Here is a 226,599-nt window from a genome sequence, read left to right as displayed (position 1 = left end):
CGACTCCGACGTGCTCAAGATTCTGCGGCGCCGGTCGCTCGCGGCGCTGCGCGCGCAGATCGAGCCGGTCAGCACCGCAGCGTACGGACGCTTCCTGCCCGCGTGGCAGTCGGTCGGCTCGGCGCACAACAGCGGCGTCGACGGGCTGGCCGCCGTGATCGACCAGCTTTCGGGCGTGCCGGTTCCGGCTTCGGCCGTCGAGCCCCTGGTGTTCGGTCAACGCGTGCGCGACTACCAGCCGGCGATGCTCGACGAACTACTGGCCTCCGGTGAGGTCACGTGGTCGGGGGCCGGCCAGATCGGCGGTGGCGACGGGTGGATCGCTTTCCACTCCGCCGAGTCGGCGCCGTTGACGTTGAGCGCGCCCACCGAGATCGAGTTCACCGACACCCACCGGGCGATCCTCGAAACGCTCGATCGCGGCGGCGCTTTCTTTTTTCGTCAGCTCGCGGACAATCCGAGCGAAGACCACAAGAACGCGCTGTGGGATCTGATCTGGGCGGGCTGGATCACCGGCGACACGTTCGCGCCGGTGCGCGCCAAGTTGATGGGTACTCGCGGGACGTCCGGGCGACGCAGCACACCGGCGCATCGGCAGCGGCGACGGGCGCCGAGGTTGAGCAGCTACAGCGTCGCGCACGCCCAGACCCGCAACGCGGACCCCACCGTGGCCGGCCGGTGGTCGGCGCTGCCGGTCGCCGAGCCGGAATCGACTGTGCGCGCGCACTTTCAGGCCGAACTGCTGCTGGGCCGCCACGGGGTGCTGACCAAGGGCGCGGTCGGCACGGAAGGCGTGCCCGGCGGGTTCGCCATGCTCTACAAGGTGCTGACGGCGTTCGAAGACGCCGGCCGGTGCCAGCGGGGCTATTTCGTCGAGTCACTCGGCGGTGCACAGTTCGCCGTCGCATCCACGGTGGACCGCTTGCGCACCTATCTGGACAGCGTCGACCAGGACCACCGCGACTACCACGCGGTCGTCCTGGCGGCCGCCGATCCGGCCAACCCCTACGGCGCCGCGCTCCCGTGGCCGACAAAACGATCCGACGACGACGTCACGCACCGCCCGGGCCGCAAGGCCGGTGCACTGGTCGCGATGGTCGACGGCGAACTGGTGTGGTTCCTCGAACGCGGCGGGCGCTCACTGCTGAGCTTCACCGGCGACACCGATGCGCACATCGCCGCCGCCGCGGCCCTGGCCGATCTGGTCAGCAGCGGTCGCGTCGGATCATTCCTCGTCGAGAAAGTCAACGGTGTTCCCGTGCTCGAGCCGGGTGCCGCGGGCGAGCGCGCGGCGGTGCACGACGCCCTGCTGGGCGCCGGGTTCGCCCGCACACCGCGGGGGCTGCGGCTACGGTGATGAGGGCCCTGCCCGAAGCACAGAAGGCGCTGACGCATGCCCGAGGGTGACACGGTCTACCGCGCCGCCACGAAACTGCGCGAGGCGTTGGCCGGCAAGCAGCTCACGCGCTGCGACGTGCGGGTGCCCAAGTTCGCCACGGTGGACCTGACCGGCTGCGTTGTCGACGAGGTGATCAGCCGCGGCAAGCACCTGTTCATCCGCGTCGGCGACGCCAGCATCCACTCGCATCTGAAAATGGAGGGCGCCTGGCTGATCGGCGGCCAGATAAGACGGGTACCCGAGTACAAGATCCGGATTCTGTTGCACACCAGCGACTCCCGCGCCGCGGGTGTCGACCTCGGCGTGCTGGAGATCCTGCAACGTGACCACGATATGGAAGCCGTCGCCCACCTCGGCCCGGATCTGCTCGGCGACGACTGGGAACCGCGCGTCGCCAGGGCCAATCTCGTCGAGGATCCGCAGCGGCCGCTGGCCGAGGCGCTACTGGACCAGCGGGTGATGGCGGGCGTCGGCAACGTCTACGCCAACGAGCTCTGCTTCGTCACCGGCTACCTGCCCACCACCCCGGTCGGCAGCGTCAAGGACCCGCTGCGGATGGTGCAGCGGGCCCGAGACATGCTGTGGCTGAACAGGTCCCGCGTCAACCGCACCACGACCGGTGACACCCGCAGCGGTCGCGACTTGTGGGTCTATGGCCGGCGTGGCCGACCGTGCCGCCGGTGCGGCACGCCGATCGAGTCGGACTCGTCCCGCCCCGGCAACCCGGGTGATCGCGTGTCCTACTGGTGTCCGGTCTGCCAGACCTGACCCGCGCCCGAAGCGCGCCGAGACTGCGGTTTGTGACGGATTTCGGCCGATTCCCATCAAATACCGCAGTCTCGCCGCGCCCGGGGTCGCTACGGCAGCGCCAGTCGGACGATCTTGCGCACCACGGTCGCGAACTGCCGCGGCAGCGACCCCGCGTTGTACGGAATTCCGTAGCGGGTGCAGATGTCCTTGACCTCGTCGGAGATCTCGGCCAGGCGGTGCGCCGGAATGTCGGGGAACAGATGGTGCTCGATCTGGAACGACAGATTTCCGCTCAGGATGTGGAACAGCCTTCCACCGGTCAGGTTCGCCGAGCCCAGCACCTGCCGGAAGTACCACTGGCCCCGCGTCTCGGCCTTGGTCTCCTCGACGGAGAACTCCTGGACGTCGTCGGGGAAGTGACCGCAGAAGATGATCATGTACGCCCACACGTTGCGCATCAGGTTCGCGGTCAGGTTCCCCGCGACCACCCACGGTGCGAACGGCCCGGCCAACAGCGGGAATGCGACGTAATCCTTGAGTGTCTGGCGTTTGGTCTTGCGCCAGATGCCCTCGAGGATTTCGCGCTTGTCCGCGATCGTGATCTCGCCGGCGCGGATACGCTCGGTCTCGAGTTCGTGTAGCGCGACGCCGTACTGGAACAGCACCATGAGAAGGAAGGCGTACACGGGATTGCCCAGAAAGTACGGGGTCCACTTCTGGTCCTTGCTCATTCGCAGGATGCCGTAACCGACGTCGCGGTCCATGCCGACGATGTTGGTATAGGTGTGGTGCATGTAGTTGTGCGAGTGGCGCCACTGCTCGCCCGGGCACGCGGTGTCCCATTCGAAGCCGCGGCTGGAGATGTTCGGATCCCCCATCCAGTCGTATTGACCGTGCATGACGTTGTGGCCGATCTCCATGTTGTCGAGGATCTTCGACAGTCCGAGCAGCGCGGTGCCCGCGAGCCAGAGCGGCGGGAAGACTCCACCGAACAGCAGGGCACGGCCGCCGATCTCGAAAGCGCGCTGCGTCTTGATGACCCGTCGGATGTAGGTGGCGTCACGCTCGCCCAGGTCAGCGATCACACGCTCCTTGAGCGCGTCGAGTTCGCGGCCGAATGCCTCGGCCTGCTCGGCGGTCAGACTGATCTTCTTGCCCGCCACTGTCTTTTCGAGGGTGTGCGGTTTGGACGTGATGTCGGTGATGACGGTCATGTCGAACTCCTTTCGGTTCAAAGCGCGAGGTCGACGTCGCCGACGGGGGCCGAGACGCAGATCTGCACGTCCTCGTCCTCCGCGGCGGACACCGCGCCGGTGACCAGGTTCTTCACCACGCCGCGAGTCTTGCGGCGGGTGCAGCTGTGGCAGATGCCCATTCGGCATCCGCTTTCGGGGGTCAGGCCAGCGCGTTCGGCCTGCTCGAGCAGCGGGCGTCCGTCGTCGGTCACCGCCACCCCGCTGTCGGCGAACGTGACCGTGCCGCCGGAGGGTTCGGCGGGCACCGTGTACGTCGGCGGGACAAAGCTTTCCGAACGCACGTTCGTGCAGTGCTCACGTACGGCGGAGGCGAGCTCGGGCGGGCCGCAGACGAACACCGCGTCCGGGTCGGGCATCGCCGCGGCCAGGTGCGCGGGGCCGAACCGGCCGGTCAGGTCGGATCCGGCCGCCGCTCGCGTGTAGCCGTGTAGCACCCGCACGCCGGTCATCGCGTCGAGCTCGGCGCGGTAGCACGCATCCTCCGCCGAGCGGGCGTAGTGGATGAACGTGGCCTCGCCGCGGTATCCGCGGGCCCGCAGCGTCCTGACCATCGACATCACCGGGGTGATGCCGCTACCGCCGGACACAAACAGGATGCGCCGGGGCGGGTCATCGGGAAGTACGAAGTCACCGCCGACCGAATCCAGACCCACCACCATGCCGGGGCGGGCGTGGTCGCACAGGTAGGCGGAGACCAGGCCGCCGTCGTGGCGTCCCACCGTCAGCTCGAGGTAGGAGTCCCCCTCGGCGTTGGCCGGCGAGTACGGCCGGGTGCGACGGCGACCGTCGATCTCGACCGTCAGGTTGATGTGCTGCCCGGCGCGGAAACCAGTGAACGCCTGATTCGGCTCCAGGGTGAGAGTGACGCTGCGCGGGGTCTGGCGCCGCACCGCGACGACTTCGGCACGAGCGTCGCCCCGCGTCCAGGTGGGCGCGACGAGCTCGGTGTATCGGTCCACGCCATGCGGGCCGGTCAGCAGGTCGACCAGCGGTGACCCGAGCACCCGGTCCCTCAGGCCGCGCGTCAAAGTTTGAGTGAACATATGTACACTGTTCACGGGCCTGCAGCACCTCGTCAACCCATTCACCCAGGTTGTGGTAGGTTTCACACAGTGAACAGTCGTACGCCTGGCTCACGGTCGAGCCGGTCGGGACGGTCACGTTCGCGCGATCACCCGCGGGCGACCATGTCCCGCGAGGAGCGCAAGGAGGCCACCCGGCAGGCGATCGTCGCGGCCGCACTCAAGCTGCTCGAGGAGCGCAGCTTCTCGGCGCTGAGCCTGCGGGAGGTCACGCGCGAAGCCGGCATCGTGCCCGCGGCGTTCTACCGGCATTTCGAGTCGATGGAAGCCCTCGGGCTCGTCCTCATCGACGAGTCGTTCCGCAGTCTGCGCGACATGCTGCGCGGCGCCCGCGCGGGCAGGCTCGACCCCAAGAGGGTCATCGAGTCCAGCGTCGACATCCTCATCGACGGCGTGAACGAACGCCGCGAGCACTGGCGCTTCATCGGCCGAGAGCGCAACAGCGGGGTCACCGTGCTGCGGTACGCCATCCGCACCGAGATTCGACTGATCACCTCGGAGCTGGCGATCGACCTGGCCCGCTTCCCGGGCTTGAACACCTGGAGCAGCGAAGACCTCAACATCTTGGCGAGCCTGTTCGTCAACGCGATGATCGTGATCGCCGAGGCCATCGAGGACGCCCACGATCAGGCCGCGCTCAACGAGATCAAACGAGTGGCGGTCAAACAGCTGCGGATGATCGTGGTCGGCGTCACGGGATGGCGCAGCAGCGTGTGAATCGGGCGGGTTAGCGTGTGCGCATGCCGCACCTCGAACTGGCCCACCCGCGTCCCGACATCGCCGTGCTCACACTGAACCGCCCCGACAAGCTCAACGCGCTGTCCTACGAACTGGTCGAGGACCTCCACTCCACGCTGGCCCAGATCGATGCCGACAACGCGTGCCGCGTCGTCGTGCTCACCGGCGCCGGACGGGGCTTCTGCTCGGGGCTGGACCTCACCGATCCCAATCCCAACAAGGCCGGCGAGGGAACCGAATTTCCGCGCTCGGGGATGCGCTGGCAGGAACGCATCGCCGACCTGACCGCCCGCATCCACCGGTTGCGGCAACCCGTGATCGCCGCGGTCAACGGTGTCGCGTACGGCGGCGGGATGGGCATCGCGCTGGCCTGCGACATCCGTATAGCCTCGGAATCGGCGCGGTTCTGCACCCAGTTCATCAAGCTGGGCCTCGGCGGCTGCGACATCGGTGTCAGCTACACGCTGCCGCGGATCATCGGCGCCGGACCCGCATTCGACCTCATCCTCACCGCGCGGGCCGTCGACGCCCCAGAAGCGCTGCGACTCGGGCTGGTGTCGCGGGTGTCAACCGATGAGGCGCTGGTCTTCGATGCCATGGCGATCGCCGAGACACTCTGCGGCTACGGCAAGTTCGGCCTCGAGTCGACCAAGCAGGTGCTGTGGGCGAACCTCGAGGCGTCGAGCCTGGAAGCGGCGCTGCACCTGGAGAACCGCAGCCAGATCCTGGCCTCGACCAGCGGTGAGATGCGCGAGGCTAGCGAGGCGTTCCGCCGCCGTCCACGATCATGACCGTGCCGGTGATGTAGCTGCCGGCATCCGATGCCAGCAGCAGGGCGGTGCCGACCAATTCGTCGGGTGATGCGAGCCGTTTGAGAAACGTGCTGCGCGCCATCCCGTCGACGACCTCCTGCGGGTTGTTGCGCATCATGTCGGTGTCCACCGGCCCGGGCGCGATCGCATTGACCCGGATGCCCGACGACGCGAACTCGGCGGCCATCGAGCGGGTGAACGACATCAGCGCGGCCTTGTTGGCCGAGTAGATCGAGGTCAGCGCCGAGAAATTGAACGCCCCGACCGAAACCAGGTTGATCACACTGGCTTTCGCACTGGCCTTGAGATAGGGCAGCGCCGCCTGGACGAGAAACACCGGCCCGCGCAGATTCACCTCGAAGGACTTCGTCAACGCCTCGGGCGTCATCTCACCCAGCGGTTGGGCCAGGGCATTGGCGGCGTTGTTGACCACCACATCGATGCCGCCGAACTCATCGACGGTCCGCTGCACCAGCGCCTCGAGGGCGTCGACCTCACCCAGGTGGGTGGGCACGCCGACGGCCTGTCCCCCGAGGCCGCGCAGATGCTCGGCGGTCCGCTCGCAGGCCTCGGGTTTGCGGCTGGCCACCACGACGCGGGCGCCCGCGAGGACGAAACCCTCGGCCAGCGCGAGGCCGATGCCCCTGGTGCCGCCCGTGACGATCACGGTGCGGTCGGTCATATCGAAGAGACGGTCGAATGCAGCGCGGTCCACGGCCGTCAGTCAAGCAGACCGGTGCGCGGTCAGATGCAGCCGCTCACACTGACCCGACGCCCGACGTTGACGCACGCGCTGACGTTCGGCGCCGGCGGCGGCGGAACGTACACCGGCGGGGGTGGCGGTGGCGGCAACTCGTTGAGATACGAGAGCGGGTCGGCACACCCGGTCACGTCGACGAACCTGCCGCCGACCGAACCACAGAGCGTCGCCTCGGCACTCGGCGGGTTCGCGGTCACCAATCCCCCGGCGAACAAGGCCGCAGCGGCGCACAGCAATACCTTGCGCACATCTTCTCCCTCCGGCGACGTGCCAAGCGCCGTCGCCCGACCCGATTGTGGCAGCCACGCGCGGGACTCGGGGCAGAACACCGGATCGGCGAGTCGCCGTAACGAACCCCTCAGCCGCGTCGATGTCTCCTGCGATGCCCGAACCATTCCTTCCTGTATGGTGGCCGCATCCGGCGACAACAGGATCATCAGCCGTATATCTAGTTCCTCTACTCACCGTTTGCTCAAACTCGGCATTTCGCAGGGGTGCAGCGCGGTGACGGCGGCGCCCGAGAACGCCGCTGAATGGGGCGCACAGCCGCGTCGACCGTGGCGATGCCGACGGAGTGATGCTAGGCTGAGTGTGCATCCTGACTTTGCATTTATGGTGTGGCACACCAGCTCTCACGCATCCACACGCCCTTGAATCGACGTCGTGAATCATTGCGCTGATGCCTGCACGAACGCGTTCGTTCAGCATGCCGGTGCAAAGCATAGGGAAACACCTGATTCCTCGCGACCGGCTCCTGGCTAGGTTTGCCATGGCATCCGGTGCGCAGCACCCGTACCAATTTCCGTCGATGGTTTCCAGCAGGGGGGACTCGTAGTCGTGGCCGTGAACACCGAGTTGTCGAACAACCGGCACCGTGTGCGCAAGATAGTCAGCCGGATGACGGCCATACCCCTGGCCTTGGCGGCGGGTTTCGCGATCTGCGCGGCCCCGGCGAACGCGGCCGAGGCGTGGCAACGGAAGAGTCCACCGCTGTCGACGCCATGGACGCATCTCGTCGGACCCAACAACGCTCTACCGGAATACCCCCGTCCGCAGATGGCGCGGGCGCGCTGGCTGAATCTGAACGGCGTGTGGGCCTACACCGGTCGGACCCAGGACACCGCGGTGACGACACCCCCGTCCGCCAGGGAGTTCGACGAGAAGATCCTGGTGCCCTATCCCACGGAGTCCGCGCTGTCAGGGGTCAAGCGTCACGACGACCAGATGTGGTACCGCAAGAACTTCGAGGTGCCCGGCACCTGGCGTGGACAGCGGGTGCTGCTGCACTTCGGCGCGGTCGACCAGACCGCCACGGTATGGGTCAACAACAAGCGCGTCGCCCACCACGAGGGCGGTTTCACCGCGTTCAGCGCCGACATCACCGACGCGCTGCGCTGGACGGGCACCCAGGAGATCGTCGTGCGCGCCGAGGATCGCAATGAAGCCGCTCCGTTTGCCGTCGGCAAGCAGCGCAACGACCCCGAGGGGCTCTTCTACACCGGCGCGTCCGGCATCTGGCAGACCGTGTGGATGGAGCCCGTACGCGCCGCGCACGTCGAGAAGCTCGACCTCACAGCGGATTTGAAGGGGTTCACTGTCACGACGCGCTCCACCGGGACAACCGACGAACGCGCCGAGGTGATCGTGTCGGCTCCTGATGGTCCGACGCTGGCCCGCAACTACGGGGAACCCGGCAAGCCGGTGCGTGTGCAGGTTCCCGACCCGCGCCTGTGGACACCTGAGGACCCGTACCTCTACGACCTGAAAGTGCGGCTGGTGACACCCGAAGGCAAGGTTGTCGACGAGGTCGCCAGCTACGGCGGTCTTCGCACCATCAGCACGGTCAGGGACCCAAAGGGCCGTCCACGAATCGCGTTGAACGACAAGATCACGTTCCTGCACGGCCCGCTCGACCAGGGCTACTGGCCCGACGGCATCTTCACCGCTCCCACCGACGACGCACTGCGCTTCGACCTCGAACGAACCAAGGCGCTCGGCATGAACTTCGTCCGCAAGCACGCGAAGGTGGAACCGGCGCGCTGGTACTACTGGGCGGACAAGCTCGGGTTGCTGGTGTGGCAGGACATGCCGTCGCTGGACGTCTCGCTCGACGTTCCGGTCGGCCCCGCACCGGAACCGTCGGCACAGGCGAAAGTCAACTTCGAGCGCGAACTGGTCGAGATGATCGACCAGTTGCGAAGCGTCACTTCGATCGTCGGCTGGGTTCCGTTCAACGAGGGGTGGGGCGAGTTCGACACCGCACGGATCGCAGGGGTGGCCAAGGCCGCCGACCCGACCCGGATGGTGAACGCCAACAGCGGGGTGAACTGCTGCAAGTCCAGGCCCGACAGCAGGGCCGGCGACGTCTACGACGACCACACCTACGTCGGTCCGGGCCGCCCGGTTCTGCACGACAATCCGGCGACCCCGCGCGACGAGCGCACGATGCTCGGCGATCGCCCGATCCCGCTGGAGCACCGGGTGGTGGTGAACGGCGAGTACGGCGGGCTCGGGTTGGTCCCCCACGGCAACCGCTGGCCGGGCCGACCGCAGGCCTACGAAATGACCGACAGTCGAGCACGATTGACCGAGCGCTACGTGCAGGTGAGTCGTCATCTCGAGGATGAGGTCCGCAAGGGCGGGCTGTCCGGCGCCATCTACACCCAGACCACCGACGTCGAGAACGAGGTCAACGGGTACATGACTTACGACCGTTGGCTGGTCAAGATGTCGCTGCGGACGGTCGCCGAACGCAACCGTGCGGTGATCGCCGCGGGGGCCCAGGTGAACGAGCCGGTCGAGCAGCGTCGCTGAGTCACATGCTCCGGGTGCTGACGAAGTCGCGTTGACGTCCGCTGAGCGGGTCGGTGAACTCGAGGCGTTGCGCCAGAAGGTGTAGCGGGCGCGTGAAATCGTCCGGCGCGACGTCGGTCACCACCGGGTATAACGGGTCGTTGACGATCGGCAGGCCCAACGAAGCCATGTGCACCCGCAGCTGATGCGTCCGACCGGTCCGCGGCGTCAACCGGTACAGCCCATCGCCAAGATGGTCGATGACGGTTTCGGCGTTCGGCTCGCCGGGCTCCTCGACCGCCTGCAGTTGCCCGCGCCGCTTGACGATTCGGCTGCGCACCGTGATCGGGAACTCAAGCGCCGGATCGACGCCGGCCCTCGCGAGATACGTCTTGCGCACCTCGCCGCGCGCGAACATGGTCTGGTAGGCCCCACGCAACTCGCGACGGGTGGTGAACAGCAGCACGCCGGCGGTCAGCCGGTCGAGCCGATGCGCCGGCGACAGTTCGGGTAACTCCAATTCACGCCGAAGCTTCACCGTCGCCGTCTGCGCGACATGGCGCCCGCGCGGCATCGTCGCCAGGAAGTGCGGTTTGTCGACCACCACGATGTCGTCGTCGCGGTAGAGCACAGGAACAGCGAAGGGAACCGGAACCTCTTCGCGCAGTTCGCGGTACAGGTACACGAACGCACCGGGCGGCAGCACGGTCCCCGCGGTCACGACGTCGCCGTCGGCCGTCACCACCTCGCCCGCAAGCACTTTGGCTGCGGCCGCCTCGCCGAACCGGTCCGCCAGCTCGACCAGCACCGCACCGCCGCGAAGCCGCACGCGCGCCGGCCCCAGCCCGTCCTGCACGGGTAACGGCGCCGGGCGCCTCACCGCCCGCACCTCAATTGAGCGGCACCGGTTCGAGGATCTCCGCGCGCGCTTCCGGGGCCGCCGCACGCAACGCGTCGGCCGACTCGTCGTCGGGTTCCTGCTGCGAGCGGATCTCCGCATCCACCCGCGCCAGATACGTGTTGACTTCGCGGTCGATGTCCTCGTTGCTCCAACCCAGCACCGGCGCAACCACTTCGGCGACCTCGCGCGCGCAGTCCACGCCGCGGTGCGGGTACTCGATCGAGATCCTCATCCGCCGCGCCAGGATGTCCTCGAGGTGCAGCGCGCCCTCGGCGGCGGCGGCGTACCATGCTTCGACCTTCAGGTAGACCGGCGCCTCGGTGATCGGGGTCAGCAGTTCGGGGTTACCCTCGGCCATCTGCAGCACCTCACCGATCAGGGATCCGTACCGGTCGAGCAGGTGCCGCACCCGGTACGGGTGCAGGTCGTAATGCTTTCCGACGCTTTGGGTCTGGTTGATCAGTGCGAAATAACCGTCGGCGCCCATCAGGGGGACCTTCTCGGTGATCGACAGCGCCACCCGCGCCGGGATGTATTCGGCCGCCACGTCGATGGCGTCCTCGGCCATCACCCGGTATGTCGTGTACTTGCCGCCCGCGATCGCGACCAGTCCGGGAGCGGGGACCGCGACGGCATGCTCACGCGACAGCTTCGAGGTCTCCTCGCTTTCCCCGGCCAGCAGCGGCCGCAGCCCGGCGTACACGCCGTCGATGTCGTCGTGGGTCAGCGGCGTCGCCAACACCGTGTTGACGGTTTCGAGGAGGTAGTCGATGTCGGCCTTGGTGGCCGCCGGGTGCGCGAGGTCCAGATTCCAGTCGGTGTCGGTGGTCCCGATGATCCAGTGCGTGCCCCACGGGATCACGAACAGCACCGACTTTTCGGTGCGCAGGATGATCGCGACCTCGCTGACGATCCGGTCGCGGGGGACCACGATGTGCACGCCCTTGGAGGCGCGTACCCGAAATCGCCCGCGCTGCTTGGACAATGCCTGGATTTCGTCGGTCCAGACGCCGGTGGCGTTCACGACGACGTGCCCGTGCACCTCGGTGACCGCGCCGTTCTCGGAGTCGCGGACCTCCACGCCGGTGACGCGGTCACCTTCCCGCAGCAGCGCGACGACCTGTGTCGAGGTCCGCACCACCGCGCCGTAGTGCGCGGCCGTGCGGGCCACGGTCATCGTGTGTCGCGCGTCGTCGACCACCGTGTCGTAGTACCGGATGCCGCCGATCAACGACGACCGCTTGAGGCCGGGCGCCAGCCGCAATGCTCCGGACTTCGTCAGATGCTTCTGCGCCGGAACTGATTTCGCGCCGCCCAGCTGGTCGTAGAGGAAGATGCCCGCCGCCACGTACGGACGTTCCCACCACCGATTGGTCAACGGGAACAGGAACGGCAGCGGTTTGACCAGATGCGGCGCCAACGTCGTCAGCGACAGCTCGCGCTCATGCAACGCCTCGCGCACCAACCCGAACTCCAGTTGCTCGAGATAGCGCAACCCGCCGTGAAACATCTTCGACGACCGGCTGGACGTGCCCGATGCGAAGTCGCGGGCCTCGACGAGCGCGACTTTCAATCCCCGTGTCGCCGCGTCCAGCGCGGCGCCGGCGCCGACGACTCCCCCGCCGATCACGACGACGTCGACCTGCTCGCTGCCGAGCCGCTCCCAGGCCTCGGCCCGCTGCTGGGGACCCAGAAGCGTCTGCCCGTTCGCTGGGATCGGGTCACTCACGGGAATGGCTCCTAGTTACTCGTCGGTACGCTCGCCCACCCCAGGCTACGTGGACTCAGTCCAGATCGTCGTGTGCCATCAGGCGCCGGCCCGCTTCGGTGATCGAACCCGACAGCGACGGATACACCGAGAACGTCTGCGCCAGATCCTCGACGTCGTTGCCGTTCTGCACCGCCAGGGCGATCGGCATGATCAGCTCCGAGGCGATCGGCGCCACCACCACGCCGCCGATCACCACGCCCGTCGCCGGGCGGCAGAAGATCTTGACGAAACCGCGCCGCAGGCTCGACATCTTGGCGCGGGCGTTGGTGTTGAGCGGCAGCGTGATCGTTCGCGCGGCCACCGACCCGTCATCGATCTTGGACTGCGGCACCCCGACGGCGGCGATCTCGGGCCGGGTGAACACCGCCGCGGCGACCGTCCGCAACCGGATGGGTTCGAGCCCCTCACCCAGCACGTGGTACATCGCGATGCGACCCTGCATGGCGGCCACCGAGGCCAGCAGCATCAGACCGGTGCAGTCGCCGGCGGCGTAGATGCCGGGCACTCCGGTGCGCGAGACCCGGTCGACCTTCAGGTAGTCGCCCTCGCCGAGTTCGATGCCGACCCGTTCCAGGCCCAGGCCGCCGGTGTTGGGCACCGAACCGACCGTCATCAATGCGTGGCTGCCCTCGACGGTGCGTCCGTCGGTCATCGTCACCAGCACGCCGGACCCATTGCGCGTGACCGACTGGGCGCGCGCGTTCTTGACCAACGTGACACCGCGGGAGATCAGCGCGTCCTCGAGCACCGCGGCGGCGTCGGAGTCCTCGTGCGGCAGGATCTGGTCACGGCTGGCCACCACCGTCACCTTCACCCCGAGTTCGGTGTAGGCGTTGACGAACTCCGCGCCGGTGACGCCGGAACCCACGACGATCAGATGCTCGGGCAACTCCTCGAGGTCGTAGAGCTGGCGCCAGTTCAGGATGCGTTCGCCGTCGGGTTCGGCGCCGGGCAACACGCGCGGGCTGGCCCCGGTGGCGATCAGCACGACGTCGGCCTTGATCGTGCTGACGGTGCCGTCGTGTGCGGTCACCTTGACCGTGTGCGTGGCCATCCCCGGCATGTCGTCGACCAGTTCGCCGCGGCCCGCGATCAGCGTGACGCCGTCGTTGCGCAGCCGTTCGGCGATGTCGACCGACTGCGCGGCCGCCAACGTCTTGACGCGCTCGTTGATCTTGGACAGCGAGATCTCGGCGTCGGAGAACTCCAGTGCGTACCCCAGGTCGGGGGCGCGCCGCAGTTCGGTGCGCACACCGGTGGAGGCGATGAACGTCTTGGACGGGACGCAGTCCCACAACACGCAGGCGCCGCCGATGCCGTCGGAGTCGACGACGGTGACCTCGGCAACTTCGGGTCCACGGGCCGCGGCCACCAGTGCCGCCTCATAGCCGGCGGGCCCGCCGCCGATGATCACGATGCGGGTTGCCACGCCCCCAACCTAACGAAGCGGGAGGTCGATCGCCCACGCGGCGCGCGAACGCTTAGTCTTTCCTGGTGCCGCTCTACGCCGCCTACGGATCGAACATGCATCCGGAGCAGATGTTGCAGCGCGCCCCTCATTCACCGATGGCGGGAACGGGCTGGCTGTACGGCTGGCGCCTGACGTTCGGCGGGGCGGACATCGGCTGGGAGGGCGCGCTTGCCACCGTCGTCGAGGATCCGACGTCGAAGGTCTTCGTCGTGCTCTACGACATGACCAAGGACGACGAGGCCAACCTGGACCGCTGGGAAGGCTCGGAACTCGGTTTCCACAAGAAGATCCGCTGCCGGGTGCACCGCATCTCGTCGGACACCGACTTCGAGCCCGTGCTCGCCTGGCTCTACGTGGTCGACGCGTGGGAGGGCGGCCTACCGTCGGCGCGTTATCTCGGCGTGATGGCCGACGCCGCCGAAATCGCCGGCGCGCCAGCGGAGTACGTGCACGACCTGCGGACCCGCCCCGCGCTCAACATCGGCCCGGGCTCCTAACCCCTCAGTGCCGCGAGCGTCACCCCTCAGTGCCGCGAGCGACCGTGTTTGCGCGCAGACACACCGTATCCAGCACACATTTTGCGGTCGCTCACGCCGCGCGAGCGCGACGAAGCTGCTTGTCGATCCGGTCGACGAACTGCCACGGCCGCTGACGGACGTCGTCGGCGACGATCGCGACGACCACCCAGTCGATGTCGGACAGCGCGGCGCTGCGCCTACGGTCGCGCAGCATCGCGTCGGGGTCGCTGTGCCAGGCAAGCCCGTCGTACTCGGCGGCCACGCACCGGTCGGGCCAGGCGAAGTCGAGGCGACGCAGTTCGCCGTTTCCGTCGATCACCTCGTACTGCAACTCCGGTGACGGCAGGCCGCCGTCGATCATCGCCAGCCTCGCTTCGCTCTCCATCGGCGACTCGGCGCGGGCGTCGGCCAGCGCGATCAGCCCGCGAACCGCGACGATGCCGCGCCGACCGGCCTGCGCGACGGCGGCGCGCCACAACTCGGTCCGATCGCAGGAACCGCTGCGCAGCGCGGCATCAAGGGTGGCCAGCGCTCGCGGGCGGCGTTGCGAGCGGGCCACCTCCACCGCTGTCCAAGCCGGTGTGGTGGCCGGCCGCCCGTCGACGACGGTCAGTGGCGCGCCCTCGCGACGGTGAACCACCAGCCCGTCGGTGGAGCGCAACCGCGACCCCGGCGGGCTGAGCACATGAAGGTCGGCCGGCTCCGCCGTATCGAAGCCGTACATCGCGGCCGCGGTGTGAAGACACGCGGCGACCGGCTTTCCGCAGCGGAAGTCCAGTCCCCGCAACCGCAAGAGGTCGTCGGGTTCCTCCAAGCAGTAGACGCCCGGCCAGAGTCGTTGCAGTGGGCCGGTTGCGAGCGCCGCCTCGAAGTCGCGCCTCGTCATGTGTTGCAGAATCTGGCCGCTGCTGGCCAGGCCTGCCTGTGTATCGAACAGTCGCAACAGTTCTGGGTTCACCCGCCGAGCGTCTGCGACCGCTCACCGCGCCGGAAGGGCACGCCACGAGAATGTGGACGGAGCACCGCTTGGGGACAATCACCGCGCGCGAGTGACCGCGAACTGCCCGATCGCAGCGGCGTGTCGCGGGGCAAACACGGCCGGTCGCGGCAATTAGAAGGCGGCGGCCTGGTCGATGATGTTGACCAGGACCCGCACGCCGACCGCCAGTGCCCGCTCGTCGAGGTCGAACGTCGGCTGATGCAAATCCAATTGGGGTCCTCGACCCGTCCACACGCCCAACCGGGCCATCGCGCCGGGTACCTCCTCCAGGTACCACGAGAAGTCCTCGCCGCCGCCGGACTGCCGGGTGTCGGCCAACACGTCGGGGCCGATCGCCTCGATCGCGTGGGTGAGGATGCGGGTGGAGATCTCCTCGTTGACCACCGGCGGCACCCCGCGGCGGTACTGCACCGTGTGCTCGATGTGCAGCGGCGCCAACAGCGACGAAATGATCTCCCGCACAATCGTTTCGAGTGTTTCCCAGGTGTCGCGGCTCGCGGTGCGGATGGTGCCTGCCAACGTCCCGGTTTGCGGGATCGCGTTCGCGGCGACGCCCGCGTTCACCGCACCCCACACCATCACGGTGCTGTTGCGCGGATCGATGCGGCGCGACAGCACGCCGGGCACCCCCGTGATCAACGTGCCGAGCCCGTAGACGAGGTCCCCGGTCAGATGCGGTCGCGAGGTGTGGCCGCCGGGCGAATGCAACGTCACCTCGAGTTGATCGGCGGCCGACGTGATGGGCCCGGGCCGCATCGCCACCTTTCCCACCGCCAGCCGCGGGTCGCAGTGCAACGCGAAGATCCTCGACACGCCCGACAGCGCGCCCGCGGCGATCGCGTCGATCGCCCCGCCCGGCATCAGCTCCTCGGCGGCCTGGAAGATCAGCCGCACCCCGACCGGAAGTTCCGGCACCGACGCCAGCGCCAGCGCGGCGCCCAACAGGATCGCGGTGTGCGCGTCGTGCCCGCAGGCGTGCGAGACACCCGGCACCAACGACGCGTAGGGCGCGCCGGTGCGGTCGGTCATCGGCAAGGCGTCCATGTCGGCACGCAGCGCGATCCGCGAGCCGTGGTCGGGCCCGAAGTCGCACGTCAAGCCGGTGCCACCGGGCAGCACCTTCGGGTTCAAGCCCGCGTCGGCCAACCGCGACGCCACGAACTGTGTGGTGGCGAACTCCTGGCGACCCAGCTCCGGATGCATGTGGATGTGACGGCGCCACTCGACGAGGTCGTCGAAGTGGGCCGAGAGCCACCGGGCGGCGGCGTGGGGCAGCACGCTCATGACGGCCGCCTCGCCTGCAGTTCCAGGATCCGGTCGCGTTCACCGGGCGTCTCCGCCAACCGCACCACCGTGCGAGCCAGCATGACCGCCCCCTCGATGACGGCCTTGTCGGCGCTGGGGCCGGCCGCGGCCTCGGCGAACGGGGGCTGGTGGATCGACGCACCCCCGGCGTCGATGCCGACGATCGGATGAATTCCGGGCATCACCTGCGTGACGTTGCCCATGTCGGTGCTGCCCAGCGGCAGCGCCGCCTCCAGTTCCGGGGCAACCGGCTCGCGGCCCATCCGTTGCATCTCCGCGCGGAACGTCTCGGCCAGCCAGGTGTCCGGGGTCAGTTCGTGGTAGCTGGGCTCGGTCTCGGTGACGTCGTGGCCGCAGCCGGTGGCCACCGCGCCGGCCAGGAAGCAGTCCGCCATCCGCTGTTCGAGTTCGTGCAGCGAGGCGGCGTCGTTGGCGCGCATCGTGTACTGCATCTCGGCGCGTGCCGGGATGACGTTGGTGGCCTGACCGCCGTCGGTGACGATGCCGTGCGCCATCTGGCCCGGCGCCATCTGCTGGCGCAGCAGCCCGATCGCCACCTGCGCGACGGTTATCGCGTCGACGGCGTTGATGCCGAGGTACGGCGCCACGGCGGCGTGGGCCTCCCTGCCCTCGTACCGTACGGCGACCTGCGACAGTGCCAGCGACCGCGCGGCGGCGATGTCGAGCGGACCGGGATGCAGCATCACCGAGGCGGCGATGTCGTCGAACGTGCCCGCGTTGAGCAGCAGCACCTTCCCCCCGCCCGCCTCCTCGGCAGGCGTGCCGAGCAGCACCACCGTCAATCCCAGTCGGTCGGCCACGTCTGCCAGGGCCAACGCGGTGCCGACGGCAGAGGCCGCGATGATGTTGTGGCCACAGGCGTGCCCGATACCGGGCAGTGCGTCGTATTCCGCACAGACACCGACGACGAGCGGGCCGCTGCCGTATTCCGCCCGAAACGCCGTCTCGAGCCCCGCGGGCGCCGGCGTGATCTCGAATCCGTACTCGGCGACCAGCGCCTGCGTCTTGGCGCAGCTGCGGTGTTCGGCGAACGCCAGTTCGGGCTCCGCGTGGATGGAATGCGAAAGTTCGACCAGGTCGTCACTGCGTCGCCGGACGGCGTCCTCAACGGCGTCCGACGCGGTGAGTGCTGGCATCTTGGCAGTATCTCACTGCGCCATCTCATCGGGGCCGGGCGTCGGGTCCGACCGATAAGCTCGCCCACTGTGACCGATGCCCAGGCAGTGGCCGCCGAATCGGCCGCAGCGCTCGCCGAGCGCACCGGCGTCGACCGCCACGACGTCGCCGTCGTGCTCGGTTCGGGCTGGGCGCCGGCGGTGCAACGGCTGGGGGATCCGGTCACCGTGGTGCCGGTCGCGGAGCTGCCGGGGTTCGCGCCACCGACCGCCGAGGGCCATGGCGGCCAGGTGTTGTCGATGCGCGTCGCCGATCACCGTGTTCTGGTCTTCGTAGGTCGCATCCACCCCTACGAGGGGCACGAGCTGCGCCACGTCGTGCACCCGGTCCGCGCCGCCTGCGCCGGCGGTGTCCACACCGTGGTGCTCACCAACGCCGCCGGTGGGCTGCGCGACGACTTCACGGTCGGTCAGCCGGTGCTGATCAGCGACCACCTCAATTTGACCGGCCGCTCGCCGCTGGTGGGTGCGCGGTTCGTCAACATGGTCGACGCGTACGCGGCGCGCCTGCGTGACCTTGCCCGCGAGATCGACCCGACGCTGGTCGACGGCGTCTATGCCGGTCTGCCGGGGCCGCAGTACGAGACGCCCGCCGAGATCCGGATGCTGCGCACGATGGGGGCCGACCTCGTCGGCATGTCGACGGTGCACGAGACCATTGCCGCCCGCGAAGCCGGAGCCCAGGTGCTGGGCGTCTCGCTGGTGACCAACCTCGCGGCGGGTATGACCGGAGAGCCGCTGAACCACGAGGAGGTGCTGGAGGCGGGGCGGCAGTCCGCGACTCGGATGGGCACCCTGCTCGCGGCGGTCATCGCCCGGCTCTGAGGTCGAAGTGGCCGGAATACGCGGCTCAGAAATTGGGCACACTACCCGCATGTCTGTGTCGCCGGCCACAAACACCGCGCAGGAGTGGATCTCGCACGACCCGGATCCCAAGACCGCCGCCGAGCTCTCGCAGTGTTCCGGAGAAGAGCTCGAGCAGCTGTTCGCACATCCCCTGACATTCGGCACCGCCGGTCTGCGCGGGCCGTTACGCGCAGGCCCCGGCGGGATGAACCTCGCCGTCGTGCTGCGGGCCAGCTGGGCGGTGGCCAAGGTGCTCAAAGACCGCGGCCTGGCCGGCCAGGACGTGATCGTCGGGCGCGACGCCCGGCACGGGTCCGACGACTTCGCGCTGGCCGCCGCTGAAGTGCTTGCCGCACAGGGCTTTCCCGTCACCTTGTTCTTCGCCGCCGTGCCGACCCCGACCCTCGCGTTCGCCGTGCGCCATCGCCCCGCGGCCGCGGGCATCCAGATCACCGCTTCGCACAACCCGCCGTCCGACAACGGCTTCAAGGTGTACTTCGGCGGCGGCTTCCCGATCAACTCACCCACCGATCGCGAGATCGAGGCGGCCATGGCCGAGGCGCCGCACGCCGATGAGATCCCCCGTCAGCAGGTCACCCCCGGCGGCGTCGACGAAGTGCAGCGTTATGTCGAACGCGCCGCGACTGTCCGGCACACCCACGGCCAGGTCCGTATTGCGTTCACTCCTCTGCACGGTGTGGGCGGGGAGTTCGCACTCGACGCGTTCGTGCGCGCCGGCCTGCCCGACGTGCACGTCGTCGACGAGCAGTTCGCACCCGATCCCGACTTCCCCACCATCTCCACGGCCAATCCCGAGGAACCCGAGGCGGTCGAAGCCGTCCTGAGGTTGGCGGGCGACGTCGACGCCGACGTCGCAATAGCATTGGATCCCGACGCCGACCGATGTGCGGTCGGCGTTCCCACGCCCGACGGGTGGCGCATGCTCTCCGGGGACGAAATGGGTTGGCTGCTGGGAGATTACATCCTCTCGCAGATCGAGCCGGGGCCGGTGATGGAGACGACGGTGGTGGCCAGCACCCTGGTGTCGTCGCGCATGCTCTCGTCGATCGCGCGTGAGCACGGCGCGCGGCACGTCGAGACACCCACCGGCTTCAAGTGGCTCTCACGAGCCGACGTCGACCTGCCCGGCTGCACGTTGGTGTACGCCTATGAGGAGGCGATCGGGCACTGCGTCGATCCGTCGGCCGTCCGGGACAAGGACGGCATCAGCGCGGCGGTGTTGATCTGCGATCTCATCGTCGCGCTGCGCGACCGCGGGCACACACTGCTCGACGCGCTCGACGACCTGGCACGTCGCCATGGTGTGCACGCCACGACCGCGGTGTCGCGACTCGTCGAGGACGGCCACGAGGCCGCCGCGGTGATGAAACGCCTGCGGGAGACACCACCGGAGAGCCTCGCCGGATACGAGGCGGCCGTCACCGACCTGCTGCCCGACGAGGGCACCGACGCCGTGGTCATGACCGGAGGCGACGACGACGTCTCGGTGCGCATCGTCGTGCGTCCCTCCGGCACCGAACCGAAGGTCAAGTCCTACATCGAGGTTCGCTGCAGCGAGGTCGGCGATCTGGCGGCCGCCCGGGAGCGCGCACGGCGCCTGCAGGACGAGCTGCGCGAGGTCGCCGGGCGCTTTTAACGCGGCCCGAACTGGCGGTCCCCCGCGTCGCCGAGGCCCGGCACGATGTAGGCGATGTCGTTGAGGCATTCGTCGATGGTCGCGGTGACCAACCGGATATCCGGAGCCGCCTTCTCCAGTGCGGCAAGGCCTTCGGGGGCCACGACGACGCAGATCGCCGTGATGTCAACGGCACCCCGGGAATACAGCAGTTCGACGGTGTGCACCATCGAGCCACCCGTCGCCAGCATCGGGTCGAGCACGATCACCGGCTGTGTGCTCAAGTCGGCGGGCAGCGACTCCAGATACGGCGTCGGCTGATGCGTTTGTTCGTCGCGCGCGACGCCGACAAAGCCGACGCGCGCCTCCGGTATCAGCGCGTGCGCCTGGTCCACCATCCCGAGGCCGGCGCGTAAGACCGGTACGAGCAACGGCGGATTGGCCAACCGGGCGCCGGTCGTCTCGGTGAGCGGGGTGCGCACCGGCACGGTTTCGACCGCGGCGTCGCGCGTGGCCTCGTACACCAGCATCAGCGTCAGATCGCGCAGTGCCGAGCGGAAGGCGGCGTTGTTGGTGTTCTCGTCGCGCAGTGTGGTCAGTCGTGCGGCCGCCAGCGGGTGATCGACCACGCGAACATCCATGGGGCGACCATAGTCGGAACCGAGGGTCGCCGCGCCGCGTCCTACTTCATATGCACGCTGATACCGACGCGGTGCGAGCATTGGCCGCGACCACCGCCGCGCATGCCGACGAACTGGCCACCATCGCTTCGAAGCTGGCCGCGGTCAGCACATCCGTCGCCGCGTTCGGTCCGGTCGGCCGGCCGTTCCTCGCGGCGCTGGCCGACGCCATCGAGGGCGAGCGCCGCATGGTGGCCGCGCTGGGCGATCATGCCTCGGCGAGCGGTGACGCCGCTTACCGCACGGCGCTCGCCTACGACGACGCCGACGAACGCGCGGGCGCACGGGTGTTCGGCCTGTAGACGATGCCGAGTGCGTTGATCACCGGGCTGACGGCGCCGCTGCGAAACGTCCAGTCACTGGTCGGCTCAGGTTCGGTGACGGAGCTCGCGACCGCGCTGCGCGATGTGGACACCGCCCTGCGCGAGGTGTCGGCGTCGGTCGCCCAGGGGTGGGGCCGCGCGGCGCAGCACTGGGCGGGCGCGGGTGCCGACGCGGCCGCGGGCGTGTTCACCGCGACCGTCGCACGCACCGATGAGCTCGCGGAACGGGTGCGACGCCTCGGCGCGGCGGCCGAGGAGGCCGGGGCCGCGGTGTCGCGCGCCCGCGAGCGCCTGAGCGACATCGTCGAGACCTTCGAGGCGCGCGCGGCGGCGCTCGAGCCGTTCCTCGACTCGCCGGGCGTGATGGAGGAGTTGGTCGCCGAGGCGCGGCGATCACTCGCGGAGGCCCTCGCGGTGGTCGACCAATTGCGCGCCGAACTGGACGGGCACGCCGCCGGGTTGCCCACCGCACCGGCTGCGCCGATGACCGGGCCGGCACCGACCGCGCCCGCCGGGTTCACCGCCCCGACCGCGCCGTCATCGGGGTTCGGTGGTGGTGGCATGCCGTCAGCCGGTGGGCTCGGTTCCGGTGCGAGTGGGCTCGGCGCGAACGCGGGCGGGCTCGGCTCGCTGGTGCGCGACATCGCCGAGTGGTCCCGCCCCGAGCCGCCCGATGCCGCGAGGTTCGGCGACGGCGTCGCGGTGCGCCTGCCGGACGGCAGCACGGCAACCGCACCGAACGCGGTGGCGGCGAGCGCGGTCCGGTATGCCCTGACTCAACTGGGGGTGCCGTACGACTGGGGCGGCACCACGCCGGGCGTCGGCCTCGACTGCAGTGGCCTGACCCAATGGGCCTATTCGGAAGCCGGATTGACGCTTCCGCGGCTGGCCCAGGAACAGGACGTGGGTGCCCCCGTCGGGGCCGGCGACCTGCGGCCGGGCGACCTCGCGATATGGGACGGTCACGTGGCGATGGTGGTCGGGAACGGCCAGATGATCGAAGCCGGCGACCCGGTGCAACTCTCGCCGATCCGGACCACCAACGCCGGGCAGGGCTTCCAGGGTTTCTGGCGGCCGACGGCGTGAGGGCACTGGGTCGGCAGGTTGGGGCACTGTGCCAGCTTCGCCGGGAGTTCCGATCGTTAGGCTGTCCGCCATGGCTGCTGACATCGTGCCGATCCGGCTCGGCTTGACCAAGGGCGACCTGTACACGTTATGGGCTCCACGCTGGCGTGATGGCGGCGACGAGTGGGAGGCCTTCCTCGGCAAGGACGAAGATCTGTACGGGTTCGAGTCGGTCGCAGAACTCGTCGCGTTCGTCAGGACCGACAAGGACAACGACCTGGTCGATCACCCCGCCTGGACCAAGGTCACCGAGGCCAATGCACACCGCCTGGACCCGGCCGAGGAGCACCAGTACGACGTCATCGGCGTGCCGGAGCTCGTCGCGGAGAAGGTCAGCGAGGACGCGGTTCGGCAGTTGCACCGCACCCTGGTGATCGTCTCGTCGCTCGGCTCGGTGTGCGAACTCCCGGTCGTCACAAGGTTTTTCAACGGCAATCCGGTGCTGGGCACACTCGGCGGCGGTATCGAGGCGTTCTCCGGCCGCAGCGGCCGTAAACGATGGGGCGAGATCGAGGCGGTCATCGCGCGGGCCTGGGACAACGTCGTCGATGCGCTCGACGAGGTCATCACGACACCCGACGTCGACTCCGCCGCCTCGCGCAAGGCGGAAGCCGAGCTGGCCGAGCCTGCACCCGAACCCGAACCCGATGAGCTGATCGACGAGCCCTCCGGGGTCGACGCCACCGAAGAGGACGAGGACGAGTCCGACGCCCTGACCACCCAGGCGCAGAGTCAGGTGCTGGGCAGCGACGAGGACTTCTGGCTCAAGGTCGGCATCGATCCGGTGCGGTTGATGACGAGCGCGGGCACCTACTACACGCTGCGCTGCTACCTCGACGACCAGCCGGTCTTCCTCGGCCGCAACGGGCGCATCAGCGTCTTCGGCTCCGAGCGGGCGCTGGCGCGGTATCTGGCCGACGAACACGACCACGACCTTTCGGGGCTTGCCACCTACGACGACATCCGCACGGCCGCCACCGACGGCTCGCTGCAGATCGAGATCACCGACGACAACGTCTATGTGTTGACGGGCATCGTCGACGACCTCGCCGACGGACCCGATGCGTTGGACCGCGACCAACTGGAACTCGCCGTCGAACTGCTCCGCGATGTCGGCGACTACTCGGAGGACACCACCGTCGACCAGACCCTCGATCCGGACCAGCCGCTCGGCAGGCTGATCGCGCACGTCCTGGAGCCCGACACCGTCCGCGCCCCGAGCCCGCCGTACGCCAAGGCCGTCGAACAGTGGGAGGCGCTGGAGGCGTTCATCGAGTCCCGGCTCCGCCCCGAATAGGGCACGCCTTCGCCGCGAGCGACCGCAAACTGTCACGCGCACGCGGCGTGTCGGGGGACGGACGCGGTCGCTCGCGCGGAAAAAGACGGGCAGTCAGCCGATCAGGACGGCGTAGCGCGGCTTGATGACGTCGTCGATGATCGACAGGCGCTCGTCGAACGAGACGAAGGCCGACTTCATCGCATTGATTGTGAACCGCTGCAGATCGCTCCAGCCGTAACCGAAGGTCTCGACCAGGCGCAGCATCTCCTGGCTCATCGTCGTGTCGCTCATCAGCCGGTTGTCGGTGTTGACGGTGACGCGGAAGCGCAGCCGGGCCAGCAGGTCGAACGGATGCTCGGCGATGCTGGCGACCGCGCCGGTCTGCACGTTGGACGAGGGACACATCTCGAACGGAACCCGCTTGTCGCGCAGCAGTGCGGCGAGCCGGCCCAGTTGCGCGGTGCCGTCGGGTGCGACGGTGATGTCGTCGACGATGCGCACACCGTGGCCGAGACGGTCGGCACCACAGTAGGCGATCGCCTCGTGGATCGACGGCAGGCCGAAGGCCTCCCCCGCGTGAATCGTGAAGCGCGCGTTGTTGCCTCGCATGTACTCGAACGCGTCGAGGTGCCGTGTCGGCGGGTGGCCGGCTTCCGCCCCGGCGATGTCGAAACCGACCACGCCCTTGTCGCGGAACCGGACCGCCAGTTCGGCGATCTCGAGCGAGCGCGCCGCGTGCCGCATCGCCGTCACCAGGCAGCGCACGGTGATGGTCCGCCCGTCGGCGCTGGCGGCCTTCTCGCCGTCGGCGAACCCGGCCATGACCGCATCGACGACGGCGTCCAGCGACAGCCCGCTGTCGATGTGCAGTTCCGGCGCGAACCGGATCTCGGCGTAGACCACGTTGTCGGCGGCGAGGTCCTCGACGCACTCGTAGGCCACCCGGTGCAGGGCCTCGGGTGTCTGCATGACGCCGACGGTGTGGGCGAACGGCTCGAGATAGCGCACCAGCGACCCGCTGTGCGCGGCGGTGCGGAAGAACGTCGCCAGCTCGTCGACATCGGTGGCCGGAAGGTCGTCGTAACCCGTGGCCTCGGCCAGTTCGAGGACGGTCGCCGGGCGCAGCCCGCCGTCCAGGTGGTCGTGCAGCAGCGCCTTGGGCGCTTGTCTGATCGAGTCCAGCGTCAGCGTCGTCATGTCGGTCTCCGGTTCAGTCTCCGCTCGTGATTCGGTCGATGATCAGCGGACGCGGCGGCGGTGCGGCGTCGCCGACGGCCCAGTTGCCGTCCAGTTCGGCGATCGCCCCCTCGAACCGGTCGGGGGTCTCGGTGTACAGCGTGAACAGCGGCTCTCCGGCGCTCACCGGTTCGCCCACCCGCCGGTGGATGTACATCCCGGCACCGGGCTGGACCCGCTCACCAGGAGCGGAGCGTCCCGCTCCGAGCCGCCACACCGCCAAACCCACCGCCATCGCGTCGATGTTCTCCATCCTGCCACCGCGCGGCGCCGTGACGGTCTCGGTGTGGGGGCCGACGGGCAGACCCCCGGTGGTCAATGCGGCCAGATCACCACCCTGCGCGGCGACCAGATCGCGGAACCGATCCATCGCCGAGCCGTCCTGGAGGGTCTGGGCCGGGTCCACACCGTCGATGCCTGCGGCGTCCAGCATCTCGGCGGCCAGGGTCAGCGTGAGCTCCACCACGTCGGGCGGGCCGCCGCCGGCGAGCACCTCCAGCGATTCGGCCACCTCAACGGCATTGCCGACGGCGCGGCCCAACGGCGCGGACATGTCGGTCAGCACCGCCCGGGTGGCCAGGCCGTGCGCGGTGCCCAGGTCGACCATGGTGCGGGCCAGTTCCCGCGATTCCTCTTCGGTCTTGAGGAACGCGCCCGAACCGACCTTGGTGTCGAGCACCAGCGCGCCCGCGCCCTCGGCGATCTTCTTGCTCATCACCGAACTCGCGATCAGCGGCAGTGACTCCGTGGTCGCCGTGATGTCGCGCAGGGCGTAGATCTTCCGGTCGGCGGGGGCCAGCTCGCCCGCGGCGAAGATCGCGGCGCCGGGTTCGCAAAGCTGTTGGCGGATCTGGTCTTTCGAGATCTCGGCGGTGAATCCCGCAATGGATTCGAGCTTGTCGAGCGTGCCGCCGGTGTGGCCGAGTCCGCGTCCGGCGGCCTGCGGCACCGCACCACCGCAGGCCATCACCACGGGCACCAGCGGAATGGTGATCTTGTCCCCCACCCCACCGGTGGAGTGCTTGTCCACCAACGCCAGAGGCTTTCCGCCCCGCCGTAGGTCGCTGAAGTCCATCCGCTCGCCGGAGTCGACCATCGCCGCGGTCCAACGGGCGATCTCGGCCGGTGTCATACCGCGCAAGAAGATCGCCATCAGCAACGCCGCCATCTGCTCGTCGGCCACCCGACCGCGGGTGTAGGCGTCGATCACCCAGTCGATGGCCGCGTCCGAGAGCACCCCGCCGTCGCGCTTGGTCCGGATGACCGTCGGCGCATCAAATGTGAACTGCGTCACGGAGTTTCCCCACCCCCCAACCGATCCCGGCGGGCCAGGTCATGCGGTCCGAACGCGTCGGGCAGCAGATCGGCCAGCGGACGCGGTCCGCTCGGATGGTCGATCAGCATCTCCGGCCCGCCGTGCTCGAGCAGCACCTGACGGCACCGGCCGCACGGCATGAGCAGCTCCCCCGCCGCGTCGACGCACGACAGCGCGATCAGCCGTCCACCACCGCTCGAACGCAGGTTGCAGACCACCGCGCACTCCGCGCAGAGACCAAGACCATATGAGACATTTTCCACATTGCAGCCGGTCACCACGCGTCCGTCATCGACCAGGGCGGCCGCGCCGACCGGGAAGCCCGAATAGGGCGCGTATGCGTTCTCAGATGTTTCTGTTGCCTTGTGGCGCAACGTATTCCAGTTGATCTCCGACATCGTCCCACCCTCGCCAGGCCGGTTCTGAATGCATTCCGATGCCCCCTCCGCGAAGCCCGGGACCGGAATAGGTGACCCTAACTTCGGCGTTTTTCAAGACATCGACGGCTAAACCGTAGTTCGTTTAGCAGTACAACTGGGTTTAGAGTCGCCCCGAGGTTTGGGTGAAGTGCGCGAACCAGGAAGGAACCTGCCGCCCGGTGCAGCTCCGAAGCCCAATCGTCCACCGAAGGCGTTGGAGGCCAGATGAGTACTGCGACACCCGAGAGCCCCGCGGCTCCACGATCGCGACCGTCGCGCAGACGGACCCTCTACCGCGGCGATCCCGGGATGTGGTCGTGGGTCCTGCACCGCATCACCGGTGCGACGATCTTCTTCTTCTTGTTCGTCCACGTGCTCGACACGGCGCTGGTGCGCGTCAGCCCGCAGGCCTATAACGAGGTCATCGAGACCTACAAGACCCCCCTGATCGGACTGATGGAGATCGGGCTGGTCGTCGCGGTGCTCTACCACGCCCTCAACGGCGTCCGGGTGATCCTCATCGACTTCTGGCAGCACGGAGCGCGCTATCAGCGGGTGATGCTGTGGGTCGTCGTCGGCGTCTTCCTGGCGATCTTCATCCCGTCTCTCGGCATCATCGGCATGCACATGGCGGAGCGGTTCCTGTGAGCGCGCCAGCCGGCGGGCCTTCGGGAGCCTGGACGCCGCACCACCGCGAGGGTCGCATCGCCCCGGTGATGCAGAAAGAGCACGACCGGCCGGCCGGCCTGGACCACCCGCGGGCGCCACGTCGTCCGCGCGGCATCCCCTACTTCGAGAAGTACGCGTGGCTGTTCATGCGGTTCTCGGGCGTCGCGCTGGTCTTTCTGGCGCTCGGCCACCTGTTCGTGATGCTGATGTGGGAGGACGGGGTCTACCGCATCGACTTCAACTACGTCGCCGAGCGCTGGGCGTCGCCGTTCTGGCAGATCTGGGACATGGCGCTGCTGTGGCTGGCCCAGCTGCACGGAGCCAACGGCCTGCGGACCATCATCGGCGACTACGCGCGCAAGAACACCACGAAATTCTGGCTGAATTCGCTGCTGCTGCTGGCGACGGGATTCACGCTGGTGCTGGGCAGCTACGTGCTGGTGACCTTCGACGCGAACATCTCATGAGGGTGAGCTTCACATGATTGTTGAACATCGCTACGACGTCGTCATCGTCGGTGCGGGCGGCGCCGGTATGCGCGCGGCGGTGGAGGCGGGACCGAGGGCCCGCACCGCGGTGCTGACCAAGCTGTACCCGACGCGCAGCCACACCGGCGCGGCCCAGGGCGGCATGTGCGCCGCGCTGGCCAACGTCGAAGAGGACAACTGGGAGTGGCACACCTTCGACACGGTCAAGGGCGGCGACTACCTCGCCGACCAGGACGCGGTCGAGATCATGTGCAAGGAGGCCATCGACGCGGTCCTGGACCTCGAGAAGATGGGGATGCCGTTCAACCGCACCCCCGAGGGCCGCATCGACCAGCGCCGCTTCGGGGGGCACACCCGCGATCACGGCAAGGCTCCGGTGCGCCGGGCCTGTTACGCGGCCGACCGCACCGGCCACATGATCCTGCAGACGCTGTACCAGAACTGCGTCAAGCACGACGTCGAATTCTTCAACGAGTTCTACGCGCTGGACATCTCGATCACCGAGACGCAGTCCGGGCCCGTGGCCACCGGCGTCATCGCCTATGAGCTCGCGACCGGAGACATCCACGTCTTCCACGCCAAGGCCATCGTGTTCGCCACCGGCGGGTCGGGGCGGATGTACAAGACGACCTCCAACGCGCACACCTTGACCGGCGACGGCCTCGGCATCGTTTTCCGTAAGGGACTTCCCCTGGAGGACATGGAGTTTCACCAGTTCCATCCGACCGGTTTGGCCGGCCTCGGCATCCTGATCTCCGAGGCGGTGCGCGGCGAGGGCGGCCGGTTGTTGAACGGGGATGGCGAGCGCTTCATGGAGCGCTACGCGCCGACGATCGTCGACCTGGCCCCGCGCGACATCGTCGCCAGGTCGATGGTGCTCGAGGTGCTCGAGGGTCGCGGTGCGGGTCCGAACAAGGACTACGTCTACATCGACGTGCGCCACCTCGGCGAGGACGTGCTCGAGGCCAAGCTGCCCGACATCACCGAATTCGCCCGTACCTACTTGGGTGTCGACCCGGTCAAGGAGCTGGTGCCGGTCTACCCGACGTGTCACTACGTGATGGGTGGCATCCCGACCAACGTCAACGGCCAAGTGCTGCGCGACAACACGACGATCATTCCCGGCCTGTACGCCGCGGGCGAATGCGCGTGCGTGTCGGTGCACGGCGCCAACCGCCTGGGCACCAACTCGCTGCTGGACATCAACGTGTTCGGCCGTCGCGCGGGCATCGCCGCCGCCAACTACGCACTGGGACACGACCATGTGCCCCTGCCGCAGAATCCGGCGGGCATGGTGGTCGACTGGGTCGGCGACATCCTCTCCGAACACGGCAACGAGCGCGTCGCCGACATCCGCGGCGCCCTGCAGCAGTCGATGGACAACAACGCCGCGGTGTTCCGCACCGAGGAGACACTCAAGCAGGCGCTCACCGACATCCACGCACTCAAGGAGCGGTACTCGCGAATTACGGTGCACGACAAGGGCAAGCGCTACAACAGCGATCTGCTCGAGGCGATCGAGCTCGGCTTCCTGCTCGAGCTCGCCGAGGTCACCGTGGTGGGGGCGCTGAACCGCAAGGAGTCTCGCGGCGGGCATGCCCGCGAGGACTATCCGAACCGCGACGACACCAATTACATGCGCCACACCATGGCCTACAAGGAGGGCGGCGACCTTCTGTCCGACATCCGGCTGGACTACAAGCCCGTGGTTCAGACCCGCTATGAGCCGATGGAACGGAAGTACTGATCAATGACCCTAGCGCCAGAGGTCGAGACCAAGGATCCCGAGCTGCCGCCCGTGCCCGAGGGCGCGGTGATGGTGACGCTGAAGATCGCCCGGTTCAATCCGGAGAATCCCGATGCCTACGCGGATTCGGGTGGCTGGCAGAGCTTTCGCGTTCCATGCCTGCCCACCGACCGGCTGCTCAACCTGCTGCACTACGTGAAGTGGTACCTGGACGGCACTCTCACGTTCCGGCGGTCCTGCGCGCACGGTGTGTGCGGCTCGGACGCGATGCGCATCAACGGCGTCAACCGGCTTGCGTGCAAGGTGCTGATGCGCGACATGCTGCCGAAGAACCCGAAAAAGCAGCTCACCATCACCATCGAGCCGATCCGCGGGCTGCCCGTGGAAAAGGACCTCGTCGTGGACATGGAACCGTTCTTCGACGCCTACCGCGCCATCAAGCCGTACCTGGTCACCAGCGGCAATCCCCCTACGCGCGAACGTATTCAGAGCCAGACCGACCGGGCCCGCTATGACGACACCACCAAGTGCATCCTGTGCGCCTGCTGCACCACGAGCTGCCCGATCTACTGGAGCGAGGGGTCGTACTTCGGTCCCGCCGCGATCGTCAACGCGCATCGCTTCATCTTCGACAGCCGCGACGAGGCCGCCGCCGAACGGCTCGACATCCTCAACGAGGTCGACGGGGTGTGGCGCTGCCGTACGACGTTCAACTGCACCGAGTCCTGCCCGCGCGGCATCCAGGTCACGCAAGCCATCCAGGAGGTCAAGCGCGCGTTGATGTTCGCGCGCTGATAGCGAACCGAGGAGCTCCTTTCGCCGTTGTAGTCACTACAACCGCTGAGAGGAGCGCAGTGTCGATACTGTCCTGGCAGCCCGTCGCCGACGGCGTGGCGCGCCTGTTCGCCCGAACCTTCAACACCGAACCGAAGCCGGGCGTGCGATTCCGAGACATCGGCGGCGATACCAGTGACGACGTCGTCGCCACCCGGCACGGCCCCACCGCGGTGACGATCTACCGGCCACCGCCCTCGGCGACCGGCCGCCCCGGCGTCTACGTCAACATCCACGGCGGTGGTTTCGTCGTCGGCCACCCGGAGCAGGACGACCCGTGGTGTCGCTACCTGGCCGCGCACGCCGGGGTGGTCGTCGTCAACACCGACTACGTGCTCGCGCCCGGCCACCGGTTTCCCACCGCGGCCGAACAGGTGCTCGATGTGACGCGGTGGGCCGCCGCCCAGGACCGGGACTGGGATGGCAGCCGGTTGTGCGTCGGCGGACAGAGCGCCGGCGGCAACCTGTCGGCCGCCGTCGCCCGGATGGCCCTCGAAGAAGGCGGCCCGGCGATTGCGCTGCAGGTGCTGCACTACGCGCCGCTGGACCTGGTGACACCGGCGGCGAAGAAGCGCTCCCCGCTGGGCCGCGACGCCGTACTCAGACCGTGGATGGCCGAAGTGTTCGACACGGCCTACATTCCGCGGAGCGAGGACCGCACTCACCGGTTCGCCTCGCCGGCGTGGGGGTCCAACGCCGACGACCTCGCCGGGATCGCCCCCGCGGTCGTCGTCACCACCGAATTCGACATGCTCCGCGACGAAGGCGTCCGGTACGCCGCCAAGCTGGACGCCGCCGGTTCGCTGGTGCGCCATCACGATGTCATCGGCGTCGACCATGGCTACAACGTCCTGAGCGACAACACCGAGGTGACGCGGCGAATGTACGACGTGCTCGTGGCCCACGTGCGCGACGCGACCGCTCCTCGGCGCTGACCGCGAAACAGAACGCACAGAAAACCCCGTCTCGAACCCCCGCCATCCAGGAGATCAAGCGCGCTGATGTTCGCGGGCTAGGAACGACGCATTGCGTCGGCGAGCTGGAGGTGTCCCCGGAAACCGAGCGATACGGCGCGGGCGCGATAGCGCTCGACCAGGTCGAGGAAGCCGGTGTCGTCGCCGTGCGCGCGGGCCAACCGAGCACGCATGCGCAGCAGCTGGATCTCGTTGATCACGACGCCAGGTTCGGTGGGCATGTCTGCTAGTCGGTCGACTCGCTCGGCCGCCTCCCGGAGGTCGTCCGGACCGTCTCGAAGAAGCAACGACTCCACCAGAACAGCGGTGGCCTCTACGGAGAAGAGCTTCTCTTCGCCTCGGACAAGCGTGTCGATGATCGACCTCAGGTTTTCGATGGCGCCGTCGAGATCCCCCGAGGCAGCGGTGATCTCGGCGAGGCGAATTCTCGGTATCACCGCGGGCGCGAAAATCGAGTTGCGTTCGTACAAGTCGCGCGCCTCCTGGAGCGCCTCGACACCACGACGTCGCGAGGCTTCCGTATCCTGCTCAGCGAGAACCAGTCCCAGCGCGGAACAAGCGGTGGCGAACGCGAGGTCATCGCCGATCTCCCGTCCCTTCCGGACCGCTTCCTCGGTATCCGCGACGGCGCGGTCGTCCGGAACGATGGCTTTCGCGTGCATCCCGAACGAGTATCCGATACCGATGATGAACACCAGAGTCGCCCCGAGCGGGTGGTGCTCGCGTTCCAGAGTCACGCTCCGGCGCGCGTCTTGCAGCCAACTGGGTTCACCTAGAACGCATTTGGCTACCGACCCCCAGGTCAATGCCGTGGCCAGCGCCGTGCTGATCTGTTGTACGCTCATGTCCGTGCCCGTGTAGCCCTCCAGCAGCCCGGCGGCCCACTCCGCGATGCGACTCGCCTCCGGCGCCTCCCCGGCGAGCACCTTGGCCATCACGCCCGCGTGGATGTACGTGAGCGCCCGCACCGCACCGTCACATCGCCGGAGCAGTTCGAACTGCTCGGACGCCAGCGCGGACGCTTCCCGGTGACGATGCTGGAAACTCAGCAGGGCGATCTGGCCGTACATGCCGATCGCCAGCGAGAGGCGGTCACCAGAACTCTCGCACAGCTCCCTGAGTTGTTCGAAGCCGGTGTCGGCCAGGCCACCACCGACCCGCCACGTCGACATGCACAGCATGGTCTTCGGCACAATTCGCAGGGCCGTGCGGTCCGTGTCGCCGTCGGGCAGCGCATCGGCGACTTTTGCGGCGCGCTCCCAACCAGCCCGCGCGCCGCGGACGTCGCGTTGCACAGCCCAGGTCGCCGCTCGCAGGTGCCAGTTGTACGCCGCCGCCAGATCCCCGGCCGCTTCCAGGTGTTCGGCGATCAACGCCGCGTTCTCCTCCGCCGGGCCCCGCTCTTCGATGGCGGCGGCAAGCCGCCGATGCAGTTCGGCGCGTTCCGATTTCAGCTGTGACTCGAGCGCCACCGTACGGATCAGCGGATTACGGAAGACGAATTCGGGCCGACGGCCGAACCTGGTCTGCTCGATGAGCTGCGCCTCGAGCAGATCCTCCACCGCGGGTTCGACCCCCAGCACACTCACGAGATCCAAACCGAATTCCGCGCCGACGACCGCCCCCGCGCTGAGCGTGCGCTTGGCTTTCGCATCCAGACGGTCGATGCGCGCCGCGATCGTCGTCTGTAGGGTCGCGGGCACGCTCACGTCGGCGTCGTCGGCCGCGTTGCGATACTTTCCGGGCTCGCCGTCGAGCACGCCGCGCTCGGCGAGTTCGCGCACCATCTCCTCGGCGAACAGCGGATTGCCCGCTGCCCGTTCGCAAATGGTCTCCCGCAGCTCCCCGACCGAATCGGCGGCTCCGAGCAGACCGTCGACGATCGCGCGCACATCCGCGTCGCGAAGCGGCGCCAGCGCGATGGTGTGACCGCCTCGCACCCGGGTCAAAATCCCCTGGTACTCAGGACGATACGTGATCACCGTCAGGATATGCGTCTGAGGGACCACCGTCAGGAAGTCCGCCAGCATCGACTCGCTGACCTCGTCCATCCAATGCACATCCTCGATGACGTACACCGCAGGTGTCTTGCGAGCCAGGCAGTAGGTGTTGACCATCGCGGTCAACCGCCGCCGCCTGGCCTCCGGGGTGATGGTCGCCGACGCGGCATGCGGCTCGCCGATGCCCAACAGATCCTCGAACATCAGCACGTCCTCGGTATCGAGATCGAGGAGCGCCGCGCGGAGCCGGGCGCGCGCCGAGGCGGCGTCGAGACACTCCACGCCGGTACCCGCCCGGAGGAACGCGGCCAGCGCATGGAACGGAACCTGTTTGGTGTGCGACTCGCAGAAGGAATGCGCCACCTCTATGCCTCGCCGATCGGCCAGCGCCGCGACCTCGCGCGCGAGCCGGCTCTTGCCGATACCCGGCGGACCGACCAATCCGACCACGGCGCCGTGGCCGTCGATCGCGCCCTCCAGCAGCCCCTCGGCGGCCGCCAGCTCCCACCGTCGCCCGACCAACGGCGATTCGTCGCGCCGATCGGGCCGGTGGACCCTGCTGATGTTGATCAGGCGACGCGCCGCCACCGGTTCGTCGACGCCCTTGATCCGTACCCGCTCGGGCTCACCGAGGACGGCCACGGCGTCCACCAGCCGCGCCGTCGACTCGCTGAGCATCACCGCACCGGGCGCGGCGACCGCCTCCATGCGCTGCGCGATGCCGACCTGCTCGCCGATCGCGGTGTAACCGAATGCACCGGAACCCATGTCGCCGGTGATGACCCGGCCGGAGTTCAGCCCGATGCGCAAACGGAGGTCGACACCGTCGCGTCGTGCGACGTCGGTCGCGAGGCGTTCGGCCTCCGCCTGCAACCCCAGGGCCGCCAGGCAGGCGCTCGCGGCGTGGTCCTCCAACGCCACGGGCGCGCCGAACACCGCCATAAGCCCATCGCCGGTGAACTTGTCCACGGTGCCGTCGTAACGCCGGATGACCGCGGCGCAGCGCTCGACGAGGTCGGTGATGATCTCGCGCAACCGTTCGGCGCCGAGCGCCGCCGCGATGTCCATGGACCGCACCACGTCGGCGAACAACACGGTCACGTGCTTGTACTCGGCGGATCGGGCGGATTGCACGACCGCGGCGCCGCACTCACTGCAGAACTTTGCGGTCGCCACCAGCGGCGCCTCGCAGCCGGCGCAACGAAGGTCCGCGGCGGTCGCTGTTCCGCCCGGGCTCCGCCCTGCGTCCACTTGAACATCGTGTCACCAGCGCGGACGCCATGTCACACATTCGGCTGTCACACACCGGCGGGCTGTCTCGTCTCATATGTATGACCGAGAACGCACAGAAAACCCGTATCGAACCCCTGCCCCCGCAGCGCGCCACGCTGCTGACCAAGTTCCTGTACCGGGTGGCCAAGCGCCGCTTCGGCGAGGTGCCCGAACCCTTCGCCGTGGCCGCGCACCATCCGCGGCTGATGCTCGCCAACGTCGTGCACGAAGGCATGCTGCAGTCGGGATCGAAGAAGCTGCCCAAGAGCGTTCGCGAGCTGGCGGTGTTCTGGGCCGCCCGCACGGTCGGATGCTCGTGGTGTGTCGACTTCGGCGCGATGCTGCAACGCCTCGACGGCCTCGACGTCGACCGCCTCAAGCACATCGACGACTACGCGACATCGCCGCTGTTCTCCGACGACGAGCGCGCGGCGATCGCCTACGCCGACGCCATGACCGGGGATCCGCACACCATCACCGACGAACAGGTCGACGACCTTCGCCAACGGTTCGGTGACGACGGTGTCATCGAGCTGACGTATCAGATCGGCGTGGAAAACATGCGGGCACGGATGTACTCGGCGCTGGGCATCACCGAACAGGGCTTCGGCTCGGGCGACGCGTGCCGGGTCCCGTGGGCTTCCGACGAGCGCTTGCGCGAGGAGACGATCGCTACCGACGAGCGCTTGCGCGAGGAGACGACGGCTACCGACGAGCGCTTGCGCGAGGAGACGACGGCTACCGACGAGCCCTCAGCGGCGAACCGGTGAACTTGTCCGGGTTGGCGATATCCCATATCGCGCAGACCTTGCCGTCGCGCACCGTCATCGCGGTGACCCGCGGCATCATCTCCGGATAGCCGTCACGCGCCGGGGACCCCGGCGTCCAGCTGCCGAACTGACCGTTGACCAGCGCGGGCACACCGGTTTCGAGCCAGCCCGGTCCGTAGCGGCGGGCCAGCCCGAACAGGAATCGAGCCACCTTCTCCGGTCCGTGGATGACGCGCGGCGCGGTCGGTGCCCTGCGGTTCGAGTCCCCGGTGAAGGTGACATCGGGATGCAGCAGTGCCACAACGGCTTCCATGTCACCATCGGCGAGCGCCGACATCAGCGCACCCGCGACCTCGGTGTGGGCGTCATCGGGCACCGGCGGTGGCGCGTCCGCGACGGCACGGCGTGCCCGGGAGGCCAGTTGCCGCGCCGCGGCCTCACTGACACCGAGCACGCCGGCAACTTCGCCGAACGGCACCGAGAAGCCGTCGTGCAGCACGAACGCCACTCGCTGATCCGGGTTGAGCCTTTCGAGCACCACCATCGCGGCGAACCGGGCGTCCTCGCCGGCGACCACCGCCGCCAATGGGTCGTCGCCGTCCAAGCCGACGACCACCGGCTCCGGAAGCCATTCGCCGACATAGGTTTCGCGCCGATGCGCCGCCGAACGAAGCCGGTCCAGGCCCAACCGGCTGACCACCGTCGTCAGCCACGCCCGCAGGTCCTTGACCGACTCGTGCTGGGCTGTGCTCCAGCGCAACCACGCATCCTGCACGATGTCCTCGGCGTCGACCATCGTGCCCGTGAGCCGGTAGGCGACGGACAGCAGATGCGGCCGCAGCTTCTCGAACTCGTCAACCCGCGCGCCGGCGGTCATTCGACCAGCCTAGTGCGCGCCAATACTTCCAGCGTGGCGTGTCCGCCCCCGCGCACGTCACTTGCTAGGTTCGACCTCGTCATAGCCGGAGTTATGGAGGGAACGCGGTTGATCGAGATTCGGGCGGCGCTGCTGCTGGCGACGGGACTGATTGCGGTACCGGGGATCCCGATGGCCGCCGCGGCAATGGTCGAAGACGACGCCTGGCAGCCGAGTTCCGAGACGACGGTGCTGGCCAGCGAGGACGGCAACGAGATCTCCGTCGCCGGCCCTGCGGGCTGGGATGCCCGCGAATTCGGCAACGGGGTCGGCTACCGCTCCGGTGACGAGCTGGTCATCGTGCAGGTCTTCGACCGGGGAGGCCGAGATGTCGACGCGGTCGCGCGGCGGCTCATGCGAGCGGACCGTGTCACCGGTTCCAGCGCCGCGATGACAGGCGAAATCGTCACGACCGCCGACGGCACCCTCACCGGTGTGGGGTGTGAGCTCGTCGCCGGCGACCGTCTGGGCGAATGCGCATTTCTTGCCGACGACGACGTCATCGTGTGGGTTCAGACCCTGGGGACCGCCGATCAGCCCGCACCGCCGCTGGACCTCGTGGTGGCACCGATCGGAAGGGAACAGCCGTGAGCGATACGACGGTGCCGCAACGGCGTCCTGTGGTGTACCGCCCTGAGTCCGCGGTGTTCTGGGTTTTCGTGGTGGCGTTGATCATCGGTACGTTCGCGCTGCTCGACGACTCCGGCCCGGTCATCCGCGCGACGCTCGACGCCACCATCGACCTGTCGTGGCTATGGGTGCTGTTCATCGTGTTCATGGTGTGGTTGATCTTCCGGTTCGACCCGTTCCGTAGTGGGCGGCGTTATCCGCAGGCCCTCGTGGCGGGCTTCGCACTGGGCGGCACCACGGCCGTGGCGATGGCGATGAACGGCAACGGTGGGCTCGGCCAGTTGTGGAGCATGGTGCTGCCACCGGAGACGTTCACCGATTGGGAGGCCTCGCTCACCGCCCCCATCATCGAGGAAGCGTCCAAGGCGTTGTGCGCGGCGGTGATATTGGTGCTTTGTGCCCATGTGTTGAACCGAATTTCGCATGCGCTGATGGTCGGGATGTTCGTCGGTTTCGGTTTCGACCTGATGGAAGACCTGTCCTACGCCGCCAACAGCGCGCTGCAGGACCTCGACTCGGATTTGGCAGGCGCGGGTGGAAACCTGATTGTGCGGTTCTTCACCGCCGTGCCCGCGCACTGGACCTATACGGCGCTGACATCGGTGGGCGTGCTGCTGTTGCTGCCGTCGTTCCGCGACCGCGCGCGATGGTCGACGGGGCGGCGGCTGGCCACCGCATGCGGACTGCTTCTCAGCGGCCCGCTGCTGCACTTCACGTGGAACGCACCGGGCCCGGTGGCGGCGATGCCGCTGAAGATGCTCGGCAGCCTGGCGTTCTTTCTCGTCATCGCGGCCTTGTTGTTGCGTGACGAGCGGCGCTGGGTGATCGCCCGCATCGAGGCCGGCCGCGCCAACGGCGAACTCTCCACCGTCGGTGAAGACGTTCTGGAATCGCTGCCGACCCGTCGCCGGCGTCGTGCCCTGCGCAAGTCGGCCAAACGGTCCGGAGGCCGCGCCGCCGCGAAAGCGGTCAAGGCCCAGCAGCGTGCCGCCCTCGACCGTATCCAGCGCTGCGGCAAGACGACGGTTTCTGACGAATTCGGCTCGGATTCCGTCAGAAACAGCACTCTCGGCGCAGCGCGAAGCGGCTAGCGCTTGGCGAACACCGTGCGGTGCCAATCCTTTTCGGCCACCCCGGTGATGTCGCTCATCACGTGCTTGACGGTGAGGTACTCCTCGAGGGAGTAGTCGCTCATGTCCTTGCCGAAACCGGAGGCGCCGACGCCGCCGTGCGGCATCTCGCTGATGATCGGGATGTGGTCGTTGATCCACACGCAGCCGGCCTTGATCTCCCGCGACGCCCGCTGCGCCCGGTAGACATCGCGGGTCCACGCCGAAGCCGCCAAGCCATATGTCGTGTCGTTGGCCTGCCGCAGCGCATCATCGTCGTCGGTGAACGAGCGCACCGTCAGGACCGGTCCGAAGATCTCGTCGCGGTACACCTCCGACTGCTCGTCGACGTCTGCGATCACGGTCGGCAGGTAGAACGAACCCGGCCGGTCCGGGGCGGACCCGCCACAGACGATTCGCCCGCCCTGACCCGGCGCCCGCTCGACCATGCCGGCCACCTTCGCTCGGTGCGCCGCCGAGATCAGTGGTCCGAGATCGGTTTCGGAATCCTGCGGGTCGCCGACGACAACCTTGGAGAACACCTCGCCGACGCCCGCGACGAAATCGTCGTAGAGCTCACGCGCGACGATCGCCCGCGCGGCGGCCGTGCAGTCCTGACCGGTGTTGATCAGCGCGGCGGCCGCGGCGCCCTGGATGGCGGCGTCGAGATCGGCGTCGTCGAACACGACGAACGGCGCCTTGCCGCCGAGCTCGAGCTGCACGCGGTGGCCGTGCACCGCCGCGGCGGCCATCACCTTGCGCCCCACGGGTGTCGAGCCGGTGAACGTCACGACGTCGACATCGCGGTGACCGGCCAGCGCGGTGCCGACGTCGCCACCGGTTCCCGTGACCACGTTGAAGACGCCGTCGGGCAGGCCCGCCTCCTTGGCCAGGCGCGCGAGTGTCAACGTGGTCAACGGCGTCAACTCGCAGGGTTTGATCACCACCGAACAGCCGGCGGCCAACGCGGGCAACACTTTCCACACCGCCATCTGCAGCGGGTAATTCCACGGCGTGATCGTCGCGACCACGCCGACGGCCTCGCGCCGGATGCTCGACGTGTGGTCGCCGGAGTACTCGGCGCTGGCCTTGCCCTCCAGGTGACGCGCCGCGCCGGCGAAGAAATCGATGTTGTCGACGCTGCCGGGCACGTCGAACTCGGCGGCCAGCCGCACCGGCTTACCGGTCTGGCTGACCTCCTCGGCGACCAATGCGTCCGAGCTCTCGCCCGCCAGGTGCGCCAGCTTGAACAGGACAGCCGAGCGCTCCGCGGGCGTCGCGCCCGACCACTCAGCCAGCGCGCCCCTGGCCGAGGCCACCGCGGTGTCCACGTCGGCGGTGGTGGCCAACGCGTACTCGGTGACGACCTCCCCGGTGGCGGGGTCGGTGACCCGGTGGGCGGGTCCGCCGGTCGCCACCGCGGCGCCGTCGATCCAGCTGCCCGCCACAGTGGTGGAAACGGATGTCGCAGTCATGGCCACACGCTAACGGACCTGACGTCGACGGGCCACGCAATCGCCTACGCTTTCCCATAGCCGGACGCCGCCCAAACGAGTGATTTCATGGCTGTGGTTGCCCATGACGACGGATTCCGTGCACAATCACTGACATGCCTACCCCGGGTGCGACGCACGGCCTCGGCCCCGTTTCGTTTCGACTCAACCAGTCCCGTCCCGGTGCCGCGTTCCAGCTCGACGATCTGAGCAAGCAGATCATCGAGAAGCTGCAGCAGGACGGCCGCCGCTCGTACGCGGGCATCGGCAAGTCGGTGGGGTTGTCGGAGGCCGCCGTCCGCCAGCGGGTGCAACGCATGGTCGACGCCGGCGTCATGCAGATCGTCGCCGTCACCGATCCCATGCAGCTGGGCTTCGCCCGCCAGGCGATGATCGGGATCCGCTGCACCGGTGACACCACCAAGGTGGCCGAGAAGCTGGCCGCCATCCCGTCCGTCGACTACGTGGTGCTCACCGCCGGATCGTTCGACGCCATCGTCGAGGTGGTCTGCGAGGACGACGACGACCTGCTCGACCTGCTCAACACCCAGATCCGCGCCCTGCCGGGAGTGATATCCACCGAGACACTGGTTTACCTGAAACTTGTCAAGCAGCAATACAATTGGGGCACTAGATGACTACAAGCCTTTCGGCCGACCTCGGCGCGAAAGCCAATCGCCACCTGTGGGGGCACTTCGCCCGCCACGGCGCCGCGATCACCCCGCCGATCATCACCCGCGGTGAGGGCGTCACGATCTGGGACAGCAACGGCAAGAGCTACATCGACGGGCTGTCAGGGCTTTTCGTGGTCCAGGTCGGCCACGGCCGTCAGGAGTTGGCCGAGGCCGCTGCCAAACAGGCCGAGCAGCTGGCGTTCTTCCCGCTGTGGTCGTACGCCACGCCCACCGCGATCGAACTCGCCGAACGGGTCGCCGGCTATGCACCCGGCGACCTGAACAGGGTGTTTTTCACCACCGGTGGCGGCGAAGCCGTCGAGTCGGCGTGGAAACTGACCAAGAACTACTTCAAGCTGACCGGCAAACCCGGTAAGCACAAGGTGGTTTCGCGGTCCATCGCCTACCACGGCACCCCGCAGGGGGCGTTGGCGATCACCGGGTTGCCGGTGTTCAAGGCGCCGTTCGAGCCGCTGACACCCGGCGGCTTCCGAGTGCCCAACACGAACTTCTACCGCGCGCCCGCTCCGTACCAGGACGACGAGAAGGCGTTCGGGCAGTACTGCGCCGACCGCATCGCCGAAGCCATCGAGTTCGAGGGACCCGACACCGTCGCGGCCGTCTTCCTGGAGCCGGTGCAGAACGCGGGCGGCTGTTTCCCGCCTCCGCCAGGCTATTTCGAGCGGGTCCGGGAGATCTGCGACGAGTACGACGTGCTGCTGGTGTCCGACGAGGTCATCTGCGCCTACGGCCGGATCGGGTCGATGTTCGCCTGTGACGATTTCGGCTACGTCCCCGACATCATCACCTGCGCAAAGGGTTTGACGTCCGGCTACTCGCCGATCGGTGCGATGATCGCAAGTGACCGGCTGTTCGAGCCGTTCAACGACGGCAAGACCACGTTCGCGCACGGTTACACGTTCGGCGGGCATCCGGTGTCCTCGGCGGTGGCGCTGGCCAATCTCGACATCTTCGAACGCGAGGGCCTCAACGACCACGTCAAGGAGAACGCGCCGAGGTTCCGGGCCGTCCTCGAGCAGCTCTACGACCTGCCGATCGTCGGTGACGTTCGCGGCGAGGGCTACTTCTACGGCATCGAACTGGTCAAGGACAAGGCCACCAAGGAGACCTTCAACGACGAAGAGTCCGAGCGGCTGTTGCGCGGCTTCTTGACCCCCGCGCTGTTCGAGGCGGGCCTGTACTGCCGCGCCGACGACCGTGGCGATCCGGTCGTACAGCTGGCCCCGCCACTGATCAGCGGCCAGAAGGAATTCGACGAGATCTACCAGATCATGCGCGGCGTGCTCGCCGAGGCCGGCCGACTGCTCTGAGCGCGGCGCTGCCGAAGCGTAGCGTCGGCGCTGTGAGCGCGCCCGGATCCCACAAGCCGCCGATCGATCCCGTCCGCTGGCGGCCTCCGCCCGTCGACCCGCTTCCGGATCTGCCGTCGGCCGACCTGACCGTCGTCGGACTGCCCGGCAACGCGCCCGAGGATGTCGTCGTCGACGGCGACGGCGCCCTCTGGACGGGTGTCGACGACGGCCGCATCGTGCGCATCCCACCCGGCGGTGGCGAACCGGTCGCCGTCGTCACCACCGAGGGTCGCCCGCTGGGCCTGCACGTCGCACACGACGGCCGGATCCTGGTCTGCACCAGCCCCGGCGGCCTGCTGGCGCTCGATCCGGCAAGCGCGACGGTGCAGACGCTGGTGGCCGAGGTCGACGACCGGCGGTTGATGTTCTGCTCGAACGTCACCCAATCGCCGGACGGCACAATCTATTTCACCGAGTCGACCTCCGCGTTCGACTACGCCCACTTCAAGGGCGCGGTGATGGAGGCGCGTCCGCGCGGCAGCCTGTTCCGCCGCGACGCGGACGGCACCGTGCTCACCGCGGTGGCCGGACTGTACTTCGCCAACGGCGTGACCCCCACCGCCGACGGATCGGCGTTGGTGTTCGCCGAGACGATGGGGCGCCGGCTGTCGAAGTTCTGGCTCACCGGCGAGCGTGCCGGGACGGTGACCCCGCTGCGAGAGAATCTGCCCGGCCATCCCGACAACCTGTCCACCGGCGCCGACGGCCGCATCTGGTGCGCGATGGTCTCCCCGCTGAACGCGGCCGCCGAATGGCTCGCGCCGCGCTGGCCCGCGCTGCGCAAGCTGTTGTGGAAGCTGCCCGACAAACTGCAGCCTCAGATCAAGCCCGAGGTGTGGGCGGTGGCGTTCGATCCCGACACCGGTGACGTGGTCGCAGGCATCCGCCGTGAGCATCCGCGGTTCGGGATGGTGACCGGGCTGGTCGAAGTCGACGGCCGGTTGTGGATGGGCAGCATCGGGTTCCCCGCCGTCGCGCACGCCGACGTCGCGTCGCTGTCGCTGCGCTAAGTCACAAATGAAACTCAAGTAACACCAGTCACAGCGCGCCTACGCGCGATCGGCCCTTTCGCGGCTTAGTGTGCGGTCACGATGGCGAAGTTTCGAAACCCGCTGCAACGCGCCGCCGTACTGGCCACGGCCTTGTTCGTGGCCGCGGGTCCGGCCGTGGCAAGCGCGCAGCCGCCGGCGGCCCCCGAGGCCAGTGCGTGCCCGTACCGCGAGGTGACGCCACCCGCGGTCGACGCGTCCGAGGTGCCCAAACCCGGGCAGGCGCCACCCGCGCCGCTGCCGGTGCCTGCCACCCCGATGGGCGGGGAGAAGCTCTCCGGCTGCGGCGTCATCACCGCGCCGGGCACTCCGCCGCTGCCGAACGACATCTCGGCCGAGGCGTGGCTGGTGGCCGACCTCGACTCCGGCGACGTCATCGCCGCCAAGGACCCGCACGGCAGGCACCGGCCCGCCAGCATCGTCAAAGTGCTGACCGCCATGCAGGCGATCAGGGAACTGCCGCTGCACAAGGTCATCCCAGGCACCGCCGAGGACGCCGCCCAGGAAGGCACCAAGGTCGGGGTCGGCGAGGGCGGCCACTACTCGATCAACGACCTGCTGCACGGGCTGCTGATGTACTCGGGCAACGACGCCGCGTTCGCACTGGCCCGGCAGCTGGGCGGCTGGGACGCCGCGCTGCACAAGCTCAACGACCTGGCGCGCAAGCTGGGAGGCCTCGACACCCGGGTCGCGACGCCGTCCGGGCTCGACGGTCCCGGCATGAGCACCTCGGCCTACGACATGGCGCTGTTCTACCGGTACGCCTGGCGCAACCCGGTTTTCAGCGACATCGTTTCGACCCGCGCATTCGACTTCCCCGGTCGCGGCGATGTCGGTTACCCCATCGAGAACGACAACAAGCTTCTGCTCAACTACCCCGGCGCGTTGGGCGGCAAGACCGGCTACACCGACGACGCCGGGCAGACGTTCGTCGGCGCCGCTGAGCGCGACGGCCGGCGACTCGTCGCCGTGCTCCTCAAGGGCACCCGTCAACCGATCGCACCCTGGGAGCAGGCCGCGCATCTGCTCGACTACGGCTTCGCCACGGCACCCGGCACCGGCGTCGGCACGCTGATCGAGCCCGACCCGTCGTTGCTGGGAAACAAGACCGACGCCGATGGCGCCAATCCCGCCGTCAACGCGGCCCCGATGATGTCGGACATCGACGCGATGCCCGTGCGGGTCGGCGTCGCGGTGGTCGGCAGCGTGATCGTGTTCTCGTTGATCATGGGCGCACGATCGCTGAACCGGCGCCCGCAGCACTAGCCCCAGCGGCGCAACAGCGACTCGGCCTCGGCGCAGAGCCGTTCGACCACCTCGGCCGCCGAGCACGATTCGCGGACCATGCCGACGCCCTGTCCGGCGTTGACGGGCGCCACCCGGTAGTCCTCGGCTGCGGTGGCAGCGGCCAGTGCGGCGCGCGCATCGGCATCGACGAGAGCCTCGCGGCCGTCGAAGCGCTCGACGAACTCGTTGCGGAGCACCCGCTCGGGAAGCGTTGCCGGCCAGGGGTATTCGAGAGCAATGTCGAAGATTCGCGTCGTCACCGTCTCGTCGCCGGATGCGCGTATTAGCTGCTCGCGCGCCGCGTCGGACGTCGTCGCCTCGGTGCAGGCCGTGAACGCCGTACCCACCCAGGCGCCCGAGGCCCCAGCGGCCAGCACCGCGGCCAGGCCGCGGCCCGAGCCGATACCCCCGGCGGCGAGCACGGGCACCGTCACCGCGTCGAGCACCTCCGCGAGCAACGGCAGGGTGCCGACGCGCACCTCGCCGTGTCCGCCGCCCTCCGCGCCGCGCGCGACGATCACGTCCACGCCCGCGTCGGCCGCCAGCAGCGCACCGCTCACATCGGCCACTTGCGCGGCGACCGGTACGCCGGCGTCATGGGCCCGCCGGACCCACGACCACTCGTCGCCGAAGCTGACGGCCAGCAGCGCGGGTTTCACGGCGAGCGCCACCTCCAGCAGTTCGGGCTCGGCCGCCGCCACCCAGTGCACGAGCCCGATACCGAAAGGACGCTCGAGCCCCGCCACATGCGGAAGCTCGGCCGCCAACTTCGCTGCGGTGGCCGAACTTCCCATCCCAATCATGCCGAGGCCGCCCGCCCGGGACACCGCAGCGGCCAGGACGCCGCCGGCGGTGCCACCCATCGGCGCGTTGACGATCGGCGCATCGAGGCCGATGCGGCGGGACCAGGGCGTCGCAAGGGGCACGGTGCGACGTTACCGCTTTGTTACGGTGGGTCGGTCAGCACATGACACCGGACGAGCGGCGCCGTACCCGGTCAGCGACAAGACGGCGTTTCGGAGGTGTTGTTCCATGCCCTGGGTCATCCTCATGGTTTCGGGTGCTTTCGAAGCTGTGTGGGCAGTCGCCCTGAGCAAGTCGGAAGGCTTCACCCGCCCAGTGCCCATAGCGGTTTTCGTTGTGGCACTGATCATCTCGATGGCCGGTTTGGGTGTCGCACTGCGCGATATACCCGTAGGCACCGGTTACGCGGTGTGGGTGGGGGTCGGTGCGGCGCTCACCGTGGTCTACTCGCTGGCGACCGGCCAGGAGAGCGCCTCCCCGATCAAAGTGGCGCTCCTACTGGGGATCGTCGGCTGCGTGGTCGGCCTGCAGATGGTCAGCCAGAGTCAATGACGCCGTCGAAGCTTCGAAATCCCTAGCGCACCAACCGCTCCCGCTGCCGCAGCGGTCAGAACGCCGCCGACCCCGACGCCCTCGTGCACCTGCACCCGCGGAGTGATCTGCGCGCCCCCGGGCGGCGGGAGCGGTGCGGCCTCCATGTTCTCGATCGAGGTGGCCGCCCACGCCGTGGCGAAGAGGATGAGCCGGGCGGTGATGTAGGCGAACACCATCAGGCCCAGAACCGGGCCGAATGTCGCCCCGGCCGGGCCTGTCACCACCGAGCGCAGGTAGATCGACGCCACCTGCTTGAAGACCTCGAACGCCACCGCCGCGAGCAATCCGGCCCGCATCGCCGAGCGAAAGCTGATCGACTCGCGGGGCAGGCGCGCGATGATCCAGGTGAACAGCAGCCAACTGATCAACACCGAGAACACCAGCGAGATCACCCGCAGCAGGATGCTCATGCCCGGAACATCGCCCAGCCCAACCCATTCGACGGCCTTGCGGGCCAATCCGGAGCTGCTCACCACGGTGAGCGCGACGGTGGCCGCAATCGCCAGGAACAGACCGGCGATGGCCGTCAGATCCGACAACTTCGTGCGCACGAACCCGGGGGTGTCACGCCGCATCAGGCCCCACATCTGGCTCAGCGCCTCGCGAAGGTTCGCCATCCAGCCCAGCCCGGCCCATGCCGCGGTGGCCAGCCCGATGATCCCGACCGAGGTGCGCGACTCGATCGCGGAGTCCATCAGCTCGACGAGCTGCGTGGCGACGTCGCCGGACACCGACGCCCTGATCCGGTCCTGGATGTCGGCGAGCAGTTCGGGCTGACTGACCAGGATGAAACCGCCGATGGCGAAGCCGACCATCAACAGCGGGAACATCGCGAAGACCGTGAAGTACGTGATGCCTGCCGCGTAGAAGTCGCCCTTGCTGTCGTTGTAACGCTCCTGCGCCCGCATGACGTGGTCGAACCATTCGTGCCGGGCGCGCAACCGGTCGACGAACCCCTTCTTCTCGTCGCGCTCTTCCGGCTCGCCCGGAGTTCTCACGCCACACTCCCCACGTCAGCCCCCCGGCCGCAGAAACCCCAACCGGTCATATACCCGCCGCAGTGTCGTCGCAGACACGTCGCGGGCCCGTGCGGCGCCCACCGCCAGGATCGACTCCAACTCGGCGGGGTCGGCGAGCAGTTCGTCGACCCGGGCCTTGATGGGAGTCACGAACTCGACGACGGCCTCGGCGGTGTCGGACTTGAGGTCGCCGTATCCGCGTCCCGCGTAACCGTCGACGAGCTTGCCGATGTCGGCCCCGGTGACCGCCGACTGGATGGTCAGCAGATTCGAGACGCCGGGTTTGGCGTCGGGGTCGAAACGCACCTCGCGTTCGCTGTCGGTGACGGCCGAGCGGATCTTCTTGGCCGACGCCTTCGGATCGTCGAGCAGGCCGATCAGGCCGGCCTCGGTCCCCGCCGATTTACTCATCTTCGACGTCGGGTCCTGCAGGTCGTAGATCTTGGCCGTCGCCTTGGGGATCATCGGCTCGGGGATGACGAAGGTGTCCGGGAAGCGGGAGTTGACCCGTTGCGCCACATCGCGTGCCAACTCCAGGTGTTGGCGTTGGTCCTCGCCCACCGGAACGAGCTCGGTGTCGTACAGAAGCACGTCGGCCGCCATCAGCACCGGATAGGTGAACAGCCCGACGGTGGTGGCCTCGCTGCCTTCCTTCTGCGACTTGTCCTTGAACTGCGTCATCCGCGATGCCTGTCCGAAACCGGTGAAACAGCCCAGCACCCAAGCCAATTCGGTGTGCGCCGGAACGTGGCTCTGCACGAAGATCGTGCTGCGGTCCGGGTCGATGCCCAACGCGATGTACTGCGCGGCGGTGACCAGGGTGCGCCGCCTCAGCCGTTCGGGGTCCTGCGGGATCGTGATCGCGTGCAGGTCGACCACGCAGAAAAACGAGTCGTGGTCGTCCTGAAGGCCCACCCACTGCTGGATCGCGCCTAGCGCGTTGCCCAGGTGTAGCGAGTCGGAGGTGGGTTGGACACCGGAGAAGACGACGGGCTTCGGCGAACTGCTCATGATCGTCCGATCATTCCACGCGACCGGTACTCCACCGTCACCGGCGCGTGGTCCGACCAGCGCAGCGCATACGCCTCGGCGCGCTCGACCCGGGCGGCGACGGCCCGCTTCGCCAGGGCGTATGTGGCCAGCTGGTAGTCGATGCGCCAGCCGGCGTCGTTGTCGAAGGCACGGCCCCGCCACGACCACCACGCGTACGGGCCCGGCCGGTCGGGGTGCAACTCGCGGACCACGTCGGTCCACCCCGAGGCGAGCAGATCGGTGAGCCACTGCCGCTCGCTCGGCAGGAACCCGGACTTCTTGACGTTGCCCTTCCAGTTCTTGATGTCGTTCTCGGTGTGGGCGATGTTCCAGTCGCCGCACACGACGGCCTCGCGGTCTGTCATCGTCGCCATTCGCGCGGCGAGCTCGGCCATGAACCGTTCCTTTTCGAGCTGGCGGTCCGTCTCCGCCTCACCGGTCTGGACGTAGACGCTCGCGACCGTCACCCCGGCGGTGTCGACCTCCAGATAGCGGCCGTGCGCCCCGAACTCGTCGGACTCGAGCAACCGGGATGCCGTGATCGGGTGACGCGACAGCACGGCGACGCCGCTGCGGCCCTTGATGTGCGGTTCGGCCGACGCCAGACGCCAACCGTCGGCCAGGGCGGGCGCCAAGGCCGCGGCCAGCTGGTCATCGTCGGCGCGGGTTTCCTGCAGGCAGACCACGTCGGCGGTGGTCGACGCCAGCCACGGCAGCAGGCCCCGGTTCTGCGGCGACCTCTCCTTGACCGCGGCGCGGATGCCGTTGACGTTGATGGTGCTGATGATCAGCGTTGTCACAGCGGCAGACCATACCGACGTACTTGCGGTACCGGCGGTATCACCTTACTGTCGGGCTGATGACTGAGCGCGCACCGATCCACGTCGGCTCCGGCGAGCCAATCCTGTTGCTACACCCGTTCATGATGTCGCAGAACGTGTGGAAGAAGGTCGGCCCGCTGATTGCCGAAACCGGCCGCTACGAGGTTCTCGCCCCCACCATGCCCGGCCACAACGGCGGGGTGAAGGGCCACCGCTTCCTGGATACGGCCGAACTGGCCGACGACGCGGAACGCAGGATGGATGCACTGGGCTGGGACACCGCGCACATCGTCGGCAACTCGCTCGGCGGCTGGGTGGCCTTCGAGTTGGAGCGCCGCGGCCGGGCCCGCACGCTGACCGGTATCGCACCGGCGGGCGGGTGGAGCAAGTTCACGCCCGCCAAGTTCGAGATCGTCGGCAAGTTCCTGGCCGGCTTCCCGGTGTGGGCGTTCACCCTCGTGTTCCGCGAGCGTGTCCTGAAGCTGCCATTCACCCGCTGGCTGGCCCACTTTCCGATCAGTGCCACGCCGGACCGATTGTCCGATGACGACCTCATCGACATCATCGACGACGTCACCCACTGCCCGGCCTACTACCAGCTTCTGGTGAAGTCGCTGCTGACCCCGGGCCTGATGGAACTGGCCGAGGGCGCGTGCCCCACCCACCTGGTGATCTGCGAAAAGGACCGCGTCCTGCCGCATCCGCGGTTCACCCGCCACTTCACCGCGCACCTGCCGTCGACCACGCAGATCACGCATCTCGACGACGTCGGCCACATCCCGATGTTCGAGGCGCCGCAGCGCGTGGCCGACCTGATCGTCGAGTTCGTCGACCGCCACGCCGCGCCACCGTCACGAGAGGCGCTCGGCGGTTAGAGCTTCGTCACCGGCTCGCTCGTCGCACCCTCCAGCACCGAGTTCAACGTCTTGCTGGGCCGCATCACCGCGGTGGTCTTCTCCGGGTCCGGGTAGTAGTACCCGCCGATGTCGACCGAGTCGCCCTGCACCTCGACGAGTTCGTTGACGATCGCGTCCTCGTTGTCGGCCAACGACTTTGCGAGGTCGGCGAAGTGGTCGGCGAGTTCCTTGTCGTCGGTCTGCTCGGCGAGCTCCTGCGCCCAGTACATCGCGAGATAGAACTGGCTGCCCCTGTTGTCGAGCTCACCGGTCTTGCGCGACGGGCTCTTGTTGTTGTCCAACAGTTTTCCGATGGCCGAGTCCAGCGTCTTACCCAACAGAACGGCCCGCTTGTTCTCGGTCTTGCGCCCGATGTCCTCGAAACACGCTCCCAGGGCGAGGAACTCGCCGAGCGAGTCCCAGCGCAGGTGGTTCTCCTCGACCAGCTGGTGGACGTGCTTGGGCGCGGAGCCACCCGCACCGGTCTCGTACATACCGCCTCCGGCCATCAGCGGCACGATCGATAGCATCTTCGCGCTGGTGCCCAGCTCCAGAATCGGGAAGAGGTCAGTCAGGTAGTCGCGCAGGATGTTTCCGGTCACCGCGATGGTGTCCTGGCCGCGGATCAACCGCTCCAGCGTGTACCGCATGGCCCACACCTGCGGCATGATCTGGATGTGTAGGCCCTCGGTGTCGTGCTCCTTGAGGTACTCCTTGACCTTCTTGCGCAGCTCCACCTCGTGCGGACGCTCGGTGTCCAGCCAGAACAGCGCGGTCATGTCCGAGGCCCGCGCCCTCGTCACGGCCAGCTTCACCCAGTCGCGGATCGCGGCGTCCTTGACCACCGGCATGCGCCAGATGTCGCCGGTTTCGACGTTCTGGGTCATCAGCACCTCGCCGGTGTCGACGTCGACGATGTTCGCGACGCCGTCCTCGGGGATCTCGAACGTCTTGTCGTGGCTGCCGTACTCCTCGGCCTTCTGCGCCATCAACCCGACGTTGGGCACGGTCCCGATGGTCGTCGGATCGAACTGCCCGTGGGTCTTACAGAAGTTGACCATCTCCTGATAGATCCGGCTGAACGTGGACTCGGGATTGACCGCCTTGGTGTCCTTGGTCCGCCCGTCGGCGCCGTACATCTTGCCGCCGAGCCGGATCATCGCCGGCATCGACGCGTCGACGATCACGTCGCTCGGCGAGTGGAAGTTCGTGATGCCGCGGGCCGAATCCACCATCGCCAGTTCCGGCCGGTGCTCATGCACGGCGTGGATGTCCTGGACGATCTCCTCGCGCTGCGAAGCGGGCAGCGCCTGGATCTTGTCGTACAGATCGGACATGCCGTTGTTGACGTTCACACCGAGTTCGTCGAGCACCTTCTGATGCTTGGCGAACGCGTCCTTGTAGAAGACCTTCACCGCGTGGCCGAACACGATGGGGTGCGAGACCTTCATCATCGTGGCCTTGACGTGCAGCGAGAACATCACGCCGGTCTTGTAGGCGTCCTCGATCTGTTCTTCGAAGAATTCACAGAGCGCCTTTTTGCTCATGAACATGCTGTCGATGATGTCGCCGTCGTCGAGCGCCACCTCCGGCTTGAGCACCACCGTCTCGCCGCTCTTGGTCTCGAGCACCATCTTGACCTTGCGGTCCTTGTCCAGGGTCATCGACTTCTCGCCGTGATAGAAGTCGCCGGTCTTCATGGTCGCCACGTGGGTGCGCGACGCCATCGACCACTCACCCATGCTGTGCGGGTGTTTGCGCGCGTACTCCTTGACCGCCTTGGGGGCGCGTCGATCCGAGTTACCTTGTCGCAGAACCGGGTTGACCGCGCTGCCGAGGACCTTGGCGTAACGGTCCTTGATTGCTTTTTCGTCGTCGTTCTTCGGGTCACCGGGGTACTCGGGCAGGTCGTAGCCCTTGGCCTTGAGCTCCTTGATCGCGGCCAGCAGCTGCGGCACCGAGGCGCTGATGTTGGGCAGCTTGATGATGTTGGTGTCGGGCTTCTCGGTGAGCTCGCCCAGCCGGGCCAGGTTGTCCGGCACGCGCTGCTCGTCGGTGAGCCGGTCGGAGAACTCGGCGAGAATGCGTGCGGCCACCGAGATGTCGCTGGTCTCGACGTTGATGCCCGCCGGTTCGGTGAAGGTGCGAATGATCGGCAGGAACGCGTAGGTCGCTAGCAGCGGCGCCTCGTCGGTCAGCGTGTAGATGATGGTCGGCTGCTCGGCAGTCATGTGGGGTTCTCCGGCTCGCTAATCGGTCAGGCCTCGGTCAGTCGACTACCAGTATTGCGCCGTACCCGACCCTCTGTGTGAGCCAGGGGGTCTGCCGCAGGGAGTGTGATCCGCTACTGACCGGTAGCTTTGGCCGCGCCTCGCCGAGATCCCTCGCTGGCACGCCCCGAGCACTATGCGATAGGCTTCTCATCGGTCATGAGTGCCAGCAACAAGCCCCGGCTAGCTGGCCGGCAACCCTCCAACCGCGGTGGGGTGCCCCGGGTGATGACCAGGTTGAGTACCCGCTGAGAAGCGGCTACCGGCAAGCGCGGGTCCGTTGTGACGGGCCCCCAGACACAGATGGAGGTCCGTTCTCGCATGAGCGCGTCAGAAGATCCGACAGCAAGCTGGGCGTTCGAAACCAAACAGGTCCACGCCGGACAGGCCCCCGACAGCGCGACCAACGCCCGGGCGCTCCCGATCTACCAGACCACGTCGTACACCTTCAACAGCACCGATCACGCCGCCGCGCTGTTCGGCCTCGCCGAGCCCGGCAACATCTACACGCGGATCATGAACCCCACCCAGGACACCGTCGAGCAGCGCATCGCGGCTCTCGAGGGTGGGGTGGCGGCGCTGTTCCTGGCGTCCGGTCAGGCCGCCGAACATTTCGCGATCCTCAACATCGCCAACACCGGCGACCACATCGTGTCCAGCCCGCGGCTCTACGGCGGCACCTACAACCTGTTCCACTACACGTTCCCCAAGATCGGCATCGAGGTCAGCTTCGTGGAGGACCCCGATGACCTCGACTCGTGGCGGTCCGCGGTGCGGCCGAACACGAAAGCGTTCTTCGCCGAGTCGATCTCCAACCCCAAGATCGACATCCTCGACATCCCCAATGTCTCGGCGGTCGCCCACGACGCCGGCGTGCCGCTGATCGTCGACAACACCATCGCCACCCCGTACCTGATCCAGCCGCTGGCCCACGGCGCCGACATCGTCGTGCACTCGGCCACCAAGTACCTCGGTGGGCACGGCACCGCCATCGCCGGCGTCGTCGTCGACGGCGGCACCTTCGACTGGACCAACGGAAAATTCCCGGGCTTCACCGAGCCCGATCCGAGCTACCACGGTGTGGTGTTCGCCGAACTCGGTCCGCCCGCATACGCGCTCAAGGCGCGGGTGCAGCTGCTGCGTGATCTGGGTTCGGCGGCGTCACCGTTCAACGCGTTCCTGGTCGCCCAGGGCATCGAGACGCTGAGCCTGCGCGTCGAACGGCACGTCGCCAACGCGCAGAAGGTCGCCGAGTACCTCGATGGACACGACGACGTGCTCTCGGTCAACTACGCCGGATTGCCCTCTTCTCCGTGGTACGAGCTCGGAAAGAAGCTGGCGCCCAAGGGGACCGGTGCCGTGCTCGCATTCGAACTGGCGGGCGGGGTCGACGCCGGAAAGGCCTTCGTCAACGCACTGACCCTGCACAGCCATGTCGCCAACATCGGCGACGTGCGGTCGCTGGTGATCCACCCCGCGTCCACCACACACGCGCAGTTGTCGCCGGAGGAGCAGTTGGCCTCCGGCGTCACGCCCGGGCTGGTGCGCCTGGCGGTCGGCATCGAGGGCATCGACGACATCCTGGCCGACCTGGAACAGGGCTTCGCCGCCGCCAAGCCGCTGCGCTCCGCAGGCAAGGCCGACCCGAACGCCACGGCGGCGTTCTGATGACCCTCTCCGATGTGGAAGTCGAGGTGCCACTCCTGAATCTGCCCGCGGAAGGCGAGATCGGCGTGGTCGACATCGGCTCGCTGACGCTGGAGAACGGCGCGGTCATCGAGGACGTGTCGATCGCCGTGCAGCGCTGGGGTGAGCTGTCGCCCGAGCGCGACAACGTCGTCGTGGTGCTGCACGCGCTGACCGGTGACTCCCACATCACCGGCCCGGCAGGACCCGACCACCCGACCCCCGGCTGGTGGGACGGGGTCGCCGGTCCCGGCGGACCCATCGACACCGACCGCTGGTGCGCGGTGGCGACCAACGTGCTGGGCGGGTGCCGCGGCTCCACCGGCCCGAGTTCGCTGCATTCCGACGGCAAGGCCTGGGGGTCGCGTTTCCCGGTCGTCTCCGTCCGCGACCAGGTGCGCGCCGACATCGCCGCGCTGGAGGCGTTCGGGATCACCGAGGTCGCCGCGGTCATGGGCGGCTCGTTGGGCGGCGCCCGCGCGCTGGAGTGGATGGTCGGTCATCCGGACAGGGTGCGCTCGGGGTTGGTGCTGGCCGTCGGCGCGCGTGCCACCGCGGACCAGATCGGCACCCAGAGCTCGCAGGTCGCCGCGATCAAGGCCGATCCGAACTGGCAGAACGGCGACTACTACGGGACGGGCCTGTCCCCCGACCTCGGTATGGAGATCGCCCGCCGGTTCGCCCATCTGACCTACCGCGGTGAGCTCGAGCTCGACACCCGGTTCGCCAATGATCCGCAGGACGGTGAGGACCCCGGTGTCGGCGGCCGCTACGCGGTGCAGAGCTATCTGGAGCATCAGGGCCGAAAGCTGGTGTCGCGGTTCGACGCCGGCACGTATGTGGCGCTCACCGAGGCGCTGTCCGGCCACGACGTCGGACGCGCCCGCGGGGGTGTCGAGGCCGCGCTGCGCGGCTGTCCGGTGCCTGCGGTGGTCGGCGGCATCACCTCCGACCGGCTCTATCCCCTTCGGCTGCAGGAGGAGCTGGCCGAACTGCTGCCCGCCTGCGCCGGCCTCGATGTCGTCGAGTCGATCTACGGGCATGACGGCTTTCTGGTGGAGACCGAGGCCGTCTACAAGCTCATCCGCCGGACGTTGGAGCTGGCTGCACAATGACGGCGGGCCGGCCGGAACAGGATCGCTCGCTGTCGTTCGGCGCGGAGGCCGCCGCCTACGAACGCGGTAGGCCGTCGTATCCGCCCGAGGCGATCGACTGGCTGCTGCCGTCGGCCGCCGCCAGGGTGCTCGACCTCGGGGCGGGCACGGGCAAGCTGACCACGCGCCTGGTCGAGCGCGGCCTCGACGTCGTCGCGGTCGATCCGATTCCCGAAATGCTTGAGCTGCTGAGTCGTTCGCTTCCCGAGACCCCGGCCCTGCTCGGCACGGCAGAGGAGATCCCGCTGCCCGACGACAGCGTCGACGCCGTGCTGGTGGCCCAGGCCTGGCACTGGTTCGATCCCGAGATCGCGGTCAAGGAGGTGGCCCGGGTGCTGCGCCCCGGCGGCCGGCTGGGCCTGGTGTGGAACACCCGCGACGAGCGGCTGGGCTGGGTGAAAGACCTCGGCCGCATCATCGGCCATGAGCACGACCCGTTCAGCAACACGGTCTCGCTGCCCGACCCCTTCACCGGCGTCGAACGTCATCAGGTCGAGTGGACGAGTTACCTGACCCCGCAAGCACTTATCGACCTGGTCGCGTCCCGCAGCTACTGCATCACCTCGCCGGAGAAGGTACGCACCAGGACGCTGGACCGCGTGCGCGAGCTGCTGGCGACCCATCCGGCGCTGGCCAACTCCACCGGGCTGGCGCTGCCGTACGTCACCGTGTGCATCCGGGCCACGCTGGCCTGACCGCCGCGCCGACGTGGGCGACTGAAGTGCTAGCTGGTGCCCAGCGGGTCGATGGTCCACGCGATATAGAGCATCGTCGCGCTGACGGTCGCGGTGGTGACGAAATCGACGCCCCGGCTGCGCACCGCCAGCAGACCCGCGCGGTCATCGCTCAACACCAGCCGCAACGCGGCCGCCACGCCCACCCCGATCGCGATCACCAGCGCGCCGCGTCGCCAGTAGCCCGCGACCACCAGGACGAACGCGGCGGCGAAGATCAGCCCGACCGACCAGAACGGCCATTGACCGGTGAAGACCTTGCGCGCGAACTCCTTTGGCGTCACGTCGCGGCCAGTACCTCCGCGCGCTCGACCACGTTCGTCAGCAGGAACGCGCGCGTCAGCGGTCCCACGCCACCCGGATTGGGCGAAACGTGCCCGGCGACGTCCCAGACGTCGGGGTGGACATCACCGACGAGCTTGCCGTTCTCGTCGCGGCTGACCCCGACGTCGACGACCGCCGCGCCGGGACGCACCATCTCGGCGGTCACCATGTGCGGCATGCCCGCCGCGGCGATGACGATGTCGGCCTCGCGGGCCAACTCCGGTAGATGACGAGTCGCGGTGTGGCACAACGTCACCGTCGCGTTCTCCGAACGCCGGGTCAGCAGCAGCCCGAGCGGACGGCCGACCGTCACGCCGCGGCCGATGACGACCACGTGCGCGCCGGCGATCTCCACCTCGTAGCGGCGCAGCAGGTGCACGATCCCGCGCGGGGTGCACGGCAGCGGAGCTGGTTCGTTGAGAACCAGCCGGCCGAGGTTGGTCGGATGCAGACCGTCGGCGTCCTTGCCCGGATCGACGCGCTCCAGCGCGGCGTTCTCGTTGAGGTGCTTGGGCAGCGGCAACTGAACGATGTACCCGGTGCACTCGGGGTTGGCGTTGAGTTCGTCGATCGTCTCGTCGAGCGTGGCCTGGCTGATGTCGGCGGGCAGGTCGCGGCGGATCGAGTTGATGCCGACCTTCGCGCAGTCGGAGTGCTTGCCGCGCACGTAGGCGTGGGAACCGGGATCGTCGCCGACGAGCACCGTGCCCAGCCCCGGCGTGCGCCCCGCCGCCGTCAGCGCCGCAACCCGTTCGGAGAGGTCGACGAAGATCTCGTCGCGCGTGGCCTTGCCGTCCAGTGTCATCGCACCCACGGGTCACAGTCTGGCATGCTCCATGACTATGAACACTCAGCCCAATGTGTTCACCCCGGCCAAGCTCGGCCCGGTGACGCTGCGCAACCGGATCATCAAGGCGGCGACGTTCGAGGCGTCGACGCCGAACGCGCTCGTCACCGACGATCTGATCAACTACCACCGGCTGCCCGCCGCCGGCGGGGTCGGCATGACGACCGTCGCCTATTGCGCGGTCGCCCCCGGTGGGCGCACCGACGGCTGGCAGATCTGGATGCGCCCGGAGGCCGTGCCGGGCCTCAAGCGGCTGACGGAGGCGGTCCACGCCGAGGGCGCTGCGATCAGCGCGCAGATCGGCCACGCCGGACCCGTCGCGAATGCGCGGACCAACAAAGCCAAGGCGCTGGCGCCCATCCGCTTCTTCAACCCGCTGTCGATGCGGTTCGCCAAGAAGGCCACGCGTGAGGACATCCGCGAGGTCACCGAGGCCCACGCCAATGCCGCGCGGCTGGCCATCGAATCCGGTTTCGATGCCGTCGAGATCCACCTCGGCCACAACTACCTCGCCAGCTCGTTCCTGTCCCCGCTGCTCAACCGCCGCACCGACGAGTTCGGTGGCTCGCTGGAGAACCGGGCCAAGGTGGCCCGCGGCGTCGTCATGGCGGTGCGGCGCGCAGTGGAGAAGGAAGGCACCCCGATCGCGGTGACCGCGAAGCTGACCATGACCGACGGTGTGCGCGGCGGCATTCCGATCGAGGAGTCGTTGCAGACCGCGAAATGGCTCGAGGAGGACGGCGGCCTGGACGCCATCGAGTTGACCGCGGGCAGTTCGCTGGTCAACCCGATGTACCTGTTCCACGGCGACGCGCCGATCAAGGAGTTCGCGGGAGCGTTCAAACCCCCGATCCGGTGGGGCATCCGGATGACCGGAAAGAAGTTCCTGCGCGAGTACCCCTACCGGGAGGCGTTTCTGCTGCGCCACGCCCTGAAGTTCCGCGCCGAGCTCAAGATGCCGCTGATCCTGTTGGGCGGCATCACCAACCGCGAGTCGATGGACCTCGCGATGGCTGAGGGTTTCGAGTTCGTGGCGATGGGACGCGCGCTGCTGGCCGAACCGGACCTGATCAACCGCATCCAGGCCGACAGTTCGGTGCAGTCGATCTGCGATCACTGCAACAAGTGCATGCCGACGATCTACAGCCACACCCACTGCGTGCTGACCGGGGCGCCGGACAACTATCAGCCCTCGACGGCGGGCCGCGGTTCGACGTAGGCCACCATCGGTTCGGTCACCAACACGCGGTCTCCGGCGGTCACGACGAGCTCCTTCGCCGAGAACGAGTACGTGGCGCCCTCGTTCTCGACGGTGAAGACGCCGTCACTGTTCTCGGCCGCAGGTGCTTTCAGCACCAGACCGTCGCTCATTCGCACCCCGCGGTACTCGTAGTTGCCGCCCCGTTCGCAGATCGCGACGAGCGCGAATTGGGTGCGGCCCAAAGCCGCTGGCTGCCATGGCGCCTCGCAACGGGCTTCGGAGTCGACGAATCCACGGGCGTCGATCGCGATGGCGTTTTGCGCATCGACCGTGGGCGCCAGGAACGCCGCTGCGACACAGAGCCCGCCGATGCCGACGATCATGAAAGGCGCCCGAGACACCATGACCTATGGTGACCACGTTTCGTCGTCATCCGCGCGCGACTCGCCGGGCGATCGGCAAACTTTCGTCAACGGCACCGCGACACCCCGCCCCGGCGGGCCTACCGTTAGAGTTGGCGTCGATGAGCCGACCCGCCCCACCCGCGCTGACCGTTCGGTACGACGGATCGACCCGGACCTTCGCGGCGGGAAATGACGTCGTCATCGGCCGTGATCTGCGCGCCGACGTCCGCATTGCCCACCCCCTGATCTCCCGTGCGCATCTGGTGTTGCGCTTCGATCAAGGCCGCTGGGTCGCGATCGACAACGGCAGCCTCAACGGGATGTTCGTCAACAACCGCAGGGTTCCCGCGGTCGACATCCACGACGGTCAGACCGTCAACATCGGCAATCCCGACGGTCCGCGGCTGACGTTCGAGATCGGTCGCCATCAGGGCGCGGTGGGCCGGACACCGACCGTGGCGGTGCCGATCGCCAACCAGCGACCGGCAGGCAGCTACCCCACCGCTCCGCCGGTCTCGGGTCCGCACACCGCGCGGCCATACGGGCCGCCGCCAGCACAGTCGCGTCCGCAACCGACCTACCCGAGTGCGCCTCCCCCGCCCCGGTATCCCAGCACGTCGCAGCCCGCGGCCTATACGAGTCCTCAGCAGCCGGTGCGCCAGCCGATCTCCTCACCAGCGCTCGAATCGGCGACGATGATGGGACCGACGGCGGCTCCGCGCTCCAGCGACGGCAACCTCGCCACGAGCATGCTCAAGATCCTGCGGCCCGGGAGCAAGCCCGCGGACAATGTTCCCGGCGCAGTCAAGATCGGTCGAGCCACCGACAACGACATCGTCGTACCCGACGTGCTGGCGTCGCGCCACCACGCCACGCTGGTGCCGACGGCGGCCGGCACCGAGATCGTCGACAACCGCAGCATCAACGGCACGTTCGTCAACGGTGCGCGGGTGGAGTCCGCACTGCTTCGCGACGGTGACACGGTCACCATCGGCAACATCGACCTCGTCTTCTCCGGCGGCACGCTGGTCCGCCGCACCGAGAGCGAGGCCGCGACCCGCACCGGCGGGCTGGAAGTGCACGGCGTCACGTGGACCATCGAGAACAACAAGACGCTGCTGGACAACATCTCGATCGCGGCGCGGCCGGGGACGCTGACCGCCGTCATCGGCCCTTCGGGCGCCGGCAAGTCGACATTCGCGCGGTTGGTCGCCGGCTACACCCATCCGACGACGGGCACGGTGACCTTCGAGGGTCACAACGTGCACGCCGAATACGCGTCGCTGCGCTCCCGGATCGGGATGGTGCCGCAGGACGACGTCGTCCACGGTCAGCTGACCGTGCGCCAGGCGCTGATGTACGCCGCCGAACTGCGGCTGCCGCCCGACACCACGAAGGCCGACCGCGAACAGGTCGTCATGCAGGTGCTCGAGGAACTCGAGATGACCAAGCATCTGGAGACCCGTGTCGACAAGCTCTCCGGCGGCCAGCGCAAGCGCGCCTCGGTGGCGCTCGAACTGTTGACCGGCCCGTCGCTGCTGATCCTCGACGAGCCGACCTCGGGTCTGGATCCGGCACTGGACCGCCAGGTCATGACGATGCTGCGGCAGCTGGCCGACGCCGGGCGCGTCGTGCTGGTCGTCACGCACTCGCTGACCTATCTCGACGTGTGCGATCAGGTGCTGCTGCTGGCTCCCGGCGGAAAGACCGCGTTCTACGGCCCGCCCGGCCAGATCGGCCCGTCGATGGGCACGACCAACTGGGCCGACATCTTCAGCTCGGTGGCCAGCGATCCCGAGGCGGCCAACTCGCGCTTCCTTTCCCAGCACGGGCCGCCACCGCCGGCACCGCCGACCGAAGAGCCCTCCGATCTGGGCAGCCCGACGAGTACCAGCGTGCGGCGACAGTTCTCGACGATCGCGCGCCGTCAGGTGCGACTGGTGGTGTCCGACCGCGGTTACTTCGCGTTCCTGATGCTGCTGCCGTTCATCATGGGCGTGCTGTCGCTCTCGGTGCCCGGTGACGTCGGTTTCGGTGTGCCGGTGCCGGCGATCCAGGGCGGTCCGGCGCCCAACGAACCGGGCCAGATCCTGGTCATGCTCAACGTCGGCGCCATCTTCATGGGCACCGCTCTGACCATCCGGGCACTGATCGGTGAGCGCGCGATCTTCCGCCGCGAGCAGGCCGTCGGATTGTCCACCACCGCATACCTTTTGGCGAAGGTGTTCGTGTTCACGCTGTTCGCGATCGTCCAGTCGGCGATCGTGACGGCGATCGCGATCATCGGTAAGGGCTGGGGTCCGGGCGCCGTGGACAGCGGTGCGCTGATCGGTAACCGCAGCATCGAGTTGTTCGTCGACATCGCGGTGACGACGGTGGCCGCGGCGATGGTGGGCCTGGCGCTGTCGGCGTTGGCCAGGTCAAACGAACAGATCATGCCGCTGCTGGTGGTGGCGATCATGTCGCAGCTGGTGTTCTCCGGCGGCATGATCCCGGTGACGGACCGGATCGTGCTCGATCAGATGTCGTGGTTCACCCCGGCCCGTTGGGGTTTCGCGGCTTCGGCCTCGACGATCGACCTGATCCGGTTGGTGCCCGGCCCGTTGACACCCAACGACCGGCATTGGGAACACAGCGCAGGAACATGGCTGTTCGACATGGCCATGCTCGGGCTGATCTGCATCGGCTACACGGCGTTCGTGCGCTGGCGGATTCGGCTTGCCAGCACCTAGCGTCGAGCCGGGGCGAGCCGCTTGAGGGCGAGGCCGCCCTCGAACGGGCGGTAACCGAACGCGGGCGGCGAGACGTAACCCGTATCGCCCAGCGGGGTATGCACTTCGGCGACCGTCGGACCGATCTCCGCGGCAATCGGGGCGAGGGCCTCCAGGTCGAACCGGTACAGCCGGGCCGCGTTTCCGGCGAGGATCTTGCGGCACACGTCCTCGGGCTGGTCGTGCAGTGCCCAGCGGATCGCCAGCTTCGAGTGCGGCGCGAAGCCTTCCTCGTGCGGGTAGTCGCTGCCCCACATGACGTGGTCGGCACCGAGGTAGTCGATGGTCGACGATTCGTACGGCGTCAGCTCCGAGGCCAGGTAGCAGTTCCGCTTGGCGTAATCGCTGGGCGCCATGGTCAGTTCGTCGATCGACGAGCCGCCGAACATTCCGTACGTGCGGTTGCCCGCCTCGGATTTCATGGAGGGCACCATGACGTCGAGCATCATCATCTGGTCCTGTAGCCACAGCGTGCCCTGCTCGGTCGGCACGAACCGCAGTGTCGGATGACGCTCGAACACCCCGGCGAGGATGAGGTGTGAAACGGTGCGCTGCGCCCACATCGCCATCTCGGTGACCAGCACGGCATTGGAGGCCGGCTGATCCATCGGCATCACCGGGCTGCCCGCTCCGGCGTGCTGGACCACGGTCAGGTCCAGTTCCGTGCACAGCGCCCAGATCGGTTCGTAGCGGGTGTGGAACAGCGGTGCGACGTTGGGGTCGCCGGGCGAGACGGCGGGCAGCAGCACGCCGCCAAAGCAGGCCTGCTCGGCGCCCCAGCGGATCTCCTCGAGTGCCAGCTCGACGTCGTTGGGGAACACCTGGATCAGCCCGCGGCGCCGCGCCGGGGCCAATGAACAGAAGTCGATCTGCCATCGGTTGTGGGCCTGCACACCGGCCCATCGCTTCTCGAACTCGTCGCGGGTGCGCGGCAGCGTGATGGTGATGTTCGGGGTGGTCGGAAAGAACGGCGGCACGGTGTTGGGAAGCAGCACTTCGGCCGCCACCCCGTCGGCGTCCATCTCCGACGTCCGAAGCTCATGGCTCCAGTTGCGCTGCGCGGTGGCGATGATCAGGTCGTCGAACGGGCTGACGTAGGCGGCCGCCCACGCGTCGAAGTCGTCGTGCAGCCGGGCAGGCAGGTAGGGCTTGTAGTCGCGAAGGTCGGCCCCGGCGTGGGTGTCGGTGGAGATGACGACGTAGCGGTCGAGGGTGTCCCAGGTGGCGGCCATCCGCCCATTGTTTCTCCGGCCGGCGGGCCGCCACCCCGGTTTGGCGTGATTGACGCCTCCCTGCGGCGTCCTCACTGCCCGTGGATGTTCAGGCCGTGAGCCGCAGCGTAGGCCAGTGCCTGGTCGACGTCGATCTTCGCGCCGGTGAGGCTGGCGGTGGTCCACAGCGACGCATCGGTCCTGGCGCCGCGCAGGTCGGCCTCGTCGAGCCGCAGGTTCTGCACTCGGGCGCCGCCCAGGTCCGCACCGCGCAAGACGGCCTTGCGCAGATCTGCGTCGACCAGGCTCGCCTCGCGCATCCGGCACCCCGTGAGATCCACACCGCGCAGATCACACCCGCCGAGTACGGCCAGTGTCAGGTCGACGTCGACCACAGTCAGCGGTCGCAAGCGGCTTTCGGTGAACACCGATCCCAACATGCTGCACTGCCGAAAAGTGCTGTGGTGCAGCGTCGCCCGCTCGAATCGGCAGTTGCGAAAGGCCGAACCGGAGTGCTCCGACTCGGTGAGGTCGACGCCCCGGAAATCGCATCCGTCGAACACCACGCGTTCGGTGCGCAGCCTGCTCAGATCGTCGTCGCGGAAATCGCGGCCGGTGAACTCCCCGTCGCTCCAGAGTGTTACGTGCGGTGACACAGGATCAGCCGGGCAGCGTTGTGAGGCTGGCCAGCGCGTACTCGGTGATCGCGATCAACGCCGCCTTGGCCGACTGCCGGTCACGCGCGTCGACGGTGATCACCGGAACGTGCTCGCCCAGCGTCAGCGCTTTACGGACCGCGACGATGGGATGCCTTGGCGCACCGTCGAATTGATTGACAGCAACGAGGAACGGGAGTTTTCGCGCCTCGAAGAAGTCCACCGCGGCGAAGCTGTCCTGCAGCCGGCGCACGTCGACGAGGATGATGGCTCCGATCGCGCCGCGCACGAGGTCGTCCCACATGAACCAGAACCGGCGCTGCCCGGGGGTGCCGAACAGGTACAGCACCAGGTCGTCGGCCAGGGTGATGCGACCGAAGTCCATCGCCACCGTCGTCGTGTTCTTCTCAGGTGTGGCTTCCAAACCATCGACGCCCGCCGAGGCGGTGGTCACCAGGGCCTCGGTCCGCAGCGGCATGATCTCGGAGACCGCGCCAACGAATGTCGTCTTCCCGGCGCCGAAGCCACCGGAGATGACGATCTTCGTGGAGGCCGCCTCCTCAAAGTGCCTTGAGGCCACGCAGTGTCCTTCCTATCAACTCACGTCTTTCGTCGATGTCGGTCGACTCGCCCAGGGTGCTGCCGACCGCCACATAACCCTGCGTCACCAGATCCCCGATGAGTACCCGCGCCACGCCGAGCGGCAACGATAACTTCACCGCGATCTCGGCGACCGACGGGTGGTCGACACACATCGCCACGATCTGCCCGCGCACGTCGTTGCCCGGCCAGCGCGGCGGCTTGGCCGAGTCGACCGTCTCGACCGGCGCCTCCAGCGGCAGCGAGATGCGGGCGTCGGTGCGGCCCGCGGTCAGGATGTACGGCCGGACCAGGCTCGGCTCGGCCGCGACGTCGCCCTCCCACCGGTCCATCGGCGGCTCACGAATGCTGGGGTGCGCGCCGTCGCGCCGACTGGACGACGGTGCCCACCCGCTCGACCAATACCGCCATTTCGTAACCGATTTGGCCGATGTCGCAGTTTCGTGCCGCCAGGGTGGCCAGGTTCGAGCCGTCGCCGACCCGCATCAACAGCAGATACCCGTTCTCCATCTCGACCACCGACTGCAGCACGTGGCCGCCGTCGAAGAGTTGCGCCGCACCCGTGGACAGGCTCGCCAGCCCGGAGGCCACGGCCGCCAATTGGTCGGCCCGCTCGGTCGGGATGTGCTCGCTGGCCGCCATCAGCAGCCCGTCGGCGGATACCAGCACGGCGTGGGTCACCCCCGACACGTCAGCCGCGAACTTGGAGACCAGCCAGTCGAGCGAGTCGCGCTGCGTCGAATGAGCCGGATAAGTCATTCGGTATCGGTTCCTCTGGTCTCTCGTGCGTGCGATCGCCCGGCGTGCACCCCGCCGAAGTGGCTGCTGATGCTGGCGCGAACGGCTTCCGGGTCGCGTTGCGAGGCTCCCGGTTCCGCGCCGAACTCAGCCGCCGATGCTACCTCGCCGGTCTGCGCGGCGCCCGGCACGAGGCGGGCACCCGGAGTGCGCAGCGGAAGCCCGTCGTCGGTGACCTCGGTGACCGGGGCCTCGTCGGCGGCGGCCGCGGCCGACCAGCCGTGGTCCCACACCGATTCCCAGTTCAGGTCCTCGCTGTTGGCGAGTTCCGTCGGGTCGACAAGCCACTCCGAGAGCATGCTCTGGTAGATCGAGTCGTCGGCATCGGCCACCTCGGCCGTTTGCGTCCGCGCCGCAAAGAAACTCGAGGTGTCCGTCGGCCGGCCGGCCGGTTCCGGCCCCTTCTCTTCCTCTTCCTCTTGTTCTTCGGTGACGGCCGAGATACCGCTGGCACCGGGATCGCGCTGCGGCAGCAGGCCTTCGCCGTGCGGCAGCAGGCCTTCGTCGTGCGGCAGCACATCTTCGTCGAGTGCCAGCGCCGTCGCGATCCCTGCGTGGGCGTCGGCGGGCGTGGCGTACTCGGGCGCGCTGAACTGGTGCGGCTCGCCCGGTCGCCTGAGCAGTTCCGCCGGGACGTACACACCCGCGGTGGTGCCCGAATCGGGCTCGCCGCCGATGGTCGAGCGCAGCCGGACCACCAGCCCGTGCTGCGCGGCGAGGCGCCCGACCACGAACAACCCCATGTGTCGCGCGGTGTACGGATCTACCTGGCCACCGGACTGCAGGCGGGTGTTGGCCACCCGCAGATCCGACTCCGTCATCCCGAGTCCGATGTCGCTCACCTCGATGACCAGTCCGCCGTTGGCGGTGTGCACGGCCGACACCCGAACCTGCGAGATCGGCGGCGAGTAGCGCAGCGCGTTGTCGAGCAGTTCGGCGAGCAGGTGGACCAGGTCGCCGGCGACCGCGCCGACCACCTCACTGTCGGGGACCGTGGCGGTGACGACCCGGGTGTAGTCCTCGACCTCGGAGGCCGCCGCGTTGATCACCGCGGAGACCGGGACCGGCTCGGCCTGCTCGCGAGGCACTCTCGCGCCCGACAGCACCAACAGGTTCGCGCCGTTGCGGCGCATCCGAGCGGCCAGGTGATCCAGCCGAAACAGGCTCTCCAGCCGTTCGGGGTCCTCCTCGTTGCGCTCCAGCCGGTCGATCAACGCCAACTGCTGGTCGACCAGCGACCGGCTACGCCGCGAGAGCGTCTCGAACATGTCGGAGATCTGCAACTGCAACCGCGACTGTTCGGCAGCGCGGAAGACGGCCTGCTCGTGCAGTTCGTCGACGGCATGCGCGACCTGGCCGACCTCCTCGGTGGTGTACACCGGGATCGGGGTGATCGGCAGCGCGTCACCACCGGCACGCACCCGCTCGATCTCCGCGCCGAGGTCTTCGTGGGCGACCTTGAGCGCACTGTCGCGCAGCCGACGCAGCGGTCGAACCAGGGTGCGCGCCACCAGGATCACGATGATCAGCGCGAGCAGCATCGACACTCCGACGACGACCGCGTCGCGGATCAGGGTGCTGCGCTGGGCAGCGGCTCGATCCCGCACGGCCGAGGTGACCGCCTCGGTGGTCCGGTCGATGATCTGGCGGGCGATCCGGTCGGTCGCGGCCACCGACGCGAGCAGTTCGGGATTGTTGACCAGCGGCACCGCCGGATCGGTCATCAGCGCCATCCGCTTGACGAACTCGGCCTGCAGCGTCTTGGCGTCGGGCGATCCGACCCCGAGCACCTGGTTCATGCCGAACAGGGTCGACGGCTCGGTGCCGGCAAGCGCGATCACCGCGGTCCGCAACTCCGGCTCGGGCAGCTCGGCGCCGCGGGTGAGCGCGAGCGTCTGCATCGTCATCTGGCCACGGGCCCCGATCGCGCGGGCCAGACCAACCGTCTCGGCGCGGATGCGTTCGTCGTCGACCCGGACGGAACCGGTCACCGCATCCTCGGCGGGCAACAGCAGCAGCGCGTACGCCTGGATGCTGTCGCGCAACCCGATGCTGTTCGAGGTGACCTTGTCCATCAACGCCTGACCGTCGTTGATCATCGTGGTGATGCCCTGACGGACATCCGGCGCGACGTCGGTGGCCTCCATCCTGAGCTGGAGCTCGCGACGGTTGGTGTCGAAGCGCGTCAGTGCGGCCGGCATGTCGCCGTTGGCCTCACCATTGGCAGAGGTGGCCAGCATCGCCGCTTCCAACGCCTCCATGTAGCCCTCGATCGCAGGCACCATTTCGGCGCGATCGGCGGCGCGACGCAGATCGGCTTCACCGGTCACGTCGCCGTAGATCCTCAGGCCGCCGAACGTGGCGGCCACGATCAACGGCACCAGGACGATCGCGAGCACTTTCCACCGGACAGGCCAGTTCGACAAGGCCCACCGCGAGGGCCGTTTGACCGGTCGCTGCGGCTCGCGTTCGAGGTCGATCAGCGTGCCGTCGGACCGCTTGAGTTCGGAGAACACGCTCGTCGGCGATGGCACGTCATTCATGAGACTTCCCACTGATTTCCACTGATATGCCCACCCCGGCGGGCCCGTTCCGGCCCTGGCAATTGGACGAGTATGCCAGCGATGTGCGGGCGAATCCACCATTCTTACTGAACAGACAGAGTTCAAAATCGCAGGTCGAAGGCGGTGTGAGGATACCGAGCAAATACCGGGACCCGATCGTGACACGGCCCGGCAGCAGCCACCGTCTAGGCCGGGCGCAGAATCGCGACGAGGAAGTCGGAGTGGTCGGTGAACGGCCGCAGGTCCCATGTGGACAACAGCAGATCCGGCGCCAGACCGGCGTTCGAGGCATCGTCGAAGAAGTCGGCGAATGCGTAGTCGCGGCCGGCGCCGAAGCCGATCACCGCCCGCCCGTCGTCCTTCAGGTGGATGCGCAGCCGGGCGAGCACCTCGCCCCTGGTGCTCGGCGCCAGGAAGGTCATGACGTTGCCCGCCGACAGGATGACGTCGAACTTCTCGGTGATGCCGCGGGCGGGCAGGTCGAGTTCGGCGAGGTCGCCGACGAGCCAGTGCGGGCCGGGATGATCCTGTTTGGCCGCCTCGATCAAGGCGGGGTCGACGTCGACGCCGACGACGCGGTGGCCGGCCGCGGCGAGATAGCCGCCCAGCCTCCCGGGCCCGCAACCGGCGTCGAGGATGTGCGCGCCGCGGGGGACCATCGCGTCGACGAGACGGGCCTCCCCCGTCAGGTCGTCGCCCGCGCGCGCCATCGCGCGGAACCGCTCGATATACCAGTGGGAATGGCCGGGGTCGGCCGCCACCTTCTGCATCCAGAGGCTTTGCGCGACCATGCGAGCATTATCCCTTCGCCCCGAAGCGCTCCTCCGAGAGGTCGTCGTTGTTCAAGCTGTTGTTCTACTCGCCGCGCATCGCACCCAACACGGGCAACGCGATCCGGATGGTGGCGGGCACCGGCTGCGAACTGCACCTGGTGGAACCGTTGGGCTTCGACCTGTCCGAGCCGAAGTTGCGGCGGGCCGGCCTGGACTACCACGATCTGGCGTCGGTCACCGTCCACCGCGATCTGGTCACGGCGTGGGCCGCGATGAGACCGGAGCGGGTCTACGCGTTCACCGCGCACGCGTCGACGTCGTTCACCGATATCGAGTACCGGCCGGGTGACGTGCTGATGTTCGGACCGGAACCGACCGGCCTGGACGAGGCGACGCTGGCCGACCCGCACATCACCGCCCAGGTGCGGATCCCGATGCTGGCCGGGAGGCGCTCACTGAACCTCTCGAATGCGGCCGCCGTCGCGGTGTACGAGGCGTGGCGGCAGCACGGGTTCGGCGGCGCGACCTGATCACCAGGAGTTGAAGTGCGCGACCTGCTCGACGGGTAGCCGCTTGGCCGGGCGGAAGTCGGTGCCCTTGGTGTAGGCAACCGGGAACAACCCGCCCTGGCTGTACTGGTCGTACGGGATACCGAGGAGGTCGGCGGCCTGCTTCTCGCCCTCACCCAGCAGGTGCAGCGTGGTCCATGCCGAGCCGAGACCGCGCGAGCGCAACGCCAGCATGTAGCTCCACGCCGCGGGCAGCAACGATCCCCAGAAGCTGGCGCTGACGGCGCCGGGCACGCCGTCGACCCGCCCCTCGAGGCACGGAATCAAAAGCCACGGCGATTTCTCCATGTTCTCGGCGAGGTACTCGGCCGACGACACCACCGCCTGGCGCCGCTCACCTCGACTGTCTCCCTCGGCGTACTCGGGCTCGGGCATCGTGCGGTACAGCTTCCAACTGGTGCGATAGATGTCGGCGAGCGCCTTCTTCTTCTCGGGATCGTCGACGAACATCCACTGCCAGGCCTGCGAGTTCGATCCCGTCGGCGCCTGGATGGCGATCTCGAGACACTCCAGCAGCACCTCACGCGGCACCGGCTTGTCGAAATCGAGCCGCTTGCGCACCGAACGGGTGGTGGTCAGGACTTCATCGACGGACAGGTTCAAAGTCATTTGTTGAGACTACATTCGCGTCATGGCAGTCAATTTCACCCAGGAGGTCGTCGACAGGCTCTCCTCCGACAAGTACGGCTGGTTGACCACGGTGGCCAAGTCGGGACAACCCGTGCCGCGCTTGGTGTGGTTCTACTTCGACGGCACAGACGTGCTTGTCTACACCGAACCGGGCGCCGCCAAGGTCAGGCATATCCGCGCGCATCCGCGGGTCAGCCTGAACTTGGACTCCGATGGAAACGGCAGCGGGATCATCGCCGTCGGCGGGCCCGCCACCATCGACGCCGAGGACGCGAATCCGCTGCAGGACGAACGGTATCGGGCGAAATACGGCGAGTACGCGGCCGGCCTCGGTTTCAGCGACGAGTTCCTCGCCGCCTACAACATGCGGCTGAAGATCGGCATCGACAAGGTCTGGACCACACCGACCGGGGGTTAGCGCACCGCTGACGGCGTCGCTGTCCGAATCGGCCGCACCGCAAGCGCGCACAGGCCGACGGCGGCGATCGCCAGGAAGGCGGTCTGTCCACCGGCCAGGTCGATGAGCGCCCCGACCACCGGCGCGCCCAGGGCTTGACCGGTCGCGAGCGTGAAGAACGACAAGCCGACTCCGGATGAGGTGCTGTCGGGATACAGCCGTGCACTCCACAGCAACGCCAGACCCGTCAACGCGATGTAGGACCCGCCGAACAGCGTCGCGGCCACGACCATGACGCCGAGATTCCACGGGACGGCCGCCAACAGCGCCGTCGCCGAGGCCATCGTGACGGTCGCGGCCACCCACGCCCACTGCAATCCGATCCGCTGCACCGCATCACCCGCGAGCGCCCCGGCGATACCCGCTGCGCCGATGACGATCCACAGCAGCGACGAGCGGGTGGCGTCCGCCCCGCCGACCGTGACGATCAGGTCGCGGCCGAAAGTCCACACCGCGACGCTACCGACGCCGGTCAGCAAGGACGCCAGCAGCAAGCCGAAAGTGCCTGGGCGCCATAGTGGGTCGATCCGTTTCGCGGCCCTGTGGGAGGAGGCGGGCACGGCGTAGAACACCCATATCGTCACCGCCGCCGACACCAGGGCGTACACCACCCACGCGGCGCGCCAGTGGCTCAGCAGTAACAGCGCGATCGGCGCCGACAGCACCACGCCGATCCCGGTGCCCCCGTTGACGACGGTCTGGGCACGATCCGCTGTGTTCGCAGGCACGTGCTCGGCGACCGCTGCGGCCAGCGGCGGCGAGACGATGCCGGTGCTACAGCCCGCCACCAGCACACCAACCGCGAGCACCCACGCCGAGGGTGCCAGCGCGATGATCGAGATCCCGAGTGTGGCAACGATTCCGGCGGCTACCGCGACCCGCCGGGGGCCGATGCGGTCGGTCAGCAGAAGGCTGGCGGTGATCGCCGCGCAGTAGCCGATGTAACTTCCCGCGCCGATCACGCCGGCGATGGTCGAGCTCAGTCCGAAGGTCTCGCCGAACACCGGCCCGAACAGTCCGTAGGAGAACCGCCCGAAGCCGTAACAGCAGGCGATCAGTGCGGTACCCGCACCGACGAGGAGGTAGACGGGTCGCCGCACCGCTCAACGGTAACGGGCTAGCGGAAGTCGCGAGATTTTGAGCCGACCGCCAAGGTCAGCTTGCCCATCCGCTCGGCGACGACGGTGACGGCGCCGGTGGCGTTCTGCACCTGACCGCGGATCAGCAGCGCCGGAGCCGTCTGCGCCAGCTTGCGGTGCCGCGCCCACACCCCGCGCGAGCAGATGACGTTGACCATCCCGGTCTCGTCCTCCAGGTTGAGAAAGGTCGCCCCTTGCGCGGTCGCCGGCCGCTGCCGGTGCGTCACCGCCCCGGCCACCAACACCCTCGAGCCGTCGGGCACGTCCAGTAGCTTGCCCGCCGGGATGACACCGAGCCTTTCGAGATCCTCCCTGAGGAACTGCGTCGGATAACTGTCGGGGGAAACGCCGGTCGCCCACACATCGGAGGCGGCCAGCTCGAGTTCGGTCATACCCGGCAGTGCGGGAATGTGTGACGAGGCGCCCACGCCCGGCAGCCGGTCGGGTCGTTGGCCGGCGGCCGCGCCTGCCGCCCACAACCCTTCGCGTCGGGTGATGTCGAAGCAGCCCAGGGCTCCGGCGGTGGCCAGTGCCTCGGTCTGGGGTACAGACAGTTGCACTCGCTGAGTCAGATCCAGCAGGGAAGTGAACGCGCCGTTGGCTTTTCGTTCCTCGACAAGCTGCTCTGCCAGTTCGTCGCCGATGTGCCGGACCGCCCCCAGACCCAATCTGACCGCGTTCCCGGTGTCTTCCAAAGTCGCGTGCGCCAAGCTGGCGTTGACATCCGGGCCGTGCACGGTGACACCGTGTCGGCGGGCATCGGCCACCAGGGTCTGCGGCGAGTAGAAGCCCATCGGTTGGGCCCGCAGCAGCGCGGCGCAGAACGCGGCGGGGTGATGCAGCTTGAACCACGACGAGTAGAACACCAGCGACGCGAAGCTCAACGAATGGCTCTCGGGGAAGCCGAAATTGGCAAAGGCCTCCAGCTTCTCGTAGATGCGGTCGGCGATCTCGCCTGTGATGCCGTGACGTTGACGCATACCGTCGTAGAACCTGCTCCGCAGCCGGCGCATCCGTTCGGTCGACCGCTTGGATCCCATCGCGCGGCGCAGCTGATCGGCCTCGGCGGCGGAGAAACCCGCGCAGTCCACCGCGAGCTGCATGAGCTGTTCCTGGAACAGTGGCACCCCCAGCGTCTTGTGTAACGCGGGCTCCATCGACGGATGGTCATAGGTGACGGGCTCTTCCCCGTTGCGTCGCTTGATGTAGGGATGCACCGACCCGCCCTGGATGGGGCCGGGCCGGATCAGCGCCACCTCGACGACAAGGTCGTAGAACACGCGGGGCTTGAGCCGTGGCAGGGTGGCCATCTGGGCGCGCGACTCCACCTGGAACACCCCGACGGAGTCCGCTTTCTGCAGCATCTCGTACACGGCGGGCTCGGACAGGTCCAGCTTCGCCAGGTCGACGTCGATGCCCTTGTGCTCGCGCACCAGGTCGATGCAGTAGTGCAGCGCCGAGAGCATGCCGAGGCCGAGCATGTCGAACTTCACCAAACCGATTGCCGCGCAATCGTCTTTGTCCCACTGCAGCACGCTCCGGTTCGCCATCCGGGCCCATTCGACCGGGCACACGTCGGCGATGGGACGATCACAGATGACCATGCCGCCGGAGTGGATGCCCATGTGTCGGGGCAGGTTGGAGATCTGCCTGGCCAGGTCGATGACCTGCTCGGGGACATCCTCGACGTGAGTCTCCTCGCCCAGGTTGCCCCACTGGCCCAGTTGTTTGCTCCAGGCGTCTTGCTGTCCTTGCGAGAAGCCCAGCGCACGGGCCATATCGCGCACCGCGCTGCGGCCGCGGTAGGTGATGACGTTGGCGACCTGCGCGGCGTAGTCGCGGCCGTAGCGGTCGTAGACGTACTGAATGGCCTTCTCCCGCAGGTCCGATTCGATGTCGATGTCGATGTCGGGTGGGCCGTCGCGCGCCGGGGACAGGAACCGTTCGAACAGCAACTCGTTGGCGACCGGATCCACGTTGGTGACACCGAGTGCGTAGCAGACCGCCGAATTGGCCGCCGATCCCCTGCCCTGGGCCAGGATGCCGTTCTCCCTGCAGAACCGGGTGATGTCGTGGACCACCAGGAAGTAGCCGGGAAACGTCAGCTGTTCAATGACTTTCAGCTCGTGTTCGATCTGTGCGTACGCCCGCGGCGCACGCTGCGGTGGGCCGTACCTTCGGCGCGCGCCCTCCATCACCAGATGACGCAGCCAGCTGTCCTCGGTGTGGCCGTCCGGCACATCGAACGGCGGCAACTGGGGTGCGATCAGGGCGAGCCCGAACGCGCACTGCTCACCGAGCTCTGCAGCGGCAGTGACGACCTCCGGCCGGTCGGCGAACAGTCGCGCCATCTCGGCACCCGACCGCAGATGCGAACCACCCAGCGGGGCAAGGTAGCCGGCGGCCTCGTCCATCGAGTGGCGGGCGCGGATCGCCCCCATCGCCATGGCCAGCCGGCCGCGTGACGGTTCGGCGAAATGGGCGGCGGTGGTCGCGACCACGCTCAGCCCGAACCGCGGTGCCAGTTCGGCCAGGATGGCGTTGCGTTCGTCGTCACAGGGATGTCCGTGATGGGTGAGCTCGACGCTGACCCGGTCGCGGCCGAAGCGGTCGACCAGGTCGGCGATCGCACGACCCGCCGCCTCGGGACCGCCCTGGGAAAGCGCCCGCCGGACATGGCCTTTACGGCAACCGGTGAGGATGTGCCAGTGCCCGCCCGCAGCTTCGGTCAACGCGTCGTAGTCGTAGTGCAGCTTGCCTTTCTCACCGCCGGCAAGGTGCGCCTTGGCGAGTTGGCGTGACAACCGCCGGTAGCCCTCGGGACCGCGTGCCAGCACCAACAGGTGCGGGCCGGGCGGGTCGGGGTCTTCGGTCCGATCACCCCCGCCCAGCGACAGTTCGGCGCCGAACACCGTCGACATCTCCAGTTCCTTGGCGGCCTCGGCGAAGCGCACCACCCCGTAGAGGCCGTCGTGGTCGGTCAGCGCGATCGCCCGCAGGTCCAGCCGGGCCGCCTCCTCGACCAGTTCCTCCGGTGTGCTGGCGCCGTCGAGGAAGCTGTACGCCGAGTGGGCGTGCAGTTCGGCGTATGGGACCGAGGACCTGGGCCGCTGGAGGTCGAGCGGTTGGTACTCCCCCCGCTTGCTGGACCAGGCCGGGCTGTCGCCGCCGTCGCCGATCTGCTCGTCGATGGGCCAAGCGCCGGCACGGCGCGGTTTGCCGTTGAGTACGCGCTCCATTTCCACCCAGCTCGGTGGCCCGGTATGCCAGCCCATGGTTGCAGTGTATCGAACTTGTGTTCGAATAATCCGGGTACTCGTTCTACTCCGGCCCGAATGCCCCCGTTATCCCCAAGGCCAGGTTCATCCACAGGGTGGACGCCGGAGTGCGCCGGGCGGCCGCTCCGCGTCTGCTCCCGCGGCTAAATTCGCTTGTATGTTCGAACAGCTGCTCGAGACGGCCGACGGCGCCAACGGTGCCGGAGCGGCCGGGGCGTGGGCGCGCATCGAGAACGCCGCCTGCGCGCGCCGGCTTTCGGCGGCGGCCGATGTCTTGGATCGGATGTACGCCGCCGACGGCTCGGCCGAGCGCGACCAATGGATCCTCGACAACTACGCCGCGGTCGCCGCCGAGATCGCACCCGCCCAGCAGGTGTCGCTGGGAATCGCGGCGGCCCAGTTGGAGATCGCGATCGCCCTGCGCGACCGGTTACCTCGAACGAACGCGGTGTTCCTGACCGGTGCAATCACTTACCGCACAGTCGCTGCCATCGTGTTCCGCACCTACCTGATCCAGGATGGCGACGCGTTGGCCAAAGCCGATTCCGCTATCGCCGCGCACGTCGAGGGATGGACGGCGCTGTCATTGAACAAGTTGCACAGTGCGATCGACTACTGGGTCGACCGCTACGACCCCGCTGCTGTGCGCCGCGCCGAGAACAGTTCGCGCAGCCGCTATGTCGAGGTCAAGGACAGCCGAGACGGCTCCGGTGTCGCCCATATCGAAGCCACGGTGTTCGCCCACCACGGCGAGTTCATCGACCAAAGACTCGACGCGTTGGCCGCCACGGTGTGCGAGAACGACCCCCGAAACCAGGAGCAGCGCCGGGCCGACGCTGTCGCTGCGGCCATGAGCGGGGCCCAATCACTCACGTGCGAATGCGGGTCTGGCGAATGCCCGTCCGCGGGTGTCACCGCGAGCGATGTCATGGTGCACGTAGTGGCCGGCGAAGACTCGCTGAATGATGCGACCCCGGCGGAATTGGACGGCGACAAGCCCGTTGAGCCGATCGAGGCCAACGATTCCACGCTCGGCGGCCCGGCCGCGACGGGGCCGGGCTATGTGATCGGTCGCGGAGTGGTGCCGGCACCGATCGTTGCCGCCAAGCTCGCCGTCGCCAAGCGTCGACCCGTCAAGCATCCCGGGGATGCGCCGCCGGAGAAGAGTCGGGTTCCCTCGGCGGCGCTGGCGTGGTTCATCCGCTGCCGCGATCTGTCGTGCCGCTTCCCGAATTGCGACAAGCCGGCCACTCAGTGCGACCTCGACCACACGGTCCCCTACCCACGAGGCGCCACGCAGGCATCAAACCTCAAGTGCCTGTGCCGAACCCACCATCTCTACAAGACGTTTCTGGGCTGGCGTGATCGACAACATCCCGACGGCACCGTGGAGTGGCTCTCACCGGCTGGGCAGAAGTACACGACCCATCCGGGTAGCAAGCTGCTGTTCCCGTCGCTGTGCCGACCGACGGCGCCCGCGGTCATCGACACCGACGTCGACCTCCTCGATGACGCGGTGCGATGCTTGAAGATGCCGCGGCGCAAGCGAACCCGCGAACAGAACCGCGCGGAGGCCATCGACGCGGAGCGTCAGCGCAATCAGCCCTACGTCGACGAACGCAATAAGCCACCGCCGTTCTAATCGGCGACGGCGAGCAGTCGCCATTCGCCGGGCACACCTTTCAATTCGTGTGTCCCACGATCTACGAACTCGAGCCCCGAGCCAATCACCAGGTCGCGCAGAGTGCTTGACACCAGCACGTCGTTGGGCCTTGCCAGCGCGGCGACGCGTGCACCGATATGCACGGCGATACCTCCGATGTCATCATCACGCACCTCGCACTCGCCGGTGTGCAAGCCCGCGCGCACTTCGACACCGAGCGCCCGCACCGCATCACGGATCGCCATGGCGCAGCGGATCGCTCGCTGAGGACCGTCGAACATCGCCACGAAGCCGTCACCCGTGGTGTTCACCTCGCGGCCCCGGAAACGGGCGAGTTGTGCCCGCACAACGGCGTCGTGCGCATCCAGCAAGGCGCGCCAGTCGCGATCACCCATTTCCGACGCGCGGCGCGTCGAGTCCACGATGTCGGTGAACAGCACCGTCGCCAGCACGCGGTCATCGACCATCTCGGGCTGGTGTCCGGTGAGGAACTGCGCAACCTCCTCGAAAGCGTCTCGCCACGGCTCGACGATGTGCAGCAGATTGCGCCCGGGTAGCTCGGCATACTTGGCACCTGGAATGCAATCCGCGATGTACCTACCCCAATCCCGGGGGATCACAGCGTCATCCGTGTGGTGGATGACGAGTGTGGGCACCCGTATGGCCGGTAGCAGTGCACGCACGTCCATCTCGGACATGAAGCGCATCATCGAGGCGGCGGTGCTCGGGCTGGCCGACAGGCGTTCCAAGCGACCCCAGCTTGCCCGAATCTCCTCGTTCCACGGCATGTCCGGGTTCAAGAAATGGTGCGACTCTCCTGTACCCCACATCCCCACCATTGCGGCGAGGACCTCCTCAGGGGTGGGACCGTTGACGCGCGCAGCGTTCGGATCCGCGTAGCCCTCCAACACCACCAACCCGGTTGTGCGAGAAGGATGCGTTGCCGCGAAGACGGTTGCCGCCGCCAATGCGCCGACACCTGCGATCAGGACGGCTTCGCTACTGCCCAGTTCGTCGAGCACCGCGGTGATGCTGTCGACCCATAGCTCCAAGGTCGCCAATGCGCCGCCCGGGACGGGATCGGAGGCTCCCATGCCCGGCTGGTCGAAGAAGATCAGCCGACCCAGCGATGTCATCGCCTCCACCCATCCGCGCGTGACCGGGACCTCTGGAGCGAGTTCGCAGTTTGAGAACCAGTTCGGGACGACGACGATGTCGCGCTCACCCTCGCTCGACGCGCGATAGGCGACACGCAAATCCCCATTCAGCGCGTAACGCGTCTCGGAGAACATGGTCCGGACGGCTACGGGAGGTCTTCGGGCCCGAACTGCTCGCGCGGCACCACCACCATCGGCACGTCGAGCACCCGCAGCATCTTGGCTGCCTTCGATCCGAGGAACAGCCGCCGGGGCGCGCTGAGCCGGCTCGACCCGACCATGATCAGGTCCCCGTCGCGCCAGTCCAGCTTGCCCACCGCCTCCTCGATGGTCCGGCCTTCCACGATCATCGAGGTCACCGGGAAATCTTCTGGCAGCTCGGATTTCGCGACCTCGTGGACGTGGCGCGCATGGGCGAGAGCTCGCTCCCGCACCGCATCGCCGTCGCCGCGGAGCGCACCGAAAGTCGGGTCCAGCGCCACCAACGACACCAGCCGTAACGGCGTTCCCGCCGCCCGGCTGTAACGAACCGCCATGTCCAGCAACACATCCGCGCCTTCACGCTCACCGATCGCGCACGTCGCTTCGCGTGCGCGGTCCACGGGTGAGTGCCGCGTCCCCCTGGGCGCCACGGCCACCGGTAACGGAGCCGAGTGCAACAGGCCGTTGACCGTCGACCCCAATGTGTAACTGCCGACCAGGCCACCCGATCCGCCGACGACGATCATGTCGGCCTCGACGCGCGCCGCTTCCTGGATCAGCCCGTCGGCGGGCGAGTCGTCGACGCGGACGTGGCTACGCACGACGATGTCGTCGGGTACCGACGCGCGAGCCTCCTCCAGCCATTGTTCGGCCTGCCCGACGAGATGCTTCTCGAAATCACCGACCGGCTTGATCGACGGCGCCACCCTGTCCGGCGGCAGCACCATGCACAGGTCGAGGTCGGCGCCGAGCGTCCGGGCGAACCGCACACCGAGGGCCAGCGCATCCGCGCCGCCGGGCGTGGCCAGATATCCAACGACGAGCCTCATGGTCGATCATCCTTTCAATCTGAAGCGGCGAACGCCCGCGGATCGACCAAATGCGCGTCAGTCGCGGTACTCGGCGGCACCGTCCTCGAGAACCAACCGCGAGTTCGAACCGTCGGGTTCGGCCGCCTCCGTGCGGAACACCGCCCGGCCCGCGTCGGTCCGCCAGATCGAGGTGGTCAGCGTCTCCCCCGGAAACACCGGCGAGGTGAACCTGGCGTCGATCGCATTCACCTTCGTCGCGTCACCGCCACCGAGCTCGGCCACCAGCGCCCGACCCGCCACGCCGTAGCTGCACAGGCCGTGCAGGATCGGCTTCGGGAAGCCGGCGAGCTCCCGCGCGAACCAGGGATCGCTGTGCAACGGGTTGCGATCACCCGACAGCCGGTAGATCAACGCTTGATCATCGCGGGTGGGCAGGGCAATTCGCGCGTCGGGCTCGCGGTCGGGTATCTCCGGAGCGGCGGGCCGCTGCCCCGGTTGCCCGCCGAAGCCGCCCTCACCGCGAATGACCGCCGTGGTGAAGGTCTCGGCGACGACCTTCGACGTGTCGGGATCCGTGCCCGTCGCCTTGAGCATGACGATCGCGTTCTTGCCCTCACCCTTGTCCTGGATGTCGGCGACCTCGGCCACCACGCTGAGCTTGCCGGCCGGTTTCAGCGGTTCGTGAAGCCGGATCCCCTGCGAACCGTGCAACAGCATCGCGAAGTTGAACGAGCCGATCAGGCCCGCCGCCGCGAACGGCAGGCAGGCGATCACCGCGTACGTCGGCAGCACCTGTTGCTCGATGCCGTGGCTGTTCTCGGTGGTGAACGCCAGATCAGCGGTGCCCGCGCCGACACCGAGTGCGTACAGCAGCGTGTCGCGGTCGGTCCATTCGAACAGTTGCGGGTCGGTCTTGGCGCCGATGGCGTTGGGGTCGAGAGGCATACCTCGAACGATATCCCGCATTGACGTCTCGGCCGTGGGGGTCCACGATGGCTCGCATGCGCTATGTCGTTACCGGCGGTACCGGGTTCATCGGCCGGCGGGTGGTGACGCGGTTGTTGGCCCGCAGCAGCGACGCCGAGGTGCTGGTGCTCGTCAGGCGCCCCTCGCTGTCGCGGTTCGAGCGATTGGCAACGACCTGGGGCGACCGAGTGAGACCCCTGGTCGGCGACCTCTGCGAACCGGATTTCGGGCTCACGACCGACGACCTCACCGTCATCGGCGCCGTCGACCATGTCGTGCACTGCGGCGCGGTCTACGACATCACCGCCTCCGACGCCGATCAGCGCGCAACCAACGTCGACGGCACCCGCGCGGTGGTCGACCTGACGTTGCGGCTCGACGCGACGCTGCACCATGTGTCGTCGATCGCGGTCGCAGGCACCTTCCGCGGCGAGTTCACCGAGGACGACTTCGACGTCGGCCAGGACCTGCCCACCCCGTATCACCGCACCAAGTTCGAGGCCGAGCAGATCGTCCGGAACACCGCTGGGCTGCGGTACCGGGTCTACCGCCCCGGCGTCGTCGTGGGCGATTCGCGCACCGGCGAGATGGACAAGATCGACGGGCCGTACTACTTCTTCCCCACCCTGGCGAGGCTGGCCAAGCTGCCGTCGATCACGCCGATCGCCCTGCCCGACGCCGGCCGCACCAACCTCGTCCCCGTCGACTACGTCGTCGACGCGCTCGTCGCGCTGATGCACCTGCCCGACCGAGACCAGGAGACGTTCCACCTGACCGCACCGAAAGCCGTTGGGCTGCACGCTATCTACCGTGGCGTGTCGAAGACGGCCGGGCTTCCGCCGCTGCGGGCGTCCCTGCCCCGTTCCACCGCGACGCCGTTCCTGAGGGCCACCGGCCGCGCCAAGGTGATCCGCAACATGGCGCTCACCCAGATCGGACTGCCCACCGAAATCCTCGACGTAATCGGCCTGATGCCGACGTTCACCAGCGAGCGCACCACAGAAGCGTTACGCGGGACGGGGATCACGGTCCCCGACTTCGCCGGCTACGCGCCCGCGCTCTGGCGCTACTGGGCCGAACACCTCGACCCCGAGCGCGCGCGCCGCGACGACCCCAGAGGTCCGCTGGTCGGCAGGCACGTGATCGTCACCGGCGCATCGAGCGGGATCGGACGCGCTTCGGCCATCGCGATCGCCGAACGCGGCGCGACCGTATTCGCGTTGGCGCGCAACGCCGATGCGCTCGATGAGCTGGTGGCCGAGATCCGGGCCGACGGCGGTCAGGCGTATGCGTTCACATGTGACGTCACCGACTCGGCATCGGTGGAGAGCACCGTCAAGGACATCCTCGGCCGGTTCGACCACGTCGACTACCTGGTGAACAACGCGGGCCGATCGATCCGCCGCTCGGTGATCGCCTCGACCGACCGCCTGCACGACTACGAGCGGGTGATGGCGGTCAACTACTTCGGCGCGGTGCGGATGGTTCTTGCGCTGCTCCCGCATTGGCGCGAGCGGCGATTCGGCCACGTCGTCAACGTGTCCAGCGCCGGCGTGCAGGCACGCAACCCCAAATACAGCTCCTACCTCCCGACGAAGGCCGCGCTCGACGCGTTCGCCGATGTGGTCGCGACCGAGACGCTGTCCGACCACATCACGTTCACCACCATCCACATGCCCTTGGTACGCACGCCGATGATCGTGCCGTCGCGTCGTCTCAATCCTGTTCCGGCGATCAGCGCCGAGCACGCCGCGGCGATGGTGGTGCGTGCCCTGATCGACAAGCCGGCCCGGATCGACACCCCGCTGGGCACGCTCGCCGACTTCGGCAACTACCTCACGCCGAAGCTCTCCCGGCGGATCCTTCACCAGCTCTACCTCGGATATCCGGATTCGGCTGCGGCCCGCGGCGTGCCGACACCCCCATCGACCGCGCGGACACCGCGTCGCCCGAAGAAGCCCACGCGGCCCCTACGCGTCCCGCGGCCGGTGAAGTCCGCGGCGCGCCTCGTCCCGGGTGTGCACTGGTAGCTATCGTTGGCGAGGTGACCCAGCCTGTCTTCGTCGACGTCGACACCGGCGTCGACGACGCGATGGCGCTGACGTACTTGTTCGCCAGCGACGACGCCGAGGTGGTCGGCATCGCTTCGACGGCGGGAAACGTTCCGGCGCAACAGGTTTGTCGCAACAACCTCGGCCTGCTGGACCTGTGCAGAATGCCGGACATTCCCGTTTCCAAAGGAGCCGAGCAGCCGGTCAGCTCACCGCTGCGCACCGCAGAGGACACCCACGGGCCCGAGGGGATGGGGTATGCGCAGGTGCCCGCCACCGAGCGCCGGCTCACCGAGTACGACGCCGCCGAGGCGTGGGTGCGCGCCGCTCACACACATCCGGGTGAGCTGCTCGCGATCGCGGTCGGCCCGCTGACCAATCTCGCGCTTGCGCTTCGCGCCGAACCCGCCCTGCCCACGCTGCTCCGCCGCCTGGTCATCATGGGCGGCGCGTTCGACTATCGCGGTAACACGACCCCGGTCGCCGAATGGAACATCAGCGTGGACCCGGAAGCCGCCGCCGAGGTGTTCACCGGCTGGACGGCGGCGTGGGGAGCGGAGAAACCCACGCACCTCCCAATCATGTTGGGGCTGAACCTGACCGAACACATCGCGATGACGCCGGCCTTGTTGAACCGGCTGGCGGAGGAGGCCGGTGCGGAGTCGGTGGCGATGAGCGTGTCCGACGACCGCGGCACCCGGTCAGCGTCGGGCAACCCGCTGATCGCGACGCTGGAGGACGCGATGCGGTTCTATTTCGAGTTCCACTTCGACCAGGGCGAGGGCTATCTGGCGCATCTGCACGACCCGCTGGCCGCTGCGGTGGCGCTGGACCCCGACCTCGTCACCTACCGCCCGACCACCGTCGACGTCGAGTTGACGGGCACACTGACCCGCGGCATGACCATCGCCGACTGGAGCAACCGGTGGAACCGGGAACCCAACGCGCTCATCGGTGTTGACGTCGACCCGGGAACATTCTTCGACCGGTTCATCGCGCGCGTCGGCGCGTTCGCACGACGCCTGAACGGTTAGAGGACCACCGACACCACGACGGCCAGAAACAACAGCAAAAAGATCCCGAGCGCGATGACGCTGACGACGGCGGTCGGTGTCCACCGGTGGCGCGGCCGCGACTCGACGGCGCCCACACCGGAGACCTGGTCGGAATCGGGCGGCGTCGACCCCGGCGGCACCCCACCACCGGGTTCGAGGTCCGGCGTGTTGGATGGTTCTGGATCGGGCGGTATAGCAGTCATCGACGAACGGGTACCCCCTCATGCGGTCGTCATTCATAAATCCCTTCGACGTACCACCGCCGCTGCCGATAACACAGCAGCAAGGCCTGCCCCGGCCGAGGGTCGCGTGAGGACCCCTCGTCGAGCAACACCTGCGCGCGGGCGGTGCGGCCGGCTTTGCGACCTTCCGGATCCCACCACCGTTCGTCAACCGGCCACGGCCCCGCCCACCAGGCCAATCTGCCCGCCTTGACGGCCTTGCCCGGCGTGTCCAACCGCGCGGGGTCGGTGGAGAACAGGCCACGGGCGGTCACCCGCACCGGACGGCCGTCGGCGTCGAACAACTCGACCGGATCGTCGAGCAACACGGTCGGCGACGGTTCGGGCAGCTGGCCGGGCCACGGCTGACGCGGATCGGCCAGCGGCACCTGCTCATCCCCCAGCGGTGTGAACGTGATGCGCTCGGCCGGGCCCCGACCACCGCTGAGCATCGGAACCTGCACCGCCTCCGGTCCGAGCAGACCCTGCACGCGCACCAGCGCGCGGCGGGCACGCAGGCGATCCTCTTCGCCGACCCCGCCCCACAGCGGCAGCTGCAGCGCTTCGGCCGAGACCACCTCCACCGGGCGCAACCGGATCACCGTGATGGGCGCGGTGGGCCGGTCGTTGGGGTTGCGTCTGTTCAGCCAGCCGTCGAGCTGCCAACGCACCCGGTCGGCGGTGGCATCCTCGGTCAGCGGTTCGGCGCAACGCCAAACACGTTCCAGCTCTTCACCATTGGCGGTGCGGGCGTGGATGGCCAGCCGGGTGCATCCCACACCGGACGCGGCCAGGGTGCGGTGCAGGTCGGCGGCCAGCGACCGTCCGGCGAAAGCGGCGGCGTCCACCCGGTCGATCGGCGGATCACAGTCCATGACGGCGTCGAGGTCGGGGTCGGGGTCCCGGCCGGACGGGCCCCGGGTGGGCTCGCCGCGGGCGAACCGGTGCGCGGCCACCGCGTCGGCCCCGAACCGCGAGGCCACATCGCTGCGGGACAGTGCGGCGAATTGCCCGATGTTGCGAATCCCCATGCGCCACAGCAGATCCGCCAGGTCTTCCCGGCCGGGGGCGGCCAGGCTGGGCTCGGTGGCCAACTGGCGGATCGACAGCGTCGACAGGAACGGCGCATCCTGTCCGGGCTCGACGATCCGCCCCGCCCGCGCGGCGAAGACGGCGGTGGGCAACTGGTCGGCGATCCCCACCTGACATTCGGCGCCGGCGGCGGCCACCGCGTCGACCAACCGCTCAGCGGCGGTTTGTTCGGATCCGAAGTAGCGGGCCGCGCCCCGGACCGGCAGCACCAGCAGGCCCGGCCGCAACACCTCGGCGCGCGGCACCAAGTCGTCCACCGCGATCGTGACGTTTTCGAAGTGGCGGGCATCACGCGCCGGATCGGCGGTGACCACATGCAGTTCCGGACACCGCGCCTGGGCTTCCCGACGGCGCAATCCGCGTCGCACTCCCGCCGATCGCGCCGAGGCCGAACAGGCGATGACCCGGTTGGCCAGCGTCACCGCGATCGGGGTGGTCGGCGGCAGGTCGGCCGCGGCCGCAGCGGCGACGGCCGGCCAGTCCATGCACCAGATGGCCAGGACGCGCGACTGCGACGACCCGCGGGACGCGCGTGGACCACTCATCCGCCTACCGCACGGACGGAACCGAACGACCGCCCCCAGGCCCGGGTGGCCAGCCGGACCCGGCTGATGCGACCGAATCCCGGTCGCCCCCGCCCCGCGATCTCGTAGCCGCACACCGAGGCCTCCAACCGGGCCGACGCCCCCTGCCAGTCACCACCGGCGACCAGCAGCGTGCAGCCCTTCTGGCGGGCCCGGGCCACCACCGCCCGCGCACGGGTGGCCGGCACCGACCGCCCGCCCAGGCCGAGCACCACAAGATCCATACCGTCCATCAGCACGGCGGCGACCTCGACCGGGTCGGCACCCGGTTCGGGGATGACCGCGATCCGACTCAAGTCGGCGCCCATCTCCACGGCCGCCAGCAGACCGACGTCGGGTTGGCCGACGATGGCGGCGTGCCCGCCCTCCGCCGTCACCGCCGCGACCATGCTCAGTGGCAGCGACCGGGCTCCCGAGACCACCGCCACCGTCCCGCGCGGCAACGGCGCCGGAAGGAGCCCATCCAGCGATTCGGGCATTGGCAGCAAAGTTTCCGAGTCCGGAAGCGGCTCGGCGTTCGAAGCGGCCCCACGCCGGTTACCGCCCACCTTGCTGGATACCGCCGCAATCTTGCGACGCAGGTGTTCTACCTGTTCAGCGCGGGTAAGCTGACGCTGATCCAGGCTCACGGCGGCTGTCACAACAGCACCTCCCGCATCGTCTGCCCCACTGGTTTTTCGAACGTGTGTTCGATATGCCGAGTAAACACCCACCCACCGACAGCGTCAAGCGGGTTCAGCCGGTCACAGGGGAAAACGGAGGGGAGAAACTACTCCCACTCGATGGTGCCGGGCGGCTTACTCGTCACGTCCAGCACCACCCGGTTGACCTCCGCCACCTCGTTGGTGATGCGGGTCGAGATGCGTTCGAGGACTTCGTAGGGCACGCGCGTCCAGTCCGCGGTCATCGCGTCCTCACTGGAAACCGGGCGCAGCACGATCGGGTGACCGTAGGTCCGGCCGTCACCCTGCACACCCACCGAACGGATGTCGGCGAGAAGGACCACCGGGCACTGCCAGATCTGGTTGTCGAGCCCAGCAGAGGTCAGTTCCTCACGAGCGATCGCGTCGGCGCGACGCAGCGTCTCCAGTCGTGCGGCGGTGACCTCTCCGATGATCCGGATAGCCAGACCCGGTCCCGGAAACGGTTGCCGCGCAACGATTTCCTCAGGAAGCCCGAGCTCACGGCCCACCGCCCGGACCTCGTCTTTGAACAGCAGCCTCAGCGGTTCGACCAGCGTGAACTTCAGGTCGGCGGGCAGGCCTCCGACATTGTGGTGGCTCTTGATGTTCGCGGTGCCCGACCCTCCGCCCGACTCGACGACGTCGGGGTACAGCGTGCCCTGCACCAGGAATTCGACATCAGGCCCACCCCCCTCGACGAGGCCCCGCACCGCGCCTTCGAACGCCCGGATGAACTCCCGTCCGATGATCTTGCGCTTGCCCTCGGGGTTGGTCACCCCGGTCAGCGCTTCGAGGAATCGGTCGGCGACGTCGACGGTGACCAGATTGGCGTGCGTGGCGGCGACGAAGTCGCGCTGCACCTGGGCCCGCTCCCCCGCCCGCAACAGGCCGTGGTCGACGAACACGCACGTCAACCGGTCGCCGATGGCGCGCTGCACGAGTGCGGCCGCGACCGCGGAGTCCACCCCACCGGACAGCCCGCAGATGGCCCGCCCGTCGCCGATCTGCTCGCGCACCTGCTCGACGAGCGCGTCGGCGATGTTGGCCGGCGTCCAGGTCGAGTCGATCCCCGCGAACTCGTGCAGAAAGCGGCTCAGCACCTGCTGGCCGTGCGGGGTGTGCATCACCTCCGGGTGATACTGCACACCTGCCAGCCGACGGCCACGATGCTCGAACGCCGCGACCGGCGCACCGCCGCTGGCGGCCACCACCTCGAAGCCGTCGGGCGCCTCGGTCACCGCGTCACCGTGGCTCATCCACACCGGCTGGGTCGACGGCAGGTCCGAATGCAGCTCTCCGCCAGTGACTTTCAGCTCCGTACGACCGTACTCACGGGTTCCCGTCCGCGCGACGGTACCGCCGAGCACCTGCGCCATCGCCTGAAAGCCGTAGCAGATGCCGAACACCGGAACATCGAGGTCGAACAGCTCCGGGTTCAGCTGCGGGGCACCGTCCTCGTAGACACTGGCCGGACCGCCGGAGAGCACGATGGCCTGTGGGTCGCGGGCCTTGATCTCCTCGACACTGGCGGTGTGCGGGATCACCTCGGAATACACCCGAGCCTCGCGGACCCGCCGGGCGATCAACTGCGCATACTGCGCTCCGAAATCGACAACCAGTACGGGCCGGGGAGATCCTGATGTCACTCGCCCAGTCTAGTTGGCTGCGACGACGTCACACGTGCAGCGCGGTGAACGGCTCAAACGGCAAGTTGCGCACAACGAACCACGCCAGGGTCAGCACCACCGCCAGCGGCGCCGACCACCGCAGGTGCTGCCAACTGCGCACCCGCCTGCCTGCCATGGACCCGTAGATCCAGGCCCCGTACGCCCACAGCAGGACGACCAACGCGAGCACCCCCAGCGCGTTGAACCGGACCGCCGCGGCGACGTCGAGATGCAGCAGCGAGTAGATCATCCGCAGGCTCCCGCACCCGGGGCAGTCGATGCCGAGCAGCGCCTTGGTCGGGCAGACGGGCAGGATCCCGCCGGGAACGGTCGGATCCGCCAACCAGATCGCCGCGCACCCGCCCACCGCGGCGGTGGCGACCGCCAACGGCGCGGCGAGCGAGCGCACGGAAGTCACATGCGACGTCACATGTCGGCCAGGCCGCCGCCCGCGAGCCCGACGATGAGGTAGATGACGATCACGACCGCGCCGGCGATCGCACCCCAGACCGCCCACTTCTTCGCGTCGTCGGACGCCTTCTGCGCCTGGGCGTACTGGCCCGACTGCCACAGGCCGGACACCTTGCTGGCGTTGACGATCGACACGATGCCAAACGGCAAGCAGCACAACACCGTAACGAGGATGCCCCACACGAGGTTGCTGTCGGGCTGTTGCGCCGGATAGCCGGCGGGCGGTGGCCCATAACCCTGCGGCGGTGGCGGCGGAGGCTGGGGCGGATAGGTCATGGGGTCCCTTTTCTCGAGTAGCACCCTGTCGGAGCGACAAAGCCCGCTCAATATAAGGCAATTGTTTGCTGGGCGCGTCAATTTCACATCGCTGCAGTAGGTTCATCGGCACGCAGGTATGTCTGCGCGCGATAACGGGAATGGGTGATTCGTGCCTGAAAGCGAAAGACGAACCGAAAAATTAGGGCTACCCGCCGGGATCCGCGCCGCGTTGTTCGACCTCGACGGCGTGTTGACAGACACCGCGAGCGTGCACAAGAAAGCATGGAAGGCGATGTTCGACGACTTCCTTCGGCGACGAGCCGAGCAGACCGGCGAGGTGTTCACACCGTTCGACGTGCAAAGCGACTACCTGAATTACGTAGACGGCAAGAAGCGCGAGGACGGGGTGCGGTCGTTTCTGTCGAGTCGGCACATCGAGTTGCCCGAGGGCGATCCCGACGACCCTGAGACGACCGAGACCGTCCACGGTCTCGGCACCGCGAAGAACGAGATGTTCCAAGAGATCCTGCGGACCGACGGCGTGGAGGTGTTCGAGGACTCGCGCCGCTATCTCGAAGCGACGGCCGCCGCGCAGTTGGGCATCGCGGTCGTGTCGTCGAGCGCCAACACCCGCGAGGTGCTCGAGCTGACCGGGCTTGCCCAGTTCGTCCAATATCGCGTGGACGGTGTCGTGTTACGCGAGGAGAACATCGCGGGTAAGCCCGCGCCCGATTCGTTCCTGCGCGCGGCGGAACTTCTCGGCGTCGAACCCGAGCACGGGGCCGTGTTCGAAGACGCACTCTCCGGGGTGGCCGCGGGACGGGCCGGACGCTTCGGCGTGGTGGTCGGTGTCGACCGGGTCGGCCAGGCGGAAGCGTTGCGGCGCAACGGGGCTGACATCGTGGTGTCCGATCTCGCGGAGCTGCTCTCATGAGCCTGCACGACGACATCTACCCCGTGGAGCCGTGGCAGGTCCGCGAGAGATCGCTCGACCTCAGCGTCCTGGCCCAGTCGGAGTCGGTGTTCGCGTTGTCCAACGGCCACATCGGCATGCGCGGAAATCTCGACGAAGGCGAACCGCACGCATTGCCCGGCACCTACCTCAATTCGTTCTACGAGGTTCGTCCCCTTCCGTACGCCGAGGCGGGATACGGCTGGCCCGAGGACGGACAGACGGTCGTCAACGTCACCAACGGCAAATTGATGCGCCTGCTGGTCGACGACGAACCATTCGACGTGCGTTACGGGGAGCTGCTCGATCACGAACGCATTCTGGATTTTCGGGCCGGCACGCTCACTCGCACCGCGTGCTGGCGTTCTCCGGCGGGCAAGAAGATCAAAGTCGCTTCCACGCGGATCGTTTCGCTTACCCAGCGCAGTGTCGCGGCCATCGAGTACATCGTCGAGGCACAGGACGAATTCGCCCGCGTCACGGTGCAATCGGAACTTGTGGCCAACGAGGAGTTGCCGCCGTCGACCAATGATCCGCGGGTATCGGCCGTCCTGGAACGACCGCTGGAGCCGGTGCAGCACGAACACTCCGAACACGGCGCGATCCTGCTGCACCGCACCCGTGCGAGCAACCTGATGATGGCCGCGGCCATGGACCACGACATCGAGGTTCCCGGTCGGGTCGAGGTGGACACCGGCGCGGGCCAGGATTGGGCCAACACGACGGTCATCTGCGGCCTGCGTCCCGGACAACGCCTGCGCATCGTCAAGTACCTCGCCTACGGGTGGTCCAGTCTGCGGTCGCGCCCGGCGTTGCGCGACCAGGCGGCGGCCGCGCTCAGCAGTGCCCGCTACACCGGCTGGCAGGGGCTGCTCGACGCCCAGCGGGACTACCTCGACGACTTCTGGGACGGTGCGGACGTCGAGGTCGAGGGGGACCCCGACTGTCAGCAGGCGGTACGGTTCGCCCTCTTCCACGTCCTGCAGGCCAGCGCGCGCGCCGAGCGTCGCGCGATTCCCGGCAAGGGCCTGACCGGGACGGGCTATGACGGCCACGCCTTCTGGGACACCGAGGGTTTCGTCCTGCCGGTGCTGACTTACACCCACCCGTCGGCTGCGGCCGACGCATTGCGTTGGCGCGCTTCGATTCTCCCGCAGGCCAAGGAGCGGGCGACGCTGTTGGACCTCGACGGTGCCGCCTACCCATGGCGCACCATCCGCGGTGAGGAGTGCTCGGCTTACTGGCCGGCTGGCACCGCGGCCTTCCACGTCAGTGCCACCATCGCGATGGCGTTCGAGCGCTACCGCATTGTCACGGGCGACCATTCCTTGGAAGAGGAGTGCGGGCTGCGGGTGCTCATCGAGACCGCGCGGCTGTGGGCATCGCTCGGTCACCACGATCGTCACGGGGTGTGGCACGTCGACGGCGTGACGGGTCCCGACGAGTACACCGCCATCGTGCGGGACAACGTGTTCACGAACCTGATGGCGGCCGCCAACCTCCGGGCAGCCGCCGACGCATGCGGCCGCAATGTCGACGCCGCCCAGGCGGCCGGCGTCTCCACCGAGGAGATGGCCGCGTGGCGTCACGCCGCCGACGCCGCCCACATCCCGTTCGACGAGGAGCTGGGTGTGCACCCGCAATGTGACGGTTTCACGACGCTGCGCGAGTGGGATTTCAACGCCAACACGGTTTACCCACTGCTGATGCACGAACCGTATGTTCGGCTCTATCCGGCGCAGGTGATCAAACAGGCGGACCTGGTGTTGGCGATGCACTGGCAGGGCCACGCGTTCACCGCCGAACAGAAGGCCCGCAACGTCGACTACTACGAACGACGCACCACCCGCGATTCGTCTCTTTCGGCGTGTACACAGGCGGTGATGTGTGCCGACGTCGGTCATCTCGAACTCGCCCACGACTACGCCTACGAGGCGGCGATGATCGACCTGCGCGATCTCCACCACAACACCCGCGACGGCCTACACATGGCATCGCTCGGCGGGGCGTGGGCGGCGATGGTGGCGGGATTCGGCGGGCTACGAGACGACGAAGGGGTACTCGAGCTCAACCCCCGGCTTCCCGACGGGATCTCTCGACTGCGATTCCGGTTGCGGTGGAGGAACTTCCGCCTCACCGTCGATGCCGATCACGACGACGTCACCTACACGCTGCGCGACGGCCCGGAAGGTGAGCTGCTGATCCGCCATGGTGGAGAGGATCTTCAGCTCACGGCGCGGGAGCCGACCACCGTGCCGGTTCGCTGGTGCAAGCCGCTGCTGCCGACTCCTGCCCAACCGCCGGGCCGGGAGCCGGTGCGCCGACGCCCGACCTAGCCGGAGACGTCAGGCCATCTGCTTGTGGCCGGGCAGACCGCCGGTCGCCTCGAAGACCACGCGCTTGCCGATCTCGACGGCGTGGTCGGCGAACCGTTCGTAGTAGCGCCCGAGCAGCGCGACGTCGACGGCCGAACACACCCCGTCCTGCCACTTGTGGTCGATCAGCAGGGTGAACAGGTGCCGGTGCTCGGCGTCGACGGCATCATCCTCGTCGCGCAGCCGCGCCGCCTTGTCGGGATCACGCGACAGCAGCACCTCCTGTGCGGTCTTCGCCAGCTGGACCGCGCGCGCACCCATCTCGGCGAAGCTCGCGCGGACGTCGGACGGTAACGCGCAATCGGGGTGGCGCAACCGGGAGATGCCTGCCACGTGCGCCGCCAAAGCGCCCATCCTGTCGATGTCCGCGGCGATGTGGATGGAGCCGACGACCGTGCGCAGGTCACTTGCCACGGGCTGTTGCAGCGCGAGGATCCGCAGCGCCGCCTCCTCGGCCCGCCGGTTGAGCGCGATGATGTGTTCGTGGTCGGCGATGACCTGCTCGGCGAGCGAGAGGTCAGCCTCGAGCAGGGCCTGCGTGGCGCGCTCAAGCGCGCTGACCGCCAGCCCGCACATCTCGCCGAGCTGGGCACTCAGTGCGGCCAGCTGCTCTTGATAAGCGGTCCGCATCTGCGTCAGTTACCCGAATCGCCGAAACCTCAACCGGCCGAGGTGACCGGTTGGATCGGCAACCAGCGCAGCGCCGCCGGTGCGTGGTCCGGAACGACCGGGTTCTGCGGCGCGACGGGCGCCAGCCGCCGATACGGCTGCCCCTGCTCCGGCCGCAGGTCCTGCTCACCCTTGTTCGGCCACAGCGACGCCGCGCGCTCGGCCTGAGCGGTGATCGAAAGTGATGGATTGACACCGAGATTCGCCGAGATCGACGCACCGTCGTGCACCGAGAGCGTCGGATAGCCGTACACCCGGTGATACGGGTCGATGACGCCGTGCTGCGGGTCGTCGCCGATGGCGGCGCCGCCGAGGAAGTGCGCGGTGAGGGGGATGTTGAACAACTCACCCCAGGTGCCGCCCGCGACGCCGTCGATCTTCTCGGCGATTCGGCGGGTGACCTGATTGCCGACCGGGATCCACGTGGGGTTGGGCGCCCCGTGCCCTTGTTTGCTCAAATAGCGCCTGATCCCGAACTTGTTCCTCTTGGTGAACGTGGTGATCGAATTGTCCAAGTGCTGCATGACCAACGCGATCAACGTGCGTTCACTCCAACGGCGGACGTTGAGCAGCCGCAGCGTGCCGCGGGGATCCTTGCGGCCGTTGATGAACAGCTGTTTCCACCGCGGCGTGTCGGTGCCTTCCGGCCCGTGGCCGTCGGTCATCAACGTCTGCAACAGGCCCATGGCGTTGGAGCCCTTGCCGTAGCGCACGGGCTCGATGTGAGTGTCCGGGGTGGGGTGGATCGACGATGTGATCGCCACACCGTGCGTCAGGTTCAGGTCGTCGGAGACCTCGAAACGTCCTGCGCCGACGATGGATTCGGAGTTGGTGCGGGTCAGCACACCGAGCTTGTCGGACAGGTTGGGCAGCTTGCCCTTGTCGCGCATCTTGAACAGCAACCGCTGGGTGCCCCACGTGCCGGCCGCCAGCACCACGTGCGATGCGGTGAAGGTGCGCTTCTGCTTGCGGACCCAGCGACCGGTCCGGACGGTGTGCACATTCCACAGCCCGTCGGGGCGCTGCTCGAACCCGGTGACCGTGGTCATCGGGTGGATCGTCGTCCCGAACTTCTCGGCCAGGTAGAGGTAGTTCTTGACCAGTGTGTTCTTGGCGTTGTGACGGCAGCCGGTCATGCATTCGCCGACCTCGATGCATCCCTTGCGTGCCGGTCCGGCACCGCCGAAGTACGGGTCGGGCACGGTTTCGCCGGGTGCCTTCGTGCCGTCCGGGCCGAAGAAGACACCCACGGGTGTCGGCACGAACGTGTCACCCACGCCCATTTCCTCGGCGACCTCCTTGACGACGCGGTCGGCGTCGGTGAACGTCGGGTTGGTGACGACGCCGAGCATGCGCTGCGCCTGGTCGTAGTGCGGCATCAACTCCGCGCGCCAGTCGGTGATGTCCTTCCACTGCGGGTCGTTGAAGAACGGATCCGGCGGGACATACAGCGTGTTGGCGTAGTTCAGCGAGCCGCCTCCGACACCCGCTCCGGCCAGGATCATCACGTTGCGCAGCAGGTGGATCCGCTGGATGCCGTACATCCCGAGTTGTGGCGCCCACAGGAACTTGCGCAGATTCCACGAGGTCTTGGCGAAGTCCTCGTCGGCGAAGCGCCTACCGGCTTCGAGCACCCCGACCCGGTAGCCCTTCTCGGTGAGCCGCAGCGCAGTGACGCTGCCGCCGAACCCCGAACCGATCACCAAGACGTCGTAGTCAGGTTCCATGCGTCCAGTATGGCGTTACCGAGGGGTAACTTTCCACGACGGTCAGATCGCGACCGCGGTGCCGCAGATGCCGCACACCTCGAACTGACGACGGTTCCAGCGCGCCACCGGAACGAAGAACAGCGAGAACTGCTTGAACTCGCGGACCCGCGACCACTGCGTGGTGTTGTGGCAGCGTGGGCAGGCCCGAACCTCTCCCGCACCGAGATGCTTCTGTTTGGTGCCATAGCTGAAGAGGAAGAAGAACACCTCGTCCAGCGTAGGCGCTGAGAACTCAGCTTCCGACGGTCAGACCGACCTTCTGGAATTCCTTGAGGTCGCAGTAACCGGCCTTGGCCATCGAGCGTCGCAGCCCGCCAACCAGGTTCAGCGAGCCGAACGGATCATCGGACGGCCCGGTCAGCACCTGTTCCAGCGATGGGCGCTCGCCCATCGCGACCTGCAGGAACGCACCGCGGGGCAGCGACGGATGCGCGGCGGCGGCCGGCCAGTACCAGCCCTGGCCCAACGCCTCGGCCGACGTGGCCAGCGGCGTTCCGAGCACCACCGCATCGGCGCCGCACGCGATGGCCTTCGCCAGATCACCGGAGGTGTGCATATCGCCGTCGGCCAGGACATGGACGTAGCGTCCGCCGGTCTCATCGAGGTATTCGCGGCGCGCGGCGGCGGCGTCGGCGATGGCGGTGGCCATCGGGACGCTGATCCCGAGCACCTCGTCGCTGGTGGTCACACCGCTGGTCGAGCCGTAGCCGACGATGACGCCGGCCGCGCCCGTCCGCATCAGGTGCAGCGCGGTGCGGTGGTCGAGGACCCCGCCCGCGACGACGGGCACGTCGAGCTCGGAGATGAAGGTCTTGAGGTTCAGCGGTTCCCCGTTGGACGCCACCCGCTCGGCGGAGATGATCGTGCCCTGGATGACCAACAGGTCGATGCCCGCGGCGAGCAGTGTCGGTGTCAGCGCGCGGGCGTTCTGCGGGCTGACCCGCACCGCCGTCGTCACACCGGCCTCGCGGATGCGCGCCACGGAGGCGCCCAGCAGATCCGGGTCCAGCGGGGCGGCGTGGAACTGCTGCAGCAGCCGGATCGCGGCGGAGGGTTCGGGCTCCTTCTCGGCCGCCTCGATCACCTGCGCGATCTTGGCTTCGACGTCCGCGTGCCGACCGATCAGCCCCTCGCCGTTGAGCACACCGAGCCCGCCGAGCCGACCGATCTCGATGGCGAACTCCGGGGACACCAACGCGTCGGTGGGATGGGCCACCACCGGGATCTCGAACCGGTAGGCGTCCAGTTGCCAGGCCGTCGACACATCCTGGGACGACCGGGTGCGCCGCGACGGCACGATGTTGACGTCGTCGAGTTCGTAGGTGCGGCGGGCGGTTCTGCCCATGCCGAGCTCAACCATGTCTCGCATGGCCAGTTTCTCCTCTAGCGGGTGTAGTAGTTCGGCGCCTCGACCGTCATCGTGATGTCGTGCGGGTGGCTCTCCTTGAGCCCCGCCGCGGTGATCTGCACGAACTGGGCCTGCTGCAACTGCTCGATCGTCGCCGACCCGGTGTAGCCCATCGCCGCGCGCAGCCCGCCGGTGAGTTGGTGGATCACCGTCCCCAGCGGACCGCGGAACGGTACCCGGCCCTCGATTCCCTCCGGGACGAGCTTGTCCTCGCTGAGCACGTCGTCCTGGAAGTAGCGGTCCTTGGAGTAGGACCCGCGCAACGCCCCGGCAGCGCCGCGGCCCTGCATGGCGCCGAGCGACCCCATCCCGCGATAGCTCTTGAACTGCTTGCCGTTGACGAAGATCAGCTCGCCGGGCGACTCTGCGGTGCCCGCGAGCAACGAGCCCAGCATCGCGGTCGACGCGCCCGCCGCCAGGGCCTTGGCGATGTCACCCGAGTACTGCAGCCCGCCGTCGGCGATGACCGGCACACCATACGGACGACAGGCCGCCACCGCTTCCAAGATCGCGGTGATCTGCGGTGCTCCCACGCCGGCGACCACGCGGGTGGTGCAGATCGAGCCGGGCCCGACCCCGACCTTGACGGCGTCGGCACCGGCCTGCGCCAGTGCGGATGCGGCCGCACGCGTCGCGACGTTGCCGCCGATCACCTCGACCCGGTCGCCGACGGCGGCCTTGACCCGACTCACCATGTCCAGCACGCCGCGGTTGTGCGCGTGCGCGGTGTCCACCACCAGCACGTCGACGCCCGCGTCCACCAGCGTCATCGCCCGCGTCCAGGCGTCGTCACCGACGCCGACGGCCGCCCCGACGAGCAGCCTGCCGTCCTTGTCCTTGGTCGACAGCGGGAACTGTTCGGTCTTGACGAAGTCCTTGACGGTGATCAGCCCGGTCAGCTTGCCGTGCCCGTCGACGATGGGAAGCTTCTCGATCTTGTTGCGGCGCAACAGTCCTAGCGCAGCCTCGGCGGACACGCCCTCGCGTGCGGTGATCAGCGGGGCCTTGGTCATGACCTCGGAGACGGGCTTGGACTGATCCACCTCGAAGCGCATGTCGCGGTTGGTGATGATTCCGACCAGCTCGCCGGTGTCATCGACGACGGGCAACCCCGAGATCCGGAACCGCGCGCACATCGCGTCGACCTCGGCCAGCGTGTTGTCCGGCGAGCAGGTGACCGGATCGGTGACCATCCCGGCCTCGGAACGTTTGACCGTCTCGACCTGGCCGGCCTGCTCGGCCACCGGCAGGTTGCGGTGCAGCACGCCCATCCCGCCGGCGCGGGCCATCGCGATCGCCATGCGCGATTCGGTGACGGTGTCCATCGCCGAACTCACCAGCGGCACCTTGAGCCGGATTTTTCTCGTCAGCTGGCTCGAGGTGTCGGCCGTCGCGGGCACCACGTCAGAGGCGGCGGGCAGCAGCAGCACGTCGTCGAAGGTCAGGCCGAGCATGGCGACCTTCGTCGGGTCATCCCCGCCGGTGGGCACCGGCACCGCGATGGGGATGCTGCTTTCGGCGATCGACATGGTGGGGGCCTCCAGAGACAAACGCAGCCGAACACTGTCGTCGAGCTAAGAAACCATCCTATCGGCTGGGGACCGTCATCCCCGTCTCACGTGCCATGACGCACATAACTATTGATACGACGACGACGTGGGCGTGACGGCTAGCGTTATCCCCGCCCCGCTGCGTAGTGTGGACTCGTGCGTGACCACCTGCCTCCGGGTTTGCCACCGGACCCGTTCGCCGATGACCCGTGCGACCCTTCGGCTGCCCTCGACGCGCTCGAGCCGGGCCAGCCCCTGGACCCGCAGGAGCGGACGGCGGTCGAGGCCGATCTCGCCGATCTGGCGGTGTACGAGGCACTTCTGGCGCACCGGGGCATCCGCGGACTGGTCGTGTGCTGCGACGAATGCCAGCAGGACCACTACCACGACTGGGACATGCTGCGCGCCAACCTGCTGCAACTGCTGGTCGACGGCACGGTGCGGCCGCACGAGCCCGCCTACGATCCCGAACCCGATGCCTACGTGACGTGGGACTACTGCCGCGGCTACGCCGATGCCTCGCTCAACGAAGCGACGTCGGAGTCCGACGGCTATCGCTGACTAGCTCGGCTCCTCGACCGCGTCCGGGACGGTCACCGTGGTGACCGCAGTTTTCGGCGTGGGTGCCTGCACGGTCGGTTGCTGCGAGGTCGGCGCGGCCGACGGCAATTCCTCTTCCTGCTGCTCGACCACCGCCGGCGGAGACGACGGCGTCGGAACCTGAACCCGAGTGCTCGGAGTCGGTAGCGGCGCATCCGCCGTCGCGGTCGGCTGTGCGGTCGGCTGCGCTGTCGGCGTCGGCTGCGCCGTCGGTGTCGGTAGCGCCGTCGGCGAGTCCGGAACCGACGTCGGCTGCGGGGTGGCGCTCACCGGGGGTGGCGGCGCGCTCACCGTCGGCGACGTGGGTGACGGAGCGCCCGGCGCAGCCGTCGTCGAAGGCGACGGCGTGGTCGTCTCCGGCGAGGTCGACGGGGTGGTCGGCGGTGACGTCGTGGGAGTGGTCGGCGGTGCAGTGGTCTCCGACGAGGTCACGCCGTCGCTGGGAAGCACGACGACCTCGGGGAAGGTCGGTGGCGGCGCATTGGGCGGCAGGGTGGCCGCCGGGTCCTGGGACTCGACCTTGACCGTCAGTTCCTGCCACTGCGTGACCAATTCTTCTTTGCGCACAGTGTCGTTCACCGTCGCCACGGTGGTCGTCAAGGTCTCGAGCTTGTCCTGGGCGGCTTGCCACTGACCCTGCTCGATCAGTTGCTGCACCTCGGCCATCTGAGTCTGTGCGGCCAGCACGACCGCGTCGTCGCGGGTGTCGTGTTGCTCGCCGAAGAGCATGGTCCGCAGACCGTAGAGTGAGTCGCCCGGCCCGGAGCCGGCGACCACCGCACCGAACCCGCCGATACACAACACCGCGGCCGCGGCCGATCCGACGACCGCCAAGGATGTCCGCGTACGCCGCCGCGACGCCGCGGCGCGGTCAAGCGCCAGCACCGCATCGCGCGGAGTCACCGTCGCGGTCAGGGGCGCGCTGCGGATCTCGTCGCGCCAACCCGACAGCAGCTGAGCCAGTTCCGCCTCACTGGGATCGGTCGAGTACACCGGCTGCTGTGTGGCCAGCGAATCGAGGAACCGATCGGTGCGGTTGATCTCGTTGAGCGAGGGATCTCCCCCGTTGGAGGTCCAGCGTCCGAAGTCAGGCATAGTCACGCCCCGTCGCGACGATCTCGGACTTCAGTCGCGCCAGCGCACGGTGCTGGGCGACGCGGACGGCGCCCGCCGTGCTGCCGACCGCCTCAGCGGTCTCCTCGGCGCTCATTCCGACGACGATGCGCAGGATCAGGATCTCGCGCTGCTTCTCGGGAAGCACCGCCAGAAGCTTCTTCATCCGTGCCGACGCTTCGGCATCGAGCGCCATCTGCTCGGGTCCGGCGTCCAGCGAGAATCGCTCCGGCACGACGTCGGTCGGGTCGGATCGATTCCTGGCTGCGGCGCGATGCGCGTCAGCAACCTTGTGGGCGGCAATGCCGTACACGAAGGCCAGGAACGGTCGTCCCTGATCCTTGTAGCGCGGCAGCGCCGTGATGGCGGCCAAGCAAACCTCCTGCGCAACGTCGTCGGCTGAGAGGCCACTGCGCTCTGTCGCCCCTACCCTTGCCCGGCAGTACCGAACAACGATCGGGCGAATGGTCTCCAGCACCTCCCGGAGCGCGTCTCGGTTCCCTGCCACAGCCTCAGCAACGACAGCATCGAGACGTTCTCCCGAAAATGTCATCGTGGGCGATCTCTCCAACGTTACGAACGGGACCGGATCCGGTAGACCGGTCAGCTAAACAATAACTTTCACTTCCGTGTGGACCCGGTTACCGCACCGCCCACACGCCGCCCCGCCGACGCACTGTATCGGCACAACGGTCGCGGATCGCCACCATGTCGAGTGTCGGATGCGCGCCGCTGCCGATGTCGGCCAGCAAGCAGGCCAACGCCCACTGCAGCGGAACCATTCCGAAACGCCGCGTTTCGTCGAACGCCGCGTCGGCCAACGATCGTGCGACGGTCATGTCACCCGCGCTGCACCGGGCGGCGGCGTGCACGACCGACGACTTCACCTGGTGGCGTACCGAGCCGAGGGCCGCGGCGTCGGCGGCGGCGCGTTCGGCGTGACCCACTGCGGCCGCGCCGCGGCCACGCGCCATCGCCAGCTCGGCCGACACCCAACCCAGCCGCACCCTCAGCCTCGGCGGCGCCGGATCCGACATCAGCTCGGCCGCGCGGTCCAACGCCCGCGCCGACGCCTCGAACCGGCCCACTCCCAGCGCGTCGGCCGCCAGACCGATCAGGGCATCTGCGGCCGCCTCGGTATCGGATCCGGCGAGCGTCAACGCCCGCCCGTCCCATCGCCGCGCTCGGGTGTGCCAGCCGAGTTGACGGAGGAACGACGCCTCGGTGCTGTGCGCCAACGCTCGTTCGGGTCCCGCGCTGCGGAACAGCGCGGCCAGATCGACGCGCGCGCTGGCATAACGGCCCTGTCCGCCCGCCGCGACGGCGCGCAGCCACAACTCGCGGGCGGTGGCGCCGGCAGGCAACGGCCAACGGCCGGGATCGTCACCGAATGCGGCTGCGGCCAGAACGGTCTCTGACATCGAGTGGCGACCGTATCAATTGCGGCGCGGCATTGGTTAACAATTGGTGGTCGCAATGTTACTTGCATGTAAGCGGGCGGAGTTTGCCCGCGAACCGGAAATTGACGCGAACTGGAAAAATGGTTTCCGCGGTCCACCGCGTTCGGTTCGTTTAGCACCGTTCTCGTTGCCTGTGCGTCGCAATGATGAACGTGAGGTAAATTCTTGGCCTGCGGTTATGTCAATAAGCACATAGGCAGGCTATTGACGAGATTTCGTGAGCGCCCATACTTTGTCTCCACGAGTGGTCATCGGCGACTTGAGCTCGAATCGGTTTTGAACTCACTCATCCGTTCGTTTCCGAAATGGATGTGCAGAGAGGGGTTTCCAATGCCACAACCGCAGCAACTGCCCGGACCCAACGCCGACATTTGGGATTGGCAGATGGCCGGACTCTGTCGGGGCGTCGATTCCTCCATGTTCTTTCATCCCGACGGGGAGCGCGGCCGCGCCCGCGCGCAACGGGAGATGCGCGCCAAGGAGATGTGCCGTAAGTGCCCGGTGATCGCCCAGTGCCGCGCGCACGCCCTCGCCGTCGGCGAGCCCTACGGCATCTGGGGCGGGCTGTCGGAGTCCGAGCGCGAACTTTTGCTGAAACGCGGCATCCGGCGCGCCTCCTGATCGCCCGTGGGCAGCTACCCGCGGTCGGCAAGCGTGTGCAGCACCGAATCGGTTGTCGCCCAGTCCATGCACTTGTCGGTGACCGACTGCCCGTAGGTCAGGGGACGGGATTCGGGGGCCTGCGCACCGGCGACAAGGAAGCTCTCGAGCATCACCCCGCTGACCGGTAGACCGTCGCGCACCAGCTGCGCAACCTCTGCGGCGACCAGCGCCTGGCGGACGTGATCCTTTCCGGAATTCGCGTGGCTGCAATCGATTACGACGCGCCCCGGCAATCCGGCCGCGGTCAGCTTGGCTGCCGTCGTCTGGACGGCTTCGGCGTCGCAGTTCGGCCCGTTGGTACCGCCGCGCAGGATGACGTGACAGTCCTCGTTGCCCGCGGTGTTGACCAAGGCACCGCGCCCGAGATCGTCCATGCCGAAGAAGACGTGCGGCGCGGCGGCGGCCTTGACCCCGTCCACGGCCACCTGAATGTTGCCGTCGGTGCCGTTCTTGAAGCCGACGGGCATCGACAACCCGGATGCCAATTGGCGGTGCACCTGGGATTCGGTGGTCCTGGCGCCGATGGCACCCCACGCGACGGCATCGGCGATGTACTGCGGGCTGGTCGGCTCGAGGAACTCACATCCGACCGGCAAGCCGATGTCGACGATGTCGAGCAGCAGGTGACGGGCGATACGCAGGCCGCGCGCCACGTCGAAGGTGCCGTCCATGTCCGGATCGTTGATCAGGCCCTTCCACCCGATCGTGGTGCGCGGCTTCTCGAAGTAGACCCGCATCACGATCTTGAGGCGGTCGCTGAGCTCGTCGGCCACCTTGACCAGACGGCTGGCGTAGTCGAGCGCCGCCGACGGGTCGTGCACCGAGCACGGTCCCACGACCACCAGCAGCCGGTCGTCGCGGCCCGCGAGGATGTCGGCGATCTCCTCCCGGTCGCGCACCACTCGCTCCGCACGCCGGGCTCCCAGCGGGAACTCGGTGAGCACCTCGTGCGGGCTGGGGATCTCGCTGAAACCGCGGACCCGCCGGTCCGAGGTGGCGGGCGGGGTGGCGGTCTGCGCCAGGTTCATCTTCGGGTGCCTTTCTCAGATGTTGTGGGCGCCCGGTGAAAGCCCCGGGCCCTTGAATGACAGAAGGCAGCGACCTGGTGGTCACTGCCTGGGCTCCGGGTGGATGCGTCGCTTAGCGCTGCGCTTTATCGGCTCCGCCCGGAGCCTCGATAAAGCGCCAATAGCCGGCGCGCGTCGCGATGTTCACGCCGACCAGGTTATACCGGGCCCGGATCTTTGCCAAAACGGTCAACGGTTGAGGGCGGCGATCTGGTCGAGGAACGCCCGTGCGGCCCGCGATGCGCTCGCGGAGACGGCGATGCCGAGGCGGCGGACCGTCTGCGGGACCAACGGTCGGCTCACGACTCCGGGCACCTCGGGCAGGCCGGCGACCGGCAGGATGCTCACACCCAGTCCGCCCCGCACGATCTCGAGGGCCGCTGAAATCTCACGCGCGTCGAAGGCCAGGTCGAGCTCCACACCCGCCTGTCGAGCAATCGGCATGAACACGTCGGCGCAGCCACCTTTGCCCCGCACGAAAGGCACGCTCGCCAGGTCGGCATAGGTGACGACCTCTTTCGACGCCAGATCGGAGTCGGCCGGCACCACCGCGGCCAGCACCTGGTCCCCGAGCGTCGCGGCTTCCAACCCTTTGACGGGAAGGCTGACGACGCCCGCCTCGGCCACGCCCTGATCGAGCCAGTCCAGGACTTCTTCCTCGCTCCCCTCGAGCAATCGAATGGCGACAGCCGGGTGACGGCGTGCGTAGGCGCGAAGTTGTGGGGCGACGAACGGCCCCGTTGCGGTCGGCAGGCTGGCCATCCTCAGCGTGCCGGTGACCCCGCCGGATAGTCCGGCCACCTCGGTACGCAGCAACGTCAAGTGCCGCAACGCTTCCCGGGCGTGCGTGAGCGCAACCGCACCGGCCTCGGTGAGCGCGAGAGCGTCGCGGCGCCGGATGAACAGCTTCGAGCCGAGCTCTTTTTCGAGGGTGGCGACAGTGCGACTGACGGCCGGCTGGGACAACCCGAGGCGCCGGCTCGCGGCTGTGAAGCCGCCCTGCTCGGCCACGGCCACGAAGGTGGTCAGTTGCACCAGCGTCGGCATCGGCTCTCCATATCAGGGGCGCAATCGCCCCATAACAGGTTAGTTATCAACATTTCCACTTGCACAATGTTTCAGTAATGGTAAGCCGCGTGTAAAGGAGAACCACAATGACAGAGTCGACATCGCCGATGGTGTACGCGCCGGATGACATCGTCTGGCACCAGACCGATCTCGGTCGGGCCTTCTGGGTCAGCGACGACTTGGTCGGCACCCAGTACTCGACACTGTTCAGTGCCCAACTGACCAAGTTCGGCCCCGGTGGCGGGTCAACGCCGCACCACCACGACTACAACCACACCTTCTTCTTTCTGACCGGCACCGCTTGCCTGCGCATCGGCGGTCGCAGTTGGGACGTCACGCCCGGCACGTTCGTCAAGGTACCGGCCAACGCGCAGCACAGCTTGACCAATACGGGCACCGAAGACCTTGTGTTCCTGGTGATTTACGACCCGCCACACGTCGCGACCGATTAGATCATCGCGTCACGGGATGCGGGTCCAGGGTTGGCAGTTCCGCGACTCGAAGGCCTTCACCGACGAGTTGATGTTCGCGTTCATCGGACCGACGGACATGTTGGTGGCGACGACGTTGTCCTTGTTCGTATCCGGCGTGCTGTAGGTGAACCACACGCACATCGAATCCTCGGTCGGCACATCGTTGATGTAGACCGCCCAGGTCGACGCCGAACCGCCCGTGTTGTAGACCCCCGGCGCGATGTCGGGGCCGACGAGAAAGAATCCGTTGCCGGGTATCGGGTTCATCGGGTCAGCGGCGACCGGTGGTGCAGTCGCGATCGCGGTCATACCGACGATCACCGCCGCCGCTCGGAACAGACGTGTCAGTGGCATACGTCCTCACCACCTCGTTGTCAGGTTCTCGCAGCGTAAACCCCAGTATCGCGATGCATGCGGGATTCTGACGACCGAGCACTCACCCTTGTACGAAAAGTTGACCGTTGGAGGTTCGCCCCAAACGAGAACACCCCCGGCCACCAGACCGGGGGTGCTTCGTATTGCTACTCAGTGATGATGGTGATGGCCGTGCCCGTGGCCGTGGCCGTCGTCCTCCGGCTCCTCGGGCTTGTCCACGACAGCCGTCTCGGTGGTCAGCACCATGCGGGCCACCGACGCCGCGTTCAGCACCGCCAAACGCGTGACCTTGACCGGGTCGACGACACCGTCGGCCGTCAGATCACCGTAGGAGAGCGTCGCCGCGTTGAAGCCTTGTCCGGCAGGCAACTCGGCGACCTTGTTCACCACGACCGCGCCGTCGAGCCCGGCGTTGGTGGCGATCCAGTACAGCGGGGAACTGATCGCGGCGGCGAACAACTCGACACCGAGACGCTCGTCGCCGGAAAGGCTGTCGCGCAGCTTATCCAGTGCGCCGCGGGTCTGGATCAGGGCCGCACCGCCACCGGCGATGACACCCTCTTCGACAGCGGCCTTGGCCGCCGCGACGGCGTCCTCGACTGCTTCCTTGCGCTTCTTCAGATCGGTCTCGGTCGCGGCGCCCACCTGAATGACGGCAACGCCGCCGGCCAGCTTGGCCAACCGCTCCTCGAGCTTCTCGCGATCCCATTCCGAATCGGAGACCTCGATCTCGGACCGAAGCTGCGCCTTTCGCGCCTCGATGGCCTCCTTGGTGCCGCCACCTTCGACGATCGTGGTGCTGTCCTTGTCCACCACGACGCGTCGAGCGGTGCCCAGCACCTCCAGACCCACCTCGCGCAGCATCAGGCCGACATCCGGATTGACGACCTGGCCGCCGGTGACGACGGCGAGGTCGTCGAGGAACGCCTTGCGGCGGTCGCCGAAGAACGGAGCCTTGACCGCCACGGCCTTCAGCGTCTTACGGATGGCGTTGACCACCAGTGTCGAAAGCGCCTCGCCCTCAACATCTTCGGCGACGATCAGCAGCGGTTTACCCGCCTCGGCGACCTTCTCCAACAGCGGAAGCAGGTCGGGCAGCGAGCTGATCTTCTCCCGGTGCAGCAGCACCAGCGCGTCCTCGAGCACCGCCTCCTGGGCGTCGAAGTCGGTGACGAAATACGCCGAGAGGTACCCCTTGTCGAAGCCGACGCCGTCGGTCATCTCCAGGTGGGTCTCCAGCGTCGAGGACTCTTCGACGGAGACGACGCCGTCGGCGCCGACCTTCGTCATCGCCTCACCGACCAGCTCGCCGACCTTCTCGTCGCGAGACGAGACAGTGGCGACCTGGGCGATGGCGTTCTTCTCCGACACCGGCGTGGCCGCGGCCAGCAAGGCATCCGACACCGCGTCGGCGGCCTTGGCGATGCCCGCGCCGAGCGCGATCGGGTTGGCGCCGGCGGCGACGTTGCGCAGCCCGCCCTTGACCAATGCCTGAGCCAGCACGGTCGCGGTGGTGGTGCCGTCGCCTGTGACGTCGTTGGTCTTGGTGGCCACCGACTTGAGCAACTGCGCCCCGAGGTTCTCGAACGGATCCTCCAGGTCGATCTCACGGGCGATCGTCACACCGTCGTTGGTGATGGTCGGCCCGCCCCACGACTTGGCCAGCACCACGTTCTTGCCGCGCGGCCCCAGGGTCACCCGCACCGCGTCGGCCAGCTTGTCCACGCCGGCTTCCATTGCGCGGCGCGCGGTTTCGTTGAACTCAATCTGCTTACTCATAGGTGTCTTTCTTTGAGTCGCAATTCGCTATAGACGCATGCCGCCCCGGAAATCACCCGTGTGGACGGGGATTCCCGGGGCGGAACACGGGTGCTTACTTGTTGACGACGGCCAGCACGTCGCGTGCCGAGAGGATCAGGTACTCCTCGCCGTTGTACTTGATCTCGGTGCCGCCGTACTTGCTGTAGATGACGGTGTCGCCCTCGGAGACGTCCAGCGGGATGCGCTTCTCGCCGTCCTCGTCCCAGCGGCCGGGGCCAACTGCGACGACGGTGCCTTCCTGCGGCTTTTCCTTGGCGGTGTCGGGGATGACCAGACCGGATGCGGTCGTGGTCTCGGCCTCGTTGGCCTGAACGAGGATCTTGTCCTCGAGTGGCTTGATGTTCACGCTCGCCACGATGGAGCCCTCCACTAGTTCGGGTGTCGATCCGGGTACCCGGATCTCTCAATTACCAGGTGTTCGGCATGCATCCGTGCCCACGCACCGTCGTCGCGGGTGCCGGCGCAGGGGTTGGCCGCGTGCCACCTAGCACTCTATACACGAGAGTGCTAGCACTCAAGGCCGGGTATCGACAAGATCAGGCCACTTGTGCCTGCACGACGGGCAGGCCCGGATCGCTGACGGCATCCAGCCGCGACGGTGCCGCCCCGGCCGCGATCAGATGCGCTGCGAACGACGCGATCATCGCGCCGTTGTCGGTGCACAGGCGTGGTCGCGGAACCCGCAGCGTCAGCCCGTTGGCGGCGCACCGCTCCTCGGCCAGCTCACGCAACCGCGAGTTCGCCGCCACGCCGCCGGCGATCAGCAGCGTCGAGACGTCGAGCGCCTTGGCCGCCCGCACCGCCTTGAGGGTCAGCACGTCGGCGACGGCTTCCTGGAATCCGGCCGCCACATCGGCCGTCGCCGCCTCCGGGTGGCTTTCGACGTACCGGGCGACCGCGGTTTTGAGTCCGGAGAAGCTGAACGCGTACGGATCGTCGCGTGGGCCGGTCATGCCCCTCGGGAAAACGATCGCGTCCCGGTCGCCCTCGCGGGCCAGCTCGTCGAGCACCCTGCCGCCGGGATAGCCCAGGCCCAGCAGGCGCGCCACCTTGTCGTAGGCCTCTCCCGCGGCGTCGTCGACGGTGCTGCCGAGTTCGACGATCGGCTCGCCGAGCGATCGCACGTGCAGCAGGTTGGTGTGCCCACCCGAGACCAGCAGGCCGATGCTCTCCGGCAGCGGACCGTGGTCGTAGACGTCGGCGGCCAGGTGCCCACCCAGGTGGTTGACGGCGTAGAACGGCACCTGCCACGCCGCCGAATAAGCCTTGGCCGCAGCCACTCCCACCAGCAGCGCACCTGCCAGCCCCGGCCCGATCGTCGCGGCGACGACGTCGGGTCTGGCCACCCCGGCGGCCTGCAGCGCGCGGCGCATCGTCGGGCCCAACGCCTCCAGGTGCGCCCGGGAGGCGATCTCTGGGACCACCCCGCCAAAACGGGCGTGTTCGTCGACGCTGGAAGCCACCTCGTCGGCGAGGAGGCGCACCGATCCGTCGGCACCCAATTCGGCGATGCCGACGCCGGTTTCGTCGCAGGAGCTCTCGATGGCCAGGATGATCGTCATGTCGGATCTCGCCGCATCGTATAGGCATCGGCGCCGCTGGCCCGGTAATACCGTTTGCGCAGCCCCACATTGGTGAAGCCGAAGCTTTCGTACATCTTGATCGCCGCTTCGTTGTCGGTGCGAACCTCGAGGAAGACACAACCGCCCGCGGCGTGGCCCAGCAGCTCGGCCAGCATGCGCTTGCCGATCCCCTTGCCCTGATAGGCGGGGTCGACGCCGATGGTGTGAATCTCGTACTCGTACGGCTTCTTTCGGCCCAGGCGAGCGATGCCGGCGTAGCCGACGAGCTTGTCCTGATCGCGTGCGGCGACATAGCGGATGTGCTTGGCGGCGAGTTCGGCGAGGAAGGCCCGCTCGGGCCACGGATCGTCGCCGTCGAACAGTTGGGCCTCCAATTCGGCGCATCGGGCCGCGTCGGACGGCTTCAGCGGCCCGTACTGGATGCTCATCGCCTGGGCACCGAGGGTTTGGCGTCGGGCCGGCGCAGGTACAGCGGGACGAGCGGGGCCGGCTCGGCGTCCCAATCGGCCACGGCACGCACCAGCCCCGAGACGGTCGGATAGACGGGCTCCTGGCGGGGCAGATCGAACAGCGCCGCGTGTTCGGGCGAGCCGGCGACCGCGGTGGCGCCTGCGGGCACGTCCGCGGCTGTGCAGACGCCGGGTCCGTCGGTGCGCACCCCGTCGCGGTAGCGCGCCCAGTAGACCTCGCGACGGCGCGCATCGGTCACCACGAGCACGTCGCCGACGGTGTCCACCCCGATGGCGTCGAGGCTGCAGACGCCGTGGACCGGAATGTTCAGCGCGTGCCCGTAGGCCGCGGCGGTGGCCATCCCGACGCGCAGGCCGGTGAACGGTCCCGGGCCGCACCCGACGACCACCGCGGCCAGTTCATCGACACGGAGCCCCGCGTCGGCCAGCGCCTGCACCGCGTTCGGGGTGAGCTGCTCGGCGTGTGCGCGTGCGTCGACCGTCACCCGCTCGGCGAGCACCTCCATTTCGTGGAGGCGAACCACGCCCGCCGTCACCGCCGGGGTCGCGGTGTCGATGGCCAGTATGTTCACGCCTTGCTCCACTCCCACACCGCGTTGCGGACCTCCGTGTCGCGGGCACGCTCGAGCCGCACGTCGAGGTGGCTGTCGGAGAGCCGTTCGGCCAGCCCCTCACCCCATTCGACGACCACGACGGCGTCGTCGAGATCGGTGTCCAGATCCAGCGAGTCGAGTTCGGCCAGCAGGTCGACCGACGGGTGGTCGAGTAGGCGATACATGTCGACGTGGATCATCGCGGGCGCACCCGTTCGGCGGGCCCGGTGGACGCGCGCCAGCACGAAGGTCGGCGAGATCACCGGGCCCTCGACGTCCATCGCTTGCGCAATGCCCTTGGCGAGCACGGTCTTTCCCGCGCCAAGCGGGCCGGACAGGACGACGACGTCGCCCGCGTGCAGTTGCCTACCGAGTTCGGCGCCGAGCGCGACGGTGTCGTCTGCGGTCGGCAGTTCGGCCGTGCCCGAGCTGCGGTCACCCATTGTTGCGGACCTTCTCGCGCACCCGCCTCGTCAGCGCGACGAGCTTGGACGGTGTCGCGCGTTCGACGAGCCGCACCAGCGCCTCGTTGATCGCCTCGGGTTGTTCGAGCTGGACGAGATGTCCTGCGCCGCCGACGATCACCAGTTGCGCCTTCGGCAGCACCGCCGCCATGGCTTGCGAATACTCCATCGGGGTCAGCAGATCGCGATCGCCGCACGCGATCAGGGTCGGCACCTTGGCCAGCGTGGTCAGGCCGTCGATCTCGTTGTGCACCTCGAGCGCGTGCAGGAACTCGACGAGTGTCGCGATCGGTGTGCCGTGCATCATCCGCTCCGAGAACGCCACGACGCTCGGGCTGATCTTCTCGTCGCCGTAGGATCCCGCCCGCAGGATCGGCGCGATCACCGACTTCGCCGCCCCGCGGGTGCGGTGCACCATCTTGGGTGCGTACCGCACCGCGAACCGGACTGCCTCCAGTGCGGGGTTCTTCAAGATCTCGCCCAGCGGCGATCGCGAAACCCCTTCGGCCGCAGAGGAGATGATCGCCGCACCGACGATCCGCTTCGGATAGTGCTGCGGGAACTGTCGCGCGTGCGACAGCACGGTCATTCCGCCCATCGAGTGCCCGACCAGCACCACGGGGCCGCGCGGGGCCACCACCGCCAGCACCGCCTCCAGATCCTGTCCGAGTTGGGTGACCGAATAGGTCTCCGGCGGCGCCTCGTCTGACTGCCCGTGTCCGCGCTGGTCGTAGAACACCATGCGGACCTGTGGTCCCCACTGCTCGGTCAGCCTGACACGCTGAAAGTAGAAGGCGCCCATGCGCAGACAGAATCCGTGCGCGAACACCACGGTCAGCGGCGCGTCCTGCGGGCCGACCTCGCGGACCGCCAGCGACACACCGTCGGGCGTGGTGACGACCGAACTGCGGTCGGCGTCGAGGAGTTCGAAGTCCTCGTCCTTGTAGTGGTCCACGGTGTCGAGCCGACGCCGCAGCGAGCGCGCGGCCGACATTCCGGCCGCGCTGCCGACCGCGGTCAGACCCGCAGCGCCCGCGAGCCAGCGTCCGTTCGCGTTGCGGCGGCGTGGGGCAGGAATTTTGTCGTCCATCAATGTGTCTTGTCCATCGATCCGGTATAGGTCCGTACGAAGCGGCCACGCGGACTGGTCACGACCTCGTAGTTGATGGTGCCGAGCAGGTCGGCCCACTCCTGGGCCGTCGGCTCACCGTGGGTGCCCGGCCCGAACAGGATCGCATCGTCCCCTTCTACCGCCCCGCCCCCCGGCCCGAGGTCCACGACGAACTGGTCCATGCAGATCCGGCCGACATTGCGGCACCGCCGGCCGTTGATCATGACGTCGATGCGGTTGCTCAGCGGGCGGAACACCCCGTCGGCGTAACCGACCGGCAACAACGCCACCGTGGTGTCACGCTCGGCGACCCAGGTGTGCCCGTACGACACGCCGTCGCCCGCCCGTATCGACCGAACCAGCGCCACAGGGCATTTCAGTGTCATCGCCGGACGCAGTCCCATGTTCCCGCGTTCGGGTATCGGGGTCTGGCCGTACACCGCGATACCGGCGCGCACCAGGTCGAAGGCCAGATCGGGCCGGGTCATGGCGGCGGGGCTGTTGCAAAGGTGCATGATCTCGAACCGCACGCCCTGATCGGCGGCGTAGCTCCGCATCTCGGTGAGCCGCTGCGCCTGTACGTCGTTGAGCGGATCGTCGGGTTGGTCGCCGTGCACCAGATGCGACATCAGCCCCCGCAAGCTGACCGCTTCGTCGGCATGCGCCCGCTTGAGCGCGGCGATCATGGCCGGGAACTCCGCCGCGCCGACGCCGTTGCGGCTGAGCCCGGTGTCGGCCTTGATTGTGACCGAAGCGCTGCGCCCGGTGCGCGCGACGGCGTCGAGCAGGTCATCGAGTTGGCGCACCGACGACACCGCGATCTGTACGTCGGCGGCCACGGCGGGGGCGAAATCGGTACCGGGCGGATGCAGCCACGCCAGCACCGGAGCGGTGATGCCGTCGTGGCGCAGCGCCAACGCCTCGCCGACGGTCGCAACGCCGAGTTCGGTGGCGCCCGCGGCCAGCGCGACGCGGCTGACCTGCGCGGCGCCGTGCCCGTAGCCGTCGGCCTTGACGACGACCATCACCTGCGCGGTGCCCGCGAGGTCGCGCAGCAGCCGCACGTTGTGGGCGATCGCGTCGAGGTCGACCACGGTTTGGGGGGCCGCGATCGCGGTCGGCGTCGTCAGCTCGGTCGTGTGCATCGTCGTTTCACCACGGCCGATTGTCCCAGACGGGCGGCCAGGGGCCCGACGCGCTACGCCTGCGCCAGGCGGGTGCCGTCGAGGACCGTGAAGGCCATCAGGTCGCTGGGCTCGTCCAGCTCGATGCGGTGCCAATGGCCTCGGGGCACAATCACCGCCGAACCCGCGCGAACCGCGACCTCGTCCTCGGCCTCGCGGTCCCGCGCACGGATGATGATGCGGAAGGCGCCGCGAAGGCAGAAGACGAGCTCCTCAGCCTCGGGGTGCACCTCCCAGTGATCGGCGTGCACGTCGGCGTCGGTTGCGGCGTGCTCGGCCATCACAAACCATCCGGGTCGATCCGCTTCGAACGTGCGCGGCGTGTCGTGTACCTGCCCGTCGGGCAGCAGGCGGACCGCTGAGGTGTACATGTCGATCGGGTGCGTTCTCACGCGGGCACCTCCCGGTAGGCCGACACGGCGCGGCGCAACACGTCGGCGAGCTCGGTGAGCTGCCGCTGGGACACCTCGGCGGACAGGATGGCCTGCGAACCGTGGAAGGTGCCCGCCCATTGATGAAGTTCCACGGGCACCCCGGCCGCCAGCAGCCGCATCGCGTAGGCGAGCCCTTCGTCACGGTTCGGGCAGAACTCCGCGGTGGCCACGTACGCCGGCGGCAGGCCGGACAGGTCACTCGCGCGGGCCGGCGCCGCGTAGGGGGTGGCGGGGGCGCCGCCGAGGTAGTGCCGCCAGGACGCCGTCACCTTGGCGCGGTTCATCCAGGGGGTGTCGGTGAACGCACGCGCCGACGGAGTGTCCTGGCGATCGTCGAGCTCGGGTTGGTTGAGCAACTGGAAGCACGGGGCGGGCCCGCCTTCGTCGCGGACGCGCAGCGCGAGCGCCGCCGAGATACCGGCACCGGCACTGTGACCACCGATCGCGATCCGGTCAGGGTCGACGCCCAGTTCGTCGGCGTGTGCGGCAGTCCACTTCAGCACCGCGTACGCGTCGTCGAGCGCGGCAGGGAACGGGTTCTCGGGGGCCAGCCGGTATCCGACGGACACGACGGTGACGCCGGCACCCTCGGCGATGCGCATCGCCCAGGGATGCTCGGTGTCCCGATCCCCCATCACGAAGCCGCCGCCGTGCAGCCATACGATCGCGGCGCGGGCGCCCTGAGGACGGTAGACGCGAACCGGTACGTCGGGTGTGGCGGGCACCGTCATGTCCTCGACGTGCAAGCCGTCGACATTAGGTACCGGTATCGCCGCGGCCAGCGCGGCGAAGTTCTTCCGCTCTTCGGCCGGATTGGCGAAGTCAGCCTTCGGGAACAGCGCGAGGAACGCTTCGAGTTCGGGATCCATGTCCACAATGCTGGCGGTCACCCCCGTGCCAGTCATCCGACATTCGTCGGGCAAAACCACGAAACCCGCCGACGATCGGCTCCTATCCTGCGACACATGGAGGCGTTGGTTGCGCGGCTGTCGCGGCTGGATTCGGACGCCGAGGGCGCGCTGCGTGTGGTCCAGTTCTTCGACACGCTGATGCGCAGACGAGTGGATCTGCCCGCGCTGGGACGCGCCGCGGCGGGTCTGGCCGAGTGCACGACCGCAATCCGGTTACACGCCACCGGGCAGGCGATCCGGATGTCACCGGACGGCCGGGCAGCCCCCGAACCGTCGGGGGCTGCCTCGTCGGCCGCCGCCGTCGTCCTCGACGACGAGGAGATCGGCACGGTATGGCTGGAACGCGGTGGACCGATCGGGCCGCTCGACGAGATGGTGTTGGACCGGCTGGCGATCGCGGTGGCCGCGGTGGTCGAACGCTATGGGCCCGCCCAGACAACGATGGCCGATCCGGCGCTCGTCGAACTCGTGATCGGTTGTGACTCCGACGACGCTGCCCGAAGCCGTGCCCTGCGCCTGCTCGGCTTCCCAGCGGGCGATCCGGTGTGTGTCGTAGCGGTGCGTTCATCGCTCGCGCTGGACCGGATCGGCCGGGCCGTCTGCCCGGGCCGTCCAGTCAGGGCGGCGCGCCTGGCCGATGTCGGAGTCCTCCTGGCGGGCACGGTGAACGACTCGGCTTTCCCGCCCGAGGTCCGCGCCGGCATCGGCGCGGCACAAGCGCCCGACCGATGCTGGTACCAGGCGCGCACGGCCCTGCGCTTCACGACCACCAGACGGCCGATCGTGCGCTACGACGAGCTGGGCGCACTGTCGCTGCTCGCGGAGGTGTCCGGCGAAGCGGTTGCCGTGAACCCGGATGTCGCCGCGGTGAGCCGGTTGGCAGGCAGTGCCGACGATCTCGAAACTTTGGAGGCCTACTGCGCCACGGCGTCCCTGCGTCGGGCCGCCGACCTCTTGCACCTGCACCACAGCAGCGTGGCCCGTCGCCTCGAGAACCTCAGCAAGGCAATGGGATTCAACCTCACCGAACCCGGCGGGCTGCTGCGGGCCAGCGTCGCGGTGACCGCGTGGCGGTTGTCGGGGACCTGAGCGCTCAGTGCGCGAACGGCTGCAACTGGTTGAAGTGGCCGCGCGGCTTGAGCTCGTCGAGGTGGGAGAGCACGGTGACCATGTCGTCGTGCAGCGCTCGGGCCAGGTCCGCGGAGAACCCCTCCCGCACCACGATGCGCAACATCGTGACGTCGGTGGCGCCCTCGGGCATCGTGTAGGCGGGCACCTGCCAGCCGAACGCGCGCAGACCCTGCGAAATGTCGAACTCCGTGTAACCGAAGTCGCCGGTGAGCTTGAAACTCACCACGGGGATCGCCGACCCGTCGGCGACGACCTCGAAGTGCTCACTTTCGCGCAGTTGATCGCCCAGCCACCGCGCGGTCTGCGAAAGAGAATGCATCACTTGCGAATAGCCTTCACGTCCAAGCCTCAGGAAGTTGTAGTACTGGCCCACCACCTGATTGCCGGGTCGGGAGAAGTTCAAGGTGAACGTCGGCATGTCGCCGCCGAGATAGTTCACGTGAAAGACCAGGCCCTCGGGCAGGTACTCGGCGCTGCGCCACACCACGAAGCCGATTCCGGGATAGGTCAGGCCGTACTTGTGGCCGCTGACGTTGATGGACACCACGCGCGGGAGCCGGAAGTCCCATTCCAGGTCCGGGTGCAGGAACGGCACCACGAAGCCCCCGCTGGCGGCATCGACATGGACCGGGACGTCCAGGCCACCGTCGGCCGCGAGTTGGTCGAGCGCAGCGCAGATCTCACCGATGGGTTCCAGTTCCCCGGTGTAGGTGGTGCCCAGGATCGCCACCACACCGATCGTGTCCTCGTCGATGTGCTCGAGCACCTGCTCGGCTGTGATGACGTAGCGGTCCTCGGCCATCGGCAGGTATCGCGCCTCGACGTCGAAGTAGCGGCAGAACTTCTCCCAGACCACCTGAACATTGGCCCCCATCACCAGGTTCGGTGTCCGGCCTTTCCACTTGTCACCGACGCGTTCGCGCCACCGCCACTTCATCGCGAGCCCGGCCAGCATCACCGCCTCGCTGGAACCGATGGTCGAGACACCGATCGCGCTCGACGGGTCGTCGTCGCGCAGCCCTTCGGCGTGGAACAGATCGGCCACCATGCACACGCACCGCTGCTCGATCGCGGCGGTCGCCGGGTACTCGTCCTTGTCGATCATGTTCTTGTCGAACGTCTCGGCCATCAGCCGTTCGGCCTGCGGATCCATCCAGGTCGTGACGAACGTGGCCAGGTTCAGTCGCGAACTGCCGTCGAGCATCAGCTCGTCGTGGATGAACCGGTACGCGGCGTCGGGATCCATCGCGTCGTCGGGCAGCCGCAGCGACGGCACCGGCGCCATCGCCAGTCGTCCGGTGTAGGCGGGGGCGATCTGCGGTGCGTGACTGCGCGTGGGGGGCATGAGATTTCCTCTCGTTACAGGCTGGCTAGGGCGGTTCGAATGTGGGCGAGGATGTGCGACGCCGAAGTCGGGGCGGGATAGGGCCCCGGATCGGAGGCGGCCAGGTTCGCGGCGCGGGCGTGGACGAACGCGGCCGCGGCGGCCGCCTCGCCGGCGGGCAGGCCCGCGGCAAGCAGCGCGCCGATGACGCCGGTCAACACATCGCCGGAACCCGCTGTGGCGGCCCAGGATTGGCCGGCGGGGCTGAGGTAGACCCGGCCGCCCGGTTCGGCGATGACCGTGACGTTGCCCTTCAGCAGCACGGTGACGCCCAGCCGGTCGGCGAGCCTGCGGGTGGCGCCGACGCGATCGTCGCCGGGCGGCGAACCGGCCAGGCGAGCGAACTCGCCCGCGTGCGGAGTCAACACCGTCGGCGCCTGGCGACCGTCGACGAGATCGGGGTGGGCGGCCAGGATCGTCAACCCGTCGGCGTCGACCACCACCGGCAGGCCGCTGTCCAATGCGAACCACAGGGCGGCCGCGCCAGTGTCGTCGGTACCGAGGCCGGGTCCCACGGCCCAGGTCTGCACCCGACCCGATGCGCTGGCACTCGGCGCGGCGATCACCTCCGGCCACTGCGTGAGGACCTGCTGCCCGGCGGTTCCGGCGTAGCGGACCATGCCCGACGTCGCGGCGACCGCCGCACCGGTGCACAGCACCGCGGCGCCGGGGTAGGTGGCGGAACCGGCGAGGATCCCGGTGACCCCCTGGGTGTACTTGTCGTCGGTCGGTCCTGGTATCGGCCAGCGGGCGGCCACATCGGCGGCATCGAACGAAACCATCTCCGAGGGCGACAACTGCAGACCGATGTCGATCAGGTCGACACGACCACATTCACCCAGTGCGTGAACGGGTTTGAAGCCGCCGAACGTCACGGTCACGGCTGCGCGCACATGGGGTCCGTCGGCGACCCCGGTCTGCACATCGATGCCGCTCGGGATGTCGACGGCCACCACCGGAACACCTGCTTCGTCGACCGCGGCGAACACCTCGGCGGCGTTGGGCCGCAGCGGCCCGGACCCGGAGATCCCCACCACGCCGTCGATCACGAGGTCGGTGCCCGCCGGAACCGATCCGACGATGCGCCCACCGGCAGCGGTGAACGCGGCGAGCGCCTTGGGGTGGGTGCGGTCCGGGTTCAGCAATATGGCGGCGGCCCCGGCGCCACGCCGGCGCAGGAACGTCGCGGCCCACAACGCATCGCCGCCGTTGTCACCGGAACCGACCACGGCGCAGATGTGTCGCCCGGAGATTCCGCCGGTGCGCAGCACCAGTTCCCGCGCGATCGCGACGGCAAGGCCGTTGGCGGCGCGGCGCATCAGGACACCGTCGGGCAGGGACGCCAATAGCGGCGCTTCAGCTTCGCGAATCTTCTCCGCGGTGTAGTAGTGCCGCATCGCTGACCACGTTAGTGGGCGCGGCGGCGCTCAGGACGCCGAAACTGAACTTATCGCCGAGATTCTCGCCGATCAGCCACCACAAGTTCAGTCTCGCGCGGTCGAGGTCCCCGACCCGGCCCGGCACTACTCGACGGTGACGGACTTGGCCAGGTTGCGGGGCTTGTCGACGTCATAGCCACGAGCCTGTGCGACGCCCGCGGCGAACACCTGCAGCGGGATGGTCGACAGCAGCGGCTGGAAAAGCGTTGACACCGCGGGGATCTCGATCAGGTGGTCGGCGTACGGGCGGACGGTGTCGTCGCCCTCCTCGGCGATCACGATGGTGACCGCGCCACGCGCCTGGATCTCGCGGATGTTCGACAGCAGCTTGGCGTGCAGCATCGGGGAGTTCTTCGGTGAGGGCATCACGACGATGACCGGGAGGTCGTCCTCGATCAGCGCGATCGGACCGTGTTTGAGCTCACCCGCCGCGAAGCCCTCGGCGTGCATGTAGGCCAGTTCCTTGAGCTTGAGCGCACCTTCGAGCGCGACCGGATAACCGACGTGCCTGCCGAGGAACAGCACGGTCGGCGACTGGGCGAAGCGGTGCGCCAACGCGCTGACCGGTTCGACGGTCTCCAGTACGCGGGCGACGAGCTCGGGCATGGCCTCCAGCTCGCGGTATTCACGCTCGACCTCGTCGGGGTACTTCGTGCCGCGCGCCTGTGCGAGTGCAAGCCCGACAAGGTAATTGGCCGCGATCTGGGCGAGAAAGGTCTTGGTCGACGCCACCCCGATCTCGGGTCCGGCGCGCGTGTAGAGCACGGCGTCGCATTCGCGCGGAATCTGGCTGCCGTTGGTGTTGCAGATCGCCAGCACCTTGGCCTTCTGCTCCTTGGCGTGGCGCACCGCCTCGAGGGTGTCGGCGGTCTCGCCGGACTGCGAGATCGCCACCACCAGGGTGTGACTGTCCAGAACCGGGTCGCGATAACGGAATTCGCTGGCGAGCTCGGCCTCGACGGGCAACCGGGTCCAGTGCTCGATCGCGTACTTGGCCAGCAGCCCGGAGTGGTAGGCGGTGCCGCACGCCACCACGAAGACCTTGTCGACCTCACGCAGTTCCTGATCGGACAACCGCTGTTCGTCGAGCACGATGCGGTTGTCGACGAAGTGGCCCAGCAGCGTGTCGGAGACCGCGGCGGGCTGCTCGGCGATCTCTTTGAGCATGAAGTACTCGTAGCCGCCCTTTTCGGCAGCCGACATGTCCCAGTCGATATGGAACGACCGGGCGCTCGCGCCGTCGTCCACGCCGTCGAAGTCGGTGATGCGATACCCGTCGGCGGTCACGACCACCGCCTGATCCTGGCCGAGCTCCACCGCGTCGCGGGTGTGCTCGATGAAGGCGGCCACATCCGAGCCGACGAACATCTCGCCGTCACCGACGCCGACCACCAGGGGCGTGGAGCGGCGCGCCGCAACGATCGTGCCGGGGTCGTCGGCGTTGGCGAACACCAACGTGAAGTGCCCTTCGAGGCGCCGCAGCACCGCGAGCACGGACGCGGCGAAATCTCCCGCGGTGGGGCCGTGGTGGAACTGCCAGGAGACCAGGTGCACCGCGACCTCGGTGTCGGTGTCGCTGGCGAACTCCACCCCCGTCTTCTCGAGTTCGGCGCGCAGCGCGGCGTAGTTCTCGATGATCCCGTTGTGGACGACGGCGATCTTGCCCGCGGCGTCGCGGTGCGGGTGGGCGTTGCGGTCGGTGGGCCTGCCGTGGGTGGCCCACCGGGTGTGCCCCAGGCCGGTGCTGCCCGCGAGGCTGGACGCGTCGGTGTCGGCCAGCGCTGATTCCAGGTTGGCGAGCCGACCGGCCCGGCGGCGGACCGTGAGCCCGCCGTGTCCGTCGAGCAGAGCAACCCCCGAGGAGTCGTAGCCTCGGTACTCCATCCGGCGCAGCGCATCGACGACGATGTCGCAGGCAGGACGCTGCCCGACGTACCCGACGATTCCGCACATAGGCATTCAGGGTAGTGCAAGAGCGGCCTGCAACCCCGTCGGCTACGGTCGTCTGGTGGCCAGCACGAAGAAGCTCTTCAAGGCCTTGACCCGACGCGGCCCGCACCGCGTTTTGCGAGGTGACCTGGCCTTTGCCGGGCTTCCCGGTGTCGTGTTCACCCCCGAGTCCGGCTTCAGCCTGCCCGGGGTGGCCTTCGGCCACGATTGGCTTGCCGCAGCCGACCGCTATTCGGGCACGTTGGAACATCTGGCGTCCTGGGGCATCGTCGCGGCGGCTCCGGCGACCGAGACGGGGTTGGCCCCCTCGGCGCTCAACTTCGCCTATGACCTGGGCACGACGCTCGACATCATCACCGGTGTCCGGCTGGGACCGGGTGAAATCAGCGTGCACCCCCACAAGCTCGGTGTGGTCGGCCACGGGTTCGGCGGGTCCGCGGCGGTGTTCGCCGCGGCGGGCCTGCCGGTCAAACCGAAATCCGTCGTTGCGATGTTCCCCACAGTGACCGCGCCACCGGCCGAAGAGCCTGCGGCGACGCTGCAGGTGCCCGGCCTGATTCTGGCCGACCCCGGGGATCCGATGTCGCTGCGGTCGAACGCTGTGGAGTTGGCCCGGGTGTGGCGGGGTGCGACCCTGCGCAACCTGCGCAAGCTCAAAGGCGGCGGGCTGATCGAAGGTCGCCGCCTGTCCCGCGTCGTCGGCCTGCCGGGCGCCGACCGTGGCACCCAGAAGGTGGTCCGCGCTCTGCTCACCGGATTCCTCCTGCACACGCTGACCGGCGACAAGACGTACCGGGATTTCGCCGACCCCGAGGTCGATCTGCCGAAGGCCTCGGTCATGGATCCGTTCGCCGACGACCCGGTGGACCTGGAGAACAAGGTCGTCGCGCTGTTGAAGCCCTGACCGAGACCAACCAACCGGTTGGGTGTATAACTCGATGATGCGCACCGGGATCTTCCTCAACTACACCGACGGCTTCCTGCAGGCCGTCGACCAGGTCGTCGAGCTCGAGAAGGTCGGCGTCGATCTCGCCCTGGTCGCCGAGGCGTACTCCTACGACGCGATCAGTCAGCTCGGCTTCCTGGCGGCCAGGACGACGCGCATGGAACTCGGGACCGGCGTCGTGCCGATCTACATCCGCACGCCGACGTTGTTGGGGATGACGGCCGCGGGCCTGGACTACGTCTCGGGAGGCCGATTCCGGCTCGGCATCGGCACGTCCGGCCCTCAGGTGATGGAGGGCTTCCATGGGGTGCCGTTCGACGCGCCGTTGGGACGCACCCGGGAAGTGGTCGAGATCTGCAGGCAGGTGTGGCGCCGCGAGCGTGTGCAGTTCGACGGAAAGCACTACCAGATCCCACTGCCCAGCGATCAGGGCACGGGCCTGGGCAAGCCGTTGCAACTGATCAATCATCCTGTGCGCGAACGTATTCCGATCACGATCGCCGCTCTGGGGCCAAAGAACGTCGAACTCACCGCGGAGATCGCCGAGGGGTGGCAGCCGGTGTTCTTCCACCCCGAGCAGGCCGATGCGGTGTGGGGTGAGGCGCTGCGCGCCGGCTTCGCCAAACGCGAACCCTCGTTGGGTCCGCTCGATGTCATGGTCAGCGCTCCCCTGGCCATCGGCGAGGACGTCGACGATCGGTTGTCCTGGGTGAAACCGCAGTTGGCGTTGTACATCGGCGGTATGGGTGCGCGCGGTCGTAACTTCTACCACAACCTGGCCACCCGCTACGGGTACGGCGAGGTCGCCAACACCATCCAGGACCTCTACCTCGCGGGCAAGAAAACCGAGGCGATCGCGGCGGTGCCCGACGAACTCGTGCGCAGCGTGTCGCTGGTCGGGCCGCGCGGCTTCGTCAAGGAGCGACTGGCCGCGTTCGCCGAGGCCGGTGCGACGACGCTTCTGCTGCAGCCACTTTCCGTCGACCGGCGTGAAATCGTGGGATTCGTCGAAGAACTGCACGGGTTGCTGCCCTAGCCGATTACGCCGAACGCCGATGCGCGTGTACTGTGGGCACAGCGGCATCTTCTGTTCTGCCTTTTGCCGCATCGCCGAAGGCGATAATCGACCTAGTTCGATCGTCACACCGAGCGCCGCGGATCATCCGCGCCGGGCAGGACGACCACACTGAACTTTCGGAGCTTTTACTTGTCTGTGCAAAACCCCTGTGGCACAACCGTGCCCACTTTCGCCGACCTCGGCCTGCCGAAGGCCGTAGTGGCCACTCTGGCCGCCGCCGGCGTCGAGTCACCGTTCCCGATCCAGGCAGCGACGCTGCCCGACTCGCTGGCCGGCCGCGATGTCCTCGGTCGCGGTCGCACCGGATCCGGGAAGACATACGCCTTCCTGCTGCCCGTGGTGACGAGACTCACTGCGAGCCCGGCCAAACGCGTTCCCGGCCGTCCCCGTGCGCTCATCCTCGCGCCGACGCGCGAACTGGCCGCCCAGATCAGCGCGTCACTCGCACCGCTGGCGGCGGCCACCGATCTGCGCACCGTGACGATCATCGGCGGCGTCGGGCCCAATCCCCAGATCCAGGCGCTGCGTCAAGGCGTCGACATTGTCATCGCCTGCCCGGGCAGGCTCGAAGACCACGTGAAATCGCGCCATGCCGACCTGTCGGGCGTCGAGATCACCGTGCTCGATGAAGCCGACCACATGGCCGACCTCGGCTTCCTTCCTCCGGTGAAACGCCTGCTGGACAAGACCCCTCGCACGGGGCAGCGGATGCTGTTCTCCGCCACACTCGACGGCGGCGTCGACGTGCTCGTCAAGCGGTACCTGACCGATCCCGTTGTGCACAGCGTCGATTCCGAACAGTCGCCGGTGACGGCGATGGAGCACCACGTACTGCACGTCGACAAGGCGGCCCGCCTCGGCGTGCTGGCCGACCTGGCCGCGTCTCCCGGCCGGACCATCGTGTTCGCGCGCACCAAGCACGGCGCCAAGAACCTTGCCCGACAGCTGAACTCACGCGGCGTATCGGCAGTGGAACTGCACGGCAACCTGTCGCAGAACGCTCGCACCCGCAACCTCGCGGCGTTCTCCGACGGCTCGGCGACCGTGCTGGTCGCTACCGACATCGCCGCGCGGGGCATCCACGTCAACGACGTGAGCCTCGTCGTGCACGCCGACCCACCCGTCGAACACAAGGCGTACCTGCACCGGTCGGGACGCACGGCGCGTGCGGGGGCCGACGGCACGGTGGTGACGCTGATGCTCGACGAACAGGTGTCCGACGTGCGACAGCTGACCCGCAAGGCCGGGGTCAAGCCGACGATCACCCGCTTCAGCGGCTCCTCGCATCCGGTTCTGAGTGAGATCGCCCCTGGCGAGCGGACGTTCGGTGACCCGATCGTCGCCAGCAGACCCGAACCCACGCGGCCACACCAGACGTCGACGGCCAGGGACCATCAGCAGCGGCGTCGGCGCCCGACGCGGTCGCGGCGTCCCGCGAGGGCCTAGCGCAGACGATCGCCGGACACCGGCGAGGCCCTGATGCGTTCGGCCAGTGACACCGTTGCCAAGGCGACGGAGACCGGAAGCCAGATGGGACTGCTCCACGCGAACGGCACCGCATCGGTGAAGTACTCGGTGGTCCCGCTGACGATAGGGCTGTGGTCGCCGACGAGCGAGCCCCCCGCACCGATGATGACGAAGAACAGAAGCTCTCGCAGCCGCAACTTCGTCGGAGCGACGCTACCTCATGGGCGCCGGAAGATGCTCCGCGCAGCAAACTTTGGGCAGTAGCTGGCCCGTCTTTCCGTTGCGGCAACGCCGGATTGTCATCAATTTGGTTACCCAAACGTGACCACAGATGTGGTGATCATCGTGCAGCCTTGGGTATCCGGGTTTCACTCCTGAAGGGGGTGCGGCAATGGGAACGATCACCTACCCACCGCGCATCACGTCCGAGCGCGGTGCGCGAATCTCGACGACGCCCAGGGGCCACGTACGTCACGAGATCGACAGCGGGGCCGTCCATTTCTGGTGTGACCACTGCGGTACCAACCACCGGAGTCGGTTGATCGCCGCCGAGTGTGTCCGACTGCTGGTCAACGGCCCCGACCGGGACTTCCGTTCGTAACTGTCGATCATTCGCCGACCTGCGGTAGCTCATCGGCGGCGATCTCGCACGGCGTACCGGCCTCTGATGGCTGCGGCGGCACCGCGAGCGGCTCGGGCGGCACCGCAGATGCTCCCGGAGGCACGGTCGGCGGTTCTGGAGGCACCGTTGCGGGCGGCTCCTCGGGCGGTGCGGGCTCGGAATCCGGTGGCGGTTCGGGTTGACACATCGTCTCGGCGACCGCGGGATCGGTGGCGTCGTCGGGTTCTGCCGCCTCATCCTCGCCCTCCTCGCCAGCCCCAGTCGCCCCTGAAGTCTCCTGCGTCTCTGTCGTTTCACCGTCATCGAGCTCGTCGGGATCGGGTGTGGGCAGGCCGTTGCGCTCGTCATCGTCGACGGCGGCGTCGAGCGCACCGTCGCCCAGCAATCCGCCGAGCATGTCACCCAATTGCTGGCCGAAACTCGTTAGACCGCCTCCGAAGTCGGGCAATCCTCCGCCGAGCGAGGGCAACGACGGAGCGGCCGCCGACTGCGGGACCGGAGCTTCGGTCGGCAGCGGCGTCACCGCCGGCGGTGCGAACGGCGGCGGTGCGACGGGTAGGGCAGCGGATGCGCCCCATCCGGCCGGTGGGACGGGAGACGGCGCAACCGGGTTTGCCGCGGCGCCCGCTGCGGAGGTCGCGGGTACACCCGCCACCGGCGTTTCGGCGACACCCGCCGCCGACGATGGCGGCCACGCCGGTCCGAGATCGCCGGGGATGTCGAACGTCGCTGCCGCCTCGGATGCCAGCTGCGCCGTCGCCGCCTCGTAGGCCGCGTTGATCGAATCGGTGGCCTCCCGCATCGCGGCAACCCACTCGCCGCCGATCACGGTGTCCACGAACGGCTTAACCTCGTGGTCGACCAGCTCACTGGCGACCGCCCGGTCGCCGGCACCCGTGGTGACGGTGTGCGCCGCCGCCAACCAGTCCTCGCGTCTGGCTTGTACACCGTCGGCGATGCCCACCACCGTCGCCACTTTGTCGTCCACCGCCCGCCACAACCGCTCACGCAGCTCGGTCAGCGCGGATGCGGCGCTGCGAGCGGCCGTCGCAGCGACGGTGGCCGCTTCGTCGTGGCGGCGCAGAAACTCCCGAGATGCGTTCGCGCCGATGCCCTGCCATGAGCTCGTCAGCGCGGCCAGCTGAGCTTCCTGGCGCACCAGCGCATCCTCGACCGCCGTCGCGGCCACCTGCAGTGCAGCACAGTCAGACTCGAGAGCGCCGAGGTCCAAACCGGCCTCGGCGGCGTACCAGTCGTGCACCTGTCCGGGGTGTGCCGTCAGGTCAGGATGTCGATAGCCCAGGCTCTGACACGCCAGGACATACTGCGCGACATCATCGACACCCGGCCCACCGTCCGCTAATCGTGCGCTGGCATCGAAGGTCTCGCCCATGTCAACCCAATCGTTCGGCGGCGCGTGCGTCGGCTTCGGCGTATCGGTCGGCGGCTGCCCGGAGCGCGACGGCGATCTCGGCCGACGCGCGGGACCACAGCCGCAACTGGCGCACCACGTCGTCGACCGCTGACCGCACCGCGTCACCACCGGCGACATAGGATCGTCCCGCACCCGACCCGTCAAACACCAAGCCGCCCAGATGCGTCCGCACGGTGGCGTCGACGGTGTCGGCCACACCCTGGTAGTGCCGCGCGACGCTCAACAAGGTGGCGGCGTCGACACGAGTTGTGTCCATATAGGGGTTGGACGCGCGCCGACGGCGGGCGGTTCCACGCTCAGCGTTGCGCGCTGACCTGCTCGGCCACCCGCACGGCCAACTGCCGTGCGGTGTCTTCGTCGGCAGCTTCCACCATCACCCGCACGACTTGCTCGGTTCCCGACGGGCGCAGCAGGATTCGACCGGTATCGCCGAGTTCGGCTTCCACCTCGGCGACCGCGGTGCGTACCGACGGCGCGTCGGCGACGGTCGCCTTGTCCGCGACTTCGACGTTGATCAGAACTTGAGGCAGCGTCCGCATCGGCTCGGCCAGCACGGCGAGTGGGCTGCGGGTCTGCGCCATGCGCGACATCAACCGCAACCCGGTGACGATGCCGTCGCCCGTCGTACCGAACGTCGGCATCACGATGTGGCCGGACTGCTCACCGCCGAGCGAATATCCGCCGGCGCGCAGTTCCTCGAGCACGTAGCGATCCCCCACACTCGTCGTGCACACCTCGATCCCGGCCGCCCGCATGGCCAGGTGCAGGCCGAGATTGCTCATCACGGTCGTCACCAAGGTGTTCGACGCCAGCTCGCCACTCTGCTGCATGGCGAGGGCGAGAATGACCATGATCGCGTCACCGTCGATGACGCGCCCGTGGGCGTCGACCGCGAGGCACCGGTCGGCGTCGCCGTCGTGTGCGAGGCCCAGGTCGGCTCCGTAGGACACCACCGCGGACCGCAGAGTCTCCATATGCGTCGAGCCACAGCGCTCGTTGATGTTCAACCCGTCAGGCTGGGCATTGATCGTGATGACGTTGGCTCCCGCGGCGCGGTAGGCCTGCGGGGCGGCGGCCCAGGCGGCGCCGTGGGCGCAGTCGACGACGACGGTGAGATGGTCCAGCCTGGTCGTGACGGCCTTGCCGACATGCCGCAGATAGCGGTCAAGGGCGTCCCCGGCGTCCACCACTCGGCCGATACGGGCGCCGGTGGGCCGGTTACCCGGACCCTGGTGGACCAGTTCCTCGATCCGGTCCTCGGTGGCGTCGTCGAGTTTGTGGCCGCCGGGGCCGAAGATCTTGATGCCGTTGTCGGGCATCGGATTGTGCGAGGCGCTGATCATGACGCCGAAGTCGGCGTCGTACGCGCTGGTCAGGTAGGCGACGGCCGGGGTCGGCAGTATCCCCACCCGCAGCGCATCGACGCCCTCGCTGGTCAGCCCGGCGATGACCGCCGCCTCGAGCATCTCTCCGCTGGCCCGGGGGTCGCGGCCGACGACGGCCACCCGCCTGGCGTGCCCACCGGCGGTGGCCAACCGGCGTGCCGCCGCCGAACCGAGGGCCAAGGCCAGTTCGGCGGTCAGATCCTGGTTGGCGACGCCGCGCACGCCGTCGGTGCCGAACAGTCGAGCCATGCCGACAAACTTCTCATAAATGGCCGCTGCAGAGCCAACCGCGTGGGTCGTGGGTCGTGCCGTCGCCGAATCGGTACCCAGACGCGACTCACCGCCCGTATCCGGTCGGATGCGGGCGGTGAGGTCGAAGGGGTTATTCACGGTTCGGCAGGTCAGCCTCCGAGGATGCCGAGAATCTGGTTCAGCAGATCGATGATCGGCTGCAGCGGGTTGGGCGGCACGGGCAGTCCACCCGCGAGCGAACACAGCAGCGAGCCGAGCAAGCCGCCACCCGGATCCGCGGTGATGTTGAGCACCACCTGATTCAGGTCCACGATCAGGCCGAGCAGCTCCAGATGCAGAGGCCCCAACACCAGGTTGAGGACATCGCAAACGGCCTGCTGGCTCGCGAAACGGACCTGGTCGTCCTGGCCGGTCGTCGCCGATGACGGCTGCGCTTCTGAGCCCGGTGCCGAGATCTCGTTGACGGGCATCGAGAAATTCGAAATGTTGACATCCTGGGCCGCGCCCCGATCACCCGGTGCGTTCCCCGGTTGCGGCTGCCCCGGCGAGACCAGCTTGCCGATCAGCTGACCGGTCAACGCGATGCCGGTGTTCGACGAGGTCGCCCCGTTGCCGTCGGCGGTCGCCGGTCCCTCTTGTTGGGTCACTTCCTTGGCGCCGGTCGCCACGAACTGCCCGTTGAACTTGACCCCATCCGGGCCGGTCCCCTGCACCTGGACGACGTTCTTCTTTCCCACGCCCGGTGGCTGCGCTGCAGCAGTTCCGCTGCCGGTCAGCCCCCCCACCAGCACCAACATTGCGGCGCTCACCAATACGGTGAGCAATCGCGTGAGGTGAGTTTTCATGATCACTCCATTCATCATTCAAAGAAGCAGCGGCCCGGCCCCCCGACTGCTCCTGACGTCACGCCGGTGGCGGTATTGGACCGCCCTGCGCAGCATCCGTGCTTCCACGGCGGTGGTTCCTCGTGAAATGGAGAGATAAACAGCAAATACCGAATTAATTTTCGGCCCCGTAAGTATGTCGAACCGACCTAATTAGCTACGAGGTCAACAAGGTCTTCATCGCCGCATGAACGGGCGCGATAGCCGATCACACAATTGTTCACCGACGCGGCAAACTTTTTTCGGTACCCAGACGGTGCCGAGGTGGTGTGAGATACACCGCAGCGGGCTGAATGCAAAAACCGCCGGTGTGCGATGCACATCCGGCGGTTTTCGCGGAGCGATCAGCGCTTGCTGTACTGAGGCGCCTTGCGGGCCTTCTTCAGGCCGTACTTCTTGCGCTCGATGGCCCGCGGGTCGCGGGTCAGGAAGCCGGCCTTCTTCAGTGCCGGCCGGTCCTCGGGCTGCACCAGGATCAGGGCCCTGGCGATGGCAAGACGCAGCGCGCCCGCCTGACCGGAGGGGCCGCCACCGTCGAGATGGGCGTAGATGTCGAAGCTCTCCAGCCGATCGACGGTGACCAGCGGAGCCTTGATCAGCTGCTGGTGGACCTTGTTCGGGAAATAGGCCTCGAGGCTACGGCCGTCGAGGTTGAACTGGCCCGTTCCCGGAACCAGGCGAACCCGGACCACGGCTTCCTTGCGGCGGCCGACGGTCTGGATGGGGCGGTCGATGAAGACCGGCTCACGGGGCGTCGCCTCGGTGGCTGCCTCGGTCACGGCTTCGGTGTTGTCGACGGTCTCGGTGCCAGTCGCCTCTGTCATTGCGCCACCTGCTTGATCTCGTACGGAATCGGCTGCTGGGCGGTGTGCGGATGATCCGGCCCGACATAGACCCGCAGCTTCTTCTTCACCTGACGGCCCAGTTTGGTGTGGGGAATCATGCCGAGGATCGCCCTCTCGACGACCCGGTCGGCGTGCTTCTCCATCTCCTCGCCGAGGGAGCGCTTGCGCAGACCACCGGGGTAACCCGAGTGGCGGTAGAAAAACGTGCGGTCCGCCTTGTTTCCGGCGATCGCGATCTTCTCGGCGTTGACGATGATGACGAAATCGCCACCGTCGACGTTCGGCGTGTATGTCGGCTTGTGCTTGCCGCGCAGCAGATTGGCTGCTGCCACGGCGAGCCGGCCGAGCACCACGTCGGTGGCGTCGATGACGTACCACGAACGTGTGGTGTCACCCGCCTTCGGCGTGTACGTAGGCACAGCGCTACCTCTCCTCTATCGGGTTTCCTGTCCCGGTGGCCCGGGTGCCGGTCAGGCGCATCCGGTGGGGTTGATCTCGGCGACCGACGTTGACCCGAGGACCCGTGCTTACCGCACGCCAACGAGGCAGCTTACCTGGGCGCGTCACCGCAGGTCAAAACGGTGCAGGGCCCGCGGTCCCGAGGATGAAGCCAAAGCATAGGGAAATCCCTGATTCGTTTTCGTTTCCACGCACTTAGCGTCGTCGCGGGGGTGGCAGCAAACCGGCCGTCTCGCATCCGAAAGTTCAAGAAGTCAATGGAGTGAAAATGATTCGTGGCTTGATCGTTGCCGCATTCGTCGTCGCGGCAACCGCCGCCGGGGCCGCCACCGCATCTGCGGACACGTACTACAAGAACTGCTCCGCCGCGCGTGAGGCCGGCGTGACACCGATCATGCAGGGCGAGGACGGCTACGCGCCGCACCTGGACCGCGACAACGACGGTATCGCCTGCGAGTAGTCGACGGTGTGCGCCACCGTGGCCGCTCTCCTCGACCACGGTGGCGCTTGCCGTGCGGCTTCTGGCTCCCCTCCAGTCGGCACCGCACAGATCTGTTGCCGTCAGGCGCCCCAAGCGCCTGCGGCGCTGCGGTCGGTGGCGGCCACGTCGTCGGCGCCGTCGCGAACCGCGTTGCCGAGGCTGTACAGGATCTCGTTGAGCGCGCCGGCCGCCTGTTCCCACCGGGCCTGCTCGAGCCGGTACGCCTCGGCCGCCTGGCGGGTCCATACCTCCTGAAGCGGCGCGATCTGCGCACGCAGCTCTTGGAGAGCCCCGTTCAGCCGGCTCGAGGTGGCATGGATCTCCTGCCGGACCGTGTACTCGATCTCGTCGAAGTTGTACGACAACACGTGGTCCATCACGGCTCCTCTACAGGTTGTTGGCCACCGCGTCGATGCGGTGCGAATGGCTCTCGTTGGCTTCCCGCAGGGTCTGCTGGTTGAGCCGGATGGTTTCGGCGATGCGCTGCAGCGAGGCATGCAGTTTCAGCGATTCGGCATTCCATCGGTCGACGACGTCGCGGAAGCGCGTCGCCGCGACACCGCCCCATACCGACGGCGGCACGGCCGTCATGCGCCCGATGAACGACTGCAGCATCGCGCGAATCTCCTCGTTACGCGCGTCGGTCTGGCCGGCGACCGCGGCCATCAGGTCGAAATCGGTGTTGAGCGAACCGCCTTGCGGTGTCGTCATGGGCATCCTCTCCTCTTGGTTCTGACTGATACGACGCACCGGGTCTCGGTCCGGTTCCACTGAATTCACGAAATCGTGCGCGCGGATCGGATCGCCTGATCGCAGACCTCGCGGACCGTCGATTCGCGACCCGGTGCGCTCTGGCAGCCGATGACGATGCGGACACCGTGATCGACGAGAACGGTCCATGCGACGTGACGGTCGGGGCGAAGTTCCCGGTAGGTGACGCCGGTCCTGCCCGCCGGCGTGTCGGCCGCATTGAAGTCGACGAAGACGTCATCGGGCTCGCCGGCCATGGCGCTTCGCAAGGCGGCCGCAGCCTGTGCGAGGTCGCCTTGCGGCGGGCCCACCGACTGAGTCAGGTGCAGCGCCACGCGGGCGTCCGAGGGCGAGGTGATCTGCGCCCGGGCCGAGCCCGGGCCGGAGGTGATGTGTTCCACCGGCCATGCCGCAGGCACCGTCACCTGAACACGCCCTTCCATCAACAAGGTTGACGCGCCGGGGGCCTGCTCGCCACCATCCTCGCGCAGGACGAACCCGCCGCACACCACCACCATGGTCGCGACGACCGCCGTCAGCGCCGCCGTACGTCGCGGCTGATTCCAATCCGGGGTGACGGCGACGGCATCGGGCGCAGAGGGTTCGGCTTCCGGCCGACGAACGGCGTCTTCGCCGGCCAGGTGGACCTCAACACCGTTGCCGCGCAATCGGTCAGCGATCAATTCACCCTGCGACCCGAGGAAGCCCGGCGCATCGATCAGCACCGGCCCCGCCAACCCGACCGCTGCGACCACTCTCTCGGCCACGTGGTCGTCGACGTTGGCGATGACGACGGCGCGAGCGCCGACACGACTGACAACGACCAACTCCGCGGCGATTTCGACGACGGTTGCCCGTGTGCGCCGTCGGAGCGCCGCGGTACGCCCGATCACCTCGACGGTCGTCGCCGTCATCGCTTCGCGTACGCGATCGATCCGCGCGCCCGGCCACCACGTCGGGCAGACGAGGACGACGGCCTCGGCACCCCCCACCGCGGCCGCCATCAGCCGCGACCACAGGTCGGACACGGACACCGCGTCTTCGCCCACCAACACGAGATCGTCGTCGATGGCTCCCAGCGCCGACGAGACCAGTTCGGGATCAAGGGGATTCGCTCCGTACACCGCAACCGGGCCTACCTCGACGACAACGTGGCTCACGGCGGATCCACCCAACCGACCTGGATGAGCCGCTCGCCCTCGCCGCGGGTGACCAGCGTGGCGCGTCCCGGCGGCAACGACGAGGGCCGTACCGAGCCCATCAGCACGCCGTCGTCCGCACTGGCGCTCATCATCACGCCGAGGCACCCCATCTCTCGCATCCTGGCGAGAAGTGGGTCGAACATCGCCCGCGCGGCGCCTCCCGATCGTCGAGCGACGATGACATGCAGGCCCAGGTCGGCGGCGTGGGGCAGAAAGTCGGCAAGCGGGGTCAACGGATTGCCGGTCGATCCGGCCACCAGGTCGTAATCGTCGACCACGAGGAAGATCTCAGGCCCGGACCACCACGATCGGTCACGCAACTGCTGTTGGGTCACGTCCTCGCCGGGCATGCGCGCCTCGAGCATCGCGAGGAGTTTGGGAATCCTCCCCGCCACAGCCACCGGGGATGCGGCGTAGCCGGCGAGGTGCTCGGATTCCACGACGCCCAGCAGTGAGCGCCGGAAATCCACGATCTCCAGACGCACCTGCTCGACGCGGTGGGTCCGGACGATCTCGCGACACAGCACGCGCAGCAGAGACGTCTTGCCGCAGCCCCCCTCCCCGAGGACCAGCATGTGCATCTGCTCGGCGAAATTTACGGTCACGGAGGTCAACTCGTGGTCGTCGAGGCCCAGGACCATCGTCTCGACCGACTCCACGCCGCGCTCGACAAGCTCGGAGTGTCGCACGAGCGTCGGAAGCAGTTCGATGCGTGGGGCGCGGCGGCCGCGCCACAGCTGACGATGCCGCTCGACGGTCGACGCCAACGCCTCGCCGAGTCCCTCTGTGCTGGGCACACCGTCAAAGCGCGGCAGCGCGATCACCATTTCGCGCCCGTCGGCGGTGATGCCCCGTCCCGGCGGACAGTTGGACAACGTCCGGGCGCGGCGGCGGTCCATCTCCGACTCGGCCGGGTCGCCGAGCCGCAGCTCTATCCGCGTCGCGATCGGGTCCTTCACCGCAGGCCGCAGTTCGGCCCACCGCGCGGCGGTGATCACCACGTGCACACCGAACGCGAGTCCCTGCGCCGCTATGGCGGTGATCGGCGCCTCCAACTGCTCGAGCTCACGGCGCAGGTGAGCCCACCCGTCGACGACGAGGAACACATCACCGTGAGGGTCTCCGGCGGTGCCGGGGTCAGCCGCGGCGCGGCGCGCACGGTACTCGGCCATCGACGCGACTCCCATTGTGCGGAAGAGCTTCTCCCGCGACCGGATCAGCGACTCGATGACAGCGACCGTGCGACGGCACAGGTCCGCATCGGCCCGGCCGCACACCGCACCGACGTGCGGGAGATCCGCGATGCGCGTGAGCGCCCCACCGCCGAAGTCCAGGATGTACACCGAGATCTCGGCGGGGCCGTGTGTCTCCGCGAGGGCCAGCAGGAGCGTTTGCAGCGCCGTCGACTTGCCGCTCTGCGGCGCCCCGACGATGGCGACATTCCCCGCGGCCATCGGAGCGACGAGTAGGTCGCGGCGTTGTTCGAACGGATTGTCCACCAGACCGATCGGGACACTGAGCGGCTCTCGGGTCCCGGTCGACATGATCAGGTCGAGCGTCGGAGGCGCGGCGAGGGGCGGCAGCCACACGGGGTGTGCGGCGGTCCCTCGTCCCCCGACGCGGTCCAACACCGCGTCGATGACCGCAGTCGCAGCGTCTATGTCTTCGTCGTCGCCAGCAGGTGGGGGTGAGGCGGTGAAGATCATCGGCGCCGGAAGTTCGCTCTCCTCTTCGATGTTCGGTCGAGGACAGGGCCCGGAGACGAACGCGGTGTGGAACCGGATGAGGTCTCCGGCGGCCGTCTTCAGCAAGGCCGCACCCGGGGTGCCGGGCAGAGTGTGGGCGTCGGGCACACCCAGTACGGCCCGGGACTCACTGGCGGAGAACGTCTTGAGGCAGATCCGGTACGACAGGTGGGTCTCCAGTCCGCGCAGCCTGCCCTCGTCGAGGCGTTGACTGGCCAACAGCAGGTGGATGCCCAGCGAGCGGCCCAGCCTACCGATCGCGGCGAACAGCTCGACGAAGTCGGGGTGCTGGGCGAGCAGCTCGGAGAACTCGTCGACGACGACGAACAACGCGGGCAGCGGTGACAGCCGGGGATCGTGTGACCGCGCCCTGGCGTAGTCCGCGACGTTGACGAAATTGCCTGCCGACCGCAGTAGTTCCTGTCTGCGGTGGACCTCTCCGGCCAGCGCGTCGCTCATCCTGGCGACGAGGTGGGCTTCGCCTGCCAGGTTGGTGATCACGGCCGCGACGTGTCGCGACCGCTCGAGGCCGAGAAAGGTCGCTCCGCCTTTGAAATCGACGAGGACGAAGTTGAGGACATCCGGTGGATGGATCGTGATCATGCCCAGCACCAGGGTGCGCAGCAGTTCGGACTTACCGGATCCGGTGGCTCCGACACACAGCCCGTGCGGGCCGATGCCGTTGCGGGCGGCCTCGTTGATGTCGATCCAGACCGGCGTCCCGTCGTCCGCTACTCCGAGCGGTACCGGCCGCACCTGTCGGCTTTGCGTCCAGTACTTTTCGGGCGTCACGCGGCTCGGATGGTCGATGCCCATCAGGTCGAGCCAGCCGCGCGCCGTCGAGGCACGGTACGTGCCACCGGCGGGCGCGGATTCGACCCCGTGGACGGCCAACTGCCGCGCACACATCGTCGCCTGCATCAGGGTCAGCGAGTCCGGCTCGCAATCCACCTCGTGGCCGTCACCGATCCGCACGGTGAGGTGTCGGCCGTCGATGCGCAGACACACCGCGGGCTCAGCCGGCTCGGACCCGACCGTGATGACCGTGACACCGCCGGCTTCCGCGAAAGTCGCAGCACCGGAGGGGGTCCCATCGGCGACCACCACGACATGGCGGCCGGTGACGGTGTGCGGTGAATGTTCGTGGTGAGGCAACCATTTCAGCCACTCCCACGCGTGGCGCGTCTCGCGATCGGTGACCGCCGCGATCGCCATCTGCAGGGGGTCGTGATGTGCCGCCAGCTGGCACACCATCGCACGCACCAGCCCGCGCGCACACTCACCGTCGCCGCACACCGCGATGACCCCGGCCTGCGTGACCGGGACCGCGACCGGCGATCGCGGCACGACCGACCGCTGCCGGATCAGCGCGCGCACCGCGGAAACCGTCACCGGATCGCGATCGTCTGAGGCGCCGAGGTCGGGCTCCAGCAACGGCGTGAACAGCGTCTGCTCACCGACACCCACCCGGACGCAGCAGAATTCGTCCCCGTCGGCACCCGGTCGCGTCAATTGCCGGCCGCCCGCCAGCGCCCACAACGACTCGGGTGCGGGATGGCGCGAGTACTGTCGTCGGCGCTGCTCGACGGCTCTCGTGACGACATCGTCGTCGAGATCATCCAGGTAGCGCAGGTAACTGCGCCGGTTGCGGTCGATCTCGGCGGATCGGTCCGCCCCACCGCGAACTCCGTAGAGCATCGTGCCCAGCGCCGACATGACCACCATCACCGGGAAGAACGCGAACATGGGTGTGCGGTTCGCGCCGACGCCCGAGCGGAAGTACACGGCCATCATGCCGATCGCCGCGACGAGCATGGCCAGCGGTAGCAGGCGCGCGACCGGATTGGCCGACGTTGCCGTCGGCAGTGCCGGTGGCGATTTCACCACGACACCACTGGCTTTCCGGGACGACTCCATCGAGAGATGGGACGCGGCGGGGATCGATTCGGTTCCATCCACAGTCCGCAGAACAAGTGTCGATGCCGCCTCGTCGGCGGGGTTACGGTGACCACACGGCGTCATAGGGGGGATGCGATGTCTGCTGCAGGCTGCCGAGTCAGCATTCACGTCGACGCGGCGCATGCGGCCCAGACCGTGGATCTGGCGCTCCCGCGCCGGGCCTGCCTGGGCGACATGCTCCCGGCGATCGTCGGGCTGGTCCGTCCCGATCACCGTGAGGTCCAAACGGGTGCGCGGTGGCGGCTTCGCCGAATCGACGGTTCCGCGCTGGATGAGTCACTCACGTTGTCGGACAATGAGGTTCACGACGGCCAGGTGCTGTGGCTCAGTGCCGACGAGGTTCCCGAGCCGGTTTTCGCCGACCGCGATGCCTCCCGCACGGTGGTCAGGCGCCAACCCGCGCCCGGCGGCATTCCGCGCATGCTGTGCGTCGCCGGAAGCGTGGTCACGGCCGCAATCGGCGGTGGGGCGCTCTGGTGGTCGGCCGATTCTGTCGGCCGGACGGTTCCGGTTCTCGTCGGCGCCGCCCTGACGTGCGTCGCGGCCACGGCCGCCGTCGTCGCCCGCCGGGCACACTCGGAACCGTTGCTGTGCCTTCCCTTCAGCGTGATGTCGGTGGTGATGGCGGCGGTGTCGGGTGCTGTCGCGGTACCCGGCGGTCCGCTGCCCACGCATCTGCTGCTTGCCTCGTCGGCGGGGTTGGCCGCCGCGGTGGTGTGCTTGCGACTCACCGGTTGCGGTCTGGTGCCGCTGGCCGCGATCGCCACCACATCACTGTTGTGCACCGCGGCCTCCGCGGCATCGCTCGCATGGCACCTCGGTGGGCTGGCTGCGGGATCTTTGCTCGCGGCGATGGCGCTGGCGACGCTGAGTTCGGCTCCGCGCCTGGCCATTGCGCTCACCCGCATCGGCCCGCTACCACCCGACGACGATACGAGCCGTGCGCCCGACTCCGTCGGGGAAGGCGAGGCGACGCGCTCCCACGACCTGCTGACAGCGATGATCGTCGGCGCAACGATCGCCGCGGCCATCGCGGTCATGTCGGTTGGTTGCGGTTCCCAGGGTGCGCGCGAATTCTTCGCGCCGGCTGCGGCGTTCGACGGGGTCGTCGGCCTCGCACTGTTACTACGCACCCGCACCCATATCGGCACTGTCCGCCGCTGCGCGTTGGCGGTGAGCGGCTTCGTCGCGCTCACAACGGCGTTCGCGATCCTGGCCGTGGCACTTCAACAGCACGCCCACTGGTTCGGGGCTCTGGCCGCCGCCGCCGGAGCCGGACTCCTGACCCCGCTGCTGCGCCTCACACCCGGGCCCGCCGCCCACCGCGCCGCCGAACTGGCCGAGTACGCGGCACTGGCGGCGGTCATACCGCTGGGCTGCTGGATCGCCGGGCTGTTCGGCGTCGTCCGCAACCTGGCGCTGACGTGAGGCGCCTGGTTCGCGTCGCTCTCGTCGCCGCGTTCGTCTCGGCTCCACTGAGCGGTACTGCCGAAGTCGCCGCGATCACGCCGCCGGGGGTCGACGACTCGCTGCTCCCTCACCCTCAGTCACCGGCGCCACCGCAACCGACCGAGCAGACAGGGCCGTGCACGACCGCCCGGGAGGTCGCGCTCGGCCGCGATGTCGGAGGCCAACTGCGCGACCTGGACCTGCGATCGGTATGGCCCCTCACCCGCGGAGCCGGGCAGACCGTCGCGGTGATCGACACCGGTGTGTCTCGGCATCGCCTGCTGCCGCGCCTAGTTCCGGGCGGCGACTACGTGTCCAGCGGTGACGGCACCGACGATTGCGACGGCCACGGCACCATCGTCGCGGGCATCATCGGCGCCACGCCGGGTTCGGACGCTCCCGATGTGTTCAGCGGTATCGCACCCGAGGCCACGATCATCGGCATCCGGCAGTCGAGCACGAAGTTCAGCGCCGAAGACGGCCGGGCCGGATCCGGTTTCGGAGACGTCGACACCCTCGCCCGCGCAGTACGCACCGCGGCGGACATGGGTGCAACCGTGATCAACATCTCCACCGTCGCCTGCGTCGCCGCGGACACCGAACTCGACGACGGACCTTTGGGCGCCGCATTGGCGTATGCGGTCGACACGAAGAACGTCGTCGTGGTGGCCGCCGCGGGCAACACCGGTGCACCGGGACAGTGTGAGCACCAGAATCCCGCTCGGTCGGGACCACCGGACTGGGACACCCTCGCCGCGGTCGTGAGCCCGGCCTGGTACGACGACTATGTCTTGACGGTCGGATCGACCGGCCCGAGTGGTGCGGCCTCGGAGTTCACGTTGGCGGGGCCCTGGGTCGACGTGGCCGCACCCGGCGAGCAGGTCGTGTCGTTAATTCGCGACGGCGACGGCTTCGTCGCCACGGTCCCCACACCGAGCGGTGAGAAGCCACTCGCGGGAACCAGTTACGCCGCACCCGTCGTCACCGGCATCGTCGCGCTGCTGCGGTCCCGCTCACCGCAGCTGACCGCCAGGGAGGTCATGCGCCGCATCGAGGACACCGCGCGCCACCCGGCCGGTGGCTGGAATCCGCTTGTCGGTCACGGCGTTGTCGATGTCGCGGCCGCGGTCACCGGCGGCGCCAGATCTCCTGCAGATCCCGACCGTCCGACGATGGTGTCGTCGTCGCGGCGGCAACCACCCGACAGGCGCGCAACGCGAACCGCTATACGCGGGACAGCCATCTGTTTTGCGGTAGTCGGGATCGTGATCGCAATGACGTTGTGGTCGAGGCGGTTACGTCGTTCCCATTCCGTCACGCGCGGCTGACGCGGCCTCGACGCTCAGTTCCGGCCCGCGCGGCAGTCGCGCCAACAGGGGCCACGGCGCGGGCAGCGGGTCACCGGTCAGCCCGAGCCGCTCGGCCGTCTGTCGATCCCGGATGCCGAATACCACTCCGGCGTCGTTCACCAGGAAGAGCGTTCCGGTTCGTGCACCGTCACCACTCACACCTGCCGCTCGCACGTACACGCCGCGGCCCCTGCGCATTGCGAAGGCGTCGATTCCGGCGCCCGCGGCGTCGGCCTGCGCCAGGCGCACCGATGACAGCTCGACATCGCCGGTAACCGTGTCGCCGGTGACGGTTTCGGTGACGACGGACTCGGAGCTCGGTGACCATCGCCACCGCGCGCACACGACCGGATCGGTTGCCGCACCGCCATGTTCGGGGAAATCCCCGACGGGCAGCTCGTCAACCACCGGGACGGGGCCGATCACACCGGGTTCGACGGTGACGATTTCGTGTGAGTCCTGCGGCTGGGTGAACCGGATAAGGTCGGCCGCCACCACGCCGATCCGCTGCACTCCCGTCCTGAGCACCACGTAGTGTTGCGGCGACTCAGCGTGCGGTACGCGGATCACGGTGCCAATCCGCAACCCGTGCAGCGGCATCGGTGCGGGCGCTCCGGCGTCGGGGATGGCGGGCGAGATGAGCTCGGGCACCTCTGGCACGGTGTCGAGCAAGGTGCGGCTGACCGGCCGCGGCGCAACGCCGTCGAGCGCGAGCGCACGCACCACCGCCGGATTGCGCAGATCCACCTTCGCGCGGCGCCCGTCGAAGAGCAGATACGTTGTCGCCGCACCCTCGCCCGCCGCGCTCACCAGGACGCTGCCCGCCGCGGCACGCTTCTCCCCGGCCGACCCGACCAGAACCGTCGACAGAGACGAATCATCCTCACACACATGCCAATCCGATTCGCCGTCGGTCAGCGGCTCGCCGATCGTGTCGGGTGCGCCCGGGATTCCGAGTGCCGCGCCGCGCGGGGCCCGGTCGACGGCCGACGCGCTGACGAGCCGGGGGTTGGCCGCCGAAGCGGTGATCAGACGGGCCGATGCGAGGTTCGGGACTGGGTGCAGGTTCTGGTCGATGCGCACATAGAGGGCGCCGGTGTCGCGCACCATCACGATCGGGGAATCGCCGAGCGCGCCGCGCGGCTGCAAAAACGCCAGGATCGCAGCCACTCCCAGGCCGATGACCGCCAGAACCGAGCCGACCGACAACCACAATGCCTGCGCGCGCATCGGATCGTCGAGCATCCGCACGTCGCCGCGCACGAGGGCATGCTGCATGCGCCTCAACAAGAAGCGGTGTCCGTTGATCTGAAGTTTGGTGGTCGATCGCCCCGTCATCACTCCCCCGCCGAAAGCCTAAGGCCTGCGGGGAGCTTCGAAAGTCACCGCTTTTCCATGGCTCGACGTTCCCGGTAGGCCGCCACGTGCTGGCGGTTGGCGCAGTTGCCGGTGTCGCAGAACTTTCCCGACCGGTTGCGCGACAGGTCGACCAACACCGCATCGCAGTCCGACGCCGCGCATGTCTTGAGGCGGCGCAGCTCGCCGATGCGGATCAGGTCGGCCAGCGCCATCGCCATCTCCGCGCCCATCCGCTGCCACAGCGGGTCATCCACCGACGCCAGGTGCAGATGCCATTCGGGCATCTCCGGATGCCGGGTCAGCCACGGCGAGGCGTTGGTGTCGCGCAGCAACGCGTTGACCTGATCGACCGTGCGTTGCTCGTCGTCGGCGACGGCCCAGATCCGGCCCAGCCGGTCGCGGAGCCGGTGCACCGATGCGAGTTCGTCGGCGTCGCGGTCACGGCGGCCCGTCCAGCCGAAGCTGTCGAGGTAGGTGTCCAACGCCGCCATGTCGCCCAGCCGCTCACCGTCGACGCGGTCGCTGTTGATGAGTTCACACGCGGCCCGCAAGGTGAGTTCGGTGTCATGACTGAAAAGCATTTGACCCATGACGCCTCTCGTCGCTACCGTCAGGAGCGTAGTTCATTTTACTCATTACACTTCTCCGGAGGTCGACCATGGCCGTGACGGCATCTGGCACGCGGCCCGCCACCGACCACTTCCGGCTCGGGCTGATGCTGGCGGTCGGTTCGGCGGTCGCGTTCGGCTCCTCGGGTCCGTTCGCGAAAGCGCTGATGGCCGCGGGGTGGAGCCCGACCGCCGCAGTTGTCGCCCGGCTGGCGGGTGGCGCGCTGGTGATGGCGATCTTCGCCACCATCGTCAGGCGCGGGTGGATTCGCGAGGCGTTGCGCCGTCCCACGACGGTGCTCGCCTACGGGGTGGTCCCGATCGCGGGCGCGCAGCTGTTCTACTACAACGCAGTCGCGCACCTCTCGGTCGGCGTCGCGCTGCTGCTGGAGTACACCGCGCCGATCATCGTCGTCGCCTGGGTCTGGGCCACCACCCGGCGACGCCCGACCACCCTGACCCTGGCCGGTGTCGGGTTGGCGATCGCCGGGATCATGCTGGTGCTCGACGTCTTCTCGGGTGCGCACATCAACCTCGTCGGCGTGGGTTGGGGGCTGGCCGCCGCCCTCTGCGCCGCCGGGTACTTCGTGATGTCGGCCAACGCCGGCTACACGTCCGGCGGTGACGGGATCAGCCCGGTCACGCTGGCCGCGGCGGGTCTGATCGTCGGATCGATCGCGGTCACGCTCCTGGGCCTGAGAGGAATCATGCCGTTGACCTTCACCGCCGCCGATACCGTCGTCGCCGGGCACACCACCTCGTGGATCGTGCCGGTCATCGCCCTGGGCGTCGTCGCCACCGCGGCGGCCTACACGCTGGGCATCATGGGCATCGCCCGGCTGCGGCCACGCTTCGCGTCGCTGGTCGGCCTGTCCGAGGTGATGTTCGCGGTAGTGGCGGCCTGGATCCTGCTGGGCGAAGCGATCACCGCCACACAGGCGGTCGGGGGCGCCATCGTCCTGGCCGGCCTGGCGCTGGCGCGCGCGGGCGACCGTTCCGAGGCGATCGCCGAGGCGACGTGGCCGGACGGCCCGCTCGAGGATTCGTCCGTGCGAGCCAACCGTTAGCCCGCGGACCCCTTGGTATGTGAGTATGTCCGCGTGACTTTGCTGCGCGAGACGGCCCGACTGGCGGCCGCGGTTGCCGCAGTCGCCGCACTGGTTGGCGGCGCGGCCCCGCTTGCCGCCGCCCAGCCCGGCCCGCCACCCGGCCCCGTCAGCCCCGGATACGGTTCCGGCACCACACCCGGATACGGTTCCGCCACCACCCCCGGTTACGGGTCGCCGGCGTCCACCTGTAGCGATATCGAGGTCATTTTCGCTCGCGGCACCGACGACACGCCGGGCCTCGGCACCCCGGGCACCGCTTTCGTCAACGCGCTGCGGGGCCTGAAGAGCGGAAGCACCATCAGTACGTACGCCGTCGACTACCCCGCCTCCTACGACTTCCTGGCCGCCGCCGACGGCGCGACCGACGCCACCAACCGCGTCGCGATGCTCGCGCAGCAGTGCCCGAGCACCCGCATCGTGCTCGGCGGCTACTCGCAGGGCGCCGCGGTCGTCGACATGCTGGCCGGCGTGCCGCCGCTGGGCAACAAGATCGGCTCGATCGGGTCGGCCCCGCCGTTGCCCGGCAGCCTGGTACCCAACGTCGCCGCGGTCGCGGTGTTCGGCAACCCGGCAACCAAGTTCAGCAACCCGATCACCAAATCGGTGTTCGCCGGGCGCGCGATCGACCTGTGCAAGGACGGCGATCCGATCTGCTCGGGCGGGCGTAACCCGTTCGCCCACAACGACTACGTGAGCGCCGGCCTGGTTCAACAGGCCGCGAACTTCGTCGCCGGCCTGGTCTGATTCCGCGCGGCGATATCATCTCGTCCCGTGCATTCCGCTCGCCTTCGTCGTCGCCTCCGCACCGCCGCCGTCATCGCCGCAATCGGTTCGACCGCCTCGCTCCTGGCGCCAACGGCCGCGTCGGCACAGGGCTGCTCCGACGTGACGGTGGTGTTCGCCCGCGGCACCGGTGAACCTCCGGGCATCGGCCGCGTCGGTCAGGCGTTCGTCGACGCCCTGCGCCCCCAACTCGGAAACCGCAGCCTGACGGCCTACGGGGTGGCCTACCCGGCCACCTACGACTTCGTGATGGCGGCCGACGGTGCCGCCGACGCGGCGGCGTTCGTCACCAACACCGCACAGTCGTGTCCGAACTCTCGCATCGTGCTGGGCGGGTTCTCTCAGGGCGCGGCGGTCGTCGACATGCTCGCCGGCATCCCGCCGCTGGGCAACCGGATCGGCGCGCTCGGCCCGGTGCTGCCGCCGAACGTCGCGCCCAACGTCGCCGCCGTGGCCGTCTTCGGCAACCCGGCGACCAAATTCGGCAACCCGATCACCTCGGCGCCGATCTTCGGCGGGCGGGCGATCGACCTGTGCACCGACGGCGACCCGATCTGCTCCCGCGGCCGCAACCCGTTCGCCCACAGCGATTACGTCGGTGCTGGAATGGCGGACCAGGCTGCGGATTTCGTGGCGCGCCTGGTCTGAGGTAGCGGCATCAGCTGAGGATTACCTTCGTCGGCGTTGATTAATTCCTATAGGATCGGCGGAGTGCAAAACGATCTTGTTCGCTGGTTGGGGCGCCGGGGGATGCTGCTCGTCGGGGCCGTCGTACTCGCGGTGGCGGGGCTGATCGCACCCGTTCCGCACGGCACCCCGGGCCTGCTGTCCGTCGCCGCCGCGCAGTCGTGCCCGCAAGCAGAGCTCATCTTCGCTCGCGGTCGCACCGAGGCGGCCGGGGCCGGCGTCATCGGAAACGCGCTCATCAGCGCGCTGCGCAGCAAGACCGGAAAGAACATCAACCTCTACTCCGTGAACTATCCGGCCGATTACGAGATCGACATCGGCGCCAACGACATGAGTTCGCGGATTCAGGACATGGCCGCACGCTGCCCCGACACCCGACTGGTGCTGGGCGGCTACTCGCTGGGCGCCGCGGTGACCGACGTCGTACTCGCCGCCCCCATCGCCGCGTTCGGGTTCGACAAGCCGCTGCCTCCGGGCATGGACCGCCACATCGCCGCGGTCGCGCTGTTCGGCAACGGCATCGCATGGGCCGGACCGATCACGAACTTCAGCCCGCTGTACGGCGAACGCACCATCGAGTTGTGCCACGGGGCCGATCCGATCTGCAACCCCGCGGAGCCGAAGACCTGGGAGGGGAACTGGCCCGACCATGCGGCGCGCGCATATGTGAACGCGGGCATGGTCAATCAGGCGGCCGACTTCGTTGCGCCGCGGATCTAGTCGCGATCTAGTCGACCACTCGTAGGTCCCGGGTGACCTTGGTTCGTGCTTCGAGCTGATCGTCGGGTGGATAGTCGACGCCGACGAGTGTCAACCCCTGCGGGGGCGCCGCCGCGAACTCACTGGACCTTCGATCGGCCGCCAACAGACCTGCGCACCAATCGGGTTCACGACGGTGTTCGCCGACCGCCAGCAGCGCGCCGACCAGTGACCGGACCATCGACCAGCAGAAGGCGTCGGCGCTGACATGCGCGGTCACCCGCGTCCCCTGGCTCGACCAGTCCAGGCGCTGCAGGTCGCGGATGGTGGTGGCACCCTCGCGGTGCCGGCAGAAGGCGGCGAAGTCGTGCAGCCCCAGCAGCTTCCGTGACGCCTGGGCCATCGCGTCCACGTCGAGCGTCCGAGGCCAGACCGTCACATAACGCGCGTCGTGCGGTTCGACACCGTAGGGCGCCGTCGACAGCCGATAGACGTAGTGGCGGCGCAGTGCGGAGAAGCGGGCGTCGAATCCCGGGGCGGCACGTTCGATGTCGAGCACGCGGACATCCGGGGGCAGGAACCGGCCGAGTCGACGCACCAGCGGCAGGAACTCGCGCTCTCCCGGGCGCGTCGTGCGCGGATAGGCCTGTGGCAGCGCCCGTTCGGGGACGTCGACATGGGCCACCTGTCCGGTGGCGTGGACACCGGAATCGGTGCGGCCCGCGCCGCGCACCTGCACCGGTGTGCGGAACACCGTCGCCAGCGCCTCGTCGAGCACCCCGGCCACGGTGCGCTGTCCGGTCTGGACCGCCCAGCCCGCGAAATCGGTTCCGTCGTAGGCGATGTCGAGCCGGAGACGAACATGCCCGCCACCGGATCCGATGGCGGGCATGTTCATCGACGTGTCAGGACTTGTCGGCATCCTTGTCGGCCTCGTCAGCCGGAGCCTCGTCAGCCGGAGCCTCGTCGGCCGGGGCCTCGACCTCGCTGGACTCTGCCTTGGCCTCTTCGACCGACTCCTCCTCGGTGGGTCCCTCGGCCGCCTCGGGCTCGACCGCGGCCTGCGGGGCGGAGGCCGCCGCCACCGGCTGCTCGGTCTCCTGCGCACCGGCCCTGCGAGCACGGTTGGCCTCCGAGGTCACCGTCTTCTCCCGCACCAGCTCGATGACCGCCATCGGGGCGTTGTCGCCCTTGCGGTTCTCGACCTTGATGATGCGGGTGTAGCCACCCTCGCGGTCAGCGTAGAAGGGGCCGATCTCGGCGAACAGCGTGTGCACGATGTCCTTGTCGCGGATCTTCTTCATCACCTCACGCCGGTTGTGCAGCGTGCCCTTCTTGGCGTGTGTGATGAGCTTTTCCGCGTACGGACGCAACGCCCGCGCCTTCGGCTCGGTGGTCTTGATGCGGCCGTGCTCGAAGAGCGAGGTGGCCAGGTTGGCCAGCAGCGCCTTCTGGTGCGAGGACGACCCGCCGAGGCGAGGGCCCTTGGTGGGCTTGGGCATTGCGACTATCTCCTATGTGGGGCCGACCCCCGTATCAGGTAGGGCCGGGACGGACTCTCTTAGAGCTGTTCGGTTTCGGCGTAGTCCTGGTTGTCGTCCAGGTCGTAGCCGGCATCGCTGTTCCAGGTGCCGGTGGCGACGTCGTAGCCGGCGACCTCGGACGGATCGAAACTGGCCGGGCTGTCCTTGAGCGACAGGCCCAGCTGATGCAGTTTGATCTTCACCTCGTCGATGGACTTCTGGCCGAAGTTGCGGATGTCCAGCAGGTCGGACTCCGTGCGGGCGACCAGTTCGCCCACCGTGTGCACACCCTCGCGCTTGAGACAGTTGTACGACCGCACGGTGAGGTCCAGATCGTCGATCGGCAGCGCGAAGCTGGCGATGTGATCGGCCTCGGCCGGGGACGGCCCGATCTCGATGCCTTCGGCCTCGACATTGAGTTCCCGTGCCAGACCGAACAATTCGACCAGCGTCTTGCCCGCTGATGCCAGCGCGTCACGCGGCGTGATCGAATTCTTGGTCTCGACGTCGAGGATCAGCTTGTCGAAGTCGGTGCGCTGCTCGACGCGGGTGGCCTCCACCTTGTAGGTGACCTTGAGCACCGGCGAGTAGATCGAATCGACCGGGATGCGACCGATTTCGGCGCCCGAGGCCTTGTTCTGCACGGCCGGGACGTAACCGCGACCACGCTCGACGACGAGCTCGACCTCGAGCTTGCCCTTGTCATTGAGGGTCGCGATGTGCATCTCGGGGTTGTGCACCGTCACGCCTGCGGGCGGAACGATGTCGCCCGCGGTGACCTCACCCGGCCCCTGCTTGCGCAGGTACATGGTGACCGGCTCGTCCTCTTCCGACGAGACGACCAGGCCCTTGAGGTTCAGGATGATGTCGGTGACGTCTTCCTTGACTCCGGGCACCGTGGTGAACTCGTGCAGCACTCCGTCGATGCGGATGCTGGTGACCGCCGCGCCCGGAATGGACGACAGCAGCGTGCGCCGAAGCGAATTGCCAAGGGTGTAACCGAAACCGGGCTCCAGCGGTTCGATGACGAACTGGGAGCGGTTCCCGGCCTTGACGTCTTCGGACAGTGTGGGGCGCTGAGAGATCAGCATGTTTTTCTTTCCTCCTCTACGGCACCCGCTATTTGATGCCGCAAATCCCTACCGCCATCCAAGCGGCGGGAAGACTACTTCGAGTACAGCTCGACGATCAGCTGCTCGGTGAGCGGGACGTCGATCTGCGCACGCTCCGGCAGCTGATGGACCAGGATGCGTTGGCGCTCACCGACGACCTGAAGCCACGACGGGATCGGCCGCTCGCCCGCGGTCTCCCGGGCGATCACGAACGGATCGGTGTTCAGCGACTTTTCCTTCACGTCGATGATGTCGTACTGCGACACCCGGTAGCTCGGGATATCGACCTTGACACCGTTGACCAGGAAATGGCCGTGGCTGACCAGCTGCCGCGCCATCCGGCGGGTGCGGGCCAGGCCTGCGCGGTAGACGACGTTGTCCAGCCGGCTCTCCAGGATGCGCAGCAGGTTGTCACCGGTCTTGCCGGGAAGCCGGTTGGCCTCCTCGTAGTAACGACGGAACTGCTTTTCCATCACGCCGTAGGAGAAGCGCGCCTTCTGCTTCTCCTGCAGCTGCAGGCGGTATTCGCTCTCCTTGATCCGCGCGCGGCCGTGCTGGCCGGGCGGGTAGGGGCGCTTCTCGAACGACTGATCACCGCCGACCAGGTCGACGCCGAGGCGGCGCGACTTGCGGGTGGCGGGTCCGGTGTAACGAGCCATGTCTGTTTCTCCCTCGTCCTACTAGACCCGGCGCCGCTTCGGCGGACGGCATCCGTTGTGCGGCTGCGGCGTGACATCGGCGATCGCGCCGACCTCCAGGCCGGCGGCCTGCAACGACCGGATCGCGGTCTCGCGGCCCGAACCCGGGCCCTTGACGAACACATCGACCTTCTTCACGCCGTGTTCCTGCGCCTTGCGGGCGGCGTTCTCGGCGGCCAGCTGCGCGGCGAACGGCGTGGACTTACGCGAGCCCTTGAAGCCCACGTGCCCCGACGACGCCCAGGCGATGACGTTGCCCTGCGGGTCGGTGATCGTCACGATCGTGTTGTTGAACGTGCTCTTGATGTGCGCGGCGCCGTGCGGGACGTTCTTCTTTTCCCGGCGACGGGTCTTCTGCCCCTTCTTGGGGCCGGCCGCGGTCTTTTTTGCGGGTGGCATCGTCGATTACCTGGCCTTCTTCTTGCCGGCGATGGTGCGCTTGGGACCCTTGCGGGTGCGCGCGTTGGTCTTGGTCCGCTGGCCGCGCACCGGAAGCCCACGGCGGTGCCGCAACCCCTGGTAGCAGCCGATCTCGATCTTGCGGCGGATGTCGGCCTGCACCTCGCGGCGCAGGTCGCCCTCCACCTTGAGGTTGGCTTCGATGTAGTCGCGCAGCTGGGTCACCTGATCATCGGTCAGGTCCTTGGTGCGCAGATCCCGGCTGATGCCGGTGGCGTCCAGGATCTCCTGGGAGCGGGTACGGCCGACGCCGTAGATATAGGTCAGGGCGATCTCCATGCGCTTATCGCGCGGGAGGTCGACGCCCACGAGACGTGCCATCAGGCGGTGTTCCTTCTTCTATGCGGAGGTCTTGTCCCAGTCCGTTCCCCTGTGTGGGGTCCAGCCTCCGTGCCGGACGTTGATGAGCGGCGCATCCGCTCAGTGGTACTGGGATTTCGTCATTCAGTTGTGTTCGCAGAGGGCTGGAGGAAACCCTGACTCAGCCTTGTCTCTGCTTGTGGCGTGGATCAGAGCAGATCACCATGACCCGCCCATGCCGGCGGATCACCCTGCACTTATCGCAAATGGGCTTGACGCTCGGGTTCACCTTCACGGCTCGTTCGATCCTGTTCTTCTGAAGTGTCAGTTGTTGCTTACTTGTACCGGTAAACGATGCGGCCCCGGGACAGGTCGTAGGGAGACAGCTCCACCACGACGCGGTCCTCGGGCAGGATGCGGATGTAGTGCTGCCGCATCTTGCCGCTGATGTGGGCAAGGACCTTGTGTCCGTTCTCCAGCTCAATGCGGAACATCGCATTGGGCAGGGGTTCGACCACGCGACCCTCGACCTCTATGGCACCGTCTTTCTTGGCCATTGTTTTTCGGAGATCCTCCGTGTCCTGATCGTTGGCGCCTTCCCGCCGCGAGCGGCGGATACTGCTTGCGGCGCAGCAAACGCTTCCGACCACAGAACGTGAGCCAGTAGCCAGAAATTCCTGAGCAGGGCACGCAAAGAGTCGGCGCGATCACCGCACCGTTGATCTATGGTACTCGTCCACCGGCCGGGCCCAAAATCGCGACGGAACGGGCTCGGTCAACCCGTCGCCGTCTGGTCGGATTCTGCGTCGATCCCGCGAACGAGGCCCGACTGCACCAGCGCGGCCGTGACGAACCGGTGCACCGGCCGGGACTGGAAGAAGCCGGTGTGGCCGCCGCGGTACCACTGGATATCGGGGCGCCCCCAGTGCTCCCACAACCGGTCGATCTGCTCGCGAGGGTGGACCACCTGGTCGGCGATGCCCGCGTAGATGAAGCGGCCGGTCATCGGCAGCTGCGGTTGCAGTGACAACGGCGAGATCATCCGGCCGAGCGGGGCCGCCAGCCTGATCGTGTCCATCCGCGGATCGTCGTCGCCCAAGCCGGAATGCCGCGCCAACAGCCCGACCAGGTCTGCGACCGGCACGCCCAGCACCGCGCATTCCAGGGCGTCGTCGAGGCTGGCCACCAACGCCGCGATGAAGCCGCCCAACGACAGGCCGTACACGCCGATCGGCGCTCCGGGCTGCTGCCAACGGATCCACGACAGCAGGCTGCGGACATCCCACACCGCCTGCGCGGTGGCGTGGATGTCATCGAGGACGTCCTCACCGGGGAACACCGCACCCTTCGGCAGGCCCTTGGCCCGCGGACCGTGCATCGGCAGCACCGGCATCACGACGTTGAGACCCAGCTCGTCATGCAGGTACCAGGCCCGAAAGATCGCCAGGTCGATCGCCGCGCGCCCCATCTCGGTGCCGTGGACACACACCAGCCACGGCCGCGGTTCGGGGTGGCGCAGCAGCAGCCCGTAGCCGCGGGAGACGGCGTCATAGCCCAGCCAGCGGTCGGCACCCGGCTCGGCGGCATCCGGGCGGTACCCGCTGGTCCAGCGCAACCGGTAATAGGAGCGGTTGCGGCGACGCACCGGTGCGACGTCCAGATCGCTCGGCGACCCCGGCGCGGCGAAGAACGCCGCCGGATCGTCGAGGCTGCCACGCTGTCCGTAGAAGTCCAGCGCCGCCACCACTTCACCGTGGATCCGGTCGAACGCCCGCGGATCGCTGAGCGGACGCCGTGCACGCAACCCGAGCAGCACCACCTCGTCGCGGAACGCCTCGGCCGCCAACGCGACGGTCGGCCGCACGGTGGGCGTCTGGTCACGGCCGTCGTGGAGGTAGTCGCGCCACGATCGCGCGTAGTAGCCGCCGGTTCGCGTCAGGGGTTGCACCACATTGCGCAGCGGCGCCTGTATCCGCGGCACTGTGGAGCGGTACGCCGACCGTGCACCGTCGCCAGTGCCGGTACCGATGTCGTCTGTTCCCACACCTTCGACAGTAGCCACGCAGCTGTTGGCCAGTAGAGCCATTGGTCACCTGGTGGACGTGCAATCGTGCTGGTGCTCAGCCGGATTCGGCGGACGCCGCCCCGGCGCAGAGTGGCGTCCACCACCGTGCACCGCCGAAGGTGACAGCCCCGACACCGACCCACGTCGTGGTGCTGCTTCGTTCGCCCCGATATCGGCTGGACGATGGGCGCATACTTGTACGCGATGACCGGCCCCTCGCCCCAGCCCCGTAAACCAGTCATTTTGAGCGTCGATGACGATCCGGCGGTGTCGCGCGCCGTCGCCCGCGATCTGCGCCGCCACTACGGCGAGGGTTTCCGCATCGTGCGCGCCGAGAGCGGCCCCGATGCGCTCGAGACGCTCAACGAACTCAAGCTGCGCGGTGAGACCGTCGCGGTGTTCGTCGCCGACTACCGGATGCCGCAGATGAGCGGGATCGAATTCCTCGAAGAGGCGATGGACATCTTCCCGATGGCGCGCCGCGTGCTGCTGACCGCGTATGCCGACACGCACGCCGCGATCGACGCCATCAACGTCGTCGACCTCGACCACTACCTGCTCAAACCGTGGGACCCGCCGCAGGAGAAGCTCTATCCGGTGATCGACGCGCTGATCGAGGCCTGGCGCGAGACCGGCGACCGGGCGATCCCGCACACCAAGATCATCGGACACCCGTGGAACGCGCGCTCGTCGGAGGTTCGCGAGTTCCTGGCCCGCAACCGGCTCTACTACACGTGGTTCCGCGCCGACGAACCCAAGGGCAGGCAGTTGCTCGACGCCGCGGGCCTCGACGGGTTGACGCTGCCGGTGGTGGTCACCGAACAGGGTGAGACGCTCGTCGCGCCCGACGACGCCGAACTCGGCGCCACGCTCGGCTTGTCGATCACTCCCTCGGACGACTTCTACGATCTGGTCGTCATCGGCGGCGGCCCCGCGGGGCTGGCCGCGGCGGTCTACGGCGCCTCCGAGGGCCTCAAGACGGTGCTCATCGAGCGCACGGCCACCGGTGGGCAGGCCGGTCAGAGCTCGCGGATCGAGAACTACCTGGGCTTTCCCGACGGCGTGTCCGGGTCTCAGCTCGCCGAGCGGGCCCGCAGACAAGCCGAGAAGTTCGAGGCCGAACTCATCACGGCGGCCGAGGTCACCGCGCTCGAGATCGACGGCAACGCCCGCACGGTCCACCTGTCCGACGGCCGGTCGATCGGGACCCGAGCCGTGATCCTGGCGATGGGTGTGGAGTACCGCCAGCTGCCCGCCGAGGGCTGCGCCGATCTCACCGGCGCGGGCGTCTATTACGGAGCCACCTCCTCGGTGGCCGCCGAATGCGAGGACGAGGAGGTCTTCGTCATCGGCGGCGCCAACTCCGCGGGACAGGCCGCGATGTTCCTGTCGCGAACCGCGAAGAAGGTGAGCATCGTCTGTCGCCGCACGCTGGAGGACTCGATGTCCTACTACCTGATCCAGCAGATCAGGGCGACCGACAACATCCGCGAACTGCCGCACACCGCCGTGCACAAGGTCGAAGGCGACGGCCACCTCGAACGCATCTGCCTGGAGAACCTGCGCACCGGTGAGCGCGAGGAGCACACCTGCGCTCGGATGTTCATCTTCATCGGGGCCGAACCGCGTACGGACTGGGTGGAACAGGCCGGTATCGCCCGCGACGACCACGGGTTCATCCTCGCCGGGCCCGATCTCCGCGACGTCGCGGGCTGGACGCTGGACCGTCCGCCGCACCACCTGGAAACAAGTGTGCCCGGCGTGTTTGTTGCAGGAGATGTGCGTTCCGAATCCGCCAAGAGGGTGGCGGCCGCCGTCGGCGAAGGGTCGATGGCGGTGATGTTGGTGCACCGATACCTGGCGGAGGCGTGATGGACGACAACGAACCCCGGTGCCTACCCGACGAACTGCGATCGCTGTTTCTGTTCGAGGCACTCGACGACCGGCAACTACAGGTTCTGTGCGACAACGGCCACATCACCACGTTCGAACCCGGTCCGGTCTGCACCGAAGGCGACCCGGCGACCTGTTTCTACGTGCTGCTCGACGGTGAACTGGTGATGTCCAAGCGCTCGGGCGGTGTGGACATCGAGACGGGCCGTACCTCACAGCGCGGGGTGTACTGCGGCGCGTGGTCGGCCTACGTCCCCGGCGAGGAGCACGTCTACGAGGCCTCGGTCCGCGTCACGAGGCCGTCGCGGTTTTTCGTGCTCGACGCCGACGCGTTCGCGAGGTTCATGCAGTCGGAGTTCCCGATGGCCGTGCACCTGCTCGAGGGGCACCGTGTCGGCGGCCGTCGGCAGAGACAGATCCTCGGCCAGCGCGAGAAGCTGCTGGCGCTGGGCACCATCACCGCGGGCCTGACCCATCAGCTCAACAACCCGGCGGCCGCCGCCGCCCGCGCGGTGGCCGATCTGCGCGAGGGCGTCGGCAAGATGCGCTACAAGCTGGCGATGCTGGCCGACGGCAAGTTCACCCCGGAAGCGCTGCGGGTGTTGGTGCGGATTCAGGACGAGGTCGCCGAGCAGGTCGCCAAGTCCAAGGCGCAGGAGCTCACGGCGCTGGAGCTCTCCGACCGCGAGGAGCAGATCGGCGACTGGCTCGAAAACCGCGGCATCGCCAGCGCCTGGGATTACGCGCCGACGTTCGTGGAGGCCGGGCTCGACCTCGACTGGCTCGAACGGGTTCAGGCCTCGATCGACGACGTCGACTGCTCGGCCACGCTGCAGAGCGCGCTGGGCTGGCTCAAGTACACGATCGACGCCGAACTGCGGATGAACGAGATCGCCGATGCCAGCAAGCGGATCTCGGCGCTGCTGGCCGGCGCCAAGCAGTACTCCCAGATGGACCGCAGCGAGTACCAGGCCGCCAACATCCACGAGCTGATCCACAGCACGGTCAAGACCATCTTCGGCGACAAGGTGGGCAAGGACAAACCGGTTGCGCTGGTGTGGGAGAAGGACACCACGCTGCCTCAATTGATGTGCTACCCAGGCGATCTCAACGAGGTTTGGACGAACATCATCGACAACGCGATCCAGGCGATGAACTATGAGGGCACGTTGACGATCCGCACGTCACGCAAGAACGACGACATGGTGCGCGTCGAGATCTGCGACGACGGCCACGGCATCGGCGAGCAGAACATCGACCGCATCTTCACCCCGTTTTTCACCACCAAGCCGTTCGGTCAGGGCACCGGCCTGGGCCTGGATCTCGCCCGGCGCATCATCGTCGAGAAGCACCACGGCGACATCCAGGTCCAGTCGGCGCCCGGTGACACGCGGTTCATCATCGATCTGCCCTTGGTCGCGCCGGCTCCCGAGGCGCCGACCCCGACCGAATTTCCCGTCACAGCGGGATAACCGGAATATCCCTTGAGCGCCGGGAAGTTGGAGCGATCATGACGAAACCCGATCTCGGTTCCTACGGCGCGTTCGGCCATTACTCCATGTGGCAGCAGCTGAGCCCGGAACAACTGCGCGCCATCGAAGACCTCGGCTACGGCGCAATCTGGGCGGGCGGTTCGCCGGCGGCCGAATTGTCCTGGGTGGAACCGATTCTCGACGCGACCAACACACTCAAATTGGCGACCGGCATCGTCAACATCTGGACCGCCGACGCCGGGCCGGTCAGCGAGTCCTTCCACCGGATCGACAAAGCCCATCCCGGGCGCTTTCTGCTGGGCATCGGCGTCGGCCACCCGGAGGCGCACACCGAGTACCAGAAGCCCTATGACGCGCTGGTTGCCTATCTCGACAAGCTCGACGAGCACGGAGTTCCCAAGGACCGGCGGGTGGTCGCCGCACTGGGCCCACGGGTGCTCAAACTGTCCGCGGACCGCGCCGCCGGGCCGCATCCGTACCTGACGACGCCGGAACACACCGCCGAGGCACGCACGCTGATCGGACCGGACGCGTTCATCGCTCCCGAACACAAGGTGGTGCCGACCACCGATATCGAGAAGGCCCGGGCGGTCGGCCGCAAGGCGTTAGACATCTACCTCAATCTCACGAACTATCTCAACAACTGGAAGCGTCTCGGTTTCACCGACGACGAGGTCGCCAAGCCGGGCAGCGACCGGCTTGTCGACGCCGTGGTGGCGTATGGCACCGTCGACGCCATAGCCGCACGGCTCAACGAGCATTTGGAAGCGGGCGCCGACCACGTGCCCGTGCAGGTGCTCACCGGACCGGACAAGCTGGTGGATGCGTTGGCTCAATTGGCGGGTCCGCTCGGCCTGAAGTGACGTACCACCGAAGGGATCCGCATGACTGAGCTCAAGCCCAATCTCGGCCGCTACGGCGTATGGACGTTCGGCGTTCCGAAGCCCGAACAGGCCGTGGAGATCGAGAAGCTCGGCTACGGCGCGGTGTGGATCGGCGGATCGCCCGCGGGCAACCTCGAGTACGTCGAACCCATTCTCGAACGCACCGAGAACCTTGCGGTCGCCACCGGAATTCTCAACGTGTGGACGGCGCCGGCCGACGAGGTCGCCGACGCGTACCACCGCGTCGAGGACGCGTATCCGGGCCGGTTCCTGCTGGGCATCGGTATCGGCCATCCCGAGCACACCGAGGAGTACCGCAAACCGTACGACGTGCTCGTCGAGTATCTCGACGCGCTGGACGCGAAGAAGGTCCCGACGAGTCGGCGGGTGATCGCGGCGCTAGGCCCCAGGGTGCTCAAGCTTTCGGCGCAGCGCAGCGCCGGGGCACACCCCTACCTGACCACGCCGCAGCACACCGGGGAGGCGCGAAACCTGCTCGGGCCCACGGTGTTCATCGCGCCCGAACACAAGGTCGTGTTGGCCAGGGACGCCGAGGCGTCGCGCGAGATCGGCAGGCAGACAGTCGATTTCTACCTGAACCTGTCGAACTACCTGAACAACTGGAAGCGACTGGGCTTCACCGAGGACGACGTCGCCAAGCCCGGCAGCGACCGGCTGATCGACGCACTCGTCGCCCACGGCACGCCCGACGCGATCGCCGCCCGGCTCAACGAGCACCTGGAGGCCGGCGCGGATCACGTCGCGATCCAGGTGCTCGGCGGATGGGACGTCTTGATCCCGACGCTGACCGAGTTGGCGGGTCCGCTCGGGTTGAAGGGCTGACAAGACCTCCTCGGGGACCCTTGCGTCACGCGCCCCCGAATTACTAGGATATCCAACTATCTAGTAGTGAGGGGCACGCTCATGACCACCCAGGTTCCGCATTTCATCGACGGCAAGCGCACGAACGGACAGTCCAACCGCACCGCCGACATCTTCAACCCGAGCACCGGCGAGGTGCAGGCGCAGGTCGCGATGGCTTCGGCCGCCGACGTCGACGCGGCGGTCGCGGGTGCGGCCGAGTCGCAGCAGGCGTGGGCGGCATGGAACCCCCAACGTCGTGCCCGCGTGCTGATGAAGTTCATCGATCTGGTCAACCAGAACGCCGACGAGCTCGCCGAAATGCTGTCCCTCGAGCACGGCAAGACCCACGCCGACTCCCTGGGCGACATCCAGCGCGGCCTCGAGGTCATCGAGTTCTCGGTCGGCATCCCGCACCTGCTCAAGGGCGAGTACACCGAGGGTGCGGGCCCCGGCATCGACGTCTACTCACTGCGCCAGCCGCTCGGCGTGGTCGCGGGCATCACGCCATTCAACTTCCCGGCGATGATCCCGCTGTGGAAGGCCGGCCCAGCGCTGGCGTGCGGCAACGCGTTCATCCTCAAGCCCTCCGAACGTGATCCGTCGGTACCGGTGCGGCTGGCGGAATTGTTCCTCGAGGCGGGTCTGCCGCCAGGGGTCTTCCAGGTCGTGCAGGGCGACAAGGAGGCCGTCGACGCCATCCTCGAGCACCCCGTGATCCAGGCGGTGGGCTTCGTCGGCAGCTCCGACATCGCCCAGTACATCTATTCGACGGCGACGGCCAACGGCAAGCGGGCCCAATGCTTCGGCGGCGCGAAGAACCACATGATCGTGATGCCCGACGCCGACCTGGACCAGGCCGTCGACGCGTTGATCGGCGCCGGCTACGGCAGCGCGGGCGAGCGATGCATGGCGATCAGCGTCGCCGTGCCCGTCGGCGAGGAGACCGCGAACCGGCTGCGCAACAGGCTCGCCGAGCGGGTGGCCGAACTGCGTGTCGGCCACAGCCTCGATCCCAAGGCCACCTACGGCCCGCTGGTCACCGAGGCGGCGCTGCAGCGGGTGCGCAGCTATATCGACGCAGGTGTCGAGGCGGGTGCCGAGATCGTGGTCGACGGCCGCGAACGCCGCAGCGACGACATGCAATTCGGCGATGCCAGCCTGGAGAACGGCTACTTCATCGGGCCCACCCTGTTCGACCACGTCACCACCGACATGTCGATCTACACCGACGAGATCTTCGGGCCGGTGCTGTGCATCGTGCGAGCCTCGGACTACGAAGAGGCGTTGAGGCTACCCTCCGAGCACGAGTACGGCAACGGTGTGGCGATCTTCACCCGCGACGGTGACGCCGCCCGCGACTTCGTCTCACGCGTGCAGGTCGGCATGGTGGGCGTCAACGTTCCGATCCCGGTTCCGGTGGCCTACCACACCTTTGGCGGCTGGAAGCGGTCCGGTTTCGGCGATCTCAACCAGCACGGGCCGCATTCGATCCTGTTCTACACCAAGACCAAGACCGTCACGCAGCGGTGGCCGTCGGGCATCAAGGATGGCGCCGAGTTCGTCATCCCCACCATGAAGTAGCCGGCGAGAATTCCGACACCATGCACTATTTCGGGCTCGACGACGACGAGCGGGTGATCGCCGAGACGGCGGCCGCATTCGCCGACAAGCGGCTCGCGCCGTTCGCGTTGGAATGGGACAAGACCCACCACTTCCCCACCGACGTGCTGCGCGAGGCCGCCGAGCTCGGGATGGCGGCGGTGTGCTGCAAGGAGGACGTCGGCGGCAGCGGGTTGCGCAGGCTCGACGGTGTGCGGATCTTCGAACAACTCGCGACGGCGGATCCGACGGTGGCGGCGTTCCTGTCGATCCACAACATGTGCACGTGGATGGTCGACACCTACGGCACCCCCGAGCAGCGCAAGAGCTGGGTGCCGCGGCTGGCGTCGATGGATTCGATCGCCAGCTACTGCCTGACCGAACCCGGCGCAGGGTCCGATGCGAGCGCGTTGCGCACCAGGGCCGTTCGGGAAGGCGACCACTACGTCCTCGACGGGGTCAAGCAGTTCATCTCCGGTGCCGGATCCTCGGACGTCTACGTGGTGATGGCGCGCACCGGCGGTGAGGGGCCGCGGGGCATTTCGACGTTCCTCGTCGAAAAGGACACCCCCGGGCTGACTTTCGGGGCCGACGAGGAGAAGATGGGCTGGCACGCACAGCCGACGGCTCAGGTGATCTTCGAAGGCGTCCGCGTACCCGCCGATGCGATGTTGGGCGGTGCCGACGGCGAGGGCACCGGCTTCGGGATCGCGATGAACGGTCTCAACGGCGGGCGGATCAACATCGCGGCGTGCTCGCTCGGCGGTGCGCAGGCCGCCTACGACAAGGCCGCCGCCTATGTGCGCGACCGCGAAGCGTTCGGCGGCCCTCTTCTCGACGAGCCCACCATCCGGTTCACCCTGGCCGAGATGGCCACCGCACTGGAGACGTCGCGAAACCTGTTGTGGCGAGCGGCGAGTGCCCTGGACGAGAACCACCCGGACAAGGTCGAGCTGTGCGCAATGGCCAAGCTCTACGTCACCGATGCCTGCTATACCGTCGCCGATCAGGCACTGCAATTGCACGGGGGCTACGGCTACCTCGACGAGTACGGGTTGGAGAAGATCGTGCGGGACCTGCGGGTGCACCGGATCCTCGAGGGAACCAACGAAATCATGCGCGTGGTCATCGGGCGGTCGCAGGCCGCCAAGGTGCGGGCGTCCGCTTAGGAGAGGTCATCAATGACGACGATCGCGTTCTTGGGCCTGGGAAACATGGGCGGGCCGATGGCGGCGAACCTGGTTGCCGCCGGCCAGACGGTTCACGGGTTCGACCCCCAGTCCGCGTTGAAATCGGCTGCGGCGGAGAAGGGTGTGTCGGTATTCGACAGCGGCGCTGAGGCCGTCGGCGGTGCCGAGGTGGTGATCACCTCGCTGCCCAACGGTGACATCGTGAAAGCGTGCTACGCCGAGGTGCTTCCCGCGGCCAAGGACGACACGTTGTTCATCGATACCTCCACCATCTCCGTCGACGACGCGCGCACCATTCACCAGCAGGCCCTCGAGCGCGGCTTCGCGCAACTCGACGCCCCGGTATCGGGCGGGGTGAAGGGCGCCACCGCGGGCACGCTGGCGTTCATGGTCGGCGGTGAGGACACCGCGGTGGAACGCGCCCGGCCCGTGCTCGAGCCGTTGGCGGGCAAGATCATTCACTGCGGCGCCTCGGGTACCGGCCAGGCCGCCAAATTGTGCAACAACATGGTGCTCGCGGTGCAGCAGATCGCGATCGGCGAGGCATTCGTCCTCGCCGAGAAGCTGGGCCTGTCGGCGCAGTCGCTGTTCGACGTCATCACCGGAGCCACCGGCAACTGCTGGTCGGTGCACACCAATTGCCCTGTCCCGGGCCCGGTTCCGACGTCGCCGGCCAACAACGACTTCAAACCCGGGTTCGCGACCGCGCTGATGAACAAGGACCTCGGACTGGCCATGACCGCGGTCGAGTCGACAGGGTCGAACGCGCCGCTGGGCAGCCACGCCGCGCAGATCTACAAGAAGTTCGCCGCCGACCACGCCGACAAGGACTTCAGCGCGGTGATCGAGATGCTGCGGGGCAACTGACTCGACGTCACCGCGGCTCGCCGTCGACCCAGGCGCGCGCACCGTACTTGTCGAGGTGGGCGACCTGTCCGACCGGCTTGCGGGTCGTCGGCCCGTACCGCCCACGCGGCCAGCCCAGGGGCACGACGCAGATGGGTGTCACGGTCAGCGGCAGGCCCAGGGTCCTGCGCGCCGATGTCACGCTCCACAGCGGCAACGTGATCAGCGACGCGCCGAGCCCCATCGCCCGCGCGGCGAGCAGCAGGTTCTGCACGCTGGGGTAGATCGACCCGAAGAACGACGACTCGCCGACGAACGGCGAGGGCATGTACGGCAGCCGCGAACCCCCACGCAGGCACGGCACGACGAGCACCGGGATCTCGCTGAAGTGCTCGACCTGCCACTGCACGGCCCGCAGGATCTTCTGCATCGATTCGTCACCGGCGGCCAGACGCCTGCCTATCCCGCCGTACAACGACCAGGCTTGGCGATAACGCTTGCCGAGCTGATCCTTGACGGCCTGGTCCTTCACCACGATGAACTCCCAGTTCTGCCCGTTCGATCCGGTGGGAGCCCGCAGCGCCAGCTCGATGCATTTCAGGACGACGGCGTCGTCGACGGGGTCGGGAAGGACGCGGCGCACGGCACGCTGGGTCATCATGGCCTCGACCAGCGGCATGTCGAGGCGGGCGAGCGCTTCTTCGGTGGTGGGGATGTCGGTCATGGGTCGACGCTACCGCCGGCCGGCGCGCTGACCGACTCAGCCGCTACGCCGCCGTCGGCTTACGGCCGCGCGACCAGCCGGCGTGCAGGCGTTGGCAATCGGCGAGGCGCAACGGGCTGGGGCCCGCGTAGTCGGGGCGCACCGCCACCGCGGCCGGGATGTCGGGCGTGCCCTCCCCCGTGATCACCAGCGTCGGCATTCCAGCGGCGTTGGCCGCCCGCAGCCCGGAGGCCGAACCGGTGACGGCGAACGCGTCTTCGGCGGACACGCCGAGCTCCCACAGCGCGTGCCGGTGTGCCTCCGGATCGGGCATCGGCTTGACGACGTCCTCCGCGGAGACCACCACCTCGACGAGGCCCTCGCCGACGAGTTGACGCACCAACGGCTCGGCCCAGCCGCGTTGACCGTTCACCACGACGGCCACCTGCACACCGGCACCGACGGCATCCATCACGAAATCGACCAGCCCGGCGCGCGGAGACAGGTCGCGCTCGAGGATCAACTCGTCGAACAGCATGGTCTTGGTGTTGTAGATCTCGTCTGCCAGCAGCTTGGTGAGCACATCGGCCTCGGTGGCCACGCAGCGCTTGCGAAGCTCGGCGGCGACCCGCTGGCGCTCGTCGGTGAGCGCGAGCAACTGTCGGTAGCGCGGTACCGACCACTGGAAATCCAGGCCGTGCGTGGTGAAGGCCGCGTTGTAGGCGACCCGATGACCGTCACATTCGATGTCGGTCAGCGCGTCGAGGTCGAACACCAGACCGCGTACCGCACAGCCGGCACCCCGCCCGGCACCGGGCGGGGCACAGTCCCACCAGAACCGGCCCGCGCGCCATGTCGTCTCCTGCGTTGTCGGCATAAGTAAAGGGTGGTGCCCATCACAGGCGAAGTCCTCCCCCAATCGGGGGATCGTCGGTGCCGATTCGGCCCGCCGCGCCCCGCCGACACGCCTTGACGGGGAAATGTCGCCTCTAAGGTGGGTGCATGCCGAGCAGCCCACCGGTGCGTCTTGTGCTGGTCGACGACCACGAGATGGTCATCGAGGGCCTCAAGGCCATGCTGGCCGCGTTCGCCGACCGGGTGCAGGTCGTCGGGCAAGCCGTCGGCGCCGAGCGCGCGGTCGCCGTCATCGACGATCTCGATCCCGACATCGTGCTGTGCGACGTGCGAATGCAGGGTGCGAGCGGCCTGGACCTGTGCGCCGAACTACGCGAACGCAATGCCGCCCGCAAAATCGTCATGCTGTCGGTCTACGACGACGAGCAGTACCTGTTCCAGGCGCTTCGCGTCGGGGCGTCCGGATATCTGCTCAAGAGCATCAGCAGCGACGAACTGGTGCGGCAGCTGGAGTTCGTGCATCGCGGCGAGACCGCGATCGACCCCGGCATGGCGGCCAGGGCCGTCGACACCGCCGCGCGGTTGCAACGCGACGAGTTCTGGCCGGGTGCGCGCCAGGGCTTGACCCAGCGCGAGAGCGAGATCCTCTCGCTCGTCGTCAACGGGCTGTCGAACCGGGCGATCGCGGCCAAGCTGGTGATCGGCGACGAGACGGTCAAAACCCATCTCAGCTCGATCTACCGCAAGCTCGGTGTCAGCGATCGCACCGGCGCCGTGGCGACCGCCCTGCGCGAGGGAATCTTCAAGTGACCACGCAATCGGGCCCGTCGGATGCGGTGCGGGAGCTGAGCCAGTACGCGCTGGCCGCCGACCGCGAGCTCGCTCTGCTGCGCGAATTGATCCAGGCCGCGTCCAAGGGTCCGGGTGTCGAACCGCTGGCCGCCGCGGCCGCACGGATGATCACCGCGGCCACCGCCAGCGATGTGTGCTTCGTCCACGTTCTCGACGACAGCGACCGGTCGCTCACGCTGGCGGGCGCCACACCCCCGTTCGACGCCGCGATCGGCAAGATCAGACTTCCCCTGGGACAAGGCATCTCGGGTTGGGTGGCCAGCCACCGTGAGCCGGTCGTGATCACCCAGGACAAGGAGTCCGACCCGCGCTACATGCCGTTCCAGTCGCTGCGCGGCAGCGACTTCACGTCGATGGTGTCGGTGCCGATGGAGACCGACCCCGGCGGCCTGGTCGGCGTGCTCAATGTCCACACCGTCGAGCGCCGCGAATTCACCGAACGCGACGTCGAGTTGCTCGTGGTGATCGGCAGGCTCATCGCAGGGGCCATGCACCAGGCCCGGCTGCACCGGCAGCTGGTGGCCCGCGAACGAGCCCACGAGAACTTCGTCGAGCAGGTGATCGAGGCTCAAGAGCTCGAACGGCGAAGGCTCGCAGGCGATATTCACGACGGTATCTCGCAGCGGCTGGTGACGTTGTCCTACCGGCTGGACGCCGCGACCCGATCCGACGATCCCGCGATCGTCGCCGAGCAGCTCGGCAAGGCACGCGAGTTGGTCGACCTGACACTGCAGGAGGCCCGCGCGGCGATCAGCGGACTGCGCCCGCCGGTTCTCGACGACCTCGGGCTGGCCGGCGGACTGGCCAGCCTCGCCCGGTCGATACCGCAGATCGGGATCGAGGTGGACCTGGCCGAGCGCCGCCTGCCCGACCACGTCGAGCTCGCGCTGTACCGCATCGCGCAGGAGTGCCTGCAGAACGTCGTCAAACACGCCAAGGCCACATCGGCCCGGCTGACGTTCGCCGTCGACCCCGGCGACAGCGGCGACGTCGCGCGTCTCGAAATCGTCGACGACGGAGTGGGTTTCGACACCTTCGAACATCCATTGGGAGGCGACGAGATGGGCGGCTACGGCCTGCTGTCGATGGCTGAGCGCGCCGAGATCGTCGGCGGGCGCCTCAACATTCGCTCGCGCCCCGGAGCGGGGACCGCCGTGACGGCGACCATCCCGCTACCGACCGTACTGGGGTGACGCGGACATCACTCGAGGGTGCAGTCCTGCGCCAGATGATCCTCGATCGCGGCGATCACGTCTTCCGACGCTTCACGCAATGCCGTGAGGCGCTTCGGGCCGAGCACGTCGATGAACAGTTCCCGCACCCGTGCCGCGTTCGCGGGTGCGGAGGCCTTGATCGCCGCACGTCCGGCGTCGGTCAGCACGATGTCTGGATAGCGGCCCGTCGACCCCTCCCTGCGGATCAGCCCGCGCTTCTCCATGCGGCTCAGGTGGTGTGACATCCGGGTCTTCTCCCAGTGGGTGGCCCTGCCGAGCTCGTAGGCGCGCATCCGTCCCTTGGGTGCCTGCGACAGGTTGACCAAGATCTCGAAATCGGAGTCCGAGAGCCCGAACTCGCGCTGCAGGTGCATGACCAGGTGGCGCTCGAGCAGGTGCCGCATCGTCACGAATGCACGCCAGGCACCTAATTCTTCCTCGGTGAGACGTCCTCTACCAGCCATGTCGAACATCCTACCGATCTGGGTTGACATATCAACTCAAACCATTACTCTCGGTTGAGTTGACATATCAACCTGAAAGGAGATGGCCATGGCACACCAGGTGATCGCCGTCGTGGGAGCGACCGGCAAACAGGGCGGCGGACTCGCCCGGGCGATCCTCGCCGATCCCGGCGGAAGATTCCGGGTTCGCGCGGTGACACGCAACCGGCAGTCGGCGCCGGCACAGCGGTTGGCCGCGGCCGGCGCGGAGATCGTCGAGGCCGACCTCTACGACGCCGCCAGCATGGAGCGCGCATTCGACGGGGCCGAGGCGGCGTTCGTCGTCACCAATTACTGGGCGGACCGGACCGCAGAAGAACAAGCCCGACGCACCCGCGCGGAATCCGAGTTGTACCAAGCCGAAACGGCCGCGCGCGCGGCCAAGTCGGCGGGCCTCGCGCACGTCATCTGGTCGACGTTGGAGGACACCAGGGACCACTTCGGCGACGACGCCCGGGTGCCGACGGTCGAGGGACGTTACAAGGTGCCGCACTTCGACGCGAAGGCCGAGGCGGACAGGTTCTTCGCCGAACACGGTGTGCCGACGACATTTCTCCGGACGGCGGGGTTCTACGAGGGGTTTCTCGCGGACCTGCAACCGGTCCGGGATCCGAACGGACACCTGGTGCTGACGCTGCCAATGGCCGACCGGCCGATGGCAGCGATCGCCGTCGGCGACATCGGCTCAACGGCGCTCGGCATCTTCAAGCGCGGCGCGGAGTTCATCGGCCGGACCGTGAGCATCGCAGGCGACCACTTGACCGGCGACGAGTTCGCGGCCGAACTCTCCAGACTGCACGGCGAAGCGGTGACCTATCGACCACAGTCCTGGGACGAACTGCGCGCGATGAACTTCCCCGGCGCCGTCGAGATGGGCAACATGTTCCAGTACTACGCCGAGGACTCCGACCGATTCACCGCGGTGCGCGATCTGGCATTCGTGCGGACGTTGAATCCCGATCTGCAGTCCTTCGGTGACTGGGTCGCGCGGCAGAAAGCGGCGTGATCCACGCACCGACCGGGCTCAGAAGTCCCCGGAGTTACGGCGCAAAGTCTGGATCGAATCCGCCAGGGCCCGCGACTCGGTACTCGACATTCCGATGTCGGCGAAAACCTCGTGGTTCAACGTCACGGTGGCGTCCTCGACCGTCGAGCGGCCGAGGTCGGTGATCCGCACCAGCGTGGTGCGCCCGTCGGTGGGATGCGGAATCCGCTCGACGAGACCGTCGGCCTCCAGGCGCCGGATCGCGTGCGTGACGCTGGTGACATGCACCTGCAGCCGATCAGAGGCCTTGGTGATCGGTAGCGCGCCGTTACGGCTGAACGCCAGCAACCGCAGCAACTCGAACCGCGAAAAGCTCAGATCGTAGGGCCGAAGTGCGCTCTCGACGCGGGCCAGCAGGATCTGGTGGGCCCGCATCACCGACGTCACGGCAACCATGCCGTCGGCCACATCGCCCCATCCGCAGCGCTCCCAGTTGGCCCGCGCGAGCGCGATCGGGTCATGGTCGTCCTGCCGCGACGGTTGGGGGGCCACGCCTCTTCATACCGCATCGGTCGGCACGGTCAGCAGATTTCAGCGCATGGCCCCGGCCACCGCGTCCACCACGGCGCGGGTGGATCTGCGGTCTCCCACGGTGATGCGCACGCCGCCGTCGGCGTACTGGCGGACCCGCACTCCGCTCTCCTCGAAGACCTGCCCCCAACCCCGTCCACATTCGGGCACGTAGATGAAGTTGGCGTTGCTCTCGGTGCTGTACACCCCCATCGACCGCAGTCGCATGCGCAGGTATCGACGCTCACTGGTGATCATCCGGATGCGTTGAGACAGCTCGGCTTCCGCGTCGAATGATGCCGCCACCGCGACGAGCGCGGTGATCGCGACGCCGAACGGCAGTTGCATACTCCACAGTCGCCGGGCCAGTCCGGGGGCGCAGAAGCCGTACCCGATGCGCAGGCCTGCCAGCCCGTAGGCCTTCGAAAACGTCCGCAGCACCACCACATTGGGGTACCGCGAGACCAATCCGACGGCGTCGATCCGGCACTCCGGCGCCAGAAACTCCGCATAAGCCTCGTCGATGAGGACCACGGTCTCCGGCAACAGGCGCCGGATGAACGCCTCCAGTTCAGCGGCCTGCTCGATGGTGCCGGTCGGGTTGTGCGGGCGGCACACCACCACGACCCTGGCATCCGCGGCGGCCGACGCCATCGCGTCGAGATCGTGGTGTCCGTGTGCGTCCAGCGCGACGGTGACCGATTCCAGCCGCGCCATCTGCGCGAAGATCGGATATCCGTCGAACGTCGGCGAGGCCATCACGATCCTGTCGCCGGGGTCCGTCACCGCATGCAGCACCTGCATGATCACACCGGTCGCGCCCGCCCCCACCACGACCTGCTCACCGCGCAGACCCGTGTGTGCGGCGATCAGCGAACGCAGGCGCTCGGGTAGGTATTCCGGGTACCGGTTGGCGGCTTCGATGGAGGCGCTCAGCGCCGAACGCACGGACGGCAGTGGCGGGAAGGGATTCTCGTTGAGTGACAACGCCATCGGGTTCGAGGCGGTGGGTAGTGCGCCGACGGCGTCGACTCCGCTGCGCCTCGGTTCGGTCATCAGCCGCGGCCGCCCCACCGCACCGCGGCCGCCCCGGCGAAATCACCGGCATGGGCGAACGCCGCCATCAACACCACCTCACCTTCGCCGAGCCGTCCGCTGTCGATCGCACGATCGAGGTTCACCGGAATGCCCGCGGCGAACAGGTTGCCGCATTCGTCGAAGGTGTCGACGTGACGCTCGGGGGGCAGTTCGAGCGCTTCGCGCCAATTGCGCAAGAACACCCGGTTCGGCTGGTTGGTCACGAGCAGGTTCAGCTCGGGGGGCTTGATTCCGATGCGGTCGCACACCGCGTACGACACCTCGGGTACCTGCCGGTTACCCCGCGCCAGCACCTTGGCGATCTTGCTCTCGGTGAAGCCGATGTAGCCCTCCCCCGGACCCGGCTGCCACCACTTGCGCGGCGGGTCGGAGGCGATCGTCATATCGCCGGCGAACTCGCCGTAGGTACGGCACTCCACGTCGAGGATCGGCGACTGCTCGGACACCGCCACCAGGCCGACGGCCGCACCGTCGCCCGGCACCGACGCCTGCGCCTTGCGCCGCACCCCGGGTTGGTCGAAGACCTGCCCGGCGGCGTTCTGCGCCACGGCGACCAACGCCGTGCGGCCCGCGCCGGTGGCCAGCAGTTGGCGCGCCACCTGCAGACCGAACACGAACGCCGCACAGCCGCCGTTGTGCAGATCGAGCACCCATGTCGGCTTCATACCGAGCCGGTGCGCCATGGCACCGCCGCCACCGTAGAACGGCACGTCGGGCATCTGGGTGTGGGTGATCAGTACGTCGGCGCCGGCGACGGCGTCCTGGCCGTGGCGCTCGATCAGGCCGGCAGCCGCGCGCTCGACCATGTCGACGGCCGTCTCGTCGGGCGCGACGTGGTGACGGAACCTGGGGGCGCGAAACATCATGTTGTCCCGCAGATCGTCGGATTCGGCGAACTGGGCATAGTATTCGGCGCCGATCGGCTCACCCGGCAGGTACGTCGAGACGTCCAGAAGGCTCACGGTCATGCCGAACTCACCTCATCCAATCGGGCGTCACGGGAAGGCCGTTGCGGTGTCGGTACTCGGCGATCGCCTTGAGATTGCGCAACTCGAGCAGATGGCCGGGACCGAACATGTCCCAGAAGTCACCCACCCATACCGGCCGCTCGGGCGGGGCCGACTCCGGATACGGGTTGCGGTCGTAGAACGGGTGATGACAGTTGGTCCACAGCACCACCGAGCCGGGCTTGTCGAACACGACCTGCGCATCGACGACGCGCATCAGATAGATCATCCACAGGTGCCTGCCCTGATCCCACGCGCAGTGGTAATCGACCGTCATGGCGGCCTCGTTGGCGACGGTGCGGGTGAAGATCTGCGTCTGCGAACCCAGCCGGTCGTAGGCCACCCACAATCCCTGTTCCTCGGTGGGGGTGAAACCGCGCAAACTGTAGGTCCATTCCTCCAGACACCGTGTGTCGGAGAGGTATTCGAACAACTCGTCGGGAGGGCAGTCGATGTACTCGTTGACGGTGCAGTACTGGCCGTACACGTGGTCGTGGGGATAGACCGACCGCATCATTTCCATGATGACCGGTGTGGCCTTCTCACGCGGTGACGTCTCGACGCGAATGAGGCCGTCCAGCGGCTCGACCGTGCCGCGATGGGCCGTGATGTCGTCAAGGGCGGGCAGTGACATGGGTTTGGATCTCCTCTGCGGCAGCCGGTTTGAGTATGGGTGTGTCGAGAAACGCCGCGAACGGCGGTATCTCGTCGGCAGAACATTCGACGCACAGCACGGCGGGGCCGTCGGTCTCGAGCGCGGCGATGAGCGCGGCCGGAAGCGCCGCGACGTCCTCGATGTCGGCCGACCGGAGTCCGGGGAACATCGCGCCCAGCCCGGCCCCCAACCGGCTCGGCCCGAACCGGTTGTAGCTGTAGTGATCGCCGTAGAACGCCTGCTCGCGGGTCAGGCACATCGCATGCGCGTGGTTGTCGAACAGGACGAACGTCACCGGCAGCCCGTACTCCCGCGCGGTGTGAATCTCCATGCCGTGCATGAGGAAACTGCCGTCGCCCGCGATCACCAGCGTCCGCCTGCCCCGGCCGAAGGCCATGCCGATTCCCGCACCGAAGCTGTATCCCATCCCCCCCATGCCGAGCGCGACGACGAACCGGCCGTCGCGCCGCACCGGCAAGTAGTGAATCGCCGCGGCACCGATGTTGCCCGCGTCGACCACGATGTCCACACCGTCGGGCACCGTCGCGTCGAGCACGGCCATCGCGTCGCGATACCGGATGCCGGGTCCGTGATGGGGTGGCGGCTGCAACTCGTCACGCCGCACCGCGTCGGGAACCCGCACGTGTGCGGGCCGGCCCGCCCCCGACAGCGCGTCGGTGAGCGCCCGCAGCGAAATCCGGAGATCGTCGGTGTGTGCGTGTGTGCACGCGAGATACGGTGGGGCGCAGCCGATCGAGAACACAGGAACCGAAGCCAGGGCGTCCTCGAGGCCGGCCCGCGCCGTGACCGTCATCCTGGTGCCCACCAAGAGACACAACGCACTGTCGGCGAGGGTCGAGGCGATGGTCGGATGACCCATGACTCCGGTCACCCCCAGCGCCGACGAGGATCCCATCCCCGGTGTGCCCGCGACGTCTTTGGCGTCGGGCACGGTGGCCACTCGGGCGCGCAGCAGCGCCCGTAGCGCCTCGAGCTCGACCCGCGCATCGTCGCGGGCGACCTGTTCCCCCGCGATGATCGTGACCGGCCCCCCGACCCGGCGCAGCGCCCGCGCGATCGCATGCGGGACCGCCGGATGCACGCCGGCGCGCCCGCCGACCACCACGCCGCCGTTGACCGGCACCTCGGCCTGCTGAATGTTTTTGGGCAGCAACAGCACCGACGGTCCTCGGCGGGTCCGCGCCGCCTCTATCGCGGTGGGAAGTGCGGTCACGATGTCGGCGGGCGTGAGTACCCGCCGGCAATGCACCGACACCGCCGAGAACAGCGCGTGCGCATCGAGCGACCCGTTGCGGCCACTGGTGTCTTGGAATGCGCCTCGCCCGTCGAGCGTGCTCGGCGGCTGGCCGATCAACGCCAGCACCGGCACCCGGCTGGCGAGGGCCTCCCCCAGTGCGGGGACGGTGTTCAAGCACCCACCACCCGAGGTCGCGGCCACCACGCCGACTCCGCAACCGCTGCGGCTGTAGCCGTCGGCCATGGCGGCCGCGCCGAACTCGTGTTTGGCCAGTACCGCGTCGACGTCGGAACGGAAATAGGCTGCGTCGTAGAGGTCTTCGATGTTGGCACCGTCGACACCGAAGATGAACCGCACGCCGATCGCCGCAAGGTACTCGACGATGTGGTCGACGACTCGATGGCCCATCTCTCACCTGCCTTAGGACTTCAACGAGTTACACGGTGCGCACGTATGTGGAGTTCATCGACTCAGCACATTCACAGAGAACGCTCGAGAAGCACTTCACCGGAGTCGGGTGAAACCAGTTGCACGGCGGCGATTTCGTCCATCTGCATCGGCGTGGTGGCGCTCGGCAGAGCGGTGGCGCCCGACAACCCCAGCCACGTCGCCACCTGGTTGCGGCTGCCGTCGTGTCCCACAACGACCATTCCCAGGTTCTGCGGCGGCGCATCACGTCGGCCCCAGTCGCCGTAGGTGCACGCCATGTCGATCCGGGTGCCCCAGCCGTACCCCGTGATCGAGATGGTCGCGTTGATCGGCGTCTCGGCAACCTTGGTCATCTCCAGTTGCTGGCCCGTCGCCTGTGGCGGTGTGCCGGTCTGCAGGCCGAACGTCTCCGGGCGCACCGTCAACAGGATGCCGAGCGCCAGCACCGCGGCGGCCAGACCGATCGCGGCCGAGGCCATCCACCGCGACCGCCTGCGACGCGCACGCACCGTGTCCAACAGACCGCCCAGCAGTTCCGGCGGGGGTTCTGCTTGCTGCGGGGCCAGCCCGTCGAACTCGGTGGCTTCCACCTTGCTCAGCAGGGTGGGGATGTCGCACAGTTCGGCGACGGCGGCGCTGCAGCGTTCACATTCGCCGAGATGTGCCTCGTACTCGCCGCGCTCGTGTTCCGATAGCGAACCCAGGACGTAGGCGGCGTCCCACGTCGCGTACCGGTCGTCGTCCGCTCGGCCGATGACTGGTTCGAATGCCGTCACCGTGTCACCCCCATCTCCTCCAACCTGAGCTTGAGCGCACGTACCCCGTAGTGCAGCCGTGACTTCACGGTGCCTTCCGCGATGTGCAGATCGGCTGCGATCTGCGCAGTAGTCCAGCCCTGGTAATACGCGCGACTGATGACCGCGCGGTGCTCTTCGGACAGCTCACCGATGGCTTCGCCGAGCATCATTCGGTTCAACGCAGCCTCCACCTCGTCGGGGCCGGCCCGATCCGCGGTCGCCTCCATGTCGGCAGTGCCCGATTCGCTCCGGAAGCGGGCACTGCGCGTTTCGTCGATGATGAGGTTGCGGGCCACGGTGAACAGCCAGGCCCGCGCCGACCTCGAGGAGTCGGCCGTCACCTCGGGGTGTCGCCACGCCCGCAGTAGCGTCTCTTGCACCACATCCTCCGCCCGGGCCATATCGCCGGTCAGCCGGACCGCATAGCGCCAGATTGCCGCGGCGTGCTCCGCATAGAGCACCCGCATGACGGTCGCTTCCGGATCGTCCAATATCAACCTCCGCTTTAGACACGAGGTTGGCGGTCATCCGGTTCAGTATCGGCGCTGCGCCCTCACAGCGGGACGGAGTTGCGCCGGGCGCCGGCCTGACTGTCGGCGAACCGCTCATGGAGGGTGCGCAGCACCGCTGCGCATGCCGCACGCTCGGCCGGGTCGATGTGGTCCAGCACCCGGGCGAGTTCGCGGCGACGACGAGCGGTGACCTGCCGGACCAGTTTGCGGCCCTGGGCGGTCAGTTCCAGGGTGACGACGCTGCGGTTCGACGGATCCGAACCGCGCACCAGGTGACCCGACGCATGCAGCCGGTCGGCCAGCCGCGTCACCGTGGATCCGACCACGCCGAGCGCCCTGGCGCATTCCGTCGACGTCGACCGGCCATGCTGCTGCAGCACCGCCAGCAACCGGAACTGCGGCAGCGAGACGTCGACCTCGTCCACACTGCGCAGTGCAAGGCCCACGAGGTCCCTGGCCGCCACCTCGAACGCCGTCAGCTCTTCCTTCGGCGTCTTGGTCACATCGGTATTCCGCGCGGATGCATGGCGAAAGTATCGCACGCAGCCGCGGCCACTCAGCACCGCCGACGTCGAAGTATTGCGTTTTGCAAGCCTTGCATAATGCAAGAGATTGGGGCACACTGGATTCTTGACTGGTTCAAGTATCCGGAGGGCCGCATGTCCGTGACTCGTTGGCACGACGACCTGCGCGCCGCGGGGTTGCGTATCACCAAGCCCCGACTCGCGGTGCTCGCCGAGGTGCAGAAGCATCCGCACGCCGACGTGGAAGAGATCGCCGCCGGAGCGCGCCGGCGCATCGGATCGCTTTCGACACAAGCGGTTTACGACGTGCTCTACGCCCTCACCGGCGCGGGCCTGTTACGCCGGGTCGAGCCTGCCGGCTCACGCGCCCGCTTCGAACTGCAAACCGGCGACAACCATCACCACGTGGTGTGTCGATCGTGCGGAGCCATCGACGACGTCGACTGCGCCACCGGGCGAGCCCCGTGCCTACAGGTCGACGGCGCGACCGGCTACGCGATCGACGAGGCCGAGGTGACTTTCTGGGGCCTGTGCCCCGACTGCAAAGGCAGCACACAACCCACCTGAATGGAGATTCCCATGACCGCTTCACAATTCGGTTCCACGACCGGCACCGGCGCACCGGCGTTCAGCGACCGCAACACCCTCAGCGTCGGCCCCAACGGGCCACTCGTCCTGCACGACGTGCATTTCCTGGAGCAGATGGCGCACTTCAACCGTGAACGGGTACCCGAACGCAGCCCGCACGCAAAGGGATCGGGCGCCTTCGGCGTTTTCACGGCGACCGAGGACGTCTCGCAGTTCACCAAGGCCGCACTGTTTCAGAAGAACACCACAACCGATATGTTGATCCGGTTCTCGACCGTGGCCGGTGAGCAGGGCAGCCCGGACACGTGGCGCGACGTGCGCGGCTACTCGATGAAGTTCTACACCTCCGAAGGCAACTACGACCTCGTCGGCAACAACACGCCGATCTTCTTCGTGCGCGACCCGATGAAGTTCCCCCACTTCATCCGCAGCCAGAAGCGGCTGCCCGACTCCGGCCTGCGGTCCTCGCAGATGCAGTGGGATTTCTGGAGCCTGAACCCCGAGTCGGCCCACCAGGTGACCTACCTGATGGGTGAGCGCGGCCTGCCGCGGACCTGGCGCCACATGAACGGCTACGGCTCGCACACCTACATGTGGGTCAACGCCGCCGGCGAGAAGTTCTGGGTGAAGTACCACTTCCACACCGACCAGGGTCTGGAGTTCCTCACCAACGCCGAGGCCGCCGCCCTGGCCGGTGAGGACAGCGACTTTCACCGCCGGGACCTCTTCGATGCGATCAACCGCGGCGAACACCCGAGCTGGCGGCTTTCGGTGCAGGTGATGCCCTACGCCGAGGCGGCCGACTACCGGTTCAACCCGTTCGACCTGACCAAGGTGTGGCCGCACGCGGACTACCCGCTGATCCCGGTCGGCACGTTCACGCTCAACCGCAACCCGGAGAACTTCTTCGCACAGATCGAACAGGCGGCGTTCTCCCCGGGCAACACGGTGCCCGGTGTCGGGCTGTCGCCGGACAAGATGCTGCTCGGTCGCGCGTTCGCCTACAGCGACGCGCAGCGCAACCGCATCGGCACCAACTTCCACCAGCTGCCGGTCAACCAGCCGCGCGACGGTGTTGCGATGAACTCCTACATGTTCGACGGCCAGATGGCCTACCACCACTCGGGCGCCGCACCGGTGTACGCGCCCAACAGCGGCGGCCGGCCGTGGTCGGACACCACCGGGCCGGCCGAGGACGGCTGGGAGGCAGACGCCGAACTGGTGCGCTCGGCGTACTCGCTGCACGCCGAGGACGACGACTTCGGCCAGGCCGGCACGCTGGTGCGCAAAGTGTGGAACGACGCGCAACGCACCGCGGCGGTCGAAACCATCGCGGGCAGCCTCGAGGGGGTCACCGGCGAGGTGCTCGACCGGTCGCTGGACTACTGGCGCAGGGTCGACGACGACCTCGGGGCCGGCATCGAGAAGGTCGTGCGCGGTGACGCCGCGAGCCGGCCGGTCCAAGGCATGGGCGAGGGCTGAGACTCGGCGGGCGGCTTACTGCGTGAGGATGCGTGGTCCGTCTTCGGTGACGGCCACGGTGTGCTCCCAGTGGGCCGCCCGTGAGCCGTCGGCGGTGACGACTGTCCACTCGTCTTCGAGGACCACCGTCTTGGTGGTGCCCAACGTCAGCATCGGCTCGATGGCCAACACCGAGCCGACGGCCAGATGGGGTCCGCGGCCGGGAGCGCCCTCGTTGGGCAGGAACGGGTCCATGTGCATCTGCCGTCCGATGCCGTGGCCGCCGTAGCCGTCGACGATGCCGAACGTGCGGCCGTACCGCTTCTCGGCCGCGCGCGCCGCGGTCTCGATGGCGTGTGAGACATCGGTGAGCCGATTGCCGGGCACCATCGCCGCAGCGCCTGCCTCCATGGCCTCCTTGGTGGCCTGCGACAACGCCTCGTCGACGGGGATCAACGCCCCGACACCGAACGTGATCGCCGAGTCGCCGTGCCAGCCGTCGACGATCGCCCCGCAGTCGATGGACACCAGGTCCCCGGGCGCCAGGATTTCTTCTGCAGACGGAATGCCGTGCACCACACGGTCATTGACCGAGGCGCAGATGCTCGCGGGGTACCCGTGGTAGCCGAGGAAGGACGGCACACCTCCGCCGTCGCGAATCACCGATTCGGCGACCTCGTCGAGCGTCGATGTGGACACTCCGGGGGCGGCGGCCGAACGGACCGCGGCAAGCGCCGAGGCCACCAGGGCTCCGGCGACGGCCATCGCGTCGAGTTCAGCGGGGGTGCGCTGCGGTACGACCTTGCGTCCGCGCAGGCCCATCAGGCCCATATCCGCTACTTACCGAGGGCCTGCAGCGCGCGCGCGAAGACCTCGTCGAGAGCGCCGACCGCGTCGACCTGCTGCAGGTTGTTGCTGCTGTAGTACTCGAGCAGCGGGTAGGTCTCGTCCCGGTAGACCTGCATGCGGTTGCGGATCACGTCTTCGGTGTCGTCGTCGCGGCCGCGCGCCTTGAGACGCTTGAACAGCTCGTCCTCGGAAACCTTGAACTCCAGCACCGCGTCGAGCTTGGTGTCGTGGCGCTTGAGCATGTCGTCCAGCGCCTTGGCCTGCTCCACGGAGCGGGGGTAGCCGTCGAGGATGAACCCGTCGGCCGCGTCCGGCTGTTCGATGCGGTCCTCGACCAGCTTGTTGGTCAGCTCCGAGGGCACCAGATCGCCCGCGTCCAGATAGCTCTTGGCTTCCAGCCCCAACGGCGTGCCGTCGCCGATGTTCTTGCGGAAGAGGTCGCCGGTCGAGATCTGCGGAATGCCGAGCTTCTCGGAGAGCTTCTGGGCCTGTGTGCCCTTGCCGGCGCCGGGCGGTCCGAGCAGAACGACTCTCACTTCAGGAACCCTTCGTAATTGCGCTGCATCAGCTGGCTCTCGATCTGTTTGACGGTATCCAAGCCGACCCCGACGAGGATCAGTACGCCCACACCGCCGAACGGCAGGTTCTGCACGGGCCCGCTGCTTCCTACGGACAGGAACAGGTTCGGCAGCACGGCGATCAGACCCAGGTAGATAGAACCTGGCAGGGTGATCCGGCTCAGCACGTAACGCAGGTAGTCCGCGGTCGGCTTACCTGGCCGGATGCCGGGGATGAAGCCGCCGAACTTCTTCATCTCGTCGGCCCGCTCATCCGGGTTGAACGTGATGGAGACGTAGAAGTAGGTGAAGAACACGATCAACGCGAAGTAGACCCCGATGTAGGCCGGGCTGCTGGGATCTGTGAGGTAGTTCGCGACGAACGTGTTCCACCAGTTGGTGCTGTTCGGGTTGGAACTCCCGCTCTGGATGAGCTGCGTGATGAGCTGCGGGATGTAGATCAGCGAGGAGGCGAAGATCACCGGGATGACGCCTGCCTGGTTGACCTTCAACGGCAGGTACGTCGACGTGCCGCCGTACATCTTGCGTCCGACCATCCGCTTGGCGTACTGGACCGGGATTCGGCGCTGACCCTGCTCGACGAACACCACGCCGATGATGATCGCCAGCGCGCCCGCGCAGACCAGCGCGAACACCAGGCCGCCGCGGCTCTCGAGGATGGTCTGGCCCTCGCCCGGAATCGCCGAGGCGATGCTCGCGAAGATGATCAGCGACATGCCGTTGCCGATGCCGCGCTCGGTGACCAGCTCGCCCATCCACATCACCAGCGCCGCGCCGGCGGTCATGACGAGCACCATCACGACGAGGGTGAAGATGTTGAGCCCCTCGCTCTGGCCCTGGATGATGTCCAGCGAGCAGCCCTGGAGCAGGCCGCCGTTGGCCGCCAGCGCCACGATGCTGGTGCTCTGCAGGATGGCCAGCGCAATGGCCAGATAGCGCGTGTACTGCGTCATCTTGGCCTGGCCGGCCTGGCCTTCCTTACGCAGCTGCTCGAACCGCGGGATCACCACCGTGAGCAGCTGCACGATGATGCTCGCGGTGATGTAGGGCATCACACCGACGGCGAACACCGACAACTGCAGCAGGGCGCCACCGGAGAACAGGTTGATCAGCGAGTAGATCTGACCGGACTCACCGCCGGTGACCTCTGCGATGCACTCCTGCACGTTCGGGTAGTTCACCCCCGGGGACGGGATCGAGGCGCCGACCCGGTAAAGGATCACGATGCCCAGGGTGAACAGGATCTTTCGCCTCAGGTCGACCGTCCTGAGTGAAGAGATGAAAGCCGAGAGCACTCTTCCTCCTGCGCAGCCGGCCTGTTGATCGCGGCGTGCGGATGGGGCTGGATTCGACCAGCGTCTTGGTTAAGTCGTGTGCGGACCCCCGTCAAGCGCGCAGCCTGCAGAGTTACCCGTCAAACAGTCTACGAGAGTAACAGTTGGCCCCCCGTTGCCCCGCATCCCGCTGATCGTCCCGCCTCACAGCGACCTCTCAGCCGGGGAACATACCGTGGAACCGATCTCGTTATATCCACTAATCAATAGGGTCAGGAGTTTGCGATGGCACATGCGGGTCCACGCTATGAGGGAGACACTTGGGACCTCGCTTCCAGCGTCGGCGCGACCGCGACGATGGTGGCCGCCGCGCGGGCGATCGCCAGCACGCGCGACGACGCCCTGATCAATGACCCGTACGCCGAACCCCTGGTGCGCGCCGTGGGCGTGGACTTCTTCACACGCCTGGCCAGCGGCGAACTCAAGCTCGAGGACCTCGACGGCGACACCTCGGATGGCGCCACGGTCGGAATGGCCCGGATGACCGACAACATGGCGGTGCGGACGAGGTTCTTCGACGAGTTCTTCCAAGCCGCCGCCGAAAGCGGTGTGCGGCAGGCGGTGATCCTGGCATCAGGGCTGGACGCGCGTGCGTACCGGTTGGTCTGGCCGGCGGGGACGACGGTCTTCGAAATCGACCAGCCCGACGTCATCGCCTTCAAGAGCCAGGCGATGGCCGATCTCGGCGCCGAGCCGACCGCCGACCGCAAGGCGGTGGCGATCGACCTGCGCTTCGACTGGCCCGCGGCGTTGACGGCCGCGGGCTTCGACCCTGCCCTGCCGACCGCATGGAGCGCCGAGGGGCTGCTCGGCTATCTGCCGCCGGAGGCACAGGACAAACTGCTCGACACCATCACCGAGTTGAGCGCTCCCGGTAGCCGGGTCGCGGTCGAAAGCGGCCCCGCAAGCAGCGACCCGGCCGACCGCGAGGCGGTGCTGGCCCGTATGCAGGAATCGGCGCAGCGGTGGCGCGAACACGGCTTCGAGCTCGACTTCTCCGAACTCGTCTACATCGGTGACCGCAACGAGGCCGGGGCCTATCTCGAGGAGCGGGGATGGCGCCTGACCCGCCGCACGGTGGGCGATCTGCTGGCCGAGAACGGTCTGCCGCTGCCCGAGGACGGCGAGGTCGGCAGGTTCAGTGAGATGCAGTACATCACCGGGATACTCGAGCAATGAGCCGAACGGATGCCGACAGCTGGGACCCGGCGACGAGCGTGGGCACCACGGCCACGATGGTCGCGGCCGCCCGCGCGATCGCGACCCGCGAGGATGACCCGCTCTTCGACGATCCGTTCGCCGCGCCGTTGGTGCGCGCGGTCGGCATCGACTTCTTCACCAGCCTGGTCGACGGTGGCATCGAAGGCCGCGACATCGACGGCGCCGGTGCCGACTTCATGGCGAGGATGATCGCGGTGCGCACGCGGTTCTTCGACGACTTCTTCCTCACCGCCACCGAAAGTGGCATCCGGCAGGCGGTGATTCTGGCGTCGGGGTTGGACTCGCGGTCCTACCGGCTGCGGTGGCCCGGCGGCTCCGTGGTCTACGAGATCGACCAGCCGCAGGTGATCGAGTTCAAGACCGCGACGATGTCCTCGCTGGGGGCCGCGCCGTCGGCCCGCCTGCGCACTGTCGGTATCGACCTGCGTGAAGACTGGCCGAAAGCGCTGCGCGACAACGGTTTCGATCCAACACAACCGACAGCGTGGAGCGCGGAGGGACTGCTCGTCTACCTGCCGCCCCACGCGCAGGACAAGCTGTTCGACGATATCGGCACGCTGAGTGCGCCGGGCAGCAGGCTGGCCACCGAATACCATCCCGACGCCGCAGCGACAATCGGCGAACGCAGTAAAGCGATCAGCAAGCAGTGGGGTGAGAACGGCGCCCACCTCGACATCTCGCACCTGTTCTACGAAGGCGAGCGTCGCCACGTCGTCGAATACCTGACCGAGCACGGGTGGCAGGTGTCGGCGAAAAGCCGACCCGAGGTGTTCGCCGAGTACGGCCGAGAGTTTCCCGACATCGAATTGCTTGCCCCGATGCGTGATTCGCTCGCGATCGTCGCCACCCGCAACTGAGGAGCACATGAATGGCCCGCACCGACAACGACACCTGGGATCTGGCATCGAGCGTCGGCTCGACCGCGACGATGGTCGCCGCGCAGCGCGTGCTGAGCCACCGCGAGGGCCTGATCGAGGACCCGTACGCCGAACCCTTGGTGCGCGCGGTCGGCCTCGACTTCTTCATCCGCGCGCTCGACGGCGAGATATCACTGAACGCCATCGACGCTCGTTTCAACACCCGTCGCGCCGCCGAGGGAATGGCCGTGCGCACCCGTCATTTCGACCGGCTGTTCGCCGACGCCGCGACGGCGGGTGTGCGCCAGGCGGTGATCTTGGCCGCCGGGCTCGACGCCCGCGCCTACCGCCTGCCGTGGCCGACGGGCACCACCGTCTTCGAACTCGACCAGCCGGAGGTGATCGCCTTCAAGAGCGACACGTTGGCGGCTCTGGCGGCCGAACCGGCCGCGGATCGGCATGTGGTGGCCGTCGACCTGCGCGACGACTGGCCGAAAGCACTGCTGGACAACGGCTTCGATCCGACACAGCCGACCGCCTGGATCGCCGAGGGTCTGCTGATCTACCTGCCGCCCGGGGCGCAGGACCTGTTGTTCGACCGGATCGATGATCTGAGCGCGCCGGGTAGCCGGGTGGCCACCGAGCACATCCCCGACGTCAGCATGTTCTCCGACGAGCGGTCCCGGGAGATCGCCGAGAGGATACGGGCGTACGGACAGAACATCGAGATGGGTGAACTCATCTACCACGGTGAGCGCAACGACGTCGTCGACTACCTGACCGCCCGCGGCTGGGACGTGACGACGCAGAAGATGCCGGACGCGTACGCCGCCAACGGTTTCACGTTCGACGAGGACAGCACAATCGGCTTGTTCAGCGATATGAGCTACCTGTCGGCGATCAAGCGCTGACCCCAAGCTGCGCGAGCGTGCGTGTCTGCACACGACGCGCCGCGAAAATCCCTACAAATGCGCACGTTCGCTCAGAACCGGTGCTCACCGAACCACAACGCACCCAGCCCACTGAGCGACCGCTCCGTCTGTTCGGCCAACTGCACCACCGAGCGCCCGAGCAACCCGACGACGGCGTCCGGTAGCGAGGCCGCCGGCTGCGAGGACGCCTTGGGCCGCAGCCGGTCCAGCAGCGACGAACCGGGATACGAGACGATGCGCACCTCGGCGTCGGCGTCCATCCCCGCCAGCACCTTGGCCCTCGTGATCGCGGCGCGTAGGCCGCCGAGGTGATCGACCAACCCGCGTTCGTGCGCGTCCGCGCCGGTCCACACCCGGCCGCGCGCAACGGCGTCGACGGCCTCGACGCTCATCCTGCGGCCCACGGCGACCCGCTCGATGAAATCGGTGTAGAGCAGGTCTGCCTCGGCCTCCACCTGTGCGCGCTGCTCGTCGGTGAACGGCTCGTTGAGCGACCACGCGTCGGCGTTGCGGTTGGTACGTACCGTCCCGGAACCGACACCGAGTCGGTCTTTGAGTTGGCGGGCCACCATCTTTCCCGCCATCACACCAATCGATCCGGTGATGGTGCCGGGATTGGCGACGATCTCGTCGGCGGCCATCGCGACGTAGTAACCGCCCGATGCCGCGACCGCACCCATCGATGCGACAACCGGCTTGCCCTTGTCGCGGGCCCGATTGACCTCTCGCCAAACGGTTTCCGAGCCGGTGACCGTACCACCCGGGCTGTCGACCCGCAGCACGATCGCCGAAACGCGGTCGTCGGCGGCGGCTTCGCGAAGCGCCGCGGCGATCGTGTCGCCGCCCGCGCTCGAACTGCCCAGTGGCAGCGGCTGCGTGCCGCCGCGACCACTCACGATCGGCCCGTGCAGGGTCACCACGGCGATCGTCGCCCTCTTGCGTCCCGGGATGGACGACAGCGCCGGGCGTTCCGCGGTCGCACGCGCATAACGCGACAGGAATAGTCGCGGTGGCGCATCGTCGGCGTCCGGGTCCGCCCCCGGCTCGAAGCCCGGCGCGCCGACCAGTTCGGCCATGCGCGCATAGGCCTCGTCGCGGAAGCCGACGTGGTCGATCAGCCTTGCGGCGAGGGCATCGTCGCGCAGCAATGGCGCCCTGTCGGCGAGGGCATCGATCTCCGCAGGATCGAGGTGACGCGACTGCGCGACCGCCTCGAGGACCTGGGCGTGCAGGCTCCGGATCAACCGTTCGTCGGCCTCCCGATGAGCCTCGGTATAGCCGTCCTCGGTGAATCGGTTTGCCGCAGACTTGTATTCACCGCGCGCGATGTATTGCGCTTCGATCCCGATCTTGTCGAGGGCGCCGCGCAGGAACAGCGCGTTCGTCGCGAACCCCACCAAACCCACCGTGCCCGCGGGCTGCATCCAAACCTCACGGAACGCCGACGCCAGGTAGTACGACAGCGTGCCGGGATAGGTCTCGGCCCATGCCAGTGAGGGCTTGACGTCGCTGAACGCCGCGATGGCCGAACGCAGTTCCTGCACCGGGCCCGGCGACGCGGCAGGCAGCTGCACCCGGGCGACCAGCCCGGCGACCCGGTCGTCCTCGGCCGCCCGGTAGATCGCCGCGACGGCCTCGCCCAGCAACAGCGGGCGGCCCGTCCCGGAGATCAACGCGAACGGGTCGAACCCACCGGTCTCATTCGGCACCGACGTCAGGTCGAGTTCGAGCACGCACCCGTTCGGGACACCGTTGTGGCGGGCGGTGTCGATGCGCCGTGCCAGCGCGCGCACGTCGTCGAGACCGGGAAGTCCGGACATGCCGGGCAGGAAAGCGGACATGGTTCGAGCGTACCGACGCCGGTGGCACCCGTGAGTTCGCGGCCGTCGGCGTCGAACGGCCGGTCTCGTCGCACCGAGGGGCGGTGCGCCACAACTCACCGAACAACGAGGGGCACAGGTGATTTCACTGATGAGCCGGGGTGGGGCTGCGTCGCCTCAGAATGGAGTCCGGTCAGCGGCCCATGAAGCGGCCGTGCTGCGGGCAGTAGACGGCGACCGCCGCACGCATCACTCCCGCGGCCTGTCCGCGATCCATACCGCTGCTCGCAAGGCGGTTGACCACACCGCGGACGACAGGAACCGGGTTGGCGCTGCCTTCGAGCCCCGTGGTGAGCATGTTGCAGATCCCCTGCCCCAACGCCGGCAGGTCGGTTTCGCCGAGCGGAATCTGCAGTGCTTCGACCTGATCGGCGAACTTCGCATCGTTGTCTTGCGCGTGCGCGGTCGCCGTGGCGCCGAACAACGCGATACCGGCGGCCCCGGCGATGGCGGTGAGCCGGCGGAGGTAGGTCATATCTGCTCCTGGTGTGTCACGCCTACGCACCATATCGCCAGACGGCGCGTGGCGTTACGACCGCCCGGAGGTTACAGCTCGGTCGCCGAACCGCCCGCGGAGCTGATCTTCTCGCGAGCACTGCCGCTGAACTTGTGCGCCGTGACGTTCACCTTCACGGTGATCTTGCCGTCGCCGAGCACCTTCACCAGCGCGTTCTTGCGCACCGCACCCGCGGCCACCAGCTCGTCCACACCGACGTCGCCGCCCTTGGGGAACAGCTTGTTGATGTCGCCGACGTTGACGACCTCGTACTCGGTGCGGAACCGGTTGCGGAAGCCCTTGAGCTTCGGCAGCCGCATGTGGATCGGCATCTGACCGCCCTCGAACGTCGACGGGACGTTCTTGCGGGCCTTGGTGCCCTTGGTGCCGCGACCAGCGGTCTTACCCTTCGAACCCTCGCCGCGACCCACACGGGTCTTGGCGGTCTTCGAGCCGGGTGCCGGCTTCAGGTCGTGCAGTTTGATGACGCTCATTTGACTTCCTCCACCTCGACGAGGTGATGCACGGTCTTGATCAGGCCGCGCGTATGTGCGTTGTCCTCGCGGACGACGGACTGGCGAATCTTGCGCAGCCCCAACGACCGCAGGCTCTCCCGCTGCTTCCAGCGCGCACCGATGGTGCTGCGCACCTGGGTGATCTTCAGGGACTTATCCGATGCCATGGTTTACGACGACCCTTCACGCGCAGCCGACGCGGCAAGCGCTTCGGCCTCCCGGCGCGCCCGCAGCATGCCGGCGGGCGCCACGTCTTCGATCGGCAGCCCGCGTCGGGCCGCGACCTCTTCGGGACGCTGCAGCAGCTTGAGCGCGGCAACGGTGGCATGCACCACGTTGATCGCGTTGTCGCTGCCCAGCGACTTGGCCAGGATGTCGTGCACGCCGGCGCATTCGAGCACCGCGCGGGCCGCACCACCGGCGATCACACCGGTACCGGGGCTTGCTGGACGCAGCATCACCACACCGGCGGCGGCTTCGCCCTGCACCGGGTGGGTGATGGTGCCGCCGATCAACGGAACCCGGAAGAAGTTCTTACGTGCCTCTTCGACGCCCTTGGCGATGGCGGCAGGAACCTCCTTGGCCTTGCCGTAGCCGACGCCGACCATGCCCTTGCCGTCACCGACGATCACCAGCGCGGTGAAGCTGAACCGGCGTCCACCCTTGACCACCTTGGACACGCGGTTGATCGAGACGACGCGTTCGAGGTAGTTGCTCTTGTCACCACCGTCGCGGCCACGACCGCCACGGTCGTCGCGGCGACCACGTCCGTCGCGGTCACCCCGCGACCCGCGGCCGTCCTGGGGGCCGCCGGCTGTTGCCTGTTCGGCCATCATGCAGTCCTTCCCATTGTGTTGACGTCAGTCATCAGAATTGCAGCCCGCCTTCGCGCGCCGCATCGGCCAGCGCCGCGATCCGTCCACCGTAGGTGTAACCACCGCGGTCGAACACGACCTTGTCGATCCCTGCGGCCTTCGCGCGTTCGGCGATCAGCTGACCGACCCGCACGCTGTGGGCTTTCTTGTCACCGTCGACGGCGCGCACGTCGGCCTCGATGGAAGATGCGGCCGCCAGTGTCGTCCCTTCCAGGTCGTTCACCAGCTGCACGTGGATGTGCCGCGACGAACGGTTGACGACCAACCGCGGCACCTCTGCCGTGCCCGAGATCTTCTTACGCAGCCGCGCATGACGACGCAGTCGCGCCACCCGCCGGGTCTGCGAGATGTTCTGGCCCACGGGCTTGCGCGTCGGCGCTGCCGAATTTGTTGTCGAAGCCATTTACTTACCTGTCTTTCCGACCTTGCGGCGGATCTGCTCGCCCTCGTAGCGGATGCCCTTGCCCTTGTAGGGATCGCTCTTCCGCAGGCGGCGGATGTTCGCCGCGACCTGGCCGACCTTCTGCTTGTCGATGCCGGAGATCGAGAACTTCGTCGGTGTCTCCACCGCGAACGTCACACCCTCGGGGGCGGTGATCGTCACCGGGTGGCTGTAGCCCAACGCGAACTCGAGGTTGGAACCCTTGAGCTGCACGCGGTAACCGACACCGAAGATCTCCATCTTGGTGGTGTAACCCTCGGTGACGCCGGTGATCAGGTTCGCCACCAGGGTGCGCGACAGACCGTGCAGCGAACGGCTGCGCCGATCGTCGTCGGGACGCGACACCACGATGGCGCCGTCGTCGGCGCGGGCGACCCGGATGGGATCGGCCACCGCCAGTTCGAGACTGCCCTTGGGCCCCTTGACCGACACGTTCTGCCCGTCGATCGACACGTCGACCCCGCTGGGGACCGGGACCGGCTGCTTTCCAATACGCGACATTTGAGCTCTACTCCCTCTCGCCTACCACACGTACGCGAGGACTTCGCCGCCCACGCCCTCTTGGGCTGCCTGGCGGTCGGTCCGGAGACCCGACGACGTGGAGATGATCGCCACGCCCAGGCCGCCGAGAACCCGCGGCAGGTTGGTGGACTTCGCGTACACCCGCAGACCGGGCTTGGACACGCGGCGCAGACCGGCGATGCTTCGCTCCCGGCTGGGGCCGTACTTCAGTTGCACGACAAGCGACTTGCCGACCCGAGCGTCCTCGGTGCGGTAGTCGGCGATGTAGCCCTCTTTCTTCAAGATCTCGGCGATGTTCGCCTTGATCTTGGAATGGGGCAGTGTCACCTCGTCGTGGTACGCCGAATTGGCGTTGCGCAGACGTGTCAAGAAGTCTGCGATCGGGTCCGTCATAGTCATCGAGCGCTGCTCCTCTTCGTCGCTGCGCTCCGCATCGTCGTCATCGCGGTCATGACAGCGGTCTCACCTTTCTCGCGGTGGTTCCCAGCCCCAAAGCCTGGAGTCGGGCCTGCCGCAACCTGTTTGGTTGGTCTGGTCTCTCGGGCTGGATTACCAGCTGCTCTTCTGCACGCCGGGCAGTTCGCCGGCATGCGCCATCTCGCGCAGGCAGATCCGGCACAGGCCGAACTTGCGGAAGACGGCGCGTGGGCGGCCGCACCGCTGGCAGCGGGTGTAGGCGCGCACCTCGAACTTCGGCTTCTTGTTGGCCTTGTTGACCAGTGCCTTCTTTGCCATTACTCAGTTCTCCTTGAACGGAAAGCCCAGCGCCCGCAGCAGCGCTCGTCCTTCGTCGTCGTTCGTCGCCGAGGTGACGACGGTGATGTCCATGCCACGGGGGCGGTCGATGGAGTCCACGTCGATCTCGTGGAACACCGACTGCTCGGTGAGCCCGAAGGTGTAGTTGCCGGTGCCGTCGAACTGCTTGGGGCTCAGGCCGCGGAAGTCGCGAATACGCGGCAGCGCAATCGAGATCAACCGGTCGAGGAACTCCCACATCCGGTCGCCGCGCAGCGTGACGCGAGCGCCGATCGGCATGCCCTCGCGAAGCTTGAACTGCGCGATGGACTTACGCGCCCGCCGGATCTCCGGCTTCTGGCCGGTGATCAGCGCGAGATCATTGACCGCGCCGTTGATCAGCTTCGCGTCACGGGCGGCGTCACCGACGCCCATGTTGACGACGACCTTGACCACGCCGGGGATCTGCATGACGTTCGCGTAGCCGAACTCCTTGGCCAGTGCGTCGCGGATCTCCTCGCGATACCGCTGCTTGAGGCGCGGCAGGGTTTTTGCGGTGTTTTCGACGGTGGTCATGAGTTGATGTCCTTGCCGTTGGTCTTGGCGATGCGGACCTTCTTGCCGGTCTCCTCGTCAACCCGGTAGGTGATGCGGGTGGGCTTGCCGTCGGAGTCGACGACCATCACGTTCGAGACGTCGATCGGCGCCTCCTGGGTGACGATGCCGCCGGACTGTGCGCCGCGCTCGTTGCTCGACACCGCGGTGTGCTTCTTGATCCGGTTGACGCCCTCGACGAGCACTTTGTTGCGCGCCGGGTAGGCGACCAGCACCTTGCCCTTGGCGCCCTTGTCCTTGCCGGAGATGACCAGCACGGTGTCGCCCTTGTGGACCTTCATCTACAACACCTCCGGGGCAAGCGAGACGATCTTCATGAAGCGCTTCTCGCGCAGTTCGCGACCGACGGGGCCGAAGATGCGGGTGCCGCGCGGGTCGTTGTCGGCCTTGATGATGACGGCGGCGTTCTCGTCGAACTTGATGTAGCTTCCGTCGGCGCGACGGCGCTCCTTGACGGTGCGCACGACGACGGCCTTGACGATCTCGCCACGCTTGACGTTGCCGCCGGGAATGGCTTCCTTGACGGTCGCCACGATGACATCGCCGATGCCGGCATAGCGCCGCGACGAGCCGCCGAGCACGCGGATGCACAGGATCTCCCTGGCGCCCGTGTTGTCGGCGACCTTGAGCCGCGATTCCTGCTGAATCACTCGATCTCCTCGACCTGGTTTTTGTATGCACGCCAGATACCGACCTGGACGTACGCGGTCTTGCTGTCACCGAAGGGCACGCGGGGTTTTCTCGAAGAGAACCGAGGTCTGCCCAAGGCAACCGCCTGATTCTATGGGAGGACCTGCAGGAAGCCAAATCGCCGCTGATCACACCGGCTGAACCCCGCCCCTGCGCCGCAAGCGCCCCGCTCAGGGAACGATGATGCCGAACTCGCCCAGCAACGGCGAGGTCAGCGGGTCAAAGCCCGCCGTCTGGGCGGGAGCCTCCACGTGCACCGCCACCAGGTAGTCGCCGGTGCTCGTCGGAATGTGCGCAATCCGGTCCCCGAACTCGACCGCGGGCCCGGGGGAATCCGCCCACGACCCGAGCATCTTCTGACCGCTGTAGCCGCACAGCTCGGCCGGGAGCACGCTCAGCGTGCTGATGTCGGACGCCGCCACCGCGTCGTCGGCATAGCGTTCGAACGCTTCGGCCGGCGGCAGCGAGGTCTTGGCGATCGTGACCGTCGCCCACATCCCGTCCGGTCCGGTCAGCCGCAGCCCGACATCCCCCTGGCCCGCCGTCGTTGACCATCCCGCCGGTAGGGCGACCGTGATTTTCGGTGCCGCCGGATCGGGCACCGCGGCCGACACCTGCTCGGGTGGCGGGCCCGCCAGGTTGCAGGCGCCGCTGGCCGCCGACGGTTGCGGGGTCGGCACGATGCCGGGCTGTGCCGTCTCGGCCTGCGGGTCCGACGGCACGGTCGATGACGGCGTCGAGGTGTTGGAGATCGTCGTATCGGAGACGACGGCCTCCTCGGCGACGGGTACGCCTTCGCTGTTGTCGACACAGGCCGTCAACAGGCACGTCAGCGCGATCGCCTGTCCCACGGCGTACTTCATGGAATCCGTCCCGCCTCGACCCTGGTGCTTTAGTCCTGCGCGAAGGCGCGCGCGAACTCCTTTTCCAAATCCAGATACGGTTTGCCCGAGACGTCGATGTTCACCGCGACGATGGTGCCACCGGTGAACGCGAACGGGGGTTTGTACGAACGGCAAACCGGGGAACCGGCGTTCCTGCCGATGCTCAGACTCGCGCCGGCGAGCCCGAACGTTCCCGGGTGGACCCGCATCTCGCGAAACGTCGCGACCTGCTGGTCGTCGATGTACAAGGCGGCGTCCCCGATGGGGGTATGGCTGCCTTCGGCGGTACCCGTTCGCACATACGCGACCCCGAACGAGTGTCGCCCCAACGGGACCGCATCCGGTGACGACATTCGCTGCTCGTCTTCGCCCAGGAAGTTGTAGACGTAGTGCAGCCGCCCGTCCTGGACGAACATCGCGTGGCCGCCGTGCGCGCCTCCGTGCTTGAAGATCACGCCTTCGACACTCGTCGTGTCGATCACCATCTCGGCCATGGCCGCGAACGACCGTCCTTGTAGCTCGACCGCAGCTCCCATGCCGACGTCGGCTGTGCCCGGGTAGTAGCGGTACGACTCACGCCGGCCCGCCAGGCTCGGCCGCCACCGCGAGATCGTGTCGAAGATGTTCAGGTCGCCGAGCGGCAGCCCGTTGTACCTGTCGGCCTCGGTGAACCAGAGTTGCTTGAGTTCTTCGAGTTTGGCCGGGTTTTCGGCGGCCAGATCTTGGCACTGGCTACGGTCGGATTCGATGTGGAACAACTCCCACCGGTCGCTGTCGAAATGCCCCCAACCAGCCGGGGACGCGGCGTGCACGGTGTTGGCGAACCAGCCGTCGTGCCAGATCCCCCGGGTCCCGAGCATCGTGTAGAACTGCGTGTGCTTGTCTGTGGTGGCCGACGAATCCCGCAGTGCGGCAGCGAAACTCACACCGTCCAAGGGTTTTTGCGGCACACCCTTGACGGTGTCCGGCGGGGTGATGCCAAGGAGCTGATAGATCGTCGGCGTGACGTCACAGACGTTGATGTAGGCGTCTCGCACCTCGCCGTGTGCGGCGATCCCTTTGGGCCAGGAGATGATCGCGGGGTCAGCGATCCCTCCTTCGTGCGAGGCGTACCGCTTGAAGAGTTTGTACGGTGCGTTGAACGCCATCGCCCAGCCGGTCGGATAGTGGTTGTAGGTCTCCGGGCCGCCGAGGTTGTCGATGAGACGCAGTCCGTCCTCGACGGTGTCGATGTACCCGTTGAAGAATTTGACCTCGTTCACCGAGCCGTTCGGGCCACCTTCGCCGCTCGCGCCGTTGTCGGAGATGACGACGATGATCGTGTTGTCGAGCTGACCCGACTCCTCCAGGTAGTCGAGGATGCGACCGATCTGCGCATCGGTGTAGGACAGGAATCCGGCGAACACTTCGGCCATGCGCGCGAAGAGGCGCTTCTCGTCGTCGCCGAGCTCATCCCACGGCCGCACCGTGTCCTGCGTCGGCCACGGTTCACCGTTGGGCCCCTTGACTTCTCCGTGCGGATTCATCGGCGACAGTTCGGTGTCGGGGGGAACGATGCCGAGCTTCTTCTGGTTCTCCAGCACGATCTCGCGGTATCGCTCGTAGCCCATGTCGAACTTGCCGGCGTAGCGGTCGGCCCACTCGGCGAAGACGTGGTGCGGGGCGTGCCCGGCTCCCGGGCAGACGTAGGAGAACCACGGCTTGTCCGGCGCGATGACCTTCGCATCGCGGATGAATTCGATGGTCTTGTCCGCCAGATCCTTTGACAGGTGGTAACCGTCCTCGGGCGCCGCGGGTGGCGCGACGGGATGGTTGTCGTAGACCAGTTCCGGATACCACTGGTCGGTTTCACCGCCCATGAACCCGTAGAACCGCTCGAAGCCGCGCGACAGCGGCCAATGGCGTTTGGTGGAGGCCAGATTCGACTCCTCGAGCGGTGTCAGATGCCACTTGCCGACGCAGTACGTGTTGTATCCGTGTTCGGCCAGCACCTCGGACAGCAGCGCGGTGTCGAACGGGATCCGTCCGTTGCAGCCGGGAAAGCCTTCGGTGAACTCCTCGATGGTCGCCATGCCGACCGTCGTCGGATTGCGACCGGTCAACAGGGAGGCCCTGGTCGGTGAACACAGCGCGGTGGTGTGAAACTGCGACAGTCGAACCCCGCGTTCGGCGATACGGCTCATCGTGGGCATCTCGACGAGGCCACCGAAGCAGTCCCATGTGGCGATTCCGATGTCGTCCCAGACGAGGTAGAGCACGTTGGGGACGCCTTCGGGGGCGGTCGGTGCTGCGTACGGGCCCCAGTCCGGTTCGGAGTCTCGGATGTCGAGTTCGATCTTGCCGTTGAATTCGGTTGCCATGCCCCGCCTTGTCCGTCTCGGTCGCAGTGTGGCCCGGAGATTACACCCGGGGCGTCGCGGTTAGCTGACGATTCGACGACGCCGTCACCGGTCGCCTGCCCAGCCACCACTGAACGAATACGAGAGGAACCGTCCACCCCAGCCAGGCGCCCACTCCCGCGGCGAACCATTGAAAGTGCTCGGCGTTACCGGCAAAAACGTTGTTCTGCAAGGGCTGACAGGAAATGTAGATGACCGGCGTCCAGATCCGGTTCGTGATCACCGACAGTGCGAGAGCGGCGCTGCGCACCATGTCACGCCGATGATCTGCGATGCGTCGACTCCGCACCGCGACGTATCCCCTCACGGTGAACCACAACCACAGAGCGCCGAGCGTCACGTTGCTGACAGCGAGCAGCGGCCCGAAGGGAGTGAGGGCCCCGATCACCATCGCGGATGCGGCCGCCGGGACCGCGGTGGCGACGTAGACACGACCGCAACGGCGGTGCAACGCGGGACGGCGGATACGGAGCCGGGGCCAGATCTGCACCACCGCGGTGACCATCGCGGCGCTCGCGACCATCACATGGAACACCAACAGCGGGTGATGCAAGGCGAATGTGGCGGGCACTCGGGTGCCGCCGGTGAGATACGGCGGCACGGAAAAGCCCAGGAAGCACGCGACGACGACCGCGAGCGCGAGCGCCCACAGACGCGATACCGGATCAGGTGCGTATGTCATACGCAATAAGCGTACGGCATACGCGCACGGTGTCCAGTGGCTTAGGCTGAGGACCGATGAGCGATTCCCTACCGCGCGCACTGGAACTCCTGTGGCACGAGCCCGGCCGGCCCGCACGGTCGAGCGGGCTGAACCGGGAGCGCATCGTGCGCGCAGCCGTCGAACTGGCCGACACCGAAGGACTGCACGCTCTGTCGATGGCACGGCTGGCCGAGCGCCTGGGTTGCGGCACGATGTCGCTCTACCGGCATGTGGCCAACAAGGACGAGCTCGTGATATTCATGTCGGCTGCCGCCGTCGGCCGCCCGCCAACCGGCGAGGTCGCGAATTGGACTGAGGCACTGTCACATTGGGCGGACGGTCTGTGGGATGTCTACCACCGCCATCCGTGGGTGCTGCAGGCCGTGTCGGCGGGGCCGCCGGCCGATCCGGGGCAGGTCGCGTGGCTGGACGCGGGGCTGGCCGCACTTGCCGACACCGGGCTCACCGAACGCGAGAAACTCGCCGCGGTCATGGCGGTGCTGCACTTCGTCCGCGGCGCTGCGGCCGTCGACATCGAGGCGGATCGACTCGATTGGCCGGACTACCCGGCGCTCCTTCGCGGGCTGCTGGACCCGAAACGATTTCCGGCGCTTGCTGCGGCGCTGCAGGAAGGTGCCTTCGACCACACCGACAACGACCCACACGCCGACTTCCGGTCCGGGTTGAGTCAACTGCTCGATGGGATCGCCACCAGAATCGGGTCTGCGACACATCGAGCCGCGCGTTGAATGTTCGACCGATACGTGCGGATCAGTCGATTCGTATACCGTTCGCTTCGTGACTCGCTCGTTTCGGCGTTTCGATGAGTGGCTGAACCGTCAGCTCGAAGAGTGCGCGCGCAATGCCGGCACCGACGTGGAAACCTACGTCGCGCGTGCTGTCGCCGCACAAATGGTCGCCGATCAGATGCGCACCAAGGTCTCGGCCAAGGAACTACTTTCGCACCTGTCGGAAGCGGGGGTGCTCGACAGCGGATCGATGCCGGACGTGTCGACAGTCATCAACGACCCCGATCGACTGAGCTCACTGCGCTCCACCGGACTGCTCGACTCACCGCCGGAACCGGCCTACGACCGAATCACCCGCGCGGCAACCGAAGCCCTGGGGACCCCGTTTGCGGCGGTGAGTCTGGTCGATGCCGACCGCACCTACTACAAGAGCACCGCCGGGATGGGAAAGCTCTCCATCGAGGAACGAGCAATGCCGTTGGAGCAGTCCATCTGTCAGTACACGGTGGCCGACAAAGCCCCCCTGGTTGTCGAGGATGCACGGACCGATCCCGTCTTCATGAACCATCCGGTGGTGCGCGGCGGCGCGATGGCGGCCTACCTCGGCATCCCCTTGATCGATCAGGACGGCCACGCCGTCGGCACGCTGTGCGTGTCGGATAGCAAGCCCCGACAGTGGAGTACCGGTCACGTCCAGATCCTGAGCGATTTGGCGCAACTGACCGTGGAGCGAATTTTCGCCACCCCGCCCACTTCAAACGCCTGAGAGCAGACCTTCAGCAAACCCGAGTTTCGGCCGGGCGGAAGTGCACGTTGTCAACGGTCGATTTGGCTGGGCGTTTTGACATTGCGGTCGGTACAGTGCATCTAACATCGTTGCCAGTTCCGTCCGAGAGAGTGGTAAATGCAGCTTAAGGCGGATGTATCGGAGGACTTGCCTAGTAGCCGTCCGACAGTGCCGCGGTTGCAGGTCGTGCCGGCTCCGTCCCCGAATCCGGCACCGCGCTGGGTCGAAGTTCTCCGCGTCGATCCGTGGTATTCGGCGATCACCGTGGCGATCGACGCCGTGCTGGCCGCGGCCGCAGTGGCGCTGGCCCAGTGGTGGATTCCCGGCGACATGGAGCACGCCCGCAACATCGCCCTGTTCTCGTGGCTGTTCGTCCCGATGCTGCTGATCGTGATGGCCACCCGGTCGATGTATCGACAGAAGCTGAACGAGGGGTTCCTGGACCAGTTCGAGCCCGTGGCCACGTCGATCGCGGTGGCCGCCCTGGCGACGTTGACCCTGATGGTTCTCCTGGTGCCTCGTCTCCCGGTCGGAGAGGTTCTCGCGCCCTACGTTCGCCCGAGCGAGCTCGTCCTGAAGATCTGGGTGTTCGCCGCCATTCTCATTCCCGTGGTACGCCTGGCCCGGTCGTTGGTGAACCGCTGGCTGCGAAGGAGGTTCGAAGTCGGCAGGCCGGCCTTGATCGTCGGCTCCGACCCGGTTGCCCACCAACTCATTTCCCGGATGCGTCAGATCCGTGACTACGGCATGTGTCCGGTCGGTGTGCTCGACGACATGCGGCCGAAAGATGTCGAGATGTTCGACGTCCCGTACCTGGGCGGCACGAACGATCTCGAGAGCGCCGTGCGCGCCACGCGGGCCGAGGAGCTCATCATCGCTCCGTCCACGTTGCCCGACGAACAGCTGTCCCGGACCGCCCAGCAGGCTCAGGAACTCGGGCTGCGGGTGCGGGTGGTGCCGCGGTTGATGGACTCGGTAGGCAGTGGCACCCGAATTGAGCACATGGGCGGCGTTCCGCTCATGGTTTTGACGCGGGTCAACCCGAGAGGCTGGCAATTCGCCGTCAAGCATGGCGGCGACCGCGTCGCCGCGCTGTTCGGTCTCGTGCTCATCTCGCCGTTACTGCTCATACTCGCGATGGCGGTCAAGCTCAGCTCGCCGGGCCCGGTCTTCTTCACTCAAGAGCGGATCGGACGCGACGGAAAGGTGTTCGGCTGCTTGAAGTTCCGCACCATGCGCCTGCCCGACACGACCGCTGCGAGCTTCGAACCCGAGGACGGCACGGCGCCGGGCGGGGTCGAGGGCGAGGATCGACGCACCCGCATCGGCCGCATCATGCGCAAGGCCTCGCTGGACGAACTGCCTCAGCTGATCAACGTGCTGCGCGGCGAGATGAGCCTGGTCGGCCCACGCCCCGAGCGGCCGGAGTTCGTCGAGCTTTTCGAGATGCACGTGCGCCGTTACGGCCAGCGTCACCGGGTGAAGGCGGGCATGACGGGCTGGGCCCAGGTGCACGGTTTCCGGGGGCAGACCTCGATTGCCGACCGTGCCGAGTGGGACAACTACTACATCGACAACTGGTCGCTGCTCCTGGATGTCAAGATATTGATCCTGACCGTGCTGGCGGTGCTGCGGCCCGCGGAAGACTGAGCGCCGAAAGCGAAAACCCCCGACACCTTTGCGGCGTGAAATCGCGTGGTGCTCGGGGGCTTCCTTGCCGTGCGGCCTATTTGGCCTTCTCGAGAATTTCGACGAGCCGCCAGCGCTTGGTCGCCGACAGCGGTCGGGTCTCCATCAGCGACACCCGGTCGCCGATGCCCGCGCTGTCGTTCTCGTCGTGTGCCTTGACCTTCTTGGTGGTGCGGATGATCTTGCCGTAGAGCGGGTGGCTCTTACGATCCTCCAGCTCAACCACGATGGTCTTCTGCATCTTGTCCGAAACCACGTACCCGATGGCCGTCTTGCGGCGGCCACGCTCCTCGTCCTTGCGCGGGGTGTACTTGGGCCCCTTTGCCGTGTTCTCTGCCATTTACGAATCCTCACCCACGGGTCCGGAGGCCAGACCCAACTCACGTTCGCGCAGCACGGTGTACACGCGCGCGATTTCCTGACGCACCGTGCGAAGCCGGCGGTTGTTCGACAATTGGCCGGTCGCCATCTGGAAGCGCAGGTTGAACAGCTCTTCCTTGGACTCGCGCAGCCGATCCTTCAATTCGTCGTCGGTCAGCTCGCGCAGTTCGCCCGGCGTCACTCCCACTGCCATCAGAAGTGCTCCTCTCGGGTAACGATGCGTGCCTTGATCGGCAGCTTGTGGATCGCACGGGTCAGCGCGGCCCGGGCGGTGGCCTCATCGGGGTAGCTCAACTCGAATAACACCCGGCCCGGTTTGACGTTGGCCACCCACCACTCGGGCGAGCCCTTACCGGAACCCATGCGCGTCTCGGCCGGCTTCTTGGTCAGCGGGCGGTCCGGGAAGATGTTGATCCACACCTTGCCGCCACGCTTGATGTGTCGGTTGATCGCGATACGCGCGGACTCGATCTGCCGGTTGGTGATGTAGGCGTGTTCCAACGCCTGGATGCCGTAGTCACCGAAGCTCACCGTCGTGCCGCCGCTGGCGATGCCACGCTGCCTGGGATGGTGTTGCTTGCGGTGCTTGACCTTGCGGGGAATCAACATGATTCAGCTCTCCGTGTTTTCGGTAGGCGTCTCGGCCGCCGCTGCCGCCTGCGGAGCCGCGGCGTTGTCCGCCGCACTGCCTGCCGGAGCGGTGCCGCTCTCGGAACCGCCCGTGGCGGCCCGGCCGGCCTCGGTGCTCGTCGCCGTGGTGCCCGACGCGCCGCTGCGGCGGGGCCGGGTGCCCGAAGGACGCTCGCGACGCGGCCGATCCGCGCCGGCGGGCACGGCAGCGGCCAGCTCACGCTTGCCACCGACGATGTCGCCCTTGTAGATCCACACCTTCACACCGATACGGCCGAAGGTCGTCTTGGCCTCGTACAGGCCGTAATCGATGTCGGCGCGCAGCGTGTGCAGCGGCACGCGACCCTCCCGGTAGAACTCCGAGCGGCTCATCTCGGCGCCGCCGAGGCGACCCGAGCACTGCACGCGGATGCCCTTGACGTTGGGCTGGCGCATGGCGGACTGGATCGCCTTGCGCATGGCACGGCGGAAGGCCACGCGGTTGGACAGCTGCTCGGCAACGCCCTGGGCCACCAACTGCGCCTGCGACTCGGGATTCTTCACCTCGAGGATGTTCAGCTGCACCTGCTTGCCGGTCAGCTTCTCCAGGTCGGCGCGAATACGGTCGGCTTCGGTTCCGCGGCGGCCGATCACGATGCCCGGGCGTGCGGTGTGGATGTCCACACGCACGCGGTCACGGGTGCGCTCGATCTCCACGTCGGCGATGCCTGCGCGCTCGAGACCGGTGGCCAGCAGCCGTCGGATCGCGACGTCCTCCTTGACGTAATCCTTGTACTGCTTATCGGCGTACCACCGCGACTTCCAGTCGGTGGTGATACCGAGCCGGAAGCCGTGGGGATTGATTTTCTGGCCCACTACTCCGAGCCCTCCTTCGCATCGGACGCTTCAGCAGTCGATTTCTTGGGCGCCGCCTTCTTGGCGGGCGCCTTCTTGGCGGGGGTCTGCTCTGCGGCCTTGTTGGCGGGAGCCTTCTTGGCCGCTTCAGCGCTCTTGGCCTTGCTGCCCTGGGCGCGACGCGCCCGAGCCGCGCTGGCCGACTGGCCGCCGCCCCGCTGCTCCTGGCGCACTCTGCTTTCCACGATCACCGTGATGTGGCTGGTGCGCTTGCGAATACGGAACGCACGGCCCTGCGCGCGCGGCCGGATGCGCTTGGCGGTCGGTCCCTCGTCGGCGTAGACGGTCGCGACCACGAGGGTGGACGGGTCCAGGCCCTCGTTGTTCTGCGCGTTGGCCGCCGCGCTGGCGATGACCTTGGCGACCGGCTCGCTGGCCGCCTGCGGAGCCCACCGCAGGATGTCCAGCGCTTCGGCCACAGACTTGCCGCGCACCAGGTCGATGACGCGGCGCGCCTTCGTCGGCGATACGCGCACGAAGCGCGCCTTCGCCGTCGCGGACGGATATTCAATCGCTGTAGTCATTAGCGCCTCTTCGCCTTCCGGTCATCCTTGATGTGACCCTTGAAGGTGCGGGTGGGGGCGAACTCGCCGAGCTTGTGCCCGACCATCGCCTCGGTGACGAACACCGGGACATGCTTGCGGCCGTCATGCACCGCGAAGGTGTGCCCGATGAAGTCGGGGATGATGGTCGACCGACGCGACCAGGTCTTGATGACCTGCTTGGTGTTCTTCTCGTTCTGCGCGTCGACCTTCTTCAACAGATGGTCGTCGACGAACGGGCCCTTCTTCAGGCTGCGTGGCATATTCCTTGTACCTGCCTACTCTCAGCGCTTCTTGCCGGTGCGCCGGCGACGGACGATGAGCTTGTTGCTCGCTTTGTTCGGCTTGCGGGTGCGGCCTTCGGGCTTACCCCACGGGCTCACCGGGTGACGACCACCGGAGGTCTTACCCTCACCACCACCGTGCGGGTGGTCGACCGGGTTCATCACGACGCCACGGACGGTGGGGCGCTTGCCCTTCCACCGCATGCGGCCGGCCTTGCCCCAGTTGATGTTCGCCTGCTCGGCGTTGCCCACCTCACCGACGGTGGCGCGGCAGCGCACGTCGACGCGGCGGATCTCACCCGACGGCATACGCAGCGACGCGTAGGTGCCTTCCTTGCCCAGCAACTGGATGCTGGAGCCGGCCGAGCGCGCGAGTTTGGCGCCGCCGCCCGGCCGCAGTTCCACCGCATGCACCAGCGTGCCCGCGGGGATGTTGCGCAGCGGAAGATTGTTGCCCGGCTTGATGTCGGCGTTGGGACCCGACTCGACGATGGTGCCCTGCTTGAGACCCTGGGGGGCGATGATGTAGCGCTTCTCCCCGTCAAGGTAGTGCAGCAGTGCGATGTTCGCGGTGCGGTTCGGGTCGTACTCGATGTGCGCGACTCTGGCGTTGACGCCGTCCTTGTCATTGCGACGGAAGTCGATCACCCGGTAGGCGCGCTTGTGTCCCCCGCCCTTGTGCCGGGTGGTGATGCGGCCGTGCGCATTTCGGCCGCCCCGACCGTGCAGCGGACGAACCAGCGACTTCTCCGGGTGGTCGCGGGTGATCTCAGCGAAGTCGGAGACGCTGGCACCGCGGCGACCGGGGGTCGTCGGCTTGTACTTGCGAATTGCCATGATTCTCTAGGTCTTCCTCCGTCGCCGGCCTGACGAAATCAAGCCGGTGCTCCGAACAGGTCGATGGGCTTGCTCCCCGCGGCCAGCGTCACGATGGCCCGCTTGGTGCTCTTGCGCTTCCCGTATCCGGTGCGGGTGCGCTTGCGCTTGCCCTGCCGGTTGGCGGTGTTCACCGAGTCCACCTTGACACCGAAGATCTTCTCGATGGCGATCTTGATCTGCGTCTTGTTGGAGTCGGGATGCACGATGAACGTGTAGACGTTGTCCTCGATCAGCCCGTACGACTTCTCGGAGATGACCGGGGACAGGATGATGTCGCGGGGATCAGTGACGGTCGCCATCAGGCCGACACCTCCTCTTTCGCAGTCTGGTTGGCGCTGATGTAGGCGTTGAGCGCCTCCACGCTGAAGATCACGTCGTCAGCGTTCAGCACGTCGTAGGTGTTGAGCTGATCGGGCGAGAGCACGTGCACACCCGGGAGATTGCGCACGCTCTTGGCGCTGACCTCGTCGGCACGCCCGATCACCACGAGCACCTTGTTCTTCTCGAGCTTGCGGTCGGCGACCAGCGTGGTCAGGAACGCCTTGGCGCTCTTGGTCGACGGCTTCTGGCCCTCGACGATCTCGGTGACGGCGTGGATCCGGTCGTTGCGGGCCCGGTCGGACAGCGCACCGCGCAGAGCGGCGCGGATCATCTTCTTCGGGGTCCGCTCGCTGTAGTCGCGCGGCTTGGGACCGTGCACGGTGCCACCGCCGGTGAACTGGGGTGCCCGGATCGAGCCCTGACGCGCGCGGCCCGTGCCCTTCTGCCGGTACGGCTTCTTGCCACCGCCGCGGACTTCACCGCGGGTCTTGGTCGAGTGCGTACCCTGCCGGGCCGCGGCCAGCTGCGCGGTGACCACCTGGTGCATCAACGCGATGTTCACCTCGACGTCGAACAGCTCGGCGGGCAGCTCGACGGAGCCGTCTTTCGCCCCCGCCGGGGTGTGGACATCAACTTTGAGAGCCATTACTTCTCGCTCCTCTTGATTGCGCTGCGGACCATCACGAGCCCGCCGTTACGGCCGGGGATTGCGCCCTTGATCAACAGCACGCCGTTCTCGGCATCGACCTTGTGCACCAACAGGTTCAGGGTCGTCACGCGGTCGTTGCCCATGCGGCCCGACATGCGCGTGCCCTTGAACACCCGGCCGGGGGTGGCGCAGCCACCGATGGAGCCGGGGCGGCGGTGCACCGCCTGTGCGCCGTGGCTGGCGCCCTGGCCGCGGAAACCGTGCCGCTTCATCGTGCCGGCGAAACCCTTGCCCTTGCTGGTGCCGGTCACGTCGACGTAGGCGCCGTCGGCGAAGATCTCGGCAGTGAGTTCCTGGCCGACCTCGTATTCGGCGGCGGCGGACTCGTCATCGAGCCGCAGCTCGGCCAGATGCCGGCGCGGGTTGACCCCGGCAGCCGAATACTGGCCCGTCACAGGCTTATTGACCTTGCGCGGGCTGATCTCGCCGTAGGCCAACTGCACCGCGCTGTAGCCATCGCGCTCCGGAGTGCGGATGCGCGTCACAACATTGGGCCCGGCCTTGACGACCGTCACCGGCACGACCCGGTTGTTCTCGTCGAACACCTGCGTCATGCCCAGCTTGGTGCCCAGAATGCCTTTTCTAGCCATGTCCTGGTCTCCTACTGGATGTTGACGTCGACGCTGGCCGGCAGATCGATGCGCATCAAAGCGTCAACGGTCTTCGGCGTCGGGTCGAGGATGTCGATCAGCCGCTTGTGGGTGCGCATCTCGAAGTGCTCCCGCGAGTCCTTGTACTTGTGCGGGGACCGGATGACGCAATACACGTTCTTCTCGGTCGGCAGCGGCACAGGACCAACCACGCTGGCGCCGGTTCTGGTGACCGTTTCCACTATCTTGCGCGCCGAGGCGTCGATCGCCTCGTGGTCGTAGGCCTTGAGCCTGATGCGGATCTTCTGTCCCGCCACGCTTCTCCTACCTCACTCAATACTGGGCCCGGAACCGGGCCGCTCTCACCGGCGCAGTCACGCTGCTATGCCGCCGCTGTTCTTCTGTCTGTGGTCCACCGGTACCCGCGGTCGGGTGTGTCGCCCGCACACGCACTCGTGCGCTCCGAAAAATCGTTGCGCTCGAGATTGGCACCGGATGCGCCCGGTTGGGCGCCGGTCGTATGCCCCGGCCACGCGGTCCGAACAGGCACCGTCCCGGCTCAAGGCAACCCGAACAGTATGCCCTAGAAAACGACACGCTCCAAATCCCTGGCCACGGGATACCCGGCCGCCCGGGCGCGTGGCCGGCGGGCCCTCGTCAGCGTCTCAGGCCGGCCCAGAACGCACAGTGGTGTTTCTGCTCGAAATTGGTGATGACGCGGTTGGCGTCCGGTTCCAGCCACATCCGCTCACCGGCCGGGCCGCTGGTCAGCTCCGGCCAGTCGGAGCCTGGTGATCCGGTCGCGACGAACCCCGCCCAGTAGTCGACCATCTGCTCGGACAACCGCTGTTGGGCGGGATCCAGCGGTGGTGCGCCGCCGACGTCGAACAGATAGCGCAACTCCAGGGAATGCGCCGCCCCAACCGGGAACGGCGCCTCACGCAACGGTTCGGGTGCGGGCGCGTCACGGTCACCGAACTCGTAGGCATAGACGGGTTGGTCGGCAAGGGCGTCGGCCATCCGGTCGGCCACGCAGGCGTATTCGGCCGCCGTCACCGCCGCCGAATACGCCAGCGCGACGTTCCCGCCGTACCGGTCGGGTGGATAAAGAGTCGCCACGGCCGGCCCGTGCGGCCCGAAAGCCTCGGCCAGCAGTTCGGGGTAACTCGCGGCATCGAATGACCGGCCACGCAACGCTTGCAGCGCCGCGAACAGCGTGTGTTCGTCGTGCGTGGTGCCGATCATCACCGGTACCCGGGCGGCCTTACCGCCGGTGATCGCGACGAACGAGTTCTCGGGCAGCGCCTCGGTGCCCGCCACCGGACCACTCAGGCGTTCGGTCCCGAACCGGGCGTACATCAGCGGAGCCTGCAATCGATCGGCGGGCAGCGAGCGTAAGCAGTCCGCGGCGACGCGGGGATCGGGGCACCCGGCATCGGCTGCGTATGCGGTGCTGGCCTCCCGGGCGGCCGGCAGGTCGTATTGCGCCTGACAGGGCGCGCTCTGGATGATCGCCGCGCTGAACAGCCCCCGGGACCCGGGTGCGACGAGGTGATCGCACACCGCCATCCCGCCTGCCGATTCGCCCGCGATGGTGACCCTGTCGGGGTCTCCGCCGAATCCGGCGATGTTGTCGCGAACCCAGCGCAGCGCGGCCTGTTGATCGGCGAGGCCGTAATTGCCGATGTCACCACCGGAACCGAACGCCGGATGGGCGAGGAAGCCGAGGGCCCCGAGGCGGTAGTTGATCGTGACGACGACAACGCCACGGCCCGCCAACCGCCGCGCGGGGTAGATGTCGCCGCTGCCGTTGAGGAAGCTTCCACCGTGAATCCACACCATCACCGGGTGCGGTTCGTCCGACGGCGGCGGGGTCCATACGTTGAGGGTCAGGCAGTCCTCGCTGGGCGGGCGCCGGTCGACATCGGAGCTGGTGTCCTGGATGCAGCGCGCACCGGGGCGAGTCGCGTCCCGAAACCCCGTCCACGGCGCGACGGGCACCGGTGGCTGCCAGCGCAGTGCTCCGACAGGCGGTGCGGCATAAGGGATTCCGGCAAAGTACCGATGATCGTCGGCTACGGTCCCGCGCACTGCGCCCGCGGCGGTTCGCACGATCCCGGGGTCGGCGGGAACCTGCACCGCGGCGGTCTCCCCCTCGGCGCAACCAGACACCGTGGCCGCCAGCAGCGCGAGTGCCGCCGCCACGCGACAGACCCCGCGCCGGACAGGCTGGCCGCCCCTTCCACTCGCCACCTCGCGAGCGTACTGACGCGGCGTGGATCCCCCGGCTCGCGCCATCGCTTAGAGTGCATACTTGACAGCTGTCAAGAATGACCCCAAGTGAGGGACCTATGAGCACGCCGATCATCGCAGACGCCGCCAAGGTGCTGGCCGATCCGAAGGCCTACGCCGACGAGGCCGGCCTGCACGCCGCATTGACCCAGCTGCGGAAGAACGCCCCGGTCTCCCATGTCGACGTGCCCGACTACCGGCCGTTCTGGGCCGTCGCCAAGCACGCCGACATCATGGCCATCGAGCGCGACAACGAACTCTGGATCAATGCACCGCGCCCGATGCTCGTCACGGCCGCGACCGACGATCTGTCGCAGGCCAACCTCGCCGCCGGTGGCGGGCTGCGCACCTTGATCCACATGGACGACCCGCTGCACCGCGACATCCGCAAGATCGGCGCGGACTGGTTCCGGCCCAAGGCGATGCGCGCGCTGAAGGCCCGCGTCGACGAGCTGGCCAAGATCTACGTGGACAAGATGGTCGAGAAAGGTCCCGAATGCGACTTCGTCCAAGAGGTCGCGGTGAACTTCCCGCTCTATGTGATCCTGTCGCTGCTCGGCCTGCCCGAATCCGACTTCGGCCGCATGCTCAAGCTCACCCAGGAGATGTTCGGCGGTGACGACGACGAGTTCACCCGCGGCAAGAGCCCGCAGGAACTGCACGAGGTCATCACCGACTTCTTCCGCTACTTCACCGCTCTGACGGCCGAACGCCGGGCCAACCCCACCGACGACCTGGCCTCGGCGATCGCCAACGCCAAGATCGACGGCGAATACCTCAACGACGTCGACTGCCTGTCGTACTACGTCATCGTCGCCAGCGCGGGCCACGACACCACCAGCGCGGCGATCTCGGGCGGCCTGCTGGCGCTGATCGAGAACCAGGACCAGCTCGCCCGCTTGAAAACGCAGCCGGAGCTGATGGGCACCGCGGTCGAGGAGATGATCCGCTGGACCACCCCGGTCAAGGAGTTCATGCGCACCGCCACGGCCGACACCGAGGTGCGCGGTGTGCCGATCAAACAGGGAGAGTCGGTGCTGCTGTCCTACGTCTCGGCCAACCGCGACGAGGACGTCTTCGAGGAGCCATTCCGCTTCGACGTCGGCCGAGACCCGAACAAGCACCTCTCGTTCGGCTACGGCGTGCACTTCTGTCTCGGCGCCGCCCTGGCACGGATGGAGATCAACAGTTTCTTCACCGAACTCGTGCCACGGCTCGATTCGATCGAGTTGGCCGGCGACCCGGAGTTCATCGCGACGGTTTTCGTCGGCGGGCTCAAACACCTGCCGATCAGATACTCGCTGCGTTGAACCCCGGGCTCCATCGCGGTGATGCGGCCCACCCTCGCGGCGGACGTGGCGTCGGTCACATAGACTGGTCTTGACACCCGTCAAGTCGTTCCCGAGGAGCCTCATGAGCACGCCGACGATGGACCAGGAATCACAGGAAGCCGCAAAGGTCTTCGCCGATCCCAAGGCGTACGCCGACGACGATCGGCTGCACGCCGCGCTTGCTCATCTGCGGGCCCACAATCCGGTCCCCTACGTGGACCACCCGCCGTACCGGCCCTTCTACGCCATCACCAAACACGCCGACATCATGGCCATCGAGCGCGACAACAACCTGTGGCTGAGCGAGCCGCGACCACTGCTGGCGACCGCCGAAGCCGACGACCTGGCCAGGGCGCAGCTGGAGGCCGGCATGGGTCTGCGAACGCTGATCCACATGGACGACCCGCACCATCGCGATGTCCGCAAGATCGGCGCCGACTGGTTCCGCCCCAAGGCAATGCGCGAATTGAAGGTTCGGGTGGACGAACTCGCCAAGCGCTACGTCGACAGGATGCGCGACATCGGTCCCGAATGCGACTTCGTCGAGGACATCGCGGTGCACTATCCGCTCTATGTGATCCTCTCGCTGCTCGGGCTGCCCGAGGAGGACTTCCCGCGCATGCTCAAGCTCACCCAGGAGATCTTCGGCGGTGACGACGAGGAGTACCAACGCGGCACCACCCCTGAGGAGAAGTTGCAGACGGTGCTCGAGTTCTTCGCCTACTTCGGCGAACTGACCGCCTCACGCCGGGCGAACCCGACCGATGACCTCGCTTCGGCCATCGCAAACGGGACCATCAACGGAGAGCCGTTGTCCGAGGTGGACACCGCGTCCTACTACGTCATCGTGGCCACCGCGGGCCACGACACCACCAAGGACGCGATCTCCGGCGGTCTGCGCGCGCTGATCGACAACCCCGACCAACTCGCACGGCTGAAGGCGCAGCCGGAATTGATGGGCACCGCGGTCGAGGAGATGATCCGCTGGACCACCCCGGTCAAGGAGTTCATGCGCACCGCCGCCGAAGACACCGAGGTCCGTGGCGTCCCGATCGCCAAGGGCGAATCCGCCTATCTCGCCTACGTATCCGCCAACCGTGACGAAGAGGTCTTCGACGAACCGTTCAAGTTCGACGTGGGACGCGATCCCAACAAGCACCTCTCGTTCGGTTATGGCGTGCACTTCTGTCTGGGCGCCGCGTTGGCACGCATGGAGATGAACAGCCTGTTCACCGAACTGCTGCCGAGACTGGACTCGATCGAACTGGCCGGCGAACCCGAACTAGCCGCGACCGTGTTCGTCGGGGGTCTCAAGCATCTTCCGATTCGCTACTCGCTGAGGTGATCTCACGCGGCTTCTTGGCGTGGGTGGCCAGGAACCCGTCGACGGAGGCCTCCGCGCACGCCCGGTAGTCGAAGTCGGCCACGGTCGACAGCTTTCCGAGAATCAACGGGCCGATGAGAAGTGAGATCGTCTGGATCCGATCCACCTCGTCCAGTTCCTCGGCCGCCTGGTCACCGTCGAGGATCGCGTCGAAGGGCGCCGAGTACAGCGCGATGATGCGTGATCTCAGGGTGCCCACGGCATCCGAATCCGATTGCTGCACATCGGAGTACGTCCCCACATCGGGACCGGAGGCCATCCACGTCATGGCGGTGATCATCGCGGGCACCTCGGCGATCGACTCCGCCCACCCGACCACGACCGCGATCAGCCGGTCACGCAGGCTGCCCTCGGCGGGCGGCATCGGCGCGGGGTTGAGCAGGCTCATGAACGCCGCCGCCATCAAGTCGTTGGCGCTCGGGAAGTGGCGATACAGCGTCGCCCGCGCGACGTTGGCGGTTCGGGTGACCGCGTCGATGGTGACCGCGCTCGGGCCGCCCGCCCGCAGCAGCGTTGTCGCCGCCTCGAGCAAGCGGGCACGCGACCGGGCCGGCCTCGGGTCGGTGCTCGCCCCGCTCATCGTTTAACCCACCTCCTTGCCGGGAACAAGACTATCGGTCTCACAACAAGACTGTTAGTCTCGAAAGTCTCCTCAGGAAGAGAGCGACGTATGGTCGACACCCTCAGCCGGTCTGAACAGGATATCGGCGCGAGCGTGGCAGACCTGTCCACCCGCGCGCGCGTCTGGCTACTGACCGTCGCCTGCATGGGCGTCGCGCTGGCGATCAGCTCGATGGTCGCCCTCAACACCGCCCTGCCCGACATCGCCCTGGAGACCACGGCCACACAGGCGCAGCTGACGTGGGTGGTCGACGGCTACACGTTGGTGCTGGCGTGCCTGTTGCTGCCGGCAGGTGCGATCGGCGACCGGTACGGTCGGCGCGGCGCCCTGCTGGCCGGTCTCGCTATCTTCACGCTCGCCTCGGCCGCGCCCCTGGTCGTCGACGGACCCGTCGCGTTGATCCTCGCCCGCGCGGTCGCCGGCGTCGGCGCCGCGTTCGTGATGCCTGCGACACTGTCGCTCTTGACTGCGGCGTACCCGAAGGCCGAGCGCAACAAGGCCGTTGGCATCTGGGCCGGCGTGGCAGGCTCGAGCGCGGTGGTGGGGTTCCTGGGATCGGGTGTGCTGCTCCACTTCTGGTCGTGGCAGTCGATTTTCTGGGCGTTCGCGCTCTCGGGGGCGGGGCTGTTCGGCCTGGCCTGCACGGTGGCCTCGTCTCGCGATCAGCAAGCGACACCGCTGGATTGGCCCGGAGCGGTGTTGGTCGGCGGGGCCGTCGCGGTTTTCGTCTACGGCGTACTCGAGGCGCCCGCTCACGGCTGGACGCATCCCCTCGTATACGGGTGCATGGCGGCCGGGGTTGTCATGGCGGCCGCTTTCGCCGCGTGGGAACTGCGAAGCGCGCACCCACTGCTCGACGTCAGGTTGTTCGCCAAGGCCGACTTCACCACCGGTGCCGTCGTAGTGACGTTCTTCTTCCTCGCCAACTTCGGATTCTTCTTCGTGTCGATGCAATACATGCAGCTGTTGCTCGGCTACACCCCCCTGCAAACGGCGTTCGCACTGGCGCCCCTGGTCGCCCCCCTCCTGATCCTCAGCCTCGCAACACCGTGGTATCTGCCCCGACTGGGTCTGCGGATCGTCCTGTCCACCGGCTTGACACTCATCGCGGCCGGGCTGCTCTACATGCAGACACTCGACGTCGACTCGCCGTACCTCGACCTCGCGCTGCCACTGCTCGTCATGTCGGCCGGCATCGGATTGTGCACGGCGCCCGCGACTTCGGCGATCATGGGCGCGGTACCCGACGAGAAGCAAGGTGTCGCGTCAGCGGTCAACGACACCACCCGCGAGGTCGGCGCTGCCTTGGGCATCGCGGTGGCCGGCTCGGTGCTCGCCGCACAGTACGGCGACCGGCTTGCACCCCATCTGGAGGCACTACCAGAGTCTGTGCGCACACCCGCGTCGAACTCGTTGGCCGAGGCGCTCGAAGTGGCCGCGCGGCTCGGCCCCGAGGGCGCGCGACTCTCGGAGTTCGCGCAGCTGGCGTTCGTGGAGGCCATGCACACGTCCCTGATCGCGCTCGGCGTCCTGTGCGCCGTCGCCGCGGGATTCATCGCGCTGTGGGCGCCGGGCCGCGACGGCAGGCAGCTTCGCTTCATCGAGCGGATGGTCTCGCGGTCAGACGATGAACTCGGCCGCTCGGTGGCCGACCATGACGATGGTGGCGTGCGGGCCGCGGCTCGGGATCACCGGTAGCACCGAACCGTCGACCACCCACAACCCCTCGACCCCGCGCACCCGGCACCGCGGGTCCACCACCGCGGCTTCGTCGTCGTCGTCGCCACCCATCGGCGCGGTCCCCGACAGATGCTGCGAGGTCGACCATGACACCGGACCGACCTCCACCGCCCCACCGACGAGTTCGCGGGACAACTCGATTCCGGCGCGCAACTTGTCGACATCGTCGGGCTCACTGTCGTAACGGTGCTCGATGACCGGAGGCACATCGGGGTCGGCGCTGACGATCGTGACGACCCCTCGCGACTTCGGCCGCATCAACGTCACACCAATGTGGGGGTGGTCGCCGGGATCATCGCGCCGACCACTGACCATCGCCCCGAAACCGGCTGTGTAGGGGCGGATCTCGAGCCAGTCCTCGGTCGTCAGTACGGCCTCGAGCGGTGGGAGTCCGTGCGTTTCGGTCCACTTCACCGGCAACACCCATTCGGGATGGTCCGACATCACCGCGCCCACCGGGAGATTCGCCGCCACCGGTATCCCCACCCGCTCAAGGGTGTCGGGTGCGCCGACGCCGGAGAGCATCAGAAGGTGCGTCGAACCGATGGCCCCGGCGCACAACACGATCCGGTCCGCCTCGAGTAGAACGGTACCGTCGGGACCCGTGCACTCCACACCGGCGGTGCGCCCGGCGACGATCCGGATGCGGAGGGCCCGGGTGTTGGTGAGCAGTGTGAGGTTCACGCGGTCCGAGGCGGGTTGCAGGTAGGCACCACCGGGACCCATGCGGGCACCCTGGTAGATGTTCAGGGGCACCGCCCCCACTCCGGCACCCACCGGCGCTTCGGCCGTCGACCCGTTCAGATCCGTTATCCACGGATACCCGGCTTCAGTAGCAGCCTTCACGAATGATGCTGTGCAGCCGTCGAATTCGGATACCCGCTGGATCCGTATCGGGCCTTGAGAGCCGTGCACCGCATTGTCGAAGTCCAGGTCGGTCTCAATGGCCCGGAAGTGCGGAAGCACGTCCGACCATGCCCAGCCGGGCAGCCGCCAGGCGTCGAAGTCCGACGGCAGCCCACGGCAGAAGTAGCCTCCGTTGACGGCCCCCGATCCTCCTACCACCTCGCCGCGCATGAGCATCGCATGGCGGACCGGGTCGACGGTCAACGTGGTCGGGTACCGCCGTACCACCGAACTCGCGGTGCCGATGGGCAGGCGCAGTCCGTCGTTGATCTGAGCCGACACCCGCGGGTCGGACGGTCCGGGACCCGACTCGACGACGGTGACGGTGCATGCCGGGTCGGAGGAGAGCCGCTCGGCCAGAACGGATCCGGCGCTGCCGGCACCGACGATCAGGACGTCACTGCGCACGTGAGGAGCAAATTGGGCACTGCGCACGTGAGGAGGGTCGCTCAGGTCCGGATCTGGGGTTTGAGCGCGCCGAGATGTCGCTCACGGACAACGCCGGTCCACAGGCCTGCCCCGTAGGCGATGTCGTCGAGGCGCTTGAGGACGATGTAGGTGAGCAGGCCGACGCGCTGCGTGTCGTCTTCGGTGTTCCGGCTCCGGGTCAACCAGTCGACGACCCCCTCCACGACCGCGGCCACGAGGACGACCTGTCGGCAGCGTCGAGACAGGAGCGCGGCGATGAGCGCGAGGGGCCAGTAGTGCCGGCAGATCGCCGACGCCAGCTGCATGGCTGCGGACCACAGTCCGTGTGCGGCCACCACGGCGACCTCTTTTGGTTCGGGCTCGACGCTCGACAGGGACTTGGCGATGCGCCGACCGGTGATGGTCGCGACGACGATCGAAGCCAGGTAGCCGATCGTCGATCCCATCGCCATCAGCATCCAGGCCACCAGCGTCCACCCCGAGATCACCAACGGAGCGGTCTTGCCGGGGTGGCGGACCGACAGCGGCGCGGCGGCTTCACCGTAGAATGACCTGCGCGAGAACCACTCTCGCAGTTGTGTCCGATGGTCGTGCGCCACCAACGCGATGGGCTCGTAGCGCAGGCGCGCGCCGGTTTCGATGAGTCGCCAGCACAGGTCGACATCCTCACCGGACGTCAGCGTCTCGTCGAAACCGCCGATCTCCCCGAGCATCGCCCGGCGGCCGATGATCGCGGCACTGGGCACATAGGACACGGTGCCGTAGGGCATCACCGGAGCCTCCCGCAGACCCAGGTCCAGCGACGAGCGCACCGCCTCGTAGCGGGCGACCACGGTGTCCGGTTCACGCAGACCGACGATGCGCGGTGCGACCAGACCCACGGCGGGGTCGCAGAAGTGGCCCAGCAGCGCCTCCAGCCACCCACGCCGCGGCACGACGTCGCTGTCCAGGAAGGCCACGAAGTCGGTGGTGCACGCGGCCAGACCGGTGTTGCGCGCCGCCGCGGGCCCGCGGCTGCGCTCGTGTCGCAGCACCTGAACCCCGGCGTGGACGTCGGCGAAGTCGGCCGCGTCCAGCGGTGTCTCGGAGCCGTCGTCGACCACGATCACCCGCAGGCCGCGCACGGCAGAGAGCAGCCGGCGTACACCAGAAGCGTTGTCGCGCACCGGGATGACGACTGTGACGTCGCGGTGCGAAGGACCGCTGGCCGGACGGGGGTGCGCGACGGTCGCGTCGAGCAGGGTCCGGGCCAGCTGGGCGCTGACGGCGTCGTGCACTTCGAGCCTGCCGCCGCTGAGCATGGTCTGGGCCGCCGGCGCCAAGCGAAGGAGGCGGGTCGGGGAACCGCCGAGCAGGGCCGCTCCGTCGCCGAGCACCTTTACCCGACGGTCGACCTGCACGGCGAAGCCGTCGGGCAGTCGCGGGCCGGTCATGTCAGCATCCCGTCGCGGTCGGGCGTCCAGCGCGTGATCCGCCGCAAGCACGTCTCGACCATATCGGGGAAGATGCGCGCGCCGTCCTCGACAGTGGCGGTGGTGGGATCGCCGAGCACGCCGACCTCGCTGACGGCGGCCACCCCGCCGCGCCGCAGCTCGGGGATCAACTCGCGAAGGGGCGCCGTGTTGCCGGGCACCCGCTCGTCGATACGGACGTCCTGCGGCGAAATATGTAGCAATACAGACGTTTCGGTATGGCCCGCGTGCGCGTCGGCCCCCCTGGCCGTGCACGAGCACCAGCCCGCATCCCGACCCTCGTAGCGCAGCAAAGCGGTGGCGGCGGCCAGGGCTTCGACGTTGCCGCCATGACCGTTGACGAAGACCAGCCGCGACGCCCACCGGCAGGCCGACCGGCCGTACTCCACCAGCAACAGCCTCAGCGCGGACGTCCCGATCGATACGGTGCCGCTGAACTCCTCGTGTTCGCCGCTCGCGCCGTAGCCGATGGCCGGCGCGACCATCCAGTTCACGCCGTCGGTGTCGACCAGGCGGTCAGCAACCGCCCGACAGACGGCCGTCGCGATCCGCGTGTCGGTGTCCAGCGGAAGATGGGGGCCGTGCTGCTCGGTGGATCCGACGGGTACGAGGAGGGCTGACGGCTTGCTCTGCAGCTGCTTCGACGTCGCATTCGCGAGCTCGCTGACAGATGGCACCCGCCGATGGTAGGCCGAATTCACCTGTCGTGCGCCAATTGTTGAAGCAAGCGCAGCAATTGATTCACCGAATTTCTCACCGCCGGCGCCGACGTCGCCCCCTCAGTCCCCTGCGCCCCGCCTGTACCAGCGCGTTCCCACGCGCCGGGCAGGCCGTCAGGTGGTGGACCCTCCGGGCACGCCGAGCGGCCGGACGAAGCCGGGAGGCACCAGCACGTCGTCGGGTCCAAGATCGTGCACCGACGCGCGGCCCAGGCCCATCAATGCAGAATCGATGCCGCCCCGCAGAACGTCGAGCACGTTCTCGACGCCGGCCTGCCCGTTGGCCGCCAGACCCCACAGATACGCCCGCCCGATCATGACCGCGCGGGCACCGAGCGCGACTGCCTTGACCACATCGCTGCCCCGTCGGATGCCGCCGTCGAGCACCACCTCGATGTCGTCCCCGACCGCTTCGGCGATCGGCGGCAGCGCACGGATCGACGCGGGTGTCCCGTCCAGGTTGTTGCCGCCGTGATTGGACACCGAGATCGCTGAAACACCCGCGTCCACAGCACGTTTCGCGTCGTCAACACGCATTACGCCCTTGAGCATGAAAGGACCGCCCCACAGCTCACGCAGCCAGGCGATGTCCTCCCAGGTCGGCGGCGGGGTGCCCATCCACTCGCCGTATGCGGCGAAGAAGGGTGGACCCTCCTCGCCTCGCGCCGCCTGATTGGGAACCCGCAGGTTCGGCGGCCGCAGGGTCTTACCCCACTGCCACATCCAGCGCGGTCTGGTCAGCCCCGTCGGCAGCATCCGCACGGTGGTGCGCAGGTCCATCTGCTCGGGGATCTTCGGGCTGCCCCAGTCGCGGCCGTGCGAGAAGCTCCAGTCCGTGGTGACGATCAGACCGACCGCACCCGCCTGCCGGGCGCGCTCGACCCGGGCGGCGATCGCGTCCCGCCCGCCCAGCCAGTACACCTGGAAGAAGAGCTTGGGGTTGGCCGCGATCACCTCTTCGATCGGCTTGCTGGCGAACGACGACAGGCCCATCGCGGTGCCGCGCGCGGCGGCGGCGCGCGCGACCGCGACCTCCCCGACCGGGTGGACCGCCTGCACCCCGGTCGGCGAGATCAGCACCGGCAACGAAATCTCTTGTCCCATCACGGTAGTGGCGAGATCGCGCTTCTCCGTCGCACCGACGACGTGCGGCGCGAAGCCCAGCTCGGCGAATGCCTCGACGTTGTCGGAGACCGTCACGCCCTTCTCACTGGCGGCGATGAGTGCCGAGTACACCGGCTTGGGGAGCCGGCGCTTCGCCCGCTCCTGAGCGGCCGCGACCGTTTCGAACCAGGTGTCGGCCATGATCACACCGGACTTTCGTTGCAGAGACGTTTCGGAGGGGCGCTGGCGCCGACATGGGACCGGGGAGGCGCGCCGGCGCCGACATGGGACCGGGGAGGCGCGCCGGCGCCGACATCGGACTTGGGAGGCGTCGTGAGCAGCTTCAGCATCACCGGGCCCGATCGGGAGTGGTCGACGCTGGACTTCGGCTTGACCCGCTCTTGAGCCAGGGCGGGGGCGCCGTAGCCCTGGACGCATTCGGGGTCCGGGCCGTCCATCGGCAGCCCGGTGAAGAACTTGGCGGCCATGCACCCGCCGCGGCAGCTGTCGTAGTGCCCACAGCTGCCGCACGCGCCGGCCGACTGCGGTTCGCGCAGCTCACGGAAGAGCGGCGCATTCTGCCAGACATTCTGAAAACCGCCGTCGGACAGGATGTTCCCGGCGTGGAACCGGTCGTGGATGGCGAACGGGCACGCGTAGACGTCGCCGACGGGGTCGATGAGGCAGACGACGCGGCCCGCTCCGCACAGGTTCAGCCCGGCGAGCGCGCCGGGTTCACCCAACCCGGAGAGGTGGAAAAACGAGTCGCCGGTGAGCACCCCGTCGCCCTTGGCGACCAGCCAGTTGTAGAGCTGTACCTGCTGGTCGGCGGTGGGGTGCAGATCATCCCAGACGTCGGCGCCGCGGCCCGACGGCCGCAGCCGCGTGATGCGCAGCGTTGCGCCGTATTGCGATGCGAGAGCGGCGAAGTCGTCGAGCTGGTCGACGTTGTGCCGGGTCACGACCACCGAGATCTTGGCGTCCTTGAAACCCGCGTCGGCCAGGTTCTGCAGGGCCCGGGTCGCCATCGCGAACGAACCCGCGCCGCGGACGGCGTCGTTGATCTCCGCGGTCGCGCCGTCGAGGGAGATCTGCACGTCGACGTAGTCGCTGGCCGCCAGCCGGGCCGCGACCTCGGGCGTGATGCGCACTCCGTTGGTGGAGAACTTCACACCGACGTGGTGGGCGGTGGCGTAGTCGACGAGCTCCCAGAAGTCCGAACGCACGGTCGGCTCGCCACCGCCGATGTTGACGTAGAAGACCTGCATGCGCTCGAGCTCGTCGATGATGTCCTTGCACTGCGCAGTGGTCAGTTCGCGCGGGTCGCGCTTACCCGACGACGATAGGCAGTGCACGCACGCGAGGTTGCAGGCGTAGGTCAGTTCCCAGGTCAGGCAAATCGGCGCGTCGAGGCCGTGCTCGAACTGCTCGACCAGCCGGGGCACACGTACGGCTTCGGTGGATGTCATTGTGGCACCAGCATTTTCGATCGAGCAAGCACACCGAGTGCTTGCAGGTACGGCGCCTGCTGCGTGTCGTCGATACCGGCGGCACGGCAGGCGGAGCGGACGTCGGGATGGTCGGACAAGGTGTTGACGACGTCGACGATGGTCCGGTTCTTCAGGAACGACAGCTTGCGCGTTCCGAAGTGGTAGAGCAGCGCCCCGAACGGCTCCGGCCGCACCGCCACCTGGTGGTGCAGCCGCCAGCCGAGCTCCGGGTCGAACGCGGTGCCTTCCTCGGGCGCCGCCGACGACGAGGTCACGATCAGTAGACCCCGCACATCCCGTCGATCGACACCTCTTCGACGAGCGTCTCGGTAACCAGCTCGTCGCTGTCCACCTGCTGCTTCGGTTCCATTTGGTTCCGCCTTTCAGTATCACCGTTCTCGACAACTGTGATCGAGATCGCAATAATATGGCATCGAGTGCCTAAATGGAAAGGGGACCCCCTATGGGGCCGGACCAGCACCGGGTGGGCCGCCGGCGCTCGACGACGTGGGACCACATCAGCAACGTGGCCATCGACCTGTTTGCCGCGCGCGGTTTCGACGACGTCAGCGTGGACGACATCGCCGAAGCCGCGGGCATCGCCCGGCGCACGCTGTTCCGCTACTACCCGTCCAAGAATGCCTTGCCCTGGGGCGATTTCGACGCTCATCTGGCCCACATGCGCGATCTGCTGGCCGATCTCGATCCCGAGGTGCCCATCGGTGAGGCTCTGCGCACCGCGTTGCTGGCGTTCAACAGCTTCGACGCTGCCGAGACCGCGCGGCACCGGATGCGCATGCGGGTCATCCTTCAAACCGCCGCCCTGCAGGCCTACTCGATGACCATGTACGCCGGCTGGCGCGGCGTGGTCGCCGGGTTCGTCGCCAAACGCCTCGACGCCACCACCGGCGACCTGGTGCCGCAGACGGTGGCGTGGACGATGCTCGGCGTCGCGCTCTCCGCGTACGAACACTGGCTGGCCGACGAGACGGTGCCGCTCGCTGCGGCGCTCGGCGCGGCGTTCGACACCGTCGCCGACGGGCTGTGGGCACTGGATCGCTGAATCACCTCTGCGCACTCGGCCACCGCGATAGCTTTGGGCGGTCGCGGGAAGGAAGCCGATGGCCGAGCAAAGCGCCGAGCAGAAGACTGGTCACGATCTGCTTTACGACTCGCTGTGGACGAAGGGCACCGCATTCACCCACTCCGAGCGCCGCCGGTTCGGCCTACTGGGCCTGCTCCCTGCCGCCGAGAAGAGCCTCGAGCAGCAGACCGAACATTCGTGGCGCGAGTTCAGCAGGCGCCGCGAGCCGCTGGACAAACACATCTATCTACGAAACCTGCAGGACCGCAACGAGACACTGTTTTACCGCGTGCTGCGCGACCATATCGCCGAGACCATGCCGATCGTCTACACGCCGACCGTCGGCGAGGCGTGCCAGCGCTTCAGCGAGATCTACCGGCGCCCGCGCGGGCTGTTCGTCTCCTATCCGGACCGCGAGTTCCTTTCCGAGATGCTGCGCAACCGCCCGCGGCGGGAGGTCGACGTCATCGTCGTCACCGACGGGCAACGCATCCTGGGCCTGGGCGATCAGGGCATCGGCGGGATGGGAATCCCCATCGGGAAGCTCTCGCTGTACACCCTCATAGGCGGAATCGATCCGGCGCGCACGCTGCCCGTCGTGCTCGACGTGGGCACCGACAACGTCGAACTGCTCGAGGACCCGCAATACCTCGGCTGGCGGCACCGCCGCATCGGTGACGACGAGTATTACTCGTTCATCGACCATTTCATCACCACAGTGCTCGACGAGCTGCCCAACGTCCTTCTGCAATGGGAGGATTTCGCCACCGCGCACGCGCTGCCGATCCTCCAGCGCTATCGCGACAAGCTGCTCACCTTCAACGACGACATCCAAGGCACCGCCGCGGTGACGTTGGGCGCGCTGCACGGCGCGGCCAAGGTGGCGGGGCGCCCGCTGTCGAGGCAGCAGGTGGTGATGCTGGGGGCCGGCTCGGCGGGTATCGGGGTGCTCGAGATGGTGCACCGCCAGATGATGAGCGAAGGCTTGTCGGCTCAGCAGGCGTCGGCGCAGATCTGGGTGGTCGACGTCACCGGTCTGCTCACCGACGACCGCACAGACCTGTCCCCCGGTCAGCGGGCATTCGCGCAGCCGGCCGAGCGGGTCGCGAGCTGGGGCGTGTCCGGACCGGCCCAGCTGGCCGACGTCATCCATCACATCGAGGCCGGTGTTCTCCTCGGATTGTCAACCGCAACAGGAGCTTTCACCGAGGCCATCGTGCGCGAGATGGCCGCCAAGGTCGATCGCCCGATCATATTTCCACTGTCGAATCCCACCAGCCGGGCCGAAGCCCACCCCGCCGAACTCGACGCGTGGACGGGCGGACGGGCGTTGGTGGCGACAGGCTCGCCGTTCGCACCGCTTCAGCGCGACGGAGTCGAGCGGCCCATCGCGCAGTGCAACAACGCCTACATCTTCCCCGCGATGGGTCTGGCCGTCACGGCGGCGCAGGCAACCCGGGTGACCGACGAGATGATGCGGGCCGCGGCCGCGGCGCTCGGCGACGCGTCCCCCGCCCTCGCCGATCCCGGGGCACCGCTACTGCCCGCGTGGTCGGACATCCCCGAGGTGGCCGTGCGGATCGCACAGGCCGTGGCCGAACAAGCCGTCGCCGACGGCGTCGCGCCCACCCTCAACCCCGACGAATTGGCGCAGCGGATCACCGACGTGCGGTGGACTCCTGACTACACGAGCTGAACTCTCCGCCTGCTTTCTCCGCGCTCGCGAAAAAAGTTGCGGCAAGACCGTCGGAGTTCGAGGCGCAATGGCGACGATATGAGTGTGAGCGCCGAACCGAACGGCACCGACGCTCCACGGGAGCTGCTGGCGTTGTACGACGAATCCCTGCCGGTGGTGTACGGATACTTCGTCCGGCGCTGTGGTGACCGTGGAACCGCCGAAGACCTGACGTCGGAAACCTTCCTGGCGGCGATGGACGCCGCGAGAAAGGCCGCTCCACCGCCGATGACCGTGCCGTGGTTGCTCGGGGTGGCGCGCCACAAGCTGGCCGACCACTACCGACGCCGCCACGACCGGTTCACCACCCCGGTCGCCGATCTGCCCGAACCCGTCGAGCCGGCCGACGACTGGGACGCCGAACTCGACCGCATCGTCGCCGAAAGTGTGCTTGCCAAACTGCCCGAGCAGCACCGCACGGTGCTGGCGCTGCGCTATATGGACGACTGCTCGGTGCCTGAGTGCGCCGAGCTCATCGGCCGCACGGTGCACGCGACAGAGGCGCTGCTGGTGCGGGCCCGCAGGGCCTTTCGCGCTCACTACCCGAAACCGGAAGGGAGGCAGTCGTGAACAACAGCCACGATCCGCTGGACGTGCTGCGCGGCGACGAACTTCCGGTCGCCCCCGACCCGGCCTTCGCCGCCGGTCTGCGCGCACGACTGGAGTCGGCGCTTTCCCTACCGAATCGAACCGAGGAGGTCGTCATGAGTGGCACCGATACCGCCATCGCCGAACTGTCCGACATCCCGTCCGTCACGCCTGTTGCGCGGCTTCGCGCCGCCGCGGTGCCGTACCTGACCGTCGCCGACGCGCGCCACGCCATCGCCTTCTACCGTGACGCGTTCGGCGCGGCGGTGGTCGGCGAGCCCATCGAAATGGACGACGGGCGCATCGGGCATGCCGAGTTGGCGATCGGCGGCGGGGTGCTCTACCTCGCCGACGAGTATCCCGAGATCGGACTGAAAGCACCTTCACCGCAGTCGGTTTCGGTGAGCCTGCAGTTGAGCGTGAACGATACCGACGCGACGCTGGATCGGGCGCGGCGGCACGGCGCGCAGGTGCAGCGCGAACCGTACGAGAACTACGGCGCGCGCAACGCCACGATCATCGATCCGTTCGGCCACCGCTGGATGCTGAGCGGGCCGGTGACGGGCACGGCCGTGCCGATCCAGCACGGCGACGTCGGTTATGTCTCGGTGTGGGTGCCCGACGCCGAACGGGCGGCCGTCTTCTACGGTCACGTGCTCGGGTGGACCTATGACCCCGTGACGCACCAGGTGACCAACACCGACCAGCGGATCGGCATCTTCAGCAGCGACAGCCCGCAGGGCATGCTGTGCTGCTACGCGGTCGTCGACCTCGACGGTGCACGGCAGTCGATCGTCGACGGCGGCGGCACCGTGGGCGGGTCTCAGCAGTTCGACTTCGGCACCGTGCTCGACGCCACCGACCCCGCGGGGACGGCGTTCGCGGTCTTCCGGCCAGCACCCGGAACACCGCGTCCAGCGCTCAACGGCACTGGGCCGGGCGAACTTTCGTACATCACCTATCAGGTTCCCGAGTCCGGCGCGTTCAAGGCGTTCTACAGCAGGGTGCTGTTCTGGACATTCGAGCCCGGGCGCATCGAGGACGGCTGGGGGGTGCGCGAGACGCATCCGATGTCCGGCGTCGCCGGCGGTAACTCCGAGGCGGTGACCGTGCCGATGTGGACCGTCGCCGACGTCGACGCCGCGGTGGCGCGGGTGCGCGAGGCGGGCGGCACCGTCATCGACGAGCCGTCACAGCAGTCCTACGGGAAGTCAGCGCTGTGCGCCGACGACCAGGGCATCCGCTTCTACCTCGGCGAGTTCTAATCGGCGATTTCGGTGTCCGAACGGTCGCTCAGCGACTGTTCGGACACCTGAATCACTTGGCCAGGAGGTCGGCGATGGGTGCGCGCGCCGCGATCTTGGCGCGCGCCTTCATCACCTTGCCCGGCATCCCGCCGCCCACGACTCCGGCGACCACGCCGTCACGCTCGTAGTAGGCGAGAAATTTGCGCCCGTCGTCCTCGACGATGTGGACGACGTCTTCGGCCTCCGGTTCGCCCAGGCACTGGATCTTGACGTCGTACTGGTCGCTCCAGAAGTACGGCACCGAGACTGCGGTCGGCGGTTCCTGCCCCAGCAGCGTCGGCACCAGGACGCGGGCCTGGTCGGCGACGTTGCTCCAATGCTCCACGCGCACTTGATGACCGAGGTTGTGCCGCCACGACGCGACGTCGCCGATGGCCCAGACGTGCGGAGCGCTGGCGCGGCCGTGGTCGTCACAGACGACCCCGTTGTCGAGCTTGAGACCGCTGTCTTCGAGCCAGTCGGTCGCCGGACGCGATCCGATGCCCACGATCACCAGATCCGCCTCGAGTTCGGTGCCGTCGCTGAGCACCACCGTCTCGACGCGATCCGAACCCCGCACTTCCGAAACGCCGATGCCGCACCGGACGTCGACCCCTTCGGCACGGTGCACCCGGGCCACGAGCTCACCGATCTGCTCGCCGAGCACCGACGCCAGGGGTGCCGGCTGGGGCTCCACCAGCGCGACCTCGACTCCGAGTTTGCGCAGGCTCGCTGCGACCTCGCAGCCGATGAACCCGGCGCCGACGACGACGGCGCGTCGAGCCGAACCGGCCTCCTGCCGAAGCGCCACGCTCTCGTCGTAATTGCGCAGCACGTGGATGCCCGCGAGATCGGGAAAGGACGGAATGCGTTTGGGTATGAGGCCGGTCGCGATGATGAGTTCGTCGTAACCCAACTCGCTGCCGTCGGCGAGCGTCAACGTCTGAGCGGCCGTGTCGACAGACCGCGCGCCGTTGCCCAGCACCACGGTGATGTCGTTCTCCTCGTAGAACTCCGCGGGCTTGAGGCTGACGTCGTCGGTCTCGGAGCGCAGGACTTCCTTCGACAGCGGGGGCCGGTCGTATGGCAGATGGTCCTCGTCGCTGACGATCGTGACCGAACCGGTGTACTCCGACCGGCGCAACTGTTCGGCGGTCCGGGCGGCCGCGAGTCCGCCGCCGACGATGACGATGCCCGCTGATGTGGTCATGGGCAGTTTCTTACACGATCCCTGGGTCGATTTGTCCGCCACCCCGGGCTTTGGTGCTCAGCCTCGATCGCGATCGATGATGTTGGTCAACACGACGATGCTCTCGCTGCGCTCGACGTGGGCAGCCGAGCGGATGCGCTCCAACGCCTCCTCCAGGTGGCGCATGTCGCGCGCCACGACGTGCAGGATCGCATCGGCGGCGCCGGTGACCGTGGCTGCGCTGATGACCTCAGGAATCTCGATCCACGCCGCCCGCAATCGTTCCGGGGCGATGGTTCCGTGACGGAACACCTGCACGTACGCCTCGGTGGTCCAGCCCAGGGCGGTCCGGTCGACGACGGTGGTGAAGCCGCGGATGACGCCGTTGTCGAGCATGCGGTCGACGCGGCGCTTCACCGCGGGGGCGGACAGGTTGACTCGCTCGCCGATCTCGGCGTAGGTGGCGCGCGCGTCATCGGTGAGTGCGGCGAGGATCTGCTCGTCGGTCGCGTCGAGGCGGTCCACGGTCACCTCCACACAACGAATCGCCGTTTGTCACGACCATACACAATAAACAGCTGCTGGACACGCAACAAACAGAAATTGATTGCATCAGGGCCGGTATCTACCGTTGATTCATGACGTCCTTCGGTGTGGCTGCCCCCTCCCGGTCCGGTCGCCGGCGCCGGCGTGACGTCCGACTGCGCCACTTCGTCATGACACCGCCGACGTACTTTGCCGTCGAATACTCGATCAACCCGTGGATGGACATCGAGGCGCCCGTCGACACCGCACTGGCCCTGGCTCAGTGGGAGCGATTGCGGCGCACATATCAGGAACTCGGACACGTCGTCGACCTCGTCGAGCCCGTCCCGGGTCTGCCCGACATGGTGTACGCCGCCAACGGCGGGCTGATGGTCGGCGGTACAGCGGTGGTCGCGAAATTCGCCTACCCGCAGCGCGCGGGTGAAGCAGCCGCGTACGGCGATTGGATGGGCCGCCACGGCTACGTACCCGTACAGACGCGCCACACCAACGAAGGCCAGGGCGACCTGCTGGTCGCGGGTTCGATCCTGTTGGCCGGATACGGGTTTCGGACCGATCGCCGTGCGCACAGCGAGATCGCCCAGGTGGTGGGGCGGCCGACCTACAGCTTCGAATTGGTCGACCCGCGGTTCTACCACCTCGATACCGCCCTCGCGGTGCTCGATGAGACAACGATCGCGTACTACCCACCCGCATTCAGCAACGCCTCGCGGGTGAGCCTGCGCACGCTGTTCCCCGATGCCATCGAGGTGGCCAGCGCCGACGCCTACGCCTTCGGCCTCAACGTGGTGTCAGACGGGTGCAACGTCGTCCTGCCGGCCGCGGCGACCGGCTTCGCCGCCCAACTGCGCGGGGCGGGATTCAACCCCGTCGGCGTCGACCTCTCCGAGCTGCTCAAGGGCGGCGGATCCGTCAAATGCTGCACGTTGGAGGTACATTCGTGACCACGCTGGAAGCGACAGGTGCGGCGATCGCGATCGACGACCACTGTGTGGCGCACAACTATGCGCCGCTTCCGATTGTCGCAGCGAGTGCCGAGGGCGCGTGGATCACCGATGTGGAGGGCCGCCGCTACCTGGACTGCCTGGCCGCATACTCGGCCGTCAACTTCGGCCACCGCAACCCCGAGATCACCGCGGTCGCGCACACCCAACTGGACACCGTGACGTTGGTCAGCCGCGCGTTCCACTCCGACCGGCTCGCGCCCTTCTGCGCGGCGCTGGCCGAGCTCTGCGGCAAGGACATGGTGCTGCCGATGAACAGCGGTGCCGAAGCGGTGGAGACCGCGATCAAGGTCTCCCGCAAATGGGGTACCGACGTCAAGGGCGTTCCCGCTGGTGACGCGAATATTGTGGTGGCGCACAACAACTTCCACGGCCGCACGACGACGATTGTCAGCTTCTCCGACGACGAGAGCGCCCGCCGCGGTTTCGGACCCTACACCCCCGGATTTCGCGCTGCGCCGTTCGGTGACGCCGCCGCCTTCGCCGAGGCGATCGACGACAGCACGGTCGCGGTGCTGATCGAACCGATCCAGGGTGAGGCCGGCATCATCGTCCCGCCCGACGACTTCCTGCCGCGCCTTCGCGCGATGTGTACGCAGCGCAACGTGCTGTTGATCGCCGACGAGATCCAGTCCGGCCTTGCCCGCACCGGGAAGACGTTCGCCTGCGAGCACTGGGCAGTGGTGCCCGACGTCTACCTGCTCGGAAAGGCGCTCGGCGGCGGTGTGATGCCGTTGTCGGCGATGGTGGCCGACTCCGACGTCCTCGGTGTCCTGCATCCCGGCGAGCACGGATCCACCTTCGGCGGCAATCCGCTGGCCGCCGCGATCGGCTCGACCGTGGTGGCGATCTTACAGCGGGGCGAATTCCAATGCCGCTCAGCTGAACTGGGGGCGCACCTGCACCGACGGCTGCAGTCGCTCGTCGGTCGCGACGTCGTGGCGGTCCGCGGCAAGGGTCTGTGGGCCGGCGTCGACATCGACCCGGCGTCGGGCACCGCCAAACAAATCAGCCTGCGCCTGGCGCAGCGCGGGGTCCTCGTCAAGGACACCCACGGTTCGACCCTGAGATTCGCTCCCCCGCTGGTGATCACCGAGCACGAGATCGACTGGGCCATCGACCAGTTCGCCGCCGCCCTGGCCGGCTAGCTAGCCGCCCGCGGACGAAACATCAGTGTTTCATCGCGCCGCGGTCGACGGCGATCTGGCTGCCGGAGAGCGTCTTCGAACCGTCACCGGCCAGCCACGCGACGACGTCGGCCACTTCCTCGGGTTCCATGAAGCCCTGCAGACCCTTGTTCTCCTCGTCCAGCGGGTTGTAGGGCATCGGCGCGAAGCTGTGCAGATAACTCGGATGCTTGGCGAAGATCGCCATCATCGCGTCCTTCTCGACCATCGGTGTCTCGATGGAGTACGGGTGGATGGAGTTCACCCGGATCCCGAACTCGCCGGCCTCGATCGCCAAGGAATTGGTGAGCGCGGTCAGCCCGTGCTTGGACGCCGCGTAATGCGCGTTGCCGGGCGTGGCCTTCAACCCGGCCGACGAGCTGACGATGATGACCGATCCGCCGTTGCCCGCGGCGATCATCGCCGGCAGCGCCGCCCGGACGGTGCGCCACGTCCCGTTGAGGTTGACGTCGATGACGGTGTCCCACTGCTCTTCCGACATCTCCCAGATGCGGCCCCAGCTGAGCACACCGGCGTTGGCGACCAGGATGTCGAGCCGGCCGAACTGCTCGACACCGTCGGCCACCACCTGCTGCAGCGCGGCCAAGTCCCGAATGTCGACCTCGCGGGCGAGCACTTTGCGGCCGGTCGCCTCGACCGCGCGCACCGTTTCGGCCAAATCCTGCGACGTCGGCATCGGGTAGGTGATGGTCTCCGAGATCGGGGCACAGATGTCGATCGCGATGATGTCGGCACCCTCGCCGGCAAGCCGGACCGCATGCGCCCGACCCTGCCCGCGCGCGGCGCCGGTGATGAATGCCACTCGGCCTTCCAGGGGTCGGTTGATCGCCGTCACCGCTGCTCCTTCCGGAAACCCGCCCTCACCGCGAGCGACCGTGTCGGTACACGACACACCGCCCCGGCGCGGACATCCGCGGTCGCTCGCCGGAGGTGAGAGCCCGCGGACAGGCTAACAGCCGAACTGGAACGTGTTCTAGAAGCCGAAGCTAGTCGATGGGGTCGCGGATGATCGGGCAGGTCATACAGTGCCCGCCGCCACGACCCCTGCCCAATTCGGCGCCGACGATGGTGATCACCTCGACACCGGCGCGGCGCAGCAGCGTGTTGGTGTGGGTGTTGCGGTCATAGGCGAACACCACGCCGGGTTCGACGGCGACCAGGTTGTTGCCGCTGTCCCACTGCTGACGTTCCGAGTCGTAGGCCGTTCCGCCCGTCTCCACCACCCGCAGTTCGCTCAACCCGAGCGCGGATGCCACGACCTCGACGAAGGGCTTGTGCGCCTCGACCACCTCGACGCCGGGGGCGGTGTCGCTGGGGTAGAGCGTGAATGTCTCCATGGCGTCGACGATCTCGGGATAGATGGTGACCACGTCGCGGTCGGCGAACGTGAAGATGGTGTCCAGGTGCATGGCCGCCCGCAGCTTCGGCATACCGGCGACGATCACCTGCGTCGCCGCGCCCTCGTCGAACAGCTTCGCGGCCACCTGCGTGATGGCCTGCCGCGACGTCCGCTCACTCATTCCGATGATGACGACGCCGTGGCCGGGCACCAGGACATCGCCCCCTTCGAACGTGGCGAGCCCCCACGACTGCTCCGGATCGCCCCACCACACCCGCGAGCCGACGAAGTCGGGATGGAACTGGTAGATCGCCTTCATCAGCAGCGTCTCGTCGTGCCGGGCGGGCCAGAACAGCGGGTTGAGCGTCAGCCCGCCGTAGATCCAGCAGGTGGTGTCGCGGGTGTACAGCGTGTTGGGTAGCGGAGGCATCAAATACTCGGTTATCCCTGCGTTTTCGCGTGCCAGGGACCGGTAGCCGGAGTGCAGTTCTCTCGGCAGGTCCCGGATGGACATGCCGCCGATCAGTAACTCCGCCAGCCGTCGTGGCTGTAGTTCGTCCAGGAACCCGCGGGTATCGTCGACGAGGCCGAGGCCCACTTCGTTGGCGACGATCTTGCGGTCCAGCAGCCACGCCTTGGCTTCTGGGATGGCCATCGTCTCGGCGAGCAGTTCATGCAGTTCGACCACCTCGACGTCGCGCTCACGCATCTTGTCGATGAAGTCGAAGTGGTCGCGCCGGGCGTTCTGCACCCACAGCACGTCGTCGAACAGCAGCGCATCGCAGTTGCTCGGGGTCAATCGCTCGTGGGCGAGGCCGGGCGAGCAGACCAGCACCTTGCGCAGCTTGCCCACCTCGGAGTGGACGCCGTAATCAGCAGATCGGTTTACCACTTCGATTCCTCTCGTGTGCACTAGATTTCGATCGCGCCGGTTGACAGCGACACCACGGCGACGACCGCGCCGAGCACGATCACGCCGAACAGAACGGCCTCGACTGGGCGGAACACGCGCAGGCCGCGTTCTCTGCGGGCCCTGAAGTAGAGCGCGGCCGCCGGCGCATAGAGGAGGCAGGACAGCAGCAGCTTGTCCATCCCCGCGGCGTAGACGAGGAACAGGGTGTACACGGTCGCGATCGCGGCGATGATCATATCGCCGACGAGTGACCTGCCGTCCTCGTAGGTTTCGCGCGTGGCCGTCAGCTTCAGGGCGTACGCGGCCGCGAGCAGATACGGGATCAGCGACAGCGCGGCGGTGAGGTCCAGCATGAAATCGAGTGCGTCCGCGGCGAACAGCAGCGCGACGAGCAGGAGCGTGGTCAGCGCCGCGGCCATGACCAGCGCGGCGACGGGGGCATCGTGGCGGTTGGTCCGCGCCAGAAACCGCGGCATGTCATCCGATTTCGCGGGGATGAACAGCACCTCCGCTGCCATCAATGTCCATGCGAGGTAGGCCCCGAGCACCGAGACGATCACGCCGACCTTGATGAAGACCGCACCCCAGGGGCCGACGATCGACTCCAGTACCGCCGCCATGGACGGCTGGTTGACACCTGCGAGTTCGTCCTGCGGCAGCACGCCGTAGGAGACCAGCGTGACCATCGCGAAGACGCTGAGGACGCCGAGGAAGCCGAAGACCGTTGCCCGCCCGACATCTTCGCGCCTGCGCGCCATGCGCGAATACACTGCCGCGCCCTCGATGCCCAGGAAGACGAAGACCGTGATCAGCATCGTGCCCGTCGCTTGATCCCAGATCGATGCGAACGAGTATCCGCCGTCGGCGCCCCAGAAGTTGTCCGCGAAGACGCCGGCTTCGAACGCGACGATGGCGATCACGATGAACGTGAGGATCGGCAGCACCTTGGCGACGGTGACGATGTAGTTGATCACCGCGGCATCCCTGACCCCGCGCATGACCAGCGCAGCGAAAAGCCACACCCCGACGGCCGAAACCACCACCGCCAGCACGGTGTCGCCCGCGCCGAACGCCGGAACCACCGCGCTGAGCGTCGTGGTGATCAGGACCCAGTACGACACGTTGCCCGCGCAGGCCGACGCCCAGTAGCCGATGGCGGAGTTGAATCCGACGTAGTCCCCGAAGCCGGCCTTGGCGTAGGTGAAGATGCCGGCATTCAGTTCCGGTTTACGGATCGCCAGACGCTGGAACACGAACGCCAACATCAGCATCCCGGAGCCGGCAATGGTCCAGGCGATGATCGCGCCGAGCACGCCGGTCTCGGTTCCGAAGCGTCGAGGAAGCAGGAACACGCCCGAGCCGATCATCGACCCGACCACCATCGCGGTCAGGGTCGGCAGGCTGACCTTCTGTTCGGTCTGTTCGGTGCGGGTCTCGGCTGAGGTCATGTCGCTTCCGCTTCCTCGGTGGGTGAGGCCTTGACGAGTTTGAAGCCGGTGTAGCCGTACACCACGCTGAGAAGCGGGCTGGCGATGTTGAAGACTGCGAAGGGCAGGTACGCCAGCGTCGACACTCCGAGCACCGCGCTCATGAACGCGCCGCAGGAGTTCCACGGTACGAGTGCCGACGTCACCGTGCCGCTGTCTGCGGCCAGGCGCGACAGGTTCTGCGGTGCGAGCCCGCGTTTTTCGAACTCGAGCCGGAAGACGCGGCTCGGCAGCACCAGTGCGATGTATTGGTCGCCCGCGACGATGTTGAGACCGATGCCGGTGGCGAACACCGAAAGATAAAGCCGCCCGGTAGTTTTCGCGGCTGCGATCATCGGATTGACGAGTCTGTCGATCAGCCCGAACTGCTCGAGCAACGCGCCGAACGTCACCGCGCCGATGATCAACCAGATGGTGAGCAGCATGCTGTCCATACCGCCGCGAGACAGCAGTCGGTCGATCTCGCCGATCCCCGAGTCTATGGTGAAGCCGTTGGCCATCGCACGCCACACCGCCTGTATCGATCCGACGATCACATTGGCGCTGCCGTGGATCGCGCGCACGAAGCCTTCGACGACGTCGTGTTGCAGGACGACGGCCTGCGCTCCGGCCCACAGCGAAGCCGCCAGCAGCGCCAGCGATGCCGGCGCCTTGCGGACGGACAAGACGACGAGGACCGCAAGGGGCAGGAGGTTCAGCGGGGTGATCGAAAAGATCTGGCTGAGCTTGGCGAGCTCGACCTCCTCACCGACGGTGTCCAGTGGCGGTGGCCCGGCGACCCCCAGGATCGTGAACACAACCGCCGCGATCACGAACGCCGGCACCGACGTCCACGCCTGACTACGGATATGCGTGTAGAGGTCGACCTTGACCATCTGCGCGGTCAGGATCGTCGTCTCCGACAACGGCGAGAGCTTGTCGCCGAGGTAGGCCCCGGAGATCACGGCGCCCGCGGTGACGGCCGGCGACACCCCGAGCATCGTCGCGATGCCGACCAGACCGACGCCGACGGTTCCCGCTGTGGTCCACGAACTTCCGATCGACATCGCGACGACACCACAGATGATCGCGGTGGCAACGTAGAAGTAGCCCGGCGAGAGCACCAGAATTCCGTAGTAGACCAACGTCGGGATGGTGCCGGATAAGTTCCATGTTCCGATCAGTGCGCCGACAGCAAGCAGGATGAACAGCGCGCTGGTGATCGACGACAGTGCGCCTTGGCCCGCCTCTTGCACTGCGCTCCAACGGTGCCCGTTTTTCAGCGCGATCAGAGCCGCGACGGCACAGCACAGCACCAACGCCACCTGGATGGGCCCGTCGAGCGCGTCCAGTCCGAAAAGCGCTATCGAGCTGCCGATCAGCGCGGTCAGCGCGACCAACGGAATGATGGCATCGGCCAGCGACGGACTCCGGATCGCCCTTTGCTCCAGCGAGTCCGTCATGGCAGCACCCCTACGGGGGCGCAACGCAGCACGACGAAACGGTATCAGCCGACGACGGAGTACAGGCCGAAAAGCTAGAGGTCAGCGATTATTTGCTGACGCTTCGCCGTGTATTCGTCCTCGGAGATCGAACCCATCGCACGCAACGTCTCGAGTTCCTGCAGGCGCTGCGCGGTCGACGGTTGAGGGGGCGCCATGGAGGTCGCCGCAGTCGGGGCAGCGGGAGGCGGCGACGGTGCCGTGCTCGCGGGTGCCTGATGAGCCGCAGCCCGGCGCACCACTTCCTGAACCTGTTGGCGTGCAGCGGGGTTCGACCTCAGGTCGATCATGTTGTTGAGCCCGATGTTGTTCGCCTTGAGGATGTGCAGAATCTCCATCAACGGCTCTGTCTGGCCGGTCAGATCGTATGTCCTGTTGTCTTCGGCGATGGTGAAGGTGGCGGGCATCATCCCGCTTATCAAACCGCTTCGCTCCCAATCGATCTGATACTGGCTTGTCATCGGGTCCACGAGCGCGACGAGTTTTCGGCTGGTGATCATCGGCAGCCTCGAGATCGAGGCGATCACCCGGTCCTGGCTGGCGAACGGCACGATTCCGGGTCCCGAGATCTGCAGGTCCAGCTTCACCAGCGGTTGTTCGTTGATCCGCGTTCCGGTTTCGTGGATACCGGTGACTTGGGCAAGCGCCAGCACTCCCGTCTGCTCGAGCGCGGCGGTCCTGGCGGCCGATCGGGCTCCCCCGGCGGTGATTGCCAGCGCGATCAGCACATCGGCGGCCGTGATCAGCAGCCCCGTCCAGAACATCCACTTCAGCATCGGGTCACCACCCGTGGCGAAATAGATCACCAGGAAGATCGGTCCGACGATCCCGCACAGCAGCACGAAGGCTTGGACCTTGATGTAACGCCACAACATCGCCTGTCACGCTCCCGTCGTCCACGATCTGCGTGTCACATTAATGCCAAATGACCGCGTGCGAGCCGTATCGTCGGGCGATGCCGTCGGGAGCAGAGACCCGGTCGCGATGGACCCTCGGCGCTGTCGCGACGGCGCTGTTCTGTGTGCAGATCGACTACTTCGCGATGAATCTCGCCGTCACACGGATGGCCGACGAGTTCCACACCAGCACAACGGACCTTCAGTGGATCATCAGCGTGTACATGCTGGCCCTGGGCACCTTCATGGTGCCCGCGGGCCGTATCGGCGACATCTTCGGCCGCCGCCGGGCCCTGCTGACTGGCGTGGCGTTGTTCGGGGCGGCTTCCGTGGCCTGCGCGCTGGCACCGTCTGTCGGCGTGCTGATCGCTTTCCGGGTGGTGCAAGGGATCGGTGCAGCCATGATCTTCCCCGTGTCCGTCAGCGTGCTGACCAACGCCTACGAGAGCGGTAAGGCCAGCCATGCGATCGGGGTGGCTTATGGCATAGCGGCTTTGGGGAACGCCGCAGGTCCACTCATCGGCGGGCTGTTCACCGACACCGTCGGCTGGCGATGGATCTTCTGGCTGAACCTGCCACTGACCCTGGTGTCGCTCGCGATCGGGGCGCGCGTCATCACCGAGTCCTTCGACGAATCGGCGCCACGGCGTATCGACGTGGCGGGGCTGGCGCTCATCAGCACCGGAATCGGATTGTTCACCTTGACCTTTGACCGCGCGCCCGGCCGGGGCTGGCTCTCCGTGACGACGCTGATCGCGTTCTCCGGATCACTGCTCGCGTTGGCCGCGTTCGTCGTCGTCGAGAACAGAGTCCGGTGGCCGCTGGTGGATCTGTACCTGGTCCGCAACGCGAGGTTCACGGTTCTGGTGATGGCCGGCGCCGTCGCGAACATCGCGTACGCGATCACCATCTTCTTGTCCACGCTGTCCCTGCAGGAGGTCCGCCGGCTCGATCCGCTGACCGCCGGACTGGTCTTCCTCGGTCCGTCGGCGGGCGCAGCCATCGGCGGCGTACTGGCCGGCAGGCTCGCCGGTCGCCGCGCACCGGTAACCGTGATGGGTACGACGACGGTCGCCGCCGCCTTGAGCCTCTGCGCGCTCGCCGGATCCCGCGGGTGGACGCTGTATCTCCTCGCGCTGAGCGCATGCGGCCTGATGCTCGGCCTGGTTTATGCGTTCACGACTGTCGCGACGCAGGCGGTGGTGCGTCCCGAACGGGCGGGAGAGGCAGCGGGGGTCACGCTGACGGTATTGGTATCGCTGGCCGGTGTGGGTGTGGCGGTGTCGTCGACCGTACTGGAAATGTTGCAGCGCAACGGAATGCCAGCTGCGGGTGCGATCGACGCCATACTCGCCGTGCTCGGCGTGGTTCTCCTGGCCGCGGGCGCCGCGGTGCTGTCGAGCGCCCGGCGATCGGCTACTCGCCCGGCGCCGTCGCAGCCATCGGTGTCGCCGCCGCCAGCGGTGTGACCGGAAGCGCCTCGGACGCCTGCGGGGTGACCGGGCCGGGGCCGATGAGTTGATACAGCGGCTGGGTCCACCGGTATCCACCGGAAGAGTTCGTGTAGCTGGTGTGGATGAGCGTCGAGACCTTCGACACTTCTTCGGCGTCGGGGTCGTAGTCGCAGACCGCATCGCCGAGCTCACACACGCTGATCGTGCGTGCGCCGATGGCCGGCGGGAGCGGTTTCGGCGCGTGGGCGAGAATCGGCCAGTCCTGGGCGACCCCCTTGCCGGCGCCCGGGACGCTGGTGACCGAGCCGATGTTGATGGTCGGGTCGGCGGGCAGGCGGTCGCCGTCGGCGATCAGCAGCGCGGCCACCACGTTCGGATTCGTCCCGGCGGCGTGCAGATTGCGGTGCACCACCATCGCGCCCTGGGAGTAACCGGCCAGCACCACCTTCGACTCGGGGCAACGCTGGGTGAACGCCGTGTACTGCGACTCGAGCGCGGCTGCGCCGGTGTCGACGCTGCCCATGAAGCCCATCCACTCCCCGACGCCACCGTCGTCGTCGGGCACCGGGACAGCGGGATATTCGACGGCCTCGGCCGTCATCGTCCGACCGTCGGCGGCCACCAACTGCTGCACGTCGAGGTAGGACTGGTAGATGTCGTCGCCCATTCCGGCGTTCGAGCTCAGGTCGCCGTCACGCTGTCCTGACCCCGCGGCGCCGAACCAGTGCACATCGGGGCAGCCGGGTGCGGCCTGAGCCGAAGCGGTGGAAAGACCCGCGAATGCGGCGCCCGCGATCGCGGCGGCGCTGGCGAGCGTGGTGAGACGACCGAACATGAACCCTTACCCTTCTCCGCCCCGACCAGGGCATACGCGAAGTACATCGTCGCGGCGTCCACCGGCGTTACTCCCCACGTTCGCGAGACGTACACCAGGGTCGCGGTCGTCGAAGAATCGCAGCCCTGTTGTACGTCTCGCGAAGCACATATACGAAAGCGGCGCCCACCGGAAAGGTGAGCGCCGCTTCGCAGCAGTCGAAAACTACTTGACGATCTTGGTGACCCGGCCGGCGCCGACGGTACGACCGCCCTCGCGAATCGCGAAACGCAGACCCTCGTCCATCGCGACGGGCTGGATCAGCTTGACGGAGATGTCGGTGTTGTCACCGGGCATCACCATCTCGGTGCCCTCCGGCAGCGTCACGACGCCGGTCACGTCCGTGGTGCGGAAGTAGAACTGCGGACGGTAGTTGTTGAAGAACGGCGTGTGCCGGCCACCCTCGTCCTTGGACAGGATGTAGACCTGACCCTCGAACTCGGTGTGCGGCGTGGTGGTGCCGGGCTTCACGACGACCTGACCGCGCTCCACGTCCTCACGCTTGATGCCGCGCAGCAGCAGACCGACGTTGTCGCCGGCTTGGCCCTGGTCGAGCAGCTTGCGGAACATCTCGACACCGGTGACCGTGGTCTTGGTGGTGTCGGGGCGGATGCCGACGATCTCGACTTCCTCGTTCACGTTGATCACGCCACGCTCGACGCGACCGGTGACCACGGTGCCGCGGCCGGTGATCGTGAAGACGTCCTCGACGGGCATCAGGAACGGCTTGTCGGTCTCGCGGACGGGGTCCGGGATCGACTCGTCGACGGCCTCCATGAGCTCCTCGACCGACTTGACCCACTTCTCGTCGCCCTCGAGGGCCTTGAGCGCCGACACGCGGATGACGGGGGCGTCCTCGTCGAAGTCCTGGGCGGCCAGCAGTTCGCGGACCTCCATCTCGACGAGCTCGATGAGCTCCTCGTCGTCGACGGCGTCGGCCTTGTTCAGCGCGACCAGGATGTAGGGCACGCCAACCTGACGGGCGAGCAGCACGTGCTCACGCGTCTGCGGCATCGGGCCGTCGGTCGCCGCGACCACCAGGATCGCGCCGTCCATCTGGGCGGCACCGGTGATCATGTTCTTGATGTAGTCGGCGTGACCGGGGGCGTCGACGTGCGCGTAGTGGCGCTTGTCGGTCTGGTACTCCACGTGGGAGATGTTGATCGTGATGCCGCGCTGACGCTCCTCAGGCGCATTGTCGATCTGGTCGAATGCGCGCGACTCGTTCAACTCCGGGAACTTGTCGTGCAGCACCTTGGTGATTGCTGCGGTCAGCGTCGTCTTGCCGTGGTCAACGTGACCGATGGTCCCGATGTTGACGTGCGGCTTCGTCCGCTCGAACTTCGCCTTCGCCACTGTGTGGTCCTCCTGGACTGTTAGTGCTTGTCTAAAGCAGTGTTGATCTTTGCAGTTGTTTCTCGCCGCGACGCAACCGGGGTTACTGCCCGGTCGCCTTCGCGCCACTCATGGCTCGACTCCGGGCCAGCTCCGCTCCTCCGGCCTGGCGGCCGTCGATGCTCACTGCCCCGTCGCCTTCGCGATGATCTCCTTCGACACGGCCGCCGGAACTTCGGCGTACGAGTCGAACACCATGGAGTAGTTAGCCCGGCCCTGGGTCTTCGACCGAAGGTCGCCGACGTAGCCGAACATCTCCGACAGCGGTACCAGCGCCTTGACGACGCGGGCACCCGATCGCTCCTCCATGGCCTGGATCTGACCACGGCGGGAGTTCAGGTCACCGATCACTTCACCCATGTAGTCCTCGGGTGTGGTCACTTCGACCGCCATGATCGGCTCGAGGATCACCGGCTGCGCAGCCTGTGCCGCCTTCTTCAGCACCTGCGAACCTGCGACCTTGAAGGCCATTTCCGACGAGTCCACCTCGTGGTAGGCGCCGTCGAGCAGCGTTACCTTCAGGTTGACCAGCGGGTAGCCGGCCAGCACGCCGTACTGCATGGCGTCCTGGGCGCCGGCGTCGACCGACGGAATGTACTCGCGAGGGATACGGCCACCGGTGACCTTGTTCTCGAACTCGTAGGTCGCCCCGTCCTCGCCGGTGAACGGCTCGAGGTCGATGAGGACCTTCGCGAACTGGCCGGAACCACCCGTCTGCTTCTTGTGGGTGTACTCGACCTTCTCGACCTTGCGCCTGATGGTCTCGCGGTAGGCCACCTGGGGCTTGCCGACGTTGGCCTCGACCTTGAACTCGCGCTTCATCCGGTCGACGAGGATGTCGAGGTGAAGCTCGCCCATACCCCCGATGACGGTCTGGCCGGTCTCCTGATCCAGGTGGACCTTGAACGTCGGGTCCTCTTCGGCCAGCTTCTGGATCGCCGTGCCGAGCTTCTCCTGGTCACTCTTGGTCTTGGGCTCGATGGCCACCTCGATGACCGGGTCCGGGAACGTCATCGACTCGAGCACGATCTGCTCGTTCGCGTCCGACAGGGTGTCACCTGTGGTGGTGTCCTTGAGACCGATCACCGCGTAGATGTGCCCCGCACTCGCCCTTTCTACGGGGTTCTCCTTGTTGGCGTGCATCTGGAACAGCT

The 226,599-nt window shown here is 67.7% G+C and carries 227 protein-coding genes, 2 pseudogenes and 2 riboswitches (2 of these 231 cut by a window edge); of the genes and pseudogenes, 80 read left to right on the top strand and 149 right to left on the bottom strand.

Annotated features, from left to right (window positions below):
• Both AU197_RS01925 and nei2 read left to right on the top strand, forming a co-directional pair.
• Positions 1–1,357 carry the 3' portion of an ATP-dependent helicase gene (locus AU197_RS01925; RefSeq protein WP_064400674.1) on the top strand. Its footprint begins 3,182 nt before the window's first position, so 1,357 of the gene's 4,539 nt are visible here — the last part of the coding sequence; the start codon falls outside the window, past its left edge; the stop codon is at positions 1,355–1,357.
• Positions 1,358–1,393: 36 nt separating this feature from the next.
• Positions 1,394–2,167 (top strand): endonuclease VIII Nei2, encoded by a 774-nt coding sequence (nei2, locus tag AU197_RS01920; protein WP_064400673.1) that lies wholly within the window; start codon positions 1,394–1,396, stop codon positions 2,165–2,167.
• Between the two features lie 89 nt (positions 2,168–2,256).
• Here nei2 and AU197_RS01915 read toward each other — a convergent pair whose 3' ends face one another.
• Both AU197_RS01915 and AU197_RS01910 read right to left on the bottom strand, forming a co-directional pair.
• Entirely contained in the window at positions 2,257–3,363 is a 1,107-nt protein-coding gene (locus tag AU197_RS01915) for a fatty acid desaturase family protein (RefSeq protein WP_064400875.1), read from the bottom strand.
• A 17-nt stretch (positions 3,364–3,380) separates the two neighbouring features.
• Positions 3,381–4,448 (bottom strand): ferredoxin reductase, encoded by a 1,068-nt coding sequence (locus tag AU197_RS01910; protein WP_064400672.1) that lies wholly within the window; start codon positions 4,446–4,448, stop codon positions 3,381–3,383.
• Positions 4,449–4,517: 69 nt separating this feature from the next.
• Here AU197_RS01910 and AU197_RS01905 point away from each other — a divergent pair, with 69 nt between their 5' ends.
• Together AU197_RS01905 and AU197_RS01900 are read left to right on the top strand one after the other, a co-directional pair.
• Positions 4,518–5,204, top strand: coding sequence for a TetR family transcriptional regulator (locus AU197_RS01905; protein ID WP_064400671.1), 687 nt, complete (start codon positions 4,518–4,520; stop codon positions 5,202–5,204).
• A 23-nt stretch (positions 5,205–5,227) separates the two neighbouring features.
• Positions 5,228–6,016: an enoyl-CoA hydratase/isomerase family protein gene (locus AU197_RS01900; RefSeq protein ID WP_064400670.1), complete on the top strand. Its 789-nt coding sequence runs from the start codon at positions 5,228–5,230 to the stop codon at positions 6,014–6,016.
• Here AU197_RS01900 and AU197_RS01895 read toward each other — a convergent pair.
• On the bottom strand, positions 5,982–6,752 hold the full coding sequence (locus AU197_RS01895; protein WP_064400669.1) for an SDR family NAD(P)-dependent oxidoreductase: 771 nt from the start codon (positions 6,750–6,752) through the stop codon (positions 5,982–5,984). The genes AU197_RS01900 and AU197_RS01895 overlap by 35 nt on opposite strands.
• 29 nt (positions 6,753–6,781) lie before the next feature.
• Positions 6,782–7,045 (bottom strand): hypothetical protein, encoded by a 264-nt coding sequence (locus AU197_RS01890; protein WP_064400873.1) that lies wholly within the window; start codon positions 7,043–7,045, stop codon positions 6,782–6,784.
• 649 nt (positions 7,046–7,694) lie between these two features.
• Here AU197_RS01890 and AU197_RS01885 point away from each other — a divergent pair.
• On the top strand, positions 7,695–9,611 hold the full coding sequence (locus AU197_RS01885) for a glycoside hydrolase family 2 protein (protein WP_064400872.1): 1,917 nt from the start codon (positions 7,695–7,697) through the stop codon (positions 9,609–9,611).
• Between the two features lies 1 nt (position 9,612).
• Here the strand turns inward: AU197_RS01885 and AU197_RS01880 are convergent, their stop codons facing one another.
• The 3 genes from AU197_RS01880 to AU197_RS01870 are packed head-to-tail and all read right to left on the bottom strand — an operon-like array spanning position 9,613 to position 13,691.
• On the bottom strand, positions 9,613–10,470 hold the full coding sequence (locus AU197_RS01880) for a pseudouridine synthase (RefSeq protein WP_064400870.1): 858 nt from the start codon (positions 10,468–10,470) through the stop codon (positions 9,613–9,615).
• 10 nt (positions 10,471–10,480) lie between these two features.
• A complete protein-coding gene (locus AU197_RS01875) occupies positions 10,481–12,220 on the bottom strand; it encodes a glycerol-3-phosphate dehydrogenase/oxidase (protein WP_064400668.1) in 1,740 nt (579 codons plus the stop codon).
• 55 nt (positions 12,221–12,275) lie between these two features.
• Positions 12,276–13,691 carry an NAD(P)H-quinone dehydrogenase gene (locus tag AU197_RS01870; RefSeq protein WP_064400667.1) on the bottom strand — a complete coding sequence of 472 codons (1,416 nt, stop codon included), beginning with the start codon at positions 13,689–13,691 and terminating at the stop codon, positions 12,276–12,278.
• Between the two features lie 65 nt (positions 13,692–13,756).
• On the opposite strand from AU197_RS01870, the gene AU197_RS01865 reads away from it, so the two are divergent.
• Positions 13,757–14,230: a gamma-glutamylcyclotransferase family protein gene (locus tag AU197_RS01865; protein ID WP_064400666.1), complete on the top strand. Its 474-nt coding sequence runs from the start codon at positions 13,757–13,759 to the stop codon at positions 14,228–14,230.
• A gap of 91 nt (positions 14,231–14,321) precedes the next feature.
• On the opposite strand, the gene AU197_RS01860 is transcribed toward AU197_RS01865, so the two are convergent.
• The 3 genes from AU197_RS01860 to AU197_RS01850 form a co-directional block, all read right to left on the bottom strand.
• Positions 14,322–15,209: a type IV toxin-antitoxin system AbiEi family antitoxin gene (locus AU197_RS01860; RefSeq protein WP_064400665.1), complete on the bottom strand. Its 888-nt coding sequence runs from the start codon at positions 15,207–15,209 to the stop codon at positions 14,322–14,324.
• 153 nt (positions 15,210–15,362) lie between these two features.
• On the bottom strand, positions 15,363–16,535 hold the full coding sequence (locus AU197_RS01855) for an amidohydrolase (protein WP_064400664.1): 1,173 nt from the start codon (positions 16,533–16,535) through the stop codon (positions 15,363–15,365).
• A complete protein-coding gene (locus tag AU197_RS01850; RefSeq protein ID WP_064400663.1) occupies positions 16,532–17,713 on the bottom strand; it encodes a M20 family metallopeptidase in 1,182 nt (393 codons plus the stop codon). The genes AU197_RS01855 and AU197_RS01850 overlap by 4 nt, the downstream gene beginning before the upstream one ends.
• A 69-nt stretch (positions 17,714–17,782) precedes the next feature.
• Between AU197_RS01850 and AU197_RS01845 the strand changes: the two genes are divergently transcribed.
• Complete coding sequence (locus AU197_RS01845) at positions 17,783–18,577, top strand: purine-nucleoside phosphorylase (protein WP_064400662.1); 795 nt, start codon at positions 17,783–17,785, stop codon at positions 18,575–18,577.
• 49 nt (positions 18,578–18,626) lie between these two features.
• Positions 18,627–20,255, top strand: coding sequence for a phospho-sugar mutase (locus AU197_RS01840; RefSeq protein ID WP_064400661.1), 1,629 nt, complete (start codon positions 18,627–18,629; stop codon positions 20,253–20,255).
• Here AU197_RS01840 and upp read toward each other — a convergent pair.
• Positions 20,252–20,875 (bottom strand): uracil phosphoribosyltransferase, encoded by a 624-nt coding sequence (gene upp / locus AU197_RS01835; RefSeq protein WP_064400660.1) that lies wholly within the window; start codon positions 20,873–20,875, stop codon positions 20,252–20,254. The genes AU197_RS01840 and upp overlap by 4 nt on opposite strands.
• A gap of 50 nt (positions 20,876–20,925) precedes the next feature.
• On the opposite strand from upp, the gene AU197_RS01830 reads away from it, so the two are divergent.
• The 3 genes from AU197_RS01830 to satS all read left to right on the top strand — a co-directional run bounded on the left by AU197_RS01830 (position 20,926) and on the right by satS (position 23,659).
• Positions 20,926–21,216, top strand: coding sequence for a type VII secretion target (locus AU197_RS01830; RefSeq protein ID WP_064400659.1), 291 nt, complete (start codon positions 20,926–20,928; stop codon positions 21,214–21,216).
• A gap of 3 nt (positions 21,217–21,219) precedes the next feature.
• Complete coding sequence (locus AU197_RS01825; RefSeq protein WP_064400658.1) at positions 21,220–22,323, top strand: C40 family peptidase; 1,104 nt, start codon at positions 21,220–21,222, stop codon at positions 22,321–22,323.
• A 70-nt stretch (positions 22,324–22,393) separates the two neighbouring features.
• Complete coding sequence (gene satS, locus AU197_RS01820; RefSeq protein ID WP_064400657.1) at positions 22,394–23,659, top strand: protein export chaperone SatS; 1,266 nt, start codon at positions 22,394–22,396, stop codon at positions 23,657–23,659.
• 93 nt (positions 23,660–23,752) lie between these two features.
• Here satS and AU197_RS01815 read toward each other — a convergent pair whose 3' ends face one another.
• The 3 genes from AU197_RS01815 to AU197_RS01805 are packed head-to-tail and all read right to left on the bottom strand — an operon-like array spanning position 23,753 to position 26,590.
• Positions 23,753–24,838 carry an adenosine deaminase gene (locus tag AU197_RS01815; protein ID WP_064400656.1) on the bottom strand — a complete coding sequence of 362 codons (1,086 nt, stop codon included), beginning with the start codon at positions 24,836–24,838 and terminating at the stop codon, positions 23,753–23,755.
• A 13-nt stretch (positions 24,839–24,851) separates the two neighbouring features.
• On the bottom strand, positions 24,852–26,171 hold the full coding sequence (locus AU197_RS01810; RefSeq protein ID WP_064400655.1) for a thymidine phosphorylase: 1,320 nt from the start codon (positions 26,169–26,171) through the stop codon (positions 24,852–24,854).
• Positions 26,168–26,590 carry a cytidine deaminase gene (locus tag AU197_RS01805; protein ID WP_064400654.1) on the bottom strand — a complete coding sequence of 141 codons (423 nt, stop codon included), beginning with the start codon at positions 26,588–26,590 and terminating at the stop codon, positions 26,168–26,170. The genes AU197_RS01810 and AU197_RS01805 overlap by 4 nt, the downstream gene beginning before the upstream one ends.
• Before the next feature lie 246 nt (positions 26,591–26,836).
• Here AU197_RS01805 and sdhC point away from each other — a divergent pair, with 246 nt between their 5' ends.
• From sdhC to AU197_RS01780, 5 genes are read left to right on the top strand one after another with little or no spacing between them, the layout of a single operon-like run.
• On the top strand, positions 26,837–27,259 hold the full coding sequence (gene sdhC / locus AU197_RS01800) for a succinate dehydrogenase, cytochrome b556 subunit (RefSeq protein WP_082696446.1): 423 nt from the start codon (positions 26,837–26,839) through the stop codon (positions 27,257–27,259).
• Positions 27,256–27,747, top strand: coding sequence for a succinate dehydrogenase hydrophobic membrane anchor subunit (locus tag AU197_RS01795; protein ID WP_197415429.1), 492 nt, complete (start codon positions 27,256–27,258; stop codon positions 27,745–27,747). Before sdhC ends, AU197_RS01795 begins: the two co-directional genes overlap by 4 nt.
• Before the next feature lie 13 nt (positions 27,748–27,760).
• Positions 27,761–29,515: a succinate dehydrogenase flavoprotein subunit gene (gene sdhA / locus AU197_RS01790; protein WP_064400652.1), complete on the top strand. Its 1,755-nt coding sequence runs from the start codon at positions 27,761–27,763 to the stop codon at positions 29,513–29,515.
• A gap of 3 nt (positions 29,516–29,518) precedes the next feature.
• Complete coding sequence (locus AU197_RS01785; protein WP_064400651.1) at positions 29,519–30,310, top strand: succinate dehydrogenase iron-sulfur subunit; 792 nt, start codon at positions 29,519–29,521, stop codon at positions 30,308–30,310.
• 59 nt (positions 30,311–30,369) lie between these two features.
• Entirely contained in the window at positions 30,370–31,284 is a 915-nt protein-coding gene (locus AU197_RS01780) for an alpha/beta hydrolase (RefSeq protein ID WP_082696445.1), read from the top strand.
• A 77-nt stretch (positions 31,285–31,361) separates the two neighbouring features.
• Here the strand turns inward: AU197_RS01780 and AU197_RS01775 are convergent, their stop codons facing one another.
• On the bottom strand, positions 31,362–34,574 hold the full coding sequence (locus tag AU197_RS01775) for an ATP-binding protein (RefSeq protein WP_231744791.1): 3,213 nt from the start codon (positions 34,572–34,574) through the stop codon (positions 31,362–31,364).
• 47 nt (positions 34,575–34,621) lie between these two features.
• Between AU197_RS01775 and AU197_RS01770 the strand changes: the two are divergent.
• Positions 34,622–35,245 (top strand): annotated as a pseudogene (locus AU197_RS01770) (carboxymuconolactone decarboxylase family protein); the annotation flags it as partial.
• An 88-nt stretch (positions 35,246–35,333) separates the two neighbouring features.
• Here AU197_RS01770 and AU197_RS01765 read toward each other — a convergent pair.
• Positions 35,334–36,242, bottom strand: a complete 909-nt coding sequence (locus AU197_RS01765) for a sigma-70 family RNA polymerase sigma factor (protein WP_064400650.1) — start codon at positions 36,240–36,242, stop codon at positions 35,334–35,336.
• A gap of 108 nt (positions 36,243–36,350) precedes the next feature.
• Between AU197_RS01765 and AU197_RS01760 the strand changes: the two genes are divergently transcribed.
• Both AU197_RS01760 and AU197_RS01755 read left to right on the top strand, forming a co-directional pair.
• Complete coding sequence (locus tag AU197_RS01760; protein ID WP_156434269.1) at positions 36,351–36,872, top strand: hypothetical protein; 522 nt, start codon at positions 36,351–36,353, stop codon at positions 36,870–36,872.
• Entirely contained in the window at positions 36,869–38,002 is a 1,134-nt protein-coding gene (locus AU197_RS01755; RefSeq protein WP_082696444.1) for a PrsW family intramembrane metalloprotease, read from the top strand. The genes AU197_RS01760 and AU197_RS01755 overlap by 4 nt, the downstream gene beginning before the upstream one ends.
• On the opposite strand, the gene AU197_RS01750 is transcribed toward AU197_RS01755, so the two are convergent.
• Positions 37,999–39,495, bottom strand: a complete 1,497-nt coding sequence (locus AU197_RS01750; RefSeq protein ID WP_064400648.1) for a gamma-aminobutyraldehyde dehydrogenase — start codon at positions 39,493–39,495, stop codon at positions 37,999–38,001. The genes AU197_RS01755 and AU197_RS01750 overlap by 4 nt on opposite strands.
• Positions 39,496–39,629: 134 nt before the next feature.
• On the opposite strand from AU197_RS01750, the gene AU197_RS01745 reads away from it, so the two are divergent.
• From AU197_RS01745 to AU197_RS01730, 4 genes are all read left to right on the top strand, one after another.
• A complete protein-coding gene (locus tag AU197_RS01745) occupies positions 39,630–40,151 on the top strand; it encodes an Lrp/AsnC family transcriptional regulator (protein ID WP_064400647.1) in 522 nt (173 codons plus the stop codon).
• Positions 40,148–41,518 (top strand): aspartate aminotransferase family protein, encoded by a 1,371-nt coding sequence (locus tag AU197_RS01740; protein WP_064400646.1) that lies wholly within the window; start codon positions 40,148–40,150, stop codon positions 41,516–41,518. The genes AU197_RS01745 and AU197_RS01740 overlap by 4 nt, the downstream gene beginning before the upstream one ends.
• Before the next feature lie 32 nt (positions 41,519–41,550).
• Positions 41,551–42,570: an SMP-30/gluconolactonase/LRE family protein gene (locus AU197_RS01735; protein WP_064400645.1), complete on the top strand. Its 1,020-nt coding sequence runs from the start codon at positions 41,551–41,553 to the stop codon at positions 42,568–42,570.
• An 81-nt stretch (positions 42,571–42,651) separates the two neighbouring features.
• Positions 42,652–43,875: a D-alanyl-D-alanine carboxypeptidase family protein gene (locus tag AU197_RS01730; RefSeq protein WP_064400644.1), complete on the top strand. Its 1,224-nt coding sequence runs from the start codon at positions 42,652–42,654 to the stop codon at positions 43,873–43,875.
• On the opposite strand, the gene AU197_RS01725 is transcribed toward AU197_RS01730, so the two are convergent.
• On the bottom strand, positions 43,872–44,822 hold the full coding sequence (locus tag AU197_RS01725; protein ID WP_064400643.1) for an NAD(P)H-dependent flavin oxidoreductase: 951 nt from the start codon (positions 44,820–44,822) through the stop codon (positions 43,872–43,874). The genes AU197_RS01730 and AU197_RS01725 overlap by 4 nt on opposite strands.
• 28 nt (positions 44,823–44,850) lie before the next feature.
• Positions 44,851–44,914, top strand: a riboswitch (guanidine-III (ykkC-III) riboswitch).
• A gap of 14 nt (positions 44,915–44,928) precedes the next feature.
• On the opposite strand from AU197_RS01725, the gene AU197_RS01720 reads away from it, so the two are divergent.
• Positions 44,929–45,252: a DMT family transporter gene (locus tag AU197_RS01720; protein ID WP_064400642.1), complete on the top strand. Its 324-nt coding sequence runs from the start codon at positions 44,929–44,931 to the stop codon at positions 45,250–45,252.
• Here the strand turns inward: AU197_RS01720 and yhjD are convergent.
• From yhjD to AU197_RS01705, 3 genes are read right to left on the bottom strand one after another with little or no spacing between them, the layout of a single operon-like run.
• Positions 45,246–46,292 carry an inner membrane protein YhjD gene (yhjD, locus tag AU197_RS01715; protein WP_064400641.1) on the bottom strand — a complete coding sequence of 349 codons (1,047 nt, stop codon included), beginning with the start codon at positions 46,290–46,292 and terminating at the stop codon, positions 45,246–45,248. The genes AU197_RS01720 and yhjD overlap by 7 nt on opposite strands.
• Before the next feature lie 15 nt (positions 46,293–46,307).
• Complete coding sequence (gene trpS / locus AU197_RS01710; RefSeq protein WP_064400640.1) at positions 46,308–47,324, bottom strand: tryptophan--tRNA ligase; 1,017 nt, start codon at positions 47,322–47,324, stop codon at positions 46,308–46,310.
• The gene (locus AU197_RS01705; protein WP_064400864.1) at positions 47,321–48,136 is read right to left on the bottom strand and encodes an exodeoxyribonuclease III; all 816 of its coding nucleotides are present in this window, start codon (positions 48,134–48,136) and stop codon (positions 47,321–47,323) included. The genes trpS and AU197_RS01705 overlap by 4 nt, the downstream gene beginning before the upstream one ends.
• A 68-nt stretch (positions 48,137–48,204) precedes the next feature.
• On the opposite strand from AU197_RS01705, the gene ephH reads away from it, so the two are divergent.
• The gene (gene ephH / locus AU197_RS01700) at positions 48,205–49,041 is read left to right on the top strand and encodes an epoxide hydrolase EphH (protein WP_064400639.1); all 837 of its coding nucleotides are present in this window, start codon (positions 48,205–48,207) and stop codon (positions 49,039–49,041) included.
• On the opposite strand, the gene AU197_RS01695 is transcribed toward ephH, so the two are convergent.
• The gene (locus tag AU197_RS01695) at positions 49,038–51,293 is read right to left on the bottom strand and encodes an NADP-dependent isocitrate dehydrogenase (RefSeq protein WP_064400638.1); all 2,256 of its coding nucleotides are present in this window, start codon (positions 51,291–51,293) and stop codon (positions 49,038–49,040) included. The genes ephH and AU197_RS01695 overlap by 4 nt on opposite strands.
• 194 nt (positions 51,294–51,487) lie before the next feature.
• Positions 51,488–51,610, top strand: a riboswitch (SAM riboswitch).
• A gap of 43 nt (positions 51,611–51,653) precedes the next feature.
• On the opposite strand from AU197_RS01695, the gene AU197_RS01690 reads away from it, so the two are divergent.
• From AU197_RS01690 to AU197_RS01680, 3 genes are read left to right on the top strand one after another with little or no spacing between them, the layout of a single operon-like run.
• Positions 51,654–53,000: a bifunctional o-acetylhomoserine/o-acetylserine sulfhydrylase gene (locus AU197_RS01690; RefSeq protein WP_064400862.1), complete on the top strand. Its 1,347-nt coding sequence runs from the start codon at positions 51,654–51,656 to the stop codon at positions 52,998–53,000.
• A complete protein-coding gene (gene metX, locus AU197_RS01685) occupies positions 53,000–54,133 on the top strand; it encodes a homoserine O-acetyltransferase MetX (RefSeq protein WP_064400637.1) in 1,134 nt (377 codons plus the stop codon). The genes AU197_RS01690 and metX overlap by 1 nt, the downstream gene beginning before the upstream one ends.
• Positions 54,130–54,867: a class I SAM-dependent methyltransferase gene (locus AU197_RS01680; protein ID WP_064400636.1), complete on the top strand. Its 738-nt coding sequence runs from the start codon at positions 54,130–54,132 to the stop codon at positions 54,865–54,867. Before metX ends, AU197_RS01680 begins: the two co-directional genes overlap by 4 nt.
• A gap of 29 nt (positions 54,868–54,896) precedes the next feature.
• Here AU197_RS01680 and AU197_RS01675 read toward each other — a convergent pair whose 3' ends face one another.
• Together AU197_RS01675 and AU197_RS01670 are read right to left on the bottom strand one after the other, a co-directional pair.
• Positions 54,897–55,127, bottom strand: coding sequence for a DUF3017 domain-containing protein (locus tag AU197_RS01675; RefSeq protein ID WP_502687848.1), 231 nt, complete (start codon positions 55,125–55,127; stop codon positions 54,897–54,899).
• 59 nt (positions 55,128–55,186) lie between these two features.
• On the bottom strand, positions 55,187–56,044 hold the full coding sequence (locus AU197_RS01670) for a bifunctional methylenetetrahydrofolate dehydrogenase/methenyltetrahydrofolate cyclohydrolase (RefSeq protein ID WP_197415428.1): 858 nt from the start codon (positions 56,042–56,044) through the stop codon (positions 55,187–55,189).
• A 28-nt stretch (positions 56,045–56,072) separates the two neighbouring features.
• On the opposite strand from AU197_RS01670, the gene AU197_RS01665 reads away from it, so the two are divergent.
• Positions 56,073–57,296, top strand: coding sequence for an NADH:flavin oxidoreductase (locus tag AU197_RS01665; protein WP_064400634.1), 1,224 nt, complete (start codon positions 56,073–56,075; stop codon positions 57,294–57,296).
• On the opposite strand, the gene AU197_RS01660 is transcribed toward AU197_RS01665, so the two are convergent.
• Complete coding sequence (locus AU197_RS01660) at positions 57,263–57,679, bottom strand: hypothetical protein (protein WP_156434268.1); 417 nt, start codon at positions 57,677–57,679, stop codon at positions 57,263–57,265. The genes AU197_RS01665 and AU197_RS01660 overlap by 34 nt on opposite strands.
• 122 nt (positions 57,680–57,801) lie before the next feature.
• Between AU197_RS01660 and AU197_RS01655 the strand changes: the two genes are divergently transcribed.
• Positions 57,802–60,414: an FHA domain-containing protein gene (locus AU197_RS01655; RefSeq protein WP_064400632.1), complete on the top strand. Its 2,613-nt coding sequence runs from the start codon at positions 57,802–57,804 to the stop codon at positions 60,412–60,414.
• Here the strand turns inward: AU197_RS01655 and AU197_RS01650 are convergent.
• From AU197_RS01650 to AU197_RS01620, 7 genes are all read right to left on the bottom strand, one after another.
• Positions 60,411–61,685: an amidohydrolase family protein gene (locus tag AU197_RS01650; protein ID WP_064400631.1), complete on the bottom strand. Its 1,275-nt coding sequence runs from the start codon at positions 61,683–61,685 to the stop codon at positions 60,411–60,413. The two genes, AU197_RS01655 and AU197_RS01650, sit on opposite strands and share 4 nt — an antisense overlap.
• Before the next feature lie 71 nt (positions 61,686–61,756).
• Entirely contained in the window at positions 61,757–62,320 is a 564-nt protein-coding gene (locus tag AU197_RS01645) for a pentapeptide repeat-containing protein (protein WP_064400630.1), read from the bottom strand.
• Positions 62,321–62,324: 4 nt separating this feature from the next.
• Entirely contained in the window at positions 62,325–62,900 is a 576-nt protein-coding gene (locus AU197_RS01640) for a GTP-binding protein (protein ID WP_064400629.1), read from the bottom strand.
• Positions 62,881–63,252 (bottom strand): DUF742 domain-containing protein, encoded by a 372-nt coding sequence (locus tag AU197_RS01635; RefSeq protein WP_064400628.1) that lies wholly within the window; start codon positions 63,250–63,252, stop codon positions 62,881–62,883. Before AU197_RS01635 ends, AU197_RS01640 begins: the two co-directional genes overlap by 20 nt.
• Positions 63,253–63,259: 7 nt before the next feature.
• Positions 63,260–63,679 carry a roadblock/LC7 domain-containing protein gene (locus AU197_RS01630; RefSeq protein ID WP_064400627.1) on the bottom strand — a complete coding sequence of 140 codons (420 nt, stop codon included), beginning with the start codon at positions 63,677–63,679 and terminating at the stop codon, positions 63,260–63,262.
• A complete protein-coding gene (locus AU197_RS01625; RefSeq protein ID WP_082696443.1) occupies positions 63,676–66,261 on the bottom strand; it encodes an ATP-binding protein in 2,586 nt (861 codons plus the stop codon). The genes AU197_RS01630 and AU197_RS01625 overlap by 4 nt, the downstream gene beginning before the upstream one ends.
• A 206-nt stretch (positions 66,262–66,467) precedes the next feature.
• Complete coding sequence (locus AU197_RS01620; protein WP_064400626.1) at positions 66,468–67,073, bottom strand: class I SAM-dependent methyltransferase; 606 nt, start codon at positions 67,071–67,073, stop codon at positions 66,468–66,470.
• Between the two features lie 47 nt (positions 67,074–67,120).
• On the opposite strand from AU197_RS01620, the gene AU197_RS01615 reads away from it, so the two are divergent.
• A complete protein-coding gene (locus tag AU197_RS01615) occupies positions 67,121–67,585 on the top strand; it encodes a tRNA (cytidine(34)-2'-O)-methyltransferase (protein ID WP_064400625.1) in 465 nt (154 codons plus the stop codon).
• Here the strand turns inward: AU197_RS01615 and AU197_RS01610 are convergent, their stop codons facing one another.
• A complete protein-coding gene (locus AU197_RS01610) occupies positions 67,586–68,233 on the bottom strand; it encodes a nitroreductase family protein (RefSeq protein ID WP_064400624.1) in 648 nt (215 codons plus the stop codon). It abuts the gene before it with no gap.
• A 22-nt stretch (positions 68,234–68,255) separates the two neighbouring features.
• Here AU197_RS01610 and AU197_RS01605 point away from each other — a divergent pair, with 22 nt between their 5' ends.
• Positions 68,256–68,672: a TIGR03667 family PPOX class F420-dependent oxidoreductase gene (locus AU197_RS01605; protein WP_064400623.1), complete on the top strand. Its 417-nt coding sequence runs from the start codon at positions 68,256–68,258 to the stop codon at positions 68,670–68,672.
• Here AU197_RS01605 and AU197_RS01600 read toward each other — a convergent pair.
• Entirely contained in the window at positions 68,669–69,811 is a 1,143-nt protein-coding gene (locus AU197_RS01600) for an MFS transporter (RefSeq protein WP_064400622.1), read from the bottom strand. The genes AU197_RS01605 and AU197_RS01600 overlap by 4 nt on opposite strands.
• A 17-nt stretch (positions 69,812–69,828) precedes the next feature.
• A complete protein-coding gene (locus tag AU197_RS01595; protein WP_064400621.1) occupies positions 69,829–73,125 on the bottom strand; it encodes an error-prone DNA polymerase in 3,297 nt (1,098 codons plus the stop codon).
• A gap of 160 nt (positions 73,126–73,285) precedes the next feature.
• Here AU197_RS01595 and AU197_RS01590 point away from each other — a divergent pair, with 160 nt between their 5' ends.
• Positions 73,286–74,770, top strand: a complete 1,485-nt coding sequence (locus tag AU197_RS01590) for an HNH endonuclease signature motif containing protein (RefSeq protein ID WP_064400620.1) — start codon at positions 73,286–73,288, stop codon at positions 74,768–74,770.
• On the opposite strand, the gene AU197_RS01585 is transcribed toward AU197_RS01590, so the two are convergent.
• The 3 genes from AU197_RS01585 to AU197_RS01575 are packed head-to-tail and all read right to left on the bottom strand — an operon-like array spanning position 74,767 to position 77,906.
• Positions 74,767–76,083, bottom strand: a complete 1,317-nt coding sequence (locus tag AU197_RS01585) for an adenylate/guanylate cyclase domain-containing protein (RefSeq protein WP_064400619.1) — start codon at positions 76,081–76,083, stop codon at positions 74,767–74,769. The two genes, AU197_RS01590 and AU197_RS01585, sit on opposite strands and share 4 nt — an antisense overlap.
• 11 nt (positions 76,084–76,094) lie before the next feature.
• Positions 76,095–76,979: a universal stress protein gene (locus AU197_RS01580; protein WP_064400618.1), complete on the bottom strand. Its 885-nt coding sequence runs from the start codon at positions 76,977–76,979 to the stop codon at positions 76,095–76,097.
• Between the two features lie 57 nt (positions 76,980–77,036).
• Positions 77,037–77,906 carry a MaoC family dehydratase gene (locus AU197_RS01575; RefSeq protein WP_064400617.1) on the bottom strand — a complete coding sequence of 290 codons (870 nt, stop codon included), beginning with the start codon at positions 77,904–77,906 and terminating at the stop codon, positions 77,037–77,039.
• A gap of 56 nt (positions 77,907–77,962) precedes the next feature.
• Between AU197_RS01575 and AU197_RS01570 the strand changes: the two genes are divergently transcribed.
• Complete coding sequence (locus tag AU197_RS01570; RefSeq protein WP_197415427.1) at positions 77,963–79,957, top strand: SDR family oxidoreductase; 1,995 nt, start codon at positions 77,963–77,965, stop codon at positions 79,955–79,957.
• Positions 79,958–79,971: 14 nt separating this feature from the next.
• On the top strand, positions 79,972–81,012 hold the full coding sequence (locus AU197_RS01565) for a nucleoside hydrolase (RefSeq protein ID WP_064400615.1): 1,041 nt from the start codon (positions 79,972–79,974) through the stop codon (positions 81,010–81,012).
• On the opposite strand, the gene AU197_RS01560 is transcribed toward AU197_RS01565, so the two are convergent.
• The 6 genes from AU197_RS01560 to AU197_RS01535 all read right to left on the bottom strand — a co-directional run bounded on the left by AU197_RS01560 (position 81,009) and on the right by AU197_RS01535 (position 86,027).
• Complete coding sequence (locus tag AU197_RS01560) at positions 81,009–81,236, bottom strand: DUF6480 family protein (protein ID WP_064400614.1); 228 nt, start codon at positions 81,234–81,236, stop codon at positions 81,009–81,011. The two genes, AU197_RS01565 and AU197_RS01560, sit on opposite strands and share 4 nt — an antisense overlap.
• 29 nt (positions 81,237–81,265) lie before the next feature.
• Positions 81,266–82,891 carry a DNA polymerase Y family protein gene (locus AU197_RS01555; RefSeq protein WP_064400613.1) on the bottom strand — a complete coding sequence of 542 codons (1,626 nt, stop codon included), beginning with the start codon at positions 82,889–82,891 and terminating at the stop codon, positions 81,266–81,268.
• Positions 82,888–83,571: a DnaE2-dependent mutagenesis accessory factor ImuA' gene (imuA', locus tag AU197_RS01550; RefSeq protein ID WP_064400612.1), complete on the bottom strand. Its 684-nt coding sequence runs from the start codon at positions 83,569–83,571 to the stop codon at positions 82,888–82,890. Before imuA' ends, AU197_RS01555 begins: the two co-directional genes overlap by 4 nt.
• Before the next feature lie 128 nt (positions 83,572–83,699).
• Positions 83,700–85,259, bottom strand: coding sequence for a glutamine-hydrolyzing GMP synthase (gene guaA / locus AU197_RS01545; RefSeq protein WP_064400611.1), 1,560 nt, complete (start codon positions 85,257–85,259; stop codon positions 83,700–83,702).
• Positions 85,260–85,287: 28 nt separating this feature from the next.
• Positions 85,288–85,689, bottom strand: a complete 402-nt coding sequence (locus AU197_RS01540; RefSeq protein ID WP_231744790.1) for a DUF2752 domain-containing protein — start codon at positions 85,687–85,689, stop codon at positions 85,288–85,290.
• Between the two features lie 17 nt (positions 85,690–85,706).
• Positions 85,707–86,027 (bottom strand): CD225/dispanin family protein, encoded by a 321-nt coding sequence (locus AU197_RS01535; protein WP_064400609.1) that lies wholly within the window; start codon positions 86,025–86,027, stop codon positions 85,707–85,709.
• Between the two features lie 151 nt (positions 86,028–86,178).
• On the opposite strand from AU197_RS01535, the gene AU197_RS01530 reads away from it, so the two are divergent.
• Complete coding sequence (locus tag AU197_RS01530; protein WP_064400608.1) at positions 86,179–86,943, top strand: beta-phosphoglucomutase family hydrolase; 765 nt, start codon at positions 86,179–86,181, stop codon at positions 86,941–86,943.
• Complete coding sequence (locus AU197_RS01525; protein ID WP_064400607.1) at positions 86,940–89,297, top strand: glycoside hydrolase family 65 protein; 2,358 nt, start codon at positions 86,940–86,942, stop codon at positions 89,295–89,297. Before AU197_RS01530 ends, AU197_RS01525 begins: the two co-directional genes overlap by 4 nt.
• A gap of 9 nt (positions 89,298–89,306) precedes the next feature.
• Here AU197_RS01525 and phoU read toward each other — a convergent pair whose 3' ends face one another.
• The 5 genes from phoU to guaB are packed head-to-tail and all read right to left on the bottom strand — an operon-like array spanning position 89,307 to position 94,711.
• The gene (gene phoU / locus AU197_RS01520) at positions 89,307–89,966 is read right to left on the bottom strand and encodes a phosphate signaling complex protein PhoU (RefSeq protein ID WP_064400606.1); all 660 of its coding nucleotides are present in this window, start codon (positions 89,964–89,966) and stop codon (positions 89,307–89,309) included.
• A gap of 29 nt (positions 89,967–89,995) precedes the next feature.
• Positions 89,996–91,732 carry a GMC oxidoreductase gene (locus tag AU197_RS01515; protein ID WP_064400605.1) on the bottom strand — a complete coding sequence of 579 codons (1,737 nt, stop codon included), beginning with the start codon at positions 91,730–91,732 and terminating at the stop codon, positions 89,996–89,998.
• Between the two features lie 42 nt (positions 91,733–91,774).
• Positions 91,775–91,981 carry a zinc-ribbon domain-containing protein gene (locus tag AU197_RS01510; protein WP_064400604.1) on the bottom strand — a complete coding sequence of 69 codons (207 nt, stop codon included), beginning with the start codon at positions 91,979–91,981 and terminating at the stop codon, positions 91,775–91,777.
• 25 nt (positions 91,982–92,006) lie between these two features.
• Entirely contained in the window at positions 92,007–93,134 is a 1,128-nt protein-coding gene (locus AU197_RS01505; protein ID WP_197415444.1) for a GuaB3 family IMP dehydrogenase-related protein, read from the bottom strand.
• Positions 93,135–93,157: 23 nt separating this feature from the next.
• Positions 93,158–94,711 (bottom strand): IMP dehydrogenase, encoded by a 1,554-nt coding sequence (gene guaB / locus AU197_RS01500; RefSeq protein WP_064400602.1) that lies wholly within the window; start codon positions 94,709–94,711, stop codon positions 93,158–93,160.
• A 177-nt stretch (positions 94,712–94,888) separates the two neighbouring features.
• On the opposite strand from guaB, the gene AU197_RS01495 reads away from it, so the two are divergent.
• Positions 94,889–95,293 carry a DUF5319 domain-containing protein gene (locus tag AU197_RS01495; protein ID WP_064345682.1) on the top strand — a complete coding sequence of 135 codons (405 nt, stop codon included), beginning with the start codon at positions 94,889–94,891 and terminating at the stop codon, positions 95,291–95,293.
• Here the strand turns inward: AU197_RS01495 and AU197_RS01490 are convergent, their stop codons facing one another.
• The 3 genes from AU197_RS01490 to AU197_RS01480 form a co-directional block, all read right to left on the bottom strand.
• Entirely contained in the window at positions 95,294–96,427 is a 1,134-nt protein-coding gene (locus AU197_RS01490) for an anti-sigma-D factor RsdA (protein ID WP_064400601.1), read from the bottom strand.
• Complete coding sequence (locus tag AU197_RS01485) at positions 96,420–96,998, bottom strand: sigma-70 family RNA polymerase sigma factor (RefSeq protein WP_064400600.1); 579 nt, start codon at positions 96,996–96,998, stop codon at positions 96,420–96,422. The genes AU197_RS01490 and AU197_RS01485 overlap by 8 nt, the downstream gene beginning before the upstream one ends.
• 88 nt (positions 96,999–97,086) lie before the next feature.
• Entirely contained in the window at positions 97,087–97,866 is a 780-nt protein-coding gene (locus tag AU197_RS01480; RefSeq protein WP_064400599.1) for a hypothetical protein, read from the bottom strand.
• Positions 97,867–98,235: 369 nt separating this feature from the next.
• Here AU197_RS01480 and AU197_RS01475 point away from each other — a divergent pair, with 369 nt between their 5' ends.
• On the top strand, positions 98,236–98,526 hold the full coding sequence (locus AU197_RS01475; protein ID WP_064400598.1) for a WhiB family transcriptional regulator: 291 nt from the start codon (positions 98,236–98,238) through the stop codon (positions 98,524–98,526).
• 14 nt (positions 98,527–98,540) lie between these two features.
• Here the strand turns inward: AU197_RS01475 and AU197_RS01470 are convergent, their stop codons facing one another.
• Complete coding sequence (locus AU197_RS01470; RefSeq protein WP_064400597.1) at positions 98,541–99,596, bottom strand: 3-deoxy-7-phosphoheptulonate synthase; 1,056 nt, start codon at positions 99,594–99,596, stop codon at positions 98,541–98,543.
• A 228-nt stretch (positions 99,597–99,824) separates the two neighbouring features.
• Entirely contained in the window at positions 99,825–100,682 is an 858-nt protein-coding gene (locus AU197_RS01465) for a LysR family transcriptional regulator (protein WP_064400596.1), read from the bottom strand.
• A gap of 107 nt (positions 100,683–100,789) precedes the next feature.
• Between AU197_RS01465 and AU197_RS26410 the strand changes: the two genes are divergently transcribed.
• Positions 100,790–101,155: a cupin domain-containing protein gene (locus AU197_RS26410; RefSeq protein ID WP_197415426.1), complete on the top strand. Its 366-nt coding sequence runs from the start codon at positions 100,790–100,792 to the stop codon at positions 101,153–101,155.
• A gap of 9 nt (positions 101,156–101,164) precedes the next feature.
• On the opposite strand, the gene AU197_RS01455 is transcribed toward AU197_RS26410, so the two are convergent.
• From AU197_RS01455 to AU197_RS01405, 11 genes are all read right to left on the bottom strand, one after another.
• Positions 101,165–101,530 (bottom strand): Rv1352/Rv1906c domain-containing protein, encoded by a 366-nt coding sequence (locus AU197_RS01455; protein ID WP_064400594.1) that lies wholly within the window; start codon positions 101,528–101,530, stop codon positions 101,165–101,167.
• A 171-nt stretch (positions 101,531–101,701) separates the two neighbouring features.
• Positions 101,702–103,330: a chaperonin GroEL gene (gene groL / locus AU197_RS01450; protein WP_064400593.1), complete on the bottom strand. Its 1,629-nt coding sequence runs from the start codon at positions 103,328–103,330 to the stop codon at positions 101,702–101,704.
• A gap of 94 nt (positions 103,331–103,424) precedes the next feature.
• The gene (gene groES / locus AU197_RS01445; RefSeq protein WP_046754122.1) at positions 103,425–103,727 is read right to left on the bottom strand and encodes a co-chaperone GroES; all 303 of its coding nucleotides are present in this window, start codon (positions 103,725–103,727) and stop codon (positions 103,425–103,427) included.
• A gap of 181 nt (positions 103,728–103,908) precedes the next feature.
• Entirely contained in the window at positions 103,909–104,934 is a 1,026-nt protein-coding gene (gene tsaD, locus AU197_RS01440; RefSeq protein ID WP_064400592.1) for a tRNA (adenosine(37)-N6)-threonylcarbamoyltransferase complex transferase subunit TsaD, read from the bottom strand.
• Complete coding sequence (gene rimI / locus AU197_RS01435) at positions 104,931–105,383, bottom strand: ribosomal protein S18-alanine N-acetyltransferase (RefSeq protein WP_064400591.1); 453 nt, start codon at positions 105,381–105,383, stop codon at positions 104,931–104,933. The genes tsaD and rimI overlap by 4 nt, the downstream gene beginning before the upstream one ends.
• Positions 105,380–106,015, bottom strand: a complete 636-nt coding sequence (gene tsaB / locus AU197_RS01430; protein ID WP_197415425.1) for a tRNA (adenosine(37)-N6)-threonylcarbamoyltransferase complex dimerization subunit type 1 TsaB — start codon at positions 106,013–106,015, stop codon at positions 105,380–105,382. The genes rimI and tsaB overlap by 4 nt, the downstream gene beginning before the upstream one ends.
• Positions 105,994–106,461 carry a tRNA (adenosine(37)-N6)-threonylcarbamoyltransferase complex ATPase subunit type 1 TsaE gene (gene tsaE / locus AU197_RS01425; RefSeq protein ID WP_064400590.1) on the bottom strand — a complete coding sequence of 156 codons (468 nt, stop codon included), beginning with the start codon at positions 106,459–106,461 and terminating at the stop codon, positions 105,994–105,996. Before tsaE ends, tsaB begins: the two co-directional genes overlap by 22 nt.
• Positions 106,454–107,572: an alpha/beta fold hydrolase gene (locus tag AU197_RS01420; RefSeq protein WP_064400589.1), complete on the bottom strand. Its 1,119-nt coding sequence runs from the start codon at positions 107,570–107,572 to the stop codon at positions 106,454–106,456. The genes tsaE and AU197_RS01420 overlap by 8 nt, the downstream gene beginning before the upstream one ends.
• Positions 107,572–108,759, bottom strand: coding sequence for an alanine racemase (gene alr / locus AU197_RS01415; RefSeq protein ID WP_502687847.1), 1,188 nt, complete (start codon positions 108,757–108,759; stop codon positions 107,572–107,574). The genes AU197_RS01420 and alr overlap by 1 nt, the downstream gene beginning before the upstream one ends.
• A 32-nt stretch (positions 108,760–108,791) precedes the next feature.
• Positions 108,792–109,169, bottom strand: a complete 378-nt coding sequence (locus AU197_RS01410) for a cupin domain-containing protein (RefSeq protein WP_064400587.1) — start codon at positions 109,167–109,169, stop codon at positions 108,792–108,794.
• Positions 109,166–110,116, bottom strand: a complete 951-nt coding sequence (locus AU197_RS01405) for an alpha/beta hydrolase (protein ID WP_064400586.1) — start codon at positions 110,114–110,116, stop codon at positions 109,166–109,168. Before AU197_RS01405 ends, AU197_RS01410 begins: the two co-directional genes overlap by 4 nt.
• Positions 110,117–110,176: 60 nt before the next feature.
• Between AU197_RS01405 and AU197_RS01400 the strand changes: the two genes are divergently transcribed.
• On the top strand, positions 110,177–111,211 hold the full coding sequence (locus tag AU197_RS01400; protein WP_064400585.1) for a helix-turn-helix domain-containing protein: 1,035 nt from the start codon (positions 110,177–110,179) through the stop codon (positions 111,209–111,211).
• Positions 111,212–111,215: 4 nt separating this feature from the next.
• Here AU197_RS01400 and gad read toward each other — a convergent pair whose 3' ends face one another.
• The 3 genes from gad to glmS form a co-directional block, all read right to left on the bottom strand.
• On the bottom strand, positions 111,216–112,598 hold the full coding sequence (gene gad, locus AU197_RS01395) for a glutamate decarboxylase (RefSeq protein ID WP_064400584.1): 1,383 nt from the start codon (positions 112,596–112,598) through the stop codon (positions 111,216–111,218).
• A 14-nt stretch (positions 112,599–112,612) separates the two neighbouring features.
• Positions 112,613–114,034, bottom strand: a complete 1,422-nt coding sequence (locus AU197_RS01390) for an NAD(P)H-hydrate dehydratase (protein ID WP_064400583.1) — start codon at positions 114,032–114,034, stop codon at positions 112,613–112,615.
• Between the two features lie 126 nt (positions 114,035–114,160).
• Positions 114,161–116,029: a glutamine--fructose-6-phosphate transaminase (isomerizing) gene (gene glmS / locus AU197_RS01385; protein ID WP_064400582.1), complete on the bottom strand. Its 1,869-nt coding sequence runs from the start codon at positions 116,027–116,029 to the stop codon at positions 114,161–114,163.
• A gap of 55 nt (positions 116,030–116,084) precedes the next feature.
• On the opposite strand from glmS, the gene AU197_RS01380 reads away from it, so the two are divergent.
• The 3 genes from AU197_RS01380 to AU197_RS01370 all read left to right on the top strand — a co-directional run bounded on the left by AU197_RS01380 (position 116,085) and on the right by AU197_RS01370 (position 119,496).
• Positions 116,085–116,930: a dienelactone hydrolase family protein gene (locus AU197_RS01380; protein WP_064400581.1), complete on the top strand. Its 846-nt coding sequence runs from the start codon at positions 116,085–116,087 to the stop codon at positions 116,928–116,930.
• 37 nt (positions 116,931–116,967) lie between these two features.
• Positions 116,968–118,008, top strand: a complete 1,041-nt coding sequence (locus tag AU197_RS01375; protein ID WP_064400855.1) for an LLM class F420-dependent oxidoreductase — start codon at positions 116,968–116,970, stop codon at positions 118,006–118,008.
• Between the two features lie 201 nt (positions 118,009–118,209).
• Entirely contained in the window at positions 118,210–119,496 is a 1,287-nt protein-coding gene (locus AU197_RS01370; protein WP_064400580.1) for a DEAD/DEAH box helicase, read from the top strand.
• Here the strand turns inward: AU197_RS01370 and AU197_RS01365 are convergent.
• Positions 119,493–119,714: a hypothetical protein gene (locus tag AU197_RS01365; RefSeq protein ID WP_064400579.1), complete on the bottom strand. Its 222-nt coding sequence runs from the start codon at positions 119,712–119,714 to the stop codon at positions 119,493–119,495. The two genes, AU197_RS01370 and AU197_RS01365, sit on opposite strands and share 4 nt — an antisense overlap.
• A gap of 194 nt (positions 119,715–119,908) precedes the next feature.
• Here AU197_RS01365 and AU197_RS01360 point away from each other — a divergent pair, with 194 nt between their 5' ends.
• Entirely contained in the window at positions 119,909–120,118 is a 210-nt protein-coding gene (locus tag AU197_RS01360; protein ID WP_064400578.1) for a hypothetical protein, read from the top strand.
• A gap of 7 nt (positions 120,119–120,125) precedes the next feature.
• On the opposite strand, the gene AU197_RS01355 is transcribed toward AU197_RS01360, so the two are convergent.
• The 6 genes from AU197_RS01355 to rplM all read right to left on the bottom strand — a co-directional run bounded on the left by AU197_RS01355 (position 120,126) and on the right by rplM (position 125,359).
• A complete protein-coding gene (locus AU197_RS01355; RefSeq protein WP_064400577.1) occupies positions 120,126–121,532 on the bottom strand; it encodes a hypothetical protein in 1,407 nt (468 codons plus the stop codon).
• A 1-nt stretch (position 121,533) separates the two neighbouring features.
• Positions 121,534–121,830, bottom strand: coding sequence for a DUF7162 family protein (locus AU197_RS01350; protein ID WP_064400576.1), 297 nt, complete (start codon positions 121,828–121,830; stop codon positions 121,534–121,536).
• A 40-nt stretch (positions 121,831–121,870) separates the two neighbouring features.
• Positions 121,871–123,208 carry a phosphoglucosamine mutase gene (gene glmM, locus AU197_RS01345; protein WP_064400575.1) on the bottom strand — a complete coding sequence of 446 codons (1,338 nt, stop codon included), beginning with the start codon at positions 123,206–123,208 and terminating at the stop codon, positions 121,871–121,873.
• Positions 123,209–123,360: 152 nt separating this feature from the next.
• Positions 123,361–124,056 carry a hypothetical protein gene (locus AU197_RS26405; protein WP_197415424.1) on the bottom strand — a complete coding sequence of 232 codons (696 nt, stop codon included), beginning with the start codon at positions 124,054–124,056 and terminating at the stop codon, positions 123,361–123,363.
• A gap of 383 nt (positions 124,057–124,439) precedes the next feature.
• Complete coding sequence (gene rpsI, locus AU197_RS01335; protein WP_064400573.1) at positions 124,440–124,919, bottom strand: 30S ribosomal protein S9; 480 nt, start codon at positions 124,917–124,919, stop codon at positions 124,440–124,442.
• Positions 124,916–125,359: a 50S ribosomal protein L13 gene (gene rplM / locus AU197_RS01330; RefSeq protein ID WP_064400572.1), complete on the bottom strand. Its 444-nt coding sequence runs from the start codon at positions 125,357–125,359 to the stop codon at positions 124,916–124,918. Before rplM ends, rpsI begins: the two co-directional genes overlap by 4 nt.
• 389 nt (positions 125,360–125,748) lie before the next feature.
• Here rplM and AU197_RS26555 point away from each other — a divergent pair.
• Positions 125,749–125,859: pseudogene (locus AU197_RS26555) on the top strand (excalibur calcium-binding domain-containing protein); the annotation flags it as partial.
• 101 nt (positions 125,860–125,960) lie between these two features.
• On the opposite strand, the gene AU197_RS01320 reads toward AU197_RS26555, so the two are convergent.
• The 4 genes from AU197_RS01320 to eccCa all read right to left on the bottom strand — a co-directional run bounded on the left by AU197_RS01320 (position 125,961) and on the right by eccCa (position 131,494).
• Positions 125,961–126,257, bottom strand: coding sequence for a WXG100 family type VII secretion target (locus AU197_RS01320; RefSeq protein ID WP_064400570.1), 297 nt, complete (start codon positions 126,255–126,257; stop codon positions 125,961–125,963).
• Between the two features lie 10 nt (positions 126,258–126,267).
• Positions 126,268–126,591: a WXG100 family type VII secretion target gene (locus AU197_RS01315; RefSeq protein WP_064400569.1), complete on the bottom strand. Its 324-nt coding sequence runs from the start codon at positions 126,589–126,591 to the stop codon at positions 126,268–126,270.
• Between the two features lie 65 nt (positions 126,592–126,656).
• A complete protein-coding gene (locus AU197_RS01310; protein WP_156434267.1) occupies positions 126,657–127,790 on the bottom strand; it encodes a type VII secretion-associated protein in 1,134 nt (377 codons plus the stop codon).
• Positions 127,787–131,494: a type VII secretion protein EccCa gene (gene eccCa / locus AU197_RS01305; protein WP_064400854.1), complete on the bottom strand. Its 3,708-nt coding sequence runs from the start codon at positions 131,492–131,494 to the stop codon at positions 127,787–127,789. The genes AU197_RS01310 and eccCa overlap by 4 nt, the downstream gene beginning before the upstream one ends.
• A 117-nt stretch (positions 131,495–131,611) precedes the next feature.
• On the opposite strand from eccCa, the gene eccD reads away from it, so the two are divergent.
• Together eccD and mycP are read left to right on the top strand one after the other, a co-directional pair.
• On the top strand, positions 131,612–132,964 hold the full coding sequence (eccD, locus tag AU197_RS01300; protein ID WP_197415423.1) for a type VII secretion integral membrane protein EccD: 1,353 nt from the start codon (positions 131,612–131,614) through the stop codon (positions 132,962–132,964).
• Entirely contained in the window at positions 132,961–134,313 is a 1,353-nt protein-coding gene (mycP, locus tag AU197_RS01295; RefSeq protein WP_064400566.1) for a type VII secretion-associated serine protease mycosin, read from the top strand. Before eccD ends, mycP begins: the two co-directional genes overlap by 4 nt.
• On the opposite strand, the gene eccB is transcribed toward mycP, so the two are convergent.
• Together eccB and AU197_RS01285 are read right to left on the bottom strand one after the other, a co-directional pair.
• Positions 134,281–135,672 (bottom strand): type VII secretion protein EccB, encoded by a 1,392-nt coding sequence (gene eccB / locus AU197_RS01290; RefSeq protein WP_064400852.1) that lies wholly within the window; start codon positions 135,670–135,672, stop codon positions 134,281–134,283. The two genes, mycP and eccB, sit on opposite strands and share 33 nt — an antisense overlap.
• A 44-nt stretch (positions 135,673–135,716) precedes the next feature.
• Positions 135,717–136,274 (bottom strand): CGNR zinc finger domain-containing protein, encoded by a 558-nt coding sequence (locus AU197_RS01285; protein ID WP_064400565.1) that lies wholly within the window; start codon positions 136,272–136,274, stop codon positions 135,717–135,719.
• Between the two features lie 77 nt (positions 136,275–136,351).
• On the opposite strand from AU197_RS01285, the gene AU197_RS01280 reads away from it, so the two are divergent.
• From AU197_RS01280 to AU197_RS01265, 4 genes are all read left to right on the top strand, one after another.
• Positions 136,352–137,368, top strand: coding sequence for an EamA family transporter (locus AU197_RS01280; RefSeq protein ID WP_064400564.1), 1,017 nt, complete (start codon positions 136,352–136,354; stop codon positions 137,366–137,368).
• A gap of 33 nt (positions 137,369–137,401) precedes the next feature.
• Positions 137,402–138,154 carry a cutinase family protein gene (locus tag AU197_RS01275; RefSeq protein ID WP_064400563.1) on the top strand — a complete coding sequence of 251 codons (753 nt, stop codon included), beginning with the start codon at positions 137,402–137,404 and terminating at the stop codon, positions 138,152–138,154.
• A gap of 27 nt (positions 138,155–138,181) precedes the next feature.
• Positions 138,182–138,841, top strand: a complete 660-nt coding sequence (locus AU197_RS01270) for a cutinase family protein (RefSeq protein ID WP_064400562.1) — start codon at positions 138,182–138,184, stop codon at positions 138,839–138,841.
• A 102-nt stretch (positions 138,842–138,943) separates the two neighbouring features.
• Positions 138,944–139,600, top strand: a complete 657-nt coding sequence (locus AU197_RS01265; protein WP_064400561.1) for a cutinase family protein — start codon at positions 138,944–138,946, stop codon at positions 139,598–139,600.
• A 7-nt stretch (positions 139,601–139,607) separates the two neighbouring features.
• Here AU197_RS01265 and truA read toward each other — a convergent pair whose 3' ends face one another.
• The 9 genes from truA to AU197_RS01225 all read right to left on the bottom strand — a co-directional run bounded on the left by truA (position 139,608) and on the right by AU197_RS01225 (position 145,700).
• Complete coding sequence (gene truA / locus AU197_RS01260; protein WP_064400560.1) at positions 139,608–140,477, bottom strand: tRNA pseudouridine(38-40) synthase TruA; 870 nt, start codon at positions 140,475–140,477, stop codon at positions 139,608–139,610.
• A gap of 7 nt (positions 140,478–140,484) precedes the next feature.
• Positions 140,485–141,081, bottom strand: coding sequence for a 50S ribosomal protein L17 (rplQ, locus tag AU197_RS01255; protein WP_064400559.1), 597 nt, complete (start codon positions 141,079–141,081; stop codon positions 140,485–140,487).
• 59 nt (positions 141,082–141,140) lie between these two features.
• Positions 141,141–142,193: a DNA-directed RNA polymerase subunit alpha gene (locus AU197_RS01250; RefSeq protein WP_064400558.1), complete on the bottom strand. Its 1,053-nt coding sequence runs from the start codon at positions 142,191–142,193 to the stop codon at positions 141,141–141,143.
• A 74-nt stretch (positions 142,194–142,267) separates the two neighbouring features.
• The gene (gene rpsD, locus AU197_RS01245) at positions 142,268–142,873 is read right to left on the bottom strand and encodes a 30S ribosomal protein S4 (protein ID WP_064400557.1); all 606 of its coding nucleotides are present in this window, start codon (positions 142,871–142,873) and stop codon (positions 142,268–142,270) included.
• 21 nt (positions 142,874–142,894) lie between these two features.
• A complete protein-coding gene (gene rpsK, locus AU197_RS01240) occupies positions 142,895–143,311 on the bottom strand; it encodes a 30S ribosomal protein S11 (RefSeq protein WP_064345641.1) in 417 nt (138 codons plus the stop codon).
• 6 nt (positions 143,312–143,317) lie between these two features.
• Positions 143,318–143,692 carry a 30S ribosomal protein S13 gene (rpsM, locus tag AU197_RS01235; RefSeq protein ID WP_064345640.1) on the bottom strand — a complete coding sequence of 125 codons (375 nt, stop codon included), beginning with the start codon at positions 143,690–143,692 and terminating at the stop codon, positions 143,318–143,320.
• Between the two features lie 160 nt (positions 143,693–143,852).
• Positions 143,853–143,966, bottom strand: coding sequence for a 50S ribosomal protein L36 (gene rpmJ / locus AU197_RS25860; RefSeq protein WP_003879483.1), 114 nt, complete (start codon positions 143,964–143,966; stop codon positions 143,853–143,855).
• 40 nt (positions 143,967–144,006) lie between these two features.
• Positions 144,007–144,228 (bottom strand): translation initiation factor IF-1, encoded by a 222-nt coding sequence (infA, locus tag AU197_RS01230; protein ID WP_003418601.1) that lies wholly within the window; start codon positions 144,226–144,228, stop codon positions 144,007–144,009.
• A 218-nt stretch (positions 144,229–144,446) separates the two neighbouring features.
• Positions 144,447–145,700, bottom strand: a complete 1,254-nt coding sequence (locus tag AU197_RS01225) for an alpha/beta hydrolase family protein (protein ID WP_064400850.1) — start codon at positions 145,698–145,700, stop codon at positions 144,447–144,449.
• Between the two features lie 240 nt (positions 145,701–145,940).
• On the opposite strand from AU197_RS01225, the gene AU197_RS01220 reads away from it, so the two are divergent.
• The 7 genes from AU197_RS01220 to mmsB all read left to right on the top strand — a co-directional run bounded on the left by AU197_RS01220 (position 145,941) and on the right by mmsB (position 154,526).
• Positions 145,941–147,608: an NAD(P)/FAD-dependent oxidoreductase gene (locus tag AU197_RS01220; RefSeq protein ID WP_064400848.1), complete on the top strand. Its 1,668-nt coding sequence runs from the start codon at positions 145,941–145,943 to the stop codon at positions 147,606–147,608.
• Positions 147,608–149,101: an ATP-binding protein gene (locus tag AU197_RS01215; protein ID WP_064400556.1), complete on the top strand. Its 1,494-nt coding sequence runs from the start codon at positions 147,608–147,610 to the stop codon at positions 149,099–149,101. The genes AU197_RS01220 and AU197_RS01215 overlap by 1 nt, the downstream gene beginning before the upstream one ends.
• A gap of 38 nt (positions 149,102–149,139) precedes the next feature.
• Positions 149,140–149,985, top strand: coding sequence for an LLM class F420-dependent oxidoreductase (locus tag AU197_RS01210; protein ID WP_064400555.1), 846 nt, complete (start codon positions 149,140–149,142; stop codon positions 149,983–149,985).
• A 21-nt stretch (positions 149,986–150,006) separates the two neighbouring features.
• Positions 150,007–150,849, top strand: a complete 843-nt coding sequence (locus AU197_RS01205; RefSeq protein WP_064400554.1) for an LLM class F420-dependent oxidoreductase — start codon at positions 150,007–150,009, stop codon at positions 150,847–150,849.
• An 81-nt stretch (positions 150,850–150,930) separates the two neighbouring features.
• A complete protein-coding gene (locus tag AU197_RS01200) occupies positions 150,931–152,451 on the top strand; it encodes a CoA-acylating methylmalonate-semialdehyde dehydrogenase (protein WP_064400846.1) in 1,521 nt (506 codons plus the stop codon).
• A gap of 20 nt (positions 152,452–152,471) precedes the next feature.
• Positions 152,472–153,638 (top strand): acyl-CoA dehydrogenase family protein, encoded by a 1,167-nt coding sequence (locus tag AU197_RS01195; RefSeq protein ID WP_064400553.1) that lies wholly within the window; start codon positions 152,472–152,474, stop codon positions 153,636–153,638.
• Positions 153,639–153,650: 12 nt separating this feature from the next.
• Positions 153,651–154,526 (top strand): 3-hydroxyisobutyrate dehydrogenase, encoded by an 876-nt coding sequence (gene mmsB, locus AU197_RS01190; RefSeq protein ID WP_064400552.1) that lies wholly within the window; start codon positions 153,651–153,653, stop codon positions 154,524–154,526.
• A 7-nt stretch (positions 154,527–154,533) separates the two neighbouring features.
• Here mmsB and AU197_RS01185 read toward each other — a convergent pair whose 3' ends face one another.
• Positions 154,534–155,229, bottom strand: coding sequence for a nitroreductase family protein (locus AU197_RS01185; RefSeq protein ID WP_064400551.1), 696 nt, complete (start codon positions 155,227–155,229; stop codon positions 154,534–154,536).
• A 43-nt stretch (positions 155,230–155,272) separates the two neighbouring features.
• Positions 155,273–156,085 (bottom strand): HAD family hydrolase, encoded by an 813-nt coding sequence (locus AU197_RS01180; RefSeq protein WP_064400550.1) that lies wholly within the window; start codon positions 156,083–156,085, stop codon positions 155,273–155,275.
• 125 nt (positions 156,086–156,210) lie between these two features.
• On the opposite strand from AU197_RS01180, the gene AU197_RS01175 reads away from it, so the two are divergent.
• On the top strand, positions 156,211–156,873 hold the full coding sequence (locus AU197_RS01175) for a response regulator (RefSeq protein ID WP_064400549.1): 663 nt from the start codon (positions 156,211–156,213) through the stop codon (positions 156,871–156,873).
• Positions 156,870–158,108: a GAF domain-containing sensor histidine kinase gene (locus AU197_RS01170; protein ID WP_064400548.1), complete on the top strand. Its 1,239-nt coding sequence runs from the start codon at positions 156,870–156,872 to the stop codon at positions 158,106–158,108. Before AU197_RS01175 ends, AU197_RS01170 begins: the two co-directional genes overlap by 4 nt.
• Before the next feature lie 8 nt (positions 158,109–158,116).
• On the opposite strand, the gene AU197_RS01165 is transcribed toward AU197_RS01170, so the two are convergent.
• Positions 158,117–158,593, bottom strand: a complete 477-nt coding sequence (locus tag AU197_RS01165) for a MarR family winged helix-turn-helix transcriptional regulator (RefSeq protein ID WP_064400842.1) — start codon at positions 158,591–158,593, stop codon at positions 158,117–158,119.
• Positions 158,594–158,681: 88 nt separating this feature from the next.
• Between AU197_RS01165 and AU197_RS01160 the strand changes: the two genes are divergently transcribed.
• On the top strand, positions 158,682–159,638 hold the full coding sequence (locus AU197_RS01160) for an NmrA/HSCARG family protein (protein ID WP_197415422.1): 957 nt from the start codon (positions 158,682–158,684) through the stop codon (positions 159,636–159,638).
• An 18-nt stretch (positions 159,639–159,656) separates the two neighbouring features.
• Here AU197_RS01160 and AU197_RS01155 read toward each other — a convergent pair whose 3' ends face one another.
• The 8 genes from AU197_RS01155 to AU197_RS26550 all read right to left on the bottom strand — a co-directional run bounded on the left by AU197_RS01155 (position 159,657) and on the right by AU197_RS26550 (position 166,446).
• Positions 159,657–160,169 carry a MarR family winged helix-turn-helix transcriptional regulator gene (locus tag AU197_RS01155; protein WP_064400546.1) on the bottom strand — a complete coding sequence of 171 codons (513 nt, stop codon included), beginning with the start codon at positions 160,167–160,169 and terminating at the stop codon, positions 159,657–159,659.
• A 39-nt stretch (positions 160,170–160,208) separates the two neighbouring features.
• Positions 160,209–161,243: a pyridoxal phosphate-dependent aminotransferase gene (locus AU197_RS01150; RefSeq protein ID WP_064400841.1), complete on the bottom strand. Its 1,035-nt coding sequence runs from the start codon at positions 161,241–161,243 to the stop codon at positions 160,209–160,211.
• Positions 161,243–162,253: a 3-oxoacyl-ACP synthase III family protein gene (locus AU197_RS01145; protein WP_064400545.1), complete on the bottom strand. Its 1,011-nt coding sequence runs from the start codon at positions 162,251–162,253 to the stop codon at positions 161,243–161,245. Before AU197_RS01145 ends, AU197_RS01150 begins: the two co-directional genes overlap by 1 nt.
• 7 nt (positions 162,254–162,260) lie before the next feature.
• Positions 162,261–162,926, bottom strand: a complete 666-nt coding sequence (locus AU197_RS01140) for a DUF8713 domain-containing protein (protein ID WP_064400544.1) — start codon at positions 162,924–162,926, stop codon at positions 162,261–162,263.
• Entirely contained in the window at positions 162,907–164,613 is a 1,707-nt protein-coding gene (locus tag AU197_RS01135) for a thiamine pyrophosphate-binding protein (protein WP_064400543.1), read from the bottom strand. Before AU197_RS01135 ends, AU197_RS01140 begins: the two co-directional genes overlap by 20 nt.
• Positions 164,614–164,684: 71 nt before the next feature.
• Positions 164,685–165,410: an anti-sigma factor family protein gene (locus AU197_RS01130; protein WP_064400542.1), complete on the bottom strand. Its 726-nt coding sequence runs from the start codon at positions 165,408–165,410 to the stop codon at positions 164,685–164,687.
• Positions 165,407–165,922, bottom strand: coding sequence for a sigma-70 family RNA polymerase sigma factor (locus AU197_RS01125; RefSeq protein ID WP_064400541.1), 516 nt, complete (start codon positions 165,920–165,922; stop codon positions 165,407–165,409). The genes AU197_RS01130 and AU197_RS01125 overlap by 4 nt, the downstream gene beginning before the upstream one ends.
• 62 nt (positions 165,923–165,984) lie before the next feature.
• The gene (locus AU197_RS26550) at positions 165,985–166,446 is read right to left on the bottom strand and encodes a MarR family winged helix-turn-helix transcriptional regulator (protein ID WP_064400540.1); all 462 of its coding nucleotides are present in this window, start codon (positions 166,444–166,446) and stop codon (positions 165,985–165,987) included.
• Between the two features lie 156 nt (positions 166,447–166,602).
• Here AU197_RS26550 and AU197_RS01115 point away from each other — a divergent pair, with 156 nt between their 5' ends.
• Together AU197_RS01115 and AU197_RS01110 are read left to right on the top strand one after the other, a co-directional pair.
• Positions 166,603–167,034: a Fur family transcriptional regulator gene (locus AU197_RS01115; protein WP_064400839.1), complete on the top strand. Its 432-nt coding sequence runs from the start codon at positions 166,603–166,605 to the stop codon at positions 167,032–167,034.
• A 12-nt stretch (positions 167,035–167,046) separates the two neighbouring features.
• The gene (locus tag AU197_RS01110) at positions 167,047–168,537 is read left to right on the top strand and encodes a catalase (RefSeq protein WP_156434266.1); all 1,491 of its coding nucleotides are present in this window, start codon (positions 167,047–167,049) and stop codon (positions 168,535–168,537) included.
• Between the two features lie 15 nt (positions 168,538–168,552).
• On the opposite strand, the gene map is transcribed toward AU197_RS01110, so the two are convergent.
• The 3 genes from map to secY are packed head-to-tail and all read right to left on the bottom strand — an operon-like array spanning position 168,553 to position 171,238.
• Positions 168,553–169,347 (bottom strand): type I methionyl aminopeptidase, encoded by a 795-nt coding sequence (gene map / locus AU197_RS01105; protein WP_064400539.1) that lies wholly within the window; start codon positions 169,345–169,347, stop codon positions 168,553–168,555.
• A gap of 5 nt (positions 169,348–169,352) precedes the next feature.
• Positions 169,353–169,901 carry an adenylate kinase gene (locus AU197_RS01100; RefSeq protein WP_064400538.1) on the bottom strand — a complete coding sequence of 183 codons (549 nt, stop codon included), beginning with the start codon at positions 169,899–169,901 and terminating at the stop codon, positions 169,353–169,355.
• On the bottom strand, positions 169,898–171,238 hold the full coding sequence (gene secY / locus AU197_RS01095) for a preprotein translocase subunit SecY (protein WP_064400537.1): 1,341 nt from the start codon (positions 171,236–171,238) through the stop codon (positions 169,898–169,900). The genes AU197_RS01100 and secY overlap by 4 nt, the downstream gene beginning before the upstream one ends.
• Positions 171,239–171,502: 264 nt before the next feature.
• Here secY and AU197_RS01090 point away from each other — a divergent pair, with 264 nt between their 5' ends.
• The 3 genes from AU197_RS01090 to AU197_RS01080 are packed head-to-tail and all read left to right on the top strand — an operon-like array spanning position 171,503 to position 174,266.
• Entirely contained in the window at positions 171,503–172,456 is a 954-nt protein-coding gene (locus AU197_RS01090) for a class I SAM-dependent methyltransferase (RefSeq protein ID WP_064400536.1), read from the top strand.
• Positions 172,453–173,355, top strand: a complete 903-nt coding sequence (locus tag AU197_RS01085) for a class I SAM-dependent methyltransferase (protein WP_064400535.1) — start codon at positions 172,453–172,455, stop codon at positions 173,353–173,355. Before AU197_RS01090 ends, AU197_RS01085 begins: the two co-directional genes overlap by 4 nt.
• An 11-nt stretch (positions 173,356–173,366) precedes the next feature.
• Positions 173,367–174,266: a class I SAM-dependent methyltransferase gene (locus AU197_RS01080; RefSeq protein WP_064400534.1), complete on the top strand. Its 900-nt coding sequence runs from the start codon at positions 173,367–173,369 to the stop codon at positions 174,264–174,266.
• 71 nt (positions 174,267–174,337) lie between these two features.
• On the opposite strand, the gene sppA is transcribed toward AU197_RS01080, so the two are convergent.
• The 15 genes from sppA to AU197_RS01005 all read right to left on the bottom strand — a co-directional run bounded on the left by sppA (position 174,338) and on the right by AU197_RS01005 (position 185,022).
• Positions 174,338–176,128: a signal peptide peptidase SppA gene (sppA, locus tag AU197_RS01075; protein WP_064400533.1), complete on the bottom strand. Its 1,791-nt coding sequence runs from the start codon at positions 176,126–176,128 to the stop codon at positions 174,338–174,340.
• 172 nt (positions 176,129–176,300) lie between these two features.
• The gene (locus tag AU197_RS01070) at positions 176,301–176,642 is read right to left on the bottom strand and encodes a DUF732 domain-containing protein (protein WP_064400532.1); all 342 of its coding nucleotides are present in this window, start codon (positions 176,640–176,642) and stop codon (positions 176,301–176,303) included.
• Between the two features lie 71 nt (positions 176,643–176,713).
• Complete coding sequence (gene rplO / locus AU197_RS01065) at positions 176,714–177,157, bottom strand: 50S ribosomal protein L15 (RefSeq protein WP_064400531.1); 444 nt, start codon at positions 177,155–177,157, stop codon at positions 176,714–176,716.
• Complete coding sequence (gene rpmD / locus AU197_RS01060; protein ID WP_064400530.1) at positions 177,154–177,345, bottom strand: 50S ribosomal protein L30; 192 nt, start codon at positions 177,343–177,345, stop codon at positions 177,154–177,156. The genes rplO and rpmD overlap by 4 nt, the downstream gene beginning before the upstream one ends.
• A 3-nt stretch (positions 177,346–177,348) precedes the next feature.
• Entirely contained in the window at positions 177,349–178,011 is a 663-nt protein-coding gene (rpsE, locus tag AU197_RS01055; protein WP_064423144.1) for a 30S ribosomal protein S5, read from the bottom strand.
• 34 nt (positions 178,012–178,045) lie between these two features.
• On the bottom strand, positions 178,046–178,456 hold the full coding sequence (rplR, locus tag AU197_RS01050; RefSeq protein ID WP_064400529.1) for a 50S ribosomal protein L18: 411 nt from the start codon (positions 178,454–178,456) through the stop codon (positions 178,046–178,048).
• Positions 178,457–178,996: a 50S ribosomal protein L6 gene (rplF, locus tag AU197_RS01045; RefSeq protein WP_064400528.1), complete on the bottom strand. Its 540-nt coding sequence runs from the start codon at positions 178,994–178,996 to the stop codon at positions 178,457–178,459. It abuts the gene before it with no gap.
• 21 nt (positions 178,997–179,017) lie between these two features.
• On the bottom strand, positions 179,018–179,416 hold the full coding sequence (gene rpsH / locus AU197_RS01040; protein ID WP_059165153.1) for a 30S ribosomal protein S8: 399 nt from the start codon (positions 179,414–179,416) through the stop codon (positions 179,018–179,020).
• 150 nt (positions 179,417–179,566) lie between these two features.
• Positions 179,567–179,752, bottom strand: coding sequence for a type Z 30S ribosomal protein S14 (locus AU197_RS01035; RefSeq protein WP_064400527.1), 186 nt, complete (start codon positions 179,750–179,752; stop codon positions 179,567–179,569).
• A 3-nt stretch (positions 179,753–179,755) separates the two neighbouring features.
• Positions 179,756–180,328 (bottom strand): 50S ribosomal protein L5, encoded by a 573-nt coding sequence (gene rplE, locus AU197_RS01030; RefSeq protein ID WP_064400526.1) that lies wholly within the window; start codon positions 180,326–180,328, stop codon positions 179,756–179,758.
• Positions 180,325–180,648, bottom strand: coding sequence for a 50S ribosomal protein L24 (gene rplX, locus AU197_RS01025; protein ID WP_064400525.1), 324 nt, complete (start codon positions 180,646–180,648; stop codon positions 180,325–180,327). Before rplX ends, rplE begins: the two co-directional genes overlap by 4 nt.
• Entirely contained in the window at positions 180,649–181,017 is a 369-nt protein-coding gene (rplN, locus tag AU197_RS01020; protein ID WP_064400524.1) for a 50S ribosomal protein L14, read from the bottom strand.
• Between the two features lie 210 nt (positions 181,018–181,227).
• Positions 181,228–181,920, bottom strand: a complete 693-nt coding sequence (locus AU197_RS01015) for a hypothetical protein (RefSeq protein WP_064400523.1) — start codon at positions 181,918–181,920, stop codon at positions 181,228–181,230.
• Between the two features lie 29 nt (positions 181,921–181,949).
• Positions 181,950–184,301 (bottom strand): arylsulfatase, encoded by a 2,352-nt coding sequence (locus AU197_RS01010; RefSeq protein WP_064400522.1) that lies wholly within the window; start codon positions 184,299–184,301, stop codon positions 181,950–181,952.
• A gap of 40 nt (positions 184,302–184,341) precedes the next feature.
• Entirely contained in the window at positions 184,342–185,022 is a 681-nt protein-coding gene (locus AU197_RS01005; protein ID WP_064400521.1) for a DUF2306 domain-containing protein, read from the bottom strand.
• A gap of 56 nt (positions 185,023–185,078) precedes the next feature.
• Here AU197_RS01005 and AU197_RS01000 point away from each other — a divergent pair, with 56 nt between their 5' ends.
• From AU197_RS01000 to AU197_RS00990, 3 genes are all read left to right on the top strand, one after another.
• The gene (locus tag AU197_RS01000; protein WP_064400520.1) at positions 185,079–185,792 is read left to right on the top strand and encodes a TetR/AcrR family transcriptional regulator; all 714 of its coding nucleotides are present in this window, start codon (positions 185,079–185,081) and stop codon (positions 185,790–185,792) included.
• 49 nt (positions 185,793–185,841) lie between these two features.
• Positions 185,842–186,558: a GAF domain-containing protein gene (locus tag AU197_RS00995; protein ID WP_064400519.1), complete on the top strand. Its 717-nt coding sequence runs from the start codon at positions 185,842–185,844 to the stop codon at positions 186,556–186,558.
• Between the two features lie 138 nt (positions 186,559–186,696).
• Entirely contained in the window at positions 186,697–188,229 is a 1,533-nt protein-coding gene (locus AU197_RS00990; protein WP_064400518.1) for a sugar transferase, read from the top strand.
• Positions 188,230–188,305: 76 nt separating this feature from the next.
• Here AU197_RS00990 and rpsQ read toward each other — a convergent pair whose 3' ends face one another.
• The 12 genes from rpsQ to AU197_RS00930 form a co-directional block, all read right to left on the bottom strand.
• A complete protein-coding gene (gene rpsQ / locus AU197_RS00985; RefSeq protein WP_064400517.1) occupies positions 188,306–188,608 on the bottom strand; it encodes a 30S ribosomal protein S17 in 303 nt (100 codons plus the stop codon).
• Positions 188,609–188,842, bottom strand: a complete 234-nt coding sequence (gene rpmC / locus AU197_RS00980; protein ID WP_059101354.1) for a 50S ribosomal protein L29 — start codon at positions 188,840–188,842, stop codon at positions 188,609–188,611.
• Positions 188,842–189,258 (bottom strand): 50S ribosomal protein L16, encoded by a 417-nt coding sequence (gene rplP, locus AU197_RS00975; RefSeq protein WP_059101353.1) that lies wholly within the window; start codon positions 189,256–189,258, stop codon positions 188,842–188,844. Before rplP ends, rpmC begins: the two co-directional genes overlap by 1 nt.
• Positions 189,259–189,261: 3 nt before the next feature.
• Positions 189,262–190,134, bottom strand: a complete 873-nt coding sequence (gene rpsC / locus AU197_RS00970) for a 30S ribosomal protein S3 (RefSeq protein WP_064400516.1) — start codon at positions 190,132–190,134, stop codon at positions 189,262–189,264.
• Complete coding sequence (gene rplV, locus AU197_RS00965) at positions 190,134–190,697, bottom strand: 50S ribosomal protein L22 (RefSeq protein ID WP_064400515.1); 564 nt, start codon at positions 190,695–190,697, stop codon at positions 190,134–190,136. The genes rpsC and rplV overlap by 1 nt, the downstream gene beginning before the upstream one ends.
• The gene (rpsS, locus tag AU197_RS00960; RefSeq protein ID WP_007167837.1) at positions 190,697–190,978 is read right to left on the bottom strand and encodes a 30S ribosomal protein S19; all 282 of its coding nucleotides are present in this window, start codon (positions 190,976–190,978) and stop codon (positions 190,697–190,699) included. Before rpsS ends, rplV begins: the two co-directional genes overlap by 1 nt.
• A 21-nt stretch (positions 190,979–190,999) precedes the next feature.
• On the bottom strand, positions 191,000–191,836 hold the full coding sequence (rplB, locus tag AU197_RS00955; protein ID WP_064400514.1) for a 50S ribosomal protein L2: 837 nt from the start codon (positions 191,834–191,836) through the stop codon (positions 191,000–191,002).
• A 38-nt stretch (positions 191,837–191,874) separates the two neighbouring features.
• Positions 191,875–192,177, bottom strand: coding sequence for a 50S ribosomal protein L23 (gene rplW, locus AU197_RS00950; RefSeq protein WP_064400118.1), 303 nt, complete (start codon positions 192,175–192,177; stop codon positions 191,875–191,877).
• Entirely contained in the window at positions 192,177–192,845 is a 669-nt protein-coding gene (gene rplD, locus AU197_RS00945) for a 50S ribosomal protein L4 (protein WP_064400513.1), read from the bottom strand. Before rplD ends, rplW begins: the two co-directional genes overlap by 1 nt.
• Positions 192,845–193,498: a 50S ribosomal protein L3 gene (gene rplC, locus AU197_RS00940; protein WP_064400512.1), complete on the bottom strand. Its 654-nt coding sequence runs from the start codon at positions 193,496–193,498 to the stop codon at positions 192,845–192,847. The genes rplD and rplC overlap by 1 nt, the downstream gene beginning before the upstream one ends.
• Positions 193,499–193,509: 11 nt before the next feature.
• Entirely contained in the window at positions 193,510–193,815 is a 306-nt protein-coding gene (gene rpsJ / locus AU197_RS00935) for a 30S ribosomal protein S10 (RefSeq protein ID WP_003883485.1), read from the bottom strand.
• A gap of 340 nt (positions 193,816–194,155) precedes the next feature.
• Positions 194,156–195,796, bottom strand: coding sequence for a carboxylesterase family protein (locus AU197_RS00930; RefSeq protein ID WP_082696439.1), 1,641 nt, complete (start codon positions 195,794–195,796; stop codon positions 194,156–194,158).
• Between the two features lie 53 nt (positions 195,797–195,849).
• On the opposite strand from AU197_RS00930, the gene AU197_RS00925 reads away from it, so the two are divergent.
• Together AU197_RS00925 and AU197_RS00920 are read left to right on the top strand one after the other, a co-directional pair.
• Entirely contained in the window at positions 195,850–197,100 is a 1,251-nt protein-coding gene (locus tag AU197_RS00925; protein WP_064400511.1) for a cytochrome P450, read from the top strand.
• A gap of 103 nt (positions 197,101–197,203) precedes the next feature.
• On the top strand, positions 197,204–198,466 hold the full coding sequence (locus AU197_RS00920) for a cytochrome P450 (RefSeq protein ID WP_064400510.1): 1,263 nt from the start codon (positions 197,204–197,206) through the stop codon (positions 198,464–198,466).
• Here the strand turns inward: AU197_RS00920 and AU197_RS00915 are convergent.
• A complete protein-coding gene (locus AU197_RS00915) occupies positions 198,432–199,085 on the bottom strand; it encodes a TetR/AcrR family transcriptional regulator (protein WP_064400509.1) in 654 nt (217 codons plus the stop codon). The two genes, AU197_RS00920 and AU197_RS00915, sit on opposite strands and share 35 nt — an antisense overlap.
• Before the next feature lie 90 nt (positions 199,086–199,175).
• On the opposite strand from AU197_RS00915, the gene AU197_RS00910 reads away from it, so the two are divergent.
• Positions 199,176–200,825, top strand: coding sequence for an MFS transporter (locus AU197_RS00910; RefSeq protein WP_064400508.1), 1,650 nt, complete (start codon positions 199,176–199,178; stop codon positions 200,823–200,825).
• On the opposite strand, the gene mftG is transcribed toward AU197_RS00910, so the two are convergent.
• The 7 genes from mftG to mftA form a co-directional block, all read right to left on the bottom strand.
• Positions 200,748–202,181: a mycofactocin dehydrogenase MftG gene (gene mftG / locus AU197_RS00905; RefSeq protein ID WP_064400507.1), complete on the bottom strand. Its 1,434-nt coding sequence runs from the start codon at positions 202,179–202,181 to the stop codon at positions 200,748–200,750. The two genes, AU197_RS00910 and mftG, sit on opposite strands and share 78 nt — an antisense overlap.
• Positions 202,182–202,222: 41 nt before the next feature.
• Positions 202,223–203,635, bottom strand: coding sequence for a mycofactocin biosynthesis glycosyltransferase MftF (mftF, locus tag AU197_RS00900; RefSeq protein ID WP_064400506.1), 1,413 nt, complete (start codon positions 203,633–203,635; stop codon positions 202,223–202,225).
• Positions 203,632–204,375, bottom strand: a complete 744-nt coding sequence (gene mftE / locus AU197_RS00895) for a mycofactocin biosynthesis peptidyl-dipeptidase MftE (RefSeq protein ID WP_064400505.1) — start codon at positions 204,373–204,375, stop codon at positions 203,632–203,634. The genes mftF and mftE overlap by 4 nt, the downstream gene beginning before the upstream one ends.
• Before the next feature lie 132 nt (positions 204,376–204,507).
• Complete coding sequence (mftD, locus tag AU197_RS00890; RefSeq protein ID WP_064400833.1) at positions 204,508–205,698, bottom strand: pre-mycofactocin synthase MftD; 1,191 nt, start codon at positions 205,696–205,698, stop codon at positions 204,508–204,510.
• Between the two features lie 2 nt (positions 205,699–205,700).
• On the bottom strand, positions 205,701–206,966 hold the full coding sequence (gene mftC, locus AU197_RS00885; RefSeq protein WP_064400504.1) for a mycofactocin radical SAM maturase: 1,266 nt from the start codon (positions 206,964–206,966) through the stop codon (positions 205,701–205,703).
• Positions 206,963–207,280 (bottom strand): mycofactocin biosynthesis chaperone MftB, encoded by a 318-nt coding sequence (gene mftB / locus AU197_RS00880; protein ID WP_156434264.1) that lies wholly within the window; start codon positions 207,278–207,280, stop codon positions 206,963–206,965. Before mftB ends, mftC begins: the two co-directional genes overlap by 4 nt.
• A complete protein-coding gene (mftA, locus tag AU197_RS25850; protein WP_082696438.1) occupies positions 207,265–207,357 on the bottom strand; it encodes a mycofactocin precursor MftA in 93 nt (30 codons plus the stop codon). Before mftA ends, mftB begins: the two co-directional genes overlap by 16 nt.
• Positions 207,358–207,450: 93 nt before the next feature.
• Between mftA and mftR the strand changes: the two genes are divergently transcribed.
• The 4 genes from mftR (at position 207,451) to AU197_RS00860 (ending at position 211,659) form a co-directional block, all read left to right on the top strand.
• The gene (gene mftR, locus AU197_RS00875; RefSeq protein WP_064400502.1) at positions 207,451–208,050 is read left to right on the top strand and encodes a mycofactocin system transcriptional regulator MftR; all 600 of its coding nucleotides are present in this window, start codon (positions 207,451–207,453) and stop codon (positions 208,048–208,050) included.
• Between the two features lie 58 nt (positions 208,051–208,108).
• A complete protein-coding gene (locus tag AU197_RS00870; RefSeq protein WP_064400501.1) occupies positions 208,109–209,767 on the top strand; it encodes an NAD-dependent malic enzyme in 1,659 nt (552 codons plus the stop codon).
• Positions 209,768–209,851: 84 nt separating this feature from the next.
• Positions 209,852–210,376 carry an RNA polymerase sigma factor gene (locus tag AU197_RS00865; protein ID WP_064400831.1) on the top strand — a complete coding sequence of 175 codons (525 nt, stop codon included), beginning with the start codon at positions 209,852–209,854 and terminating at the stop codon, positions 210,374–210,376.
• Entirely contained in the window at positions 210,373–211,659 is a 1,287-nt protein-coding gene (locus tag AU197_RS00860) for a VOC family protein (RefSeq protein WP_064400500.1), read from the top strand. The genes AU197_RS00865 and AU197_RS00860 overlap by 4 nt, the downstream gene beginning before the upstream one ends.
• A gap of 52 nt (positions 211,660–211,711) precedes the next feature.
• Here the strand turns inward: AU197_RS00860 and AU197_RS00855 are convergent, their stop codons facing one another.
• Both AU197_RS00855 and AU197_RS00850 read right to left on the bottom strand, forming a co-directional pair.
• On the bottom strand, positions 211,712–212,890 hold the full coding sequence (locus AU197_RS00855) for an NAD(P)/FAD-dependent oxidoreductase (RefSeq protein ID WP_064400829.1): 1,179 nt from the start codon (positions 212,888–212,890) through the stop codon (positions 211,712–211,714).
• A 57-nt stretch (positions 212,891–212,947) separates the two neighbouring features.
• Positions 212,948–213,394 (bottom strand): Rv2324 family transcriptional regulator, encoded by a 447-nt coding sequence (locus tag AU197_RS00850; RefSeq protein WP_064400828.1) that lies wholly within the window; start codon positions 213,392–213,394, stop codon positions 212,948–212,950.
• Between the two features lie 113 nt (positions 213,395–213,507).
• Between AU197_RS00850 and ddaH the strand changes: the two genes are divergently transcribed.
• Together ddaH and rocD are read left to right on the top strand one after the other, a co-directional pair.
• On the top strand, positions 213,508–214,359 hold the full coding sequence (gene ddaH / locus AU197_RS00845) for a dimethylargininase (RefSeq protein ID WP_064400499.1): 852 nt from the start codon (positions 213,508–213,510) through the stop codon (positions 214,357–214,359).
• Positions 214,332–215,567 (top strand): ornithine--oxo-acid transaminase, encoded by a 1,236-nt coding sequence (gene rocD / locus AU197_RS00840; RefSeq protein WP_064400498.1) that lies wholly within the window; start codon positions 214,332–214,334, stop codon positions 215,565–215,567. Before ddaH ends, rocD begins: the two co-directional genes overlap by 28 nt.
• A gap of 22 nt (positions 215,568–215,589) precedes the next feature.
• On the opposite strand, the gene AU197_RS00835 is transcribed toward rocD, so the two are convergent.
• The 5 genes from AU197_RS00835 to AU197_RS00815 all read right to left on the bottom strand — a co-directional run bounded on the left by AU197_RS00835 (position 215,590) and on the right by AU197_RS00815 (position 221,701).
• A complete protein-coding gene (locus tag AU197_RS00835) occupies positions 215,590–216,441 on the bottom strand; it encodes a mycofactocin-coupled SDR family oxidoreductase (RefSeq protein WP_197415421.1) in 852 nt (283 codons plus the stop codon).
• Positions 216,442–216,592: 151 nt separating this feature from the next.
• Positions 216,593–217,837, bottom strand: a complete 1,245-nt coding sequence (locus AU197_RS00830; RefSeq protein WP_064400497.1) for an arginine deiminase — start codon at positions 217,835–217,837, stop codon at positions 216,593–216,595.
• 20 nt (positions 217,838–217,857) lie between these two features.
• Entirely contained in the window at positions 217,858–219,306 is a 1,449-nt protein-coding gene (locus AU197_RS00825; RefSeq protein ID WP_064400496.1) for a basic amino acid/polyamine antiporter, read from the bottom strand.
• Entirely contained in the window at positions 219,303–220,787 is a 1,485-nt protein-coding gene (gene nhaC / locus AU197_RS00820; protein ID WP_064400495.1) for a Na+/H+ antiporter NhaC, read from the bottom strand. Before nhaC ends, AU197_RS00825 begins: the two co-directional genes overlap by 4 nt.
• A 74-nt stretch (positions 220,788–220,861) precedes the next feature.
• The gene (locus AU197_RS00815; protein WP_064400494.1) at positions 220,862–221,701 is read right to left on the bottom strand and encodes an SHOCT domain-containing protein; all 840 of its coding nucleotides are present in this window, start codon (positions 221,699–221,701) and stop codon (positions 220,862–220,864) included.
• 80 nt (positions 221,702–221,781) lie between these two features.
• Here AU197_RS00815 and AU197_RS00810 point away from each other — a divergent pair, with 80 nt between their 5' ends.
• Positions 221,782–223,191: an MFS transporter gene (locus tag AU197_RS00810; protein WP_064400826.1), complete on the top strand. Its 1,410-nt coding sequence runs from the start codon at positions 221,782–221,784 to the stop codon at positions 223,189–223,191.
• Here the strand turns inward: AU197_RS00810 and AU197_RS00805 are convergent.
• The 3 genes from AU197_RS00805 to fusA all read right to left on the bottom strand — a co-directional run.
• On the bottom strand, positions 223,139–224,011 hold the full coding sequence (locus AU197_RS00805) for a cutinase family protein (RefSeq protein ID WP_064400493.1): 873 nt from the start codon (positions 224,009–224,011) through the stop codon (positions 223,139–223,141). The genes AU197_RS00810 and AU197_RS00805 overlap by 53 nt on opposite strands.
• A 204-nt stretch (positions 224,012–224,215) precedes the next feature.
• Positions 224,216–225,406, bottom strand: a complete 1,191-nt coding sequence (tuf, locus tag AU197_RS00800) for an elongation factor Tu (RefSeq protein ID WP_064345574.1) — start codon at positions 225,404–225,406, stop codon at positions 224,216–224,218.
• A gap of 162 nt (positions 225,407–225,568) precedes the next feature.
• A protein-coding gene (gene fusA / locus AU197_RS00795) for an elongation factor G (RefSeq protein ID WP_082696465.1) crosses the window boundary here: on the bottom strand, positions 225,569–226,599 show its final stretch. The gene runs 1,075 nt beyond the window's last position; 1,031 of the gene's 2,106 nt are visible here — the last part of the coding sequence; its start codon lies off the right edge, out of view; its stop codon occupies positions 225,569–225,571.

Source organism: Mycobacterium sp. IS-1590, assembly GCF_001500025.1.
GTDB lineage: Bacteria > Actinomycetota > Actinomycetes > Mycobacteriales > Mycobacteriaceae > Mycobacterium.
The sequence above is the reverse complement of the archived record's forward strand: the minus strand, read 5'-3'. Positions and strand labels throughout refer to the sequence as shown.

What these genes read in the sequence shown, in the direction of transcription:
- AU197_RS01555 (WP_064400613.1), bottom strand. Translation starts at nt 82,891, where the DNA reads ATGAGTGGTCCACGCGCGTCCCGCGGGTCGTCGCAGTCGCGCGTCCTG.
- groL (WP_064400593.1), bottom strand. Translation starts at nt 103,330, where the DNA reads ATGAGTAAGCAGATTGAGTTCAACGAAACCGCGCGCCGCGCAATGGAA.
- glmM (WP_064400575.1), bottom strand. Translation starts at nt 123,208, where the DNA reads ATGGCTCGACTGTTCGGCACCGACGGCGTGCGCGGCGTCGCCAACCAG.
- AU197_RS01630 (WP_064400627.1), bottom strand. Translation starts at nt 63,679, where the DNA reads ATGACTTATCCGGCTCATTCGACGCAGCGCGACTCGCTCGACTGGCTG.
- AU197_RS01570 (WP_197415427.1), top strand. Translation starts at nt 77,963, where the DNA reads ATGCGCTATGTCGTTACCGGCGGTACCGGGTTCATCGGCCGGCGGGTG.
- AU197_RS01730 (WP_064400644.1), top strand. Translation starts at nt 42,652, where the DNA reads ATGGCGAAGTTTCGAAACCCGCTGCAACGCGCCGCCGTACTGGCCACG.
- AU197_RS01090 (WP_064400536.1), top strand. Translation starts at nt 171,503, where the DNA reads ATGGCACATGCGGGTCCACGCTATGAGGGAGACACTTGGGACCTCGCT.
- AU197_RS01005 (WP_064400521.1), bottom strand. Translation starts at nt 185,022, where the DNA reads ATGACATACGCACCTGATCCGGTATCGCGTCTGTGGGCGCTCGCGCTC.
- AU197_RS01825 (WP_064400658.1), top strand. Translation starts at nt 21,220, where the DNA reads ATGCCGAGTGCGTTGATCACCGGGCTGACGGCGCCGCTGCGAAACGTC.
- rpsI (WP_064400573.1), bottom strand. Translation starts at nt 124,919, where the DNA reads ATGACAGAGGCGACTGGCACCGAGACCGTCGACAACACCGAAGCCGTG.
- AU197_RS01690 (WP_064400862.1), top strand. Translation starts at nt 51,654, where the DNA reads ATGAGCGCGTCAGAAGATCCGACAGCAAGCTGGGCGTTCGAAACCAAA.
- AU197_RS01720 (WP_064400642.1), top strand. Translation starts at nt 44,929, where the DNA reads ATGCCCTGGGTCATCCTCATGGTTTCGGGTGCTTTCGAAGCTGTGTGG.
- AU197_RS00920 (WP_064400510.1), top strand. Translation starts at nt 197,204, where the DNA reads ATGAGCACGCCGACGATGGACCAGGAATCACAGGAAGCCGCAAAGGTC.
- truA (WP_064400560.1), bottom strand. Translation starts at nt 140,477, where the DNA reads ATGAACATGCCCGCCATCGGATCCGGTGGCGGGCATGTTCGTCTCCGG.
- AU197_RS01470 (WP_064400597.1), bottom strand. Translation starts at nt 99,596, where the DNA reads ATGAACCTGGCGCAGACCGCCACCCCGCCCGCCACCTCGGACCGGCGG.
- AU197_RS00990 (WP_064400518.1), top strand. Translation starts at nt 186,697, where the DNA reads ATGCAGCTTAAGGCGGATGTATCGGAGGACTTGCCTAGTAGCCGTCCG.
- sppA (WP_064400533.1), bottom strand. Translation starts at nt 176,128, where the DNA reads ATGTCCGCTTTCCTGCCCGGCATGTCCGGACTTCCCGGTCTCGACGAC.
- AU197_RS01750 (WP_064400648.1), bottom strand. Translation starts at nt 39,495, where the DNA reads ATGACTGCGACATCCGTTTCCACCACTGTGGCGGGCAGCTGGATCGAC.
- satS (WP_064400657.1), top strand. Translation starts at nt 22,394, where the DNA reads ATGGCTGCTGACATCGTGCCGATCCGGCTCGGCTTGACCAAGGGCGAC.
- AU197_RS26405 (WP_197415424.1), bottom strand. Translation starts at nt 124,056, where the DNA reads ATGAAAACTCACCTCACGCGATTGCTCACCGTATTGGTGAGCGCCGCA.
- AU197_RS01220 (WP_064400848.1), top strand. Translation starts at nt 145,941, where the DNA reads ATGACCGGCCCCTCGCCCCAGCCCCGTAAACCAGTCATTTTGAGCGTC.
- mftD (WP_064400833.1), bottom strand. Translation starts at nt 205,698, where the DNA reads ATGGCCGACACCTGGTTCGAAACGGTCGCGGCCGCTCAGGAGCGGGCG.
- eccB (WP_064400852.1), bottom strand. Translation starts at nt 135,672, where the DNA reads ATGACGGGGCGATCGACCACCAAACTTCAGATCAACGGACACCGCTTC.
- glmS (WP_064400582.1), bottom strand. Translation starts at nt 116,029, where the DNA reads ATGTGCGGAATCGTCGGGTACGTCGGGCAGCGTCCTGCCTGCGACATC.
- AU197_RS01175 (WP_064400549.1), top strand. Translation starts at nt 156,211, where the DNA reads ATGCCGAGCAGCCCACCGGTGCGTCTTGTGCTGGTCGACGACCACGAG.
- sdhA (WP_064400652.1), top strand. Translation starts at nt 27,761, where the DNA reads ATGATTGTTGAACATCGCTACGACGTCGTCATCGTCGGTGCGGGCGGC.
- AU197_RS01355 (WP_064400577.1), bottom strand. Translation starts at nt 121,532, where the DNA reads ATGGGCGAGACCTTCGATGCCAGCGCACGATTAGCGGACGGTGGGCCG.
- rpsH (WP_059165153.1), bottom strand. Translation starts at nt 179,416, where the DNA reads ATGACTATGACGGACCCGATCGCAGACTTCTTGACACGTCTGCGCAAC.
- phoU (WP_064400606.1), bottom strand. Translation starts at nt 89,966, where the DNA reads ATGCGGACCGCTTATCAAGAGCAGCTGGCCGCACTGAGTGCCCAGCTC.
- AU197_RS01680 (WP_064400636.1), top strand. Translation starts at nt 54,130, where the DNA reads ATGACGGCGGGCCGGCCGGAACAGGATCGCTCGCTGTCGTTCGGCGCG.
- AU197_RS01535 (WP_064400609.1), bottom strand. Translation starts at nt 86,027, where the DNA reads ATGACCTATCCGCCCCAGCCTCCGCCGCCACCGCCGCAGGGTTATGGG.
- eccD (WP_197415423.1), top strand. Translation starts at nt 131,612, where the DNA reads ATGTCTGCTGCAGGCTGCCGAGTCAGCATTCACGTCGACGCGGCGCAT.
- trpS (WP_064400640.1), bottom strand. Translation starts at nt 47,324, where the DNA reads ATGAGCAGTTCGCCGAAGCCCGTCGTCTTCTCCGGTGTCCAACCCACC.
- AU197_RS00805 (WP_064400493.1), bottom strand. Translation starts at nt 224,011, where the DNA reads ATGTTCGGTCGTCTCACCACGCTCGCCAGCGCCGCCGCGATCGCGGGC.
- AU197_RS01015 (WP_064400523.1), bottom strand. Translation starts at nt 181,920, where the DNA reads ATGAAGTACGCCGTGGGACAGGCGATCGCGCTGACGTGCCTGTTGACG.
- rimI (WP_064400591.1), bottom strand. Translation starts at nt 105,383, where the DNA reads ATGAGCATCCAGTACGGGCCGCTGAAGCCGTCCGACGCGGCCCGATGC.
- nei2 (WP_064400673.1), top strand. Translation starts at nt 1,394, where the DNA reads ATGCCCGAGGGTGACACGGTCTACCGCGCCGCCACGAAACTGCGCGAG.
- AU197_RS01000 (WP_064400520.1), top strand. Translation starts at nt 185,079, where the DNA reads ATGAGCGATTCCCTACCGCGCGCACTGGAACTCCTGTGGCACGAGCCC.
- AU197_RS01480 (WP_064400599.1), bottom strand. Translation starts at nt 97,866, where the DNA reads ATGTCAGAGACCGTTCTGGCCGCAGCCGCATTCGGTGACGATCCCGGC.
- AU197_RS00810 (WP_064400826.1), top strand. Translation starts at nt 221,782, where the DNA reads ATGCCGTCGGGAGCAGAGACCCGGTCGCGATGGACCCTCGGCGCTGTC.
- AU197_RS01855 (WP_064400664.1), bottom strand. Translation starts at nt 16,535, where the DNA reads ATGAGCGTGCTGCCCCACGCCGCCGCCCGGTGGCTCTCGGCCCACTTC.
- AU197_RS01590 (WP_064400620.1), top strand. Translation starts at nt 73,286, where the DNA reads ATGTTCGAACAGCTGCTCGAGACGGCCGACGGCGCCAACGGTGCCGGA.
- AU197_RS01035 (WP_064400527.1), bottom strand. Translation starts at nt 179,752, where the DNA reads ATGGCAAAGAAGGCACTGGTCAACAAGGCCAACAAGAAGCCGAAGTTC.
- rpsE (WP_064423144.1), bottom strand. Translation starts at nt 178,011, where the DNA reads ATGGCCGAACAGGCAACAGCCGGCGGCCCCCAGGACGGCCGCGGGTCG.
- AU197_RS01210 (WP_064400555.1), top strand. Translation starts at nt 149,140, where the DNA reads ATGACGAAACCCGATCTCGGTTCCTACGGCGCGTTCGGCCATTACTCC.
- AU197_RS01400 (WP_064400585.1), top strand. Translation starts at nt 110,177, where the DNA reads ATGGAGGCGTTGGTTGCGCGGCTGTCGCGGCTGGATTCGGACGCCGAG.
- AU197_RS01320 (WP_064400570.1), bottom strand. Translation starts at nt 126,257, where the DNA reads ATGGACCACGTGTTGTCGTACAACTTCGACGAGATCGAGTACACGGTC.
- rpsD (WP_064400557.1), bottom strand. Translation starts at nt 142,873, where the DNA reads ATGGCTCGTTACACCGGACCCGCCACCCGCAAGTCGCGCCGCCTCGGC.
- AU197_RS00870 (WP_064400501.1), top strand. Translation starts at nt 208,109, where the DNA reads ATGGCCGAGCAAAGCGCCGAGCAGAAGACTGGTCACGATCTGCTTTAC.
- ddaH (WP_064400499.1), top strand. Translation starts at nt 213,508, where the DNA reads ATGACGTCCTTCGGTGTGGCTGCCCCCTCCCGGTCCGGTCGCCGGCGC.
- AU197_RS01815 (WP_064400656.1), bottom strand. Translation starts at nt 24,838, where the DNA reads ATGACGACGCTGACGCTGGACTCGATCAGACAAGCGCCCAAGGCGCTG.
- AU197_RS01900 (WP_064400670.1), top strand. Translation starts at nt 5,228, where the DNA reads ATGCCGCACCTCGAACTGGCCCACCCGCGTCCCGACATCGCCGTGCTC.
- mftC (WP_064400504.1), bottom strand. Translation starts at nt 206,966, where the DNA reads ATGACATCCACCGAAGCCGTACGTGTGCCCCGGCTGGTCGAGCAGTTC.
- AU197_RS00930 (WP_082696439.1), bottom strand. Translation starts at nt 195,796, where the DNA reads ATGGCGCGAGCCGGGGGATCCACGCCGCGTCAGTACGCTCGCGAGGTG.
- AU197_RS01850 (WP_064400663.1), bottom strand. Translation starts at nt 17,713, where the DNA reads ATGCCAGCACTCACCGCGTCGGACGCCGTTGAGGACGCCGTCCGGCGA.
- AU197_RS01625 (WP_082696443.1), bottom strand. Translation starts at nt 66,261, where the DNA reads ATGAATGACGTGCCATCGCCGACGAGCGTGTTCTCCGAACTCAAGCGG.
- AU197_RS01475 (WP_064400598.1), top strand. Translation starts at nt 98,236, where the DNA reads ATGCCACAACCGCAGCAACTGCCCGGACCCAACGCCGACATTTGGGAT.
- AU197_RS00825 (WP_064400496.1), bottom strand. Translation starts at nt 219,306, where the DNA reads ATGACCTCAGCCGAGACCCGCACCGAACAGACCGAACAGAAGGTCAGC.
- AU197_RS01360 (WP_064400578.1), top strand. Translation starts at nt 119,909, where the DNA reads ATGGGAACGATCACCTACCCACCGCGCATCACGTCCGAGCGCGGTGCG.
- AU197_RS01610 (WP_064400624.1), bottom strand. Translation starts at nt 68,233, where the DNA reads ATGACTTTGAACCTGTCCGTCGATGAAGTCCTGACCACCACCCGTTCG.
- AU197_RS01215 (WP_064400556.1), top strand. Translation starts at nt 147,608, where the DNA reads ATGGACGACAACGAACCCCGGTGCCTACCCGACGAACTGCGATCGCTG.
- AU197_RS01010 (WP_064400522.1), bottom strand. Translation starts at nt 184,301, where the DNA reads ATGGCAACCGAATTCAACGGCAAGATCGAACTCGACATCCGAGACTCC.
- guaB (WP_064400602.1), bottom strand. Translation starts at nt 94,711, where the DNA reads ATGTCGATCGCCGAAAGCAGCATCCCCATCGCGGTGCCGGTGCCCACC.
- nhaC (WP_064400495.1), bottom strand. Translation starts at nt 220,787, where the DNA reads ATGACGGACTCGCTGGAGCAAAGGGCGATCCGGAGTCCGTCGCTGGCC.
- AU197_RS01195 (WP_064400553.1), top strand. Translation starts at nt 152,472, where the DNA reads ATGCACTATTTCGGGCTCGACGACGACGAGCGGGTGATCGCCGAGACG.
- AU197_RS01200 (WP_064400846.1), top strand. Translation starts at nt 150,931, where the DNA reads ATGACCACCCAGGTTCCGCATTTCATCGACGGCAAGCGCACGAACGGA.
- AU197_RS01785 (WP_064400651.1), top strand. Translation starts at nt 29,519, where the DNA reads ATGACCCTAGCGCCAGAGGTCGAGACCAAGGATCCCGAGCTGCCGCCC.
- AU197_RS00815 (WP_064400494.1), bottom strand. Translation starts at nt 221,701, where the DNA reads ATGTTGTGGCGTTACATCAAGGTCCAAGCCTTCGTGCTGCTGTGCGGG.
- AU197_RS01840 (WP_064400661.1), top strand. Translation starts at nt 18,627, where the DNA reads ATGTCTGTGTCGCCGGCCACAAACACCGCGCAGGAGTGGATCTCGCAC.
- AU197_RS01085 (WP_064400535.1), top strand. Translation starts at nt 172,453, where the DNA reads ATGAGCCGAACGGATGCCGACAGCTGGGACCCGGCGACGAGCGTGGGC.
- AU197_RS01490 (WP_064400601.1), bottom strand. Translation starts at nt 96,427, where the DNA reads ATGCCTGACTTCGGACGCTGGACCTCCAACGGGGGAGATCCCTCGCTC.
- AU197_RS01485 (WP_064400600.1), bottom strand. Translation starts at nt 96,998, where the DNA reads ATGACATTTTCGGGAGAACGTCTCGATGCTGTCGTTGCTGAGGCTGTG.
- AU197_RS00915 (WP_064400509.1), bottom strand. Translation starts at nt 199,085, where the DNA reads ATGAGCGGGGCGAGCACCGACCCGAGGCCGGCCCGGTCGCGTGCCCGC.
- tsaE (WP_064400590.1), bottom strand. Translation starts at nt 106,461, where the DNA reads ATGGGTGACCGCAGCTCGGGCACGGCCGAACTGCCGACCGCAGACGAC.
- AU197_RS01575 (WP_064400617.1), bottom strand. Translation starts at nt 77,906, where the DNA reads ATGCCTCTCGACCCCAACGCCATCGGCGCCAAGACCGACCCGCAACTG.
- eccCa (WP_064400854.1), bottom strand. Translation starts at nt 131,494, where the DNA reads ATGGAGTCGTCCCGGAAAGCCAGTGGTGTCGTGGTGAAATCGCCACCG.
- mftA (WP_082696438.1), bottom strand. Translation starts at nt 207,357, where the DNA reads ATGGAACCGAAGCAGCAGGTGGACAGCGACGAGCTGGTTACCGAGACG.
- rplC (WP_064400512.1), bottom strand. Translation starts at nt 193,498, where the DNA reads ATGGCTAGAAAAGGCATTCTGGGCACCAAGCTGGGCATGACGCAGGTG.
- rpsQ (WP_064400517.1), bottom strand. Translation starts at nt 188,608, where the DNA reads ATGGCAGAGAACACGGCAAAGGGGCCCAAGTACACCCCGCGCAAGGAC.
- AU197_RS01140 (WP_064400544.1), bottom strand. Translation starts at nt 162,926, where the DNA reads ATGTCACTGCCCGCCCTTGACGACATCACGGCCCATCGCGGCACGGTC.
- map (WP_064400539.1), bottom strand. Translation starts at nt 169,347, where the DNA reads ATGGGCCTGATGGGCCTGCGCGGACGCAAGGTCGTACCGCAGCGCACC.
- AU197_RS01145 (WP_064400545.1), bottom strand. Translation starts at nt 162,253, where the DNA reads ATGACCGTGAGCCTTCTGGACGTCTCGACGTACCTGCCGGGTGAGCCG.
- rpsK (WP_064345641.1), bottom strand. Translation starts at nt 143,311, where the DNA reads ATGCCACCCGCAAAAAAGACCGCGGCCGGCCCCAAGAAGGGGCAGAAG.
- AU197_RS01740 (WP_064400646.1), top strand. Translation starts at nt 40,148, where the DNA reads ATGACTACAAGCCTTTCGGCCGACCTCGGCGCGAAAGCCAATCGCCAC.
- AU197_RS01765 (WP_064400650.1), bottom strand. Translation starts at nt 36,242, where the DNA reads ATGACCGCCGGCGCGCGGGTTGACGAGTTCGAGAAGCTGCGGCCGCAT.
- AU197_RS01250 (WP_064400558.1), bottom strand. Translation starts at nt 142,193, where the DNA reads ATGCTGATCTCTCAGCGCCCCACACTGTCCGAAGACGTCAAGGCCGGG.
- AU197_RS01455 (WP_064400594.1), bottom strand. Translation starts at nt 101,530, where the DNA reads ATGCCACTGACACGTCTGTTCCGAGCGGCGGCGGTGATCGTCGGTATG.
- AU197_RS01465 (WP_064400596.1), bottom strand. Translation starts at nt 100,682, where the DNA reads ATGCCGACGCTGGTGCAACTGACCACCTTCGTGGCCGTGGCCGAGCAG.
- mftF (WP_064400506.1), bottom strand. Translation starts at nt 203,635, where the DNA reads ATGACCGGCCCGCGACTGCCCGACGGCTTCGCCGTGCAGGTCGACCGT.
- AU197_RS01420 (WP_064400589.1), bottom strand. Translation starts at nt 107,572, where the DNA reads ATGGACGACAAAATTCCTGCCCCACGCCGCCGCAACGCGAACGGACGC.
- AU197_RS01150 (WP_064400841.1), bottom strand. Translation starts at nt 161,243, where the DNA reads ATGACCGAACCGAGGCGCAGCGGAGTCGACGCCGTCGGCGCACTACCC.
- rpsS (WP_007167837.1), bottom strand. Translation starts at nt 190,978, where the DNA reads ATGCCACGCAGCCTGAAGAAGGGCCCGTTCGTCGACGACCATCTGTTG.
- infA (WP_003418601.1), bottom strand. Translation starts at nt 144,228, where the DNA reads ATGGCCAAGAAAGACGGTGCCATAGAGGTCGAGGGTCGCGTGGTCGAA.
- AU197_RS01505 (WP_197415444.1), bottom strand. Translation starts at nt 93,134, where the DNA reads ATGGTTGAGCTCGGCATGGGCAGAACCGCCCGCCGCACCTACGAACTC.
- AU197_RS01390 (WP_064400583.1), bottom strand. Translation starts at nt 114,034, where the DNA reads ATGCGGCACTACTACACCGCGGAGAAGATTCGCGAAGCTGAAGCGCCG.
- metX (WP_064400637.1), top strand. Translation starts at nt 53,000, where the DNA reads ATGACCCTCTCCGATGTGGAAGTCGAGGTGCCACTCCTGAATCTGCCC.
- AU197_RS01160 (WP_197415422.1), top strand. Translation starts at nt 158,682, where the DNA reads ATGGCACACCAGGTGATCGCCGTCGTGGGAGCGACCGGCAAACAGGGC.
- rplR (WP_064400529.1), bottom strand. Translation starts at nt 178,456, where the DNA reads ATGGCTTCGACAACAAATTCGGCAGCGCCGACGCGCAAGCCCGTGGGC.
- AU197_RS01605 (WP_064400623.1), top strand. Translation starts at nt 68,256, where the DNA reads ATGGCAGTCAATTTCACCCAGGAGGTCGTCGACAGGCTCTCCTCCGAC.
- rplB (WP_064400514.1), bottom strand. Translation starts at nt 191,836, where the DNA reads ATGGCAATTCGCAAGTACAAGCCGACGACCCCCGGTCGCCGCGGTGCC.
- AU197_RS01885 (WP_064400872.1), top strand. Translation starts at nt 7,695, where the DNA reads ATGACGGCCATACCCCTGGCCTTGGCGGCGGGTTTCGCGATCTGCGCG.
- ephH (WP_064400639.1), top strand. Translation starts at nt 48,205, where the DNA reads ATGACTGAGCGCGCACCGATCCACGTCGGCTCCGGCGAGCCAATCCTG.
- AU197_RS01265 (WP_064400561.1), top strand. Translation starts at nt 138,944, where the DNA reads ATGCTGCTCGTCGGGGCCGTCGTACTCGCGGTGGCGGGGCTGATCGCA.
- gad (WP_064400584.1), bottom strand. Translation starts at nt 112,598, where the DNA reads ATGCCCCCCACGCGCAGTCACGCACCGCAGATCGCCCCCGCCTACACC.
- rplE (WP_064400526.1), bottom strand. Translation starts at nt 180,328, where the DNA reads ATGACCACCGTCGAAAACACCGCAAAAACCCTGCCGCGCCTCAAGCAG.
- AU197_RS26410 (WP_197415426.1), top strand. Translation starts at nt 100,790, where the DNA reads ATGACAGAGTCGACATCGCCGATGGTGTACGCGCCGGATGACATCGTC.
- mftR (WP_064400502.1), top strand. Translation starts at nt 207,451, where the DNA reads ATGGGGCCGGACCAGCACCGGGTGGGCCGCCGGCGCTCGACGACGTGG.
- AU197_RS01285 (WP_064400565.1), bottom strand. Translation starts at nt 136,274, where the DNA reads ATGCTTTTCAGTCATGACACCGAACTCACCTTGCGGGCCGCGTGTGAA.
- AU197_RS01665 (WP_064400634.1), top strand. Translation starts at nt 56,073, where the DNA reads ATGAACACTCAGCCCAATGTGTTCACCCCGGCCAAGCTCGGCCCGGTG.
- AU197_RS01695 (WP_064400638.1), bottom strand. Translation starts at nt 51,293, where the DNA reads ATGACTGCCGAGCAGCCGACCATCATCTACACGCTGACCGACGAGGCG.
- AU197_RS01180 (WP_064400550.1), bottom strand. Translation starts at nt 156,085, where the DNA reads ATGCCGACAACGCAGGAGACGACATGGCGCGCGGGCCGGTTCTGGTGG.
- AU197_RS01560 (WP_064400614.1), bottom strand. Translation starts at nt 81,236, where the DNA reads ATGACTGCTATACCGCCCGATCCAGAACCATCCAACACGCCGGACCTC.
- AU197_RS00910 (WP_064400508.1), top strand. Translation starts at nt 199,176, where the DNA reads ATGGTCGACACCCTCAGCCGGTCTGAACAGGATATCGGCGCGAGCGTG.
- AU197_RS01135 (WP_064400543.1), bottom strand. Translation starts at nt 164,613, where the DNA reads ATGGGCCATCGAGTCGTCGACCACATCGTCGAGTACCTTGCGGCGATC.
- AU197_RS01280 (WP_064400564.1), top strand. Translation starts at nt 136,352, where the DNA reads ATGGCCGTGACGGCATCTGGCACGCGGCCCGCCACCGACCACTTCCGG.
- mmsB (WP_064400552.1), top strand. Translation starts at nt 153,651, where the DNA reads ATGACGACGATCGCGTTCTTGGGCCTGGGAAACATGGGCGGGCCGATG.
- AU197_RS01405 (WP_064400586.1), bottom strand. Translation starts at nt 110,116, where the DNA reads ATGACTGGCACGGGGGTGACCGCCAGCATTGTGGACATGGATCCCGAA.
- rplP (WP_059101353.1), bottom strand. Translation starts at nt 189,258, where the DNA reads ATGTTGATTCCCCGCAAGGTCAAGCACCGCAAGCAACACCATCCCAGG.
- rplQ (WP_064400559.1), bottom strand. Translation starts at nt 141,081, where the DNA reads ATGCCCAAGCCCACCAAGGGCCCTCGCCTCGGCGGGTCGTCCTCGCAC.
- AU197_RS01525 (WP_064400607.1), top strand. Translation starts at nt 86,940, where the DNA reads ATGAGCCTGCACGACGACATCTACCCCGTGGAGCCGTGGCAGGTCCGC.
- AU197_RS01585 (WP_064400619.1), bottom strand. Translation starts at nt 76,083, where the DNA reads ATGTTCTCCGAGACGCGTTACGCGCTGAATGGGGATTTGCGTGTCGCC.
- AU197_RS01080 (WP_064400534.1), top strand. Translation starts at nt 173,367, where the DNA reads ATGGCCCGCACCGACAACGACACCTGGGATCTGGCATCGAGCGTCGGC.
- rocD (WP_064400498.1), top strand. Translation starts at nt 214,332, where the DNA reads ATGCTGCACGTTGGAGGTACATTCGTGACCACGCTGGAAGCGACAGGT.
- AU197_RS01185 (WP_064400551.1), bottom strand. Translation starts at nt 155,229, where the DNA reads ATGACCGACATCCCCACCACCGAAGAAGCGCTCGCCCGCCTCGACATG.
- rpmD (WP_064400530.1), bottom strand. Translation starts at nt 177,345, where the DNA reads ATGGCATCGGATAAGTCCCTGAAGATCACCCAGGTGCGCAGCACCATC.
- rplW (WP_064400118.1), bottom strand. Translation starts at nt 192,177, where the DNA reads ATGGCGACCGTCACTGATCCCCGCGACATCATCCTGTCCCCGGTCATC.
- AU197_RS01110 (WP_156434266.1), top strand. Translation starts at nt 167,047, where the DNA reads ATGACCGCTTCACAATTCGGTTCCACGACCGGCACCGGCGCACCGGCG.
- AU197_RS01830 (WP_064400659.1), top strand. Translation starts at nt 20,926, where the DNA reads ATGCACGCTGATACCGACGCGGTGCGAGCATTGGCCGCGACCACCGCC.
- AU197_RS01315 (WP_064400569.1), bottom strand. Translation starts at nt 126,591, where the DNA reads ATGACGACACCGCAAGGCGGTTCGCTCAACACCGATTTCGACCTGATG.
- rpmC (WP_059101354.1), bottom strand. Translation starts at nt 188,842, where the DNA reads ATGGCAGTGGGAGTGACGCCGGGCGAACTGCGCGAGCTGACCGACGAC.
- AU197_RS01165 (WP_064400842.1), bottom strand. Translation starts at nt 158,593, where the DNA reads ATGGCTGGTAGAGGACGTCTCACCGAGGAAGAATTAGGTGCCTGGCGT.
- tsaD (WP_064400592.1), bottom strand. Translation starts at nt 104,934, where the DNA reads ATGACGATCATCCTGGCCATCGAGAGCTCCTGCGACGAAACCGGCGTC.
- sdhC (WP_082696446.1), top strand. Translation starts at nt 26,837, where the DNA reads ATGAGTACTGCGACACCCGAGAGCCCCGCGGCTCCACGATCGCGACCG.
- AU197_RS01350 (WP_064400576.1), bottom strand. Translation starts at nt 121,830, where the DNA reads ATGGACACAACTCGTGTCGACGCCGCCACCTTGTTGAGCGTCGCGCGG.
- rplD (WP_064400513.1), bottom strand. Translation starts at nt 192,845, where the DNA reads ATGGCTCTCAAAGTTGATGTCCACACCCCGGCGGGGGCGAAAGACGGC.
- AU197_RS01115 (WP_064400839.1), top strand. Translation starts at nt 166,603, where the DNA reads ATGTCCGTGACTCGTTGGCACGACGACCTGCGCGCCGCGGGGTTGCGT.
- AU197_RS01915 (WP_064400875.1), bottom strand. Translation starts at nt 3,363, where the DNA reads ATGACCGTCATCACCGACATCACGTCCAAACCGCACACCCTCGAAAAG.
- AU197_RS01910 (WP_064400672.1), bottom strand. Translation starts at nt 4,448, where the DNA reads ATGTTCACTCAAACTTTGACGCGCGGCCTGAGGGACCGGGTGCTCGGG.
- AU197_RS01745 (WP_064400647.1), top strand. Translation starts at nt 39,630, where the DNA reads ATGCCTACCCCGGGTGCGACGCACGGCCTCGGCCCCGTTTCGTTTCGA.
- AU197_RS01805 (WP_064400654.1), bottom strand. Translation starts at nt 26,590, where the DNA reads ATGTCGGAGATCAACTGGAATACGTTGCGCCACAAGGCAACAGAAACA.
- AU197_RS01635 (WP_064400628.1), bottom strand. Translation starts at nt 63,252, where the DNA reads ATGGACCGGTGGGAGGGCGACGTCGCGGCCGAGCCGAGCCTGGTCCGG.
- AU197_RS01580 (WP_064400618.1), bottom strand. Translation starts at nt 76,979, where the DNA reads ATGAGGCTCGTCGTTGGATATCTGGCCACGCCCGGCGGCGCGGATGCG.
- rplV (WP_064400515.1), bottom strand. Translation starts at nt 190,697, where the DNA reads ATGACTACAGCGATTGAATATCCGTCCGCGACGGCGAAGGCGCGCTTC.
- rplF (WP_064400528.1), bottom strand. Translation starts at nt 178,996, where the DNA reads ATGTCGCGTATTGGAAAGCAGCCGGTCCCGGTCCCCAGCGGGGTCGAC.
- AU197_RS00925 (WP_064400511.1), top strand. Translation starts at nt 195,850, where the DNA reads ATGAGCACGCCGATCATCGCAGACGCCGCCAAGGTGCTGGCCGATCCG.
- AU197_RS01650 (WP_064400631.1), bottom strand. Translation starts at nt 61,685, where the DNA reads ATGGCCGCCACCTGGGACACCCTCGACCGCTACGTCGTCATCTCCACC.
- AU197_RS01655 (WP_064400632.1), top strand. Translation starts at nt 57,802, where the DNA reads ATGAGCCGACCCGCCCCACCCGCGCTGACCGTTCGGTACGACGGATCG.
- AU197_RS01515 (WP_064400605.1), bottom strand. Translation starts at nt 91,732, where the DNA reads ATGGAACCTGACTACGACGTCTTGGTGATCGGTTCGGGGTTCGGCGGC.
- AU197_RS00855 (WP_064400829.1), bottom strand. Translation starts at nt 212,890, where the DNA reads ATGACCACATCAGCGGGCATCGTCATCGTCGGCGGCGGACTCGCGGCC.
- AU197_RS01620 (WP_064400626.1), bottom strand. Translation starts at nt 67,073, where the DNA reads ATGGTCGCGCAAAGCCTCTGGATGCAGAAGGTGGCGGCCGACCCCGGC.
- AU197_RS01595 (WP_064400621.1), bottom strand. Translation starts at nt 73,125, where the DNA reads ATGGGCTGGCATACCGGGCCACCGAGCTGGGTGGAAATGGAGCGCGTA.
- AU197_RS01205 (WP_064400554.1), top strand. Translation starts at nt 150,007, where the DNA reads ATGACTGAGCTCAAGCCCAATCTCGGCCGCTACGGCGTATGGACGTTC.
- rpsM (WP_064345640.1), bottom strand. Translation starts at nt 143,692, where the DNA reads ATGGCACGTCTCGTGGGCGTCGACCTCCCGCGCGATAAGCGCATGGAG.
- rplO (WP_064400531.1), bottom strand. Translation starts at nt 177,157, where the DNA reads ATGAGCGTCATCAAACTGCACGACCTGAAGCCGGCACCCGGCTCGAAG.
- upp (WP_064400660.1), bottom strand. Translation starts at nt 20,875, where the DNA reads ATGGATGTTCGCGTGGTCGATCACCCGCTGGCGGCCGCACGACTGACC.
- AU197_RS01070 (WP_064400532.1), bottom strand. Translation starts at nt 176,642, where the DNA reads ATGACCTACCTCCGCCGGCTCACCGCCATCGCCGGGGCCGCCGGTATC.
- rplX (WP_064400525.1), bottom strand. Translation starts at nt 180,648, where the DNA reads ATGAAGGTCCACAAGGGCGACACCGTGCTGGTCATCTCCGGCAAGGAC.
- AU197_RS01375 (WP_064400855.1), top strand. Translation starts at nt 116,968, where the DNA reads ATGCGCACCGGGATCTTCCTCAACTACACCGACGGCTTCCTGCAGGCC.